Annotated in this window: 221 protein-coding genes, 3 tRNA genes, 1 other RNA gene, 1 pseudogene and 1 riboswitch (2 of these 227 only partly in view); of the genes and pseudogenes, 133 read left to right on the plus strand and 93 right to left on the minus strand. The window is 69.1% G+C overall.

Translation table 11 applies throughout. The annotated features are described in order from the left end of the window. Positions 1-701 carry the start of a PspC domain-containing protein gene (locus PV766_RS08375; protein WP_421096926.1) on the minus strand. Its footprint begins 721 nt before the window's first position, so 701 of the gene's 1,422 nt are visible here — the first part of the coding sequence; the start codon lies at positions 699-701; the stop codon falls past the left edge of the window. A 124-nt stretch (positions 702-825) separates the two neighbouring features. Between PV766_RS08375 and PV766_RS08380 the strand changes: the two genes are divergently transcribed. Continuing rightward, positions 826-2,148 (plus strand): ATP-binding protein, encoded by a 1,323-nt coding sequence (locus PV766_RS08380; RefSeq protein ID WP_242496677.1) that lies wholly within the window; start codon positions 826-828, stop codon positions 2,146-2,148. Beyond that, positions 2,145-2,831, plus strand: a complete 687-nt coding sequence (locus tag PV766_RS08385; protein WP_016933459.1) for a response regulator — start codon at positions 2,145-2,147, stop codon at positions 2,829-2,831. The genes PV766_RS08380 and PV766_RS08385 overlap by 4 nt, the downstream gene beginning before the upstream one ends. A gap of 13 nt (positions 2,832-2,844) precedes the next feature. Here the strand turns inward: PV766_RS08385 and PV766_RS08390 are convergent, their stop codons facing one another. Continuing rightward, on the minus strand, positions 2,845-3,948 hold the full coding sequence (locus PV766_RS08390; RefSeq protein WP_242496676.1) for a serine/threonine-protein kinase: 1,104 nt from the start codon (positions 3,946-3,948) through the stop codon (positions 2,845-2,847). Positions 3,949-4,269: 321 nt separating this feature from the next. On the opposite strand from PV766_RS08390, the gene PV766_RS08395 reads away from it, so the two are divergent. Genes PV766_RS08395 through PV766_RS08410 form a run of 4 tightly spaced genes read left to right on the plus strand, consistent with a single transcriptional unit; the run spans position 4,270 to position 8,323 of the window. Next, positions 4,270-5,031 carry a hypothetical protein gene (locus PV766_RS08395; RefSeq protein ID WP_421096927.1) on the plus strand — a complete coding sequence of 254 codons (762 nt, stop codon included), beginning with the start codon at positions 4,270-4,272 and terminating at the stop codon, positions 5,029-5,031. Continuing rightward, positions 5,028-6,608 carry a DNA polymerase Y family protein gene (locus tag PV766_RS08400; protein WP_421096855.1) on the plus strand — a complete coding sequence of 527 codons (1,581 nt, stop codon included), beginning with the start codon at positions 5,028-5,030 and terminating at the stop codon, positions 6,606-6,608. The genes PV766_RS08395 and PV766_RS08400 overlap by 4 nt, the downstream gene beginning before the upstream one ends. Positions 6,609-6,623: 15 nt before the next feature. Further along, a complete protein-coding gene (locus tag PV766_RS08405) occupies positions 6,624-7,397 on the plus strand; it encodes an alpha/beta fold hydrolase (protein ID WP_421096856.1) in 774 nt (257 codons plus the stop codon). Positions 7,398-7,408: 11 nt separating this feature from the next. Continuing rightward, the gene (locus PV766_RS08410) at positions 7,409-8,323 is read left to right on the plus strand and encodes an exodeoxyribonuclease III (protein ID WP_129976462.1); all 915 of its coding nucleotides are present in this window, start codon (positions 7,409-7,411) and stop codon (positions 8,321-8,323) included. Between the two features lie 25 nt (positions 8,324-8,348). Here the strand turns inward: PV766_RS08410 and PV766_RS08415 are convergent, their stop codons facing one another. Next, entirely contained in the window at positions 8,349-9,455 is a 1,107-nt protein-coding gene (locus PV766_RS08415; RefSeq protein ID WP_421096857.1) for an alcohol dehydrogenase catalytic domain-containing protein, read from the minus strand. Positions 9,456-9,505: 50 nt separating this feature from the next. Between PV766_RS08415 and PV766_RS08420 the strand changes: the two genes are divergently transcribed. Both PV766_RS08420 and PV766_RS08425 read left to right on the plus strand, forming a co-directional pair. Then, positions 9,506-10,030: a hypothetical protein gene (locus PV766_RS08420; protein WP_421096858.1), complete on the plus strand. Its 525-nt coding sequence runs from the start codon at positions 9,506-9,508 to the stop codon at positions 10,028-10,030. A 55-nt stretch (positions 10,031-10,085) separates the two neighbouring features. Next, the gene (locus tag PV766_RS08425) at positions 10,086-10,964 is read left to right on the plus strand and encodes a sucrase ferredoxin (RefSeq protein ID WP_421096859.1); all 879 of its coding nucleotides are present in this window, start codon (positions 10,086-10,088) and stop codon (positions 10,962-10,964) included. A 36-nt stretch (positions 10,965-11,000) separates the two neighbouring features. Here PV766_RS08425 and PV766_RS08430 read toward each other — a convergent pair whose 3' ends face one another. From PV766_RS08430 to PV766_RS08445, 4 genes are all read right to left on the minus strand, one after another. Continuing rightward, on the minus strand, positions 11,001-13,124 hold the full coding sequence (locus PV766_RS08430; protein ID WP_421096860.1) for an MMPL family transporter: 2,124 nt from the start codon (positions 13,122-13,124) through the stop codon (positions 11,001-11,003). A 285-nt stretch (positions 13,125-13,409) separates the two neighbouring features. Continuing rightward, positions 13,410-14,939, minus strand: a complete 1,530-nt coding sequence (locus PV766_RS08435; RefSeq protein ID WP_421096861.1) for a multicopper oxidase family protein — start codon at positions 14,937-14,939, stop codon at positions 13,410-13,412. 74 nt (positions 14,940-15,013) lie between these two features. After that, positions 15,014-16,153, minus strand: coding sequence for an RNA polymerase sigma factor (locus PV766_RS08440; RefSeq protein ID WP_421096862.1), 1,140 nt, complete (start codon positions 16,151-16,153; stop codon positions 15,014-15,016). A gap of 3 nt (positions 16,154-16,156) precedes the next feature. Continuing rightward, positions 16,157-16,564: a YciI family protein gene (locus PV766_RS08445; protein ID WP_129976456.1), complete on the minus strand. Its 408-nt coding sequence runs from the start codon at positions 16,562-16,564 to the stop codon at positions 16,157-16,159. A 112-nt stretch (positions 16,565-16,676) separates the two neighbouring features. Here PV766_RS08445 and PV766_RS08450 point away from each other — a divergent pair, with 112 nt between their 5' ends. After that, positions 16,677-17,582 carry a D-isomer specific 2-hydroxyacid dehydrogenase family protein gene (locus PV766_RS08450; protein ID WP_421096863.1) on the plus strand — a complete coding sequence of 302 codons (906 nt, stop codon included), beginning with the start codon at positions 16,677-16,679 and terminating at the stop codon, positions 17,580-17,582. Here PV766_RS08450 and PV766_RS08455 read toward each other — a convergent pair. Then, positions 17,576-17,908 (minus strand): ArsR/SmtB family transcription factor, encoded by a 333-nt coding sequence (locus PV766_RS08455; protein WP_129976454.1) that lies wholly within the window; start codon positions 17,906-17,908, stop codon positions 17,576-17,578. The genes PV766_RS08450 and PV766_RS08455 overlap by 7 nt on opposite strands. Further along, positions 17,895-18,353: an SRPBCC domain-containing protein gene (locus PV766_RS08460; protein WP_129976453.1), complete on the minus strand. Its 459-nt coding sequence runs from the start codon at positions 18,351-18,353 to the stop codon at positions 17,895-17,897. The genes PV766_RS08455 and PV766_RS08460 overlap by 14 nt, the downstream gene beginning before the upstream one ends. A gap of 187 nt (positions 18,354-18,540) precedes the next feature. Between PV766_RS08460 and PV766_RS08465 the strand changes: the two genes are divergently transcribed. The 3 genes from PV766_RS08465 to PV766_RS08475 are packed head-to-tail and all read left to right on the plus strand — an operon-like array spanning position 18,541 to position 22,962. Further along, positions 18,541-21,792, plus strand: a complete 3,252-nt coding sequence (locus PV766_RS08465) for an error-prone DNA polymerase (RefSeq protein ID WP_421096864.1) — start codon at positions 18,541-18,543, stop codon at positions 21,790-21,792. Positions 21,793-21,803: 11 nt separating this feature from the next. Continuing rightward, the gene (locus tag PV766_RS08470) at positions 21,804-22,661 is read left to right on the plus strand and encodes a DUF4349 domain-containing protein (RefSeq protein ID WP_371053716.1); all 858 of its coding nucleotides are present in this window, start codon (positions 21,804-21,806) and stop codon (positions 22,659-22,661) included. Beyond that, a complete protein-coding gene (locus PV766_RS08475; RefSeq protein ID WP_064063851.1) occupies positions 22,654-22,962 on the plus strand; it encodes a rhodanese-like domain-containing protein in 309 nt (102 codons plus the stop codon). The genes PV766_RS08470 and PV766_RS08475 overlap by 8 nt, the downstream gene beginning before the upstream one ends. Here PV766_RS08475 and PV766_RS08480 read toward each other — a convergent pair. Then, positions 22,959-23,423 (minus strand): tRNA (cytidine(34)-2'-O)-methyltransferase, encoded by a 465-nt coding sequence (locus PV766_RS08480; protein WP_081494076.1) that lies wholly within the window; start codon positions 23,421-23,423, stop codon positions 22,959-22,961. The two genes, PV766_RS08475 and PV766_RS08480, sit on opposite strands and share 4 nt — an antisense overlap. Positions 23,424-23,547: 124 nt before the next feature. Here PV766_RS08480 and PV766_RS08485 point away from each other — a divergent pair, with 124 nt between their 5' ends. Beyond that, positions 23,548-24,162: a maleylpyruvate isomerase N-terminal domain-containing protein gene (locus PV766_RS08485; protein ID WP_421096865.1), complete on the plus strand. Its 615-nt coding sequence runs from the start codon at positions 23,548-23,550 to the stop codon at positions 24,160-24,162. Positions 24,163-24,172: 10 nt separating this feature from the next. Here PV766_RS08485 and PV766_RS08490 read toward each other — a convergent pair whose 3' ends face one another. Further along, positions 24,173-25,387: a glycosyltransferase gene (locus PV766_RS08490; protein ID WP_421096866.1), complete on the minus strand. Its 1,215-nt coding sequence runs from the start codon at positions 25,385-25,387 to the stop codon at positions 24,173-24,175. A gap of 120 nt (positions 25,388-25,507) precedes the next feature. Here PV766_RS08490 and PV766_RS08495 point away from each other — a divergent pair, with 120 nt between their 5' ends. Genes PV766_RS08495 through PV766_RS08505 form a run of 3 tightly spaced genes read left to right on the plus strand, consistent with a single transcriptional unit; the run spans position 25,508 to position 28,153 of the window. Then, the gene (locus PV766_RS08495; RefSeq protein ID WP_255161401.1) at positions 25,508-26,983 is read left to right on the plus strand and encodes a wax ester/triacylglycerol synthase domain-containing protein; all 1,476 of its coding nucleotides are present in this window, start codon (positions 25,508-25,510) and stop codon (positions 26,981-26,983) included. Between the two features lie 5 nt (positions 26,984-26,988). Next, on the plus strand, positions 26,989-27,843 hold the full coding sequence (locus PV766_RS08500) for a bifunctional methylenetetrahydrofolate dehydrogenase/methenyltetrahydrofolate cyclohydrolase (protein WP_255162936.1): 855 nt from the start codon (positions 26,989-26,991) through the stop codon (positions 27,841-27,843). A 25-nt stretch (positions 27,844-27,868) separates the two neighbouring features. Further along, complete coding sequence (locus PV766_RS08505; protein ID WP_064063856.1) at positions 27,869-28,153, plus strand: DUF3017 domain-containing protein; 285 nt, start codon at positions 27,869-27,871, stop codon at positions 28,151-28,153. On the opposite strand, the gene metX is transcribed toward PV766_RS08505, so the two are convergent. Further along, on the minus strand, positions 28,150-29,277 hold the full coding sequence (gene metX / locus PV766_RS08510) for a homoserine O-acetyltransferase MetX (protein WP_064063857.1): 1,128 nt from the start codon (positions 29,275-29,277) through the stop codon (positions 28,150-28,152). The two genes, PV766_RS08505 and metX, sit on opposite strands and share 4 nt — an antisense overlap. Positions 29,278-29,411: 134 nt before the next feature. Further along, positions 29,412-29,523, minus strand: a riboswitch (SAM riboswitch). 268 nt (positions 29,524-29,791) lie between these two features. On the opposite strand from metX, the gene PV766_RS08515 reads away from it, so the two are divergent. The 6 genes from PV766_RS08515 (at position 29,792) to PV766_RS08540 (ending at position 35,743) form a co-directional block, all read left to right on the plus strand. Next, positions 29,792-31,009, plus strand: coding sequence for an NADP-dependent isocitrate dehydrogenase (locus tag PV766_RS08515; protein WP_016933203.1), 1,218 nt, complete (start codon positions 29,792-29,794; stop codon positions 31,007-31,009). Positions 31,010-31,157: 148 nt separating this feature from the next. Further along, the gene (locus tag PV766_RS08520; protein ID WP_421096867.1) at positions 31,158-32,435 is read left to right on the plus strand and encodes a hypothetical protein; all 1,278 of its coding nucleotides are present in this window, start codon (positions 31,158-31,160) and stop codon (positions 32,433-32,435) included. Positions 32,436-32,478: 43 nt separating this feature from the next. Beyond that, on the plus strand, positions 32,479-33,282 hold the full coding sequence (locus PV766_RS08525) for an exodeoxyribonuclease III (RefSeq protein ID WP_421096868.1): 804 nt from the start codon (positions 32,479-32,481) through the stop codon (positions 33,280-33,282). A gap of 75 nt (positions 33,283-33,357) precedes the next feature. Then, positions 33,358-34,398: a tryptophan--tRNA ligase gene (gene trpS, locus PV766_RS08530; protein WP_026003075.1), complete on the plus strand. Its 1,041-nt coding sequence runs from the start codon at positions 33,358-33,360 to the stop codon at positions 34,396-34,398. A 16-nt stretch (positions 34,399-34,414) separates the two neighbouring features. Continuing rightward, positions 34,415-35,443, plus strand: coding sequence for an inner membrane protein YhjD (gene yhjD / locus PV766_RS08535; protein WP_064063859.1), 1,029 nt, complete (start codon positions 34,415-34,417; stop codon positions 35,441-35,443). Positions 35,444-35,557: 114 nt separating this feature from the next. Next, a complete protein-coding gene (locus tag PV766_RS08540) occupies positions 35,558-35,743 on the plus strand; it encodes a LapA family protein (protein ID WP_242496675.1) in 186 nt (61 codons plus the stop codon). 102 nt (positions 35,744-35,845) lie between these two features. Here PV766_RS08540 and PV766_RS08545 read toward each other — a convergent pair whose 3' ends face one another. From PV766_RS08545 to sdhC, 4 genes are read right to left on the minus strand one after another with little or no spacing between them, the layout of a single operon-like run. Further along, positions 35,846-36,622 (minus strand): succinate dehydrogenase iron-sulfur subunit, encoded by a 777-nt coding sequence (locus PV766_RS08545; protein ID WP_064063861.1) that lies wholly within the window; start codon positions 36,620-36,622, stop codon positions 35,846-35,848. After that, a complete protein-coding gene (gene sdhA / locus PV766_RS08550; RefSeq protein WP_016935300.1) occupies positions 36,622-38,373 on the minus strand; it encodes a succinate dehydrogenase flavoprotein subunit in 1,752 nt (583 codons plus the stop codon). The genes PV766_RS08545 and sdhA overlap by 1 nt, the downstream gene beginning before the upstream one ends. A 15-nt stretch (positions 38,374-38,388) precedes the next feature. Then, positions 38,389-38,829: a succinate dehydrogenase hydrophobic membrane anchor subunit gene (locus PV766_RS08555; protein ID WP_016935299.1), complete on the minus strand. Its 441-nt coding sequence runs from the start codon at positions 38,827-38,829 to the stop codon at positions 38,389-38,391. Position 38,830: 1 nt separating this feature from the next. Continuing rightward, positions 38,831-39,238, minus strand: coding sequence for a succinate dehydrogenase, cytochrome b556 subunit (sdhC, locus tag PV766_RS08560; RefSeq protein ID WP_084421704.1), 408 nt, complete (start codon positions 39,236-39,238; stop codon positions 38,831-38,833). Between the two features lie 253 nt (positions 39,239-39,491). Here sdhC and PV766_RS08565 point away from each other — a divergent pair, with 253 nt between their 5' ends. The 3 genes from PV766_RS08565 to PV766_RS08575 are packed head-to-tail and all read left to right on the plus strand — an operon-like array spanning position 39,492 to position 42,329. Continuing rightward, the gene (locus PV766_RS08565; protein WP_026003522.1) at positions 39,492-39,911 is read left to right on the plus strand and encodes a cytidine deaminase; all 420 of its coding nucleotides are present in this window, start codon (positions 39,492-39,494) and stop codon (positions 39,909-39,911) included. Then, positions 39,904-41,187, plus strand: a complete 1,284-nt coding sequence (locus tag PV766_RS08570) for a thymidine phosphorylase (RefSeq protein WP_064063863.1) — start codon at positions 39,904-39,906, stop codon at positions 41,185-41,187. The genes PV766_RS08565 and PV766_RS08570 overlap by 8 nt, the downstream gene beginning before the upstream one ends. 56 nt (positions 41,188-41,243) lie before the next feature. Next, positions 41,244-42,329, plus strand: coding sequence for an adenosine deaminase (locus PV766_RS08575; RefSeq protein ID WP_421096869.1), 1,086 nt, complete (start codon positions 41,244-41,246; stop codon positions 42,327-42,329). Positions 42,330-42,374: 45 nt separating this feature from the next. On the opposite strand, the gene PV766_RS08580 is transcribed toward PV766_RS08575, so the two are convergent. From PV766_RS08580 to PV766_RS08600, 5 genes are all read right to left on the minus strand, one after another. Further along, on the minus strand, positions 42,375-43,613 hold the full coding sequence (locus PV766_RS08580) for a primosomal protein (RefSeq protein WP_129976444.1): 1,239 nt from the start codon (positions 43,611-43,613) through the stop codon (positions 42,375-42,377). A 60-nt stretch (positions 43,614-43,673) separates the two neighbouring features. Next, positions 43,674-44,021 carry a YbaB/EbfC family nucleoid-associated protein gene (locus PV766_RS08585; RefSeq protein WP_129976443.1) on the minus strand — a complete coding sequence of 116 codons (348 nt, stop codon included), beginning with the start codon at positions 44,019-44,021 and terminating at the stop codon, positions 43,674-43,676. Further along, positions 44,018-44,332 (minus strand): hypothetical protein, encoded by a 315-nt coding sequence (locus PV766_RS08590; protein ID WP_016933799.1) that lies wholly within the window; start codon positions 44,330-44,332, stop codon positions 44,018-44,020. The genes PV766_RS08585 and PV766_RS08590 overlap by 4 nt, the downstream gene beginning before the upstream one ends. A gap of 61 nt (positions 44,333-44,393) precedes the next feature. Continuing rightward, a complete protein-coding gene (locus PV766_RS08595) occupies positions 44,394-45,392 on the minus strand; it encodes a C40 family peptidase (RefSeq protein ID WP_129976442.1) in 999 nt (332 codons plus the stop codon). Then, positions 45,389-45,724: a type VII secretion target gene (locus PV766_RS08600; RefSeq protein ID WP_084421706.1), complete on the minus strand. Its 336-nt coding sequence runs from the start codon at positions 45,722-45,724 to the stop codon at positions 45,389-45,391. Before PV766_RS08600 ends, PV766_RS08595 begins: the two co-directional genes overlap by 4 nt. 113 nt (positions 45,725-45,837) lie before the next feature. Between PV766_RS08600 and upp the strand changes: the two genes are divergently transcribed. Both upp and PV766_RS08610 read left to right on the plus strand, forming a co-directional pair. Then, positions 45,838-46,461 (plus strand): uracil phosphoribosyltransferase, encoded by a 624-nt coding sequence (gene upp / locus PV766_RS08605; RefSeq protein WP_016933796.1) that lies wholly within the window; start codon positions 45,838-45,840, stop codon positions 46,459-46,461. A 218-nt stretch (positions 46,462-46,679) separates the two neighbouring features. Then, positions 46,680-47,327: an MspA family porin gene (locus tag PV766_RS08610; protein ID WP_016933795.1), complete on the plus strand. Its 648-nt coding sequence runs from the start codon at positions 46,680-46,682 to the stop codon at positions 47,325-47,327. A 21-nt stretch (positions 47,328-47,348) separates the two neighbouring features. Here PV766_RS08610 and PV766_RS08615 read toward each other — a convergent pair whose 3' ends face one another. Both PV766_RS08615 and PV766_RS08620 read right to left on the minus strand, forming a co-directional pair. Further along, entirely contained in the window at positions 47,349-48,848 is a 1,500-nt protein-coding gene (locus tag PV766_RS08615; protein WP_064063870.1) for a phospho-sugar mutase, read from the minus strand. Then, entirely contained in the window at positions 48,845-49,657 is an 813-nt protein-coding gene (locus PV766_RS08620; RefSeq protein ID WP_064063871.1) for a purine-nucleoside phosphorylase, read from the minus strand. Before PV766_RS08620 ends, PV766_RS08615 begins: the two co-directional genes overlap by 4 nt. A 66-nt stretch (positions 49,658-49,723) precedes the next feature. Between PV766_RS08620 and PV766_RS08625 the strand changes: the two genes are divergently transcribed. From PV766_RS08625 to PV766_RS08635, 3 genes are all read left to right on the plus strand, one after another. Then, the gene (locus PV766_RS08625) at positions 49,724-50,422 is read left to right on the plus strand and encodes an enoyl-CoA hydratase/isomerase family protein (protein WP_064063890.1); all 699 of its coding nucleotides are present in this window, start codon (positions 49,724-49,726) and stop codon (positions 50,420-50,422) included. 102 nt (positions 50,423-50,524) lie between these two features. Then, the gene (locus tag PV766_RS08630) at positions 50,525-51,685 is read left to right on the plus strand and encodes a M20 family metallopeptidase (RefSeq protein ID WP_064063872.1); all 1,161 of its coding nucleotides are present in this window, start codon (positions 50,525-50,527) and stop codon (positions 51,683-51,685) included. Next, entirely contained in the window at positions 51,682-52,839 is a 1,158-nt protein-coding gene (locus PV766_RS08635; RefSeq protein ID WP_016933250.1) for a M20 family metallopeptidase, read from the plus strand. Before PV766_RS08630 ends, PV766_RS08635 begins: the two co-directional genes overlap by 4 nt. Before the next feature lie 51 nt (positions 52,840-52,890). Here the strand turns inward: PV766_RS08635 and PV766_RS08640 are convergent, their stop codons facing one another. Then, positions 52,891-53,361 (minus strand): gamma-glutamylcyclotransferase, encoded by a 471-nt coding sequence (locus tag PV766_RS08640; protein ID WP_016933249.1) that lies wholly within the window; start codon positions 53,359-53,361, stop codon positions 52,891-52,893. Positions 53,362-53,551: 190 nt separating this feature from the next. Between PV766_RS08640 and PV766_RS08645 the strand changes: the two genes are divergently transcribed. Next, entirely contained in the window at positions 53,552-54,949 is a 1,398-nt protein-coding gene (locus PV766_RS08645; RefSeq protein ID WP_016933248.1) for an NAD(P)H-quinone dehydrogenase, read from the plus strand. 15 nt (positions 54,950-54,964) lie between these two features. Here PV766_RS08645 and PV766_RS08650 read toward each other — a convergent pair. After that, positions 54,965-55,829: pseudogene (locus PV766_RS08650) on the minus strand (IS5 family transposase). A gap of 91 nt (positions 55,830-55,920) precedes the next feature. After that, positions 55,921-57,435: a glycerol kinase GlpK gene (glpK, locus tag PV766_RS08655; protein ID WP_421096870.1), complete on the minus strand. Its 1,515-nt coding sequence runs from the start codon at positions 57,433-57,435 to the stop codon at positions 55,921-55,923. A 116-nt stretch (positions 57,436-57,551) separates the two neighbouring features. On the opposite strand from glpK, the gene glpD reads away from it, so the two are divergent. Continuing rightward, positions 57,552-59,282 (plus strand): glycerol-3-phosphate dehydrogenase, encoded by a 1,731-nt coding sequence (gene glpD, locus PV766_RS08660; protein WP_129976438.1) that lies wholly within the window; start codon positions 57,552-57,554, stop codon positions 59,280-59,282. A 39-nt stretch (positions 59,283-59,321) separates the two neighbouring features. On the opposite strand, the gene PV766_RS08665 is transcribed toward glpD, so the two are convergent. Further along, complete coding sequence (locus tag PV766_RS08665; RefSeq protein WP_064065317.1) at positions 59,322-59,843, minus strand: hypothetical protein; 522 nt, start codon at positions 59,841-59,843, stop codon at positions 59,322-59,324. A 54-nt stretch (positions 59,844-59,897) separates the two neighbouring features. Next, positions 59,898-60,914: an oxygenase MpaB family protein gene (locus PV766_RS08670; protein ID WP_421096871.1), complete on the minus strand. Its 1,017-nt coding sequence runs from the start codon at positions 60,912-60,914 to the stop codon at positions 59,898-59,900. Positions 60,915-60,966: 52 nt separating this feature from the next. Between PV766_RS08670 and PV766_RS08675 the strand changes: the two genes are divergently transcribed. After that, complete coding sequence (locus PV766_RS08675; RefSeq protein WP_421096872.1) at positions 60,967-61,608, plus strand: TetR/AcrR family transcriptional regulator; 642 nt, start codon at positions 60,967-60,969, stop codon at positions 61,606-61,608. On the opposite strand, the gene PV766_RS08680 is transcribed toward PV766_RS08675, so the two are convergent. Genes PV766_RS08680 through PV766_RS08695 form a run of 4 tightly spaced genes read right to left on the minus strand, consistent with a single transcriptional unit; the run spans position 61,578 to position 68,939 of the window. Further along, the gene (locus tag PV766_RS08680) at positions 61,578-62,378 is read right to left on the minus strand and encodes a DNA-formamidopyrimidine glycosylase family protein (protein WP_064065315.1); all 801 of its coding nucleotides are present in this window, start codon (positions 62,376-62,378) and stop codon (positions 61,578-61,580) included. The two genes, PV766_RS08675 and PV766_RS08680, sit on opposite strands and share 31 nt — an antisense overlap. Position 62,379: 1 nt before the next feature. Then, positions 62,380-66,942: an ATP-dependent helicase gene (locus PV766_RS08685; protein ID WP_421096873.1), complete on the minus strand. Its 4,563-nt coding sequence runs from the start codon at positions 66,940-66,942 to the stop codon at positions 62,380-62,382. Between the two features lie 28 nt (positions 66,943-66,970). Beyond that, complete coding sequence (locus tag PV766_RS08690) at positions 66,971-67,531, minus strand: hypothetical protein (RefSeq protein ID WP_064065313.1); 561 nt, start codon at positions 67,529-67,531, stop codon at positions 66,971-66,973. A gap of 37 nt (positions 67,532-67,568) precedes the next feature. Then, entirely contained in the window at positions 67,569-68,939 is a 1,371-nt protein-coding gene (locus tag PV766_RS08695) for an FAD-binding oxidoreductase (RefSeq protein ID WP_129976434.1), read from the minus strand. Positions 68,940-69,039: 100 nt separating this feature from the next. On the opposite strand from PV766_RS08695, the gene PV766_RS08700 reads away from it, so the two are divergent. Next, complete coding sequence (locus PV766_RS08700; RefSeq protein WP_006550162.1) at positions 69,040-69,297, plus strand: DUF7218 family protein; 258 nt, start codon at positions 69,040-69,042, stop codon at positions 69,295-69,297. 114 nt (positions 69,298-69,411) lie between these two features. On the opposite strand, the gene PV766_RS08705 is transcribed toward PV766_RS08700, so the two are convergent. After that, positions 69,412-70,917 carry an aldehyde dehydrogenase family protein gene (locus tag PV766_RS08705; protein ID WP_129976433.1) on the minus strand — a complete coding sequence of 502 codons (1,506 nt, stop codon included), beginning with the start codon at positions 70,915-70,917 and terminating at the stop codon, positions 69,412-69,414. Between the two features lie 36 nt (positions 70,918-70,953). Between PV766_RS08705 and PV766_RS08710 the strand changes: the two genes are divergently transcribed. From PV766_RS08710 to PV766_RS08720, 3 genes are all read left to right on the plus strand, one after another. Then, a complete protein-coding gene (locus PV766_RS08710) occupies positions 70,954-71,418 on the plus strand; it encodes an Lrp/AsnC family transcriptional regulator (protein WP_016934244.1) in 465 nt (154 codons plus the stop codon). 67 nt (positions 71,419-71,485) lie between these two features. Further along, positions 71,486-72,820 carry an L-lysine 6-transaminase gene (lat, locus tag PV766_RS08715; RefSeq protein WP_421096874.1) on the plus strand — a complete coding sequence of 445 codons (1,335 nt, stop codon included), beginning with the start codon at positions 71,486-71,488 and terminating at the stop codon, positions 72,818-72,820. A gap of 48 nt (positions 72,821-72,868) precedes the next feature. After that, positions 72,869-73,699, plus strand: a complete 831-nt coding sequence (locus PV766_RS08720; RefSeq protein WP_255161385.1) for a tyrosine-protein phosphatase — start codon at positions 72,869-72,871, stop codon at positions 73,697-73,699. Between the two features lie 3 nt (positions 73,700-73,702). Here PV766_RS08720 and PV766_RS08725 read toward each other — a convergent pair whose 3' ends face one another. From PV766_RS08725 to PV766_RS08775, 11 genes are all read right to left on the minus strand, one after another. Further along, positions 73,703-74,641 carry a hypothetical protein gene (locus PV766_RS08725; protein ID WP_255161384.1) on the minus strand — a complete coding sequence of 313 codons (939 nt, stop codon included), beginning with the start codon at positions 74,639-74,641 and terminating at the stop codon, positions 73,703-73,705. Further along, positions 74,628-75,764: a hypothetical protein gene (locus tag PV766_RS08730; protein ID WP_421096875.1), complete on the minus strand. Its 1,137-nt coding sequence runs from the start codon at positions 75,762-75,764 to the stop codon at positions 74,628-74,630. Before PV766_RS08730 ends, PV766_RS08725 begins: the two co-directional genes overlap by 14 nt. A 2-nt stretch (positions 75,765-75,766) precedes the next feature. Beyond that, complete coding sequence (locus tag PV766_RS08735; protein WP_129976428.1) at positions 75,767-76,048, minus strand: hypothetical protein; 282 nt, start codon at positions 76,046-76,048, stop codon at positions 75,767-75,769. After that, on the minus strand, positions 76,045-76,362 hold the full coding sequence (locus PV766_RS08740; RefSeq protein ID WP_026003312.1) for an SAV_915 family protein: 318 nt from the start codon (positions 76,360-76,362) through the stop codon (positions 76,045-76,047). The genes PV766_RS08735 and PV766_RS08740 overlap by 4 nt, the downstream gene beginning before the upstream one ends. A gap of 97 nt (positions 76,363-76,459) precedes the next feature. Further along, positions 76,460-76,822, minus strand: a complete 363-nt coding sequence (locus tag PV766_RS08745; protein ID WP_129976427.1) for a VanZ family protein — start codon at positions 76,820-76,822, stop codon at positions 76,460-76,462. A 3-nt stretch (positions 76,823-76,825) separates the two neighbouring features. Beyond that, positions 76,826-77,260 (minus strand): DUF1707 SHOCT-like domain-containing protein, encoded by a 435-nt coding sequence (locus PV766_RS08750; RefSeq protein WP_064065330.1) that lies wholly within the window; start codon positions 77,258-77,260, stop codon positions 76,826-76,828. A gap of 104 nt (positions 77,261-77,364) precedes the next feature. Next, on the minus strand, positions 77,365-77,745 hold the full coding sequence (locus PV766_RS08755; RefSeq protein ID WP_064065304.1) for a DUF1707 SHOCT-like domain-containing protein: 381 nt from the start codon (positions 77,743-77,745) through the stop codon (positions 77,365-77,367). 135 nt (positions 77,746-77,880) lie between these two features. Further along, the gene (locus tag PV766_RS08760; protein WP_064065303.1) at positions 77,881-79,671 is read right to left on the minus strand and encodes an acetyl/propionyl/methylcrotonyl-CoA carboxylase subunit alpha; all 1,791 of its coding nucleotides are present in this window, start codon (positions 79,669-79,671) and stop codon (positions 77,881-77,883) included. A 121-nt stretch (positions 79,672-79,792) separates the two neighbouring features. After that, the gene (locus PV766_RS08765; protein WP_421096876.1) at positions 79,793-81,253 is read right to left on the minus strand and encodes a condensation domain-containing protein; all 1,461 of its coding nucleotides are present in this window, start codon (positions 81,251-81,253) and stop codon (positions 79,793-79,795) included. A gap of 7 nt (positions 81,254-81,260) precedes the next feature. Next, on the minus strand, positions 81,261-81,674 hold the full coding sequence (locus PV766_RS08770; protein WP_016933808.1) for a SufE family protein: 414 nt from the start codon (positions 81,672-81,674) through the stop codon (positions 81,261-81,263). Continuing rightward, the gene (locus PV766_RS08775; RefSeq protein WP_064065301.1) at positions 81,671-82,564 is read right to left on the minus strand and encodes a sulfurtransferase; all 894 of its coding nucleotides are present in this window, start codon (positions 82,562-82,564) and stop codon (positions 81,671-81,673) included. The genes PV766_RS08770 and PV766_RS08775 overlap by 4 nt, the downstream gene beginning before the upstream one ends. A 62-nt stretch (positions 82,565-82,626) precedes the next feature. On the opposite strand from PV766_RS08775, the gene PV766_RS08780 reads away from it, so the two are divergent. Beyond that, entirely contained in the window at positions 82,627-83,043 is a 417-nt protein-coding gene (locus tag PV766_RS08780; RefSeq protein WP_421096877.1) for a group III truncated hemoglobin, read from the plus strand. 13 nt (positions 83,044-83,056) lie between these two features. On the opposite strand, the gene PV766_RS08785 is transcribed toward PV766_RS08780, so the two are convergent. From PV766_RS08785 to PV766_RS08795, 3 genes are all read right to left on the minus strand, one after another. Next, entirely contained in the window at positions 83,057-83,719 is a 663-nt protein-coding gene (locus PV766_RS08785; protein WP_129976424.1) for a Maf family protein, read from the minus strand. 1 nt (position 83,720) lies between these two features. Continuing rightward, positions 83,721-84,047, minus strand: a complete 327-nt coding sequence (locus PV766_RS08790; protein WP_064065298.1) for an acyl-CoA carboxylase subunit epsilon — start codon at positions 84,045-84,047, stop codon at positions 83,721-83,723. Between the two features lie 157 nt (positions 84,048-84,204). After that, the gene (locus PV766_RS08795) at positions 84,205-85,845 is read right to left on the minus strand and encodes an acyl-CoA carboxylase subunit beta (protein WP_016933803.1); all 1,641 of its coding nucleotides are present in this window, start codon (positions 85,843-85,845) and stop codon (positions 84,205-84,207) included. A 115-nt stretch (positions 85,846-85,960) separates the two neighbouring features. Here PV766_RS08795 and PV766_RS08800 point away from each other — a divergent pair, with 115 nt between their 5' ends. From PV766_RS08800 to PV766_RS08815, 4 genes are all read left to right on the plus strand, one after another. Then, entirely contained in the window at positions 85,961-86,806 is an 846-nt protein-coding gene (locus PV766_RS08800; RefSeq protein ID WP_421096878.1) for a biotin--[acetyl-CoA-carboxylase] ligase, read from the plus strand. Positions 86,807-86,861: 55 nt separating this feature from the next. Beyond that, positions 86,862-87,425, plus strand: coding sequence for a PH domain-containing protein (locus tag PV766_RS08805; protein ID WP_421096879.1), 564 nt, complete (start codon positions 86,862-86,864; stop codon positions 87,423-87,425). A gap of 75 nt (positions 87,426-87,500) precedes the next feature. Next, positions 87,501-88,184, plus strand: coding sequence for a response regulator transcription factor (locus PV766_RS08810; protein ID WP_024101522.1), 684 nt, complete (start codon positions 87,501-87,503; stop codon positions 88,182-88,184). 9 nt (positions 88,185-88,193) lie between these two features. Continuing rightward, entirely contained in the window at positions 88,194-89,501 is a 1,308-nt protein-coding gene (locus PV766_RS08815) for a sensor histidine kinase (protein WP_064065295.1), read from the plus strand. Positions 89,502-89,523: 22 nt separating this feature from the next. On the opposite strand, the gene PV766_RS08820 is transcribed toward PV766_RS08815, so the two are convergent. After that, entirely contained in the window at positions 89,524-90,057 is a 534-nt protein-coding gene (locus PV766_RS08820) for a GtrA family protein (protein ID WP_064065294.1), read from the minus strand. A gap of 134 nt (positions 90,058-90,191) precedes the next feature. Here PV766_RS08820 and PV766_RS08825 point away from each other — a divergent pair, with 134 nt between their 5' ends. From PV766_RS08825 to PV766_RS08855, 7 genes are all read left to right on the plus strand, one after another. Continuing rightward, complete coding sequence (locus PV766_RS08825) at positions 90,192-91,466, plus strand: 5-(carboxyamino)imidazole ribonucleotide synthase (protein ID WP_421096880.1); 1,275 nt, start codon at positions 90,192-90,194, stop codon at positions 91,464-91,466. Continuing rightward, positions 91,459-91,971, plus strand: a complete 513-nt coding sequence (purE, locus tag PV766_RS08830; protein WP_016935202.1) for a 5-(carboxyamino)imidazole ribonucleotide mutase — start codon at positions 91,459-91,461, stop codon at positions 91,969-91,971. Before PV766_RS08825 ends, purE begins: the two co-directional genes overlap by 8 nt. Before the next feature lie 11 nt (positions 91,972-91,982). Next, entirely contained in the window at positions 91,983-93,152 is a 1,170-nt protein-coding gene (locus tag PV766_RS08835) for a sensor histidine kinase (protein WP_129976420.1), read from the plus strand. Position 93,153: 1 nt separating this feature from the next. Next, positions 93,154-93,864, plus strand: a complete 711-nt coding sequence (locus PV766_RS08840; RefSeq protein WP_421096881.1) for a response regulator — start codon at positions 93,154-93,156, stop codon at positions 93,862-93,864. Positions 93,865-93,978: 114 nt separating this feature from the next. Then, complete coding sequence (locus tag PV766_RS08845; RefSeq protein ID WP_421096882.1) at positions 93,979-94,761, plus strand: ABC transporter ATP-binding protein; 783 nt, start codon at positions 93,979-93,981, stop codon at positions 94,759-94,761. Continuing rightward, positions 94,758-97,196: an FtsX-like permease family protein gene (locus tag PV766_RS08850; RefSeq protein ID WP_421096883.1), complete on the plus strand. Its 2,439-nt coding sequence runs from the start codon at positions 94,758-94,760 to the stop codon at positions 97,194-97,196. The genes PV766_RS08845 and PV766_RS08850 overlap by 4 nt, the downstream gene beginning before the upstream one ends. Before the next feature lie 52 nt (positions 97,197-97,248). Further along, positions 97,249-97,644, plus strand: a complete 396-nt coding sequence (locus PV766_RS08855) for a hypothetical protein (protein WP_037224883.1) — start codon at positions 97,249-97,251, stop codon at positions 97,642-97,644. Here PV766_RS08855 and PV766_RS08860 read toward each other — a convergent pair. After that, positions 97,622-98,332: a TIGR03089 family protein gene (locus PV766_RS08860; RefSeq protein ID WP_421096884.1), complete on the minus strand. Its 711-nt coding sequence runs from the start codon at positions 98,330-98,332 to the stop codon at positions 97,622-97,624. The two genes, PV766_RS08855 and PV766_RS08860, sit on opposite strands and share 23 nt — an antisense overlap. A 52-nt stretch (positions 98,333-98,384) precedes the next feature. Continuing rightward, on the minus strand, positions 98,385-99,884 hold the full coding sequence (locus tag PV766_RS08865; RefSeq protein ID WP_421096885.1) for an LCP family protein: 1,500 nt from the start codon (positions 99,882-99,884) through the stop codon (positions 98,385-98,387). 343 nt (positions 99,885-100,227) lie between these two features. Between PV766_RS08865 and rfbD the strand changes: the two genes are divergently transcribed. Genes rfbD through PV766_RS08885 form a run of 4 tightly spaced genes read left to right on the plus strand, consistent with a single transcriptional unit; the run spans position 100,228 to position 103,937 of the window. Further along, entirely contained in the window at positions 100,228-101,097 is an 870-nt protein-coding gene (rfbD, locus tag PV766_RS08870) for a dTDP-4-dehydrorhamnose reductase (protein WP_421096886.1), read from the plus strand. A gap of 59 nt (positions 101,098-101,156) precedes the next feature. Further along, positions 101,157-102,083 (plus strand): glycosyltransferase family 2 protein, encoded by a 927-nt coding sequence (locus tag PV766_RS08875; protein ID WP_051017577.1) that lies wholly within the window; start codon positions 101,157-101,159, stop codon positions 102,081-102,083. Continuing rightward, the gene (locus tag PV766_RS08880; RefSeq protein ID WP_064065287.1) at positions 102,073-103,158 is read left to right on the plus strand and encodes a sugar phosphate nucleotidyltransferase; all 1,086 of its coding nucleotides are present in this window, start codon (positions 102,073-102,075) and stop codon (positions 103,156-103,158) included. Before PV766_RS08875 ends, PV766_RS08880 begins: the two co-directional genes overlap by 11 nt. 14 nt (positions 103,159-103,172) lie before the next feature. Further along, positions 103,173-103,937 (plus strand): SGNH/GDSL hydrolase family protein, encoded by a 765-nt coding sequence (locus tag PV766_RS08885; RefSeq protein ID WP_064065286.1) that lies wholly within the window; start codon positions 103,173-103,175, stop codon positions 103,935-103,937. Positions 103,938-103,981: 44 nt separating this feature from the next. On the opposite strand, the gene PV766_RS08890 is transcribed toward PV766_RS08885, so the two are convergent. Genes PV766_RS08890 through cofD form a run of 3 tightly spaced genes read right to left on the minus strand, consistent with a single transcriptional unit; the run spans position 103,982 to position 106,895 of the window. Then, a complete protein-coding gene (locus tag PV766_RS08890; protein ID WP_421096887.1) occupies positions 103,982-104,536 on the minus strand; it encodes an NUDIX hydrolase in 555 nt (184 codons plus the stop codon). 2 nt (positions 104,537-104,538) lie between these two features. Beyond that, positions 104,539-105,906 (minus strand): coenzyme F420-0:L-glutamate ligase, encoded by a 1,368-nt coding sequence (locus PV766_RS08895; protein ID WP_129976416.1) that lies wholly within the window; start codon positions 105,904-105,906, stop codon positions 104,539-104,541. Continuing rightward, a complete protein-coding gene (gene cofD, locus PV766_RS08900) occupies positions 105,906-106,895 on the minus strand; it encodes a 2-phospho-L-lactate transferase (RefSeq protein ID WP_421096888.1) in 990 nt (329 codons plus the stop codon). Before cofD ends, PV766_RS08895 begins: the two co-directional genes overlap by 1 nt. 334 nt (positions 106,896-107,229) lie before the next feature. Here cofD and PV766_RS08905 point away from each other — a divergent pair, with 334 nt between their 5' ends. Then, positions 107,230-107,496 (plus strand): WhiB family transcriptional regulator, encoded by a 267-nt coding sequence (locus PV766_RS08905; RefSeq protein ID WP_167352118.1) that lies wholly within the window; start codon positions 107,230-107,232, stop codon positions 107,494-107,496. A gap of 123 nt (positions 107,497-107,619) precedes the next feature. On the opposite strand, the gene PV766_RS08910 is transcribed toward PV766_RS08905, so the two are convergent. Beyond that, positions 107,620-108,114, minus strand: coding sequence for a metallopeptidase family protein (locus PV766_RS08910; RefSeq protein ID WP_064065282.1), 495 nt, complete (start codon positions 108,112-108,114; stop codon positions 107,620-107,622). 87 nt (positions 108,115-108,201) lie between these two features. Here PV766_RS08910 and PV766_RS08915 point away from each other — a divergent pair, with 87 nt between their 5' ends. The 16 genes from PV766_RS08915 to secA all read left to right on the plus strand — a co-directional run bounded on the left by PV766_RS08915 (position 108,202) and on the right by secA (position 126,091). Next, positions 108,202-108,597: a DUF3499 domain-containing protein gene (locus PV766_RS08915; RefSeq protein ID WP_172506056.1), complete on the plus strand. Its 396-nt coding sequence runs from the start codon at positions 108,202-108,204 to the stop codon at positions 108,595-108,597. Between the two features lie 77 nt (positions 108,598-108,674). Further along, positions 108,675-110,045 (plus strand): phosphomannomutase/phosphoglucomutase, encoded by a 1,371-nt coding sequence (locus PV766_RS08920; protein WP_421096889.1) that lies wholly within the window; start codon positions 108,675-108,677, stop codon positions 110,043-110,045. A 102-nt stretch (positions 110,046-110,147) separates the two neighbouring features. Beyond that, a complete protein-coding gene (locus tag PV766_RS08925) occupies positions 110,148-111,233 on the plus strand; it encodes a tobH protein (RefSeq protein WP_421096890.1) in 1,086 nt (361 codons plus the stop codon). Next, positions 111,233-112,513 (plus strand): mannose-6-phosphate isomerase, class I, encoded by a 1,281-nt coding sequence (manA, locus tag PV766_RS08930; RefSeq protein ID WP_421096891.1) that lies wholly within the window; start codon positions 111,233-111,235, stop codon positions 112,511-112,513. Before PV766_RS08925 ends, manA begins: the two co-directional genes overlap by 1 nt. A 208-nt stretch (positions 112,514-112,721) precedes the next feature. Continuing rightward, complete coding sequence (locus PV766_RS08935) at positions 112,722-113,966, plus strand: alkane 1-monooxygenase (protein ID WP_421096892.1); 1,245 nt, start codon at positions 112,722-112,724, stop codon at positions 113,964-113,966. A 2-nt stretch (positions 113,967-113,968) separates the two neighbouring features. Next, a complete protein-coding gene (locus PV766_RS08940; RefSeq protein ID WP_064065325.1) occupies positions 113,969-114,136 on the plus strand; it encodes a rubredoxin in 168 nt (55 codons plus the stop codon). Beyond that, entirely contained in the window at positions 114,133-114,318 is a 186-nt protein-coding gene (locus tag PV766_RS08945) for a rubredoxin (protein ID WP_016694878.1), read from the plus strand. Before PV766_RS08940 ends, PV766_RS08945 begins: the two co-directional genes overlap by 4 nt. A gap of 84 nt (positions 114,319-114,402) precedes the next feature. Then, positions 114,403-115,008, plus strand: a complete 606-nt coding sequence (locus PV766_RS08950) for a TetR/AcrR family transcriptional regulator (RefSeq protein ID WP_064065276.1) — start codon at positions 114,403-114,405, stop codon at positions 115,006-115,008. Between the two features lie 113 nt (positions 115,009-115,121). Further along, positions 115,122-116,591 carry an adenosylhomocysteinase gene (ahcY, locus tag PV766_RS08955; protein WP_016934217.1) on the plus strand — a complete coding sequence of 490 codons (1,470 nt, stop codon included), beginning with the start codon at positions 115,122-115,124 and terminating at the stop codon, positions 116,589-116,591. 31 nt (positions 116,592-116,622) lie between these two features. Beyond that, positions 116,623-117,288 (plus strand): dTMP kinase, encoded by a 666-nt coding sequence (locus PV766_RS08960; protein ID WP_255161361.1) that lies wholly within the window; start codon positions 116,623-116,625, stop codon positions 117,286-117,288. A gap of 5 nt (positions 117,289-117,293) precedes the next feature. Next, positions 117,294-117,971 (plus strand): MtrAB system response regulator MtrA, encoded by a 678-nt coding sequence (gene mtrA, locus PV766_RS08965; RefSeq protein WP_006550216.1) that lies wholly within the window; start codon positions 117,294-117,296, stop codon positions 117,969-117,971. Between the two features lie 68 nt (positions 117,972-118,039). Next, positions 118,040-119,689: an MtrAB system histidine kinase MtrB gene (gene mtrB, locus PV766_RS08970; protein ID WP_064065324.1), complete on the plus strand. Its 1,650-nt coding sequence runs from the start codon at positions 118,040-118,042 to the stop codon at positions 119,687-119,689. Next, on the plus strand, positions 119,686-121,470 hold the full coding sequence (gene lpqB / locus PV766_RS08975; protein ID WP_064065274.1) for an MtrAB system accessory lipoprotein LpqB: 1,785 nt from the start codon (positions 119,686-119,688) through the stop codon (positions 121,468-121,470). Before mtrB ends, lpqB begins: the two co-directional genes overlap by 4 nt. 75 nt (positions 121,471-121,545) lie before the next feature. After that, positions 121,546-122,190 carry a ComF family protein gene (locus PV766_RS08980; protein ID WP_371053709.1) on the plus strand — a complete coding sequence of 215 codons (645 nt, stop codon included), beginning with the start codon at positions 121,546-121,548 and terminating at the stop codon, positions 122,188-122,190. Between the two features lie 234 nt (positions 122,191-122,424). Continuing rightward, positions 122,425-123,093 (plus strand): ribosome hibernation-promoting factor, HPF/YfiA family, encoded by a 669-nt coding sequence (gene hpf, locus PV766_RS08985; RefSeq protein WP_064065273.1) that lies wholly within the window; start codon positions 122,425-122,427, stop codon positions 123,091-123,093. 184 nt (positions 123,094-123,277) lie between these two features. After that, positions 123,278-126,091 carry a preprotein translocase subunit SecA gene (gene secA, locus PV766_RS08990; protein WP_242496693.1) on the plus strand — a complete coding sequence of 938 codons (2,814 nt, stop codon included), beginning with the start codon at positions 123,278-123,280 and terminating at the stop codon, positions 126,089-126,091. A gap of 60 nt (positions 126,092-126,151) precedes the next feature. Here secA and PV766_RS08995 read toward each other — a convergent pair whose 3' ends face one another. Then, on the minus strand, positions 126,152-126,682 hold the full coding sequence (locus tag PV766_RS08995) for an Rv3235 family protein (protein WP_064065272.1): 531 nt from the start codon (positions 126,680-126,682) through the stop codon (positions 126,152-126,154). A 160-nt stretch (positions 126,683-126,842) separates the two neighbouring features. On the opposite strand from PV766_RS08995, the gene PV766_RS09000 reads away from it, so the two are divergent. From PV766_RS09000 to PV766_RS09025, 6 genes are all read left to right on the plus strand, one after another. Then, the gene (locus PV766_RS09000) at positions 126,843-127,331 is read left to right on the plus strand and encodes an HAD-IA family hydrolase (RefSeq protein WP_129976523.1); all 489 of its coding nucleotides are present in this window, start codon (positions 126,843-126,845) and stop codon (positions 127,329-127,331) included. Continuing rightward, the gene (locus tag PV766_RS09005) at positions 127,328-128,737 is read left to right on the plus strand and encodes a WS/DGAT/MGAT family O-acyltransferase (RefSeq protein ID WP_064065270.1); all 1,410 of its coding nucleotides are present in this window, start codon (positions 127,328-127,330) and stop codon (positions 128,735-128,737) included. The genes PV766_RS09000 and PV766_RS09005 overlap by 4 nt, the downstream gene beginning before the upstream one ends. 3 nt (positions 128,738-128,740) lie before the next feature. After that, on the plus strand, positions 128,741-129,250 hold the full coding sequence (locus tag PV766_RS09010) for a DUF6912 family protein (RefSeq protein WP_129976406.1): 510 nt from the start codon (positions 128,741-128,743) through the stop codon (positions 129,248-129,250). Between the two features lie 98 nt (positions 129,251-129,348). Continuing rightward, positions 129,349-130,479, plus strand: coding sequence for a ferredoxin reductase (locus PV766_RS09015; RefSeq protein ID WP_255161358.1), 1,131 nt, complete (start codon positions 129,349-129,351; stop codon positions 130,477-130,479). Between the two features lie 30 nt (positions 130,480-130,509). Then, the gene (locus PV766_RS09020; RefSeq protein WP_129976404.1) at positions 130,510-131,790 is read left to right on the plus strand and encodes a fatty acid desaturase family protein; all 1,281 of its coding nucleotides are present in this window, start codon (positions 130,510-130,512) and stop codon (positions 131,788-131,790) included. 63 nt (positions 131,791-131,853) lie between these two features. Then, entirely contained in the window at positions 131,854-133,089 is a 1,236-nt protein-coding gene (locus PV766_RS09025; protein WP_129976403.1) for a fatty acid desaturase family protein, read from the plus strand. 76 nt (positions 133,090-133,165) lie between these two features. On the opposite strand, the gene rsgA is transcribed toward PV766_RS09025, so the two are convergent. After that, positions 133,166-134,185, minus strand: coding sequence for a ribosome small subunit-dependent GTPase A (rsgA, locus tag PV766_RS09030; RefSeq protein WP_064065266.1), 1,020 nt, complete (start codon positions 134,183-134,185; stop codon positions 133,166-133,168). Continuing rightward, positions 134,152-135,438 carry a 3-phosphoshikimate 1-carboxyvinyltransferase gene (aroA, locus tag PV766_RS09035; protein WP_172506116.1) on the minus strand — a complete coding sequence of 429 codons (1,287 nt, stop codon included), beginning with the start codon at positions 135,436-135,438 and terminating at the stop codon, positions 134,152-134,154. The genes rsgA and aroA overlap by 34 nt, the downstream gene beginning before the upstream one ends. A 79-nt stretch (positions 135,439-135,517) precedes the next feature. On the opposite strand from aroA, the gene PV766_RS09040 reads away from it, so the two are divergent. Continuing rightward, positions 135,518-136,276 carry an SOS response-associated peptidase gene (locus PV766_RS09040; protein WP_421096893.1) on the plus strand — a complete coding sequence of 253 codons (759 nt, stop codon included), beginning with the start codon at positions 135,518-135,520 and terminating at the stop codon, positions 136,274-136,276. Between the two features lie 24 nt (positions 136,277-136,300). Here the strand turns inward: PV766_RS09040 and ybaK are convergent, their stop codons facing one another. Then, positions 136,301-136,798, minus strand: coding sequence for a Cys-tRNA(Pro) deacylase (ybaK, locus tag PV766_RS09045; RefSeq protein WP_421096894.1), 498 nt, complete (start codon positions 136,796-136,798; stop codon positions 136,301-136,303). Positions 136,799-137,010: 212 nt separating this feature from the next. On the opposite strand from ybaK, the gene PV766_RS09050 reads away from it, so the two are divergent. After that, a complete protein-coding gene (locus tag PV766_RS09050) occupies positions 137,011-137,649 on the plus strand; it encodes a sigma-70 family RNA polymerase sigma factor (protein ID WP_051017571.1) in 639 nt (212 codons plus the stop codon). Continuing rightward, a complete protein-coding gene (gene rsrA / locus PV766_RS09055) occupies positions 137,646-137,927 on the plus strand; it encodes a mycothiol system anti-sigma-R factor (protein WP_016934542.1) in 282 nt (93 codons plus the stop codon). Before PV766_RS09050 ends, rsrA begins: the two co-directional genes overlap by 4 nt. Positions 137,928-138,028: 101 nt before the next feature. Here the strand turns inward: rsrA and PV766_RS09060 are convergent, their stop codons facing one another. Next, positions 138,029-138,103 (minus strand): 50S ribosomal protein bL37, encoded by a 75-nt coding sequence (locus tag PV766_RS09060; RefSeq protein WP_022597109.1) that lies wholly within the window; start codon positions 138,101-138,103, stop codon positions 138,029-138,031. A 95-nt stretch (positions 138,104-138,198) separates the two neighbouring features. Here PV766_RS09060 and PV766_RS09065 point away from each other — a divergent pair, with 95 nt between their 5' ends. Beyond that, on the plus strand, positions 138,199-138,414 hold the full coding sequence (locus tag PV766_RS09065; RefSeq protein WP_026003384.1) for a biotin/lipoyl-binding carrier protein: 216 nt from the start codon (positions 138,199-138,201) through the stop codon (positions 138,412-138,414). A gap of 34 nt (positions 138,415-138,448) precedes the next feature. Next, on the plus strand, positions 138,449-139,924 hold the full coding sequence (locus PV766_RS09070) for a sensor histidine kinase (RefSeq protein ID WP_129976401.1): 1,476 nt from the start codon (positions 138,449-138,451) through the stop codon (positions 139,922-139,924). 91 nt (positions 139,925-140,015) lie between these two features. Here PV766_RS09070 and PV766_RS09075 read toward each other — a convergent pair whose 3' ends face one another. Beyond that, a complete protein-coding gene (locus tag PV766_RS09075) occupies positions 140,016-140,270 on the minus strand; it encodes a WhiB family transcriptional regulator (protein WP_006550236.1) in 255 nt (84 codons plus the stop codon). Positions 140,271-140,529: 259 nt separating this feature from the next. Further along, entirely contained in the window at positions 140,530-141,480 is a 951-nt protein-coding gene (locus tag PV766_RS09080) for a diacylglycerol/lipid kinase family protein (protein WP_129976400.1), read from the minus strand. 47 nt (positions 141,481-141,527) lie between these two features. Here PV766_RS09080 and PV766_RS09085 point away from each other — a divergent pair, with 47 nt between their 5' ends. Beyond that, positions 141,528-141,950, plus strand: a complete 423-nt coding sequence (locus PV766_RS09085; protein ID WP_371053706.1) for a hypothetical protein — start codon at positions 141,528-141,530, stop codon at positions 141,948-141,950. 5 nt (positions 141,951-141,955) lie between these two features. Here PV766_RS09085 and PV766_RS09090 read toward each other — a convergent pair whose 3' ends face one another. Then, on the minus strand, positions 141,956-142,441 hold the full coding sequence (locus PV766_RS09090) for a GNAT family N-acetyltransferase (protein WP_064065261.1): 486 nt from the start codon (positions 142,439-142,441) through the stop codon (positions 141,956-141,958). A 74-nt stretch (positions 142,442-142,515) separates the two neighbouring features. Between PV766_RS09090 and PV766_RS09095 the strand changes: the two genes are divergently transcribed. Further along, complete coding sequence (locus PV766_RS09095) at positions 142,516-143,313, plus strand: ParA family protein (protein ID WP_026003545.1); 798 nt, start codon at positions 142,516-142,518, stop codon at positions 143,311-143,313. Positions 143,314-143,407: 94 nt separating this feature from the next. Here the strand turns inward: PV766_RS09095 and PV766_RS09100 are convergent, their stop codons facing one another. After that, on the minus strand, positions 143,408-144,619 hold the full coding sequence (locus PV766_RS09100; protein WP_064065260.1) for a PQQ-binding-like beta-propeller repeat protein: 1,212 nt from the start codon (positions 144,617-144,619) through the stop codon (positions 143,408-143,410). Positions 144,620-144,623: 4 nt separating this feature from the next. Further along, positions 144,624-146,294 carry a DEAD/DEAH box helicase gene (locus PV766_RS09105; RefSeq protein ID WP_371053703.1) on the minus strand — a complete coding sequence of 557 codons (1,671 nt, stop codon included), beginning with the start codon at positions 146,292-146,294 and terminating at the stop codon, positions 144,624-144,626. A 207-nt stretch (positions 146,295-146,501) separates the two neighbouring features. Here PV766_RS09105 and PV766_RS09110 point away from each other — a divergent pair, with 207 nt between their 5' ends. Next, positions 146,502-147,206, plus strand: a complete 705-nt coding sequence (locus PV766_RS09110) for a ferritin-like fold-containing protein (RefSeq protein ID WP_255161355.1) — start codon at positions 146,502-146,504, stop codon at positions 147,204-147,206. Positions 147,207-147,263: 57 nt separating this feature from the next. Beyond that, positions 147,264-147,494 (plus strand): DUF3107 domain-containing protein, encoded by a 231-nt coding sequence (locus PV766_RS09115; protein WP_006550244.1) that lies wholly within the window; start codon positions 147,264-147,266, stop codon positions 147,492-147,494. A gap of 145 nt (positions 147,495-147,639) precedes the next feature. On the opposite strand, the gene PV766_RS09120 is transcribed toward PV766_RS09115, so the two are convergent. Continuing rightward, positions 147,640-148,296 (minus strand): TetR/AcrR family transcriptional regulator, encoded by a 657-nt coding sequence (locus PV766_RS09120; protein WP_006550245.1) that lies wholly within the window; start codon positions 148,294-148,296, stop codon positions 147,640-147,642. A gap of 194 nt (positions 148,297-148,490) precedes the next feature. Here PV766_RS09120 and PV766_RS09125 point away from each other — a divergent pair, with 194 nt between their 5' ends. From PV766_RS09125 to PV766_RS09160, 8 genes are all read left to right on the plus strand, one after another. Further along, the gene (locus PV766_RS09125) at positions 148,491-149,549 is read left to right on the plus strand and encodes a DUF3152 domain-containing protein (RefSeq protein WP_371053702.1); all 1,059 of its coding nucleotides are present in this window, start codon (positions 148,491-148,493) and stop codon (positions 149,547-149,549) included. An 85-nt stretch (positions 149,550-149,634) separates the two neighbouring features. Beyond that, positions 149,635-150,867 (plus strand): adenylyltransferase/sulfurtransferase MoeZ, encoded by a 1,233-nt coding sequence (moeZ, locus tag PV766_RS09130; RefSeq protein ID WP_277986177.1) that lies wholly within the window; start codon positions 149,635-149,637, stop codon positions 150,865-150,867. Positions 150,868-150,942: 75 nt separating this feature from the next. Further along, positions 150,943-151,797 (plus strand): TIGR02569 family protein, encoded by an 855-nt coding sequence (locus PV766_RS09135; RefSeq protein WP_006550248.1) that lies wholly within the window; start codon positions 150,943-150,945, stop codon positions 151,795-151,797. Positions 151,798-151,919: 122 nt separating this feature from the next. After that, entirely contained in the window at positions 151,920-153,374 is a 1,455-nt protein-coding gene (locus PV766_RS09140; RefSeq protein ID WP_421096895.1) for a nitrate/nitrite transporter, read from the plus strand. A 30-nt stretch (positions 153,375-153,404) separates the two neighbouring features. Continuing rightward, positions 153,405-155,921 (plus strand): nitrite reductase large subunit NirB, encoded by a 2,517-nt coding sequence (nirB, locus tag PV766_RS09145; RefSeq protein WP_421096896.1) that lies wholly within the window; start codon positions 153,405-153,407, stop codon positions 155,919-155,921. A gap of 90 nt (positions 155,922-156,011) precedes the next feature. After that, positions 156,012-156,446, plus strand: a complete 435-nt coding sequence (gene nirD, locus PV766_RS09150; protein WP_129976394.1) for a nitrite reductase small subunit NirD — start codon at positions 156,012-156,014, stop codon at positions 156,444-156,446. After that, a complete protein-coding gene (locus tag PV766_RS09155) occupies positions 156,443-157,582 on the plus strand; it encodes a uroporphyrinogen-III synthase (RefSeq protein ID WP_064065253.1) in 1,140 nt (379 codons plus the stop codon). Before nirD ends, PV766_RS09155 begins: the two co-directional genes overlap by 4 nt. Continuing rightward, a complete protein-coding gene (locus tag PV766_RS09160) occupies positions 157,579-158,331 on the plus strand; it encodes a sirohydrochlorin chelatase (RefSeq protein ID WP_371053697.1) in 753 nt (250 codons plus the stop codon). Before PV766_RS09155 ends, PV766_RS09160 begins: the two co-directional genes overlap by 4 nt. Position 158,332: 1 nt before the next feature. Here PV766_RS09160 and PV766_RS09165 read toward each other — a convergent pair whose 3' ends face one another. After that, positions 158,333-160,069, minus strand: coding sequence for an NTP transferase domain-containing protein (locus PV766_RS09165; RefSeq protein WP_421096897.1), 1,737 nt, complete (start codon positions 160,067-160,069; stop codon positions 158,333-158,335). 72 nt (positions 160,070-160,141) lie between these two features. Between PV766_RS09165 and PV766_RS09170 the strand changes: the two genes are divergently transcribed. From PV766_RS09170 to PV766_RS09180, 3 genes are read left to right on the plus strand one after another with little or no spacing between them, the layout of a single operon-like run. Then, entirely contained in the window at positions 160,142-160,555 is a 414-nt protein-coding gene (locus PV766_RS09170; RefSeq protein WP_255161347.1) for a DUF6412 domain-containing protein, read from the plus strand. Continuing rightward, positions 160,488-161,141 (plus strand): ABC transporter ATP-binding protein, encoded by a 654-nt coding sequence (locus tag PV766_RS09175; RefSeq protein ID WP_421096898.1) that lies wholly within the window; start codon positions 160,488-160,490, stop codon positions 161,139-161,141. The genes PV766_RS09170 and PV766_RS09175 overlap by 68 nt, the downstream gene beginning before the upstream one ends. Further along, on the plus strand, positions 161,132-162,496 hold the full coding sequence (locus PV766_RS09180; protein ID WP_421096899.1) for a DUF6297 family protein: 1,365 nt from the start codon (positions 161,132-161,134) through the stop codon (positions 162,494-162,496). Before PV766_RS09175 ends, PV766_RS09180 begins: the two co-directional genes overlap by 10 nt. Here PV766_RS09180 and PV766_RS09185 read toward each other — a convergent pair. Together PV766_RS09185 and PV766_RS09190 are read right to left on the minus strand one after the other, a co-directional pair. Further along, a complete protein-coding gene (locus PV766_RS09185; RefSeq protein WP_016934115.1) occupies positions 162,455-162,796 on the minus strand; it encodes an MGMT family protein in 342 nt (113 codons plus the stop codon). The two genes, PV766_RS09180 and PV766_RS09185, sit on opposite strands and share 42 nt — an antisense overlap. Before the next feature lie 3 nt (positions 162,797-162,799). After that, a complete protein-coding gene (locus tag PV766_RS09190) occupies positions 162,800-163,621 on the minus strand; it encodes an alpha/beta fold hydrolase (protein ID WP_421096900.1) in 822 nt (273 codons plus the stop codon). Positions 163,622-163,743: 122 nt separating this feature from the next. Here PV766_RS09190 and PV766_RS09195 point away from each other — a divergent pair, with 122 nt between their 5' ends. From PV766_RS09195 to PV766_RS09205, 3 genes are read left to right on the plus strand one after another with little or no spacing between them, the layout of a single operon-like run. Continuing rightward, positions 163,744-167,061 (plus strand): ATP-dependent helicase, encoded by a 3,318-nt coding sequence (locus PV766_RS09195; RefSeq protein WP_421096928.1) that lies wholly within the window; start codon positions 163,744-163,746, stop codon positions 167,059-167,061. Continuing rightward, on the plus strand, positions 167,058-170,429 hold the full coding sequence (locus PV766_RS09200; protein WP_421096901.1) for an ATP-dependent helicase: 3,372 nt from the start codon (positions 167,058-167,060) through the stop codon (positions 170,427-170,429). Before PV766_RS09195 ends, PV766_RS09200 begins: the two co-directional genes overlap by 4 nt. Positions 170,430-170,438: 9 nt before the next feature. Continuing rightward, positions 170,439-171,122, plus strand: coding sequence for an alpha/beta fold hydrolase (locus PV766_RS09205; protein WP_421096902.1), 684 nt, complete (start codon positions 170,439-170,441; stop codon positions 171,120-171,122). Between the two features lie 35 nt (positions 171,123-171,157). On the opposite strand, the gene PV766_RS09210 is transcribed toward PV766_RS09205, so the two are convergent. Then, positions 171,158-172,222, minus strand: a complete 1,065-nt coding sequence (locus PV766_RS09210; protein WP_421096903.1) for an NAD-dependent epimerase/dehydratase family protein — start codon at positions 172,220-172,222, stop codon at positions 171,158-171,160. A 52-nt stretch (positions 172,223-172,274) separates the two neighbouring features. After that, a complete protein-coding gene (locus tag PV766_RS09215) occupies positions 172,275-172,664 on the minus strand; it encodes a DoxX family protein (protein ID WP_026003268.1) in 390 nt (129 codons plus the stop codon). A 121-nt stretch (positions 172,665-172,785) separates the two neighbouring features. On the opposite strand from PV766_RS09215, the gene PV766_RS09220 reads away from it, so the two are divergent. Both PV766_RS09220 and nudC read left to right on the plus strand, forming a co-directional pair. Beyond that, entirely contained in the window at positions 172,786-173,874 is a 1,089-nt protein-coding gene (locus PV766_RS09220; RefSeq protein ID WP_016934058.1) for a potassium channel family protein, read from the plus strand. 9 nt (positions 173,875-173,883) lie between these two features. Next, entirely contained in the window at positions 173,884-174,783 is a 900-nt protein-coding gene (nudC, locus tag PV766_RS09225; protein WP_064064821.1) for an NAD(+) diphosphatase, read from the plus strand. A gap of 69 nt (positions 174,784-174,852) precedes the next feature. Here the strand turns inward: nudC and PV766_RS09230 are convergent, their stop codons facing one another. Then, on the minus strand, positions 174,853-175,107 hold the full coding sequence (locus PV766_RS09230; RefSeq protein WP_016934060.1) for a mycoredoxin: 255 nt from the start codon (positions 175,105-175,107) through the stop codon (positions 174,853-174,855). Positions 175,108-175,219: 112 nt separating this feature from the next. Here PV766_RS09230 and PV766_RS09235 point away from each other — a divergent pair, with 112 nt between their 5' ends. Continuing rightward, complete coding sequence (locus tag PV766_RS09235; protein WP_172506114.1) at positions 175,220-177,361, plus strand: ATP-dependent DNA helicase UvrD2; 2,142 nt, start codon at positions 175,220-175,222, stop codon at positions 177,359-177,361. Positions 177,362-177,380: 19 nt separating this feature from the next. Here PV766_RS09235 and PV766_RS09240 read toward each other — a convergent pair whose 3' ends face one another. Then, positions 177,381-177,740 carry a VOC family protein gene (locus PV766_RS09240; protein ID WP_026002999.1) on the minus strand — a complete coding sequence of 120 codons (360 nt, stop codon included), beginning with the start codon at positions 177,738-177,740 and terminating at the stop codon, positions 177,381-177,383. A 435-nt stretch (positions 177,741-178,175) separates the two neighbouring features. Here PV766_RS09240 and PV766_RS09245 point away from each other — a divergent pair, with 435 nt between their 5' ends. After that, on the plus strand, positions 178,176-178,550 hold the full coding sequence (locus PV766_RS09245) for a WhiB family transcriptional regulator (RefSeq protein WP_277986176.1): 375 nt from the start codon (positions 178,176-178,178) through the stop codon (positions 178,548-178,550). A 19-nt stretch (positions 178,551-178,569) separates the two neighbouring features. On the opposite strand, the gene PV766_RS09250 is transcribed toward PV766_RS09245, so the two are convergent. From PV766_RS09250 to PV766_RS09260, 3 genes are all read right to left on the minus strand, one after another. Beyond that, on the minus strand, positions 178,570-179,895 hold the full coding sequence (locus PV766_RS09250; protein WP_064064819.1) for an ABC1 kinase family protein: 1,326 nt from the start codon (positions 179,893-179,895) through the stop codon (positions 178,570-178,572). Continuing rightward, positions 179,892-180,782, minus strand: a complete 891-nt coding sequence (locus PV766_RS09255; protein ID WP_421096904.1) for a TOMM precursor leader peptide-binding protein — start codon at positions 180,780-180,782, stop codon at positions 179,892-179,894. The genes PV766_RS09250 and PV766_RS09255 overlap by 4 nt, the downstream gene beginning before the upstream one ends. Positions 180,783-180,876: 94 nt before the next feature. Then, positions 180,877-182,322, minus strand: coding sequence for a zinc-dependent metalloprotease (locus PV766_RS09260; protein ID WP_064064817.1), 1,446 nt, complete (start codon positions 182,320-182,322; stop codon positions 180,877-180,879). A gap of 134 nt (positions 182,323-182,456) precedes the next feature. Here PV766_RS09260 and PV766_RS09265 point away from each other — a divergent pair, with 134 nt between their 5' ends. Next, positions 182,457-183,482 (plus strand): PDZ domain-containing protein, encoded by a 1,026-nt coding sequence (locus tag PV766_RS09265; protein ID WP_421096905.1) that lies wholly within the window; start codon positions 182,457-182,459, stop codon positions 183,480-183,482. Between the two features lie 64 nt (positions 183,483-183,546). Here PV766_RS09265 and PV766_RS09270 read toward each other — a convergent pair whose 3' ends face one another. After that, complete coding sequence (locus tag PV766_RS09270; RefSeq protein WP_421096906.1) at positions 183,547-184,152, minus strand: PPA1309 family protein; 606 nt, start codon at positions 184,150-184,152, stop codon at positions 183,547-183,549. 192 nt (positions 184,153-184,344) lie between these two features. Between PV766_RS09270 and PV766_RS09275 the strand changes: the two genes are divergently transcribed. Then, on the plus strand, positions 184,345-187,362 hold the full coding sequence (locus PV766_RS09275; protein WP_421096907.1) for a UPF0182 family protein: 3,018 nt from the start codon (positions 184,345-184,347) through the stop codon (positions 187,360-187,362). A gap of 94 nt (positions 187,363-187,456) precedes the next feature. Here the strand turns inward: PV766_RS09275 and PV766_RS09280 are convergent, their stop codons facing one another. Continuing rightward, the gene (locus PV766_RS09280) at positions 187,457-187,972 is read right to left on the minus strand and encodes a transglycosylase family protein (RefSeq protein ID WP_421096908.1); all 516 of its coding nucleotides are present in this window, start codon (positions 187,970-187,972) and stop codon (positions 187,457-187,459) included. Positions 187,973-188,439: 467 nt separating this feature from the next. Between PV766_RS09280 and PV766_RS09285 the strand changes: the two genes are divergently transcribed. After that, positions 188,440-188,516: transfer RNA gene (locus PV766_RS09285), tRNA-Met, on the plus strand. Between the two features lie 48 nt (positions 188,517-188,564). Here the strand turns inward: PV766_RS09285 and PV766_RS09290 are convergent. The 3 genes from PV766_RS09290 to PV766_RS09300 form a co-directional block, all read right to left on the minus strand. Next, the gene (locus PV766_RS09290) at positions 188,565-190,268 is read right to left on the minus strand and encodes an acyl-CoA synthetase (RefSeq protein WP_421096909.1); all 1,704 of its coding nucleotides are present in this window, start codon (positions 190,266-190,268) and stop codon (positions 188,565-188,567) included. A 204-nt stretch (positions 190,269-190,472) separates the two neighbouring features. Further along, on the minus strand, positions 190,473-191,687 hold the full coding sequence (locus tag PV766_RS09295) for an acyl-CoA dehydrogenase family protein (RefSeq protein WP_421096910.1): 1,215 nt from the start codon (positions 191,685-191,687) through the stop codon (positions 190,473-190,475). A 28-nt stretch (positions 191,688-191,715) separates the two neighbouring features. Continuing rightward, a complete protein-coding gene (locus PV766_RS09300; protein WP_421096911.1) occupies positions 191,716-193,110 on the minus strand; it encodes an acyl-CoA dehydrogenase family protein in 1,395 nt (464 codons plus the stop codon). Positions 193,111-193,232: 122 nt separating this feature from the next. Here PV766_RS09300 and PV766_RS09305 point away from each other — a divergent pair, with 122 nt between their 5' ends. Beyond that, the gene (locus PV766_RS09305; RefSeq protein ID WP_421096912.1) at positions 193,233-194,069 is read left to right on the plus strand and encodes a MerR family transcriptional regulator; all 837 of its coding nucleotides are present in this window, start codon (positions 193,233-193,235) and stop codon (positions 194,067-194,069) included. Positions 194,070-194,114: 45 nt separating this feature from the next. Here PV766_RS09305 and hisN read toward each other — a convergent pair whose 3' ends face one another. Next, positions 194,115-194,900 (minus strand): histidinol-phosphatase, encoded by a 786-nt coding sequence (gene hisN, locus PV766_RS09310; protein ID WP_421096913.1) that lies wholly within the window; start codon positions 194,898-194,900, stop codon positions 194,115-194,117. A 107-nt stretch (positions 194,901-195,007) separates the two neighbouring features. Between hisN and prfB the strand changes: the two genes are divergently transcribed. The 14 genes from prfB to PV766_RS09380 all read left to right on the plus strand — a co-directional run bounded on the left by prfB (position 195,008) and on the right by PV766_RS09380 (position 206,127). After that, a complete protein-coding gene (gene prfB / locus PV766_RS09315) occupies positions 195,008-196,126 on the plus strand; it encodes a peptide chain release factor 2 (RefSeq protein WP_016933537.1) in 1,119 nt (372 codons plus the stop codon). Between the two features lie 21 nt (positions 196,127-196,147). Next, entirely contained in the window at positions 196,148-197,035 is an 888-nt protein-coding gene (locus PV766_RS09320; RefSeq protein WP_026003152.1) for a mechanosensitive ion channel family protein, read from the plus strand. Beyond that, positions 197,032-197,502 carry a hypothetical protein gene (locus PV766_RS09325; protein WP_064064809.1) on the plus strand — a complete coding sequence of 157 codons (471 nt, stop codon included), beginning with the start codon at positions 197,032-197,034 and terminating at the stop codon, positions 197,500-197,502. Before PV766_RS09320 ends, PV766_RS09325 begins: the two co-directional genes overlap by 4 nt. 55 nt (positions 197,503-197,557) lie before the next feature. Further along, entirely contained in the window at positions 197,558-198,247 is a 690-nt protein-coding gene (gene ftsE, locus PV766_RS09330; RefSeq protein ID WP_129976378.1) for a cell division ATP-binding protein FtsE, read from the plus strand. 49 nt (positions 198,248-198,296) lie between these two features. Beyond that, positions 198,297-199,202, plus strand: a complete 906-nt coding sequence (gene ftsX / locus PV766_RS09335; protein ID WP_064064808.1) for a permease-like cell division protein FtsX — start codon at positions 198,297-198,299, stop codon at positions 199,200-199,202. A gap of 69 nt (positions 199,203-199,271) precedes the next feature. Beyond that, positions 199,272-199,748, plus strand: a complete 477-nt coding sequence (gene smpB / locus PV766_RS09340) for an SsrA-binding protein SmpB (protein WP_026003226.1) — start codon at positions 199,272-199,274, stop codon at positions 199,746-199,748. Next, positions 199,745-200,602, plus strand: a complete 858-nt coding sequence (locus PV766_RS09345; RefSeq protein ID WP_255162928.1) for an EamA family transporter — start codon at positions 199,745-199,747, stop codon at positions 200,600-200,602. The genes smpB and PV766_RS09345 overlap by 4 nt, the downstream gene beginning before the upstream one ends. A gap of 159 nt (positions 200,603-200,761) precedes the next feature. After that, positions 200,762-201,130: a transfer-messenger RNA gene (gene ssrA, locus PV766_RS09350) on the plus strand. 421 nt (positions 201,131-201,551) lie between these two features. Further along, positions 201,552-203,180, plus strand: a complete 1,629-nt coding sequence (pgm, locus tag PV766_RS09355) for a phosphoglucomutase (alpha-D-glucose-1,6-bisphosphate-dependent) (RefSeq protein WP_129976377.1) — start codon at positions 201,552-201,554, stop codon at positions 203,178-203,180. A gap of 57 nt (positions 203,181-203,237) precedes the next feature. Further along, positions 203,238-204,455: an MFS transporter gene (locus tag PV766_RS09360; protein WP_165369213.1), complete on the plus strand. Its 1,218-nt coding sequence runs from the start codon at positions 203,238-203,240 to the stop codon at positions 204,453-204,455. A 26-nt stretch (positions 204,456-204,481) separates the two neighbouring features. Then, the gene (locus PV766_RS09365) at positions 204,482-204,973 is read left to right on the plus strand and encodes a MauE/DoxX family redox-associated membrane protein (protein ID WP_129976375.1); all 492 of its coding nucleotides are present in this window, start codon (positions 204,482-204,484) and stop codon (positions 204,971-204,973) included. Between the two features lie 41 nt (positions 204,974-205,014). Then, positions 205,015-205,764, plus strand: a complete 750-nt coding sequence (locus PV766_RS09370) for a DsbA family protein (protein WP_064065064.1) — start codon at positions 205,015-205,017, stop codon at positions 205,762-205,764. 144 nt (positions 205,765-205,908) lie between these two features. Continuing rightward, positions 205,909-205,981 (plus strand) — tRNA-Ala (locus tag PV766_RS09375). A 73-nt stretch (positions 205,982-206,054) separates the two neighbouring features. Next, positions 206,055-206,127, plus strand: a tRNA-Ala gene (locus tag PV766_RS09380). A gap of 84 nt (positions 206,128-206,211) precedes the next feature. Here PV766_RS09380 and PV766_RS09385 read toward each other — a convergent pair. Next, complete coding sequence (locus tag PV766_RS09385; protein WP_129976374.1) at positions 206,212-208,056, minus strand: siderophore-interacting protein; 1,845 nt, start codon at positions 208,054-208,056, stop codon at positions 206,212-206,214. 88 nt (positions 208,057-208,144) lie between these two features. After that, entirely contained in the window at positions 208,145-209,722 is a 1,578-nt protein-coding gene (locus PV766_RS09390) for an AMP-dependent synthetase/ligase (protein WP_016934287.1), read from the minus strand. A gap of 139 nt (positions 209,723-209,861) precedes the next feature. Between PV766_RS09390 and PV766_RS09395 the strand changes: the two genes are divergently transcribed. Beyond that, positions 209,862-211,139 (plus strand): LuxR C-terminal-related transcriptional regulator, encoded by a 1,278-nt coding sequence (locus PV766_RS09395; RefSeq protein ID WP_421096914.1) that lies wholly within the window; start codon positions 209,862-209,864, stop codon positions 211,137-211,139. A 38-nt stretch (positions 211,140-211,177) separates the two neighbouring features. Here PV766_RS09395 and PV766_RS09400 read toward each other — a convergent pair whose 3' ends face one another. Continuing rightward, entirely contained in the window at positions 211,178-212,953 is a 1,776-nt protein-coding gene (locus tag PV766_RS09400) for a cutinase family protein (protein ID WP_064065060.1), read from the minus strand. A 330-nt stretch (positions 212,954-213,283) separates the two neighbouring features. Between PV766_RS09400 and PV766_RS09405 the strand changes: the two genes are divergently transcribed. The 3 genes from PV766_RS09405 to PV766_RS09415 all read left to right on the plus strand — a co-directional run bounded on the left by PV766_RS09405 (position 213,284) and on the right by PV766_RS09415 (position 216,096). Next, the gene (locus PV766_RS09405) at positions 213,284-214,369 is read left to right on the plus strand and encodes an S-(hydroxymethyl)mycothiol dehydrogenase (RefSeq protein ID WP_129976371.1); all 1,086 of its coding nucleotides are present in this window, start codon (positions 213,284-213,286) and stop codon (positions 214,367-214,369) included. After that, complete coding sequence (locus PV766_RS09410) at positions 214,366-215,001, plus strand: MBL fold metallo-hydrolase (protein ID WP_016934745.1); 636 nt, start codon at positions 214,366-214,368, stop codon at positions 214,999-215,001. The genes PV766_RS09405 and PV766_RS09410 overlap by 4 nt, the downstream gene beginning before the upstream one ends. A 72-nt stretch (positions 215,002-215,073) precedes the next feature. Then, entirely contained in the window at positions 215,074-216,096 is a 1,023-nt protein-coding gene (locus PV766_RS09415; protein ID WP_064065057.1) for a CobW family GTP-binding protein, read from the plus strand. Positions 216,097-216,111: 15 nt separating this feature from the next. Here PV766_RS09415 and PV766_RS09420 read toward each other — a convergent pair whose 3' ends face one another. The 4 genes from PV766_RS09420 to glp all read right to left on the minus strand — a co-directional run bounded on the left by PV766_RS09420 (position 216,112) and on the right by glp (position 220,354). After that, complete coding sequence (locus PV766_RS09420) at positions 216,112-217,539, minus strand: DEAD/DEAH box helicase (protein WP_129976370.1); 1,428 nt, start codon at positions 217,537-217,539, stop codon at positions 216,112-216,114. Between the two features lie 223 nt (positions 217,540-217,762). Further along, the gene (locus tag PV766_RS09425) at positions 217,763-218,176 is read right to left on the minus strand and encodes a molybdenum cofactor biosynthesis protein MoaE (RefSeq protein ID WP_064065055.1); all 414 of its coding nucleotides are present in this window, start codon (positions 218,174-218,176) and stop codon (positions 217,763-217,765) included. Next, positions 218,169-219,167 carry a bifunctional molybdenum cofactor biosynthesis protein MoaC/MoaB gene (gene moaCB / locus PV766_RS09430; RefSeq protein WP_421096915.1) on the minus strand — a complete coding sequence of 333 codons (999 nt, stop codon included), beginning with the start codon at positions 219,165-219,167 and terminating at the stop codon, positions 218,169-218,171. The genes PV766_RS09425 and moaCB overlap by 8 nt, the downstream gene beginning before the upstream one ends. Then, positions 219,164-220,354: a gephyrin-like molybdotransferase Glp gene (glp, locus tag PV766_RS09435; protein ID WP_421096916.1), complete on the minus strand. Its 1,191-nt coding sequence runs from the start codon at positions 220,352-220,354 to the stop codon at positions 219,164-219,166. Before glp ends, moaCB begins: the two co-directional genes overlap by 4 nt. 129 nt (positions 220,355-220,483) lie before the next feature. Between glp and moaA the strand changes: the two genes are divergently transcribed. After that, the gene (gene moaA / locus PV766_RS09440; RefSeq protein WP_064065052.1) at positions 220,484-221,542 is read left to right on the plus strand and encodes a GTP 3',8-cyclase MoaA; all 1,059 of its coding nucleotides are present in this window, start codon (positions 220,484-220,486) and stop codon (positions 221,540-221,542) included. Beyond that, positions 221,535-221,813, plus strand: coding sequence for a MoaD/ThiS family protein (locus PV766_RS09445; protein ID WP_064065051.1), 279 nt, complete (start codon positions 221,535-221,537; stop codon positions 221,811-221,813). The genes moaA and PV766_RS09445 overlap by 8 nt, the downstream gene beginning before the upstream one ends. Here PV766_RS09445 and nadE read toward each other — a convergent pair. Beyond that, positions 221,810-222,646 carry an ammonia-dependent NAD(+) synthetase gene (gene nadE, locus PV766_RS09450; protein WP_129976367.1) on the minus strand — a complete coding sequence of 279 codons (837 nt, stop codon included), beginning with the start codon at positions 222,644-222,646 and terminating at the stop codon, positions 221,810-221,812. The genes PV766_RS09445 and nadE overlap by 4 nt on opposite strands. A 65-nt stretch (positions 222,647-222,711) precedes the next feature. Between nadE and PV766_RS09455 the strand changes: the two genes are divergently transcribed. Continuing rightward, positions 222,712-223,512, plus strand: a complete 801-nt coding sequence (locus tag PV766_RS09455; RefSeq protein WP_064065049.1) for a fructosamine kinase family protein — start codon at positions 222,712-222,714, stop codon at positions 223,510-223,512. Next, positions 223,509-224,057: a nucleosidase gene (locus tag PV766_RS09460; RefSeq protein WP_129976365.1), complete on the plus strand. Its 549-nt coding sequence runs from the start codon at positions 223,509-223,511 to the stop codon at positions 224,055-224,057. Before PV766_RS09455 ends, PV766_RS09460 begins: the two co-directional genes overlap by 4 nt. 8 nt (positions 224,058-224,065) lie before the next feature. Here the strand turns inward: PV766_RS09460 and PV766_RS09465 are convergent, their stop codons facing one another. From PV766_RS09465 to PV766_RS09475, 3 genes are read right to left on the minus strand one after another with little or no spacing between them, the layout of a single operon-like run. Continuing rightward, positions 224,066-224,482, minus strand: coding sequence for an META domain-containing protein (locus PV766_RS09465; protein ID WP_016932936.1), 417 nt, complete (start codon positions 224,480-224,482; stop codon positions 224,066-224,068). A gap of 24 nt (positions 224,483-224,506) precedes the next feature. Next, the gene (locus tag PV766_RS09470; protein ID WP_255161329.1) at positions 224,507-225,295 is read right to left on the minus strand and encodes an META domain-containing protein; all 789 of its coding nucleotides are present in this window, start codon (positions 225,293-225,295) and stop codon (positions 224,507-224,509) included. Between the two features lie 4 nt (positions 225,296-225,299). Further along, positions 225,300-225,983 carry a TetR/AcrR family transcriptional regulator gene (locus PV766_RS09475; RefSeq protein WP_064065046.1) on the minus strand — a complete coding sequence of 228 codons (684 nt, stop codon included), beginning with the start codon at positions 225,981-225,983 and terminating at the stop codon, positions 225,300-225,302. Positions 225,984-226,072: 89 nt separating this feature from the next. Here PV766_RS09475 and PV766_RS09480 point away from each other — a divergent pair, with 89 nt between their 5' ends. The 4 genes from PV766_RS09480 to PV766_RS09495 all read left to right on the plus strand — a co-directional run bounded on the left by PV766_RS09480 (position 226,073) and on the right by PV766_RS09495 (position 230,522). Further along, complete coding sequence (locus PV766_RS09480) at positions 226,073-226,630, plus strand: NAD(P)H-dependent oxidoreductase (RefSeq protein WP_064065045.1); 558 nt, start codon at positions 226,073-226,075, stop codon at positions 226,628-226,630. Between the two features lie 201 nt (positions 226,631-226,831). Then, positions 226,832-227,404 carry a 2Fe-2S iron-sulfur cluster-binding protein gene (locus tag PV766_RS09485; RefSeq protein ID WP_064065044.1) on the plus strand — a complete coding sequence of 191 codons (573 nt, stop codon included), beginning with the start codon at positions 226,832-226,834 and terminating at the stop codon, positions 227,402-227,404. Beyond that, positions 227,401-228,402: an FAD binding domain-containing protein gene (locus PV766_RS09490; protein ID WP_064065043.1), complete on the plus strand. Its 1,002-nt coding sequence runs from the start codon at positions 227,401-227,403 to the stop codon at positions 228,400-228,402. Before PV766_RS09485 ends, PV766_RS09490 begins: the two co-directional genes overlap by 4 nt. Next, on the plus strand, positions 228,399-230,522 hold the full coding sequence (locus PV766_RS09495; protein WP_421096917.1) for a xanthine dehydrogenase family protein molybdopterin-binding subunit: 2,124 nt from the start codon (positions 228,399-228,401) through the stop codon (positions 230,520-230,522). The genes PV766_RS09490 and PV766_RS09495 overlap by 4 nt, the downstream gene beginning before the upstream one ends. Here the strand turns inward: PV766_RS09495 and PV766_RS09500 are convergent. Then, on the minus strand, positions 230,502-230,686 hold the 3' portion of the coding sequence (locus tag PV766_RS09500; protein ID WP_084421957.1) for an ATP-binding protein. The gene runs 283 nt beyond the window's last position; 185 of the gene's 468 nt are visible here — the last part of the coding sequence; the start codon falls outside the window, past its right edge — the gene reads right to left on this strand; the stop codon is at positions 230,502-230,504. The two genes, PV766_RS09495 and PV766_RS09500, sit on opposite strands and share 21 nt — an antisense overlap.

Below are 230,686 nucleotides of genomic sequence, written 5' to 3' on the forward strand. Positions count from 1 at the left end.
TCCTTGCGTAGGTCGGGCATCGGGGACGTCTTCCTCTCCGTGGTGTCCGCGGTGTCGGTTGCGCCGGTGGTGTTCACGGCCTCCGTCGCGTCGGTGGTCTGCGAAGGCGTGGCCGTCTCTGTGCCGCTCGTCTCCGAGCGGGTTGTTTCACCGGCCGGTGTCTCCGTGGCCGCCGGGCCCGCGTGCATGTTCCATGCACCGGTGTGTGCGCTCCACGGGGAGTGGTACGGGTTCGTCACCGGAGGCTGAGGAAAGGCCGGTTGGTTCGAGAAGGACGATCCGTCCGTTGCAGGCAACAGGGGCGGCTCGGGACGCCGCTGGTAGAGCAGCCACCATCCGCCGAGCATGAGCAGTGTTCCGATGAACCCGGAACCACCCGAGCCCGCGCCCACCGGTCCGATGGCCCCTGCCGCGATGGCCAGGGCCACGAGGATCACGACGACCTTGGTGGTCGAGTCCGAGCTCGCGCCTCGCCCGACGAGTGATTCGAGCGAGGAGACCTGGTCGCCGTGACGGGGGAACAGCAGCCAGGCCGCCAGGTAGAGGACGAGACCGCCACCGCCGAACAGCGCCGAGGCGACGAACACGACACGGATCAGCACGGGATCGATGCCGTATCGCACTCCGATACCCGAGCACACACCCGCGATGTGCCCTTCCTTCGGCAGGCGCACGGGACGGGTCCGCCACATGTCCGCCACCTGGTCCTGAAAGCTCCTCGTGTCCATGGCACCCATCCTGCTGGGCTTCCGCGCGCGGCACATCAGGGACCAACCCTGATTTCCGGGGACCCGATCGGAACCCGGACATCAGGGTCCGTCCCCGATGCCGGGCCGGCGATCTCCGTGCCAGTATCGAGGTGTGCAACCGGTACCTGGATTACCCGTGACCGTTCCCCGCCTCGAACGGCGGGTGGGCGGTCGCATCGTGGGTGGCGTGGCCGGCGGTGTCGCCGACCACCTCGGCATCGACGCCACCAAGGTGCGGGTCGCCTTCACGGTGCTCGCCGCTCTCGGCGGATTCGGGATCGCGTCCTACGGCCTGCTGTGGATGTTCGTGCCCCCGGGCTCCGACACCGACCGTCCCACCGGCCCCGAACGCCGTCGCGCCATCGGCCTCGCCTTCATGGGTGTCGGTCTGGCAGTGGGTCTTTCGTGGCTGTTCAGCGGTGGTGCCGCCGGCGTGGTGTTCCCGATCGTCGTGGTCGTCGTGGGTGCGGCGCTCGTATGGCGCGAGTTCGACATCGAAGGGCCCAGATCGGTACTCGGTCTGCCCGCCCACCCGACGGTCCTCACCTGGGCTCGCGTGCTCGGTGGACTGACCCTCGTCGTCACCGGACTCGGGGTGATGGTCATCGCACAGGTCGACGTCGCGGCGCTGCGCTCGTCGCTGGTGGCGGTGGTGGTCACGCTGGTCGGTGCCGCACTGCTGTCGGTGCCGTTGTGGATCCGGATGTGGCGTGCGCTCGAGACCGAGCGCGCCGCCCGGGTGCGCAACGAGGAGCGCGAGGAGATCGCGTCGCACCTGCACGACTCGGTGCTCCAGACACTCGCCCTCATCCAGAAACAGGCAGGCGACCAGCAGGAGGTCGTGCGTCTGGCACGCAGCCAGGAACGCGAACTGCGCCGCTGGCTGTTCGGTGGGGACGAGACGCCGAGCACCTCGCTCGCCGAGACGCTGCGCACCATCGCAGGTGAGGTGGAGGACCAGTACGGCCTGTCGGTCGAACCCGTCATCGTCGGCGACATCGCGCCGGACGACAGTGATCTGACCCCCGAGGTCGCGACCGCCGTCCTCGGCGCGACCCGCGAGGCGCTCGTGAACGCGGCCAAACACGCCGGGGTGGAGAGTGTGGACCTGTTCGCGGAGGTGGAACCGCATCAGGTGAGCGTGTTCGTGCGCGATCGCGGCGTCGGATTCGATCCCGACGAGGTTCCCGCCGACCGGCAGGGGCTGGCCAGGTCGATCCGGGCGCGGATCGAACGTCGCGGTGGCCGCACCGTCGTGAAGTCGAGTCCCGGAAAGGGAACCGAGGTGCGCATCCACGTGCCGCGCGCGGGCCGGACGGATGCCGAACGCGAACAGGACACCGAGTCGACCTTAGAGTGGGGGGTGACCGACCCCCACCCCGAGGAGCAGACACAGTGACTTCGATTCCGGCGACATCGTCCGATGCCACCGAGAACAACCGTCCCTATCGTGTCTTCCTGGTGGACGACCACGCCGTCTTCCGCTCCGGGGTGCGCACCGAACTGGGACGCGAGACCGACATGGAGATCGTCGGCGAGGCCGGGGGAGTTGCCGAGGCCGTCGCCGGGATCGAGGCGACCAAGCCGGATGTCGTGCTCCTCGACGTCCACATGCCGGACGGCGGCGGTGTCGCCGTCCTCCAGCGGATCCCCGACGGCCCGGTGTGCCTGGCGCTCAGCGTGTCCGACGCGGCCGAGGACGTCATCGCCGTCATCCGGGCCGGGGCGCGCGGGTACGTGACGAAGACGATCTCCGGTCCGGATCTGGCCGACGCCGTGCGACGGGTCGCCGGGGGAGACGCCGTGTTCAGCCCGCGCCTGGCCGGTTTCGTGCTCGACTCGTTCACCGGCCGGTCCTCCGCCCCGGAACCGCCCCTCGATCCCGAACTCGACTCGCTGACCCCGCGAGAACTCGAGGTGCTACGTCTGCTGGCTCGCGGGTACACCTACCGCGAGATCGCCGAGGAACTCGTGATCTCGGTGAAGACCGTCGAAACGCACGCGTCGAACGTCCTGCGCAAGACGCAGCAGTCCAACCGCAATGCGCTGACACGCTGGGCGCACCGGCGGCGCATCGACTGAGCGTGGCGTCGGATCAGACGAGCAGTGCGATGACGACGGCGACGAGCAGCGCCACCAGGATCACCGCGACCATCGCCGCCATCGCCAGGGGTGCATAGGCGACGATGCGGTCCTGCGGGTTGTCGGGCACCGGCCCCTTCGGGAGCAGACGATCGAGCAGGTCCGCCGGGGCGAAACCCTTCGCCGGTCTCTTCGCGCCGCCGGAGGCCTGCGTCGCGGCGCCGAGGGACCGGTCGACGAAGGAACTGCGGGGGCGCGAGGGCTCGACGAAGGGGGTGGAACGTTGCGCCCACGACGGGATCGTGCCGTCCTCGTTCTGGATGGGACGGCCGCGCAGGGCTGCCGCGGACCCGTTCGGTCCGAGGGCCACACGGGCGAGCAGATCGCGGGCCTGCGCCATCGTCGGGCGCCGCGACGGGTCGGGCCGGAGCATCTCGAGCAGGGGTTCGGTGAGCGGACCCGTGTGCGTGGGCATGATGATCTCCGCCCGGGCGACCCGGTGCAGCAACGCGATCGAGTCGGCCTCGAAACCGAAGGGCGGCTGCCCCTCGACCGCGGTGTAGAGGGTTGCGCCGAGCGAGAACACGTCGCTGGCCTCGGTGGGGTCGTTGCCGCGCGCGACCTCGGGAGCGAAATAGGCCGGGGTTCCGATGATCACGCCCTCGGGGTCGTTGTCGCCCTTCGCGCGGGCGATACCGAAGTCGCTGATCTTCACGATGCCGGCGTCGCGGCCACGCTCGGCGATGAGGATGTTGCCGGGTTTGACGTCGCGGTGGACGATTCCGGCGGCGTGCGCGGCGGTGAGGGCGTCGGCGACGTTCGCGCCGATCTGCGCCACCACGTACGGCGGGAGGGTGTCGACGACGTTCATCACCTGGGCCAGGCTGCGGGAGGGCAGGTGTTCCATGACGAGCCACGGTTCGCCGTAGTGCAGTGCCATGTCGTACATCGAGATGGCGTGCTCGTGGGCGAGCTGGGCGGCCGCCCGGCCTTCCCTGAGTGCGCGGCGACGGAGATCCTCGGCCTCGTCGGGATCGAGGTCGGCGGTGGAGATCACCTGTTTGACGGCGACGTCCCGGCCCAGGCGGTTGTCGCGCGCAAGCCAGACGGCACCCATGCCGCCACCTCCGAGCTTGGAATCGAGCCGATATCGACCGGCCACCAAGTGATCCGGCCCTACGGCCCGTCCTGCCCACGCCTGCTCCGCCACTCGATCGAGAGTAGTCGATCGGAGGTGATCGGCCCGGCCGAAAGGCGTGTGAGCTGCACTGTAGTCCTCGCTCGGAAGGGTGGCGTGTCGACTTGACGGAAGGGAGGGAGGTCGGGTCTACTTGATGAAGATCGAAAGTATGTTCGAATAGAGTTCGAGCCGGGCCACGACTTCCCCGTGGTCGGCCGGTCGTGTGTGTCAGGCGGCAGGCGGATGACAGGGGTGACAGTGGGCGAGGTGGCCGAATTTCCGGTGGGCGACGAGGAAGCGGGTCGCGCGGAACGAATCGAGGCGTTGCGGCGTCGTATCGCGGCGGTGCCGGCACGTGGCGAGGGGCAGTCCGTCGCGCGAGGCGGGGTCGGAACCACGTCCGACCGCATCCTGCCCGTCCCGGACCCTCTCGCGGAACTGTTACCGCAGGGCGGCCTGGCGCGGGGGAGCGTCGTCTCCGTCTCCGGTGCCACCTCGATTCTCCTCGGGATGCTCGCGTCCGTGACGGCCTCCGGCGGATACGCCGCCGTGATCGGTCAGCGCCGGTTGGGCCTGCTCGCCGCCGCGGAGATGGGCGCCCGATTGCACCGGTTGGCGGTGATCCCCGATCCGGGACCGGATCCCGTGGAGATCGCCGCGGTGCTGCTCGACGGGATCGACCTGGTGGTGCTGGGGCTCGGTGGGGCGTCGGTGTCCCCGTCCCGTGCCCGCGCGGTCGCCGCCCGGGCGCGGAGCAAGCAGTCCGTCCTCGTGGTCACGGACGGTCGCTGGGAGGGGGCCCATGTGCGCCTGGAGGCGCGGGTCGACGGATATCGGGGGGTGGACGGTCCCGGCAGGGACCGGCTGTGCGCGACCCGGCTGTCGGTCCGGGCGCACGGGCGGGCGTTCCCCCCGCGCATCACCCGCGTCGAGGTGTGCGCCGGCCGCAGTGCCGTCGAGTGGGCGAGCGCGGAGCGGAACCGGCTGGAGGACGGGCGTTTCCGTAAAGCGATCCGGTGAACGATTCGTCCTCTCGACGGGCGCCCGCGCGGGTTGTGGCCCTCTGGTGCCCCGACTGGCCCGCGGTGGCCGCCGCCACCGCCGCGGAGTTGCCCGCGACCGTCCCGATCGCGGTGGTCTCGGCGAATCGCGTCGTCGCCTGTTCTGCCTCGGCGCGGGCCGCGGGGGTCCGGCGCGGCCTGAGGCGGCGTGAGGCCCAGGCCCGCTGCCCGGAACTGCATGTGGCCCGCTCGGATCCGGATCTGGAGGCGAGGACGTTCGAGGCGGTGGTGGTCGCGATCGATGCGGTGGCCCCGGGCGTGGAGGTGCTGCGTCCGGGTCTGGTGGTGCTCGCCGCGCGCGGTGTGGTCCGGTGGTTCGGTTCGGAGGAGGCCGCCGCGGAGGCCCTGATCGACGCGGTCGCGGCGACCGGAGTGGAATGCCAGATCGGTATCGCCGACGAGTTGTCCACCGCAGTGCTCGCCGCGAGACGGAATGCGCTGGTGCCTACGGGACAATGCGCCGAGTTCCTCGCACCGCTGCCCGTCTCGTATCTCGCGGTGGAACCGGCGCCGGCGGCTCCCCGACGGGTCGACACGGTGGACCTGTTGCGTCGCCTCGGTATCCGCACCATCGGAGCGTTCGCCGCGTTGTCCCCGGTCGACGTGGCGTCACGCTTCGACGCGGACGTCGTCGCTGCGCACCGGAGCGCGCGGGGACTGCCCGAACGCCCCCCGTCGGGGCGGCCGATCTCTCCGGACCTGACGGTGGAGCATCCCTGCGACCCGCCGGTGGAACGGGTCGACGCTGCGGCCTTCGCCGGTCGCGCACTCGCCGAACTGCTCCACACCAGGCTCGCGGCAGCGGGAGTCGCGTGCACGCGGCTGCTCGTGACGGCACGTACCGGGGCCGGGGAGGAACTCGCACGCACCTGGCGCTGCGCCGAGCCGCTCACCCCCGAGGGCACGGCCGATCGTGTGCGGTGGCAGCTCGACGGGTGGCTCACCGGTCGCGCCACGAACCGGCCCACGGCGGGAATCGTGTTGTTGCGGCTCGAACCGGTCGAGGTCGTGGCCGCCGGCGCACTGCAACTCGGGTTGTGGGGCGGTGTCGGCGACGAGGGCGAACGGGCACGTCGGGCGCTCGTCCGGGTGCAGGGTCTGCTCGGTGGGGACGCCGTCCGGATCGGCGTGCTCGGCGGCGGCCGAGGGCCCACCGAACGGATCGTCCTCGTGCCCGTCGGCGAGGAGGCGATACCGCACTCCGACCCGGACGCGCCCTGGCCGGGCCGGCTGCCGCCCCCGGCTCCCGCGCTGGTGTTGCACACCCCTCCCGCGATCCGTGTGGACGACGACGTGGGGAATCCGGTCTCGGTGACCGAGCGCGGTCTGCTCAGCGGATCACCTGCTCGGCTGCGATGGGGAAGTCGCAGCTGGACGGTGATCGGATGGGCAGGCCCGTGGCCGGTCGACGAGTACTGGTGGGATCCGGCCGCCGCCCGGTGCGCCGCCCGCCTGCAGGTGCTGCTCGAGGAATCACGGGCGTTGCTGGTGTTCTTCGGTGCCGACGGCTGGCGGGTGGAGGGCGTCTACGACTGAGTAGGCTCGAACATCATGAGATCTCCGGTCCTCACCGCCGCGCCGAACGGGGTCACCGTCGCCTATCGCGACTTCACGACGTCCGCCGCCGCCCGTTCCGTCCCCGTGCTGCTGGTGCACGGTCTGGGTGGCGACGGGCGCACGTGGAGCCGCTTCGCCGGATCCCTGGCGAAGGCGGGCCGGCGGGTGATCACCGTCGACCTGCGCGGACACGGACGTAGTGGCCGGGCCGGCTCGTACCGTTTCGGTGAGTTCGCCGCCGATGTCGCCGGACTGTGCGCCCATCTCGGCGTCGATGCCGTCGACCTCGTCGGGCACTCGTTGGGCGGTCACGTGGGATCGCTTGTCGCGCAACAGCATCCGGGCTTCGTCCGGCGGCTGGTCCTGGAGGAGACACCCCTTCCGTTGCGGGAGGGCGATCCGGTGCCGGAGGTGCCCGCGCACCGTCCGACTCCTGCGGAGTTGTGGCACGCCGCGACCAGCATGGCACTCAACCCGCGCGCGGTCACCGCATTCGACCGTTCGATGACGCCCTCGGTGGTCGCCCAGTTCCACACGCCGAATCCGGCGTGGTGGCAGCGCCTTCCGTCCGTCGCCGCCCCGACCCTGCTGTTGCGCGGTGTTCGGCGCGGCAGCATGGTCGACCCGCGACTCCTGAGGGCGGCAGTCGAGGCGCTGCCCTCGGCCTCGGTGCGGGAGATCGGATGCGGGCACAGCATCCACCGCGACCGTGCCCGCGATTTCGCAGCGACGGTCGTCCCGTTCCTCACGGATCGAGCGGTTGCCTAGACTGAACGATCGTGCGCATCGCGACCTTCAACATCAACGGAATCCGTGCCGCACAGCGACGCGGGTTCGAGGACTGGCTACGTGAGCGCAACCCCGATGTGGTGGCCCTGCAGGAGGTCCGCGCCCCGGCGGCCGCGATCCCGCAGGGTGTCTTCGGCAAGTATCACCTCGCCTACGACGAGGGCACCCTGCCCGGCCGCAACGGTGTCGGGATCCTGACCCTCCACGAGCCGGCCGCCGTGCGCACCTGGAGCGGCACGGCTCTGCTGCGGCTTCCCGGTGAGGAACACGTCGACCGGATCGAGTTCGATCGGGGACCGCTGGCACGCGGACTGGCCGAATTCGCTCACGAGGGACGGTACGTCGAGGTCGACCTTGCCGACGCGCCGATCACCGTGGCGTCGTTGTACCTGCCGAAAGGCGGCCTCCCGGCACACCTTCAGAAGCCCGGGCGTATGCGCGACGAACCGGACGGCGGAGTGCGCTACCAGCGCAAGATGCGGTTCCTGTCGGCCTTCGCCCGGCAGCTGACCCGCACCCGGCTCGCGGCGCGCGCCCGAGGGCGGGAGTTCCTCGTCATGGGCGATTTCAACGTCGCCCACACCCGTTACGACGTGCGCAACTGGCGGCGTCGCGGGCAGGCCGAGGGCTTCCTGCCGGAGGAACGCGCCTGGTTCGATTCGCTGTTGTCGCCGCGTACCCTCGTCGACGTCGTCCGCCGGCAGCATCCCGAAGCCGACGGCCCCTATTCGTGGTGGTCGTGGCTGGGGGAGTCGTTCGCATCCGATTCGGGGTGGCGGATCGACTACCACCTCGCCACCCCGCAGCTGGCCCGCACCACGATCTCGGCGGGGACCGACCGTGATCCGGCGCCGGACCGGAGGATCAGCGATCACGCGCCGGTGGTCGTGGACTACGACATCTGAACTACTACCGACAGGGAATGGATGCTCAGTCCATGGTGAGGATCTGACGGAGGGCGGTTCCGTCGGCCAGGGCGTCCATCGCCTCGTTGATCCGGCTCAGCGGCAGACGGTCGGTGACGAGCCGCTCGACCGGCAGTCGTCCCTCGCGCCACATGTCCACGAACCGGGGGATGTCGCGGGCCGGGACGGCGGAGCCGAGATAGCTGCCCACCAGCGAGCGGCCCTCGCCGACGAGAGCGGTGGGCGAGATCTCGAGCCGGGCGTCGGGTGCGGGCAGTCCGACGGTGATCGTGATGCCTCCCGGCCCGGTGAGCGCGACCGCCGTGGTGAGCGCGGGCACGCTCCCCGCGGCCTCGATGACCAACCGTGCCTTCACGCCCTGCTCGACGGCCTCGTCCGGTGAGAGGACGCGTTCGGCTCCCCACGAACGTGCCGTGTCGCGCTTGTCGGGGGAGGTGTCGACGGCGATCACGGTGACGTCGTCGTGGGCCAGCGCCACGAGCAGCGCGGCCATGCCCACTCCACCGAGACCGACGACGACGAGCGTGTCTCCGGCCCGGGGCCGGGCGGCATTGACGACCGCGCCGCCGCCGGTCAGCACGGCACAGCCCATGAGCGCGGCGACCTCGGCGGGTACGTCGTCGCCGACACCGACCAAGGACCGCGTGTCGACGACGGCGTGGGTCGCGAAGGCCGATGCTCCCAGGTGGTGGTGGACGTCGTTCCCGTCGCGGTGCAGCCGCCGACCGCCCGACAGCAGGGTCCCCGCAGCGTTCGCGGCCGATCCCGGGATGCAGGGGCGGATGCCGTTGCTCGCGCAGCCCTCGCACTCGCCGCAGCGGGGCATGAAGGTCATGACCACCCGCTCGCCGACGGAGAAGCCGGAGCTCTCGTCACCGAGTTCGACGATGCGTCCGGCCGCTTCGTGCCCGAGGAGCATGGGCACCGGGCGGGGCCGGTTGCCGTCGACCACGGACAGATCGGAGTGGCATACGCCGGCGCATTCGATCTCGACCAGCGCCTCACCCGGTCCCGGTGGGTCGAGTTCGAGAAGGTCGACGCTGAGTGGGGTGGATTCCTCGTACCGCCGTCGACGTCCGATCTCCTCCAGGACTGCTCCGGTGATCTGCACGGGTCTCCCTTCCGTAGGGTCGCGGATTCTCTGCCCCTAGCATCACGAGCATGACACTCACCAGGGCGGACCGCTTCCTCATCGGTGCTGCCGCCGTCTTCCTCGTGTCCCAGGCGAACATCGGCCGGGTTCTCGGCTCCACGGCGCCGACGGTGGGCGCCGTCCAGACCACCTTCTCGGCCTCGAGGTACCGGAAGATCCTCGACGATCTCGGTCCCGACGAGATCGAGCGATATCGGCGGCACTACCACTGGGACATGGTGCACCCGGCGACCTTCGCGATCGCCCTGCGAGCCGGAGCACGATCACTCGACGAGCACCGTCCGCTGTCACCGAGCACGCGCCGGATCCTGATGACCGCGCCGGTCGTCGCCGCGGCGGGAGACTACGTGGAGAACGTCGTCGGTCTGTACCTGCTGGATCACCGCACGCGGATCGACGACCGGACGGTCCGGGCCGCCTCGACCGTCAGCGTCACCAAGTGGGTGCTGGCGTTGGGCGGCTTCGCATACCTGTCGCAGGGATTCCTGCGGATGTGGGGTGGTACGGCACGGCGGTGTTTGCGCCGCGGTTGACCGGTCACCGCGGGGTGCCGAGCCGTCGCGGGAGTATCCGGGCCACAATGTCCGCGTGACCACCATTGCCGCTCCCACCTGCTCCGCACTGTCCGCTCTCGATGAGCCGCTGCCCGGCACAGCCGCCACCGCGCCGGGCTACGTGTGCCTCGAGGTGCCGTCGGGGTGGGGCCGTGACGTGCTGGACGGCACCGCCCTCGGCTCCGAGTTGTCGGACGAGCTGTCCGCCCGGGCGAAGGCCGCGGACGTGCGGATCCTGTTCATCCGCAGACCCGGCCGCGACGTGGAGCGCGAGACCCGGACGGTCCTGCTGGCCCGCACCGAACCGGAGGACACCTGGTGCGAGCGGCTCGAGATCACCGATCCGGCGGAGTTGCTCGATATCGTTCCTCGCGTGGTCGCGGGTCCGGCTCCCGGTATCGGCGCTGCGGTGCAGGATCCGATCGTCCTGGTGTGTGCTCACGGCAAGCGGGACCGGTGCTGTGCTGTGCTGGGGCGTCCGATCGCGGCCGCTCTCACCGCCGAGTTCGGGCCGGACGTGTGGGAGTGCTCGCACACCGGCGGACACCGTTTCGCGCCGTCGATGATCATGCTGCCCACCGGCTACACCTACGGACGGCTCGACGAGGACGACAGCCTCGCCGCGGTCCGTGAGGCCCGGAAGGGACACGTCTACGCGGGCGGTTTGCGGGGTCGCAGCACGTGGAGTGCGGCCGGGCAGGCCGCCGAGATCGCGGTACGCGAAGAGCTCGCCGGCTTCGCGATCGGCGCCGTGACGGTCGAGGACGGCGACGAGCCGATCGTGCGTCATCGCGACGGCCGGGCATGGCGGGTCGGGGTGGAGACCTCGGAACTACCGGCCCGGCCGGCGAGCTGCGGGGCCCCTGCCAAGCCGGCGCGTCCCGTCGTCGCGACGACGATCACGCCGCTGTAGTAGACGCCCCGGGCAACGATCCAGGGATCTGCGGTCTCAGTGACCCAGCCCGACCTTCGCGTGCACGCGCTTCATCCACGCCGGTGCCCACCAGTTGGCTTCACCCATGAGCTTGACCAGCGACGGCACGAGCAGCATGCGCACGATCGTCGCGTCGATGACGAGCGCGACGATCATGCCGACGCCGAGGAACCGCATGATCGACAGGCCGGAGATGGTGAAGGCCCCGGTGACCACGATCAGCAGCAGCGCCGCGGCGGTGACGACACGTCCGGTGCGGGAGATGCCGTACTCCACGGCCTCGACCGTCGTCGCCCCGGCCGCGCGGGCCTCCATCATGCGCGACATGAGGAACACCTCGTAGTCGGTGGACAGACCGAACACCACCGCGAGGATGAGGACGACGAAGGTCGGCTCCATCGCCGCGGGAACGACGTGCAGCCACGAGGCGCCGTGCCCCAGCTGGAACACCCAGGTCAGCACGCCGAAGGTCGCGGCGAGGCTCAGGGCCGCCATGAGCACCGCCTTGATCGGCAGGGCCACCGACCCGAATGCCAGGAACAGCAGCACCAGGGTCGAGAGCACCATGATCGTGATCATCCAGGGCAGCGAATCCGAGACGGCCTGGTTGGCGTCGTCGACGAGGGCCCGGCCACCGCCCACGAGCAGGTCGGTGCCGTCCGGCACGTCCAGGGCACGCAGTTCGCCGGTGATCTCGCTCGCTCGTGCGGTGCCGTCCACGCCCTGCGCGTAGAGCGCTTGCAGGACCACGACGTCGGATTCCTGCCCGACGATGACGGTCTGCGAGATGCCGTCGACCTTGGCGACCTCGGTGGACACCGTGCGCACGGCAGTGCTGTCCGGCGCCTGGCCGTTCTCGCCGCGTAGAACGAGCGTCGCGCCGTTGCCGGTGCTCGGGAACTCGTCGAGCAGGGTCTGGGTGGCCGCGCGGGCCTGGCTGTCCTCGGGCAGCGCGGTGTATTCGATCTCCCCGAACCGGGCCTCCACCACGGGCGACGCGAGCACGAGCAGACCACCGGTGATCACCACGGCGATCAGGGCGGGACGGCGCACGACCTTGCGCACGACTCCACCCCAGAAGCGGCGCGCCCGCGCTTCGGCGCGGGTGGAGGTCTCACGGTCCCAGGTCCACGCGTTGATGCGGTGACCGAGCATCGTCAGCAGCGCGGGGACGGCGGTCAGCGACAGCACGGCGGCACCGAGCACGGCGGCCATGGCACCGAGGCCGAGCGACCGCAACACCGTCTGGGGGAAGACGAGCATGCCTGCGAACGCGCAGACCAGCAGGGCGGCGGAGAACATCACGGTGTGACCGGCGGTGGCCATCGTCCGCTTGACCGCCGACGTGACGTCCGAGCCGGCGGCGAGTTCCTCGCGGTAGCGGCTGACGATGAACAATCCGTAGTCGATGGCCAGACCCAGGCCGATCAGCGACGTGATGTTCAGCGCGTACGACGACACCTCGGTGAAGTTCGACAGCAGGCGCAGGGTGGCGAGGGACGAGAAGATCGCGAGCACACCCACGAAGACCGGGACCGCGGCGGCGATGACACCGCCGAAGATGAACACCAGCAGCACCAGCGTGATGGGTATCGCGATGAGCTCGGAGCGGACGAGATCGCTCTCGAGGGTGTCGGTGAACTCGATCGCGACCACGGTGTTGCCGGCGAACTGCGACTCCACGCCGGGCACCTCGAGCAGCTCGAGTGCCTCGGGGAAGGTCGCGGCGGTCAATCCGGAGTTCGCGCCGAGGGTGATCGAGGCGGCCACGCTGCGCTGGTCGGTCGACAGCAGCAGCTGGTTCATCGGCGGGGGAGCGGTCCAGTAGGTCCGGATCGACTCGGCGGGGACCGCGTCCTGGAACCCGGCGAGGGTTCTCTCGATGTCGGGACGGATGTCGTCGATCGTGCGTCCCTCGGGCGCGGTGTACAGCGCGATGATGTCCGCGGCCTGCGACCCGAAGTTCTCGTAGATGATCTGCTCGACCTCGACGGCCTCGCTGTTCGGGTCGTAGTAGCCCGTGCCGGTCAGCTTGCCGAAGATCCCGACGCCCCACGCGCCGGCGAAGAGCACTACGAGCAGCACGATCGCCAGTACCCATCGGCTCCTGGTGACGACGATCTCGGCCCAGCGACTCATGCCCACTCCCGGTTCCGCTGACGATTGTGACGATCGGCAACTGTACTGGCGTGGAACGGGCGGGCTTCACCCTGCTCGGCCGGAACGGCCGCGAGATCAGGGGAGGAAGAAGGTGGACCGACGCGCCGGATGCCTCACGGCACGGTGCGCAACGTGGCTCCAGCCGGACGGTATTCCACGAAGGCGGTTTCTCATCGGCTCCGGGGCGTACGCGACGCGCCGATCCACACTCCTCAACAGGGGTGGACGGGGATCCATTCCCCGCCCTGCCGGACGTGACCGGGTTCACCCGCCGTCGTGGGCATGGTGGCCCGTGCCGGCCGCCTGCCTCACGTCCTGCACCTCGTCGGCGCCGACCACCACGAACTGTCCTATCATGCCGCTGTCCTCGTGTTTGAGCAGGTGACAGTGGTACATGTACGGCACCGCCGGATCGGTGTGGCTACCGAACGGAACGAGCAGACGCACGGTCGCCGCCGGCGGGACGAAGACGGTATCCTTGCGACCGGCCAGGGACGGATGGTCGGGACTCACCCCGGTCATGCCGAGGATCTCGAACTGCACGTCGTGGATGTGGAAGTTGTGGATCGTGCCGCTGACGTTGCGCACCTCCCACAGCTCGGTGGTGCCGGCGACGACCACCTCGTCGATCCGGCCCATGTCCATCTCGCGATCGTTGATGGTCGTCGACGAGGTCAGGTCGATGCGGCGGGTGTTGCTCGGCTCTCCGAGCTCCGGGAGGGTCGTCAACTTCTCCGGAATCGCGGCCGACGACCCGAGGACGGGTGCTGCCCGCAGTTCGAGGACATCCATGCGGTCGTCGCCACCGGAGAAGCGATCCTGCCAGAAACCGGCCTTCAGTTCTGGCGGGGTGCTGCGCAGCACGTGCCTCGAACCTGCTTCCGGCCGGACGACGATCTCGGCGCGCTCGCCCGGCGACAGTTGGAGACTGCGGACGGCCTGCGGCTCCTCGAGCAGACCACCGTCGCTGCCGACGACGAGGAACGGCATCCCGGTGTCGAACGAGAAGTTGTAGACACGTGCGTTCGACGCGTTGAGTACCCGGAGCCGGACCGTCTCGGTGCCGACGTCCAGGAAGGGGCGCGGTGTGCCGTTGACGAGGATCTCGTCGCCGAGCGTCCCGACGTCGGCGAAGATCGCGTTGCTGTCGTCGAGTTGGTCGCCCTCGAACTTCCGGTCCTGGACGACGAGGGGGATGTCGTCGACCCCGTAGTCGTGGGGGAGCGGCGACGTGCCGGGCTCGTCGATCAGGAACATGCCCGCGACACCCCGGTACACGTGCGCGGCGGTGGAACCGTGCAGGTGCGGGTGGTACCAGAGTGTCGCGGCCGGTTGATCGACGGTCCAGTACGGCGACCATGTCGTTCCCGGCTCGATCGGCTGGTGCGGTCCGCCGTCCATCGCCGCGGGCAGGTGCATGCCGTGCCAGTGCATCGTGCTCGTCTCGCCGAGTTCGTTCGTGACGTTCACGCGCACGTTCTCACCGCGCACGGCGCGGAGGGTGGGCCCGAGATAGCTGCCGTTCACTCCCCACGTCCGGGTGTCGGGACCGTGCCCGAGGTCGGTCGTGCCGCGCTGCATGGTCAGGTCGAACACGCGCGTGCCGTCGGCGTCGACGGTGCCCGACTCGACGGGAGGGATGCGCAGGGCGGTGTCGAACTCGACGCCTCCGGTGGTGTCGAGCGCACGCGTGGTCCACGCGTGGACGGCCAGGCCGCCGATGATCGCCACGAACGCGATGAAGAGCACGAAGGGTATGGCGAGCAGACGCACCAGGATTTTCACGCCACCCATGCTCGTTCTCCCACACTGCCGGCACATCCGGCGTGGCACCGGATTTCGTGGTGGGGGAGAACCCTGACGAAACCTCAGGAAACGCTGTGCAGACGTGCCGCCTGCCGCACGAGATGGTCGCGTTCGGGCACGCTGGTCGCCAGGTGCGCGGCTTCCGCATACAACCGGGCCGCCGTCGCCGTATCGCCGGCACGTTCGTGGAGATACGCCGCGGCGGCCGTGTACCGGGGCAGACCGGGATCGAGTTCGGCCAGGGCCGCGAGACCGGCGTGCGGTCCGTCGGCCTCCCCGAGAGCGACGGCACGGTTGAGGCGGGCCACGGGATTGTCGGTGAACCGCAGGAGTTCGTCGTACCACTCGACGATCTGCACCCAGTCCGTCTCTTCTGCGGTACGCGCATCGGCGTGCAGGGCGGCGACGGCCGCCTGCGCCTGGAACTCCCCGAGCCGATCGCGGGCGAGTGCGGCCTGCAGGATCTCCACGCCTTCACCGATCATCTGCGTGTCCCACGATCGGCGGTCCTGTTCGGCGAGGGGGACGAGGCTGCCGTCCGGTCGGGTGCGTGCCGGGCGCCGGGCGTGGTGCAACAGCATCAGCGCGAGCAGACCCGACACCTCCTCGTGATCGATCACCGCTGCCAGCCGGCGCGTGAGCCGGATGGCCTCGGTTGCCAGATCGACGTCGCCCGAATAGCCCTCGTTGAACACGAGATAGAGCACCCGTAGCACCGTCGCGACGTCCCCCGGCCGGTCCAGCCGGACGTCCGCGATCGTGCGCTTGGCCCGGCTGATGCGTTGGGCCATCGTCGCTTCCGGGACGAGACAGGCCTGCGCGATCTGCCGGGTGGTCAACCCACCGACGGCCCGCAGGGTGAGCGCGACCGCCGATCCGGGCGTGAGCGACGGGTGGGCACACAGGAAGTACAACGCGAGCGTGTCGTCCACCGGTGCGCCCGGACCGGGCCGGGGCTCGGCGTCGACGAGGATCTCGCGGCGTCGACGGGAGCTGTCGGCGCGCACGGTGTCGAGAAACCGGCGCCACGCCACCGCGACCAGCCAGCCCTTCGGATCGCGCGGCGGGTCCTCCGGCCACACCCGCAGGGCTTCGACGAGCGCGTCCTGCACGGCATCCTCGGCCGACGCGAAATCCGCTCCGCGGCGGACGAGGATGCCGATCACGGTGGGGACGAGCGTGCGCAACAGCGCCTCGTCCATATCTCACTCCGTGACGGTCGGCGGCTCGGACATGAACGGGCGCACCTCGAGCCATTCGTGGATCGGCTTCCCACCGGCTCCCGGCGCGGCCGACAGTTCGGCGGCCAACTCCAGTGCCCGGTCGTAGCTGTCGGTGTCGATCACCATCCATCCGGCGATGAGATCCTTCGTCTCCGGGAACGGCCCGTCGGTGACCGGTGGACGTCCCTCGCCGTCATAGCGGACGAAGGTGCCCTCCGGGGAGAGCGCCTGCGCGTCGACGAATTCGCCGGTGCTTTCGAGACGAGCGGCGAAGTCCTGCATGAAACGGATGTGGGCCGACACCTCCTCCGGCTCCCACTGATCCATGGGTACGTCGTTCACCGCTGCCGGGGCGCCGCGGTAATGCTTGAGCAGCAGGTACCTGGCCATGATGTTCTCCTCTGTGCGGTACGGCCCATTGTGGCCGCGTTCATGGAGGAGACGGAACCGCTTCACGATTCTCGACATCCCGTCCCCGCCCGTTCGCGGTTAGGGTCACGGTATGCGTGTTCATCTCGGCCCCGGCCACGACGACCACCTCGCCGCAGCGATCGTCTCCGGCGGCGGAACCCTCTCCGAACTGCACGACGCCGATGCCCTGGTGTGGGACGGCAGCGCCGAGGAGTTCCCCGACCTGCCCGACACCGTGCGGTGGGTGCAGCTCACCTATGCCGGCATCGAACCGTTCTTCCGGGCCGGTCTGATCGACGACCGGCGGGTGTGGGCGAACGCGTCCGGTGTGTACGCCGACAACGTGGCCGAATATGCGGTGGGAGCGCTGCTCGTGGGGTTGCGCCAGTTCCACGCCTCGGTCGCCGCGAAGCGGTGGACGAAGGATGTTCTCGACCCGCGGGTGCGGACCCTCCACGGATCGACCGTGGCCATCGTCGGATGCGGCGGTATCGGCCGGGCGATGATTCCGCGTCTGCAGGCCCTCGGCGCGCACGTCGTCGCGGTCAACCGTTCGGGCCGACCCGTCGACGGCGCGAAGGTCACGTTGCCGGCCGACCGCACGTCGGAGGTGTGGTCGATGGCCGATCACTTCGTCGTCGCCGCACCCGCGACCGCCGAGACCGATCATCTCGTCGACGCCGCCGCGCTCGCGGCGATGCCCGGGTCGGCATGGCTCGTGAACGTCGCGCGGGGCAACCTCGTCGACACCGACGCGTTGGTGGAGGCGCTCGGGGACGGTGCGATCGCCGGGGCGGTCCTCGACGTGACCGATCCCGAACCGTTGCCCGACGGTCATCCGCTGTGGGATCTCGACAACGCCGTGATCACACCGCACATCGCCAACACGCGCAGCCGGCTGACGCAGACGTTCGCGCCGACCCTCGAGGAGAACGTGCGCCGGTTCGTCGCGGGTGAGGAGTTGATCGCCCGGGTCGATGCGAACGCGGGTTACTGAGGCCGCTCGGCCGCCTTCTTGATCGCGGACAGGCGACGGTCCCAGCCGGTCCCCACCGCGTCGATCGCACGCCCGACCGCGCTCAGCCGCGATCCGGCGGCGGAGAAGCGGATTTCCCGCCCGGCGCGCTCGGAGGTCACGAGACCGCACCGTTCGAGCACCGCCAGATGCTTGGCGATGGCCTGACGGGAGACCGTGAACTCGGCCGCGAGCCCGGACGCCGACGCCGGGGATCGGCCCAGTCGCTGCAGGATGCGCCACCGGGTGTCGTCGGCCAGGGCCGCGAAGACGGGATGCAGGTCGGCGGAGAACTCAGCGTCGGGCAACGCTTCCGTCTTTCTCGAGATGTCGCTTGGCGATCTCCAGTTCGGTGGTCCAGCCGCGGGAGTTCTCCTCGAAGCGGGTGCGGCGTTCGCTCGCGTCGCCGGGCAGGGAGTCGAATCCGGTTTCCGTGACGCGTAATTCGGTCATCCCGGTGTCGAGGGTGGTGAGCCGGAACTCGACGAGGGTCGACGGACTGTCGGGATCGGTGTGGTCGGCGAGCCAGCGGAAGGCCGCGTAGTGCGGTTCGTCGAGGGTCACGGTGCGGAAGACGAAGGCGCCGTGGACCGGATCGTGCACGGTGGTGAGGTCTCCGTCGTGTTCGAGGCGATGCGCGGTCCACTCGTGGTCGTTGATGTACCAGCCGGGTTCGGCCACGAGTGTCCACACCCGCTCCACGGGGGCGTCGATGGTGATGTCGCGTTCGATGCGGTCGAGTTCGTCGGTCATGACTGTCTCCTCCGATGGGAATGCAACTCCAGGGTTGCATCACATCGCTCATGATGCAACCGCCTGGTTGCAGTCGATCGCGCAGTTCTCGTCGGCGGCTCCCGGTGTGACGCGACAAGAACTGCATGTGTTCGAGCATCGTGTTCGAACGCATGTGCGATACTGAACCGGTCGAGGAGGTGTCGGAGTGGGATGGGGAAACGGGCCGCCGACCTGGTCGGAGATGGAGCGTGTGCTCTCGGGACGACCCGGCACTTCCCGCCGCGATGCCGAACATCCCGGCGACGGGGGCGACAGCCCGGCGTGGTCGCGTACCCGCGCCGAGTACGGGGCGCGGGTCCGTCGTCCGGAGGGACCGGTCGTGCCCTACGCCGAACTGCACGCACACTCCGCGTTCAGCTTCCTCGACGGTGCCTCCACACCGGAGGAGCTCACCGAGGAGGCGGCACGGCTCGGCCTCGAGGCGCTTGCGGTGACCGACCACGACGGACTGTACGGAGCGGTGCGATTCGCCGAAGCCGCACGCGAACTCGACATCCGCACCGTCTTCGGAGCCGAACTGGGCCTCGGCGATGCCCACCTGCTCGTCCTCGCCCGCGGGCAGGAGGGCTATCGACTCCTGTCGCGGCAGATCGCCCACGCTCACCTCACGGGAGGGGAGAAGAACAACCCGACGTACGACTACGACGCACTCACCGACGCCGCCGGTGGGCACTGGCAGATCCTCACCGGCTGCCGTCGGGGGCACCTGCGGCAGGCGCTCGCCACGGGCGGGATCCCCGCCGCCGAAGCGGCTTTGCTCGACCTCGTCGACCGGTTCGGCGCCGACCGCGTGACCGTCGAACTCACCCCGCACGGATATCCCGACGACCACGAACGCAACGCCGCCCTCTTCGACCTCGCGTCACGGCACGGCATCCCGTATATCGCAAGCACGGGCGCGCACTTCGCGCACCCCCGGCGGAGACGTCTGGCGATGGCCGTGGCGGCGATCTCCGACCGGCAGAGCCTCGACGACGCCGCCGGCCGGATCCCGCCGGCCGGCGGCGGGCACCTGCGGTCGGGGGAGGAGATGGCACGGCTGTTCGAGGCCTTTCCGGGCGCCGTGCACAACGCCGCCGAGCTCGGTCGGGAATGCGCCTTCGACCTGCGTCTCGTCGCCCCGAAACTGCCGCCCTTCGATGTTCCCGAGGGTCACACCGAATTCACCTGGCTGCGCGAACTCACCTACGACGGGGCGCGTCGTCGTTACGGTCCGGTCGAGCGCCGTCCCGACGCCTATCGGCAGATCGAACACGAACTCGACGTCGTCGGCCGATTGGGGTTCCCGGGATACTTCCTCGTCGTCCACGACATCGTCGACTTCTGCAAGCGGAACGACATCCTCTGTCAGGGAAGGGGATCGGCCGCCAATTCGGCGGTCTGCTACGCCATCGGCATCACCAATGTCGACCCCGTCGGCAACAAGTTGCTGTTCGAACGCTTCCTGTCGCCCGAACGCGACGGTCCGCCCGACATCGACCTCGACATCGAATCCGACCGGCGCGAGGAGGCGATCCAGTACGTCTACCGCAAGTACGGACGGATCAATGCAGCGCAGGTCGCGAACGTCATCACCTACCGCGGTCGATCCGCCGTCCGCGATATGGCCCGCGCTCTCGGATATTCGCAGGGACAGCAGGACGCGTGGAGCAAGCTCATCGGCCGGTGGGGGGGTGTGCGGGCCGAGACCGACGAGCGGATCCCGGAGACGGTTCTCGACCTCGCCGAACAGATCGAAGGTCTCCCGCGGCATCTCGGCATCCATTCGGGCGGAATGGTGATCTGCGACCGGCCCGTCGCCGACGTGTGCCCCGTCGAATGGGCACGGATGGAAGGTCGCACCGTCCTGCAATGGGACAAGGACGACTGTGCCGCAGCAGGTCTCGTGAAGTTCGACCTGCTCGGCCTCGGTATGCTCTCCGCGCTGCACTACATGATCGACCTCGTCGACGAACACGAAGGCGTGCGGGTCGATCTCGCGCATCTCGACCTCTCCGAGCCGGGGGTGTACGAGATGCTGTGCCGTGCAGACTCGGTGGGCGTCTTCCAGGTGGAGTCGCGGGCCCAGATGGCCACTCTGCCGCGGTTGAAGCCGCGCTGCTTCTACGATCTGGTCATCGAGGTGGCCATCATCCGGCCCGGCCCCATCCAGGGTGGTTCGGTGCACCCCTACATCCGGCGGCGCAACGGTCTCGAACCCGTCACCTACGACCATCCGTGCCTCGAGAAGGCCCTCGAACGTACCCTCGGCGTTCCGCTCTTCCAGGAACAACTCATGCAGATGGCCGTCGACGCCGCGGGATTCAGCGCGGCGGAGGCCGATCGGTTGCGTCGCGCCATGGGATCGAAACGATCGACGGAGAAGATGGAGCGTCTGCGCGGACGCCTCTACCAGGGGATGCGAGACCTGCACGGCATCACGGGCGACGTTGCCGACCGCATCTACGAGAAACTCTACGCCTTCGCGAATTTCGGTTTCCCCGAGAGTCATTCGCAGAGCTTCGCCTCGCTTGTGTTCTATTCGGCGTGGTTCAAGCTGCACCATCCCGCAGCGTTCTGCGCGGGTCTGCTGCGTGCTCAGCCGATGGGTTTCTACTCGCCGCAATCGCTGGTCGCCGATGCCCGACGTCACGGTGTGGTCGTCCACGGCCCCGACATCGCGGCGAGCCTCGCGCACGCCACCCTCGAGAACGAAGGCCGGGAGGTCCGGATCGGCCTGGCCACGGTGCGGAACATCGGCGACGACCTCGCCGAACGCATCGTGGCCGAACGTCGCGACCACGGCCCGTACACCTCACCCGCCGATCTCGCCGCCCGCGTCGGTCCCACCACGGCGCAGATCGAGGCCCTGGCCACCGCGGGAGCGTTCTCCTCGTTCGGCATCACCCGCCGCGAAGCTCTCTGGGGTGCGGCTCCGGCGGCGGCGCAACGCCCCGGGCGGCTTCCCGGGGTCGGGACGGTGCCGGCTCCGGCCCTGCCGGGGATGAGCGCTCTCGAACTCGCCGCCGCCGACGTCTGGGCCACGGGAATCTCGCCCGACAGCTATCCGACGCAATTCCTGCGCAAGAGGCTCGACGAACTCGGGGTGATCCCGGCCGCGGAACTGCCGCAGGTCCCCGACGGGACGCGCATCCTCGTCGGCGGGGCCGTGACCCACCGGCAGCGACCTGCAACCGCCGCCGGTGTCACCTTCCTCAACCTCGAGGACGAGACCGGGATGGTGAACGTGGTGTGCTCGGTGGGGTTGTGGGCGCGCTACCGCACCGTGGCCCACACCGCACCCGCCCTGCTCGTCCGTGGTCGGCTCCAGAACGCCGAAGGGGTGGTCGCCCTCCTCGCCGATCACCTCGATCCCATGGATCTGCGGATGCCGAGCAGATCACGCGATTTTCGTTAGCATTCCCGAGTGTGAAACGCCTGTCGGTGATGTCGTTGGCTCTGTTCGCGTTGGTCGTCACAGGATGCGACGAGGGTGGGGGAGGTGAGGGCTCGTCGGCCTCCGCGCCCGCGATCTCGGCACCCGCGATCACCGACGGCGGCCTCCGGGAGTCGCAACCCGTCGAGGAGCCCGACCGCAAGGAGGTCGTCACCGGCTACCTCCACATGGATGCCGGCGATCCCGTGGCGACGGGCCGCCGGGTCGCGACGGTGGTCGAGGAGGCCGGTGGACGCGTCGACTCCCTCACCGAGCAACCCGAGGCGAGCAGCGTGCTGACCGTGCGGGTGCCCGCCGGCCGGCTCGACGAGGTCGTCGACGAGATCCGCACGCTCGGTCGCATCACGAGCCTGAGTACCACCCGCGACGACGTGACGATGCAGTACACCGACCTCGAAGCGCGGGTGGGTGCGCTGCGGGCCTCGGTCGACCGCCTGCGGGCATTGCTCGAATCGTCGGCGGACGTCGAAGCGCTGATCGCCGCCGAGACCGCCCTGGCCGAACGCCAGGCCGAACTCGACAGCCTCGAAGCCCAGCGACGGCAGCTGGGCGACAGGATCGAACTGTCCACGCTCACCGTCGACATCACCACCGATCGCCTTCCCTCGGAGCAGGACAGCTTCTGGGACGGGCTGGTCGCGGGATGGAACAGCCTGTGGGCCGCATTGGGGGCCGCGGTGGTCGGTATCGGCGCCGCGCTACCGTGGGTGGCGTTCCTGTGCGTGTGCGCCGGTGTCCTCTACCTGGTCATCCGGCTCATCACCCGACGGGGACGTTCGTCCGGAACCACCGGGACGCCCGACACCGAGAGGACCGACAGCGATGCGTGAGGTCGACCTGGCCGCACTCGAATCCGCACTCACCGACGGAGCCACCGTCATCGACGTGCGGGAACGCGACGAATACGCCCAGGTACGTGTACCCGGCGTCACGAACATCCCGCTCAGCGAGTTCGTCGCGCGGGTCGACGAGATCCCCACCGACGGCACCGTCTACGTCGTCTGCGCCGTGGGTGGCCGCAGCCTGCAGGCCGCGCAGTATCTCGCCGCTCGCGGTGTCGACGCCGTGTCCGTCGCGGGCGGCACCGACGCATGGGCCGGCTCGGGTCGTCCGGTGGAGAGCGACGCCTAGACCGCGCCGGGGAAACCGTGCTGCCGCCACGCCTCGTAGCAGGCGACAGCGGCGGCGTTCGACAGATTCAGTGAACGCCGCCCGGGCAGCATGGGGATGCGGACCTGCTCGGTGACGTGCGGGTCGGCGAGCACCTCGGGCGACAGCCCGGTCGGTTCGGGTCCGAACAGCAGCACGTCGCCCGCACGGTACTCGATCTCCGCGTAGCTCGACGTGCCGTGCGCGGTGAACGCGAACACCCGCTCGGGGGCAAGCGCCGCCCACGCGGCCGCGAGACTGCTGTGCACGGTGACCGACGCGAGGTCGTGGTAGTCCAGGCCCGCGCGGCGCAGTTTCGGCTCGGACAGGTCGAATCCGAGGGGTTCCACCAGGTGCAGTTCCGCGCCGGTCGCGGCGACCATGCGTATGGCATTGCCGGTGTTGGGGGGAATGCGCGGCTCGTGGAACATCACTCTGAACACTCGATCCAGCTTGCCAGAGGCGCGTCGGCGTCCCGCACGCGCGTAGCGCCGATCTCGGCGTAGTGAGGGCACGCGTGTTTTCATTCTCGTGTCGTGGTTCGACATATCGACCGCTGGGGGATGCATGGCGTCACCGGTAGCGACGTACGTCTCGGCGGTACGCAGCTTCTCGGAGCTTGTCCGTGCCGTGCCGGAGGACCGGTGGGACGGTCCGGGCCTGGGCGAGTGGGACCTCCGATCGTTGATCGGACACACCTCACGCTCGTTGACGACCGTCGCGACGTATCTCGACAGTCCTGCCGACACCGAGGACCTCGCGAGCGCGGAGCAGTACTACGTCCACGTCGAGGAACCGACCTCGGCCCTCGGCGCGGGCGACATCGTCGAACGCGGGCGGCGTGCCGGTGCCGACCTCGGTGACGACCCGGTGGCGACGATCGGTGCCCTGTCGGCTGCGGTGATCGAGCGGCTCGGTACCGGGGAGGATCGTCTGATCCGGGTGATCGGAGGATCGGGGATCCGGCTGCATTCCTACCTCCCGACACGCACCTTCGAACTCGCCGTCCACGGTCTCGACATCGCCGCCGCCGCGGATGTTCCCTACGAACCTCCCGCCGAGGTTCTCGAGCAGGCCACCCTGCTGGCGGCGAGAATCGCGCTGGCACTCGGCGACGGCACGACCGTGCTGCGGGCATTGACCGGTCGGATGGAGTTGCCGAGCGGCTATTCCGTCGTGTGAGCGGAGAGGTTCAGCGCGACCGGGACCGGAACATCGAATCCTCCAGCAGCGCAAGCACGGATGCCGGGGGAGGCAATCGCGCGATCTCGTCGCGCAACCGTTCGGCGCCGGGGCGGAGAGAGCCCGAGGACAACGCATCGAGGGTGATCTCTCCGATCTCCGCCGAGGTTGCGGTGACGGGAGCGACCGTGGTCCCTGCGCCCAGCGCGACCAGCCGTCGGGCGTTGAGTTCCTGGTCCGCGCCCATCGGAAGCGCGACGACCGGAACGCCGTGGGCGAGCGCACCGACGACGCTACCCGATCCGCCGTGGTTGACGACGACATCGACGTGCGGGAGCACGGCCGACTGGGGCACGAACCGCTCGATGCGGACGTTGCCGCCCGGTGACGGCAGGGTGGCCGGGTCGACGTCGCGGCCGACGGTGACGAGCACGCGCGCAGGTAGTCGGTGCAGCCCCCGGAGGAGACGGACGAAGAGATCGCCGGACTCGGTGTTGAAGACGGTGCCCAGCGTGACGTACACGCGGTGGGGCTCCTTGCCGCCACGAAGCCAGTCGACTGCGAGATGTCCGTGGGGCGCGGGTGATGGGCCCGGCCCTGTCGAGACGGCTGTGGCAGACAGCGGGACGTCAGGATCACGGAACGACGGTGGGAACGGTGAGATGACCAAATCCTGTGTCAGGAACGAGCACTCGTGATCGGAAGGGAGGTCGTGGGCGGCCCGTAGTCGTCGCAGTGGCTCACGGATGCGGTCGATCCGGACGAGCGCTCCGGAGGCGATCACGTCGACCACCACGCGGGGAACGGCGGCGTGCTCGGCCGCCGTCATCGCACCGAAGTCCATCTCGTCGCAGATCAGCAGATCCGGATGCCAGCGGTCGACGACCTCGCGGACCAGGTCGAATCGTCGCGATGCGAGCACATCGGCGAAGTGGGTGCCGATCACCGAGTACTCGTGGTCGAGATCCGGAGGAGCGAGCGTGCCTATGGACCGGCCGGAAGGGGATGTCGTGTCTCCCTCGGGGAAGTACGCGTCGAAGCCTCGAGTGCCTGCGAGGACGTCCGCGTCCCCACACACGCCGATAGGATGGCCGGCTCCGCGCAGGACGTCGGCGATCGGGAGCATCGGTGCGAGATGGCCGAGGCCGCCTGCGAACGCGAACAGGACGCGACGCGCGGCCCGGCCTCGTGTGCTGCCGGTCGTCGCTCCGACTCGGTGTGCCATGGCCGAATTACACCGCGCGAGGCTCGTGTTCGCGAATCGCCGATCGGGTGTGGCCCCGAGCGGTACCTGGTTCAATCGACAGGGCATCAGCAGCGGGCGACCCGGGAGAGAACCATCACGATGACACGCCGACGCGGAATCCGACTGGCCGCGCGGGACGCACTCCACGTCTTCGTGGAGGACGCGGACCCCGAGGCTCCGCCGTCGACCATGGTGAGTGTCTACGTGTTCGACGCCCGAGCGGGCGACGCTCCCATCCGCACCCGTGAGGACGCCGTCACCTGGATCGGACAGCGCCTGCACCGCATACCGGCGCTCACCCGCCGTCTGCACCGGGTGCCGGCGAACCTCGACTTTCCCTTCTGGGTGGAGACGGACGTCGATCCGGACCGTCACGTCCGGTACGAGACGATCGGTCCGACCTCACGCAGCGAGGTGCATCGGCTGCTCGCCTCGATGAAGGAACGCCGTCTCGATCTGTCCGCACCCCCGTGGGAAGTGCACGTCCTGGCCGACATCCGTGGTGTCGACGACCTCCCCGACGGCGCCACCGTCGTCGCGCTGCTCCTCCACCACTCGGTGACCGACGGACTCGGAGCCGTCGATATCGCTCGTGCGTTGTTCGACGATCCTGCGGCCGCCCCTTCGGCCGGAGGACGCGTCGTCGCCGTGCCCGGACCGGTCCGCGCGGCGGTCTCGCTGCCCTTCCGGTACGCGAGGATGCTCCCGGCTCTGGTCGCAGCGCGCCGCGCACGACGAACGCTGGGTGACCTCGCCGCCTCGGGGGCGATCACCGCGCCCCGACCACACCGCCCCCGCACGCGTTTCGACACCGACACGAACGGACCCTGCCGGCTCGGCGTCGTCCGTATGCCCCTGCCGGAGGTGCGTGCCGTCGCGCGCGCCACGCAGACCTCGGTGAACGATGTGATCCTGACCGTCGTCTCGGGCGGATTGCGCTCCTACCTCGGTTGCTACGACGAGATTCCGGCGGTCTCGCCGGCGGCGGTCGTTCCGGGATCGCTCCGCGACCGTGTAGGGACGGAGTCGGAGAACAAGGTGACACTCCTGTATATCGACCTGCACATCGATCGGACCGGCCCGCGCGAACGACTCCGCCGTATCCACGAGTCGGCAGCGCTCGAGAAGCACCGGATCCGGCGTCCGGAGTCGGCCGCATCCGTTGCTGCAGTGGATGCAGCGCCCGCGTTCGATCTGGTGATGTCGATCCGACGTGCACACCGCGGACCGGTAGGGCCCAGGGGAGAAGTGGTACCACTGGCCAACACCACGGTGACGAATGTCCCCCGCGGCCCGGTCGAGGGACTCCGATTCGGTGACAGTCCGGCCGTCGAGGCGATCGGTACTCCGATGCTCAACCGGAACTACGGCCTCGTCCATTCCGCGACGTCGCTCGGCGAGGTCCTCACCTTGTCCTTTCTGGCATCGGAATCCTGCATGCCCGACCCGGACGAGTACGAGCGGTATCTCGTCGCCGCCTTCGCGGAACTGTCCCGGGACTGCCTGCCTCCACACGGGCGAGCAGCCGCCGCTACCGGCCGCGCTTCGACGTCGGACGGGCGCCTGGAAGAATGAGCGATGTGACTGCGACGATCCTGGACGGCAAAGCAACCCGCGACGAAATCTTCGAGGACCTGAAGGTCCGCGTGGAAGCACTGAAGGACAAGGGCGTCACGCCCGGCCTCGGGACGATCCTCGTCGGAGACGATCCGGGATCCGCGGCCTACGTGCGCGGCAAGCACAACGACTGCGCGAAGGTCGGCATCACGTCGATCCGCAAGGATCTGCCTGCCGACATCACCCAGGAGCAGCTGTTCGAGGCGATCGACGAGCTCAACGCCGACCCCGCCTGTACCGGCTACATCGTCCAGCTCCCGCTGCCGAAGCATCTCGACGAGAACGCGGCGCTCGAGCGCATGGATCCGGGCAAGGACGCCGACGGTCTGCACCCGGTCAACCTCGGCCGTCTCGTCCTCGGCAAGGAGGCCCCGCTGCCGTGCACGCCGCGCGGCATCCTCCACCTGCTGCGCCGCTACGACGTGGAGATCGCCGGTGCGCACGTGGTGGTGGTCGGCCGTGGCGTCACCGTCGGTCGCCCGATCGGGCTGCTCCTGACCCGTCGTTCGGAGAATGCGACGGTCACCCTCTGCCACACCGGCACCCGCGACCTCGCCGCCGAGGTGCGTCGCGCTGACATCGTCGTCGCGGCCGCGGGTGTTCCCGGCCTCGTGACGGCCGACATGGTCAAGCCCGGCGCTGCGGTGCTGGACGTGGGCGTCTCCCGCACCGAGGACGGACTGCGCGGCGACGTCGCCGCGGATGTGCGTGACGTCGCAGGCTTCCTGTCCCCGAACCCCGGGGGTGTCGGCCCGCTCACCCGCGCGTTCCTGCTGAGCAACGTCGTGGAGCGGGCCGAGCAGCTCGCCGCCCGGTAACGGGTCGACAACCCCGGGAGACGAGATGGCTCAGGCTCTGCGATTCACGCGTCTGAACCTGCCGCTGCTCGCGGTCACCCTGGTGATCGCGGCAGCGGTGATCCTGGTGCTCGCCGACCGATGGCGACGCGGAGCGTTCGTCTTCGGCGGCGCGACGATCCTCGCCGGTCTGTTCCGCTGGGTTCTCGACGAAGACAAGGTCGGTGTCCTCGCGGTACGCAGCAAGGGATTCGATGTTGCGTCGATGATGATCGTCGGCGGCATCGTGGTGGCGCTCGCCGCGTCGATCGACCCGCTGGGAACCGACTAACCTTCGGCGAGCTTCATGAGTTCGGCGAGGAGCTTGGCGACCTCGTCGGCCTCGGTGAGGAAGCCGTCGTGCCCGTCGCGCGAGACGAGTACTCGCAGTTCACCCGATCCCGGGAGGAGATCGGCGATCTCCTGCTGCAGGCGCAGCGGGTACAGCCGGTCGGAATCGACGCCGGCGACGATCGTCGGAACCGGGGTGGACCCGAGGGCGGCTTCGACACCGCCGCGTCCGCGCCCGACGTCGTGCCGGTTCATCACGTCGGACAACAGCACGTAGGTACCGGGATCGAAGCGCGCGACGAGTTTGCGCGCCTGGTGTTCGAGATAGCTCTGCACGGCGTACCGGCCGCCTCGCCACGGATCCTCACCGTCCTGGGGGAGATTCCCGAAGCGGGTGTCGAGTTCGAACTCGGTTCGGTAGGTGAGGTGCGCGATGGTCCGGGCAATGGCGAGCCCGGCTTCGGGGCGCCGTCCCGTGTCGTAGTAGTCGCCACCCTGCCAGTCGGGGTCGGCCGTGATGGCCGTGATCTGCGCACTCTGGGTGCCGATCTGGTCGGCGGTGGCGCGGGCGCCGGTGGCGAGGACGAGCGACGCCCGTACGCGCTCGGGATGGGTGATGATCCACTCGAGGGTGCGCATGCCGCCCATCGAACCCCCGGTCACGGCCGCGAGAACGTCGATGCCGAGCTTGTCGAGCAGGGACGCTTCGGCGGCTACCTGATCGCGCACGGTGATCAGGGGAAAGCGGGAACCCCACGCCTTGCCGTCGGGTGCGGTGCTGCCGGGGCCGGTGGTTCCGCGGCAACCGCCGAGGATGTTGGTGGAGACGACGCACCAGCGATCGGTGTCGATGGGCGCGCCGGGGCCGACCATGCCCGACCACCAGCCGGGGGACGGATGATTCGGCCCGGCGGGGCCGGTGACGTGCGAGTCGCCGGTGAGGGCGTGTTCGACGAGCACGACGTTGTCGCGAGCGGGGGACAGCTCACCCCATCTCTGCACGGCGACCGTGACGTTCGGCAGTGTCTCACCGCTCTCGAGGACGAGATCTCCGATGTCGATGTTCTCGAGGCGTCCGTCCGCCGGGGGCAGTTCGACACGACGACGCTCGGTGCCCGCCGTCAAGAGGTGACCGCCTCGACGCTCGGGCAGTGGTGGCAGCGCCGGCTGCGGATGTCGGTCATCGTGTCCTTCCGGCGGTGGTGGGAGGGTCGATCGTGGTTTGCGTGCGACAGCACATCATCATGTCCATCCTCCCGACAGCAGGCTTGTCGGCGGGGGCCCGCCGACCGTGTCCTCACCCGGAGCACCCCACCCCGGTCGGAGGGTTGCCGGCCAGCAAGCCGGGGCTTGACGCTGGCGCTCATGACTATCCGGGCAGTCTAGCGACTCTCCGCCGCAGGGTCTTATGCACCCTCTGAACAGGCCTGACCAGCATGAAAGTTACCGACCGGTAAGGCGCAGGGGTGGGGCGGGGCGCTTTGCGGACGCCACGAATAGCAGTACGCTTGTCATGTTTGGCCGGGGTTCAGGACGTGGACACGGCCATGCTCGCGCACAGCGAGCCGACGGCGATCGCACCCACAAAGTGCGGTCGATTGGGGACCACAGAAACGTCCTAGGAGGACACGAAGCGCATATGTCCAAGATCAAGGTTGAGGGTAAGGTCGTCGAGCTCGACGGCGACGAGATGACCCGCATCATCTGGCAGTTCATCAAAGACAAGCTGATCCACCCGTACCTGGACGTGGATCTCGAGTACTACGACCTCGGCGTGGAACACCGCGACGCCACCGACGATCAGGTGACGATCGACGCGGCGAACGCCATCAAGAAGCACAACGTCGGTGTCAAGTGCGCCACCATCACTCCCGACGAAGCGCGTGTCGAAGAGTTCGGTCTGAAGAAGATGTGGCGGTCGCCCAACGGCACCATCCGTAACATCCTCGGCGGCACCATCTTCCGTGCGCCCATCATCATCTCGAACGTGCCGCGTCTGGTACCGGGCTGGACCAAGCCCGTCATCGTCGGCCGCCACGCGTTCGGCGACCAGTACCGCGCCACCGACTTCAAGGTCGACCGCCCGGGCACCGTCACCATCACCTTCACGCCGGAGGACGGCAGCGAGCCGATCCAGCACGAGGTCTGCCGGATCCCCGAGGACGGCGGCGTCGTCATGGGTATGTACAACTACAAGAAGTCCATCCAGGACTTCGCGCGCGCCTCGCTCTCGTACGGCCTGCAGCGCAACTACCCGGTCTACCTGTCGACCAAGAACACGATCCTGAAGGCCTACGACGGCATGTTCAAGGACGAGTTCCAGCGGATCTACGAGGAAGAGTTCAAGGCGGAGTTCGACGCCGCGGGCCTCACCTACGAGCACCGCCTCATCGACGACATGGTCGCGTCGTCCCTCAAGTGGGAGGGCGGCTACGTCTGGGCCTGCAAGAACTACGACGGCGACGTCCAGTCCGACACCGTTGCCCAGGGCTACGGCTCGCTGGGCCTGATGACCTCCGTCCTGATGACCCCGGACGGCAAGACCGTCGAGGCGGAGGCCGCACACGGCACCGTCACGCGGCACTACCGCCAGCATCAGCAGGGCAAGCCGACGTCGACCAACCCGATCGCGTCGATCTTCGCCTGGACCCGCGGCCTCGAGCACCGCGGCAAGCTGGACAACACCCCCGAGGTCATCGAGTTCGCGCAGCAGCTCGAGGACGTCGTCATCAAGACCGTCGAAGCCGGTCAGATGACCAAGGACCTCGCACTGCTCGTCGGCCCGGAGCAGGGCTGGCTGACCACCGAGGAGTTCCTCGGCGCACTCGACGAGAACCTGCAGAAGGCTCGCGCCTGACCTTCGGCTCGTTTCTCGGCAGCACGAACACGGGACGCCCGCACCGGGCGTCCCGTGTCGTGTTTCCCGAGCACTCCGGGCACGGGCTACCGTTCCGTGTACCACTGTCAGTCGCATCACCGCCGCAGTGCCCGGGAGGAGGACGGCCGTGACCACCACTGGTGCCGACTCCGAAGGTCGCGGCGGGGCGCATGCCCGCCGGCGCTTCTGGACCCGGGTGTGGGCGCTGATGTTCGGCTCGGCGCTGGCCTACCTGCCGGTCGCCCTCGCCCCGAACATGATCCACGCGATCGCCCGCCGAACCGACGAACTGGCCTACGACCGGTCCACGCCGGTGCGCAGCGGCGTGCTCACCACCCTCACGATGGGCGAGGCCGCCGCCGTTCTCGGGGTCCTCGCCGCCCTCGTCATCGCGCTCAATCTCATCGCCTGGTCGCTCGGGCCGGCCGTCACCTCCGACGGTGCGCCCCGCGCGACCGAGGCCCTGCGTCTCGAACACCTGGAACTGTGCGGGTCGGTCTTCGGAGTGGGAGCGACGATGACCTTCGTCGCAGCGCTGCTCGACGGCCTCCCATACTCCGTGGATCTGGCGGCGCTGCTGCTGTTCCCCGCCGTGTTCGTGATCGTGGTGCTCAGCCAGGACCTGTTCCTCGCGACCCAGCGCGGTGTCGGTGCCCGTCGTCTGCTGCGGAGAGAGGCCTCGCTGCTGCGCCGACGCGAGCTGCTCGCCACGGCGGCGAGACTCCGACCGCGCGACCCACGGGCATCCGTCCACCCCTTCGCGGCACTCGCCGTCGAACTCGTCCTGCTGGCCGTCGTCACGGTGGCGACAGGACTGCTCATGATCATGGTGTTCGACGAGGAACGGGGCGCTGGGCCGGCGCTGGACTCCTCCGACGTCGTCTTCGTGGTCGTGACCTCGGCGCTCACGATGTTCACGGCGGTCCTGCTCGTGCTGTGGACGGTCCGCTGCTGGCTGCTCCGCCGGTACGTCGGCGCGGTCCTGGCCGCGGCCCTGGGCGGCATCCTCTACGTCGTGGTCGGAGCGGGAATCGTCTGGGCGGCGCTCGACGAGGACGCCGTCGCCGAAGCGGTCGCGTCCGCCGCCGTCCTGTACGCCTGGATCCTCCTGCCGGCGGCCGTTCTCCTCGTCGGCACGATCGGGATCGGCCGGCGGGGTCGGTTCCCGGGTGTCACCGCCACGCTGCGTGCCGCGCTGCTGCGCGAGCGGTACCGGCTACGGCGCGCCGACGGCGACGGTGGCCGGAGGAACGGTCGCGCGGGCGGTTCCGCCCCGACGCTTCGTCATCTGATCGGACGGGCGCGCACCGTCGCCCGTGCGGCCGCGCGACAGCCGTCCCGGCGCGAGCCGGACACCCGATTCGGGACTGTTCGTTCCGGACGTCGCCCTCGCCGCATCCGGTGACGGCGAACCCGGCCACGTCGCCGATGTCGGTTACGGTGACCCGGTGCCTCTCGTCATCACCACCGTGAACGTCAACGGCGTGCGCGCCGCCGCAGCCAAGGGTCTCGTCGACTGGCTCGCCTCGTCGGTCGCCGACATCGTGTGCCTGCAGGAGGTGCGCGCCACCGAGAAGCAGTTCCACGCCGCCATCGCTCCGGCGATCGAGACCGGCTGGCACTGCGTCGGCGCGGAGTCCTCGGCCAAGGGCCGCGCCGGGGTGGCGATCCTCTCGCGCGCACCCGCGGATGCCGTGCGGGTCGGGTTCGACGTCGACGAGTTCGCGTCGGCCGGTCGCTACATGGAGGCCGACTTCGGCGACGTGACGGTGGGAAGCCTCTACCTGCCGACCGGGGAAGCCCGGACCCCGAAGCAGGACGAGAAGGAACACTTCATGAAGAGCTTTGCGGCCTACCTCGCCGAGCGGTACGCCGCGGTGACGGCCGCCGGTCGCGACATGGTGGTGTGCGGCGACTGGAACATCGCCCCCACCGAGCGGGACATCAAGAATTGGAAGGGCAACGTCAAGAAGTCCGGCTTTCTGCCGGAGGAACGTGCCTGGGTCGGCGACCTGCTCGAGGCGGGCTGGCGCGACGTGGTCCGCGATCTCCACGGCGACGTCGCAGGCCCCTATTCGTGGTGGTCCTACCGCGGCAAGGCATTCGACACCGACGCGGGCTGGCGTATCGACTACCACCTCGCGACCCCGGCTCTGGCGGCCCACGCGACCGAGGCCGGTGTCGAACGCGCGCCGAGCTACGACCGGCGTTGGTCCGACCACGCGCCGGTGACAGTGACCTTCGATCGCTGACCACTTCTGCGGCATGCCGCAGAAGTGCCCACCTCGCTCGCAGGGCGGTGCGGGCTGCGTGGAATCATCGACGGCATGTCGAGCACTGCAGAACAGAACGCCACGAAGCCGAAGGCCCGCCCCCGTGTGCTGTCCGGCATCCAGCCCACCTCGGATTCGTTCCATCTCGGGAACTTCCTCGGGGCGCTGGCGCAGTGGGTTCCGGCGCAGGACGAGAACGACGCCTTCTACTTCATCCCCGATCTGCACGCGATCACCGTTCCACACGAGCCGAAACTGCTGCGCAAGCGCGTGCTCGTCTCCGTGGCGCAGTTGCTCGCCATCGGTATCGATCCCGAGAAGTCCGTCCTGTTCGTGCAGAGCCAGGTGCCCGAGCACGCCGAACTGTCCTGGGTCCTGAGCTGCATCACCGGCTTCGGTGAGGCCAGCCGGATGACGCAGTTCAAGGACAAGGCGGCCAAGCAGGGCACCGAGCACGCCGGTGTCGGCCTGTTCACCTATCCGATCCTCATGGCGGCCGACATCCTGCTCTACCGTGCCAGCCACGTGCCGGTGGGGGAGGACCAGCGTCAGCACCTCGAACTCACGCGAGATCTCGCGCAGCGCTTCAACTCCCGCTTCGGCAAGACCTTCGTCGTCCCCGAACCGATGATCGTGAAGGAGACCGCGAAGATCTACGACCTGCAGGATCCGACGTCGAAGATGAGCAAGTCCGCGGCGACCGACGCGGGTCTGATCAACCTGCTCGACGATCCGAAGGTCTCGGCGAAGAAGATCCGTTCGGCCGTCACCGACAACGAGCGCGAGATCCGCTTCGACCGTGAGAACAAGCCCGGCGTGTCGAACCTGCTCACCATCCAGTCGGCGCTGTCCGGTCGCAGCGTCGACGAACTCGTCGCCGGCTACGAGGGGAAGGGCTACGGCGATCTCAAGGCCGACACCGCCGAGGTGCTCACCGAGTTCGTCACCCCGATCCGCGCGAAGGTCGACGAGTACCTCACCGATCCCGCCGAGCTGAACCGCATCCTCGCGGGCGGCGCGGACCGTGCCCGTGAGGTCGCGTCCCGCACATTGGCGCAGGTCTATGACAAGGTGGGTTTCCTGCCGCGGACATAGACGAAGGAGCACCCGGATGGCCGGCGAACCCGACGAGAAGCCGGGATTTCTCGATCGTCAGCGGGCGGCACATCCGGTGCTCGACCGCATCTTCCGGGCCGGTGTGCGGTACCAGGACAACAAGGGCGACTACTACGCCGCCGGTCTGACCTACTTCACGGTGCTGGCCGTCGTCCCGATCATCATGCTGGTGTTCTCGGTGGCGGGCTTCGTGCTCGCCGGGCGGCCCGAACTGCTCGATCAGATCCAGCAGATCATCGCCGAGAACATCCCGGGCCAGCTCGGCGGCACCGTGCAGAGCCTGATCGACTCGGCGATCGAATCCCGCGGCGCGGTCGGTCTCATCGGTCTGCTCACCGCGTCGTATGCGGGCCTGGGCTGGATCACGAATCTGCGCGAGGCCCTCACGGCCATGTGGGAACATCCGCGCGACAAGGGCAACTTCTTCGTGGTCAAGCTGAGGGACGGCGGGGCTCTGGTGAGTCTCGGGCTCGCTATGGCGGTGTCGTTGGCCCTGTCGGCGCTCAGCAGCGGTTCGGTCGCGCACCGGCTCGTGGAGCTGTTCAACATGGAGAACCTCGTCGGCATCGGCGTGGGGCTACGGGTGCTGGCGTTGGTCATGGCGATCACCGCCTCGAGCCTGGTGTTCACCTGGGTGATCGCGCGCCTGCCGCGCGAGCCGGTCCCGTTCCGCAGTGCGCTCGTCGCGGGGGTGATCGCCGCGATCGGTTTCGAACTGCTCAAGCAGACCGGTTCGCTCTACCTCGAACGCGTGCTCAACGGGCCGGCGGGCGTCGCCTTCGGCCCCATCCTCGGCATCCTCGTGTTCGGGAACCTGACAGCGCGTCTGGTGCTCATCTGTACCGCGTTCGCTGCGACGTCACGGGCGAGCCTGGCACTCGCTCACCATCCCGCCCCCACAGGAGCGGTCATCACGCCCCGCCTCGAAGTGCACGAGGGCCTCGACGCGCGACGCGGCGCCGCTCTCCTGGGTGCCGGTCTGCTCGGTGGTCTCCTGGCCGGACGGCGACTCCGGAGGAAATGAGCGAACTTCCGGGGTGAAAACCCCTGATTCGGGGTGCCGATCCTGCTGCGGACGGACGACGATGGAAGCGTGGGAAAACAGACGCGATCCGCCGCGCCCCGACGCTCGTTCCGTGTGACTCCGCGCAGAGTGCTCGCGGCCGTCCTGGTCTTGCTCGCCGCGCTGTTCGTCCTCCAGAACCGGAACAGTACGAGCATCGATCTCTTCTGGATCTCGCTCCAGGCGCCACTGTGGCTGGTGCTCGTCGTCATCTTTGCGGTCGGGTGGCTGGCCGGCTTCCTGTTCGAGCGCGGCCGCTGAACCCGTTCCGTCGAACGGCGCAGCTCCGCCGGATCCGAGCGGTGAGCACAGACGAGAGCAGGCCCATCCCCGAAGGGACGGGCCTGCTCACGTGCGAGGTGATCAGCGAGCGAACATGAGCGCGCGCTTGACCTCCTGGATCGCCTTCGTCACCTGGATGCCACGGGGGCACGCGTCGGTGCAGTTGAAGGTGGTGCGGCAGCGCCACACACCTTCCTTGTCGTTGAGGATGTCCAGACGCTCCGAAGCACCCTCGTCACGCGAATCGAAGATGAACCGGTGCGCGTTGACGATCGCGGCGGGACCGAAGTAGCTGCCGTCGCTCCAGTACACCGGGCACGACGTGGTGCAGCACGCACACAGGATGCACTTGGTGGTGTCGTCGAACCGGGCACGGTCGGCCTGCGACTGGATACGCTCACGGGTCGGCTCGTTGCCGGTGGTCATGAGGAACGGCTTCACGGCGCGGTACGCGTCGAAGAAGGGTTCCATGTCGACGACGAGGTCCTTCTCGACCGGCAGACCACGGATCGGCTCGATCGTGATCGTGACGTCCTTGCCGTTCTTGTCCAGCAGATCCTTCATGAGGATCTTGCAGGCCAGACGGTTGACGCCGTTGACACGCATCGCGTCCGAGCCGCACACACCGTGAGCGCAGCTGCGACGGAAGGTGAGCGTGCCGTCGAGGTAGCCCTTGACGTAGCCCAGCAGGTTGAGCAGACGGTCGGACGGCAGCGCCGGCACCTGGAACGAATCCCAGTGCTGACCCTTGTCGTCCTCCGGGTTGAACCGAGCGATCTTGAGGGTGACCATCGTCGCGCCCTCGGGCACGGGTGGCAGGGTCGAAGCGCCCGCGTCGGTCTTCTCGATGGTAGTCATCAGTACTTACGCTCCATGGGCTCGTACCGGGTCTGGACCACCGGCTTGTAGTCCAGGCGAATGTCGGAGATCAGGTCCTCGCCCACCTTGTACGCCATGGTGTGCTGGAGGAAGTTCTCGTCGTCGCGCTTCGGGTAGTCCTCGCGGGCATGGCCGCCACGCGATTCCTTGCGGTTCAGAGCGCCGACGACCGTCACCTCGGCCATCTCGAGGAGGAAGCCGAGCTCCACGGCCTCGAGCAGGTCGCTGTTGTAGCGCTTGCCCTTGTCGTGGACGGTGATCTCCTTGTAGCGCTTCTTCAGCTCGTGGATGTCGTTGAGCGCCTGCGTCAACGTCTCCTCGGTGCGGAACACCGACGCGTTGTTGTCCATCGTCTGCTGCAGCTCGGTGCGGATGTCGGCGACCCGCTCCTTACCACCCTGATGCAGGATCAGGTCGAGCCAGTCGTCGACGTACTTCGTCGGCTGCTCCGGCATCTCGACGTGCTTCGTGCTGTTGGCGTACTCCGCAGCGGCGATACCCGCGCGGCGACCGAAGACGTTGATGTCGAGCAGCGAGTTGGTGCCGAGACGGTTGGCGCCGTGGACGGACACGCACGCGCACTCGCCGGCCGCGTACAGGCCGGGCACGACGTTCTCGTTGTCGCGCAGGACCTCGCCGTCGACGTTGGTCGGGATACCGCCCATGACGTAGTGGCAGGTCGGGTACACGGGCACGAGCTCGGTGACGGGGTCGACGCCGAGGTAGGTGCGGGAGAACTCGGTGATGTCGGGCAGCTTCTCCTCGAGGACGTCCTCGCCGAGGTGGGTCACGTCGATGTAGACGTAGTCCTTGTTCGGTCCGGCGCCGCGGCCCTCGAGCACCTCGAGCACCATCGACCGGGCGACGATGTCGCGGGGCGCCAGGTCCTTGATGGTGGGGGCGTAGCGTTCCATGAACCGTTCGCCGTCGGCGTTGCGGAGGATACCGCCCTCACCACGCACGGCCTCCGAGATGAGGATGCCGAGACCGGCCAGACCCGTGGGATGGAACTGGTGGAACTCCATGTCCTCGAGCGGCAGGCCCTTGCGGAAGATGATGCCGAGGCCGTCACCGGTGAGGGTGTGGGCGTTCGACGTCGTCTTGTACATACGGCCCGAGCCGCCCGTCGCGAAGACGATCGCCTTGGCGTGGAAGACGTGGATCTCGCCGGTCGCGAGCTCGTACGCGATGACACCCGTCGCGACGGGACCGTTCTCGGTCTCGGTCAAGGTGATGTCGAGCGCGTAGAACTCGTTGAAGAACTCCACGTCGTGCTTGACGCAGTTCTGGTACAGCGTCTGCAGAATCATGTGGCCGGTGCGGTCGGCGGCGTAGCACGCGCGACGGACCGGAGCCTTACCGTGGTCGCGGGTGTGACCACCGAAGCGGCGCTGGTCGATCTTGCCCTCGGGCGTCCGGTTGAACGGAAGGCCCATCTTCTCGAGATCGAGAACGGCGTCGATGGCCTCCTTGGCCATGATCTCCGCGGCGTCCTGGTCGACCAGGTAGTCGCCACCCTTGACGGTGTCGAAGGTGTGCCACTCCCAGTTGTCCTCTTCGACGTTCGCGAGGGCGGCGCACATGCCACCCTGAGCGGCGCCGGTGTGGCTGCGGGTGGGGTAGAGCTTCGTGAGCACTGCGGTGCGCGCACGCGGGCCGGCTTCGATGGCCGCACGCATGCCGGCGCCGCCGGCGCCGACGATGACTACGTCGTAACGATGTTCCTGCATGAAGGTTCGGCTCCCCTAGCTCGCCGTGATGTTCGGGTCGAAGGTGAAGATCACGTAGGTGCCCAGGCCCATGATCAGGATCATCGACACGACGAGGATCGTGTTGAGCCAGAACCGGGTGGAGTCCTTACGTGCGTAGTCGGCGATGACGGTGCGCAGACCGTTACCGCCGTGGAGCTGTGCGAGCCACAGCATCGACAGGTCCCAGATCTGCCAGAAGGGGCTGGACCAGCGGCCCGCGACGAACGCGAAGTTGATGCGGTGCACGCCCTCGTCGAGCATCAGCATGATGAACAGGTGACCGAGGACCAGGATGATCAGGGCGAGGCCGGACAGGCGCATGAACAACCAGGCGTAGAGCTCGAAGTTGTTCTTCGCGGCACGCCGCGGCGAACGTGGGTTGTCCAGACCGGCGGGCCGGTCGTATTCCTTACCGAGGGTCTTCGCTTCGGTCATGTCAGTGCCCCGCAAAAGTGTTGAAGAGGATGCGAACGGTCGCGGGAATCATCACCACGAACCAGATCGCAAGGATCGTCCAGAGCATCACGCGCTGGTACTTCGGGCCCTTCGACCAGAAGTCGACGAGCATGACCCGCAGGCCGTTGAGCGCGTGGTACAGGACCATCGCGACCAGGCCGAGCTCCATGAGGCCGACGATCGGATTCTTGTAGGTGTCGATCACCGCGTCGTAGGTCTCGGGGTTGACCCGGACGAGTGCGGTGTCGAGGACGTGGACGAAAAGGAAGAAGAATGTCGCCACGCCGGTGATCCGGTGCAATACCCAGGACCACATGCCGGGGTCTCCCCGGTAAAGCGACCGTGTGCGCCCCGCCTTTGCGGGGGCGGCTTCAGTCGTGCTGCTCATCGAGTGCTGTGCCTCCAACGTCAATGGTGGACGCGTCGAGCTGCTCCTACCTGTGGGGGATTCCGCAGTACGGGCCCGACGTGAACCTGAACCGACTTGGATCGACTCTAGACCCATCCCAAACTCGGGAACTAATCTCCCGCCCCATTCGTACAGCCCCCAAAAGCGAAGTTAGGTTTGCCTTTCCAATTGTGATCTGGCGCGGCAGGGGCCGTCCACCGTCGTCCACGCCACCGTGACAGGATGATCAACCATGCCGGACATCGACTGGAAAATGTTGCGCGCCAAAGCACATGAGGTGATGGAGCGAGCCTACGCGCCCTACTCCGGATTCCCGGTGGGGGCTGCCGCCCTCACCGTCGACGGTCGGACGGTCCTCGGGTGCAATGTGGAAAATGTCTCACACGGACTGGGTCTCTGTGCCGAATGCGTACTTGTCGGTAACTTGTTCGCGCAGGGTGGAGGCCGTCTCCGGGCCGTCGCCGTCTGCGACTCCCGGGGCCACGTCCTGACCCCGTGCGGGCGATGCCGGCAGGTGCTCCTCGAACACGGCGGCCCCGACCTCCAGGTGGACGCCCACGGCGGCCCCCGTCGCCTGTCCGATCTGCTCCCCGACGCGTTCGGCCCCGACGATCTCGCGGCCGTGCGGGAGAACGAGGACCGCCGTGCCTGACATCGTCACCGTCATCCGCCGCAAGCGCGACGGGCACGAGCTCTCCGGCACCGAGATCGATTGGGTCATCGAAGCGTTCACCCACGGCGTGGTCTCCGACGCCCAGATGTCCGCCCTGGCGATGGCCGTCTGGTTCCGCGGTATGAGCCGGGCGGAGACGGCGCGGTGGACCACCGCGATGATCGACTCCGGTCGCCGTCTCGATTTCTCCGCACTCGGTCTGCGCACCGTCGACAAGCATTCGACCGGGGGAGTGGGGGACAAGATCACCTTGCCGCTCGCGCCGCTCGTCGCGGCATGCGGCGTCGCTGTCCCGCAATTGTCCGGCCGCGGCCTCGGCCACACCGGCGGAACCCTCGACAAGCTCGAGGCGATCCCCGGGTGGAATGCCGACCTGAGCACCGCGGAGATGGCCGAGATCCTCACCGATCCGGCCGTCGGAGCGGTCGTGTGCGCGGCGAGTGCCGACCTCGCTCCCGCCGACCGCAAGCTGTACGCGCTTCGCGACGTCACCGGAACCGTCGAATCGATCCCGCTCATCGCCAGTTCGATCATGAGCAAGAAGATCGCCGAGGGCACCGGAGCGCTGGTCCTCGACGTGAAGGTCGGCAGCGGTGCCTTCATGAAGGAACTCGGCGAGGCCCGCGAGCTGGCACGCACCATGGTCGAGCTCGGTGCCGACGAGGGGTTGCACACCACCGCCCTGCTCACCCGCATGGACAGCCCGCTCGGGCGGACCGCGGGTAACGCACTCGAGGTGCGGGAGGCCGTCGAGGTACTCGCCGGAGGCGGGCCCGACGACGTCGTCGAGCTGACCGTGGCCCTCGCGCGCGAGATGCTCGAGGCCGCCGGTGTCGACGACGTCGATCCCGCCGACCGGCTCCGTGACGGCACCGCGATGGACCGGTGGAACGCGATGATCGCCGCTCAGGGAGGCGACCCCTCGGCGCCCTTGCCGGTCGCGACGCACACCGAGACCGTCCACGCGGACGCGGACGGGGTGCTCTCCGAACTCGACGCGTACGCGGTCGGTATCGCGGCCTGGCGCCTCGGGGCCGGCCGCGAACGGCAGGGGCAGGACGTGCAGCCCGGGGCGGGTGTCGAACTGCACGCGGTCCTGGGAGACCGCATCCGTGCGGGACAACCCGTCGCGACGCTGCACACCGACACTCCGGGACGCATCCCCGACGCGCTCGCCGCCCTCCGCGAGGGTGTCCGCATCTCCGATACGGCACCCGCCCGGCAGCCGCTCGTGATCGAACGCATCCGGGCGTAGAAGCACGGTGGCCGGAGACCGAGCGGAACGGGCCGCCGCCGACTACCGTCCCGATCATGAACGGCCGGCTGACTCCCGAACTCGTCCGCACCGCACCCAAAGTGGTCCTCCACGATCACCTCGACGGCGGTCTCCGTCCGCGGACGGTCCTCGAACTCGCGGACGCGTGCGGCTGGTCGCTGCCGGCGCACACCGAGACGGACCTCGCGCGCTGGTTCCGCGAGTCCGCCGACAGCGGGTCGCTCGAGCGCTATCTCGAGACGTTCGAGCACACCGTCGCCGTGATGCAGACGGCGCCGGGGCTCGAACGTGTCGCCCGGGAATGCGTCCTCGACCTCGCCGACGACGGCGTGGTGTACGCCGAGGTGCGGTTCGCGCCCGAACAGCACCTCGAGAAGGGGCTGTCGCTCGACGAGGTCGTCGAGCACGTCCTCGAAGGGTTCCGGGCGGGAGAATCGGAGGTGGCGGCGAGCGGCCGGCGCATCCGCGTGCGCTGCCTGCTCACCGCGATGCGGCACGCGGCGCGGTCGTTGGAGATCGCCGAGCTCGCCGTGCGCTTCCGCGACCGCGGAGTGGCGGGCTTCGACATCGCCGGCGCCGAGGCGGGCAACCCGCCCAGCCGTCATCTCGATGCCTTCGAGTACACACGCGCGGCCAACGCCCACTTCACGATCCATGCCGGGGAGGCGTTCGGGCTCCCGTCCATTCACGAGGCCGTCGCCTTCTGCGGTACCGACCGGCTCGGCCACGGCGTGCGGATCGTCGACGACATCGAAGTGCACGCCGACGGAACCGCCACTCTCGGACGGCTCGCGAACTACATCCGCGACAAGCGCATCCCGCTCGAACTGTGCCCGTCCTCGAACGTGCAGACCGGCGCGGTGCGTGCCCTGTCGGAGCATCCCTTCGACCTGCTGGCCCGCCTGCGCTTCCGCGTCACCGTCAACACCGACAACCGGCTGATGAGCGACACCACGATGACGCAGGAGATGGTGCGGCTCGTCGACACCTTCGGCTACGGGTGGGTCGACCTCGAACGGTTCACGATCAATGCCATGAAGTCGGCATTTCTCCCGTTCGATCAGCGGCTCGAGCTGATCGACGACGTCATCAAGCCGGGATACGCCGTCCTCGTCGGCTAGAACCCGCCCAGAACCCGCGTCAGTGCCGGCCCGACGCGGCCCGCGTCAGTGCCGGCGCAGTCGCGCTTCGAACTCGCGCTCGAGTTCGCGCCAGGCGAGCGCCTCGGCGTCGAACGGCGGCTTCGGTACCGGGTGCCCCGAATCGGGCTCGATCGCGTAGTTGACGAACGATCCGAGGTCCGTGGACGCGGCGAGAGCGGCGTCGGTCGACTCGTCGTCCGCGAAGTTCGCTGCGTCGACGAACAGTTCGACCGCCAGTTCGAGCTGGTCGGGGTCGACGGCCTCGACACCCTCGGAGATGTCGTCGGCGATTCCGGTGAGCACGTAGACGTTGTCGTCGGTGACCGTCACGTCGAGCGAACCGTCGACGGCCGCGAGCTGGATCTCCGTGTACGGCTCGAGTGTCGCGAGGTCGTGGTCGTGGTTGTCGGCGAGATGGCGGGCCAGCGCGCGTTCGGACGGGAAGACGTCGATCGTGCCGTCGTGACCCAGGAAGACGGCGTCGTCGTTCACGTAGCACCGCAGCGAGTACCAGGTGCCATCGGTGGTGATGATCCGGATGGGGTCGATGCCGACCCTGCCCCAGAACTCGTACCCGTCGTCCTCGTCGTCTCCGTCGATGAACTCGTATTCGTCGTCGGCGTCGACATCTTCGACTGTGTCGTCGGCCTCGACCTCGTTCTCGTCGACCGCGACGAATTCGGATTCGATCTCGGCGACCACCGCGGCGTCGACGTCGGGCGTGGTCATCACCGCGTCGAGGGCGTCGATCACGGCGTCCCAGTCCTGCGCGACCGCCGTCCCGATGCGGTTCCACAGGTCGAGACCCTCACGGGTGCGGAAGGCCGAGACGCCGTGCTGCAGCAGGGTGTCGATCTCTTCGCGTTCGAAGAATTTGGTCACGACGTCGATATCGCAGACGTCGCCGAGGATGCTCACGATGTCGAAGGTGTCCTGCAGTTCGGACACGGAGACCGGATCGGGGTCGTCGGCCACGAGTTCGGGCACGCCGACGAGGTCGTAGGTGTGCGGCTCGGCGGGTTCGAACTCGGAGGCCGCGAGCTTCGAGACGATCGGCCACGCCTCGTGCTCGACGAGATCGTTGTCGGCTCCCGACCGCACGAATGCGACGAGCTCCGGGACCGACGGGAAAGCGTACAGATCATCACCGTGGCCGAGGAATGCCTCCCACTCGTCGTCGCCTTCGCGCCAGCGCGGCGCCCAGAGCGTCACGAGGTTGCCGTCGGTGAGACCGAGCTCGATCGGGACGATGTCTCCAGCCATGGCGCGAAGCCTAGCCATGTCGGCGCCGAGAATATAGCCGGGGGCAGCTCCGTCGGTGGTTCACCGCTGTAGCGGGTGGTCGCCGGCGGCGAGCGGAGTGTCGTCGCCCACAGTGAGGGACGCGCGCAGCTCCTCCATCGCGGTGACGCGCGCGGCCGCGGCGTCCCTGGCGGCCTCGTGCACGGTCGCGAGGATCGCAGCCGCCAGTTCCCGGGCATCGGCACCGCCGATCGGTTCGGACAGCCGGAGCCCTTCGAGCGCTCCCGACCCGTCCACGCGGGCGGTCACGCGCCCGTCGGGACTGCTGGCGATGCCCCGGACGGCGTCGAGCCGCTCGACCGTGCGTTCGAGCGCATCGAGCCGGAGGTGGGCCCGGTCGACGATCGCCTCCACCATCGGTTCGCTCATCGGACGAGCCCTCGCGGCAGCTCGGCCGGCCCGGCTGCCAGGTCGGCGCGGGAGGGGAGCCGCATCCGGTCGAGGATCTCGCGGGGGACACCCTCGGCGGCGAGGCGTTCGCCGCGGATCACCGCTGCCTCGAGGGCGGCCTGCCTGTTCAGGTCGAGAATCCGATCGGCCAGTTGCTGTGCTCCGTAACGCAACTCGTGGGGGTCGATGCGGAGATCCACGGGCAGGCCGCTGTCCGTCGTCCGCACCGAGATCGTCCCGGCCCGGTTGTGGGCGGTGGCCGTGATCGGTTCCGTCGTCGTGCTGTCCATATCGGGTTGGACGCAGCACGGGCACGGCCGGTTCCCGTGTCGTGCGGATTCTCTGCCGGCATCAGCCGGAGGTGGGCCGGTAGACACCCTGGAACGCCATCGCGCCGTTCGTAGTGCGTATCGGCGTCACCGCGACGGGGTCGCCGGCCTCGACCATCATGCCGTTGCCCACCACCATCGCCACGTGCCCGTCCCATACGACGAGGTCTCCGGGCAGGGCAGTTGCAGGATCCACCCGCGTGCCGACGTCCTGTTCCTGGGCCAACCGGGGCAACTCCAGGCCCGCCTGTGCGTAGGCGTACTGCGTCAGGCCGCTGCAGTCGAGTCCGGATCCGGGGGTCGTGCCACCCCAGACGTACGGCGTGCCCTGTTCTGCGAGGGCATGGCGCACGGCTGCCGCGGCGGTCTCGTTCGGCGCCCGGCTGATGCTGCCGTCCGGAAGCCGGACCTCGACGCCGCCGGAGGATCCTCCACCGAAGGTATGCAACGCCCGTGGATCGCCGGCGGCCGATGGATCGGCACTGCGAGGGTCGCCGGGTGCGGTGCCGGGGGACGAGGGGGCCGGCGGGAGGAGCGCGGTCGCCCGATCGGTCAGCTCCGCGAGCGCGCCGGTCACCCGCGTCAGCACGTCAAGCCCGGCGACGAGATGATCGATCGCCACGGCGAGGAGCGCGAGCTGTCCCTGCGGGAGAGCGGTCGCGGGTGCTGCCTGCTCGGCATAGGTGACGAACGAGTCGACGAGACGAGCCAGTTCGGCCGCACCGGTGAGCACCGTGACCGTGGCCTCGAGCGCGATCCCGGCGAGCGCCACACCACGATCGGCCGCCGCGAGCACGTCGGTGAGCACCTGCTCGGCACTCGCGATCGCCTGCGAGGCGGCCGGACCGCACCAGCTCCAGGCGAGCTCCGCGACGGCGTCGCGACCGACCGCGTGCACCTCCTCGGCCCACTGCGCGCCGATACGGATCATCTCGCCCGGGTCGATCCCGGGCGGCACCGCGGTGCCGAACGCCCCGAGCAGGTCGGTCAGCGGCGCGAGGAGCAGGTCACCTGCGATCACAGCTCCTCCGAGAGGGCGCCCAGCCGGGTGGCGGTCTCGGTGGTGGTCCGTTCGTAGGCGTCCGCGGAGGCCGTCGCGGCGTCCCCCATACCGCCGAGCAGGCCGCCGAGCCGGTCGAGATCGCGTGCGTGGGCCGTGTGGGTCGCGGTGAGCGCGGCGAGGACCGGCGCGCCGATCGGTCCCAGTACGGCGCTCAGCGTCGAGGGATCGCCGTGACGCGTCCTGTCGGCGGCGTCGTGGAGGCGCGCGGCCAGAGCCGCAGCCTCGTCACCGAACCTCCTGACAGCGGTCGTGTCGATCCGTATCGCGTCCCTGTCGCAGTACTCGGTCACATCGTCGCCTCTCGCGTCGCTCCTGTGGGATTCGGCACCTCCGGGAGGGTTCCGTCCCTGTCGGGTTCGACGCACCCGCAGGCCGGTCGGTTCCGTCGTTCTATTCTTCGGACATGGATTCGCTCGTCGTCGACCACCCGCTCGCTGCTTCGCTCCTGACCGTTCTCCGCGACGAACGCAGCGACAACGCTGCCTTCCGGCACGCGTTGAGCCGACTCACCCAGATGCTCGTCTACGAGGCGGTGCGCGATGCGCCCATCGCGACGTTCGAGGTCAGGACGCCGGTCGCCGTGACGACCGGAGTGCGGCTGCAGCAGCCGCCGTTGCTCGTCCCGGTCCTACGCGCCGGCCTCGGCATGGTCGAGCAGGCCCACGCCCTCATTCCTCAGGCCCAGGTCGGTTTCGTCGGACTCGCTCGCGACGAGAAGACCTTCGAGCCGGTGCCCTATCTGGAGTCGCTGCCGGAGGACCTGTCGGGTCTTCCGGTCTTCGTTCTCGATCCGATGCTCGCGACCGGCGGGTCGATGGTGCACACCCTCGACATCCTCGCCCAGCGCGGAGCCACCGATATCACCGCGATCTGTGTGGTCGCGGCGCCGCAGGGGGTGGAGGCTCTCGCCTCGTCGGGTCATCCGGTCCGGTTGGTCACGGCGTCGGTCGACGAAGGTCTCGACGAGGACAGATACATCGTGCCGGGTCTCGGGGATGCGGGGGACAGGCAGTTCGGACCGCGATGACGCCGGGTCGTCCGTTGCCGGTGTGACTGGTGGTACGGATGTGACATCGGACCGCTGTCATCTCGTTATCGAAAAAGAACCCGACGGTCTCGGTTGTTCCATACGCTCGGTGGGCTCCGTGTGAAGTCCACTGTGTAGGTACAGCCAGAGATGGGGTCGGCGGAATGGCAAAGTTTTTCTCTCGCACACTGATTCGTGAAAGTGCCAGGGTCGCTTCGGTGGGCGCGGTGGCCGTCCTCGCCGCGGTGACGAGTCACGGTACGGCTGCGGCCGCCGTCGACAACTCGCGCATCCTCCCGCTGGACGGAGGGCACGCGATCGAAGTGATCCAGGCCGACACCTCGACACAGTCGGTGCCGCCGCTCGACAGCTCACCGCTGAGTGTCGAGTTCTTCCACGACGAGGTTGCGACCGTTCGGATCACCGGTCCGAACGCGGCGAACTTCGCCGGGACGGCGGTGGAGGTCGGTTTCCAGGTCGGCTACCCGGTCGCGCTGCCGGGGGCGACCGTCACCGTCGTCACCCCGAGCCTGTCGTGGGGCGTGGAGAACGGTGCGGCCATCGGCCTCACGCTCGACAGTGAAGGTGGGGCCTCGCTCGATCTCGGCTTGGAGTCGGGGGGTTCGCTCAGCGGCGACATCATCCCGTCCCAGGAGATCGAGATCCCGCTCGAGCCCGGCGGCATCACCTCCGTCCCGATCGTGGAGGACTTCCGGTTCGACGGCAGCTCGACCACCATCCGGATCGCCGGCGTGCACGGTTCGGTCTCGGGAGCCATCGGTCCGGTGATGATCCGGCCGTACCTGAAGGCCGTCACCGCAGACCGGAACACCGTCGTGACCTACGGTGTGCCACAGCAGGTCTGACCGGGCCGGACCGGACGGGGATCAGAGGATCTCGTCACCGAGCGAGGCCGCCCATCCGCGCAGGGCGTCGAGTATCGTCTCCGCGGCCGGGCGGTCCCGCTCCGCGACCACCTCCAGGTAGACCTTGAGCTTCGGTTCGGTGCCCGAGGGGCGCACCACCACGCGCACCCTCGGCCCGTCCGCGACGTCCTCGCGACTCTCGAAGACGAGAGCGTCGGTGTGCATCGGTCCGGGGCTCTCGGCGAGGTCGATCGCGGTCACCGGTAGACCCGCAAGAGTCGCCGGCGGCGCTGATCTCAACCGCGTCATCACGGTGCCGATGTGCCGTAGGTCGTCCACGCGGATCGACACCTGACCGCCGACGTGGACTCCGAGTTCGCGATGCAGGTCGTCGAGTGCGTCGGTGAGGGTCCGGCCGGCCTGCTTCAGCTCCGCGGCGTAGTCGGCGGTCACCACGGCCGTCGCGATGCCGTCCTTGTCGCGCACCGCCTCCGGGTCCACGCAGTGCCCGATCGCTTCCTCGTAGGCGTAGACGAGACCGTCGCCGGCGCGGGCCAGCCATTTGAATCCCGTGAGTGTCTGCGCGTACCGCGCGCCGCGCGCGGCCGCGAGCCGGCCCAGCATGGTCGACGAGACTACGGTGGTCGCGACCAGCGATCCGGGCGGTGACGACGCGAGGATGCGGTCGCCGAGCAGAACTCCGGTCTCGTCGCCGCGAAACATCGTCCACCCCTGCGGGGTCGGGACCCCGACGGCGCACCGGTCGGCGTCGGGATCGAGGGCGAGGGCGAGGTCGGCGTCGACCTCCGCTGCCAGCGCGAGGAGAGCGTCGGTCGCACCGGCTTCCTCGGGGTTGGGAAAGGCGACGGTGGGAAACGCCGGATCCGGCGCGAACTGGGACGGCACCACGTGGATGTCGTCGAATCCCGCGGCGCGCAGCGCCGCGACCGCCGTCTCACCGCCGACACCGTGCAGGGCCGTCAGGGCGATACGCACCGCTCGGTGCGGAGAGCGGGGGAGCGACGCGACCCGGGCGAGATAACGATCGACGAGTTCGTCGCCCGACGGCGCGACCGGCACCCGGGGCACGGTCGCGGCATCACCGATGGCGTCGATCGCCGCTTCGATCTCGCGGTCGGCCGGTGCGGCCAGCTGCGCCCCGTCCGCGAGGTAGACCTTGTAGCCGTTGTCGGCGGCGGGATTGTGCGACGCCGTGATCTGCACTCCTGCAACGGCGCCCAGTGCCCGCACTGCGAAGGCGGTCACCGGGGTGGGGAGCGGCCGCCCGAGTGCGACGACGTCGAAACCGGCTGCGGTGAGGACTTCTGCGGCGGCGGTGTGGAATTCCGCGGAGCCCGTGCGGGCGTCGCGACCGACGACGACGGTGCCGCCGCCCTGTCCGTTCGCCTCGAGCCACGCCGCGAGCCCGGCGGTGGTGCGGACGACGACGGGCACGTTCATACAGTCCGGCCCGTCACCCACCGGGCCGCGCAGACCGGCGGTGCCGAAGCGCAACGTCACAGCCGGGCCGCCAGATCGCGCAGGAGATCGCCCATCCGGGTCGCGGCCGCACGGCCCGCGGCGAGCACCTCGAGGTGGTCGAGGGGAGCGCCGGTGATGCCGGCCGCGGCGTTGGTCACCAGCGAGACCGCGAGCACCCGTGCTCCGGCCGCGCGGGCCGCGATGGTCTCGTGGACCGTGGACATGCCGACGAGGTCGGCGCCGAGCGTGCGCAACATCCGGATCTCCGCCGGTGTCTCGTAGTGGGGGCCGGGAAGACCGGCGTAGATCCCTTCGGCCAGCGACGGATCGATCTCCCGGGCGAGGGCGCGCAGCTCCGTCGAGTAGGCGTCGACGAGATCGACGAACTGGGCGCCGACCAGAGGGGAGCGGCCGGTGAGGTTGAGATGGTCGGAGATGAGAACGGGCTGACCGACGGAGAACTCGGGGTCGATCCCGCCCGCCGCATTGGTGAGGACGACGGTGCGGGCACCCGCCGCGACCGCCGTGCGCACGGGATGGACGACACGGGCGAGGTCGTGTCCCTCGTAGGCGTGGATCCGGCCCGCGAGGACGAGGACCGCGTTGTCGCCGGCGCGCACCGAGTGGATGTTCCCGGCATGTCCTTCCGCCGTCGGCGGCGCGAATCCGGGCAGCTCGCTCATCGGGATCGTGGCGACGGGGATGCCGAAACTCTCGACCGCGGCCCGCCAGCCGGAGCCGAGGACGACGGCGACAGGGTGTTCGGCCACTCCCGTCCGTTCGGCGAGTGCGGCGGCTGCGGCATCGGCGGCCGCGGCGGGGTCGAAGACGTGATCGGGTGCTCCCATGGCATCGGACCCTAATCGCTCACAGCATGTTACTCGCGGGTAAGGAGGCGCGGTATGCTGATGTGCATGCCTTACCTCGAACGTGACGGCGACGTCTTCGTCCTGCATCTCGGTGACCGTGACGTGGACGGCTCCGAGAACCGGTTCCACCCGGATCGCCTCGCCGCGATCCATCCCCTCCTCGACGAGGTGGAGGCGCACGACGGTCCCACGGCCCTCGTGACCGCGGCGACCGGCAAGTTCTGGAGCAACGGACTCGACGTCGACTGGGTCGGCGCGAACCTGCCGGACCTGCCGACCTATCTGGACTCGGTCCACGATCTCTACGTGCGGCTCCTCACCTTCCCCGCAGCGACGGTCGCGGCCGTCCAGGGGCACGCCTTCGGTGCCGGTGCGATGCTCGCGCTCGTGCACGACTTCCGGGTGATGCGCGCCGACCGCGGGTACTGGTGCCTGCCGGAAGTGCAACTGAACATGCCGTTCACCGTCGGGATGTCCGCCCTGATCCGCTCGCGCCTGCCGATCCAGACGGCCGTGGAGGCCATCACCACCGGTCGCCGCTACGGCGGGGACGACGCCGTGACCGCGGGCATCGCCGAGCAGGCCGTGGGCGGCGACGGCGTGCTCGCCGCCGCAGTCGAGCGGGCCGCAGCGCTCACCGCCACCCGCGGGCCGAATCTGGCGGGTATCAAGCGCGGACTGCACGCACCGCTGATCTCGGCACTGGAGATCCGGACCGACCCGTCGAACTTCCGGCTGGGCTGATCGCGGCCGGGGACGCTGCCGAACCGACACGGCCGGGAAGCTGCCGAACCGGTCGCACGCGCCGATCGATCGGGGCGCGGTGAGCATGACAGACTGGTCCCCGTGACGACCGAATACGCCACGGCCATCGAGGCCGCCTCCGACACCCTCGTCGGCCTGTCGCATTCGATCCACGCCGAACCGGAACTCGCCTTCGAGGAACACCGGAGCGCCGCGAAGATCGTCGAGGTGCTGCGCGCCCACGATTTCGATGTGACGACCGGCATCGCCGACCTGCCCACCGCCTTCGACGCGCGGTTCGGGAGCGGCGAACTCGTCCTCGCATTCTGCGCCGAGTACGACGCGCTGCCGGGAATCGGGCACGCGTGCGGCCACAACATCATCGCGGCGTCGGCCGTGGGTGCCGGGATCGGGCTCGCCGCGCTCGCCGACGAACTCGGCGTGACCGTGCGCGTCATCGGAACACCCGCGGAGGAGACCGGTGGCGGCAAGGTCCTCATGCTCGAGCGCGGCGTCTTCGACGGCGTCGGTGCGGCGATGATGGTGCACCCCGGCCCGTTCGACATCACGGGCGCGACGTCGCTCGCCCTCGCCGACATCGCCGTCGAATACGACGGCCGGGAGGCGCACGCCTCCGCCGCGCCCGAGTACGGGCTCAACGCCGCCGACGCGGCGACCGTCGCTCAGGTCGCGGTCGGTCTGCTCCGACAGCACCTGCATCCCGGGCAGCAGATCCACGGGATCGTCGCGCAGGGCGGAACCGCGCCGAACATCGTGCCGAGCCACACCGAACTGCTGTACTACCTGCGAGCGGGCACGAGCGAACTCCTCGACGACCTCGTCGAACGCTCGCGAAACTGCTTCGCCGCCGGTGCGCTGGCCACCGGATGCAACCACCGGATCCGGACCGTGTCGCCGACCTATGCCGAACTCACTCCCGACCCGTGGCTGGTGCAGGCATATCGTGAGGAGATCATCGGTCTCGGGCGCCGGCCGCTGCCCGTCGAGGAGGAAGGAGCGCGCCCCCTGGGCAGTACCGACATGGGAAACGTGACGAACGTGGTGCCGGGAATCCATCCGGTCATCGGACTCGACTCCGGTGGCGCGGTGACACATCAGGCGGCGTTCGCGGCCGCCTGTGTCACCGAGTCCGCCGATCGGGCAGTACTCGACGGAGCGCGCGCGCTCGCAGCGACCGCCGTGCGCGCGGCGACCGATCAGGTCCACCGGGCACGCCTCCTCGAACGGGTCGGGCGCCGATGAACCCGTACGTGGAGAAGTGGTTGGCCCGTCACACCGAGGATCTCTCGCTCTGGCGCCGTCACATCCATGCGAATCCCGAGCTCGCCCGGCAGGAGTACGCCACCACCGAGTTCGTCGCGAAGCACCTGCGCGCGGCAGGACTGGAACCGAAGGTTCTCCCTCGCGGCACCGGCCTGATCTGTGATCTGGGCCCGTCGGACGGACCGCGGATCGCTCTGCGCGCCGATCTGGACGCGCTGCCACTGCAGGAGACCACCGGGCTGCCGTTCGAGTCGACCGTCCCCGGCGTCTCGCACGCGTGCGGGCACGACGCCCACACGACGGTGGTGCTCGGTGCGGGGCTGGCTCTCGCCTCGATGCCCGAACTGCCGGTCGGCGTCCGGCTGATCTTCCAACCCGCGGAGGAGGTCATGCCCGGCGGGGCGATCGACGTCGTCGCGGCCGGCGGTCTCGACGGGGTCTCACGCATCTTCGCCCTGCACTGCGACCCGCGCCTCGAGGCGGGCAAGGTGGGGATGCGGGTCGGGGCGATCACCTCCGCGGCCGACACCGTCGAACTCGTCCTCGACTCGCCCGGGGGGCACACCTCGCGGCCGCACCTGACCGGCGATCTCGTCTACGGTCTCGGCGCCGTCATCACCGGTCTTCCCGGCATGCTCAGCCGCCGCATCGATCCGCGCACCGGCACCGTCATGGTGTGGGGCACGGTCAGCGCCGGAAAGGCCCCCAATGCGATCCCGCGCACCGGCATGCTGGCGGGCACCGTCCGCACCGGCGACCACGACACCTGGCAGCTGCTCGAACCGATGGTCCGCGAAATCGTGCACGGCCTGCTCGCGCCGACCGGTGTCAGCTACGAACTGAACTACCGCCGTGGTGTCCCGCCCGTGGTCAACGACGAGGGGTCGGCGCGCATGTTCGAGGACGCGATCCGCGCGACCGGTCCCGACGCTCTGGCGGATACCCCGCAATCCGGTGGGGGAGAAGACTTCTCGTGGTATCTCGAACACGTCCCCGGCGCGATGGGCCGGCTCGGGGTGTGGCCGGGGGTCGGGCCCGAACTCGACATCCACCAGCCCACCTTCGATCTCGACGAGCGGGCACTCGCCGTGGGCGTGCGGGTGATGACGAATCTGGTGCTGGGCGCAGGGTGAGAGCGCGTCGCGGATGATCCCGGCGCGTACCGCCGGGATCTCCCGTCCCCTCTAGAAGCTGTCGGGTCGTCCCGGTCCGACGTTGCGGCTGTTGCGGGTCCGCAGATCCCGTACGTAGTCGGAGGGAGCTCCGGCGATCTCGGCCGCATCGGCCATCACGCCCAGATAGCGTGCCGACGGCAGCCCGCCCTCGTATCCGTCCACGACGTACAGCCAGGCGAGGACCGGGCCGTCGGCGGTGTCGACGCGCACGCGGATCTTGCGGTGGAACCCGAGTTCGGCTCCCTCCCACCGATCGAGACTGCGCTCGTCGTCCTCCGGCACGTCGTAGAGCACGACGAACACCTTCGAGTCCGAATCCTCGACGACGGTCGCGAGGGCGCCCTCCCAGCCGATGTCGGCGCCGGCGAAGGTCAGCCGCCAACCGTGCAACCAGCCGGTTCCCGCCATCGGCGAATGCGGGCAGCGCGTCAGCATCTGCTCGGGATGCATGTTGGACCCGTAGGCGGCGTAGATCGGCACGAGGATAAGGCTAACCCGTCGTCCGCCGGAGTCGTCGGAGGGGCAGTGGAGCGCGGTTGTGTGCCGGGTCGACCGGTCCCTGTGCGCGAGGCGGGGGCATTGGCATAGCGTTGAGGCCGACGTGTGTGCCCACCAGGCGCTCACGTGCAGCCCGACCCGGCACCCTTCGGAATCGATACAGAGGAGAACAATGACCCGGATCGTGATCATCGGCGGCGGCCCCGCAGGATACGAGGCGGCGCTGGTGGCATCCCAGTACGGCGCGACGGTGTCACTGATCGATTCGGACGGGATCGGCGGCGCCTGCGTGCTCTTCGACTGTGTTCCCTCCAAGACCTTCATCGCCTCGACCGGCGTGCGCACCGACATGCGCCGCGCCGCCGACCTGGGCATCGAACTCGAACGCGCCGAAGTGTCGCTGCCGCAGGTCCACGGCCGTGTGAAGAGCCTGGCCCGCGCGCAGTCCGCCGACATCCGCACCAAACTCGAGGCCGCGGGGGTCACGCTGTTCTCCGGTTACGGCGAGCTCGTCGACGCGCAGCCCGGCATGGCCGCTCACCAGGTGCGCGCCAAGCTGCTCACCGGAGAGGAGAAGGTGCTCGACGCCGACGTCGTCCTGATCGCGACCGGTGCGAGCCCGCGCATCCTGCCGGGCGCGGAACCGGACGGTGAGCGGATTCTCACCTGGCGTCAGCTCTACGACCTCGAGAAGCTGCCCGAGCACCTCGTCGTGGTCGGGTCGGGTGTCACCGGCGCCGAGTTCGTCTCCGCCTACACCGAGGTCGGAGTGCGGGTCACCGTCGTCTCGAGCCGCGACCGGATCCTGCCGCACGAGGACGAGGACGCGGCCCTCGTGCTCGAGGACGTCCTCACCGAGCGCGGTGTGACCCTCGTCAAGCACGCCCGCGCCGACCGGGTCGAACGCACGGAGGACGGCGTCCGCGTGCTTCTCGCCGACGGCCGGATCGTCGAGGGCAGTCACGTGCTGATGACCGTCGGCTCGGTGCCGAACACCCGGGATCTCGGTCTCGACAAGGTCGGGCTCGAACTCGACCGGGGCGGCTACCTTCCCGTCGACCGGGTCTCCCGCACCGCCGTCCCCGGCATCTACGCTGCGGGCGACTGCACCGGACTGTTGCCGCTCGCGTCGGTCGCGGCCATGCAGGGCCGCATCGCGATCTATCACGCGCTCGGTGAGGGTGTGAGCCCGATCAAACTGAAAACTGTTGCAGCAGCAGTGTTCACGCGTCCCGAGATCGCCGCTGTCGGTGTCAGTCAGGCGACGATCGACAAGGGCGAGGTACCCGCACGCACCGTGATGCTCCCGCTCAACACCAACCCGCGCGCCAAGATGTCCGGTCTGCGGCGCGGTTTCGTGAAGATCTTCTGCCGCCCCGCGACCGGCGTGGTCATCGGCGGCGTGGTGGTCGCACCGACCGCCTCGGAGCTGATCCTGCCCATCGCGCTGGCGGTGCAGAACAACCTGTCGGTCAACGACCTCGCGCAGACCTTCTCGGTCTACCCCTCGCTGAGTGGATCGGTGACCGAGGCCGCCCGTCAGTTGATGCGCCACGACGACCTGGACTAGGGCCTGTCCTGTGAATCACTGAAGCCACAGGACGATCGCAGCGATGATCAACTCGGATCGGAAATAGGCAGCTCGTTTGGCGTAACGAGTGGCCAGGTCACGGAAGTGTTTGAGCCGGTTGATGCAGCGCTCGACGACGTTGCGACCTGCGTATTCGAGCGGGTCGAACGCCGGTGGACGCCCACCACGGGAGCCTTTCGCCGCCCGGCCGGCCTTCTGATCCGCCCGTTCCGGACAGGTGAACCGGATCCCGCGTCCCCGCAGCAGGACACGGGTACTCGGATGCGAATACGCCTTGTCCGCCACCACCGCATCCGGTCGGGATCGCGGCCGTCCGCCCCAAGGCGGGCGACCTCGATCCCGTCGAGCAGCGGAACCAGCTGCGGGTTGTCACCGGCCTGGCCGGCGGTAAGGATCACACTCATCGGCATACCGCGTCCGTCGACCGCGAGATGAATCTTGCTGCTCAGTCCTCCGCGGGAGCGTCCGAGACATTCTCCGTCGACGGCGAGCGCTTCGACTGCCGGTGTGCAGCCCCCTTTTTCCGGGCACCGGCCGAATGCTGGTGTGCCCGGACCACGGTCGAGTCGACCGAGACGATCCACTCGATCGCCCCGACCGCGTCGTCTTTGACGACCGTGGCGTCGAGGATCTTTTCCCAGGTGCCGTCCATGGTCCATTTGCGTAACCGCTCGTGGGCGGTTTTCCATGGTCCGTAGCGTTCGGGCAGGTCCCGCCAGGGTGCGCCGGTGCGCAGCTTCCACAAGATCGCGTTGATCACCTGTCGGTGATCGCGCCACTGTCCGCCTCGTCCTGAAGCGGGCAGTAGCGGTTCGATCTGCGTCCAGGCCTTGTCGGTCAGCTCACCGCGTCCTACCACCCCGAATGCGCATCACGGGGGGTGTTCACCGATTCACAGGACACGCTCTAGATGCCGGACGGGGCGGGATCCGTGCGGATCCCGCCCCCGGTCAGGCCCAGTCGTAGGTACGTTCGACCGCCTTGTTCCATTCGCCGAACAGGCGTTCGCGTTCGTCGACGGGCATCGCGGGTTCCCACGTGCGGTCCGCGGCCCAGTTGCGGCGGATCTCCTCCTCGTTCTCCCAGAAACCCACGGCGAGCCCGGCCGCGTAGGCGGCTCCGAGCGCGGTGGTCTCCGCGACCGTGGGCCGCACGACCGGGACGCCGAGGATGTCGGACTGGAACTGCATGAGCAGGTCGTTGGCCACCATGCCGCCGTCGACCTTGAGGGTGCGCAGATCGACACCGGAGTCGGCGTTCATGGCCTCGATGACCTCCCGGGTCTGGTAGGCCGTCGCCTCGAGGGCCGCGCGTGCGAGGTGGCCCTTCTCGACGAAGCGTGTCAGGCCCGCGATGACACCCCGCGCGTCGGGACGCCAACGTGGCGCGAACAATCCCGAGAAGGCCGGCACGAAATACGCTCCGCCGTTGTCGGGGACGCTCGCGGCGAGGGTTTCGATCTCGCCGGCGGAGCGGATGAGCCCGAGATTGTCGCGCAGCCACTGCACCAGCGAACCGGTCACGGCCACCGAACCTTCGAGGGCGTAGACCGCGGGGGCGTCACCGATGCGATAGCACACGGTGGTGAGCAGGCCGTGTTCGCTGCGGACCGGGGTCGTGCCGGTGTTGAGCAGCAGGAAGTTGCCGGTGCCGTAAGTGTTCTTCGCTTCGCCGGGGGACAGGCAGCCCTGGCCGAAGGTCGCGGCCTGCTGGTCGCCGAGGATGCCTGCGATCGGGACCCCCGCGAGCGGTCCGCGTTCGCGGGCGTGCCCGTACACCTCCGACGAACTGCGGATCTCCGGCAGCATCGACTCCGGGATGCCGAGTTCTGCGCAGATCTCCGGATCCCACTGCTGGGTCTCGAGATTCATCAGCAGTGTCCGGGAGGCATTGGTCACATCGGTGATGTGCAGGCCCGGCGGCTGGCCCTCCTCGCCGACACCGCCGGTGAGATTCCACAGGATCCAGCTGTCGACGGTGCCGAACGCGAGGTCGCCGGCCTCGGCGCGTTCGCGGGCACCGTCGACGTTGTCGAGGATCCACCGCACCTTCGGCCCGGCGAAATAGGTCGACAGCGGCAGGCCGGTGATCTCGCGGTAGCGATCGGGCCCGGCGTCGCCGGCGAGTTCCTCGACGAGCGTGTCGGTGCGGGTGTCCTGCCAGACGATCGCGTTGTACACCGGTTTTCCGGTGGTGCGATCCCACACCACAGTGGTCTCGCGCTGGTTCGTCAGACCGATCGCCGCGATGTCTCTGCGTCGCAGATCCGCTTTGGCAAGCGCCGCGGCTCCCACCTCACGGGTGTTGAGCCACAGTTCTTCCGGATCGTGTTCGACCCATCCCGACCGCGGGAAGAACTGGCGGTGTTCCTTCTGCGCGATCGACACGATGCGCCCGTCGTGGTCGAAGATGATGCACCGGCTGGACGTGGTGCCCTGGTCGATCGCCGCGATGAACTGGTTCACAGGTGGTCCTCGGGTGAAGGGGACGGCTCGGGTCGGCAACGCTTCCGCTGCGCGCTGCGTCGCTCAAGCTACTAGCCTTGATCGGGATACGTCGGCGACTCACGGGAGCGGGTGCGGTGACCAACCAATCGGGTGTGCAACTCCTCGGACCTCGGCAACGCGCCGACGCCTGGCGTCGGCTCGCCACCGAACAGTTCGACGTCGTCGTCATCGGCGGAGGTGTCGTCGGGGCGGGAGCAGCTCTCGACGCCGCGACCCGTGGTCTGCGGGTCGCGCTCGTCGAGGCCCGGGACTTCGCGTCGGGCACGTCGAGCAGGTCGTCGAAGATGTTCCACGGTGGTCTGCGCTATCTCGAACAACTCGAATTCGGCCTGGTGCGGGAAGCCTTGCGCGAACGCGAACTTGCCCTGACCACGCTCGCCCCGCACCTGGTCAAGCCGCTCGAGTTCCTGTTCCCGCTCACCCATCGGGTGTGGGAGCGGCCGTACGTGGCGGCGGGGATCTTCCTCTACGACCGGATGGGCGGCGCGAAGTCCGTTCCGCCGCAGAAACACCTGACCCGTTCGGGTGCCCTGCGGATGGTTCCCGGTCTCAAGCGGAATTCGCTCGTCGGCGGAATCCGCTACTACGACACGGTCGTCGACGACGCCCGGCACACGATGACGGTCGCCCGGACGGCCGCGCACTACGGTGCGGTGGTGCGCACGTCCACACAGGTCGTCGGTTTCCTGCGCGAGGCGGATCGCGTCTCGGGTGTGCGTGTGCGCGACAGTGAGGACGGGTCGGTCACCGAGGTGCGGGCGCACGCCGTGATCAACGCGACCGGTGTGTGGACCGACGAGATCCAGTCGTTGTCGCGGCAGCGCGGCCGGTTCCGGGTCCGCGCCTCGAAGGGCGTGCACATCGTCGTTCCCCGCGACCGGATCGTGAGCGACTCCGCGATCATCCTGCGGACCGAGAAGTCGGTGCTGTTCGTCATCCCGTGGGGCAACCACTGGATCATCGGCACCACCGACACCGACTGGAATCTCGACCTGGCGCACCCGGCCGCGACGAAGGCCGACATCGACTACATCCTCGACCATGTCAACCGCGTGCTCGTCGTCCCGCTCACCCACGACGACATCGACGGTGTCTACGCCGGTCTGCGGCCGTTGCTGGCGGGGGAGAGCGACGAGACGTCGAAGCTCTCGCGCGAGCATGCTGTCGCGCGGGTGGCGCCGGGACTCGTGGCCATCGCCGGCGGCAAGTACACGACCTACCGGGTCATGGCCGAGGACGCCGTCGATCTCGCGGCCGAGGACATCCCGGCCCGGATCGCGTCGTCGATCACCGAGAAGGTGCCCCTCGTCGGGGCCGACGGGTATTTCGCGCTGGTCAACCAGACCATGCATCTCGCCGAGCAGTACGGTCTGCATCCCTATCGCGTCAAGCATCTGCTCGACCGCTACGGCTCCCTCGTCGAGGACGTGCTGAGCCTCGCGAAGGGCCGGCCCGAATTGCTCGAACCGCTGACCGATGCTCCCCAGTACCTGCAGGTCGAGATGGTCTACGGCGCGGCGGCCGAAGGAGCCCTGCACCTCGAGGATCTCCTGGCGCGCCGGACCCGGATCTCGATCGAGTACCCGCACCGCGGGCTGCACTGTGCGGAGCAGACGGCCCGACTGGTTGCTCCGGTCCTGGGCTGGGACGACGCGGCCGTCGACCGGGAGGTCGCGACGTACCGGGCGCGGGTCGAGGCCGAGATCGAGTCGCAGAGCCGTCTCGACGACGAGTCCGCGGATGCGCTCAGAGCGGCGGCGCCCGAGGCTCGGCCGGAAATCCTCGAACCGGTGCCGATCAAGTAGCCGAGGCGGCGCGCGACGGGTCTCGGTGTGCGACGGGTCTCAGTGCGTGAGCACGACCTTCACGACGACCACGATCGTCGCGATCAGAGCCACTCCCACCGCGGCCACCACGGTCCGGTGGTTCGGTCTGCGGTTCTGCAGCCGGCGCACGACGAACACGGTCGAGCCGATACGGATCAGCACGGCGACCTCGGCGAGGATGTGTGCCGTGCGGGGCTCGAGCCAGCCGATCCAGGCCGTGGCGAGCACGAGACAGGGCAGCACCGCCGACGACAGGATGGGAACCGAGTCGCGAAGTTCCTCGATGCGTTCGCTACGTGAGAGTTGTTCACCCGAACGAACGGACTGGGCGACCGACTCCGCGAAGACATGGGCGATGAACGTCGAGAGCGCGGTGCCGATCACGATCGCGATCCCGATGTACTCGGGTGAGCTCGTGATGGGGACGAGCGCGGCCAGCACCAGGATGTTGCCGTAGACGTAGGCGCTGATGCGGGAGGCCGCCGACTCCGGGGACAGAGGGCGGCGCCGTCCGGACGACAGGTACGAAGGCGTGGACACCTCGATAGCGTGACACAGACCGGGGTCGCCGACCTCGGTGTCGGGCGGGATGTGTCAGGGTGAAACGGCGGTGGGGCGGTGCCGGTTCGCCACGTCCGGGCTGTAGTGCACCGGTGAGTCGCGGCGGTCGAGGGGCGGCAGGTTGCGCCCGGGTGTCTCGAGCAGACCGGTATCGGCCGGGATCCGCCCGCATGCTCGGTCCCAACCGGCACGGGCCCGCGGGTGGTAGCGGTACCGCCACGGCACGAGCTTCGTGCCGAATCCGATCGTGCGGCCGACGAGTGCGTGCAGTGTCTGCTCCGGCCGGCTCCACCGGTAACCGAGCAGCTCGCGCACCGGCGGGTCGTACAACCCGATGGTGAGCCACAGGAAACCGGCGGTCACCGGCGGGCGGATCAGCTTCCAGACCCCTTCGGGAAACCACCGCAGGAAGGGCGGGCGCCCGAGATTCGACAGGTCGAGCACGTCGCGGGTTGCCTTGTTGTCCTCGAGCGCGGTGCGGCACATGCGGTCCCAGTACGCGAGGAAGTCCTCCCAGGACTCGGGGACCGGGTGCATCGGCATGCCGTACAGTCGGTACCACTGCACGTGCTCGTCGAACAGCCGGTGCTTCTGCTCGACGGTGAGCGGTCCGTCGAACCACTCGATGGAGACGACGAGACTGTAGAAGAAGGTCGCGTGCGCCCAATAGAAGGTGCCGGGATCGAGCGCGTGGTACCTGCGGCCGTGCTTGTCGACTCCCTTGACGGTGTTGTGGTAGCCGCGCACCTTCGCCGCGGTCTCCGGGGCGCGGGCACCGTCGAAGACGACCCCGTAGATCGGGTACAGCGACCGGTAGAGGCGTTCCCATCGTTCGTCGAAGAACGTCGAGTGTTCCTCGACACCGGCCCCGAGCCCGGGATGCATGTTCTGCATCGACCCCGCCCAGGGTGCGAAGAGCATTCCCCGCCACCCGCCGAAATATCTCCACGTCAGCGACTCGGTCCCCAACGGTTCCGGGGGCGCCGGGCGTGGTGTCGCGGCCTGCGACGACTCGGCGGTGCCGGACCCGGCGGAACCCTGACCACACATGTTGTCAGAGTAGGATTCGGCGGGCATGCAGTCAACGACGGGACGAAACAGAGTGGACACCACGCGCCGCAGCTGGGCGGGCGTCGGCATCGACGAACGCCGTCGGCTGCGCAGGGAACGTCTCCTCGCGGTGGGTGTCGAACTGCTCGGAGCGCCGGACCGCGCGGCAGCGAACGTCCGGGCCGTGTGCCGTGCCGCCGAACTCACCGAACGGTATTTCTACGAGAGCTTCACCGACCGCGACACCTTCGTCCGCGAGGTCTACGCCCACGTGGCCGACCGCGCCCACGACGCACTGACCGACGCTCTGATCTCCGCGCAGGCCACCGGGCGGGCCGAGGCCGCTGTGCGGGCGTTCATGGAACTCATGGTCGACGATCCCGCGAAGGGACGCGTTCTCCTCCTCGCCCCGCTGCGCGAACCCGCGATCGGCCGGCGCGGCATCGAACTCGCACCGACCTTCGTCGCACTCGTGCGCGACCAGCTGCCCCCGGGCGGCGACGACGGTCATCGCCACATGGTCGCCGTGGGGGTCGTCGGGGCCCTCACCAGCCTGTTCATGGGGTACCTCGAAGGAGATCTCGCGGTCTCGCGCGAGGCCCTCGTCCGGCACTGCGTCGCGCTCGTCGAACAGAGCGGTCGGGCGGGATGCCTGCAGGACGATCAGACGGCGGAACCGCCCGGGCGCGGCTGACATCGCGGGCACCGGTAGACCACCCGTTCGGGGTCGGTCGCGGTGCCGATCTCTCCGGACCGGATCGGGGTCCGGCAGCGACGGCACGGCTTCCCCCGACGCCCGTAGACCCACAGAGTGCGACCGGGACGCCGGTCGCCGGTGGTGATGCGCGTGGTCCGGTCGCGGTTGGCGACCAGCAGCCTGTGTGCGAGGTCGATCCACGCCGCCGGGTCGCCGGCCCGCGCAACCGGCGTCCACGGATCGACGCCCCGCAGGAAGCACAGTTCGGAGCGGTACACGTTGCCGACGCCCGCCATGATGCGCTGATCGAGCAGCGCCACCCCGATCGGGCGGTCCGGATCGCGCGCGAGATTCGCCGCTGCGCGCTCGGGATCCCAGTCGGGACCGAGCAGATCCGGTCCGAGATGCCCCACGGCGTCGTCCTCCCGGTCGCGGGCGAGTACCTCGACGATGCCGAGTTCGAACCCCACCGCCTGGACGTCCTCGGTGCCGAGCACGATGCGGGCCTTGTATCCGGGCTTGCGCCAACGAGTTCCACGCGGGTACACGTGCCATTCACCTTCCATCTTCAGGTGCGAATGGATCGAGACGTCGGCGACCCGGATCAGCAGGTGCTTACCGCGGGAGAGGACCTCGTCGACCGTGTGCCCGGTGAAATCGGCGGTGGCGAAACGCGGCACGCGGAAGTCCGTCTCCGTGAGCACCTGTCCTTCCAGAGCCGTACGGAGGCGGTGCGCGGCGCGGAACACGGTGTCTCCCTCGGGCACGTCAGAACCTCAGCCGGTAACCGCGCGGCGTCGCCGAGAATCCTGCCTCGGCAAGGAAATCGGCGAACTCGTGCCCGTGGATCGAGGCACCGTCGACCTTCTCGACGACGATCTTGTCGACACCTCCGCGTTTGACGGTCGCGGCGAGGGACGCGCACGCGGTGCGCAACCGGCCCGGGTCGTCGTCGAAGGTGAGCAGGGTGCGACCCCCTCGTTCGACGAACAGCACGAGCGCACCGTCGGCGAGTACCACGAGACCACCGGCCTTGCGGCCCGGCCGGTGCCGCGGGGCGTCGTCGTCGGCGGACGACGACGGCCACGGGAGTGCCGCGCCGTACGGATTGGCCGGATCGCAGGCCGCGAGTGTGACGGCCGCGGTCTCCGAGTGCCGGCCCTCGATCGAATCCGAGAACGAACGCAGGCGGTCGACGACCGACGGCGTCGAGAACTGGGCCCCGCCGAGCGAGTCGACGAAATAGCCCCGGCGGCACCGGCCCGTCTCCTCGAAGCGGCTGAGCACCTTGTACATCGTCGCGAAACCGCCGGGTACTCCCTCGCCGACGACGACGCCGCGGGTGACCACGCCGTACCGCTCGAGCAGCAGTTCGGCGGTGGTGTGCGCGCGGACCGTCGCGTCGGTCTCGCGGTCCGGCACCATCGACCAGCGCCCGCTCACCGTCGGCGGTCCGGTACGGCTCGGCAGTGTGGGCCGTGCCCGGTACATCCGGGCCCGCGGTGCCCGGCGCGGGGTGCGGTGGGCGGGCTTGGCGCGGGAGGTGTCGCCGATCAGGGCACGCAGCGGGGCGAGGGTGTCGCCCGTGACGTGCCCGCTCCACACCAGTTCCCACAGCGCGTCGGCGACCGTCGTGTCGCTCGCCGTGGTGTGGAGTGCGGTGACCGCGTCGGCAAGTTGCCGGAAGAAATAGGCACCCCCGCCGGACAGTGAGTCGAGGATCGCCTGATGCACCGGACCGAGTTCGATGTCGTCGACCGGTGCCAGGCTCACCGGCGCCAGATCCGCCGGATGCAACGCCACCCACCCGTCCTTCCCCGAGATCGATCCGGCCCCCGACCACAGGACCTCTCCGGTCGTGGTGAGCTCGTCGAGCATCGTCGGTGTGTAGTCCCGCACTCGGGGAGCAAGGATCAGCGGTTCGAGGGCGCTCGCGGGCACCGGCACGCCGGCGAGTTGTTCGACGACGGTGAGAACACCGTCGAGGCCGTAGAGCGCACTCGTGCCCGGCCCGGTACCGAGGTGATGCCAGTCGGGGAGGAACCGTCCCAGAGTCGTGGTGCTGACCGGCTCGACGTCCTGCCGGGCGGCTGCCAGCGACCGGCGCCGCAACCTCCGCAACACCTCGGTGTCGCACCATTCCGATCCGGTTGCGCCCGGACGGAATTCGCCTGCAGTGACGCGCTTCTCGGCGGCGAGCCGATCGAGGACGGACTCGACGACCGCCGTGCCCAGCCCGAACCGGGCGGCGGCCTGCGCGGTGGTGAACGGGCCGTGGGTGCGGGCGTGCCGGGCGATCAGATCGCCGAGCGGATCGGAGACCGGCTCGACGAAGACGGTCGGCACCCCGATCGGCAGAGGAACACCCAGCGCGTCGCGCAGGCGGGAGGCGTCCTCGATCGCCGCCCACCGGTGCTCACCCGCATACGACACGCGCAGTGCGCGTCGCTGTGCCACGAGATCGTCGATCCACGCGCTCGGATCGTCGGTGGTGCGCTCGCGCAGTTCGGTGTCGGTGAGCGGACCGAGCAGCCTCAGCAGGTCGGCGACACCCTCGGCGTCGCGTGCGCGTCGCTCCGGAGTCAGCCGTTGCAGTTCGTGTTCGGCCTCGGTGATGACGTCGGCGTCGAGCAGTTCGCGCAACTCCACCCGGCCGAGCAGTTCGGCGAGCAGCGTCGAGTCGAGCGACAGTGCCGCGGCCCGGCGCTCGGCGAGTGGACTGTCGCCCTCGTAGAGGAACTCGCCGACATAGGAGAACAGCAGTGACGTCGCGAACGGTGAGGCCGTCGGAGTCTCCACCTCCACCAGACGGAGTTTGCGCTGGGCGATGCTGCCGAGCAGGTCGCGCAGAGCAGGCAGGTCGTAGACGTCCTGCAGGCACTCCCGGACCGTCTCGAGCAGGATCGGGAAGTCCGGATAACGACGAGCGACGTCGAGCAACTGCGCGGAGCGCTGACGCTGCTGCCACAGCGGGGCGCGCTTGCCGGGATTTCGGCGGGGCAGCAGCAGTGCCCGCGCCGCGCATTCCCGGAAGCGGGAGGCGAACAGTGCCGAGCCGCCGACCTGTTCGGTGACGATCTCGTCGATCTCGTCGGTGTCGAAGACGAAGATCTCCGAGCCCGGTGGGGCATCGTCGGTATCGGGCAGGCGGACGATGATGCCGTCGTCGGACGCGGTGGGATGCGATTCGACACCGTAGCGCTCGATCAGACGTGCCCCCACCGCAAGGGCCCACGGCGCGTGTACCCGTAAACCGAACGGCGAGTGCAGTACCAGACGCCAGTCGCCGAGCTCGTCGCGGAACCGTTCGACGACGAGCGTGCGGTCGGTGGGCAGGTGCCCGGTGGCCGTGCGCTGCTCGTCGAGCAACCGGATCAGATTGCCCGTCGCATAGTCGTCGAGACCGCCCTTGCGACAGCGGGTATCGGCATCCTCCGGTGAGGCGTGCCCCATCTCGCGCAGGAATGCGCCGAGCGCGGCGCCGAGTTCGGCGGGGCGCCCCTGACTGTCGCCGTGCCAGAACGGCAATCGGCCGGGCCGGCCGTAAGCGGGGGAGACCAGCACCCGGTCGAAGGTGATCTCCTCGATCCGCCAGCTCGTCGCGCCGAGCGCGAAGACGTCGCCCACCCGCGACTCGTAGACCATCTCCTCGTCGAGTTCGCCCACGCGCGTGTTCTTCTCGCCCACCATGTACACGGTGAACAGACCGCGGTCGGGGATCGTGCCGCCGGACGTGACGGCGAGTCGCTGGGCGCCGGGCCTGCCGGTGAGGATGCCCGCCGTGCGGTCCCACACGACCCGGGGGCGCAGCTCGGCGAACTCGTCGGACGGATAGCGGCCGGCGAGCAGGTCGAGCACCGATTCGTAGACCCCGCGGGACAGGCTCGCGAACGACCCGCTGCGCCGGACCGTGTCGAACCAGTCGTCGACGTCGACGGGTTCGAGGGCCGTGGCCGCGACCGTCTGCTGGGCGAGCACGTCGAGCGGATTCGCCGGGACCTGCAGGGCCTCGATGTGGCCCTCGACCATCCGCTCGACGGTCACCGCGCAGTGCACGAGATCGGTGCGGTGCTTGGGGAACAGCACCCCGCGCGAGGTCTCGCCCACCTGATGTCCGGCGCGGCCGACGCGTTGCAGACCGCTGGCCACCGACGGCGGGGCCTCGACCTGGATCACCAGATCGACCGCGCCCATGTCGATGCCGAGTTCGAGACTCGACGTCGCCACCACACACCGCAGCCGACCCGACTTGAGGTCGTCCTCGATCAGCGCGCGCCGGTCCTTGCTCACCGACCCGTGATGGGCGCGCGCGAGGACCGGTTCGGCCCCCGCGGACGTGTCGGTCGGCGACCCGAGCTGCGAGGGCGGTGCGCCCTCGTCGTCGACCGGATTTCCCGAGCGGTCGGCATGGATCTCGTTGAGCCGGGCGGTGAGACGTTCGGACAGGCGCCGGGAGTTGGCGAACACGATCGTCGACCGGTGCTCGGTGATGAGATCGACGATCTGTTCCTCGACGTGCGGCCAGATCGATCCGGCCTGGGGAGTGGGGGACAGTGACTCCTCGTCGGGCTCGGAGACCCCGAGCTCGGTCATGTCCTCGACCGGTACGCGGACCGTGAGATCCCACGTCTTCGCCGACGGGGGCGCGACGATCCGGATGGGGGCGGAGCCGGTGAGGAATCGGCCGACCTCCTCGTGCGGCCGCACGGTGGCCGACAACCCGATGCGTTGGGCCGGGGCGCGCAGCAGCCGGTCGAGCCGCTCGAGCGACAGCGCGAGATGCGCCCCGCGTTTCGTGCCTGCCACCGCGTGGACCTCGTCGACGATCACCGTCTCGACCCCCACGAGGTTCTCCCGTGCGGACGAGGTGAGCATGAGGAAGAGGGACTCGGGCGTCGTGATGAGGATGTCCGGTGGTGTGCGGGCCAGGGCGCGACGATCGGCTGGGGAGGTGTCGCCGGAGCGCACGCCGACGGTGATGTCGGGTGGCGTCAGCCCCAGCCGTTTCGCGGTCTGCGTGATGCCGACCAGCGGGGAGCGCAGATTGCGCTCGACGTCGACGGCGAGGGCCTTGAGCGGTGAGACGTACAGCACGCGGGTGCGGTGTTCGCGTGCTGCGTGCTCGTCCGCCGGGGTGGACGCGAGCCGGTCGAGCGACCACAGGAACGCCGACAGGGTCTTGCCCGAGCCGGTGGGGGCGACGACGAGCGTGTGGGCTCCCGAGGAGATCGCCTCCCACGCGCCGAGCTGGGCCGGGGTCGGGGACTCGAATGCCCCCGCGAACCACGCTCGGGTCGGCGCGGAGAAACGATCGAGGATGTCGGTCACCATCCCATCGTCTACCCGCCGACCGACACACTCAGTCGTCGTACGCGAACCGGGCGATCTGACGGCAGTGGTCGTCGGCCCGGGAGTTGCGTCCGTCGCGCATCAGCTCCGAGACGAGCGCCCGAGCCGGGGCACGCCACGGCAGAGCCGCGAACTGCTCCCGGGCGGCGGGTTCGTCGCTCCACACCACGCACACGACGGCACCCTCGTCGACGAAGGTGAGGGCGGGCGAGTCCGCCGCGAGCTGCTCACGTGTCGAGCCCGAGGCCTGCTCGAGTTCGGTTCCCGACACGCGGACGTAACCGGCGAGGCTCCGCTGTCCGCCGGAGAGGTCGAGGAACACCCCCGCGACCGCCAGGTCGCCGGCGTGCACCGACACCAGCGGCTTCCGGGGGTCGGTCGGCTCCTCGGGGGGAAGACACACGACGGACCAGTACTCGCATTCGCTCATGCGGGCGTTCGGCACGATCGACGACACGACGTCTCGAAGCCAGGCCGTGACGGACCCGAACTCCGGATACTGCTCGAGTTCGCGGTACTTGGTCTCGCGCAGTGGCAGGGCGGCCGTCGACGGGGGCACACGGGTGTTCACGCGACGATTATGACCGCTGCCGGTGTGGTGTGGGTCATCAGATCACCACTCCGGGATTCAGGATCGAGTTCGGGTCGAGTGCGGCCTTGATCCGCTCGGTCAACGCCATGACGTCCGGCCCCACCTGATCCGGCAGCCAGGCCTTCTTGAGCCGGCCGACGCCGTGCTCGCCGGTGATGGTGCCGCCGAGTTCGATGGCCAGATCCATGATCTTCCCGAACACCGCCTGTGCCCGCGCCGTCATGTCCCCGTCGGCGGGGTCGTAGACGATCAGCGGGTGAGTGTTGCCGTCGCCGGCGTGTGCGATCACGGCGACGGTGACGTCGTGTTCGGCGGCGAGCTCGGCGATCCCGCTCACCAGCGCGGGCAGGGCGGGGATCGGTACCCCGACGTCCTCGAGCAGCAGACTGCCGGTGCGTTCGACGGCCGGGATGGCCATGCGGCGGGCCACCGTGAACGCCTCGCCCTCCTCCGGATCGTCGGTCGCGAAGACGTCGTCGGCCCCGGCCTCGCGGCAGGCCCGCACCATGATCTCGATCTCCTCGGCGGCCGCCGCGCCCGGCGCGTCGGAACGGGCGATGAGCATCGCCTCGGTGCTGCGTTCGAGTCCCATCCGCAGCATGTCCTCCACGGCCCCGACGGTGGCCCGGTCCATGAATTCGAGCATGGCCGGTCGCAGCACGGCGGTGATGGCGACGACCGCGTCGGCGGCAGCCTGCACCGACGAGAACGTCGCGACCATCGTGGATCCGGGTGGCGGTGGTGGGACGAGACGCAGGGTCACCTCGGTGATGACGCCGAGCGTCCCTTCGCTTCCGACGAACAGTTTCGTCAGCGACAGGCCCGCGACGTCCTTGACCCGTGGCCCGCCGAGCCGCACCGCGGTGCCGTCGGCGAGGACCACCTCGAGTCCGAGCACGTAGTCGGTCGTCACCCCGTACTTCACGCAGCACAGGCCACCGGCGTTGGTGGCCGCGTTCCCGCCGATCGTGCAGATCTCGAACGACGACGGATCGGGCGGATACCACAGGCCTTGTTCGGCAGCCGCCTTCTTCACCTCGACGTTGAGCAGACCGGGCTGGGCGACCGCGGTGCGTGTCGCGGTGTCGACGGTGATCGCGCGCATCTTCTCGGTGCTCAGCACGATGCCGTCGGCGAGCCCGCCCGACCCGCCGGACAGGCTCGTGCCGGCACCCCGGGGTACCACCGGCACCTTGTGGGTGTTCGCCCACCGCAGCGTCGCCTGTACGTCGGCGGTGGATGTGGCCCGTACGAGCGCGAGGGGAACCGCGGCGTCCGGGTCCTGCGCCCGGTCCTGCCGGTAGCCGGCGAGGATGTCGGGATCGATGATCAGTGCGCCGGCGGGCAGTTGCCCGCGGAGTTCGTCGAGCAGGTTCCCTGGATACACGACCCAGGTCTACCACAGGATGTGTCACAGGCCACAGATCCTCTGATTGGGTGAAGTGTCGTCGGGTACCCCTTCCGCAGGACACGGAAAGGAGAAGACGATGCCGAATCCGTCGATCAAGAACGAGAAGATGTACGAGGACCTGCGCGAGGACGGTGCCTCCAAGGAGAAGGCGGCCCGGATCTCCAACGCGGCTGCGAACGAGGGTAAGTCGCAGGTCGGGAAGAAGGGTGGCAAGTCCGGCTCCTACGACGACTGGACGGTCGACGACCTGAAGAAGCGTGCGAAGGAACTGGGCATGACCGGTTACTCCGACATGAAGAAGGACGAACTGATCGACGCACTGCGCAACCACTAGCCGCCCGGAACCCGAGTTCGCGCGCCGAAACGAGCTTCGCCCCTGTTGTGGGGGCGGCGAGGCTCGTTCAGGCGCGCGAACGTCGTCGTTCAGGCGTACGAACGTCGTTCGGGATCAGCCGAACTCGACACCCTGGGCGAGCGGCAGCTCCGTCGAGTAGTTGACGGTGTTCGTCGCCCGCCGCATGTACGCCTTCCACGCATCCGATCCGGATTCGCGCCCGCCGCCGGTGTGCTTCTCCCCGCCGAAGGCGCCGCCGATCTCGGCCCCCGAGGTGCCGATGTTGACATTCGCGATGCCGCAGTCGGATCGGGCGAGGAACAATTCGGCCTCGCGCTGGTCGAGGGTGAAGATCGACGACGAGAGTCCTTGCGGGACACCGTTGTGCAATGCGATCGCCTCGTCGAGGTCGTCGTAGTCGAGGACGTACAGGATCGGGGCGAAGGTCTCCTCGCGCACCACCTCGCTCTGTGCGGGCATCCGGACCAGCGCGGGGGAGACGTACACACCGCCACCCGCGACGTCCACTCGCTCACCGCCGACGACGAGTGTGCCTCCGTCGGTCTGCGCGCGGTCGAGCGCCGCGGTCATCGCCTCGTAGGACCGTTCGGAGATGAGCGGACCCACGAGCACACCCTCGTCGAGCGGATTCCCCACTCGCAGATGCGAGTACGCCTTCGCGATCCGCTCGACGACTTCGTCGGCGATCGATCGGTGCACGATCAGCCGGCGCAGGCTGGTGCAGCGCTGGCCCGCCGTGCCGGCCGCGGCGAACACGACGCCCCGGACGGCGAGGTCCTGATCGGCGGACGGAGCGACGATCGCCGCGTTGTTGCCGCCGAGTTCGAGCAGGCAGCGACCGAACCTCGCCGCGACCCGCGGCCCGACGATCCGCCCCATCCGGGTGGAGCCGGTCGCACTCACCAGGGCGATACGGGGATCGTCGACGAGCGCCTCACCCACCCTGTGGTCGCCGAGGAGCAGGTGATGGAGACCGCCGGGGGCGCCGACGTCGGCGGCGGCGCGGCGCAGCAGCGCGTCGCAGGCGAGGGCGGTGAGCGGGGTGGTCTCCGACGGTTTCCACACCACCGGGTCGCCGCACACCAGCGCGATCGCGGTGTTCCACGACCACACCGCCACGGGAAAGTTGAACGCGGAGATCACGCCCACCACGCCGAGCGGATGCCAGATCTCCATGAGCCGGTGTCCGGGCCGCTCGGACGGCATCGTCCGCCCGTAGAGCTGTCGCGACAGACCGACGGCGAACTCACAGACGTCGATCATCTCCTGCACCTCGCCCGCGGCCTCCGACGGGATCTTCCCCGCCTCCAGGGTGACGAGCTCGGCGAGATGCCGCTTGTGCTCGACGAGCAGTTCGCCGAGCCGTCGCACCACGCGGCCGCGCACCGGGGCGGGGACGTGGCGCCACTGCTCGAAGGCCCGTACCGCCGCGGTGATCGTCGCATCGACCTCGGTGGCCGAGTGGACGGGTACGTGCCCGAGCACGCTGCCGTCGATCGGGCTGGTCACCGCGAGTGCCGCGTCATCGGGCAGGGCGTCGACACCGCACTGCCTCAGAGCGGTCGCCGCGCGGTCGGCGAGATCGGTGGTCGCATTCATCGGTGAGCTCCTTTGCTGCTCGGATACCCTGCGCTGGTGCCCGAATCCTCGAGAAACGACTCGTCGAAGGAGTCGCTGGACGACATCGATCGGATGTTGCTGCGCGAACTGGTCGCCGACGGTCGCGCGACGCTCGCGGCGCTCGCCGAGAAGGCGGGACTGTCCGTCTCGGCCGTGCAGTCGCGGGTGCGCCGACTCGAGGCGCGCAGCGTGATCCGCGGATACAGTGCGCGCGTCGATCCCGAAGCGCTCGGGCTGATGTTGTCGGCGTTCGTGGCGATCACCCCTCTCGACCCGTCGCAACCCGACGACGCACCGGCCCGCCTCCGGCACATCTCCGCGATCGAATCGTGTCACTCGGTGGCGGGCGACGAAAGCTACATTCTCCTCGTGCGTGTCGAGTCTCCTCGCGCTCTCGAGCGGTTGCTGCAGGAGATCCGGGCGACCGCCGATGTCGCCACCCGCAGCACCGTCGTTCTGCAAACATTTTACGAACGATAGGCTCCTGCGCCGTAAGTGTTGCTGTGATACCGGGTTTCTCCCGTTGATTCTCGCGTACGGTAGGGTTATGAGCACTGCATTCCGAAACCCGGACGGTGCCGAGAACCTCGCCCCCGACCGGGTACACAGCATCCTCGGCCGGCACATGCTCGCCGACGGTTTCGGCCTCGTCCTCGATCTCGACCGTTCCCGCGGAGTCCGCCTCGTCGACGCCCGGGACGGAACCACGTGGCTCGACATGTTCGGGTTCTTCGCGTCGTCCACGCTCGGAATGAATCATCCTGCACTGACCGATCCGGAGGCAGCGCACGAACTCGGCGCCGTCGCGGCGAACAAGCCCAGCAACTCCGACATCTACACCGTGCCCATGACGCGCTTCGTCGAGACCTTCGTGCGCGTCCTCGGCGACCCGGCGCTCCCGCACCTGTTCTTCGTCGACGGCGGCGGGCTCGCCGTGGAGAACGCGCTCAAGGTCGCGTTCGACTGGAAGAGCCGTCTCAACGAATCCCGCGGTCTGCCCGCCCACCTGGGCGGATCGGTACTGCACCTGACCGAGGCCTTCCACGGCCGCACCGGATACACGCTGTCGCTGACCAACACCGATCCGGTCAAGACCGACCGGTTCCCCAAGTTCGACTGGCCGCGGATCGACGCGCCCTATCTCGCAGACGGACGCGACGTCGCCGTGGCCGAGGAGAAGGCCCTCGAGCAGGCCCGCCGAGCCTTCGCCGAACGTCCCCACGACATCGCGTGCTTCATCGCCGAACCAATCCAGGGCGAAGGCGGCGACCACCACTTCCGTCCCGAGTTCTTCCGGGCGATCGCGCAGTTGTGCCGCGAGAACGACGCTCTGCTGATCTTCGACGAGGTGCAGACCGGCGCCGGCACGACCGGCACCGCGTGGGCCTACCAGCAGCTCGGCGTCACCCCCGACATCGTCGCCTTCGGCAAGAAGACGCAGGTGTGCGGGATCATGGCCGGCGAACGCATCGACGAGGTGCCCGACAACGTGTTCACCGTGAGCTCGCGGATCAACTCGACGTGGGGCGGCAACCTCACCGACATGGTGCGGGCCCGCCGCATCCTCGAGGTCGTCGAGCACGACCGGCTGATCGACCGTGCACGGTTGAGTGGGGCGCACCTGCTGTCGGGGTTGCAGCAGCTCGCCGCGCGACGACCGGTCGTCACCGAGCCGCGCGGACGCGGACTGATGTGCGCCGTCGACCTCCCGACTCCGGAGATCCGCGACGAGGTGCTGCGACGGCTGTACCGCGACGAGCACGTCCTCGTGATCGGGACGGGCACGCGCGGCATCCGCTTCCGGCCGCCGCTGATCGTCACCACCCACGAGCTCGACGAGGCCCTCGACGCGCTCGACAGGGTGACCTCGCAGTACGAATGACGGGGCGGGTCCCCCTGTTCGGGGCCGCACGGCGGTAGCTTGTCGGATATGGCCGATGCACTGGACGAGACCGTGACCGGCGGCGAGTCCTTCGCGATTCCGTCGCTCGCCAACCTGAGGGACATCGGCGGTTGCCGTAGTTCGTTCGGCGGCGTGGTCCGCACCGGGGTGGTCTTCCGCTCCACCGACCTCAGCCGCCTGACCGACACCGACCTCGAGACCCTCGATGCCCTGAGTATTGCGACGGTCTTCGACCTGCGCACGCTCGAGGAGCAGCAGGCCCGTCCCGATCGCGTCCCCGACGGCGCCCGGCACCTCGGCCTCGACGTCCTCGCTGATCGTGAAGGCGGATCGATCGCGGCGGCGCTGCCGCAACTCGTGTCGAATCCGGAGTTGGTGTCGCAGATACTCGGGGACGGTCGCGCCACCGACTACCTACGTCAGAGCTACCGCGATTTCGTCACTCTTCCGAGCGCAGTGGCATCGTACCGGACCCTGGCCGACACCGTCGCGCACGGCGACGTTCCGGGGCTCGTGCACTGCAGTGCCGGCAAGGACCGCACCGGGTGGGCGGCGGCGTCGCTGCTCCTGTTCGCCGGCGCCGACCAGGAGGCCGTGTTCACCGACTATCTCCGCACCAACGACGAACTGCTCCCGCACTTCGACGACTTCTTCGCCCGGTTCGCATCGCTCGGCGGTGACCCGGATCTGCTCACGCCCCTGCTCGGGGTGCGCCGCGAGTACCTCGAGGTGGCGATCGACGAGGCGCTGTCACGCTACGGAACCATCGAGCAGTACTTCGCCGCCGGACTCGGTCTCGACGACGACACCCTGCAGGCCCTGCGGACCCGGCTCGTCGATCCGGACGCGACCGCCTGACCGTCACCTCGGCGCCGGCGTGCTCAGGGTCGGCACGGGGACCGGACCGTAGCGTCGCCACCGCGGTCCGGGTGCGTAGGAGCGCAGCTCGTCGACTCGGCGTGCGACAGCGTCGGGATCGGCGAGTTCGGCGCGAGCGTCGGGGTCGCGGAGATAGTGGTCGAGCACGGCGTCGAGGAGTTCGGGTGCGATCTCGAACCGGCGCCGGTCGATGCGGGCAGTGTGCCCGGGGCGGCGCCGGGACGAGGGACGTAGGTCGCCGTCCTTGCGATCGTCGATGATCCGCCACGGCAATGGAACCCGCGAACTCGTGGTGGCGCCACGCGCCGGTCGAGCGACGACCACGACGTAGAGCGGGTCGGCCAGTACTCCGGACGTCGATGCCTCCCAGGGGATCCAGGTGTCCGTGGCGTGATCGCTGAAGCGGATTCCCTCGGCGGAGAGTGCGATGTAACCGGGGCGCAGTGTGTGTCGGGCGATGAAGAAGCAGTAGCCGACCTGCCATGAGCAGGCGAGGACGGTGAGAACGATGTCCTCACGCAGTCGCTGTTCGTCGGGCTCGCCGGTCAGCCAGATGAGACCGAGGAGCATGAGCGTGAATGCTCCGATCTGGACGAAAGCGATCCGGAACACCCAGGACGATTGCCGCAGAGCCAGCGCCGGTGCCGTGGAGTCGGTCTCCGCCGTGATGTGGTCCGCCTTCGTGCGAGGGCTGTACATGAAGTACCCGAGCACCGGATACATGAGAATCGTGGCGCTCAGAGCCAGGATCACTGACGAACCCCTGGGCAACTCGAGGGGAAGCCCTTGCACTGCCTGCTCGATCAGCACTCCCACGACGAATAGCAAGAAGAGAAGACCGACGATTCCGGTCCCGAGAATGACGACATCGGCACGCGAGTCGCCGTAGGTGCGGAGATCGTAGTCGTCAGAGGATGGCATCGAGTGTTCCTCGTCCCAGACGTGCCAATCCTCGGATGGAGGCACCGGCGAGTTCCTTGGTTGCGCTTGCAGCACTTCCGAGTTCGGACAACCCTGCAGTGAATGCCCCGCCGAACGATTTCGCGCTCGACTCGTAGAGGTTGTCGACCGCACCGGACGTGAAGATTCCGGCAACTGTGCCTGCCCCGGCGCCGAGCACGGCACCGAGGGCAGTACCCGCACCCGGAAGAATCGACCCGATAGCGCTCCCCACCGCCGCGCCGGTTGCTATCGAGGCTCCGAGGCCGAGTCCGTTGGAGACCACGGCTTGCTCGAGGGACTCACCACCAGCGAAATAGTCGAGCCCGACACCGGCGACGAGACCTATGGTCCCCGCGGCCCGGCCGGCTGTCCGGGACATCGATGCCATGTCGTCGAGGCGACCGGTGGTCGTCACCAGATCGTCGAGTGGTTTCCGCGCAGAACCGAACGTACGTCGTAGCTCGTCGTACGGTGTGTCCGGCGAAAGCGAGAGAAATCGCTCCATCTCACGGATCGCCTCGGTCCGGAGTTGTTGCTGCACGGCGAGGAGGCCCGCGATCTTGCCCTGCAGGTTCTTGTCGACGTAGTCGAGCGCGGTGCTCCCGAGGAAGGACGCTGACCACGGATGTCCCGTCCAGGTGTTCACGGCGCCGGCAATCGCCACCGACCAGCGAGCGTGCACCGCCTCGGCGACGTCATTGGCCTCCTGATATGCCGAGGCCCTTCGGAAAGCGACTTCGTCGTCACCCGGGGGAGGATCACCGATCGTGTTGCCCACGACCGGCAGTCCCGCGGCCGCGGCGCGAGCCCGGATGCCGGCCATGTCGGACAGGGCACGCGACAGTTCGCCCGCCAGGCCCGCGAAGACATCGGCGGTCCTCGATGTCCGCTCGTGGAAATCGTCGACGGCGTGGACGTGTTCGCTCGACCTGTCGAGGTAGGTCTCGGAAGCGTCGCCCTCCCAGGCGTCGTCGGCGATGCGACGCGCCCGGGCTGCGGCGTCGGCGACGTTCCCGATCGTGGTGCCCAGCGTCGTGCGGATCCAGTCCTCGACCCGTCGGATATCGGTGGGGTTGCCGGCGATGAAGGTGTCGATCGGCACGGTCACTCCGACCAGGTCCGGACGAGCGCGGCGGCGGCCTCGTCGTCGGCTTCCCGGTACGTCTGCGCTGTGGTCGTCAGCAGGCCACCCGTTCCGCCGAGCACCTCGACCGTGCCGGCGAGGTCGGTGACGATCTGCGCAAGCATGCCGGTGAGTGGGCCGGTCGCAAGACCCGCGTCCACGCTCGTGGGGCAGGTGCCGACGAGATCCGCGGTATCCGCGGCCGCACCCGTGTAGACGCCCGCGGCCCGATCGAGTTCGTCGGGGTCGACGTACAGGCTCATCGCGCGTCCCCGTCCGCCGGGCGTCTGCGTTCCGATTCGGGTATCGGGACGTCGAGCAGCAGAGAGTCCCACGGCTGTGCCTCACGCAGTCGCGGGAGCACGTGCGTGGGCAGCACCAGCCAGGGTTGCCCGGCGCCGCAACAGGAGTGGAGACGGTCGAGCGCCGTGTAGGCGAGCAGCGCGATGCGGCCGTCGCCGAGATACCGATAGTCGACGACGGCGTCGGCCGGATCCGGGACCGCGTCCGCGCACGGTAGATAGAGATACGGCGGAAGCACCGTCGGTAGTGCGTCCGCGACCTGTTCCTGCGACATTCGTTCCCCCGTGAGCAGCCTGTCCGATCCCCCGTCGGACTGTCGGCGCGGAGGAGGCTACCAGCGGCAGGTCTTGTGACGAATCACGGGTTGCTGCTTACGGTCTCGATCGCGTGCGGGAACGCGAGCCGATGGCGGCCGCGACGGCGAGGCCGATCGCGACGCCGGCGAGATCGGCGCACCAGTCCCAGAACGACCCGGAGCGCCGGACCGCGACGGTGGCCTGGAGGATCTCCGTCAGCACGCCGTAGAGACCCAGCCACACCACGGTGACGACGGGGGAGATCCGTGCGTAGCGGGAACACAGCGCGAGGGCCACGAACATCAACGCGTGCGTGACCTTGTCGGCATGGGGAGGACCGCTCGGCACGGTACCGCCGGGAGAGAGCAGCATCGCGGTGATGACGACGACCGCGAGGATCAGGGGCAGAGCGCGGTGCCGGAGGAGCGTGGACGGCACGGTTCAGGCGTTCTTCTTCTCACCACGGTGGGTGTCGGCGTCGTCGGTGCTGTGCCCGTCCCGGTCGCGACCGGCGAACAGGACGATGCCCACGGCGGGGATCAGGAGGAAGAACAGCCACGTGTCGAAGGTGAAGAACAGCACGAGCGCGACCAGCGGCGTCAGGCCCATCACGACCTCGCGCCACCGCTCGGGATCCTTCTTCGGGATGATCACCGGAAGGTCGTCCCGGGTCGTGGCCGAGCTATCGGTGAGGTGGGCGGGCAGGTCGGTGAACAGCACGTCGAGATCACCGCGCGTCCCGGCCGCCGACGCCTTCGCGCTGCGTTCGTCGAATTCCGACAGTGTCAGCCGGCCGAGCGCGAAGTGTTCGCCGAGCAGGTCGAGCGCCTCACTGCGTTCGGCGTTGCCGATCCGGATGTCGGGGTGTTCGGGCATGCCGGTCACCCTAACCTGTGGCGTCGGAGCGGCGACAGACACGGGCATCTCCCGGGATGCTGTGATTTCCGCGACAGCAGAAAGGGCGGCCGGGCACCGGACGGTCAGGACGGGCCGCGTCCTTCACCGAGCAGCCGGTAGGCACGGCGACCCGCGACGAACAACACCCCGAAGGCGATGAGCAGCGCGATCGGATGCCGGAGGACGACGATCACGAGCAACGCGACGAGCACGAACGGCACCAGGGTGAGCAGTTGTTCCGCGAGATCGCGGGGTCCGGGGGAGGGGGCCACCACGGCCGGCGCCGAAGGCAGATCGGCGAAGAGGGGAACCAGATCGCCGCGCACTGTGGCCTGCGTCGCGAGCGCGACCCGCTCGTCGAACTCCGCCAGGCCGAGGCGCCCCGCGGCGAAGTGCTCACCGAGCAGCGCTACGGCTTCCTCACGCTCGGCGGTGCCGATGCGGATCTCGGGACGGTCGGCCATGTCTCCAGGCTAATAGCTTTCACGCGCGGAAGCCGGACCGTGACGCCGGATGACACCCGGATACAGCGACGGTCCCCCGCATCGTGAGCGATGCGGGGGACCGTCGGGGATCTGCTGTGTTACTCGATCGCCGTATTACTTGATCTCGGTGAGGACGGTGCCCTGGGTGACCGCGGCACCCGGCTCGACCGCGAGGCCGGTGACGACGCCCGCCTTGTGGGCGTTGACCGGGTTCTCCATCTTCATGGCCTCGAGCACGGCGATGAGTTCGCCCTCGGCGACCTCCTGGCCTTCGGCGACCGCGACCTTGACGACGGTGCCCTGCATGGGGGCGGTCACCGCATCGCCCGACGCCTTGCCGGCGCCGCCGCCGCCGCGCTTGCGGGGCTTCGGCTTCTTGCGGATCACGCCGGCGCCGCCGCCGTTACCGCCGAGCGAGAACTGGCCGGGCAGCGACACCTCGACGCGGCGTCCGCCGACCTCGACGACGACGTTCTGACGCGGCAGTGCCTCGTCCTCGTCCTCGATCGGGGCACCACCGGTGTACGGCTCGATGGTGTTGTCCCACTCGTTCTCGATCCACTTGGTGTAGACGTCGAACTTCTCGCCGTCGCCGACGAAGGCCGGGTTCTCGACGATGTGGCGGTGGAACGGGATGACCGTGGCCAGACCGTCGACCTCGAACTCCGCCAGCGCGCGGGCGGCGCGCTGCAGCGCCTGCTCGCGGGTCTCACCGGTGACGATCAGCTTGGCGAGCATCGAGTCGAACTGGCCGCCGATGACGTCGCCCTGGACGACACCCGAGTCGACGCGCACACCGGGGCCCGTGGGCTCCTTGTAGACGGTGATCGGGCCGGGGGCGGGAAGGAAGCCGCGACCGGCGTCCTCACCGTTGATGCGGAACTCGAAGCTGTGGCCGCGCGGGGTCGGGTCCTCGGTGAGCTCGAGCTTCTCACCGTTGGCGATGCGGAACTGCTGACGCACGAGGTCGATGCCGGCGGTCTCCTCGGTGACCGGGTGCTCGACCTGCAGGCGGGTGTTGACCTCGAGGAAGGACACGGTGTCGCCCTGCACGAGGTACTCGACCGTGCCGGCGCCGTAGTAACCGGCCTCGCGGCAGATGGCCTTGGCGGAGTCGTGGATGCGCTTGCGCTGCTCGTCGGTCAGGAACGGCGCGGGAGCCTCCTCGACCAGCTTCTGGAAGCGGCGCTGCAGCGAGCAGTCGCGAGTGCCGGCAACGATGACGTTGCCGTGCTGGTCGGCGATGACCTGGGCTTCGACGTGGCGGGCCTTGTCGAGGTACTGCTCGACGAAGCACTCGCCGCGGCCGAAGGCGGCGACGGCCTCACGGGTGGCCGACTCGAACAGCTCGGGGATCTCCTCGATGGTCTGCGCGACCTTCATGCCGCGTCCGCCACCACCGAAGGCGGCCTTGATCGCGACGGGCACGCCGTACTTCTTCGCGAACTCGACGACCTCGTCGGCGTTCTTCACCGGGTCCTTGGTGCCGGCCGCCATCGGGGCCTTGGCGCGCTCGGCGATGTGGCGGGCGGTGACCTTGTCGCCGAGGTCGCGGATGGACTGGGGCGAGGGGCCGATCCAGATGAGGCCGGCGTCGATCACGGCCTGCGCGAAGTCGGCGTTCTCGGAGAGGAAGCCGTAGCCGGGGTGGATGGCGTCGGCGCCGGACTTGGCCGCGGCGTCGAGGATCTTGTCGAACACCAGGTAGGACTCGGCGGAGGTGGTGCCGCCCAGTGCGAACGCCTCGTCGGCGAGCTTCACGAACTGTGCGTCTGCGTCCGGTTCGGCGTAGACGGCGACACTGCCGTAGCCCGCGTCCTTGGCGGCTCGGATGACCCGCACAGCGATCTCGCCGCGGTTCGCGACGAGCACCTTCGTGATCTGCGCGCTGGCATGACTGGGCACGGAGCCTCCTGTTGATCGATCGTTAGGTTATTTCCGTCGACGGGCAGTCTAAGCGCCAATCGGATCGACGACGTAACCGGATGGCCCCTATACATTACGGCGGGCCTTCGAGCGCCCGATGCTACTCACCGGTAGGTGGGACCGTCACCGTTTCCGGCTGCGCGATCCGCGGCCCGCCGACCGCGACCTCGTGCATCAGCTCGCGGGAGCGTGCGATGAGGCGGGGGACGTTCTCGCCCGCGACCGTGTTGTCGGGGAATCGCGCCGACATGTTCACGCCCTCGGGGGTGCGATTGATCCAGATGTACACGTCGTGCGTGAAGCTGCGGCTGCGCAGGGCCCGGGCGTTCCATTCGGGCCACTGTGCTGCCATGGGAACGAACCGCACGTCCATGTAGGACACGACGAACCGGGGGCGGATGGGGACGCCGAGGAGTTCGCCCACCCGCACGAACGGCACTCGCGCACTCGCCCGGGTGCGGTGCAGTTCGTCGCCGGCGCGCATCGCCAGGACGTCGAAATCGGTTGTGCCCGTAAGGTTCAGGTCGATCGGTCGAAGGCCGACGAACCAGCCGAGCGAACCCGCCCAGATCGGGCCGGCGCGGGTGTGCGCGGGCGCGACGGTCCGGAACCGCTCGGCGCCGGTGATCTCGGCCGTCGCCCGGCCGAAACACGCCAGCACGCCGGCGAAGAAACCCGTCCCCGCACGGCGGCAGCACGCGGAGAAGGCACTCGCCTCGTCGTCGTCGAACCAGCGCTCGGACAGTCGCTGCTGGGGTGTGGCGTGCGATGGTCGCGCACCGATCGGCAGGGGGAAGGCGGGTGGTTCGCCTCCGCATTCGGTCAGGGTGCGCCGCCAGATCTGCACCGCCTCGTGATGGTCGTCCAGCTGTGCGGACTCGTCCCGTTCGGCGGCACCGAAATCGATGTAGCTCCCCACCGGGAACAGGTCGGCCGCGCGACCGGTGCGCTCCTCCTCGTAGAGCGCCGAGATCTCGTGCGCGACGAGTACCACGGAGTACCCGTCGATGATGGAGTGGTCGGCGCCGAAGAAGACCGTGAACCGCTCATCGGTGTCCTTCGCGCCCCCCGTGTCGCCGACATCCCCGTCCGACGTCCGCTCGAGCGTCGCGAAGACGTAGGACGGCCACAGATGCGGCGTCGTGTAGTCGTCGAACAGGCCGAGCAGGTGGTCGCGGATCGTGTCCGGATCGGCGGGATCGTGCCGGATGGGACGCACCGACACCCTGCCCGGCGGTGCGGTGCGCCGCACCAGGTCGTTCCCGCTCTGCTCCCCCGCGAGGTGGGCGTGGCTGCGCAGCGGTTCGTGCCGGTCGATCCAGCGTTGCAGGGCCCGCCGGAACCGTTCGGTGTCGAGCGGCCCGGCGACTTCGAAGGCCGTGCCGAGCCAGGAGTCGCGGCCGCCGCCGTACCGGATCCCCGAAGTGCGCCTCAGATGCGCCTCGTGGATGTACGAGGCGGGACGGGGATCCTCGCGCCAGTCGTCCTCGGCCGCGCAGGGCAGCCATTCGGTCAGAACGCCGGGAGGGATCCGGTAGTCGGCGAGCTCGGTGAACTCCATGACCGCGTCAGGTTCGGAGGTGCCGCTTGATGCGCGTGAGCATCGCGCTCATCCCTCGCAACCGCAGCGGGCTGACGGCCTCGGCGAGCCCGAGCGAGGCGTAGAAATCGTCGGGCACGTCGAGGATCTCCTGCGCGCTGAGACCGTCGAGTCCCTGGTGCAGGATCGAGGCGAATCCGCGCGTGGTCGGCGCCTCGGGGGGTGCGCTGAAGTGGAGCTTCACCTGCGACCGGTCGGATGCGTCGACGGACAGGAACAGCGGCGACTGGCACTCGGGCACCGGCTCCATCGCCGCTTCCTCGAGTTCGGCGGGAAGCGGCGGGAGCTCGCGGCTGAATTCGAGAAGCAACTGCAGCTTGTCCTGACCTTCGACGGCAGCGAAGTCGTCGACGATCTCGGCGAGGGGGGCGGGGATGCTCATGCGGCCGGCGCTTCTCCGGGCTCGTCGCCCTTGGCGATGGGCACGCGGACCGCGTTGCCCCACTCGGTCCACGAACCGTCGTAGTTGCGCACGTTCGAGTACCCGAGCAGGTGGGTGAGGACGAACCACGTGTGGCTCGACCGCTCGCCGATCCGGCAGTAGGCGATCACGTCGGCGTCCTTCGCGATGTCGCCGTAGATCTCGTCGAGCTCGGCCCGGGCGCGGAACCGGCCGTCGGGCGCCGCGGCCTTCGCCCACGGGATCGATACCGCGGTGGGGATGTGACCGCCGCGCAGGGCGCCCTCCTCCGGGTAGTCGGGCATGTGGGTGCGCTCACCGGTGTACTCCTGCGGCGACCGCACGTCGACCAGCGGACCCGTGCCCAGGTGGGCGAGGACGTCGTCCTTGAATGCGCGGATCCGGGCGTCGTTGCGCTCGACGACCGGGTAGCCGCTCGTCGTGGCGGACGGGATGTCGAGGGTGGTGTCGCGGTTCTCGGAGATCCATGCGTCGCGGCCACCGTCGAGGAGGCGGACGTCCTCGTGACCGAAGAGGGTGAAGACCCACAGCGCGTAGGCGGCCCACCAGTTGGACTTGTCGCCGTAGATGATCACGGTGTCGGTGCGACGGATGCCCTTGCGGTCCATGAGCGCGGCGAACTGCTCGCCGTCGATGTAGTCGCGGGTGACGGGATCGTTGAGATCGAGATGCCAGTCGATCTTCACCGCACCGGGGATGTGCCCCACGTCGTAGAGCAGGACATCCTCGTCGGACTCTACGACCTTCACTTCGGGATGGCCGAGATGAGCGGACAACCACTCCGTCGACACGAGACGGCCGGGATCCGCATATGCGGCGAACGAAGGGTTGCTATCGGGTGCGACGGGCACATGGGCTCCTGAGGCTGTGGTGGCAGGTGCGCCGTCGATTCTAGGCGGTACCGTGACGGGACGTGACCCGCAGCAACCCTTACGCCGGGCGGCCGGCCCGCGCCGAACTCGCATCGCGGGACCACATCGACCTGCTGGTCCGCCGGTTCTACGAACGCGCACTCGCCGATCCCGTGCTCGCACCGGTCTTCGATGTTCTCGCCGTGGTCGGACTCGACGACCATCTGGTGGTCGTGGGCGACTTCTGGGAGCAGATCCTCTTCCGCACGACCCGTTATCGCGGCGCGTTCGTGCCGGTGCACCGGGCGCTGCACGGGCACCACGGACTGACCCCCGCCCGATTCGAGCGGTGGTTGCAGTTGTGGTGCGAGACCGTGGACGAGACGTTCGACGGAGTGGACGCGGACCGCGCGAAGGCCAAGGCCGGGGCGATGGTGACCTCGCTGCAGAAATCCCTGTACGGCGGCGCGACCCGATAGGGCCGGACACGGCCTAGTTCTCGAGCGACTCCAAGGGGATGGCAGCATTCTCGGCCCACAACCGCGCCACGGAGATGCCGACCTCGGCGAGCAGGCGCCGCACCAGCGGGAGTCCGATGCCGATGACCGACGACGGATCGCCCTCGATGCGCTCGACGAACCAGCCACCGTGACCGTCGAGCGTGAAGGCGCCGGCCACTTCGAGCGGCTCACCGCTGTCGAGATACGCCTCGAGCTCCTCGTCGGTGGGGGTGCCGAAGTGTACGACGGTGCCGCTGTGGTCGGCGACCTCGGCGACGACCTCGTCGTCCCGGACGCGGAGCACGGCATGACCCGTGAGCAGCTCGCCGCTGCGACCGGCGATCGTCCGCCAGCGCTCCCGGGCCGCCTCGACGGTGCCGGGCTTGCCCTGCAGGTCGTCGTCGATCAGAAGCATCGAGTCGCAGCCGATGACGACGGCGTCCCGCAGACCCTGCTCGCGCAGGACCGGCAGGATGTCGGTGGCCTTGGCGCGGGCCAGCTCGGTGACCACCTGCGCCGGCGGCGTGCCGGGGCCGAGGGACGCGATGAGCGCGTCCTCGTCGACCTCCGACACCTGCACCAACGGCTTCACGCCCGCCGCGTGGAGAACCGCGAGGCGGGCGGGTGAAGCCGAGGCCAGAACGAGCCGAGGCACGTCAGCCGCGGTTCGGGTAGGAATACGGCGAGAACGGCGCCCACCGGCGGTGCATCCGGGTCGGATCCCCCCAGGTCTCGGGCGGCCGGGTGTCGCTCACGTCCTCGCCGGCCGACGCAGCGGCAGCGGCGAGCACGGCGACGAGAGCCGCGATCTCCTCGTCGGTCGGATTGCCCTTGACGATGCGGAGGGCGGCCGCGGTCTCGGCGACCGCGGGGCTCTCCGGAGCGGCTTCTCCCGCTCCGTCGTCGGGCGTGGCCTCGACCGTGGGCGACTGCTCGTCGACTTCGAACTCGGTGATGATCTTGTCCTCTGTCGTCGCTGTCACAGGGCACCCCCCGGATACGCGTCCGCACGGGCATCGGATGCCCACCGGGTCGCTGTCATGTCGATCCCTCTCTCGGGTTCATCGCACGTCGTCGGCGACGTGCTACGCCGTGCAGGTCGCGGCAGGACCGGGGTGCGCCCGGTCCTGCCGCAGAGCGTCACAGCGGAATGTTTCCATGCTTCTTCGGCGGGAGCGAAACCATCTTCCGCTCGAGCAGGCGCAGCGCGGAGACGATCTGGCCGCGCGTGTGCGAGGGCGGGATCACCGCGTCGACGTAGCCGCGCTCGGCTGCGACGTACGGGTTCACCAGGGTGTCCTCGTACTCGTTCTGCAGCTCGAGGCGCAGCGCGTCGACGTCCTCACCGTTCTTCGCGGCCTCGAGCAGGCGCTTGCGGTAGACGAAGCCGACGGCGCCGGAGGCGCCCATGACGGCGATCTGCGCGGTCGGCCACGCGAGGTTGACGTCGGCACCCATGTGCTTGGAACCCATGACGTCGTAGGCGCCGCCGTAGGCCTTGCGGGTGATGACCGTGATCTTGCCGACGGTCGCCTCGCCGTAGGCGTAGAGCAGCTTGGCGCCGCGGCGGATGATGCCGTTGTACTCCTGCTCGGTGCCGGGCAGGAAGCCGGGCACGTCGACGAGCGTGATGATCGGCACGTTGAACGCGTCGCAGGTGCGGACGAAGCGCGCGGCCTTCTCGGACGCGTCGATGTCGAGGCAGCCGGCGAACTGTGTGGGCTGGTTGGCGACGATGCCGACGCTGCGGCCGTCGACGCGGCCGAAGCCGACGATGATGTTCTTCGCGCGCTCGGCCTGCACCTCGAGGAACTCGTCGTCGTCGAGCAGGCGACGGATGACCTCGTGCATGTCGTACGGCTGGTTCGGCGAATCCGGGATGAGCGTGTCGAGCTCGATGTCCTCCGCGGTGAGGGAGTCCTCGATCGACCCGACGATCGGGTCGGTCGGCGCGAGACGCGGCGCGGCGGCCTGGTTGTTGCTCGGCAGGTAGGACAGCAGATCCTTGACGTAGTCCAGGGCGTCCTGCTCGCCGTCGGCGACGTAGTGCGCGACACCCGACTTGACCATGTGGGTGTGGGCGCCGCCGAGGTCCTCCATCGTGACGTCCTCGCCGGTGACGGTCTTGATGACGTCGGGGCCGGTGACGAACATCTGGCTGGTCTGGTCGACCATCACGACGAAGTCGGTGAGTGCGGGGGAGTAGACGTGACCACCGGCGGCGGGGCCCATGATCAGCGAGATCTGCGGGATGACACCGGAGGCCTGCACGTTGCGATGGAAGATCTCACCGTAGAGGCCGAGGGAGACGACACCCTCCTGGATGCGCGCGCCGGCACCCTCGTTGATGCCGATCAGCGGACGGCCGGTCCTGATGGCCAGGTCCATGACCTTGACGATCTTCTCGCCGTAGACCTCGCCGAGGCTACCGCCGAAGACCGTCGCGTCCTGCGAGAAGACGCACACGTCGCGGCCGTCGATGGTGCCGTAGCCGGTGACGACACCGTCGCCGAGCGGACGGTTGTCGGCCAGGCCGAAGTTGGTGCTGCGGTGGCGAGCGAGGGCGTCGAGCTCGACGAACGATCCTTCGTCGAGAAGCGCCTGGATGCGCTCGCGAGCAGTCAGCTTGCCCTTGGCGTGAACCTTCTCGACTGCGGCCTCACCGACCGGGATCCGAGCCTGGGCTTGACGGTTGCGCAGGTCGGCCAGCTTGCCGGCGGTGGTGTGGATATCGGGCGTACTCGCCGCCTCGGGCGCGGACGGCTCCTGGACAGTGGTCATGGCACGTCAGCTTAGCGATCGTCATACAAGGCCGTTGCATCGAGGTCCCGAAGGCCGGGCACCGCGCCGGACCTACCGGCGGGTAGGTGGCGAAGGTCCACTTTAGGCTGTGTACATGGCATCCGACCGGCCCACGACCGATCTTCCCGCCCTCCGCACACCGCTCGACGAGGCAACGCTACGCGATGTTCTCGTCGGCGCCGAGCGTGAAGGCTTCTACACCCGTCTCGACGTCGTCGCCGACACGGCTTCGACCAACGCGGATCTGCTCGCCGTCGCCGCGACCGGCGACGACCGCCGGGTGCTCCTCGCCGAGTTCCAGCACGGGGGCCGGGGCCGCCACTCGCGCAGCTGGAACGGGGTGCCCGGCGCGCAGATCATCGTCTCGGTCCTGCTGCGCCTGCCCGAGTGCCCGCTGCAGAACCTCGGATGGCTCCCGCTGCTGTGCGGCGTCGCCACGGTCGACGCCGTGCGATCGGTCACCGGCGTCGAGGCGAAATTGAAGTGGCCCAACGACGTTCTGGTCGACGGACGCAAGCTCGCCGGCATCCTCGTGGAGGTCGCCACCACCTCGCCGGTGCCCACGGTGGTCGCCGGGATCGGCATCAACGCCACCCTCGGGCGCGACGAACTGCCTGTGCCCACCGCCACCTCTCTGTTGCTCGAGGATGCCGCCGAACTCGATCGCACCCCGCTCGCGCAGGCGCTGCTGGCGGGTTTCGGTGAGCGGATCCGGGCATGGGCCCGCGCGGGATGGGACACCGCCGATCTGGCCGCGGCGTACCGCGAACGGTGCAGCACGATCGGGCAACGCGTCCGTGCGATCCTGCCCGGCGACACCGAGCTGCACGGCGTCGCCACCGACGTCGACGACCAGGGGCGCATCGTGATCCGCCCCGACGGTGGGGGAGATACCGTGGCGGTCGCTGCGGGCGACATCACACATCTGCGCCCGGTCTGATCGTCGGGCGACCGCTCGCATCGGCACGGCACCGGCATATGCCATCGTGAGCGGTATGGGATATCCGGAGGACGCCCTTGCACCCGAGGAAGAGTTGCTGCTGCATCGGCATCCGCACTGGAAGGCGCTCGTGCTGCCGACGGTGATCTTCCTCGCGTCCACGACGATCGCCGGATTCCTGCTGGGCACGATCCAGGCGCGCCTCGACGGTGCGGCCGCGACCGTGTGCGCCGTCGCCGTGGCCGTCGCATGGATCGGCATCGTCGGCCGGCTGTGCGTCCCCCGTTTCGTCGGGTGGCTGACGACGCATTTCATCGTCACCGACCGGCGCGTCCTCGTCCGCACCGGCATCCTCACCCACACCGGGATCGACATCCCGATGGGCCGGATCAGCAACGTCCAGTTCCGGCACGGTCTCGTCGACCGGATACTGCGGACCGGCACGCTCGTCGTCGTCTCCGCGGCCGACGATCCCATCGAGTTCGACGACATCCCCGACGTGCAGCTGGTGCACGCCCTGCTCTACCGGCAGGCCTTCGACGCTCAGGAGTCGCGCCCCGACGACCGTCACACCACTCGCTACCGGCGCGACGAACACGAGCACCGGAAGGCCTGGTGACGGCGAGTGGAGCGACCGCCGACACGACCCGCTCGTAATCCCGACAAAGCGAACCCCGATCCGTAGGCTGGCGTGGTGACTGCCGTTCTACTCGCCGAAGACGACGACGCCATCGCTGCACCGCTGTCCCGCGCGCTGGGACGCGAAGGGTACGACGTGACCGTCGAGGACAACGGTCCGGCCGCGCTCGAACAGGCACTGTCGGGCAGGTTCGAACTGCTCATCCTCGATCTCGGTCTCCCCGGAATGGACGGACTCGAGGTGTGCCGCCAGATCCGGGCGAGCCGCTCCGATCTCGCCGTCCTCATGCTCACCGCCCGCACCGACGAAGTGGACTTCGTCGTCGGTCTCGATGCCGGTGCCGACGACTACGTCGGCAAACCCTTCCGCCTCGCCGAACTCATGGCGCGTGTGCGCGCGCTGCTGCGTCGCCGTGGAGGCCCGGAGAACGACGACATCGTGGACGTCGCCGGGATACGACTCGAGCGCGCCGCGCGCCGCGTCCTCGTGGACGGCTCGGAAGTGACCCTCGCCAACAAGGAGTACGAGCTCCTGCGTGTGCTGCTCGAGCACGCGGGGCAGGTCGTCTCTCGCGACGCCATTCTCGAGGAGGTGTGGGGCGACGCCGATCTGCGCGGTTCGAAGACTCTCGACATGCACATGTCGTGGTTGCGCCGGAAGATCGGCGACGAGGGACCGGCCGGGGAACGTCGCATCGCCACGGTGCGCGGCGTCGGTTTCCGGCTGAACACCGACTAGCCTTTCGGCGTGCGCAGCCGCATCCTCAACGCCGTCCTGGCGACCGTGCTGCTCGTCGCGTTGTTGCTCGGCGTCCCCCTGGCCTACACGGCCTTCCTGTTCGTCGAGGACACCGCCCGGCGCGACCTGCAGACTCGGCTCGAACGCATGGCCGACGAGATCATCGCCCAGGAGGGCACCGACGGATTCGTCGTCGGGGGGCTCGATACGAGTTCGCTGCGCCTGCTCGTTCCCACCGACGGACGGGCCGTCGTGGTGTATCCGACCCCCGAGAACGTCGCGGCACGCCTGGACATCGGCACGCCGGTGCTCGGGGCGTCGATCGTCGAGTCGTTGTCGATGGGCACGTCGGGCTCGCTGCTCATCGAGGTGCCCTCGGAGAGCATGCGCACCCTGCAACAACAGGTGCTCGCCGCGGTGAGTCTGCTCGTGTTGCTGTCCGTCGCGGCCGGGGCGCTGGTCGCGGTGGCGACCGCCCGCCGACTCGCCGACCCGCTGCGCGACGTGGCGAACCGGGCGGCCCGCCTCGCCGAGGGAGATTTCCGCCCGGTGGCCCGGCGGCACGGCATTCCCGAGCTGGATCGCGTCTCGGACGTGCTGGACGCGGCCGCCGTCGAGATCTCGCACCGCCTGCAACGCGAGCACGCGCTCGTCGGCGACGTGTCGCATCAGCTCCGCTCCCGGATGACCGCGATCCGGCTGCGTCTGGACGAGTTGTCCACCCACGAGGATCCCGCCGTGGTGGAGGAGGCCGACGCGGCCATGGCCCAGGTGGACCGGTTGACCACCGCGATCGACGGGCTCGTGCGCCAGTCCCGCGACAGCAGCGCCGACCAGCGCACGGACGTCTCGGTGGTCGGCGAACTCACCGGGGTCATCGCCGACTGGCGTGGGCCCTACGAGGAGGCCGGACGGGAACTGGTGCTGCGCGGCGACCCGTCGTTGCGGGCGGCGGTGACCGGTTCGCGGTTGCGGGAGGCGGTCGCGGTGCTGGTCGACAACGCACTCGTGCACGGAGGCGGCACGTGCACGGTCTCGGTGCGGCACGTCGCGACCCGCGGCGACGTCACGGTGTGCATCGAGGTCGCCGACGAGGGGGAGGGCGTCAGCGACGAGGTCGCACCGTACGTCTTCGACCGCGGTTTCTCCGGGGGTGGTTCGACCGGGGTGGGCCTGGCGCTGGCGCGTGCCCTCGCGGAGGCGGACGGCGGCCGGCTCGAACTGCAGCGCCGCCGGCCCGCACTGTTCGCCCTGTTCCTCGGGGCGCAGCGCGATCGGGACATGCGGCCGGCGAGCGGGACACGCGAACCTCGTTAGACCCGATCGGGCCGGTCGGGGATCAGGATCGGTCGAGCTGCCCGGTGTGCTCGTCGGCGGGGGTGTCCGGCACCATCTCCTCGGGAAAGACGAACTTCCGGAAGCAGTAGAACCGGAAGATCATCTGCAGCAGGTTGCCGATGATGTACGCGCTGACGAAGTCGGCGATGTTCTCCGTCGCGAGGCTCACCTCGGGAACACGCAGGTCGAAGACGTAACTCGAGATCCACAGCGGGATGAAGGACAGCACCACCCCGATGCCGCTGATGAAGAAGAACAGGAACGCCTCGTGGGCTCGCTCGCGGCCACCGCGGTTACGGAAGGACCATTCGCGGTTGAGGATGTACGAGCAGATCACTGCGACCACGCCGGCGATGATCTTGGCGGTCACCGGCTTCTCGGCCAGGATCGTGAGCTTGAGCGTGTAGAAGATCGACGAGTCGATCACGAAGGTCGTACCGCCGACGATGGCGAACTTGATCAATTCGCGATGCCGGAGCAACAGCCCCCGCAAAGGCTGGGGAACTCTGCTCAACGCTTCATCGACGACGGCCACTTGGAGAAGTGTACGAAACGTGGAGGTGAATTTCCGAAACCCGACCGCACATGTCGGTATTCCCACACGCCTCCGTCACTCGTGCGTGGTGCCCCGGGACGGCGTGACGACATGCTGTGACACCATGGACAGCCGTGACAGGCAGACCTGATTCGTCCCCCCGATCCGATACCCCCCGCACCCTGACGACCGGCATGCCCGTCGTCACGATGATCGGCGGAGGCCAGCTCGCGCGGATGACGCATCAGGCGGCCATCGCCCTCGGTCAGACGCTGCGCGTGCTCGCGGCCGGCCCGGACGAACCCGCCGCGCAGGTCAGTCCGAACGTGGTGATCGGCAGTCACGACGACCTCGACTCCCTCCGCCGCGCCGCGACCGGTGCGCACGCGCTCACCTTCGACCACGAAGGCGTTCCCACCGAGCACCTCGAGGTGCTCCAGCGCGAGGGTGTGGCGGTGCTGCCGCCCCCGCAGGCCTTGATCTACGCCCAGGACAAGATCGCGATGCGGAAGCGGCTCGGTGCGCTCGGCGCGCCGATGCCGAAGTTCGCGGAGATCACCTCGGTCGAGGACGCCCGCGCGGCCCTGGACACGCTCGGTGATCCGTACGTGCTCAAGGCCGCGCGCGGTGGTTACGACGGCCGCGGTGTGTGGATCCTCGACGATCACGCCGAACTCGACCGGGTCGTCGCCGAGCAGCTCGCCGCCGGTGTCCCGCTCCTCGCCGAGGAGAAGGTCGAGTGGACGCGCGAACTGTCGGCGATGGTCGCCCGGTCCCCGTTCGGTCAGGGCGCGTCGTGGCCGGTCGTCGAGACCGTCCAACGCGACGGTCAGTGCGCCGTCGTCGTCGCACCTGCCCCGGATCTGGCCGAGGACGTCGCGACCGCCGCCGAGCAACTCGCCCTGCGGATCGCGGGAGAGCTCGGCGTCGTCGGTGTCATGGCGGTCGAGCTGTTCGAGACCCGCTCCGGTGAGCTGGTCGTCAACGAACTCGCGATGCGTCCGCACAATTCCGGCCACTGGGGCATGGACGGTGCACGCACCGGCCAGTTCGAACAGCACCTGCGGGCCGTGCTCGACTATCCGCTCGGCGACACGAGCCCGATCGCCCCGGTGACGGTGATGGCGAACGTGCTCGGTGCGCCCGAGGCGCCGGCGATGAGCATGGACGAGCGTCTGCACCATCTGTTCGCCCGGATGCCCGACGTGCATGTGCACCTCTACGGCAAGGGGGAGCGCAAGGACCGCAAGATCGGCCACGTCAACGTGCTCGGCGCACCGTCCGGATCGATCGACGATCCCGAGTACGTCGCTGCGGTGCGTGAGCGCGCCGAACGCGCAGCGCACTGGCTGTCGCACGCGGTGTGGACCGACGGTTGGAACGAACACACGGGAGAAAACGGTGAATGACGCGGTGCAGGGCGCACAGGTCGGCCTGATCATGGGCAGCGACTCGGACTGGCCGACCATGCAGGCCGCCGCCGAGGCGCTCGTCGAGTTCGGGATCCGCTTCGAGGTGGGTGTCGTCTCGGCGCACCGCACGCCGCAGCGGATGCTCGACTACGCGAAGGACGCCGCCGGTCGCGGTATCAAGGTCGTCATCGCCGGTGCCGGCGGCGCCGCGCACCTGCCGGGCATGGTGGCCTCGGCGACCCCGCTGCCGGTGATCGGTGTGCCGGTACCGCTGAAGTACCTCGACGGTATGGATTCGCTCCTGTCGATCGTGCAGATGCCGGCCGGTGTTCCCGTCGCCACCGTTTCCATCGGCGGCGCCCGCAATGCGGGTCTGCTCGCCGCCCGCATCCTCGGCGCCTCCGATCCGGCGCTGCGCGAGCGGATGGAACGGTTCCAGGCGGGTCTCGAGCAGATGGTGCTCGAGAAGGACGAGGCATTGCGGCAGAAACTGCTCGGCTGACGGGCCCGAAGGTGCCTCTGGTCGAGCGGTGGCACCGCTGGAGCCGGGACCATGTCGGGACGATCGACGCGTTCCTCGCCGCTGCGCTCGTACTCCTGAGCGTGGTCGGGACGCTCTCCGCAGACGAAGGACCGTGGGCGACCGGCGTGGCCGTCGCGATGACGGTGCCGCTGGCGTGGCGACGCACTCGTCCCCTCGTCGCCGGGGGGATCGTGGCGGCCGCCGCCTACCTACATCTGGCGATCCTCCCGGAAATGAACGCCGCGGCACCGTTCGCGGTACCGGCCGCGGTGTACGCCCTCGCTGCCTACGCTCCGCGGTGGGCGGCGAACACCGCGCTCGTGGTGTCGGTCGTCGGTGGCGCGATCGCCGGAGTGCGGTACTTCGACCAGTACGAGGGCCGCACACTGTTCGTGACGGTGACGTCCGCGCTGCTCGTCGCGATGTTCGTCGCGGGGGTATGGGCGTTCGGCCGGATGCGTGGTCTGCGCTTGCGTGAGATGGACGCACTGACCGAGCGCAATCGGCTCCTCGAACTCGAACGTCTCAAGGAAGCCGAACTCGCGGCCACCCAGGAACGCACCCGCATCGCCCGGGAGATGCACGACATCGTCGCGCACTCGCTCACCGCGATCATCGCGCAGGCCGACGGCGGGCGATACGCCGCGGCCGCGAACCCGCAGACCGCAGCCGACGTACTCGGCACGATCGCCGACACCGGTCGCCGCGCGCTCACGGATATGCGCTCACTGTTGTCGGTGCTGCGCGAGGACTCGCCACGCGAGTTCACCACCACTCCCGGTGTCGACGACGTGCCCGCGCTCGTCGAGCAGGTGCGCGCGAGCGGTCTCGAGGTCGCGCTGGTGGTCGACGGCCGGGCTCGCGAGGTATCGGAGGGATTCGGGCTGTCGGTGTACCGGATCGTGCAGGAGTCGCTCACCAACGTGCTCAAACATGCCGGTCCGCGCGCACGTGCCCGTGTCTGCCTCGAATGGCGCTCCGAGATGCTCGTCGTGGAGATCGTCGACGACGGCAGGGGAGCGGCCGCGCTCGTCGAAGCGCGGCCGGGTGGGCAGGGACTGACCGGGATCGAGGAGCGTGCGAGATTGCACGGCGGTCGCGCGGTCGCCGGCCCCTGGCAGGGCGGTGGCTATCGTGTCCGCGCAGAACTCCCCACATAGGGTGGCGGACGTGACCGAATCCGCCGATCCCATCCGTGTCGCACTCGTCGACGACCAGCAACTCGTGCGGGCGGGTTTCCGCATGGTGCTCGAATCGCAACCCGACATCGAGGTGGTCGCCGAGGCGTCCGACGGGGAAGCAGCCGTCCTGGAACTCGGGCGGGTACATGCGGACGTGGTGCTCATGGACGTCCAGATGCCACGGGTCGACGGGATCTCGGCGACACGTGAGCTGCTGCGCTCCGTCGATGCGCCGAAGGTCGTGGTGCTCACCACCTTCGACAACGACGACTACGTGGTCCAGGCGATTGCCGCGGGGGCGAGCGGTTTCCTGCTCAAGGACGCACCCCCCGAGGACCTGCTGTCCGCGGTTCGCACCGTCTACCGTGGTGACGCCGTCATGGCGCCGCGCGCGACCCGCTCACTGCTGCAGCATGTCTCACCCCTGCTCGACGGAAGGGGAGCGCCGTCCGGGCGGATGGAGGTGCCGGAGGATCTCACCCCCCGCGAACTCGAGGTGCTCGTCGCGATGGCGCACGGCCTGACCAACGGCGAGATCGCCGAACGATTCGTGCTGTCGCCTGCGACGGTGAAGACCCATGTGGGCCGGGTCCTTGCGAAGACCGGTTCGCGAGATCGCGTGCAAGCAGTGCTGTTCGCGTTCCGCGCCGGACTGGTGAGACCCGACGAGTTGCTCGGCGCGGGGGAGTAGGACTCCGGGTGGACCTCGCCCCGAGCGGGTCCTACCCGGGTACGACGGGGGCGACGAGGAAGATCGCACCGCTCTCCGATGTTCTTGTGCGGCAGAATTTCTACGGTTCGTAGTATGACTTCGACCAGTTCTTTCGTCCCGGCCTGTTCCGCCGAGGACGTCGTGCGTGTCTACGGACGCGGCGACACCGAGGTGCGTGCCCTCGACGGGGTGTCCGTCGCATTCGAGCGCGGCCGCTTCACCGCGATCATGGGTCCGTCCGGCTCGGGAAAATCGACCCTCATGCATGCGCTCGCCGGCCTCGACGACATCGACGCGGGACGCGTCGTCCTCCACGGTGACGGCCGCCGGGCGGACGTGGAGATCAGTGCGGCGTCCGACGCCGTTCTCACCGGGTTGCGCCGCGACCGAATCGGTTTCGTCTTCCAGGCGTTCAACCTGCTGCCCGTCCTGACCGCCCGCGACAACGTGCTGCTGCCGATGCGGCTCGCCGGTACCCGCCCCTCGGCGGCCTGGTTCGAGGAGGTGACCGGTCGCCTCGGACTGGCCGATCGTCTCGATCACAAGCCCCACGAGATGTCGGGAGGCCAGCAGCAACGTGTCGCGGTGGCCCGTGCACTGCTGCCGCAGCCCGACGTCATCTTCGCCGACGAACCGACCGGCAACCTGGATTCGCAGGCCGGAGCGGAAGTGCTCTCCCTGTTGCGGTCGAGTGTGCGGGAGACGGGGCAGACCGTGGTGATGGTGACGCACGACCCCGTCGCCGCCTCGTACTCGGACCGGGTGGTCCTCCTCGCGGACGGACGACTCGCGGGCGAAATCACCGACCCGACCGCCGATACCGTCCTCGACACCATGCGCCACCTCGGTGCATCCTCGGTGGTGTCGGCGCGATGAGACGGCTCGTTCTGGCGCAGGCGCGCGCCCATCGCGGCCGGTACGTCGCGTCCGCGCTCGCCGTACTCGTCGCGGTGGCCTTCGTCGTGACGACACTCGTGCTCGGCGACACGGTCGACTCGTCGATCACGAAGTCCACCGCCGCTCGCTACGACGGAGTCACGGCCGTCGTGGCCGAGGGGGAGTCCGATACGGAGCCGGACGATCTGCTCGCCGCGATCACCGGCGCCCCCGGAGTACGCGCGACGGCGTTGGACGTGTCCGGACCCGTGCACATCGTGGACGAGAACGGCGGATCCGGATACGGCGAGGCAATGTCGGTCGCGGCCGACGAGACCCTGCGCTGGCAGCGACTCCGGGACGGCCGGTGGCCCGCAGGCCCCGATGAGGTGCTCGTCGGTTCGTCGTCCGGGCGAGCGATCGGTGATTCGATGACGATCACCGACGTTCTCGGTACGACGGTACCGGCGAGCGTCGAGGTGGTCGGCGTCGTCGACCTCGACGGCTCACCCCTCGCGCTGAATTCGCGCACGATCTTCGCCGATGCCGGGCCGGTACGCACGTGGACGGGTGAGATCACGGACTGGGAGGTACGCGTGACCGGGGACCCCGACGTCGTCCGCGACGTCGTGGCGGGCCCGGCGCCGGGAGCAGTGGTGATGTCGGGGGCCGAGCGTGCCACGATGGTCGCCGACTCCTATGTCGGCGATATCGCCTTGTTGCGCAATATCCTTCTGTGCTTCGCGGCGATCGCCGTGGTCGTCGCCGGCCTCGTCATCGCGAACACCTTCGCCGTGTTGCTCGCTGCCCGGACCCGCGAGCTCGCACTCATGCGGTGCGTCGGTGTCACCGCCGTGCAGGTGCGCCGCAGCGTGCGGGGAGAGGCGCTCGTCGTCGGGTTCGTCTCGGCGGTTCTCGGAGTTCTGGCCGGGTACGGCCTCGCGGCGGCCGTTGTCGCCCTCGCTCGTGCGGCGGACGTCCCGCTCCCGCTGACATCGATCTCGGTGACCGTCACGACGATCCTGCTCGGCCTCGTGCTGGGAACCGTGGTGACGGTGATCGCCGCGAACGGTGCGGCGCGCGCCGCGACCCGGGTCCCCGCACTCGCGGCGATGCAGCCGCTCGAGACACAGCCCGAACCGATTTCGGATTCCCGGGCCCGGCGCATCTGTGCTGCGCTGGCGATCTCGGCGGGATCGGCGTTGCTCGTGGCCGGCGTCATGACCGCCAACGTGCTCCTCGCGTGCCCCGGAGGGTTGTCGCTCTTCGTCGGGGTGCTCCTCGCATCCCGGCGGACGGTGCCGGCCGCAGTGGGAGCGGTGGGAGATCTGCTGGCCCGATTCGGTGGTCCGACGGCCGCACTGGCCGCGGGCAACGCACGTCGTAATCCGCGTCGCACCGCCTCGACCGCGACCGCCCTGTTCATCGGCGTCACCCTCACATCGACCCTGGTCGTGGGTATCGGCACGGTGAAGGCGGGCGCTCCCGACCTCCTCGACGAGAACCTGCCGGTGGACATCGTGGTGACCGCGCCGGGTTCGGTTCCGGCCGGTGCAACCGACCGGTTGACGGCGATCGACGGCGTCCGGTCGGGTACCGAGGTCGCGACGGGTTCGGTCACCGTCGCGGACACGGAGTTCTCGGTACTCGGTCTCGACGCGCGATCGGCAGCGTCCACAGTCCGCGCCGACCTCCGATTGCCGGAACCGGGAACGATCGTGCTCGAGGAGTCTCTCGCCACCGAGTTGGGGGTGGGTGACGGCGAGATCGTGACGGTCGGCGGCGAGACCGGTACGCGCGCACTGACGGTCGCGACGACCGAGCGAGGCGGCCCGGACCTGATGGACATCGGTGATCTGAGTGCGCTCGCTCGTTCCGCGGCGGACACGGTGTGGTTGAAACTGGACGACGGGTTGTCCGACGGCGATCTCGCTGCGGTCTCCGACGAGATCTCCCGAGTCGCCGCGACGGCGTTCCCCGGTAGCAACGTCGAGGGCGCGGTGCAGACGCGGCAGATGTTCGAGAAGGTCCTCGACACCATGCTGATGATCGTCGGTGGGCTGTTGTCGGTAGCGGTGGTGATCGCCTTGATCGGGGTGGGCAACACGATGGCGTTGTCGGTGCTCGAGCGACGCCGGGAGACCGCGGTGCTACGGGCCGTCGGCCTGTCCCGGGCGGGGGTGCGCAGCGTGCTCGTCCGCGAGGCGCTGATCATCGCGGGCGTGGCATCCATCCTGGGCGTGGCTCTGGGGCTGCTGCTCGGGGCGGCAGGAACCGCGTCGGTGATCGGGGCGAACCACGTCGGCCTCGGATCGGTTCCCTGGTGGCAGCTCGCAGGCATCGTCCTCGCCGGTGGTGGTGCCGGGGTGATCGCCTCGCTGATCCCGGCGCAACGCGCGAGCAGGGTGTCGCCGGTCGCCGCCGCGGCGGGCTGAGGTCGCGGTGCGGTCGGGTCGGTAGAATCGGTTCGTGGCGAACGGAATCGGCATGCCCGACCGCACGACCCGGGCAGCGCGGGGAGTGCCCGCCGTGCGGGTCGTGACGATGCTGGCGCTGTGCTGGGCCCGACTGTGGGGCGGCACCGTGACATTCGACCCCGAGTACGGCCTCTACGTCGCCACCGGCATGCGTGGCGGGTTCGCGCGCGGCGGCACCACCGTCGGCGGGGTCTTCCTCACCCGGAAGGCTCCGCCGCGCCGCCTGGTGCGGCACGAGGCGATCCACGTCGACCAGTGGGCGCGATACGGACTCGGATTCGCGGTCCGCTACCTCGCGGAGGAACTCCGCAACCCCGGTCCCCGCAACAGATTCGAGATCGAGGCGGGTCTTGCGGACGGCGGCTACCGTACCGAGCGCAGCGTTACCCGTCCAGGCGAACCGTGACCTTCTCGCTCGCGACGCGTCGTTCGGTCGCGTCCGGATCGGGATTGCTCACCTGCACCAGGGAGGCTCCCGCCGCGAGCACGGCGAGCAGGCCGTCGACGAGTGCGTCCGGTTCGGACCAATCACGGCTCGACAACACGCGATCGCTGCCGCGGATCCCCGCGGAGGTAGCCGAATCTTTCGCCGCCGCCACGACGTCCGGCACGGAGCGTCCGGCGAGGACCTGATCGCCCGACCCCGAGGACCGGAACTGGTCTCCGTGCATCCGCACATCCGTCGCATAGTCCGTGATCCCGGGCGGCAGGTCGCGCACGGGGGCGCCGAAGGCATCGAGCGACAGTGCCGCGACCTCGGGGATCGCATCGACCTCGTCCAGCCGGTCGGAAGTGACGAAAGCGAGCTCGGCGTCCGGATCGGCCTCGAGCACGACCTCGGTACCGGCCCACCACGCACCGAGCAGCACCGCGGCGCTCTGCCAGTGCGCGGGCAGCAGCACTGCGACGCGACCGCCGGGAAGGACGCCGAACTGGTCGCGAATCATGTTGGCCGTCTTGGCGGCCCAGTTCGCGAGGGTCAGGGCCGACAGTTCGATGCGTGCACCGGTCGCGTCGTCGTACCAGGTGATCCGCGGACCCGCCGGATCGTCGGCGAGAATCGGGTCGAGCAGGGCGTCGGTCAGGGTGGTCACGATTGTCTTCTTCCAGGATGTCGGTTCATGCAGCTGTCGGCTCTCGCAGCTGTCAGTTCACGCAGCGCGGGCCGTCGGATCCCGCATCGATGGGCGGTGCGGCGGGAGCCGGGGTGGCGGTGCCACCGGCCGGGCTCACACCGGCGTCGGCGGCGGACGCGGCCGTGGACGACCCCGTGTAGGACGCCGAGCCCGGACCGGTGTAGTCGCCGGCGAGCACCACCCGCACGGTGCCGGCGGGCAGCGAGGGATCGGACTCGGTGTCGAGGCCACCGAGTGCCGCCGCCACCGAGCGTGTCTCGTCGGAGTCCTCCTCGGCACCGAAAACCGTCGAGGTTCCCACGCCGGAACCGGTGTAGTTGCCCACCTCGCCCTCGACGTATCCCTCTGCGGACAGAGTCGCAGCGACCTGCGAGGCCAGTCCGGACACCGATCCGGCGTTCGCGACATCGACCGTGACGGTCGATGCGTCGATGTCGGGGGCGGGCATCGGCGTGGAGGTGGTCTCGCTGCCGTCGGGCTCCCGGCCGATCAACTCGGCGACGAAGTCGCGTACCTCGTCCGGATCCACCTGCACCACCGATTCGCCGTAGTCGGTCATCGCGTTGATGTCCTGCACCGGGATCGTCGAGAACGTCACGTCGCCTCCGGCCAGGCCCTGCAGCTGGGTGGCCAGCGCCATGATGTCCCAATCGGAGTCGAGCACCACGGACCGCTGCACCGCGGCGGTCAGCTGACTCACCTTGGACGGATTGGACAGGGTCTTGGCGCTGAGCACCTTCTGTGCCAGCGACGCCATGAACACCTGCTGCCGTACGATCCGGTCGAGATCGCCGCGGGGAAGATCGTGACGTTGGCGGACGAAACTCAGAGCATCCGAACCCTGCAGGGTCTGCACACCGGCATCGAACTTCGCACCGGAGAGCGGTTCGTCCACAGGCGCGTTCAGGCACACGTCGACACCGCCGACGGCGTCGGTGAGCAGCACGAACCCGAGAAGCCCGACCTCGGCGTAATGGTCCACCGTCACCCCGGTGAGGTCGGCGACCGATTCGATCAGGGCTTCCCGGCCCGCCTGGGTGGACTCGGCTTCGAGTTCGGCCTCGCTCGTGTCGGCGTCCGCCTCGATCAGTTCGGTGCGCCGGTTCGCCTTCGTGGCGCCGTACGCCGCGTTGATCTTCGACATCCCGATCTCGGGAACCTCGACGTAGGTGTCGCGTGGGATCGACATCGCGGTCGCCGACCGGCCGTCGTTAGGTACGCGGATCAGGATGATGGTGTCGGTGTTGTTCGCTACTTCCTCACCTGCGCGCAGCGCGTCGAGTTCGCGCTGGGAGAGGGGATTGCCGTGCGCGTCGGTACGGCTGTCCGTACCCACCAGCAGGATGTCGACGGCACCGTCCTCCCCGTCGCCGAGGGCGAGCCCCCGTACCGACGCCAGCGACGACTGCAACGCGTCGACGCTGCGCCAGGCCACACCGGTGACGACCAGCACGAGGCACGCCGCGATCGCGACGGCGATCTGCCACGGCCTGCCGTTGTACACCCGCACTTCTCCCGGCGCGGCCCCGGCAGGAGGGGGCGGCCGGCGCCGGGCGGTACGCCGGGGCTGCCCGGCGGCAGAATCGTGACGGGGCTGCCCGGCGGCAGACTCGGGCCGGGACCGCCCGGCGCGCGGTTCGCGGCGGTACCTGCCGTCGGCAGCTGTCGGATCGCCCGCACGGGTGCGGCGTCCCGTCGAACTGGGACGCCTTCCGGTGCGGCGACGCGGCTCTGGCGGCACCTGGTGCTCCTCCTGTGGGTGTTACGGGTCGATGGTCGAGTCTCTCGAGTGAAGGCTACTGGTGGGTGCGCTCGCTCGGCGCACACCACTCCGGCGTGCCAGACTTCTTCGAGTGCGTAGCGTTCTCGTCACCGGAGCCCGTGGCCAGCTCGGCCGTCATCTCGTGAACCGTGGCACGGCGGCGGGAATACCGATCCGCGGTGTCGGATCGTCCGAGGTCGACATCACCGACCCGCAGGCCGTGGCGGCCGCGGTCGAACCCGGTTCCGTGGTCGTCAACGCCGCGGCGTACACCGCCGTCGACGCCGCCGAGACCGACGAGGACCGGGCCGCTGAGGTCAACGGCACGGGCCCGGGCGTGTTGGCCGCGGTGTGTGCCGACAAGGGCGCGCGTCTCGTCCATGTCTCCACCGATTACGTCTTCGCCGGCGACGCGACCGAGCCCTACCGCGTGGACGCGCCGACCGGCCCGCGCACCGCCTACGGCCGCACCAAACTCGCCGGTGAACGGGCGGTGCTGGAGGTGCTTCCCACCGCGCACGTCGTGCGTACCGCCTGGGTGTACACCGGCGACGGCAACGACTTCGTCGCGACCATGCGGCGGCTCGAGGGCGAGCGGGAGACCCTGCGCGTCGTCGACGACCAACGTGGTTGCCCCACCTACGCGCGCGACCTGGCCGACGGACTGATCGAACTCGCCGGGCACGGTGACCGGATCCCCGGTGGGATCCTGCATGCCACGAACGCCGGGGAAGCGACGTGGTTCGACCTCGCGCGGGCGGTCTTCGAGGAGATCGGCGCCGACCCGGAGCGGGTGCAGCCCTGTGGCAGCGACGAGTTCGTCCGCCCCGCGCCGCGGCCGGCCTATTCGGTGCTCGACGACAGTGCCTGGATCGGTGCCGGCCTGACGCGCTTCCGTCCGTGGCGGGAGGCGTTGCACGAGGCGATCGCCGGCGGCGGAACCGTGCCGCCCGCGCGATGACGTGTGAGGAAACGGCCCGTGAGGTGTCGCACACCGCCGAGGTCGCTAAGGTGACCGGCGTGGATTCGACGCTGGCCGTGGTGACGGTGACCTATTCGCCCGGTGAGCACCTCGAGAACTTTCTCACCTCGCTCACCTCCGCGACCGTTCTGCCGACACAGGTGATCCTGGCCGACAACGGTTCGACCGACGGTGCTCCCGAGGCCGCCGAGGCGGCACACGAGAACGTGCGACTGCTCCGGACCGGCGGGAACATCGGATACGGCGGGGCGATCAATCGCGCGGTCGCCGAGATCGACCCGTCCGCGGAGTTCGTGATCGTCGTGAACCCGGACGTCCGGTGGCACCCCGGTTCGATCGACGAACTGCTCGAGGCGGCGCGTCGCTGGCCGCGCGCCGGCTCGCTCGGACCGCTGATCCACGAACCCGACGGCAGCGTCTACCCTTCGGCGCGCACCGTCCCCACCCTGGCGTCCGGTGCCGGTCACGCGCTGCTCGGCACCGTCTGGCCCGCCAACCCGTGGACACGCCGCTACCGCCAGGAGAACGAGGAGATCGGCGAGCGCCCCGTCGGCTGGCTGTCCGGATCGTGCCTGCTGCTGCGACGCGCGGCGTTCGATTCGATCGACGGCTTCGATTCGCGATACTTCATGTACATGGAGGACGTGGACCTGGGCGACCGGCTCGGCCGGGCGGGCTGGCTCAACGTGTACGTGCCGTCCGCGGTGGTCACCCACGCCAAGGGCCACGCGGCCGGACGGCACCCCGAACTGATGCTCCCGGCACACCATGAGAGTGCCTACCGCTTCCAGGCGGACCGCCACCCCCATCGGTGGCAGGCACCGCTGCGATGGGCGTTGCGGGCCGGGCTCGCGGTGCGATCGCGGGTCGCGGTCGCGGCAGCCGTGCGGGAGCGTCGGAACGGGAGGACCGACCGGGACATTCGGGTCGGCACGACAGTGAACAGGGGAGACGATGACGAGTGAGTCGGCACCGCACACCGATGCGGTGATTCTGGTCGGTGGACAGGGCACGCGGCTACGGCCGCTCACCCTGTCGGCACCCAAGCCGATGCTGCCCACCGCGGGGGTGCCTTTCCTCACCCATCTGCTCGCGCGGATCCGTGAGGCGGGCATCAAGCACGTCGTCCTCGGCACCTCGTTCAAGGCCGAGGTCTTCGAGCAGCACTTCGCCGACGGTTCCGACTTCGGCCTCGAGATCGAATACGTCACCGAGACCGAGCCGCTCGGCACCGGCGGCGGTATCCGCAACGTGCTGCCGAAGCTGCGCGCCGACAACGTGATGGTCTTCAACGGCGACGTGCTCGGCGGCACCGATCTCGGTGCGGTGCTCGACACCCACGTGCGGACCGAGGCGGACGTGACCCTGCACCTGGTGCGGGTGAGCGATCCGCGTGCCTTCGGCTGCGTCCCCACCGACGACGACGGCCGGGTGACCGCCTTCCTCGAGAAGACTCAGGACCCGCCGACCGATCAGATCAACGCCGGCTGCTACGTCTTCCGCCGCGAGATCATCGAGCAGATCCCCGAGGGCCGTCCGGTGTCGGTGGAGCGCGAGGTGTTCCCGACGCTGCTGACCGAGGGCAAGAAGGTGTACGGGCACGTCGACGCGGCCTATTGGCGCGACATGGGAACCCCGGAGGACTTCGTCCGCGGCTCGGCCGATCTGGTCCGCGGTATCGCTCCGTCCCCGGCGCTCCCGCCGCAGCGCGGCGAGTCGCTCGTGCATCCGGGTGCCTCCGTGGCCCCGGGCGCCCTGCTCATCGGCGGCACGGTCGTCGGCCGCGGCGCCGAGATCGGTGCGGGTGCCCGCCTGGACGGCGCGGTGATCTTCGACGGTGCGCGGGTCGAGGCCGGTGCGGTGGTCGAACGGAGCATCATCGGTTTCGGTGTACGGGTCGGTCCGCGGGCCCTGATCCGCGACGGTGTGATCGGTGACGGCGCCGACATCGGTGCGCGATGCGAGCTGCTGCGCGGTGCCCGGGTGTGGCCGGGAGTGAAGATCCCCGACGGCGGTATCCGGTTCAGTACCGACGTGTGAGTCGAGAGGTCGAAGTGGGTTTCGAAAGGTACGTGGCCCTCGGTGATTCGTTCACCGAGGGTGTGGGTGATCCGGATCCGGCGCGTCCCAACGGGGTACGCGGCTGGGCCGATCTCGTCGCCGGTGAGCTGGCGCGCCGGTCGGAGAACTTCGCGTACGCGAACCTCGCCATCCGGGGCAGGTTGCTGCGACCGATCATCGACGAGCAGCTCGAGACCGCCGTGGCGATGCGTCCCGATCTCGTGACGATCTACGCCGGCGGCAACAACCTCATGCGTCCGAAGCTCGACCTCGACGCGCTCGCGGCGGAATACGACGAGGCGGTCGGCAAGCTCGCCGCGACCGGCGCCCGCGTCCTGATGTGGACGGCCTACGACGGCAGCTGGGCGCCGGTCTTCGGGATCCTGCGCGGCCGCTGGGCCGTGTACAACGAGCTCGTCCGGGCGATCGCCGACCGGCACGGCGCGACCATCGTCGACTTCTGGCGTTTCGACGAGTACCGGGATCTGCGCATGTGGGACTTCGACCGGCTGCACATGTCCGCGGCCGGCCACCACAACATGGCGATCCGCGTTCTCGACCTGCTCGGTGTCGAACACGATCTCGGACCGGTGGAGTTCGACGAGGCACCCGTCCTCACCCGGGCCCAGGAACGTGCCGCGGACCGCGCATGGATGCGCGGGTTCCTCGTCCCCTGGATCGGGCGGCGACTGCGCGGAGTCTCCTCCGGCGACGGCATCACCCCGAAATATCCCGAGCTCGGACCGATCCGGTTCTGACCTCCGCTCGTCCCGGCGGCCCCGCCGGGACGAGCGCGGGTGTCTCAGGCCCGTCGGGCGGCCGCGAGCCGCACCAGGTGCGCGATCGTCTCGTGTTCGGCCTCCGGTGGCAGCGCGTCGACCGGCCACCACTGCAGGTCGGTGGACTCGTCGCTGCGCACCGGCCGGGCGCCCACGGGTGCCGTCACCAGGAACCGCAGGTCGAGGTGCCGGGTGGGTACTCCGAGCGAGCACGTGATCGGATGGGTGTGCGCCGAGAGCAGATCCGGATCGATCATCAGATCGGCGATGCCCGATTCCTCGGTGGCCTCGCGCAGTGCCGCGGCGACGACGGTCTCGTCCGACGCCTCGCAGTGACCGCCGAGCTGGATCCACCGCCCCACCCGAGGATGCAGGGTGAGCAGCACGTTGCGGTGATCGGCGTCGAGGACGATCGACGACGCCGTGATGTGCCCCGGCACGTGCTCGCGCAGACACCCGTCGGGCGCCGAATCGAGGAACGCCAGCATGGTGTGCCGCAGCGACTCGGCGTCCTCGGAGTCGGTGTGCCAGGTGGTGAGCCGGTCGATCGCCGAGGCGTGCAGGGAACGCGCCGACACGATTACAGCTCCACGAGGGCGTCGCCCGGATCCGCGGGTTCGCGCGGTTCCGGTTCGGTGAGCGGGTAGCCGACGGCGACCGCTCCGAGCGGCGACCATTCGGCGGGCAGCCCGAGTTCCCCGCGGACCACTTCGGGCGCGAAGATCGTCGAACCGATCCAGCAGCTCCCCAGGCCGCGGGTGGCCAGGGACACGAGCAGGCCCTGGACCGCGGCGCCGGCGGCCACGGTGAACATCGTGGCCTCGGCGGCGGTGCGACGCGCGTCGGGGTAGTGGTGTGCGCCGTCGGGCACCCGGAACGGAACGATCACCTCGGGCGCGTCGTAGAGGATCGCGCCGCGGGCGAGGCGGCGTTCGACGGCCACCGGGTCGAGTCCGTCGCCGCGGAGATCCTCGGCCCACTTCTCGCGCATGCGGTCGAGGAGCCGCCGACGGACCTGTTCGGTGCGCACCCACACGAACCGCACCGGACGGGTGTGGTGGGGTGCGGGGGCGGTGAGGGCCTCGGCGATCGCCTCGCGCAGATCCTCGGGGTCGACGGGTTCGGCAGCGAACTGCCGCACCGACCGGCGCAACAGAAGTGCCTCGCGCCGGCCGCGTTCGAGGGCCTCCTCGGTGCCGAGCCAGAACAGGTCGTCCTCGCCGCTGCGGAGCAGGGCGCGGGCGGTGGAGCCGTCGTCGGGCAGGTCGAGTCCGCGCACCACGGCGACGGGCACACCGCCGAGCTTGCCCTTGACGAGATCGCCGGCCGCGGCGATCTCGTCGGCCACAGCCACGGACGTCACCTGCAGTTCGTTGCCCTGCGAATCGTGCGAGCCCGCGTAGCCGTGGAGGACGGGGAGCCCGGACGATCCGATCGCGGCGTCGGTCTGCCCGTTGCGCCAGGCGCGACCCATCGTGTCGGTGACCACCACGGCGACCCGCACGCCGAGCAGCGCACCGATCCGCTCGCGGAGGGCAGAGGCGCTCGCGTCGGGATCCTCGGGCAGCAGCGCGAGTTCGGCGCTGTCGACGTTCGACCCGTCGATCCCGGAGGCCGCCTGCACGATGCCCAGCTTGTTCTCGGTGATGAGGGTGCGGCCCTTGCGGGCCAGCACGCGCACGGCCTCCTCGTTCACGAGACGCCGGCGCAGTGCGTCGCGGGCGTCGGGATCGGTGGGCGCGGCGACGATCCGTCCCTCGACCTTCGAGACCACCTTGCTCGTGACGACGAGGACGTCCCCGTCGGTCAGCCACGGTGCGGCCCGGGCGACGGCCGCAGCCAGGTCGTCTCCCGGGCGGAACTCGGGAAGCCCGGGGACGGGCAGGATCTCGATCGGACCGCCCGGCGCGTGGTCGCGCACCGAGGGGTCGGCGACGGCGTCCGGCATCACAGGTTCACTCCGGCGAACTCGAGGGCGGCGCGGGCCATGTCGGCCGTCGCGTCGGTGTCGGTCATGAGCAGGGGAACGGACCGGACCTCGACGCCAGGTACCTCGGCGCGGTCGGTCGAGTGCACGAGCCACCCGTCGAGAATGCCTGTGCCGGAGCGGGCACCGTAGTACCGGCCGACGGCCTCGGCGGTGGTCTCCACCCCGATGACGTCCAGGCACGCATCGGCCATCCCGCGCAGGGGCTTGCCGTCGATGACAGGGGAGAGGCCGACGATCTTCGCGGACGTGGTGCGCAATGCGCCCCGGATACCCGGGATCGCGAGGATCGCGCCGACGCTCACGACAGGATTGGACGGGGCCAGCAGGACGGCGTCGGCGTTCTCGATCGCCTCGACCACTCCGGGAGCCGGCTTCGCCTCCTCCGCGCCGATGTGCGCGAAGCTGTGGGTCGGCACCTGGGCGCGGTGGCGGACCCACCATTCCTCGAAGTGCACGGCGCGCTGCTCACCGTCCTCGGGATCGGTGATGACGACGTGTGTCTCGCTGCGGTCGTCGGAGACGGGCAGCAGGGTCACGCCGGGTTTCCACCGGGTGCACAGTGCTTCGGTGACGGCGGAGAGCGGATAGCCGGTCCGCAGCATCTGCGTGCGGACGAGATGCGTGGCGATGTCGCGGTCGCCGAGACCGAACCAGTCGGGGATCGCACCGTAGGCGGCGAGTTCCTCCTTCGCGTTCCAGGTCTCGCCCGCACGGCCCCAGCCGCGTTCGGTGTCGATCCCACCCCCCAGGGTGTACATGCAGGTGTCGAGATCCGGACAGATCCTCAGACCGTGCATCCAGACGTCGTCGCCGACGTTGACGATCGCGGTGATGCGGTGTGCCGCGTCCGGATTCGGCTCGACGCCGGGGGAAATATCGAGAAGTCGGCGCAAACCTGAGAGAAAACGCGCCCCACCGACACCTCCGACCAATACAGTCACATTCACGGCCCAAGCCTAAGCGGTGCGTCATCTACCCGGTCGCGCGCCGTCCGAAACGCGTTTCGGCAAAGCGGCCGATGATATGTGAACAACGCCGCTCCGCTTGACCGCGACACACCCGAAGTGTCTAATCACATACATGTCATTCGATAATCGAATTCGAGATTCCTTGCGGTGAACCCGCATTCGAACGAGTATTCGAGGGATGGCAGCGGGTTGATCCCCGGTCATGATTCGGCGCTGCAGGTGAGGAGGGACAATGGCCGGCGAGCGCGACAGCTTCGAGCTCATTCGAAGCGATACTGCAGTCGAGGCTGTCTGTGACTACCCGGACGTCGGGGTGCCCGTCCTGAGTGTGATTTCGGGATTCGGCGACCCTGCGGATGGCGAGGAGCAGTGGCAGGAGCGTGCGCTCTGTGCGCAGACCGATCCGGAGGCATTCTTCCCCGAGAAGGGGGGATCCACCAGAGAGGCCAAGCGCATCTGCATGGGGTGTGAAGTCCGGGACGAATGTCTCGAATACGCCCTCGCTCACGACGAGCGGTTCGGTATCTGGGGCGGGCTTTCCGAGAGGGAACGCCGTCGCCTCAAGCGCGGAATAGTCTGACGAGGAGTTCGGCCCGGTACGGGGAGTACGGGACCGAGTGAAACACCGAATCGGATGACGAAGGCCGGGTTGCGGCCGTGGGGGACGAGCAACCCGGCCTTCGTCATGTGTCCGGAACGTTTCTCAGTCCTCGTCGTCCTCGTCGAGTGTCGGATCCACCACTTCCGGTTCGACGCCGAGATAAGTGGCCACCTGGTGCACGAGGACGTCGTGGACCAGATCCGTCAGATCGTCCGGATCCTTCGCTCGCACCTCGAGGGGGCGACGGAACAGCACGATCCGCGCCCGGGTGGCGGCCCCTCGTCGATCGATCCCGGCGGGCACGAGCCGGGACAGTGGCACCGGCCCGTCGGCGACCACTTCGTCGGGCCAGTTCACCGAGTCGGGATCGCGCGCCCGGATCTTCGGGACCTCGTCCACGGCGATGTCGAGCTTGGTGAGGCGGTCGTGCCAGCGCGCGTCGATCGGCGCGAACGCCCCGAGTACGAGCAGGTCGAACTTCTCGGCGCGGGTCTTCCAGGCGGGCAGGCTCTGCGGGAACAGGGGACCGCGGATTCCTCTGCCGCGGCGTGCCACGGAACGGGACGACACAGGGCGGGAACGTCGTGCGCGGACCATGCCATGGACACTACGACACGAAAATCCGCCGCCCGTTTCGGTGTGTCCGAATAGTCCTGGAGCGCTCGGCGCGCTACGCTCCCAGTCGTGAGAACACTGCGTCGATGCTGCCGGCCTGGGTGCAAGAACCCTGCTGTTGCGACGCTGACCTACGTGTACTCGGACTCCACCGCCGTCGTCGGCCCCCTGGCGACCGTCGCGGAACCGCACTCGTGGGATCTCTGCGAGATGCACGGTTCACGTATCACGGCCCCCAAGGGATGGGAACTCGTCCGGTACGAGGGAGCGTTCTCGTCGGGCACCCCCGACGAGGACGATCTGACCGCCCTCGCCGAGGCCGTACGCGAGGCCGGACTGGGTGAGCGTTCCCGCTCCGACTCGGCCGACGACGATGCCGAGGAACCCCAGCGGGCCGTCGTGCCGCCGACCACGCGCACCGGCCGACGTGGGCACCTGCGTGTGCTTCCCGATCCCACGTCCTGAGCCGTTCGCACTAGGCTGAGCGAGTGCGATGTCGCGGAGGACGGCATCGCACGAGTCGAGGTTCAGGAGTCAATACAGTGGCGAGAGCTGCCGAGTCGGTGTCAGCGGTCATCAAGGCGTACGACGTACGGGGAGTCGTCGGGGAGCAGATCGACGAAGAGTTCGTCCGCGAGGTCGGAGCGTCGTTCGCACGCCTGTTGCGCAGCGAGGGCAGCGCCGACCGCGTGGTGATCGGGCACGACATGCGTGCCTCGTCCCCCTCGTTGTCCCAGGCCTTCGCCGACGGGGTCACCGCCCAGGGACTCGACGTGGTGCTCATCGGACTCGCGTCCACCGACCAGCTCTACTTCGCGTCGGGTCTGCTCGACGCACCCGGCGCGATGTTCACCGCGAGCCACAATCCTGCGAAGTACAACGGCATCAAGCTCTGCCGTGCCGGTGCCAAGCCCGTCGGTCAGGACACCGGTCTGGCGCAGATCTCGGCCGATCTCGTCGAAGGTGTTCCCGCCTACGAGGGCGAGCGCGGCAGCATCACCGAGCGCGACGTCCTCGACGACTACGCCTCGTTCGTCCGCGGTCTGGTCGACCTTGCGCAGATGCGACCGCTCAAGGTGGCGGTCGACGCCGGCAACGGCATGGGCGGCCATACAGTTCCCGCCGTCTTCGGCGCCCTGCCCGTCGACCTCGTCCCGCTGTACTTCGAACTCGACGGCACCTTCCCCAATCACGAGGCCAACCCCCTCGACCCCGCCAACCTCGTCGACCTCCAGCGTCTGGTCGTCGAGTCCGGCGCGGATGTGGGCCTGGCCTTCGACGGCGACGCCGACCGCTGCTTCGTGGTCGACGAGCGCGGCGAGCCGGTCACGCCGTCGGCGGTGACGGCGCTCGTCGCAGCCCGCGAACTCGCCAAGGACCCCGGCTCCACGATCATCCACAACTTGATCACGTCGCGGGTGGTGCCCGAACTCGTCACCGAGCAGGGCGGCAAGCCCGTCCGCACCCGGGTCGGGCATTCGTTCATCAAGCAGCAGATGGCCGAGACCGGCGCCGTCTTCGGCGGCGAACACTCGGCGCACTACTACTTCCGCGACTTCTGGGGCGCCGACTCGGGCATGCTCGCGGCACTGCACGTACTCGCCGCGCTGGCCTCGCAGGACGGCCCGCTCTCCGAGTTGATGAGCTCCTACAACCGGTATGCGGCGTCGGGAGAGATCAATTCGACGGTCACCGACGCGGCCGAGCGCACCGAGGCCGTCGTCGTGGCGTTCGAGGATCGCGCGGTGTCGGTCGACCGGCTCGACGGTGTCACCGTGGACCTGCCCGACAACGCGTGGTTCAACCTGCGCGCGTCCAACACCGAGCCGCTGCTGCGACTCAACGTGGAGGCGCGCACGGACGGTGAGGTCGAGGCATTGGTGAAGGAGATCCTTTCTGTCGTTCGTGCGTAGACGGAGGGACAACAGGAATAATCGAAGTGCCGGTGCATGGCGTGCCGGGCTCGGTCAGGTGGCTCGCCGAGGTCGCGGCGGCGGAAGGAAGGTGATGCGGTCGTGACGGCACCCTCACCGCTGTTCGACTTCGACGATGCGGGCAGCCTGCTCGCCGCCGATGTCGACGGCATCCTCAGGAGCGCGGCCCTCGGCGGCGCCCAGATCCGTGCGGTCGCCGCGGCGGTCGACGAAGGTGTGCTCGGCCGGCTCACCGACATGCATCCTCGCAGTGTCGTCTTCGTCGGCACCGATGCCCGCGCCCGATCGGCCGCCGAACTGGTCGTCGCGTTGTTCGGGGACCAGGCCGGTGTACCGCTGGTCGCCGCACCGGCCACCCCGCCCTGGGTGGGTGCGCTCGACGTCGTGGTGGTCTCGGGAAACGATGCCGGCGATCCGGAAGTGGCCCGCAGCATCGACGCCGGACTGCGGCGCGGCGCGGAGGTCGTCGTCGACGCCCCGGACGAGGGTCCGGTGCGGGCGGTCGCGGCCGGTCGCGCGATGTCGTTGCCGCCCCGGATCCGCGTCCGGACGCGGTACGTGCTCGCCCGGCACGTCGCGGTGTTCTGCGCTGTGCTCGGTGTGCTGCAGCGCGCCGTGCGGATCGCCGGTGTGCCACCGCTCGCCGACGTGGCCGACACGGCCGACGAGGAAGCGGCGCGCAATCATCCGGAGAACGAGGTCTTCCACAATCCTGCGAAGTCGCTCGCGGTGCGCATGCAGTCGCGCCGAGTGGTGTTCGCGGGTGATTCCGCGGCGACGACGATCCTCGCCCGGCATGCGTCGGAATCCTTGCTGCAGGAGGCGGGTGTGGTCTCGGGTGCCGCGGCGCTCGGCGACGTTCTGGTCGCGCGCGATCGGCTCATGGCCGTCGTCACCGCGAGCGGTGAGAACTACGACCCGTTCTTCCACGACGAGGAACTGGACGGACCGGCGCCGATCGCACCGGCGCGGGTGTTCGTGCTCAGCACGGACCCCGACCGGTCGGCGGCGCAGCGGAGGACGGCGGCACTACCGGATGTGGAAGTGATGTCCGTGGTCGGAGAATTCGAGTCGAGCACGGTGCCGACCGTGCTGGAACAGGTGGCAGTGTTGACCGTCCGCACAGAGATGGCGGCTGCATATCTCGGATTGGCAGGGGGGAGATAGTGCACCGACTCGAAGGTGCGGTGCGCTCGTACGCCTGGGGATCGCGAACCGCGATCGCCACCTTGCGCGGCCGCACTGTGCCGTCCCATCACCCCGAGGCCGAGTTGTGGCTGGGTGCGCATCCGGCAGATCCCGCCAGGCTGGTGGATTCGGACGGCGACGAGCACTCGCTGCTCGATCTGCTGTCGGCCGAGCCTCAGCGACATCTCGGCGACCGCGCTGTGGGGGCGTTCGGTCCCCGGCTGCCCTTCCTCCTCAAGCTCCTGGCAGCAGAGGAGCCCTTGTCGTTGCAGGCGCATCCCAGTGCCCGCCAGGCGGCCGAGGGGTTCGCTCGCGAGGAAGCGCTGGGAATCCCGATCGACTCGCCCGTTCGCAACTACAAGGACGCGAACCACAAGCCCGAACTGGTGGTGGCGCTGACACGATTCGAGGCGCTCGCCGGTTTCCGCGATCCGAAGCGGACGGTGGAGCTGTTCGAGGCGCTGGCGGTCCCGGAGCTCGACCCCTATGTGGGACTGCTCGCGGGACAACCCGATTCGAGTGGCCTGCGGGCGCTGTTCACCACCTGGATCACGTTGCCTCCGCCCGCTCTCGCGGCGCTGCTGCCGCGCGTGCTCGACGGCTGCGTGACCTATCTCGCCACCGGCCGGGAGGGTGAACGCGACTTCGTTCCGGAGGTGCGTACGGCTCTGCAGCTGGCGGATTTCTACCCGGGCGACGCCGGGGTGCTGGCCTCCCTGCTGCTCAACCGCATCACCCTGCAGCCGGGGGAGGGACTCTATCTCGACGCGGGGAATCTGCATGCCTATCTGCACGGCATGGGCGTCGAGATCATGGCGAATTCCGACAACGTGTTGCGCGGCGGTCTCACTCCCAAACACGTGGACGTGCCCGAACTGCTGCGCGTGCTCGACTTCGGCGCGGCGTCGGTGCCGATCCTCGAAGCCGTCCCGGAGATCTCGGCAGCGACCGATCCGGGGCATCTCGGCCCGGCCGAACGCCGCTACCGCACTCCGGCACCGGAGTTCGCGTTGTCGCGCATCGACCTCGGCGCCGGCGACGCCCTCGAGGTCGGTGCCGACGGCCCCCAGATCCTGTTGTGCACCGCAGGCGATGTGCGGGTCGAATGCGAGGGCGAGTCGGTGACGCTGAAGCCCGGCGACTCGGCGTGGCTGTCGGCCTGCGATCGGCGGCCGGCCGTCCACGGTTGTGCCGCGGACACGCAGGTCTTCCGGGCCCGCCTCGGCGAGGTGTCGGCATCGGCGGTCGACGAGTCCTGAGCCCGGGTCCCGGTCGGGACCGATTCGAACGGAAGGCGAGCCCGCACGGGCTCGCCTTCGTCGTTTCCCGCCACCTCTCGCGAGATTTACAAATTCGATCAAATGTCTAGACACCGGACGAATGCCGTTCTAGAGTCAAGCTATGAGTGGTGTGCGTCACCAAAGGGTGGCGTGCTCTGCGTTATCGACGGTGATGAGGAGACCCGACATGAGTACGGCATCGGCGGATTCGGTGGACCGGCCCGATCTCCCATGGCGCGACCGCAAACGCCATCTGTGGCTTCTGGGGCTGGTACCTCCGACGGCCCTGTTCGTCGCCACCGCGCTGGTGTGGGGCGGTAACCAGCTCGGACTGCAGAGTGTCACCCCGGTCCTGTGGTGGATCGGCCCACTGCTGATCTACGTCCTCGTACCGTTGCTCGACCTGTTCGTCGGGCCCGACGGGGAGAACCCTCCCGACGAGTTGTTCGAACAACTCGAGAACGACCGCTTCTACCGCTACTGCACCTACCTGTATCTGCCCTTCCAGTTCGCGTCGCTGATCTTCGCCTGCTATCTGTGGTCGGCCGACGACCTGTCCTGGCTCGGCATCGACGGCGGCCTCGGCGTGGTGTCGAAGATCGGTCTCGCCATCTCGGTCGGCGTGGTCGCGGGCATCGGGATCAACACGGCGCACGAGCTCGGTCACAAGAAGGTCGAATTCGAACGGCGCCTGTCGAAGTGGGCTCTCGCCCCCGCCTTCTACGGCCACTTCTACATCGAGCACAATCGCGGGCATCACGTGCGCGTCGCGACTCCGGAGGATCCCGCCTCGGCGCGGTTCGGGGAGAGCTTCTGGCGTTTCCTGCCGCGCAGCGTGGTCGGCAGTCTGCGTTCGGCATGGCGTCTCGAGCGGGCCCGCCTCGAACGGCTCGGCAAGCCGGTGTGGAGCGTGCACAACGACGTCCTCAACGCGTGGGCGATCTCCGTCGCCCTGTACGCGGTGCTCCTCGGCGTCTTCGGTCTCTCCATCGCGCCGTATCTCGTGATCCAGGCGATCTTCGGCTTCTCGCTGCTCGAGGTCGTGAACTATCTCGAGCACTACGGCCTGCTCCGGCAGAAGACCGGTAAGGGGCGTTACGAACGCTGCTCGCCCGCGCACAGCTGGAACAGCGACCATCTGGTGACGAACATCTTCCTCTACCACCTGCAGCGGCACAGCGACCATCACGCCAATCCCACCCGGCGCTACCAGACCCTGCGAAGCATGGAGGTCTCGCCGCAGTTGCCGGCCGGCTACGCGACGATGATCACCCTCGCCTACATCCCACCGTTGTGGCGCAAGGTCATGGATCATCGTGTGCTCGACCACTACGACGGCGACATCACCCGCGCGAACATCGAGCCGCGTCGCCGCGAGAAGATCCTCGCCCGCTACGGAGTAGTGGATCACGCTGCCGCGGAAGGGAAGTGATCGTGGCGTCCTACCGTTGTCCCGTCTGCGAGTTCACCTACGACGAGAGTGCCGGCGCCCCGCGGGAGGGTTTCCCGCCCGGCACCGCGTGGTCCGAGGTGCCGGACGACTGGCCGTGCCCCGACTGCGGAGTCCGGGAGAAGATCGATTTCGAGGAGTACACCCCGTGAGTACCGATTACCGCTTGTTCCGTTGTCTGGTGTGCGGTTTCGAATACGACGAGGCCGAGGGATGGCCCGACGAGGGCATCGAGCCCGGCACCCGGTGGGAGGACATCCCCGACGACTGGTCCTGCCCGGACTGCGGTGCTGCCAAGGCCGACTTCGAGATGGTGGAGATCGTCCGCCGGTGAACCCCTGTGCGGTGAATCACAGCACGGTGGATCACGGTTCGCGTTGCTTTGACGAGCACATCCGTGCGTGAGAGCGTTCCTCCCATGCCGAACGCGCGGGTTCCCTTCCACGAGGCCAGTCGGGTGCTGTTGCGCTCGACGATCCTCGACGCCATGCGGGAGCTGCTGCTCGAACGCGACTGGTCGGCCGTCACGATGAGCGACGTCGCCCGGACCGCCGGCATCAGCCGGCAGACCCTCTACAAGGAATTCTCCTCCCGGCAGGGCCTGGCGCAGGGCTACGCGCTGCGGCTGGTCGACGAGTTCGTCGACGCCGTGGCCGATTCGGTGTACGCGCACGTCGGGGATGCGCGCGCCGCGCTCGTCGACGGCTTCGCGTTCTTCTTCGAGGCCTCCGCCGCCGACCCCCTCGTGCAGTCGCTGCTGAGCGGTGAGGCCAAGCCCGACCTGCTGCGGTTGATCACCACCGACGCCGCCCCCATCCTCGAGCGGGGCGCGGGCCGCCTCACCGAGACCTTCCATCACAGCTGGATCGCGGCGTCCGAATCCGACGCCGGGATCCTGGCGCGCGCCGTCGTGCGGGTGGCGCTGAGTTTCGTCTCCATGCCTCCGGCTTCGGGGCGCGACGTCGCCGCCGACCTCGCCGATCTGCTCGTGCCGTTCGTCGAACGGGCCGCCGTCCGCGGCTGACCGGCCGGTCGGCCGGGGCGGAACCGTCGGTGGACGATCTGCTCGGCCGATCCTTGCTCAGGTTGTATAGCCTGGAACCACCATTGTCTGCCGACAGGAAGAGGCATCTGCACGTGTCCGACACCACGCTCGTCGCCGACCGGGCCAACGGTCTCGATTTCAAGGTCGCCGATCTGTCCCTCGCCGAATTCGGGCGCAAGGAGATCCGGCTCGCCGAACACGAGATGCCGGGCCTGATGGCGCTGCGCCGCGAGTACGCGGAGGTGCAGCCGCTGAAGGGCGCACGGATCTCCGGCTCGCTGCACATGACGGTCCAGACCGCTGTGCTCATCGAAACGCTCGTCTCCCTCGGTGCGCAGGTGCGCTGGGCGTCGTGCAACATCTTCTCCACCCAGGACCACGCCGCCGCAGCGATCGTCGTCGGCCCGCACGGTACCGCCGAGGAGCCCGAGGGTGTCCCGGTCTTCGCGTGGAAGGGCGAGACTCTCGAGGAGTACTGGTGGGCTGCCGAGCAGATGCTCACCTGGCCCGGTGAACCCGCCAACATGATCCTCGACGACGGTGGCGACGCCACGATGCTCGTGCTCAAGGGTGCCCAGTTCGAGAAGGCCGGCGTCGTCCCGCCGATCGACGAGGAGCAGGACTCCGCCGAGTACAAGGTCTTCCTCGAACTGCTGCGCCGCTCGCTCGCCGCCGATTCGAAGAAGTGGACCACCGTCGCGGAGTCGGTCCGGGGCGTCACCGAGGAGACCACCACCGGCGTGCTGCGCCTGTACCAGCTGTCGGCGGCCGGCGAACTCGCGTTCCCGGCGATCAACGTCAACGACTCGGTCACCAAGAGCAAGTTCGACAACAAGTACGGCACCCGGCACTCGCTGCTCGACGGCATCAACCGCGGCACCGACGTGCTCATCGGCGGCAAGGCCGCGCTCGTGTGCGGTTACGGCGACGTCGGCAAGGGTTGCGCCGAGGCGCTGCGCGGCCAGGGTGCACGCGTGTCGGTCACCGAGGTCGACCCGATCAACGCGCTGCAGGCCATGATGGACGGCTACGACGTCGTGACGGTCGAGGACTTCATCGGCCGGGCCGACATCGTCATCACCGCGACGGGCAACAAGGACATCATCACCTTCGAGCACATGAAGGCGATGAAGCACCAGGCCATTCTCGGCAACATCGGCCACTTCGACAACGAGATCGACATGGCCGGCCTCGAGCGCGCAGCCGACGTCACGCGGATCAACATCAAGCCGCAGGTCGACGAGTTCACCTTCGCCGACGGTCATTCGATCATCGTCCTGTCGGAGGGCCGCCTGCTCAACCTCGGCAACGCCACGGGCCACCCTTCCTTCGTGATGAGCAACTCGTTCGCGAACCAGGTGATCGCCCAGATCGAGCTGTGGACCAAGCCCGACGAGTACGACAACGAGGTCTACCGCCTGCCCAAGCATCTCGACGAGAAGGTCGCGAAGATCCACGTCGAGGCGCTCGGCGGGCAGATCACGAAGCTGACCAAGGAACAGGCCGAGTACATCGGCGTCGACGTCGAGGGCCCGTACAAGCCCGAGCACTACCGCTACTGATCCCGGGCACTCGACGGGAAACGCGGAGCGCATGAGTGATCTGATCGTCGTCGAAGGTCTCGACGGGGCCGGCAAACGGACGTTGTCCGCCGGTCTCGTCGAGACCTGGCGCGAGGCCGGACGGAAGGTCGCGACGCTGGCCTTCCCGCGTTACGGGAAGTCGATCCACGCCGATCTGGGCGCGGAGGCGTTGCGCGGGCACCACGGCGACACCGCCTCGAGCGTCGAGGCGATGGCCCTGCTGTGGGCCCTCGACCGTCGTGATGCGGCCGACGAACTGCGGAAACTGCTCGCCGACAACGACATCGTGCTGCTCGACCGGTACGTCGCGTCCAACGCCGCGTACACCGCGGCGCGCCGGAACGAGGACGCGACCGGCCCGGCGGTGGAGTGGATCCGTCGGCTCGAGTTCGAACGATTCGGGCTTCCGGTACCCGATCTGCAGGTGCTGCTCCGCGTTCCCGTCGAACTGGCCGCGGAGCGCGCCCGTCACCGCGCCGCGACCGAGGCGGACCGCGACCGCGACGCCTACGAGCGTGACGGCGGTCTACAGGAACGCACGGGTGCGGTGTACGACGGGCTCGCGCAGCAGCAGTGGATGTCTCCGTGGGAGGTCGCGGGCCCGCAGACCTCCGCGCCACAACTCGCCGTTCACATCTCAAATCTGCTTCACGACGGTGAAGGGGTGACACGATAGAGGCTATGAAGCCGAGGATTCTGGTAGTCGACGACGACACCGCGCTGGCCGAGATGCTCACGATCGTGCTGCGCGGCGAGGGATTCGAACCGTTCGTGGTGGGGGACGGCACGCAGGCGCTCGGTGCCGTGCGTGAGATCCGGCCCGACCTCGTCCTGCTCGATCTCATGCTCCCCGGCATGAACGGCATCGACGTCTGCCGCGTGCTCCGCGCGGATTCGGGTGTGCCGATCGTGATGCTCACCGCCAAGTCCGACACGGTCGACGTCGTCCTCGGCCTCGAATCCGGCGCCGACGACTACATCGTCAAGCCGTTCAAGCCGAAGGAACTCGTCGCACGCGTGCGGGCCCGTCTGCGCCGCACCGAGCAGGAACCGGCCGAGGTCCTGACGATCGGTGACATCACCATCGACGTCCCCGCCCACAAGGTCACCCGCGGCGACGAGGCGATCTCGCTCACGCCTCTCGAGTTCGACCTGCTCGTGGCCCTCGCGCGCAAGCCGCGCCAGGTGTTCACCCGTGAGGTCCTGCTCGAACAGGTCTGGGGTTACCGGCATGCCGCCGACACCCGGCTCGTGAACGTCCACGTCCAGCGCTTGCGCGCGAAGGTCGAGAAGGATCCCGAGAATCCCGAGGCGGTGCTCACGGTGCGGGGGGTCGGCTACAAGGCCGGACCGCCGTGATCCGAACCTACCGGCTTCGGCGGCGTATCACGCGTAGGACGCTGCCGCTGGTGAGGTGGTCGCGGTCGATGAGCAGCCGACTCGCGCACACCTGGCGACGATCGCTGCAGCTGCGGGTCGTGACCTCGACCCTCACGCTGTCGCTGATCGTCATGTTCGTGCTCGGAGTGGTACTCACGAGCCAGATCACCGACCGTCTGCTCGAAGTGAAGATCGATGCCGCGACCGAGGAGATGGATCGCTCGCGCGCGCTGGTCGAGGGACAGCTCGCGGGCGCCGACGACTCGGGCTCGCTCGCGGTCCGTCTCGACGGTGCCGCGGCGATCCTCACCAGCCGCGGCAGCGACGGGGGACAGGACACCGGCGTCGCCGGAACCTTCGACCCCGTCCTCATCGTCCCCGGTGACGGTCCGCGGGCCCCCACCTCGAGCGGGCCCGCCGACCAGATCCCGCAGAACCTGCGCGCCTTCGTCCAGAACGGGCAGATCGCCTACCAGTTCGCGACCGTCGCCGATCCCGAGGGCTACACCGGGCCGGCCCTGATCATGGGCAGTCCCACCGATTCCGACATCTCGACGCTCGAGCTGTATCTCGTCTTCCCGCTCGGCGGTGAGGAACGCACCCTCGCCCTCGTCCGCGGCACCCTGCTCGTCGGTGCCGTGGTTCTGCTCGTCCTGCTGGCGGCGATCTCCATGATCGTCGCCCGGCAGGTCGTGCTGCCCATCCGGTCGGCCTCCCGGATCGCCGTGCGCTTCGCGGACGGGCGGCTCAAGGAACGCATGCCGGTCCGCGGCGAGGACGACATGGCCCGGCTCGCGATGTCGTTCAACGAGATGGCCGAGAGCCTGTCGCGCCAGATCACCCAGCTCGAGGAGTACGGCAACCTGCAGAAGCGGTTCACCTCCGACGTGAGCCACGAACTGCGCACCCCGCTGACGACGGTACGCATGGCCGCCGACCTCATCCACGACGGCAGCGACGACCTCGACCCCGTCCTCAAACGGTCCTCCGAACTGCTCGTCGCCGAACTCGACCGCTTCGAGAGTCTGCTCAACGACCTGCTCGAGATCAGCCGGCACGACGCCGGTGTCGCCGAGCTCGCCTCCGAGCGTCTCGACCTGCGGATGTGTGCGCGTGCCGCCGTCTCGACCGTGCGTCACCTGGCCCGCGAGACCGCGACCGAACTCATCGTCGACATGCCGGACGAACCCGTCGAGGCCGACGTCGATCCGCGTCGTGTCGAACGCATCCTGCGGAACCTCCTCGCCAACGCGATCGATCACGGTGAGGGCAAACCGATCCTGCTGCGGCTGCGCGCCGACGACACCGCCGCGGCCTTCGTCGTGCGCGATCAGGGTGTGGGTCTGCGACCGGGGGAGGAGAAGCTCGTCTTCAACCGGTTCTGGCGTTCGGATCCGTCGCGGGTCCGGCGTTCCGGTGGCACCGGTCTCGGACTCGCCATCAGCGTCGAGGACGCAAACCTGCACAACGGCAAACTCGAGGCATGGGGCGAACCGGGACGAGGTGCCAGCTTCCGGCTGACCCTGCCCCGCGAACGCGGACGTAAAGTGGGTCGCAGCCCCCTCCCTCTCGTGCCCGGCGCCGCGAAGGCCGTGCAGGGCAAGCCCCCACCGGACGACGACACCCCGGAGCAGCCGTCGACCGGAGAGTCCCCGACCGACCCTGCGAGCACGCCGTCCGAAGGAGCCAGTACATGAGCCGCTCGACTCCGCGTGCAGCGGGCGTGCTCGTCGTCCTCCTGACGGTGGCCGGACTCGTGTTGTCGGGATGTGCCACGCTGCCCGATTCGTCCTCCCCGCAGGCCATCGGAACCCTCGAACGCGGTCCTTCGACCACGGAGGTCGCCGCACCGGTGCCGGGTCGCGAACCCGATCTGCTCCTGCGCGACTTCCTGCAGGCCAGCACCGATCCGACCAACCGCCATCGCGCGGCCCGCCAGTTCCTCACGCCCACGATGTCCGACACCTGGGACGACGCCGCGAGCGCGACGATCGTCGACAAGGTCGACGTCCTCGTCGAGGAACGCGACGGCGACAGCGCCACCTATGTGGTGCGGGCGAGTACCGTCGGCTTTCTCGAGGAGGGCGGCATCTACCGCCCCGCCGACGGGGAGTTCGAGGCGCGGTTCTCACTCGTCCGCACCGACGGGGAGTGGCGCATCGACCGGCTGCCGGCCGGCGTCATCATGGACCGCCCCCGTTTCCTCAACACCTATCAGCGGCGCTCGCTGTACTTCCTCGACCCGACGGGCAACGCCGTCGTCCCGGATCCGCGCTGGATCACGGGCACACCCGAGCAGACGGCCTCCCAGCTGATGGGGTTGCTCGTCGAGGGCCCGAAGCAGGTCCTGGCACCTGCGGTCAAGAATCTGCTCGAGGACGTCACCGTCATCGGATCGGTGACGAAGGCCGACGGCCGCACGACCGACGTGGGCGTCGGGCTCGGCGGCATCCGCATCGACTTCCAGGGGGTCGGCTCGATGGGGCGGCAGGATCGCGAACTGCTCGCCGCACAGGTGATCTGGACCCTCGCCAATGCCGACATCAGCGGCCCGTACCAGCTCCTCGCCGACGGCCAGCCGCTCGACGAACGCTTCCCGAACGGGTGGACCACCGCGGACGTGGCGTCGATGAACCCCCTCGCCGCGTCGAGCGTGACGGTGGGTCTGCACGCGCTGCTCGACGGCGCGCTGGTGAGCGTCGCAGAGACGGGTGTGACCCCCGTACGCAGCTTCTTCGGTGCGTCCGACGACCTGCAGTCGGTCGCCCTGTCGCTGGACGGAGAGCTCGTCGCCGCAGTCGAGAACACCGGCAAACCGGCACCGGAACCGGCCGTGCAACTCATGGTGGGGGCCTACAGCGAGGGCGGTGCCGAGCCGGCGGTCGACGGCGAGTCGATCACCCGGCCGTCCTGGTCGCCCAACAACAATTCGGTGTGGGCGGTCGTCAACGGGACCTCGGTGGTGCGCGCGGTGCGCGAACCCGGCACCGGGCGGGTCACCGTCGTCGGGGTGGAGGCGGGCGCGGTCCGCGGTCTCGGCGGCCGCATCACCGAACTGCGCCTGTCGCGCGACGGTGTCCGCGCCGCCATGATCATCGACGGGCGGGTCTTCGTCGCGACCGTCGTGCCGACCACGACCGGCGAGTACTCGCTCACCAATCCGCGCGAGATCGGCTTCGGTCTCGGTGGTCCCGCGCTCGCCCTGGACTGGAGCACGGCCGACACGATCGTCGTCTCCCGCGCGTCGGCCGACGTGCCCGTCGTGCAGGTCGCGGTGGACGGCTCACGCATCGACGCACTGCCGAGCCGCAATCTCACGCCCCCGGTGGTGGCGGTCGAGGCGTCCACGGCGAGCGAGTTCGTCGCGGATTCCCGGACGGTCTTCCAGCTCAACAACCGCGACCCCGCCGGCGACCGGTACTGGCGGGAGGTGCCCGGCCTCGCCGGGATGGCCGCGATTCCCGTCCTGCCGGGCTGAGCGCGGTGCCGGTGACACCGGTTGTCGGTGCTGCCGTCGACCCCGGCTGTCGGTGACATCCGGCACACTCGCGGTGTGCTGACGGCCCTGCTCGATCTCGTCCTGCCCGCCCGGTGCGGGGGATGCGCCGACCCCGGGGTGAACTGGTGCCGAGAGTGCGCGCGGGAACTCGGCGACCATCCCGGGACGGTGACGCCCCGCGTCGAGCCCGGGGTCCCGGTGTGGAGTCTGGGCCCGTACTCCGGCCCCCGGCGTCGCGCGGTGATCGTCGCCAAGGAACGCGCCCGGCGGGATCTCGCCGAGCCTCTCGGGCTCGCGTGGGCGGTCGCGATCACGCGGCTGCGGAGATGGGGTGAGCTGCCCGGCGGGCCGTTGATCGTGGCGCCCGCCCCCACCCGGGCGCGGGCCGCGCGGGCACGCGGAGGCGATCCCGTCGCGCGTGCCGCCCGGGCCGCCGCGGCGCACGACCGTCACCTCCACGTGCATCCGATCCTGGGTGTGGCGGCGGGTGTGCGCGACTCGGTGGGGCTCACCGCGGCCGACCGGCAACGCAACCTCGCCGGCCGCGTGACGGTGAGCGCCGACGGGCTGCCGCGGACGATCCCGGTACTCGTGGTCGACGATGTGCTCACCACCGGAACCACCGCCCGCGAGTCGGTACGGGCTCTCCGGCGCGCAGGATTGTACCCGGTGGGAGTGCTCGTGATCGCCCACGCGTGAGTACTCCGACGGGTCCGGGCAGGGCCCCGTCCAGGACCGGAATGCGACGCGAAGTGAAATCGGGTGGGAACGGTGGCAGACCTTCGAGTTACGTACTAACGTCGCCATCAGACCCGGAAACAACAAGGTAGACGGGTGGAAACGCTTGTTCTTCCGATTCCGGGCGAGTGCGCTCTCGCGCTCATTCATCATGCCGGCGCGCGGGCTGCGCCGGCCGTAACTCGGGAGGTACGCGTGACGACCCCTTCGAAGTCCAGAGGTTCCGTTGCAGAGGCCGATGCCGCCACGGAAGGCCCCCGTGCCGATGTTGTCGTGAAAGGACGCAACGTCGAGGTCCCCGATCATTTCCGGATCTACGTCTCCGAGAAACTCGCTCGGCTCGAACGCTTCGATCCGACGATCTTCCTCTTCGACGTCGAGTTGCAGCACGAACGCAACAGGCGTCAGAAGAAGAGTTGCCAACGGGTCGAGATCACTGCCCGCGGGAAGGGACCGATCGTACGGGCCGAGGCCAGCGCCGACAGTTTCTACGCTGCCTTCGAGTCTGTGATCAGCAAGCTCGAATCGCGCCTGCGAAGGACGAAGGAGCGCCGCAAGGTCTCCTACGGTGAGAAGACGCCCGTGTCCGTGGCGGAAGCCACCGCGGCTCTCGCCCGTGACGACGAGCTCGCGATCTCGCCCGATCTGTCGCTCGGCGACAGCGAGAAGGAATCCCAGGACGGTCCCGGTCGCATCGTCCGGACGAAGGAACACAACGCTGCGCCGATGACCGTCGACGACGCCCTCTACGAGATGGAACTCGTCGGTCACGACTTCTACCTGTTCCACGACAAGGAGACGGACAAGCCGTCCGTGGTCTACCGGCGACACGCCTTCGACTACGGTCTGATCAGGCTCGTGTGACACTGCCGGGAGTGACCTGAGGCACCTCGCCATCGCGGTCACTCCCGCGCAGCGCCTACCATGGAATCCGGCCGGGGTCCGACAAGGCCTCGGCCGGATTTCTTGTCCGTGCAGGTACCCGAGATTGAGGACGAACACACCAGTGCTGTCGCTGACGAAGCTGCTCCGGATCGGTGAAGGTCGCATGGTCAAGCGGCTCAAGCACATCGCCGAGCATGTCGATTCCCTCTCCCCGGACTTCGAGGCCCTGACCGACGCCGAGCTCCGGGCCATGACGGAGCAGTTCCGGAGCCGCTACCAGGACGGCGAGACGCTCGACGATCTGCTCCCGGAGGCCTTCGCGACCGCCCGGGAGGCGTCCTTCCGGGTGCTCGGGCAGAAGCACTATCTCGTCCAGATCATGGGTGGCGCGGCGCTGCACTTCGGCAATATCGCCGAGATGAAGACCGGTGAGGGCAAGACCCTCACCTGCGTGCTGCCGGCCTACCTCAACGCGATCTCCGGCGACGGCGTCCATGTCGTCACGGTCAACGACTATCTCGCCAAGCGCGACGCCGAGTGGATGGGCCGTGTGCACCGTTTCCTCGGGCTCGAGACCGACGTGATCCTGTCCGGGATGACGCCGGCGCAGCGCCGCGCAGCCTATGCCGCCGACATCACCTACGGCACCAACAACGAGTTCGGCTTCGACTACCTGCGCGACAACATGACGCACTCGCTCGACGACCTCGTGCAGCGCGGACACAACTTCGCGGTCGTCGACGAGGTCGACTCGATCCTCATCGACGAGGCCCGGACGCCGCTGATCATCTCGGGTCCCGCCGACGCGTCGAGCAAGTGGTACTCCGAGTTCGCCCGCATCGTGAAGCTGCTCAAGCCCGAGGTGCACTACGAGATCGACATCCGGAAGCGGACCGTCGGTGTGCACGAGGCCGGTGTCGAATTCGTCGAGGACCAGCTCGGCATCGACAACCTGTACGAGGCGGCGAACTCGCCGCTGGTGAGCTACCTGAACAACGCCATCAAGGCCAAGGAGCTCTACGCCAAGGACAAGGACTACATCGTCCGTAACGGTGAGGTCGTCATCGTCGACGAGTTCACCGGTCGTGTGCTGTCGGGCCGCCGCTACAACGAGGGCATGCACCAGGCGATCGAGGCCAAGGAAGGCGTCGAGATCAAGGCCGAGAACCAGACGCTGGCCACGATCACGCTGCAGAACTACTTCCGCCTGTACGACAAGCTGTCGGGCATGACGGGTACGGCCGAGACCGAGGCCGCCGAGCTCCACCAGATCTACAGCCTCGGGGTCATCCCGATCCCGACGAACCGTCCGATGGTGCGTGTCGACCAGGGCGACCTGATCTACAAGACCGAGGAAGCGAAGTTCGCGGCCGTCGTCGACGACGTGGTCGAGCGTCACGAGAAGGGGCAGCCGGTCCTCATCGGTACGACGAGCGTCGAGCGGTCCGAGTACCTGTCGCGTCAGTTCACCAAGCGTGGTGTGCCCCACAGCGTGCTCAACGCGAAGTTCCACGAGCAGGAAGCGCAGATCATCGCGCAGGCCGGTCGTTCCGGTGCGGTGACCGTCGCAACCAACATGGCCGGTCGTGGTACCGACGTCGTGCTCGGTGGCAACCCCGACATCCTCGCCGACATCGCGCTGCGTCAGCGTGGTCTCGATCCGGTGAACACTCCGGAGGAGTACGAGGCGGCCTGGGACGAGACCCTCGAGCGGATCAAGGCCGAGTCGAAGGCCGACGCCGAGAAGGTGCGCGCGGCCGGTGGCCTGTACGTGCTCGGCACCGAGCGGCACGAGTCCCGTCGCATCGACAACCAGTTGCGCGGCCGTTCCGGCCGTCAGGGCGACCCGGGCGAGTCGCGGTTCTACCTCTCGCTCGGCGACGAACTGATGCGGCGCTTCAACGGTGCGGCCCTCGAATCGATCATGACCCGGCTGAACCTGCCCGACGACGTGCCGATCGAGGCGAAGATGGTCTCCAAGGCCATCAAGAGCGCCCAGACACAGGTCGAGCAGCAGAACTTCGAGATCCGCAAGAACGTGCTCAAGTACGACGAGGTGATGAACCAGCAGCGCACCGTCATCTACGAGGAGCGTCGCCGGATCCTGCGCGGCGAGGACCTCGAGGGTCAGGTGCAGCACATGCTCACCGACGTCGTCACCGCCTACGTCGACGGCGCGACCGCCGAGGGATACGTCGAGGACTGGGATCTCGAGCAGTTGTGGACGGCGCTCAAGACCCTCTACCCGGTGGGTGTCGACCACAAGACGCTCGTCGCCGAGAACGAGGACCTCGACCGCGACGGTCTGCTCGAGGTCCTGCTCGAGGATGCCCGCGCCGCCTACGCGCGTCGCGAGGCCGAACTCGAGGCCATCGCCGGTGAGAACGCGATGCGCGAACTCGAGCGTCGCGTGCTGCTGTCGGTCCTCGACCGCAAGTGGCGCGAGCATCTCTACGAGATGGACTACCTCAAGGAAGGCATCGGCCTGCGCGCGATGGCGCAGCGCGATCCCCTCGTCGAGTACCAGCGCGAAGGTTTCGACATGTTCACCGCGATGCTCGAGGGTCTGAAGGAGGAATCGGTCGGATTCCTGTTCAACCTCCAGGTCGAGGCTGCGCAGCAGCAACAGCAGCCGGGTGTGGCGGTCACCGCGGCCTCGGCGGCAGCGGCCGCACAGGCGGCTCCGAGCCTGGCCGCGGCGGCTCCCGTGCAGGCCGCACGTCCTGCTCCGGCGCAGCCCGCCCGGCCCGCGCAGCCCGCACATGCGGCGCAGCCCGCGCCGGCCGCGCTGCAGGCGAAGGGTCTCGACGAGACCGAACGGCGCCTGACCTACACCGGTCCCGACGAGGACGGCCGCGCCCACGTCGCGCGGACGACCGCCGGTTCCGATGCGGGATCCGCACCGAAGCAGGCGGGCACCCGCAAGGAACGTCGTGCCGCCGCCCGGCGCGACGCGAAGACCAACCGGCACCGCTGACCCCGCCCGGTAGGGCGCGTACTGCGCGGCCGGCGCCGGACCACCTCACGACCCTGTGGCTCACCCGAGCCACAGGGTCGTGATCGTCCAGCGATGCGGCGCGCGTGGACGGGGACGCTTGCACACCATCCGCCCGGCGAATGCGAACACCCGTTCCCCCCGGGCGTAGCTGCCGAACAGTTCGACGGTGTCCGCGTCGACGGGGCGCACGCGTGTGCGCAACAGGACCGCGGTGCTGCGACCTGCGCGTGGCGTGCGGCCCGTGACGATCGTGGAGACGAGCCGTGGGTCGAGGACGGTCGCCGACTGCACGGCAGGACGGCGACCGTCCACCACCTCGAGGACGAGGCGCACGGCCGACTCCGCCACCCGTCCGACTGCCGGATCGACGGGGAGATCGGGCCGGTCGTCCGTGTTCGCGGCCACGCCGGTACTCCCGATTCCCTGGTGCCGGAACGGGATTCTCCCGGAGCGACCATCGTGCGGGGTGGCCCGGCGGGTCGCGTGGCTGCGGGAGCGACCGCAGTTCTCCTCGGCGGGGGGTTCGAGGCAGGTGAGGCGGCGCACGTAGCGCCCGGTGTGATGCGGCATGAGCTCTCCCGAAAGTCGTGACGGCGAATCGGCGGCACGGGTGGACCGGTGCCGAGGAATCGGTTCGGGAGAGGACGAACCGCGCACATGATGCCACACCTGCGGGGCGCCGGTGCGATAGGACGCGATCGGGGTGCCCGGGACATACGGTGGTGTCGTGCTGCGAGGACTCGTACTCGATGTCGGTGGCGTCCTGGTCGGGCCGGGAAGCGACCCCGGCACGTTCGGTGCGGTCGTGGCGTTCCTGCGTGCGCGGGGCGTGCGGACCGCTCTGCTCAGCAACGATCCCGGTGGCCCCGGCGCGCAGTGGCTGCGCGATCTCGAAGGTGCCTTCGTCGACCGCGTGGTGCTCTCGGGTGATGCGGGCGTCGCCAAACCCGACCCCGAGAGCTACCTGCTGGTCGCGCGACTGCTCGACCTCGGGCCGGGCGAGTGCGTCTTCGTCGACGATGCGGTCGGCAACGTGCGAGGTGCTGCCGCTGCGGGGATGGTCGGCGTCCACCATGATGGTTCACACGACGCGCCGGGCGAACTGGCCGTACTCTTCGATCTCGATCCCGAGGAGATCGGGGGCGGAGCTGCGGGCGGCGCCGAGCCGTGGTGGCGATGCTCGGCAGGTTCGGGTCAGGAGGGGGAGCGGGGTCGATGACGAGCCGGATGACGGCGCAGGACGCGTCGTACTACTACTTGGAGACGAGCAACACGCCGATGCACGTCGGTTCGCTCGCGATCCTCGAACCTCCCGAAGGCGGCCTCGACTACGAGAGCGTGCTCCGGCTGGTCGAGCAGCGGCTGCCCGAGGTGCCCCGCTACCGGAAGAAGGTGCGGGAGGTCGCATTCGGGCTGTCCCGCCCCGTCTGGGTCGACGACCGCGACTTCGACATCACCTATCACGTGCGGCGCTCCGCGTTGCCGAGACCCGGCTCCGACGAACAGCTGCACGACCTCGTCGCGCGCCTGGTCTCGCGGCCGCTGGACCGCACACGGCCGCTGTGGGAGATGTACCTCGTCGAGGGGCTCGCGAACGATCGGGTCGCGTTGTTCTCGAAGTCGCATTCGGCGCTCGTCGACGGTGAGGAGGCCCTCGACATCGTGCAGGTGCTCTTCGACCAGGAGCCGGTGCCGCGTGAGGTTCCCGAGGAATTGTGGATGCCCGAACGCGAACCGTCGGAATCCGCGCTGCTCGTCGGGGCGCTCGCCGAACTCGTCGCGCGCCCCGGGGAGGGGGTCGCCGCCCTCCGCTCGGCCGTGGGCGACCTCACGGCGACCCTCACCGAGACCGTCGACGCCGTCGGCCGCCTCGCCCGCACGGCTGCGCAGTCGGCACCCGAGACGCCGCTGAACACGCAGATCTCGAGGAGCCGCCGATTCTCCGTGGTGCGGTCCGATCTGGCGCCGTACCGCAAGATCCACTCGCGCTACGGCTGCACGATCAACGACGTCGTACTCGCGGTTCTCGCCGGGGCATTGCGCTACTGGCTGCTCTCCCGCGGCGAACCGGTCACCGAGGCCACCGTCGTGCGGGCGATGGTCCCGATGTCGGTGTACACCCAGGATCCGGACGACGGCGCCGGCAACGACACGATCCAGGTCCATCCGCAGGGCGAGGTGTCGTCCTTCCTGCTGGACCTGCCGGTGGGGGAGCCGAACGCGGTGGTCCGGCTCTCGCACATCGCGCACGCCGGCGAGGCCTATTCGCGGCAACGGCGGCGGGTGGCGGCCCAGACGATGGTCCGGTTGTCCGGCTTCGCCCCGGCGACGATGCACGCGGTGGGTACCCGGGTCGCGATGGGTTTCTCGCAGCGGATGTTCAACCTCATGATCACCAACGCCCCGGGTCCCCAGCACCCGCTCTATCTGACCGGGGCCCGTCTCCTGGAGATCTATCCGGTCTCGCCGTTGCTGAAGAATCAGGCCCTGAGCATCGCGTTGACGTCCTACGACGGCAAGATCTACTACGGTTTGAATGCGGATCGTGATGCGATGCCCGATGTGGACGTGGCAGCGACGCTGATCCAGGAATCTCTCGAGGAGTTGACGGATGCCGGCAGGTGAGAAGTGACGCGTGTCTATGTACCGGCAACGCTCGCGATGGTGCAGCGACTCGTCGCCGACGACGAGGTCGATCCGGTGAGCAGGACGGCCTTCGCGGTGACCCCCACGTTGCGGGAGGCCTACACGGCGGGTGACGACGAAGAGCTCGCCGAGGTCGCGATGGCGGAGGCGGCACGTGCGTCGCTGCGATTGCTCGCCTCGGAGGAGCCCGGTGATCACCCGTCCTTCGCGTCCCGCCGTGTGGTGATCGCGGCCGATGTCGACGAGGTGAAGCCGCGGCCGGATCTCGATGATGCGGTCGTGCGGCTCACCGGGCCGATCCCGATGAGTGCGGTGGCCTCGGTGCACATCGACCTGCAGGAAGCGGAGACCGACGTCGCGCGGGCGCGTGAGGTCGTCGATGCGGCCGAACTGGGCGACGAGGAGGCGGAGTTCGTCCTCGGCGACGCGGAGGACCACGAACTGGCCTGGTACGCGACCCAGGAATTGCCTTTTCTGCTCGACCTGCTCTGACCCCGCCTTCGGTGTGACGGCCGTCTCGACCGCAACCTACGCTTCCGTAACCTCTGATAACCTACGGAGGCGTAACCGGAGTGAGGAGAAACGGTCGGATGGGTCTGAAGGAATGGATCGAAAAGCCTGCGGCACACGTCGCGCCGGGAGAGAAATCGCTCTCCAACGTCCTGCGCGGCGCGGTGGCCCGGCTGACCACCCCTCTGCTTCCCGACGACTATCTGCATCTGGTCAACCCGCTGTGGTCCGCCCGTGAACTGCGCGGGCGCATCGTGTCGGTGCGCCAGGAGACACCCGATTCCGCGACGATCGTCATCCGTCCGGGTTGGGGCTTCGACTTCGGATACGCCCCCGGCCAGTACATCGGGATCGGCCTGCACATCGAAGGTCGCTGGCACTGGCGCTCCTACTCGCTGACCTCCTCGCCCACCTGGGACGACAAGGTCATCTCCATCGCCGTGAAGGCGATGCCCGAGGGGTTCCTGTCGAGCCACCTCGTCGGCGGTGTCCCGGAGGGGACCGTCGTGCGCCTCGCGGCCCCGAAGGGCGATTTCGTCCTGCCCGATCCGCCGCCGGCGAAGATCCTGTTCCTGACGGCCGGTAGTGGCATCACGCCGATCATGTCGATGCTGCGCACGCTCGACCGGCGCGCGATCGAGCGCGAACTCGATCTGCCCGACGTCGTGCACATCCACTCGGCGCCGACGGCCGAGAACGTGATGTTCCGCTCGGAGCTCGAACGCTTCGACGCCACCCACGACCGCTTCCGGGTGCACGTGCGTCACACGCGCGAGAAGGGCAAGTTCGCGCTGTCCGAGCTCGCCGAGGTGTGCCCCGACTGGCGTGAGCGCCAGACCTGGGCGTGCGGTCCGCAGCAGATGCTCGACGACATCACCGCGCACTGGGCTGCGGAGGGACTCGATGACCGGGTCCATCTCGAGCGGTTCGCCGTCAGCCGCGCCGATACCTCGGGGTCGGGCGGAACGATCACGTTCGCGAAGTCCGGTAAGACCGTCACCGTGGACGGTGCCACGACGATTCTCGAGGCCGGTGAGAGCGTCGGCGCGCTGATGCCCTTCGGGTGCCGCATGGGAATCTGTCAGACTTGTGTGGTGCCGCTCGAGAAGGGGCACGTCGTCGATCTGCGATCCGGCAAGGAACACGCAGAGGGCGAACGCGTCCAGACCTGCATCTCCGCCGCTGCCGGCGACTGCACACTGGACGTGTAGACACCGACAGCAACCTCCGAAGGATCCCGCTTGGCCATCACCGACATCCGCGCGTTCTCGCACCTGACCGAAGACGATATCGTTGCTCTCGCAAACGAATTCGACGCGATTCGACGGGATGTGGAGAATTCGCGCGGCCCCCGGGACGCGCGTTACATCCATTCCGTCATCCGTCTGCAGCGTGTGCTGGAGGTGGTCGGACGCTGCGCGCTGTTCGGTTCCCGCCGCCGGTCGCGCTGGATCGTCGGTACCGCCGCGCTGTCGCTCGCCAAGATCATCGAGAACATGGAGCTCGGGCACAACGTGATGCACGGGCAGTGGGACTGGATGAACGATCCGGAGATCCACTCCACGTCCTGGGAGTGGGACCAGACCGGCCCGTCCGAGCACTGGAAGCGCGCCCACAACTACGCGCACCACACCTACACGAACATCGTGGGCATGGACGAGGACGTGGGATTCGGCATCCTGCGGATGACGCGCGACGAGAAGTGGCGTCCGCGCAATCTCGCGCAGCCGATCGCCAACATCGTCCTCGCCCTGACCTTCGAATGGGGGATCGCGCTGCACGATCTCTCGGCGAAGAAGGAACTCGAAGGCGTCCCGCCCGCGCAGTGGAACTCGGGGCCCAACAAGGAATTCGCGGTGAAGGCCGGTCGGCAGGTCGTCAAGGATCTGGTGTTCTTCCCGGCGCTCACCGGCCCGGCCTGGCGTAGCACGCTGTCGGCGAACCTCGCCGCCAACGTGATCCGCAACATCTGGGCGTATCTCGTGATCTTCTGCGGCCACTTTCCGGACGGCGCCGAGAAGTTCACCACGGAGCACTACGAGAACGAAACCCGCGGAGAGTGGTATCTGCGCCAGTTGCTCGGCAGCGCAAACATTTCGGGTGGGCGCGCGATGGATTTCCTCACCGGGAATCTCAGCTACCAGATCGAGCATCATCTGTTCCCTGATCTGCCGAGCAACCGCTACCCGGAGATCGCCGCGCGCGTGCGGGCGCTGTGCGGGAAGTACGACCTGCCGTACACCACCGGCTCTCTCGCCCGGCAGTACTGGCTCGCCCTGCGCACGATCCACAAGCTCGCGGTGCCCGACCGCTTCCTGAAGGCGACCTCCGACGACGCCCCGGAAACCTCCTCCGAGCGCAAGTTCGATCGGTGGCGCCCGGAGGCGCCGGCGACCGAGGCGTCCACCGGCCGGCGCCGGGGATTGCTCACGGCCCTCCGGGTCCATGCCGAGCATGCGGTAGCAGAGCGTCGGCGTCGCCGTGGTGAATCGGGTCGTCGGAGGCCTCCTGTGGCTGTGTGATTCGCGCCACAGCTCCGATTTCGGCTAACCTACGGAGCCGTAACCTACGGTAGAGTAGCTCCCATGGCGATATCGGATGTCAAGGAGTACGCACACCTGACGGATGCGGATGTCGAGGCCATCGGCCGCGAACTCGACGCCATCCGGCGCGATATCGAGGAGTCCCGCGGTGAGCGCGACGCTCGATACGTCCGCAACACGATCCGGTTGCAGCGTGGCCTCGAGATCGGTGGGCGCCTCGTGCTGCTCGGCTCGAACAGACGCCCGTTGTGGCTGCTGGGCACGGGCATGCTCTCCCTGTCGAAGATCATCGAGAACATGGAGCTCGGGCACAACGTGATGCACGGGCAGTGGGACTGGATGAACGACCCCGAGGTGCACTCGGCCAACTGGGAGTGGGACAACGTCGACCCGTCGGCGCACTGGAAGATCACTCACAACTACCTGCACCACAAGTACACCAACATCCTCGGCATGGACGACGACGTGGGATACGGCCTGCTGCGCGTCACCCGCGACCAGCGGTGGAAGCCGTTCTACCTCGGCAACGTCGCCTACAACGCGATTCTCGCGGCGCTGTTCCAGTACGGCATCGCCATCCAGCTCCTCGAGCTCGGCAAGGTCGTCCAGGGACGCGACGACCGCGAGCTGACCAAGGCGCGCGGCAAGGAGGTGCTCGCCAAGCTCGGCAAGCAGCACCTGCGCGACTACGTCGTCTACCCGGCGCTGAGCGGTAAGTCGTGGAAGTCCACGATGAAAGCCAATGCGACCGCGAACTTCGTGCGCAACATCTGGACCAACGCGGTGATCTTCTGTGGTCATTTCCCCGACGGTGCGGAGAAGTTCACGAAGCAGGACATCGAGAACGAGACGCGCGCCCAGTGGTACCTGCGTCAGATGCTCGGTTCCGCGAACATCTCCGGCGGCCGGGTCATGGACTTCATGACCGGCAACCTGAGCTACCAGATCGAACACCACATCTACCCCGACCTGCCGTCCAACCGGTACGCCGAGATCGCGGTGCGCGTGCGCGAGCTGTGCGAGAAGTACGACCTGCCGTACACCACGGGTCCGCTCGCGGTGCAGTACTGGAAGTCGTGGCGCACCATCGCCAAGCTGTCGCTGCCCGACAAGTACCTCAAGGACGATCGCGACGCCGCCCCGGAGACCGCCTCCGAGCGGGGCTTCGGCGGAGTGCCGGAGATCGATCCGGTCACCGGTCGCCGCATGGGTCTGGCCACCACCATCGAGAAGACCCGCAAGCGCGGATTCATCCGCCGCGCGCTCGGCATGCGCTAGCGGTCACGAGAACGAGAACGAACCCCGGCACCCGGAGAAGGTGCCGGGGTTCGTTCGTTCGGTCACCCGGGTTCGATCACCAGGCGTCGTTGGAAGCCAGAGCCGTGAGCAGTTCGCGCACGGCCGTCGCCCGGCGGTGCGACTTGCCCTCCAGGGCGTCGAAGGCGCATTCGGGGTCGGCCGGCGGCCCGAGATGCGTGCATCCGCGCGGGCAGTCCTCGACCGCCTCGGACAGGTCCGCGAACGCCGCGACGACATCGTCGGGGCCGATGTGCGCGAGCCCGAACGAGCGGATGCCGGGGGTGTCGACCGCCCAGCCGCCTTCGGGGAGATGCAGCGCCACCGACTGGGTGGAGGTGTGCCGTCCCTTGCCCACCCCGGAGACCTCGCCGGTGGCCCGGTCGGCGTCGGGGACGAGCCGGTTCACCAGCGTCGACTTGCCGACCCCGGAGTGCCCGATCAGCGCGGTCAGACGACCGTCGATCCGGTCGTGCAGGGCGGTGAGATCGTCGTCCTGCCCGACCAGCAGTACCGGGATGTCGAGATCCGCGAAGTGCGCGGCGAACTCGTCGGGATCGGCCAGGTCGCTCTTGGTGAGCCCCAGCAGGGGAGTGAGCCCGCCGGCGTAGGCCGCCACGAGTGCGCGTTCGACGAGTCCGGTCCGGGGCGGGGGATCGGCCAACGCGACCACGATGAGCAGCTGCTCGGCGTTGGCGACGACGATGCGCTCGAACGGATCGGTGTCGTCGGCGGTGCGTCGCAGGACGGTGCTGCGCTCCTCGACCCGCACGATGCGCGAGAGAGTGTCGGGACGGCCGGAGAGATCACCCACGACCCCCACCCGATCGCCCACCACGATGGGGGTCCGGCCGAGCTCGCGTGCCCGCATCGCCGTCACGATCCGCTCGGGATCGCCGCCGAGTGCGACACCCCACCGTCCCCGGTCGACGGACACGACCATGCCCTCCTCCGCGTTGCGGTGGGCGGGGCGGTCCTTCGTGCGCGGCCGCGAGCCGCGCCCGGGGCGGACCCGGACGTCGGACTCGTCGTACTCGCGCCGCCTCAGGAGTCGCTCCTCGTCAGCAGCGACTCCCACAATGCCTCGAAATCGGGCAGGGTCTTGGCGGTGGTGCCGATGTCCTCGACCTCGATCCCGTCGACGACGAGTCCGAGGATCGCGCCGGCGGTGGCCATCCGGTGGTCGGCGTAGGAGTGCCAGACGTCGCCGTGCAGCGGAGCCGGTTCGATGTGCAGGCCGTCCTCGGTCTCGGTGACCGAACCGCCGAGGCGGCCGATCTCGGTGGCGAGAGCGGCGAGCCGATCGGTCTCGTGACCGCGCAGATGCGCGATACCGCGCAGGTTCGACGGCGAGGTGGCGAGCGCCGCGAGGGCCGCGACGGTCGGCGTGAGCTCACCGACGTCGTGCAGGTCCACGTCGATGCCTGTCAGCTCGTGAGGGCCTCGCACGGTGAGCGTCCCGTCGGCCCACGACACCTCCGCGCCCATCTGCTCGAGGATCCCGCGGATCGCGTCACCGGCCTGCGTCGTCGACTCCGGCCACAGCGGTACCGAGACGACACCGCCGGTGACGGCCGCGGCCGCCAGGAAGGGGGTGGCGTTCGACAGGTCCGGTTCGACGGTGACATCGAGTGCCTCGATCGTCGACGGCGGCACCCGCCAGGTGTTCGCCTCGGACGTGTCGACGGGGACTCCGGCCGCCCGGAGCATCTCGACGGTCATCTCGATGTGCGGCATGGACGGCACCGGCTTGCCGTCGTGGTGCACCACCACTCCCTCGTCGAAGGCGGCGCCCGAGAGGAGCAGACCCGAGACGAACTGCGACGAGGCCGACGCGTCGATCGTCACCGCACCACCCTCGAGGCCCCCGCGGCCGTGCACGGTGAAGGGGAGCCGGTCGCCGTCGATGTCGGCACCGAGCGCGCGCAGCGCGTCGAGCACGGTGCTCATCGGGCGGACGCGTGCCTGTTCGTCGCCGTCGAACCGCACGTCGCTGTCGGCCAGCGCCGCCAGCGGCGGCACGAATCGCATGACCGTGCCGGCCAGTCCGCACGCGACGTCGCCTCCGCGTAGCGGCCCGGGGGTCACGTCGAGAGTGGTGCCGCCGTCCCGCTCGGTGACGGTCGTGCCGAGCGTGCGCAGGGCTCCGATCATCAGATCGGTGTCGCGGCTGCGCAGCGCGCCGGTCACGGTGGACGGCCCGTCGGCGAGTGCGGCCAGGATCAGGGCACGGTTGGTGATCGACTTCGATCCCGGCAGCGTCACCGACGCTCGAACCGGGGACACGGCGCGGGGTGCTCTCCACAGACTCACCCGACCATCTTCGCCCATCCGGACCGGTGCGGGCACCCTCGCCCACCCGTGTGCGCCGGTGTCGGTTCCGTCACCCCCCGATGCCACACTCGACGGCATGTGCGGAAGGTATGTCTCCACGGCCGACCCGGCGATGCTCGCCGTCGAACTCGACGCACTCGACGAGACCGGCGACGACACCGGCGGGGACGAGCGGGGACCCGACTACAACGTCGCGCCGACCAGCGAGGTGCTCACCGTCGTCGCCAGGCACGACGGTGAGGATCCCGACGGTCCGGTCCGTCGTCGTCTCCGCCGCATGCGCTGGGGCCTCGTGCCTCCGTTCGCCGAGGAGATCGGACGGTCCGCTCCGCTGATCAACGCTCGATCCGAATCGGTCGCGACCAAGCCGAGCTTCGCCCGGTCGCTGCGCCGCAAACGGTGTCTCGTCCCGATGGACGGCTGGTACGAATGGCAGGTCGAGCCGGCACCGGACGGCAAGCCCCGCAAGGTTCCGTACTTCATGTCGCCGGCCGACGGATCGCGGATCTGCATGGCCGGACTGTGGGCCGAGTGGCGCGACCCGCGGAACCCGAAGGCGCCCCCGTTGTCGAGCACGGCGATCCTCACCGCGCAGTCGGTCGAGCAACTCGGCAACGTGCACGAGCGGATGCCGCTGATCCTCCCGTCGGAGCGATGGGACGCGTGGCTCGACCCCGACAGCCTCGGTCACCCGGAGCTGATCGTGCCGAGCGTCGAGGCGATCTCGGCGATCGAGATCCGCCGCGTGTCCGCGAAGGTCAACAGCATCCGCAACAATGGTCCCGAACTGCTGCAACCCGACGACGGCGCCGGCGATCAGATGGTGCTGTTGTAGGCGCGCCGCTGGAGCGGACGGGCCCTACGGACCGGCCGTGATCGGTGCCACGATCGCGCCGGTCAGCCGGATCAGATCGTGCGGATCCAGTTCGATCTCGAGCCCGCGCCGGCCCGCGCTGCACAGCACCCGGTCCCACTGCTCGGCGGAGACGTCGATCACGGTGCGTAGACGCCTGCGCTGCCCCAGCGGTGAGATGCCGCCGACGACGTAGCCGGTCGCGCGTTCGGCGGCGGTGTGATCGGCCATCACGGCCTTGCCGCCGCCCAGCGCCCCTGCCACGGCCTTGAGCGACAGCGTCGCCGGTACCGGGATCACCGCGACGGCGAGCTTGCCGTCCGCCGGCGACACCACCAGCGTCTTGAAGATCTGCTCGGGGGAGACCTCGAGGCGCTCGCCGAGTTCCTCGACGGCCTCGGCGCCGAAGGACGCGGCCCTCGGGTCGTGCGCGTACTCGTGGACCCGGTGAGCGACCTTCTCGCGTTTCAGCAACACCGTCGCGGGAGTGGATGTCGAGGCCATCCGATCACTCTAGAAAACCGGAGGTGGGGAACAAGTGCAGTGGGTGCGGCGTTGCATTCCGACGGGTGGGTCCACCGGCCACCCGACACCCGACGATCGGAGAATTCGTGGCAGTGCTGTGCCCGCCTCGACCGGACGCCGTCCGGCGTCCCCCCGATCCGGACGCCGTCGTACCGGTAGCCTTCTCGACAGGCGTCGATGAAGGGATCGGTGTGGTCGAGGAGTCTGTGGAAGAACTGACGGAGCGGTTCGAGCGGGATGCGCTTCCCCTGCTCGATCAGCTCTACGGCGCTGCGCTGCGGATGACCCGCAACCCCTCCGACGCCGAAGATCTGGTGCAGGAGACGTACATCAAGGCGTTCTCCGCCTTCCGGTCGTTCCGGGAGGGAACCAACCTCAAGGCGTGGCTGTACCGGATCCTCACCAACACCTATATCAACTCGTACCGGAAGCGGCAGCGGCAGCCCGCGCAGTATCCGACCGACGAGATCACCGACTGGCAACTCGCCGCCACGGCCGAACATTCGTCCACAGGTCTGCGGTCCGCCGAGGTCGAGGCGCTCGACGCGCTTCCCGACGACGACATCAAGGCGGCGTTGCAGGAACTTCCCGAGGAGTTCCGCATGGCCGTCTACTACGCCGATGTCGAAGGATTCCCCTACAAGGAGATCGCAGAGATCATGGGCACGCCGATCGGCACCGTGATGTCGAGACTGCACCGGGGACGCAAGCAGCTGCGTGGCCTGCTGGCCGACGTTGCGCGCGATCGTGGATTCATGCGGGGGAAGGCCGTGGACGCGGCAACCGGAACAACCGATCCGGCCGAGAGCGGAAAGGGAGCAGCGCAGTGAGCGAACCCGACTTCGATCGACTCGACTGCTCGGCGGTGATCGCGGACGTCTATCTGCTGCTCGACTCCGAGTGCGACGCCGGTTCCCGGGAGAAGCTGCAACGGCACCTCGACGAGTGCGGCACGTGTCTCGAGGCCTACGGGATCGAGGAGAAGATCAAGTCGCTGCTCGGTCGCAAGTGCGGCGGCGAACACGCCCCCGAGGGGCTGCGGGAGCGGCTGATGTTGCAGATCCGCCGCACCGTGGTGATCACCGAAACCGACATCACCGAGTCGTAGCGGGACGACGCACGGGCTCCCGTTCGGGACGGCGCCGAACACGACAGGTCCGAACGTGACAGGGGCCGGAAAGCTGCTGCTTTCCGGCCCCTGTTCGCGTCTCAGGCGTTGGGGCGCTTGCCGTGGTTGGCGGCGTTACCCTTGCGGCTGCGCTTCTTGCGACCTCGCTTACCCATGGTGGGATCTCCTTTCTCGTTCATTACAGTGTTTCACGTGCGGTCGAGTGGTCCTGTCGGCAGGTCCGCCGCCGGAGCGTGAAACGAGGTGTTCGATGGCGGAAGACGTACGCGCGGAGATGGTATCGACCGTGTTCGAGGTCGTCGTGCGAGAGGGTGACGTGGTGGCCGAGGGCGACACGCTGGTGATCCTCGAGTCGATGAAGATGGAGATTCCGGTGCTTGCCGAGACGGCCGGCACGGTGACCTCCGTGGGCGTCACGGTCGGGGACGTCATCCAGCAGGGCGACCTCATCGCCGTCATCTCCTGACGACGGATATCTCCTGAGTACGAAAGCGGTTCCCGTGTCCACACTCAGCTCGTTGCTCGCGAGGTACACCGATCTTCCGGGTGCGGCCGTCGATCACCTGCAGCGGGTCGTGGGCGAGTGGCAGTTGCTCGCCGACCTGTCGTTCGCCGACGTTCTCCTCTGGGTCGATGCCGCGCCGTCCGGAATCGTGTGCGTCGCGCAGTGCCGGCCCACCACCGCGTCCACGGTCATCCCGGAGGACGCTGTCGGCACCCTCGTCTCCGACAACGAACATCCTTACGTGCGTGAGGCTTTCGAGACCGGCACGATAGTCGACGTCAAGTCGTCCCCGGGCGCCGGGATCAACATCCGGCAGGCCGTGCCCGTGCGCTGGGACGGCCGGGTCGTCGCGGTGCTCAGTCGCGACGCCGCGCGCGTGTCGCGGCGGTCGGCCAGCGCTCTCGAAACGGCCTATCTCGAATGCGCCGACGACCTCTATCGCATGATCAGCGAGGGCACCTTCCCCACGCCCGAAGCGCGCTCCGACACCAAGTCGAGTCCGCGGGCAGGCGACGGGTTCATCCGTCTCGACCGGGCGGGCAGGGTCGTCTATGCCAGCCCCAACGCGCTGTCGGCCTACCACCGGATGGGTCTGAACTCCGACCTGATCGGCCAGGATCTCGTCGGGACGACCCGCGCGCTGGTCACCGACCCCTTCGAGAGCCGCGACGTCACCGACTACCTCCGCGGGGCCGTGGAGGGTCGTCTCGGTCAGCGTATGGAGGTCGAGGCACGCGGTGCCACGGTCCTGATCCGTGCGCTGGTCCTGAATCCGGGGGGGAAGATCCGGGGCGCCGCGGTGATCGTCCGCGACGTCACGGAGGTCAAGCGTCGCGACCGCGCCCTGCTGAGCAAGGACGCGACCATCCGGGAGATCCATCATCGCGTCAAGAACAATCTGCAGACGGTCGCCGCTCTGCTGCGTCTGCAAGCGCGCCGAACAGGTAACACGGAGGCCCAGCAGGCCCTCGGGGAGGCGGTCCGTCGCGTCACATCCATCGCCCTCGTGCACGAGGCCCTGTCGATGTCGGTGGACGAGGAGGTCGATCTCGACGGTGTCTTCGACCAGCTGATCCCGATCGTCGTCGACGTGTCGACGGTGGGCAGTCAGATCCGGGTGGTGCGGGAGGGAAATCTCGGTGTGTTCCCCGCCGACCGCGCGACGCCGCTGGTGATGGTGCTGACCGAGCTCGTTCAGAACGCGGTCGAGCACGCCTTCGATCCGGGCGTCAACGGCACGGTCACCGTCAATGCCCAGCGTTCGGCCCGCATGCTCGACGTGGTGGTACGCGACGAAGGGAAGGGTCTTCCCGAGGGCTTCAGCCTCGAGGCGTCGAACCGGCTCGGTCTGCAGATCGTCCGGACGCTGGTGGCCGCGGAACTCGGCGGATCGCTGGAGTTGACGGCCAACGACACCGGCGGAACCGATGCGCGCCTGCAGTTGCCGCTGGGCAAGGTGCCGGTCGCCTGAGGCGTCCGGCGTCCCGATGTGTGTAAGCCCGACGTTCGAAGGCCCGGCCTCCGTGAGGAGACCGGGCCTTCGAACGTATGTCGGAGTCCGCTCAGACCGCCGTGCGAGCGCGGGTACGAGCGTTGCGGCGCTTGAGAGCGCGGCGCTCGTCCTCGCTCATTCCGCCCCACACGCCGGCATCCTGGCCGGACTCGAGTGCCCACGAAAGGCATTCGGCGGTGACGGGGCAACGGTTGCACACGAGCTTGGCATCCGCGATCTGCGCGAGAGCCGGGCCGCTGTTCCCCACGGGGAAGAACAGTTCCGGATCCTCGTCGCGGCAGATGGCCTTGTGGCGCCAGTCCATGCTTCTACTCTCCTTCGATGGTGCGTGCGCACCGGCTGATCGGTCAATGCGTGTTCACGCCTGCGGCACGGAGTGTTTCCGCGCGGTTACTTGTGAATGCTTTCACGAACGAGCGTGGAGTCAATAGAATCGACCATGATCGTGGGGAAGCTCACGCTGGTGTGAGTTTCGAGTTCGCCGACCCCTCTTTCTACTCCCTTTCGGCCGAGAAGGTAGTGGTAATCACAGAATTCGTGCTTCTCTTTCGGCCGCTGCCCCGCTACAGGGACTGTGGACGAGGCGCGACGACATCGAGGATCGACGGTACGGCCACGAACTCGACCTCGGTGCGGAGTCCCAGATAGTCGCCGTCCACCTGGAGTCCGATCGGGCGCGACGCCCGGGCGCGGACGCACGCGATGTCGTCCGCACGCACCAGGTACGGGGACGCCGGCTCGCCACGGGCGGCCAGGAGTTGCCTCACCACCCGCAGGCTCGGAAATACCCGGGTGGTGGTCATGGCAAACACCCCGAGTCCGGTGGTGAACGACGTACCGGGATTCGTGTGCACCGGACGGGACTCGAGATACGTCCACGGACTCGAGTTCGACACGAACGCATAGTGCACACCCGGAATCGGATCGGATCCGGGCAGCTCGAGCGTGAGCGTCGGCTCGTCCCGCTTCGCCGCGAAGAACCGGGTCACCGCATGCCGCACGTAGCGCGCCGTGGTCACCTTCCTGCCCTCCGCGCGGCTGAGGTCGATGGCCTCGCACACCTGGGCATCGAGACCGAGCCCCGCATTGAAGGTGAACCATCGCCCGTCGCAGTGACCGAGACCGATGCGGGTGCTCCTGCCCTCCCGCAACGACTCGAGCACCTGTCCGGTCGCCTCGAGTGGATCGGCCGACAGGCCCAGGGAGCGCGCGAAGACGTTCGCCGAGCCACCCGGCACCACCGCGAGCCGGGGGAGCGTCGGATCGGCGGAGCGATTCGGGGACGGGCCGAGCAGACCGTTGACGATCTCGTTGACGGTGCCGTCACCCCCGTGCGCGACGACGACGTCCATCCCGTCGCCGTGCGCCGAGCGCGCGAGTTCGGCGGCGTGCCCCCGATGGGTGGTGTGCGCGACGGTCAACGCGAGCCGGCCCCTCAGTGCGTGAGCGAGGCGGTCGCGACCGGCAGGAGTGGTCGTCGTCGCATTCGGGTTCACGATCAGAAGGGCGCGCACGGAACATCAGCCTAAGTGGTACCCGGCGGGTCCACTACGCTGGACGGGTGCCTCTCGAAACACCTCGCAGCAGCGTTCCGTCGACCGTACGTGCCGCCGGCTGGCTCGTCGTCCTCGAGGGGCTCGTCGCGATGGGGTTCGCGGTGTACTCGATCATCCGTGCCGCCTCGGGCGAGCACGATCAGTCGGTGACCAACGGCTACGGCTTCGCGCTGTGGTTGTTCGTTCTGTTCGGCGGAGTCCTGGCCGGCGGGATCGCACTCGTGCGCGGTGTGCGCTGGGGGCGTGCCGTGGCGGTGCTCGCGCAGTTGCTGTTGCTGCCCGTGGTGTGGTCGCTGCTGACCGACTCGCACCAGCCGGTCATCGGCACCGTGCTGGCGCTCGTGGTGGTGCCCACGCTCGTGCTGCTGTTCAGCCCGCCCACCTCGCGGTGGCTGGCGCACGAGTACGCGCCCGACGCCGACGAGTGAGCCGCTCAGCTCCCGAGGGCGCGCAACGCGGGTCCGCTGAGCCGGAAGGTCGTCCACTCGTCCTGCGCGACGGCTCCGAGCGAGCGGTAGAAACCGATCGACGGCTCGTTCCAATTCAGTACGGACCAGGACAGACGGGTGTAATCGTGCTCCACGCATTCGTGGGCGAGTGCCGCGAGCAGCGCACGTCCGTGCCCCTTGCCGCGATGCTCGGGTAGGACGAACAGATCCTCGAGGTAGATGCCGTGCACGCCGTCCCAGGTGGAGAAGTTCCGGAACCACAGCGCCACGCCGACGACACGCGCCGGTCCGCCGTTCTCACCCGGTTCCTCGGCGACGTGCGCGTAGACGGAGGGTCGCGGGCCGAACAGGGCCTCGTGGATCTGCTCGGGGACCACCGTGCACTCGTGCCGGGCCTTCTCGTATTCGGCGAGGTCGTAGATCAGGCCGGTGATCGCGGGGACGTCCTCGGGTATGGCTCTGCGGATCACGACGGGCTGCCTCCTGTGGTCTCGTGCGTGGATTCACCTCGCGCCGCGCCGTCGAGTGCGCGAGGATCGGGGTCGTGGCAACGGTACTTGCAGTGGCAAATCAGAAAGGTGGCGTCGCCAAGACGACCACCGTCGCGTCGTTGGGTGCCGCACTGTCGGCGCTGGGCCGGCGGGTGCTCGTCGTCGATCTCGATCCCCAGGGATGTCTGACCTTCTCGCTCGGACACAACCCCGACAAGCTCGAACAATCCGTGCACGAGGTGCTCGTCGGCGGTGTCGAGACGAAGGACGTCCTGCTCGGGACAGCGGAAGGGATGTCGCTGCTCCCGGCGACCATCGACCTCGCGGGCGCGGAGGCGATGCTGCTCATGAAGCCGGGGCGTGAATACACCCTGAAGCGGGCGCTCGCGTCGGTGGAGGACGATTACGACGTCGTCGTCATCGACTGCCCGCCCTCTCTGGGCGTCCTCACCCTCAACGGGCTGACCGCGGCGCGGTCCGTGCTCGTTCCGCTGCAGTGCGAGACGCTCGCGCACAGGGGAGTCGGGCAGCTCCTGCGCACGGTGAACGAGGTGAAACAGATCACCAATCCGGATCTCGAGCTGCTCGGCGCGCTGCCGACCCTCTACGACTCACGGACCACGCACAGCCGCGACGTGCTCGCCGACGTCTCCGATCGGTACGACCTGCCGGTGCTGGCGCCGCCCGTGCCGCGCACGGTCCGCTTCGCGGAAGCCTCTGCGTCGGGTGCCACGGTGCTGGCGGGACGGAGGAACAAGGGGGCCGCAGCCTACCGCGCTCTCGCCGAGAACCTGATGCGCTACTGGTCGGGTGAGGCGGAACTCGTGACCTTCGAGACCGTTACGGACTGAGACGGCCCCGCCGTCGATGCCGAACGGGACGGCCCCGCCGTCGGTGCTGAACGGGACGGCCCTGCCGTCGGTGCCGACCGAGGCGGCCCCGCCGTCAGCGCAGCGCGACGAGTTCGTCGCCGCGCTGCTCGACGACGACGTCCCCTGCGACGGCGATGTTCACCGACGACACTGCACCGCGCTCGACATCGATGCGCGGCCCGCGCTCCCCGGTCCGGGAGTCGACTCCCAGCAGGGCGTCCTCGACGGGGAGCAACAGTGAACCGGCCATGATGTCGCCGGTTCCGAGTGTGTCCTCGACGGTCCATTGCGGAGCGAAATCGGTGGTGGACAGTGCGACGGTGTCGCGGCCGGTCCACCACACGAGTACACCGCCGCGTTCGAGTGCGGGATCCTCGGATGCTCCGGCCGGACGCGGCAGGATGTGGGTGTCGACGAGGGTGCCCGCGCTGTCGAAGACCTCGATGCGCGGCCCGGCGGTGTCGTCGGGCGCCAGGTAGACCGCCGTGCGGTCGCCGACCACGGCAACGACCCTGGCCTGGGAGTCACGGTCGGCATCCGGAAGCACCGACGAGGCGAGTTCCTCGGGTTTCTGACTGTCGTCGGGGGTGGGCTCGAGCAGGGTGAGCCGAGTGGTCGGCTCGTTCGCGCACTGTTCGAGGACGGCCAGCACCTCGGCTCCCGCATCCGCCGAGCGCAGTTCGCACCCCGAGCGGGGCTGGGCGTTCGGGTTCACCGGGGCGTCGACCCGCCCGTACTCGACGGTGCGCACCAGATCGGAACGCCACATCTCGAGGCGCGTGTCGCCGAGAGCGATCAGGTGTGAACCGGTGTCGACCAGCCGGATCGGATCGTCGGCGTCGCTCGACCGCTGCGCGCCCCGGGCGCCGCTACCGGCGTCGAGTGCGGTGACCTGACCGCATCCCCGCGGGTCGCGGTAGACGGAGACCACATCGCCCCAGGCCTCGGTGGCCGCGCACAACGCCCGGTCGCGGTCGTACCGCCAGCGCTCCTCACCCGACTGCGGGTCGCGGCCGACGACCGCACCACCGTCGGCCGTGGCGATCGTGCCCCCGGACACCACCGGTGCGGTCGTCGCGGCGCTCGGAGCACGCCACAGTTCGGCGAGGGTCAGGGGGAGCGACTGTGCGGTCGCGGGAGTGGGGACGGGTCCGTCCCAGGTCGTCGACGTGGTGCCCCGCGCATCCGACGTCAGCCAGACGACACTCGCCGCCACCAGAGCGGTGACGACGAGTGCGGCTGCGACGAGAAGGTCGGTGCGGGTGCGGCGCTCGGGCGCGAGCACGTGGCTATCGTGCGGACGACGTCGAGACTGCTTCCACGCTCGACGTGTCCTGCTGCTCTGCGCGACCGGCGGGGCCCTCGCCCGAACGGGTGCGACGGCGACGACGGCGACGGCGGGCCGGAGTCTCCGCCCCGGTGCCCTCGCCCGTCTCGGATGCGGCCGGCTGTGCCTCGGTCGCCGTCGAGTCGTCGGCACCGGTAGGAGCGGCGTCCGTCGCGGAACCGTCGGCCGACCTGCCGCGCACGGTGCGGCGGCGGACCCGGTTGCGCTTCGGTCGCGATCCCGCCTCGCGGCCGGTGCGCTCGCGCTTCTCGCCGTCCTCGGCGGGAGCGGCGGCGGGGGCGGCCTTGCGGACACGCCCGGTGGCGTCGGTCGGGATGTTCAGTTCCTCGAACAGGTGCGGGGAGCTCGAATAGGTCTCGATCGGCTCCGGGATGCCGAGATCGAGCGCCTTGTCGATGAGCTGCCAGCGCGGCACGTCGTCCCAGTCGACGAGGGTGATCGCGATACCGGTACGGCCGGCGCGACCGGTACGGCCGATGCGGTGGACGTAGGTCTTCTCGTCCTCGGGGCACTGGTAGTTGATGACGTGGGTGACGTCGTCGATGTCGATACCGCGCGCGGCGACATCCGTCGCGACGAGCACGTCGATCTTGCCGCTGCGGAACTTGTCGAGTGCCTTCTCGCGCGCGATCTGACCGAGATCGCCGTGCACCGCGCCGCATGCGAAGCCGCGCTCGACGAGATCGTCGGCGACCTTCTGCGCCGTGCGCTTGGTGCGGGTGAAGACCATGGTGGCGCCGCGGCCCTCGGCCTGCAGCACGCGGGCGACGAGTTCGGCCTTGTCGAGGGCGTGCGCACGGTAGACGAACTGCTGGGTGCGTTCGTGCACGGCCGACGATTCGGCCTCCTCGGCGCGGATGTGCGTCGGGCGGTTCAGGAACGTGCGGGCGAGGGTGATGATCGGGCCGGGCATCGTGGCCGAGAACAGCATCGTCTGACGGCGGTCGGGGACCATCGTGAGGATGCGCTCGATGTCGGGCAGGAATCCGAGGTCGAGCATCTCGTCGGCCTCGTCCATGACGAGGACACCGATCTTGCCGAGGATGAGATGACCCTGGTTGGCGAGGTCGAGCAGACGACCCGGCGTGCCGACGACGACGTCGACGCCCTTCTTCAGCTCGTCGATCTGCTGCTCGTAGGGGCGACCGCCGTAGATCGACAGGACCTCGAGGCCGGACTTGCGGCTGCCGGGCAGGTACTTGGAGGCATTCACGAGGTCGTTCGTGACCTGGATGCACAGTTCGCGGGTCGGGACGATCACGAGGGCACGGGGGGTGCCGTCGAGCGTGGTCGTGCCGGATCCCTCGGTGGCGATGCGGTGCAGGAGGGGAACGCCGAAGCCGAACGTCTTGCCCATACCCGTGCGGGCCTGACCGATGAGGTCGTCGCCGGCGAGGGCGAGCGGCAGGGTGAGTTCCTGGATCGCGAAGGTACGTTCGATGCCGACTTCGGCGAGGGCGCGGACGATCTCGTCGCGGACACCGAGCTCACCGAAGGTGGGGGGTACGTGGGTGGAGTCGAGTTGCGCGGAGACGGTCGTCTCGCTCGCGTCGTCTTCGTGGTCGATGGTGATCTTGCTCAGGGGTCTGGCCTTCCTGGTCTCGGCACGCACGCACGAGGGGGAAAGGCGACCGGCCTGCACCTCAGCACGAGCGGTGTCGAACCGGGCTCGGCGAAGCGCGGCAGCGATCCGCAGTTCGGGTGCGCGCACATTATCTGGGAAGCTCGCGGGCCACGGTCGGCGGCTCGAAGCGCGGGCTTCCCGGACCATTGTACCGGTTCCAGCGCATTCCACGAGGTAGTACTACGCTTCGTCGTCATGGGAGCCGAAAAGTCGCCGTCCACAGCAGAGCCCGGCCGGGCGCCGGAAGAGGCCGCAGTCCCCGCCGATCATCCCGGTGTGTCGGAGTTGTTCGCCGTGCTCGCGTACGGCGAGATCTCGGCGTTCTACCGGCTCGCCGAGGACGCCCGGTTCTCCCCGTCCCTGCGCGGCCGGGTCGCGCTCGCAAGCATGGCAGCTGCGGAGATGAGCCATTTCGAGACGCTCCATACCGCCCTCACCGAGCGCGGAGCGGAGATCTACGCGGCGATGGAGCCCTATCGCAAGGCGCTCGACGCGTACCACGCGTCGACCACCCCCTCGACCTGGCTCGAGGTGCTCGTCAAGGCGTATGTGGGCGACGGCATCGCCGCCGACTTCTACTGTGAGATCGCCGACATGCTCGCGCCCGAGGTGTCCGCGGTGGTCCGGGAGGTCCTCGCCGAGACCGGGCACTCGGAGTTCGTGGTGCAGGAGGTCCGCGAAGTCGTCGAGCGGAGTCCGCTGCAGAAGGACCGTCTGATGTTGTGGGGACGCCGGCTGCTCGGTGAGGCCATCACCCAGGCGCAGTACGTGCTCGCCCAGAACGAGGAACTCGCCGAACTGGTGATTCTCGCGTCCGGCGACCTGACGAACATCGCGGCTCTGTTCGATCGTATGCAGGTCGAGCACGCCGAACGGATGTCGGTGCTCGGACTGCATTAGCCTGGGGCGGACAGCAGTACCCGCTCGGTTTTCATGCATGAGATTCGGAGGTCCACCGTGGAGGTCAAGATCGGCGTCGCGGACAGCCCGCGCGAAGTTGTCGTCGTCAGCGACCAGACGCCCGACGAGGTGGAGAAGCTCGTCCGGGCCGCGTTGAACGGCGCCGACGACGGAGTGCTCGCCCTCGTCGACGAGAAGGGCCGCAAGGTTCTCGTGCAGGCCGCCAAGATCAGCTACGTGGACATCGGTCCTGCCACGCTGGGCAAGGTCGGCTTCGCCGCCAACTGAGAGCGACCGACGAGAACGGGCCGGGGCTTGTCGCCCCGGCCCGTTCGTCGTTCGTACGGTGCCGTCAGTGCCGACGGTGTTCGCTCTCTCGTCAACGCCGACAGTGTTCGCTGTGTCGTCAGCGCCGACAGTGTTCGCTGTGTCGTCAGCGCCGACGGAGTTCGGGCTGCAGCGGCACGTGCTTGAGACCGCCCCAGGCCAGAGCGACCGTGGTGTCGACCGCGTCCTCCTTGGGGATCGGGCGTGCGGCGTCGAGCCAGTAGCGTGCGGTGAACTGGCTCGTTCCCACCAGGCCGACCGCGAGGATGCGGGCCCGGTACGGATCGAGACCGGAGTCGTGGCTGACGAGGTCGAAGACGGCGTCGACGCACGCCTCGGTGGCCTGCTCCACCCGCCGCGACACCTGCGGTTCGCCCATCAGATCGGATTCGAAGACGAGCCGGAATCCCTGGCTGTCGTTGTCGACGAAATCGAAGAACGCCTGCACCGCGGCGCGCACGCGCTGACGGTTGTCGGTGGTGGACCGCAGGGCCTGGCGTACGCCGTTGATGAGGGTGTCCACATAGTTCTGGAGCACGGCGCAATACAGTTCGAGCTTGCCGGGGAAGTGCTGGTACAGGACGGGCTTGCTCACTCCGGCGCACTCGGCGATCTCGTCCATGCCGGCCGAGTGGTAACCGCGTGTGACGAAGACCTCGCTGGCAGCCTCGAGCAACTGGGCACGACGCTCGTCACGCGGCATCCGGGCGCCCCGTTTGCCGTTGGAACCCCGGCCGGATGCTCGTTCGGTGACGTCGGTCATGCTTACTCCCAATCTGCACTACTTCCGAACGTGGCCTGTACCACCTCGGCGCTCCTCGTCTCTGCACGTTACAGGTGAAGTCGCGTGTCGAACGGATCGGCCTACCGCCCAGTATCCGTTCCCGGTGCACGAATGGGGGCGCAGGTTCGGCGCTTCGGATATCGAAATGGTCTCGATATGACATCCTGACATCCGTGATCGAGCGTGGAGGAGTGCGCGAGAGCAGGGGCCCGCAGGGCTCCTCGCCGACAGATCCTTCCCCGACGCTGCCCGGTTCGTCCCGGTCGCGAGGAACGGAACGACCCGAGGCGGGTCGCCGGTCGCACCAGCCCCTGCGTGCCGTGTGGGACCCGGTGGGACGGCCGGACCGGCCGCCGCGCCGACCGCGACCCGAACGGGACGTCCGCAAGCAGACCCGCGTGGGCAGGTTCGTCGCCACCTACGGCTGGCGTGCCTATGCCGTGCCGATCCTCGCCGTCGTGACCCTGGTCGTGCTGTGGGACGCCGTGCGCGGGGGAGGCGAGAACATGCCCGCCGAGACGGCCGTGGCGGGCGAGGTCACCGACATCGTCGTCGAGGCGCCGCGGGCAGAGGGAACCTTCCCGGAGTCGCTCGAGTCCGGCGCCCTGCCGGCCGGTGGCCCGTTCACGGCGGCCGGTGCCCGGCAGTGGCGGATCCTTCCCGGCACCACCGGACAGGCAGGGGCGGGACAGACCCGCGTGTTCACCTACACGGTGGAAGTGGAGGAGGGGATCGACACCACCGGCTACGGCGGCGACGCGGCCTTCGCGACGATGGTGGATCGGACCCTCGCCGATCCGCGCAGCTGGATCGGCGACGAGGCCCTGGCCTTCCGCCGGATCGACACCGGTGAGCCGGACTTCCGGATCTCCCTCACCTCGCAGATGACCATCCGCGAAGGATGCGGCTACGACATCCCGCTCGAGGGTTCGTGTTTCAACCCCTCGATGGAGCGGGTGTTCCTCAACGAGGCGCGATGGGTGCGCGGGGCCGTCGCCTTCCAGGGAGACATCGGGTCGTACCGCCAATACCTCGTCAATCACGAGGTCGGTCACGCCATCGGCCTGGCGCAGCACGACGCCTGCACCATCGACGGTGGTCTGGCGCCGATCATGATGCAGCAGACCTTCGGAACCGCCAACGACGACATCGCCCGCCTCGACCCGGACGGCGCCGTCCCGGCCGACGGACTGCGGTGCCGGTTCAATCCCTGGCCGTACCCGCGGGCATAGCCGCCGGGGCACAGTTGTCGGGGGCACAACCGCCGGGGCACAACCGTCGGGAGGGCTGTCGGGGGAGGCTTCCGCGAATGGCACGATGGACGGTGACGCACGACGCATCGCGACAGGAGAATCCGTGACCGCAACGACACCGTCGACGCGACGACCTCTTCCGCCGCTCGTGGAGCCCGGCGCGGAGCTCGGTCGCGAGGAGGTCGCCCGGTACAGCCGTCACCTGATCATCCCGAATGTCGGGGTCACCGGCCAGCGTCGCCTGAAGAACGCGCGGGTGCTGTGCATCGGCGCCGGCGGCCTGGGTTCGCCCGCCCTGCTGTATCTCGCGGCGGCGGGGGTCGGCACGATCGGCATCGTCGAGTTCGACGACGTGGAGACGTCCAACCTGCAGCGCCAGGTGATCCACGGCCGCTCCGACGTCGGACGGCCCAAGGCGGACAGTGCCCGCGACAGCATCCTGGCGATCAACGACGGTGTGACCGTGCGCCTGCACGAGACGCGCCTGGAGTCGAGCAATGCCGTGCAGCTGTTCGAGCAGTACGACCTCATCCTCGACGGCACCGACAACTTCGCGACCCGCTATCTCGTCAACGACGCCGCGGTCCTCGCGGGCAAGCCCTACGTGTGGGGATCGATCTTCCGTTTCGAAGGCCAGGTATCGGTGTTCTGGGAGGACGCCCCGGACGGACGCGGCCTGAACTACCGCGACCTCTACCCCGAGGCACCGCCACCGGGGATGGTTCCCTCCTGCGCGGAGGGCGGGGTACTCGGCGTCCTGCCCGGCACGATCGGCACCGTCATGGCGACCGAGGCGATCAAACTCGTCACCGGGATCGGCGAGCCGCTGCTCGGTCGCCTCCTGATCTACGACGCGCTCGCGATGTCGTTCCGGACGGTGACCCTGCGCCGGGATCCGGGACGGGTGCCCGTCACCGAACTCGTCGACTACGAGGCCTTCTGCGGGATCGTTCCCGATGCCGCCGCGTCGGCTCGCTCGGCCGTCACCCCCAGCGAGTTGCGCCGGATGCTCGACGAGGGCCGCGACATCGCGCTGATCGACGTGCGCGAACCCGTCGAGTGGGAGATCGTCCGCATCGACGGTGCCCGGCTCGTGCCGAAGGACCGCATCCTCTCCGGTGAGGTCCTCGCCGACCTGCCGCAGAACACGCCGATCGTGCTGTACTGCAAGACGGGAATCCGATCGGCCGAGGCGCTCGAAGTGCTTGTGCGAGCCGGATTCTCGGACGCGACACATCTGCACGGCGGGGTGATCGCGTGGGCGCAGCAGGTGGATCCCTCGCTACCGGTGTACTGACGGTGACCTCGTTGTGACCTGAAACAGCGGAGTGCCTTCCCGATCCGGGCGGTGTGCGGCGGTAGGTTGAGCTGCGTGAGCTCACTCGAACCGCCTCAGCACGTGTGCTCCACATTCGGTCTCCGCGACGTCGAACCGGTCCCGCTCGGGCCCGACTGGGACGGCGGTTTCCGATGTGGGGACGTGGTGCTGTCCCGAGTCGCCGATCATGCTCGCGCGGCCTGGTCCGCCAAAGTGCGGGAGACCCTGACCGTCGACGGTGTGCGGCTGGCCCGTCCGGTGCGGTCCACCGACGGTCGCTACGTGGTCTCCGGATGGCGCGCCGACACCTACATCGTCGGTACGTCCGAGCCCAGGCACGACGAAGTGGTCTCGCTGTCGCTGCGGCTGCACACCGCCACAGCGCAGCTCGAACGCCCCCGTTTCCTCATGCAGCCTCCGGTCGCACCCTGGGAGGACGTCGACGTCTTCGTCGCGGCCGACCGCGCGGCCTGGGAGACCGTGCCGTTGCGCAGCGCCCGCGCGGCCGGTGCGCCCGAGACGGTGACACCCGACGGCCGCAAGAGCCTCGACCTCATCAACCAGCTCGCGACCTTCCGCAAGCCGGTGCACCTGCCCGACCAGCTCGTCCACGGCGACCTGTTCGGCACCGTCCTGTTCGCCGGGCGCGCGGCCCCCGGGCTGACCGACATCACCCCCTACTGGCGTCCGGCCTCGTGGGCGGCCGCCGTCGCCGTCGTCGACGCACTGTCGTGGGGCGGCGCCGACGAAGGACTCATCGGCCGGTGGGAGGACCTGCCGGAATGGCCGCAGATGCTGCTGCGCGCGGTGATCTTCCGGCTGGCCGTGCACGCGCTGCACCCGCGTTCGACCGAGGACGCCTTCCCGGGCCTCGCGCACACCGCCGACCTCGTGCGGTTCCTCCTGTAACACCTCACAGGGCGGCGGGCGCCGGGGTGAGCAACTCTTGACGCGACGGACACCGCGGGCAGCACCGTAGCAACACCCGTTTCCTACCTTGGGGATCGACACGGACCCGAGGAGGAACGGCGATGACGATCTTCATCGAAAAAGAAAGTCTCCGAGACAAATTCGCGCGGAGGCACAATATCGAGCGGTGGGACGCCGAGGATGTCGAGGCGTGGGAGGCGGGCGGCAGGCAGGTCGCCAAGCGCAACCTGATCTGGTCGGTGATCGCCGAACACGTCGGCTTCTCCGTCTGGTCGATCTGGTCGGTCATGGTGCTGTTCATGCCCACCGAGGTGTACGGCATCGACGCCGCCGGCAAGTTCTTCCTGGTCGCGGTGCCCACACTCGTCGGCGCGATCCTGCGCATCCCGTACACCGTCGCCACCGCCCGCTTCGGTGGCCGCAACTGGACCATCTTCAGCGCCCTGGTACTGCTGATACCCACCCTCGGGGCGCTGTACCTGATGCTGAACCCGGGCCACTCCTACACCACCTTCATGCTGGTCGCAGCACTCGCCGGCGTGGGCGGCGGCAACTTCGCGTCGTCGATGACCAACATCAACGCCTTCTACCCGCAGCGCCTGAAGGGCTGGGCACTCGGACTCAACGCCGGTGGCGGAAACATCGGTGTCCCGGCCGTCCAGCTGATCGGTCTGCTCGTCATCGCCACCGTCGGCAACACCGAGCCCTGGATCGTGTGCGCGGTCTACCTGGTCCTGTGTGCCGTCGCAGCCCTGGGCGCCGCACTGTTCATGGACAACCTCGGTGATCAGAAGGCCGACCTGCGGGCCATGGGCGCCGCGCTGAAGTTCCGCGACTCGTGGATCATCTCCTTCCTCTACATCGGCACCTTCGGTTCGTTCATCGGTTTCGGCTTCGCTTTCGGTCAGGTCCTGCAGATCAACTTCCTCGCCGGCGGCGACACCCCCGCCCAGGCCGCCCTGCACGCCGCGCAGATCGCCTTCATCGGCCCGCTCCTCGGATCGATCTCGCGGCCGCTCGGCGGAAAGCTCGCGGACCGCATCGGCGGCGGCAGGATCACCCTCTACACCTTCGTCGCGATGGCCCTGGCCGCCGCGGTGCTCATCGTCGCCGGCACCCTCGACGACCGCGCCACCGGCGCAGCAACCGGTGGTGTGCTGACCGCCATGGTGCTCGGCTTCATCGCCCTGTTCCTGCTCTCCGGACTCGGCAACGGTTCGGTCTACAAGATGATCCCGTCCATCTTCGAGGCCCGTGCGCAGGATCTCGACGACCTGGATCGCGACGAGAAGGCCGCCTGGTCGCGCAGCATGTCCGGTGCCCTCATCGGTTTCGCCGGTGCCATCGGCGGCCTCGGCGGCGTCGGCATCAACCTGGTCTTCCGCGCCTCCTACGGCGGCCAGGCCCAGTCCGCGACGATGGCCTTCTGGGTCTTCGCGATCTTCTACCTCGCGTGCATCGTCGTGACCTGGTTCGTCTTCCTCCGCCGTCCCCATCCGACCGCCACGAGCGAACCGTCCACCGAGGCTCCCGCCCCGGTGCGCGTCGCAGTCTGACCGATCCCCGGCACGAAGGAAGAGAACATCATGAGCCGCAAGAACGTCGTGGTCGTCGGACACGGAATGGTCGCCCACCGCTTCGTCGAAGCCCTGCGTGTCCGCGACGAGCAGGGCGACTGGTCGGTGACCGTGCTCGGCGAGGAGACCGACGCCGCCTACGACCGCGTGGGACTGTCGTCCTACGTGGGGTCCTGGGACCGCAAGGAACTCGCCCTGTCCGGAAACGATTATGCAGCAGACGATCTCGTCGACCTGCGGGTCGGCACCCGCGCCGTGGGCATCGACCGCGCGGCCCGGACCGTCACCACCGCCGGCGGTGACGTTCTGCGCTACGACAGTCTCGTCCTCGCGACCGGCTCGTATCCGTTCGTCCCGCCGGTGCCCGGACACGACCTGCCGGACTGCTTCGTCTACCGCACCCTCGACGATCTCGACGGCATCCGCGCCGCGGCCCGACGCGCCGAGGCCACCGGCCGCGCCGGTGTCGTCATCGGCGGCGGTCTGCTCGGGCTCGAGGCCGCCAACGCGCTGCGTCTGCTGGGCGTGACCCCGCACGTGATCGAGTACAACAACCGGCTGATGCCCGCCCAGGTCGACGAGGGCGGCGGCCGTGTCCTGGACCGTCTCGTCACCGACCTCGGACTCGTCACCCACCTCGGTGTGGGCACCGAGAAGATCGCATCGGGGCCGGAGGGGCTGCAGGTGAGCCTGTCCGACGGAAGCGTCATCGAAGCGGGTCTCGTCGTCTTCTCCGCCGGTGTCCGTCCCCGCGACGAACTCGCCCGGGAGGCCGGACTCGAACTCGGTGGTCGCGGCGGTGTGCTCACCGACCGCTCCTGCCGCAGCACCGCGGACGCGGACGTCTACGCGATCGGCGAATGCGCAGCCGTGGAAGGCACCTGCTACGGACTCGTCGCCCCGGGCTACAGCACCGCCGAGGTCGTCGCCGACCGGCTCGTCGGCGGCACCGCCGAGTTCCCGGGCGCAGACCTGTCCACCAAGCTCAAGCTGCTCGGCGTGGACGTCGCGAGCTTCGGTGACGCCCACGCGACGACGCCCGGCGCCCTCGAGGTCGTACTGTCCGACTCCGCGAAGGGCACCTACGCCAAACTCGTCGTCTCCGACGATGCAAAGACCCTGCTCGGCGGCATCCTCGTCGGCGACGCCTCCGCTTACGGCACGCTGCGACCGCTGGTGGGCCGCGAACTGCCGGGTGAGCCGGCCACTCTGATCTCCCCGGCGGGGGAGAAGCCGGGTGCCGGTGCGCTGCCCGACGACGCCGAGGTGTGCTCGTGCAACGGTGTCACCAAGGGCGCGATCTGCGGCGCGATTTCCGAGGGTGCCTGCGACATCGCGCAGATCAAGTCGTGCACGAGCGCCGGCACCACCTGCGGCGGCTGCCTCCCGAGCATCAAGCAGCTGCTCGCCCGGTCGGGTGTACAGATGTCCAAGGCCCTGTGCGAGCACTTCGAACAGTCCCGCGCCGAGCTGTTCCAGATCGTCCAGGCCACCGGCATCCGTACCTTCTCCGCACTCATCGCGCAGTACGGCACCGGGCACGGTTGCGACATCTGCAAGCCGGTGGTCGCCTCGATCCTCGCCTCCACCGACTCCGACCACATCCTGCACCCGAAGCAGGCCGGCCTGCAGGACACGAACGACCACTTCCTCGCCAACATCCAGAAGAACGGCACCTACTCGGTCGTGCCGCGCATGCCCGGCGGCGAATGCACGCCCGAGCAGCTCATCGTCATCGGTGAGGTGGCGCGCGATTTCGGCCTCTACGTGAAGATGACCGGCGGTCAGCGCGTCGACCTGTTCGGTGCCCGAGTCGAACAGCTCCCGCAGATCTGGAAGCGTCTCGTCGACGCCGGAATGGAATCCGGCCAGGCGTACGGCAAGTCGCTGCGCACCGTCAAGAGCTGCGTCGGCTCCACCTGGTGCCGATACGGCGTGCAGGACTCGGTCGGGATGGCCGTCGCCCTCGAATTGCGTTACCGAGGACTGCGATCGCCCCACAAACTGAAGATGGGTGTGTCGGGCTGCGCCCGTGAATGCGCCGAGGCGCGCGGCAAGGACGTCGGTGTCATCGCGACGGAGAACGGCTGGAACCTGTACGTGTGTGGCAACGGCGGCCAGTCGCCCAAGCACGCGCAGCTTCTTGCCGGTGGTCTCGACGACGAGACCCTCGTCCGCTACATCGACCGGTTCCTGATGTTCTACATCCGCACCGCCGACCGGCTCCAGCGCACCGCCCCCTGGCTCGAGGCGCTCGAGGGTGGGCTCGAGCACCTGAAGGAGGTCGTGTGCGACGATGCCCTCGGGATCGCCGACGACCTCGAGGCCGCCATGGCCAAGCACGTCGGCGGTTACAAGGACGAGTGGGCCGGCGTCCTCGAGGACCCGGAGAAGCTGGCGCGGTTCGTGTCGTTCGTCAACGCGCCCGAGCAGCCCGACCCCACGGTCCGCTTCGACCACAGCGGCCCGCGCAAGGTCCCCGTTCTCGTGGGTATGCCGGGTATCGGACCCGGAACCGGGGCATGACGACCGCTTACCCCGAGGGAACGAGCGGGTAATGCGCTCGAAACACCGGGCACCCACACTTCAGGACAGCAGTGTCAAGGGAGGACAGCGATGACCGTCATCGAGACGCACACCGTAGGGGGATCGACGCGCGAGAGCGTGTTCGACGGGCGACTGGAATGGACCTCGGCCTGTCCGCTCAGCCATCTCATTCCGGGCCGTGGAGTTGCGGTGTTGCTGCGTGGCGGTGAGCAGGTTGCCCTGTTCCTGCTCGACGACGGAACGCTGCGCGCGGTGGGCAACTTCGATCCGTTCGGCCGCGCCGCGGTGATGTCGCGCGGAATCGTCGGCGACCGTGCCGGCGAGCCCACCGTGGCGTCGCCGCTGCTCAAGCAGGTCTTCTCCCTCGACGACGGCCGCTGCCTCGACGATCCGTCGATGCGGCTGCCCGTCTACGAGGTGCGCGTGTGGGCGGGAGTGGTCCAGATCCACAGCCTCGTGCCGCTGGACCAGCGGCACGAGGGCGCGACCGGAGAGGGTTCGTGAACGACGACACCCCACCGTTGCGGGGATTCACCATCGGCGTGACGGCGGCTCGACGCGCCGAGGAATTCGCCACGCTCCTCACCAGACGCGGGGCCGAGGTCGTGCACGCTCCCGCCATCCGCATCATCCCGCTGTCCGACGACGACGAACTCGAACGCGTCACACGGTGCATCGTCGCGCAACCCCCGGACATCACGATCGCCACCACGGCGATCGGATTCCGCGGCTGGATGGGCGCAGCGGAGGGATGGGGACTCGCCGACGGCCTCGCGCAGGCACTCGGCACGAGCCGGATCCTCGCCCGCGGCCCGAAGGTCACGGGCGCGATCCGGGCCGCCGAACTCCGGGAGGAGTGGTCTCCCTCCTCGGAATCGTCCGCCGAGGTGCTCGAGCTCCTGCTGAACGAGGGAGTCACCGGCCGCCGCATCGCCGTGCAGTTGCACGGTGAGCGCACCGAATGGGAGCCCGGGACCGATGTGTGCGAGGCACTGCGCGCCGCGGGTGCCGACGTCGTCCCCGTCCCGGTCTACCGGTGGACACCCCCCGAGGATCTCACGGCGCTCGACCGGATGATCGAGCAGATCGTCGAACACGGACTCGACGCCGTGAGCTTCACGAGCGCACCGGCCGTCGCGTCGATGCTCATGCGGGCCAAGGAGACCGGTTGGCTCGAACCGATGCTGCGGTCGCTGCGCACCGGCGTCACGGCCGTGTGCGTCGGTCCCGTCACCGCGGCACCGCTCATCGAACTCGACGTCCCCGTGAGCATGCCCACCCGTTCCCGGCTGGGTTCGCTCGCCCGGCACATCGCCGAGGAACTACCCCGGCGGGCCGTGCGCATCGAGGCCGGTGGCCACGTGCTCAGCCCGCGGGGACGCTGCGTGATCGTCGACGGCACCGTCCGGTGCCTTCCCCCTGCCGGGATGGCCCTGATGCGCACGCTCGTCGCGCGCGCCGGCCTCGTCGTCTCCCGGGAGGAACTTCTCGCGGCGCTGCCCGGCGGGGGCGGCGACACCCACGCCGTCGAAACTGCGATCGCGCGGGTGCGCTCGGCGCTCGGAGCACCGGCGATCGTGCAGACCGTCGTCAAGCGCGGTTACCGCCTCGCCGTCGACCCGGAAGGAATGCACCCGTGACCGGTACACCTGCCGACCCCGCCCTGCTGCTCGTCGCCCACGGCACCCGCAATCCGCGCGGTGTCGACATGATCGCAGCGCTCGCCGACGCCGTCTCCTCCCGCGTCGGTTCCACCCGCGTCGCCTTCGTCGACGTCCTCGGGCCGTCGCCGTCCGAGGTCCTGCGCGACACCCACCGTCCGACCGTGCTCGTTCCGGCCTTCCTCGCCTCCGGCTACCACGTGCACACCGACGTTCCGCGCGAGGTCGCGGCGGGTGGGAACGATGCGGTGACGATCACCCCCGCACTCGGTCCCGACCCGGCCCTCGCCCGCGTTCTCGTCGAGCGGTTGCGGCAGGCCGGCTGGACCGAGGGCGACGACGTGGTCCTCGCGGCAGCCGGTTCGTCGGATCCTCGTGCCCGCCACGATATCCATGTCACGGCTCGCATGGTCTCCGCGCTCGTGGGCACCCCGGTGCGGGTCGGATGGATCGCCACCGGCGAACCGCGGGTCGCGACCGTGGTGGACGAGGTCCGCGCACGTGGCGCACGCCGCGTGTTCGTGGCGTCCTGTCTGCTCGCCGACGGCCTGTTCCATCGTCGCCTGTCCGAGGTCGGTGCAGACGGTGTCGCCGCACCGATCGGAGTGGCCGAACCCGTCGTCGACCTCGTCGTCCGGCGCTACCGCTCCGCGGTCGACGTGCTGCGCGCGGTCGCGCCGAACGAGGCACCGCGCCGCGCCTGTGGGATCGGCTCGCCGCGCGTCTGACTCAGTGGGGGAGCGGTAACAACTCCACGGGATCGCCGTCCGCGGCTCCCGGCGGCACCACCGCGATCGCGGTGCGCCCGATGAGACCGGCCAGATGCGCTGTGCGAATCGTGTTGTCGCACAACCATCGTCCCTGTTCGTCCTGGCGGGCAGGAAGCAGGCGTGTGATGTCGCCGACGACCTCCGAGGCATTGGCCAGCGGCGCGGTCACGGCCGCGGCGGGTGTACGGAGCGTGCGGCCGTCGGCGATCGCGGGCAGCATCACCAGCAGGGTCGACACCGCCGCCACCGGATTTCCGGGCAACCCCAGCACGGCGCGGCCGTCCGGCAGCGTCGCCGCGACCTGCGACCCGCCGGGCTTGCACCGGACCCGTTCGACGACCACCTGCGCGCCGGCCCGCGCCAGCGCCCCCCGCAACTGATCGGCGGCACCCCCTCCCGTCGCCCCCACGATGACGATCGCATCGGCATCGGTGCCCGCGAACAATGCGTCGAATCCGTCCGCGGTGTCGCGGAGATGCCCGTCACCGACCACCACCGCACCGCACCAGCGGACGAAATCGGGGAGCACCGGCCCCAGCGAGTCGCGCGTCTGCCCCTCGCGGAGCGGGCCGGTGCGGCGGATCTCGTCACCCGTGAGCGCGATGTGCACCCGCACGGGACCGCGCACCTCCACTTCCGTGACCTCACCGCTGACGGCCGCGGAGACCACCGCGGGGCTCACAGCGGTGCCGGCAGGGGCGAGAATCGTTCCCGGCTCCCAGTCCTCACCGCGGCGACGCGCGTCGTCGCGGATCGGCGCATCGGACAGGCGGGAGACGAGACCGTTCTCGACACGGACGAATTCGTCGCGCACGACGGCGGTCGCGCCGGTCGGCAGGTGGGCACCCGTCGCGATCCGGGCCGCCTCCCCGTCGTGGAGCGTGAGCGATCCGCCGTCGCCCGCATAACGGATCTCGTTGCGCAGCAACCACGGTCCCTCGCCGGCCACCGCGTAGCCGTCCATGGCCGAGGTCCGCACCCGAGGTAGTGCCTCTGCCGCGACGAGCGGCGCCGCCAGCGTGGTGCCCCGCGCGTCCTCGACTGCGGCGATACGAGACGGCAACGGCACCAGCGCTTCCCGTAGCATCCTGCGCGCATGACCGGGGTCGGTGGCGACCTGGACGGTCGCGGATCCGGCGCGCGCCGCCCGAAGGTCGTCCGGGGTGTCGCAGTCGGTGGCCTCGGGCACCGCGACGGTGACGTACCGCTCGGGAACCAACGCCTTCATGGGCCGGTTCGCGACGTCTCCCCCGAGAGCGGTCAGACGTGCGGCCAGTGCCGGTGTCCGCCATGCGGCGAGCAGGAACTGTATCCGCCCGGTCTCGTCCACCGCGAAGGCGGCCTCGGCCCTCGCGTCCTCGTTCAGGGCCTCCAGCAGGGCTGAGACGGTCTTCGGCGTGACGAACGGAAGGTCGGCGGCGAGGGTGACCACGAGATCGGCGACCGGATCCGCCGCTGCCAGCGCCGCCACCGGACCCGCGCCCGGCGGTGTCTCCTGGATCTGCAGCACGTGCGGGCCGAGATCGTCGCGGTGCGGGCCGATCACCGTCACCCGTGCACAGCCCTCGACCGCGGCGAGAGCGGTGTCCAGCATCCTCCGGCCACCGACCGTCAGAGCGGGCTTGTCGACGCCTCCCATGCGGGTCGCGCGACCGCCCGCGACGATCACGGCTTCGACGTGCGTGAGCGTGCTCATGCCTTCATGCTGCCTCATCCGCCCTCACAGGACCGTCCCTGCGTACGCACCGCGCGGCATAGACTGCCGGTCATGTTCTTCGGATGGCGGAACGGTGCCGCGGTATGCGTCGTTCTCCTGTCCTGGCTCGTCGCCACCGTCGTGCCGGTCACCGCCGTGTCCGCCGGCGACACCGCCGGACTGCTCGCCGGACTTCTGATGGTGCTCCTTGCGACGCTCGCGTTCGTCGCGGCCGCCGACGACCCGTTGTTCGCCTTCGGCCGCAGTGTCCGAGGGCCGACCTCCGAGGAACGACGCCTGCGCGGCGGCTTCCGTCGCCACTCCCACCCCGACACCCCCGGACGGCCACGTCCACGCTCACCCGGTTCCGTCCTCGCGTTCGACACTTCGTCCGACGAGGAACACCGGGAGACCTTCCATGTCCGATCCCATCCGATGCGGCACACCCGCCGTGTCCGTCCGGAATGCCCACCGTTCGTTCGGTGACCTGACCGTCTTCACCGGGGTGAACATCGACCTCGCGCCGGGCCGATGTTGCGCCGTGATCGGGGCGAACGGCAGCGGCAAATCCACTCTGCTCAGATGCATCGTCGGCGCCGACCGGCTCGACGAGGGTGTCGTCGAGATCGACGGCGTCCCCGTCGACGAGAGCTCCCCGACGTTGCGCCGGCGGGTCGCCGCAGTCCTCGGCGACGTCGCGACGTTCGCGCATCTCACCGCACACGAACACCTGCAACTCGTCGCGACCGGTCACGGCGTGACCGACCCGTTCGCCGCCGCCACCCGGGTTCTCGAGGAGGTCGGTCTCGCCTCGTCGGCGGATCGACTGCCGGTGACCTTCTCGGGTGGCCAGCGCCGCCGGCTCGCCCTGGCCTCCGCGCTGGTCCGACCGCGGCGGCTGCTCGTCCTCGACGAACCCGAACAACATCTCGACGACGACGGGCGCCGGTGGCTGGCGTCCACGCTCGCGGCCGAGAAGCGCGCCGGCGGCACCGTGCTGATGGTCTCGCACGATGCCGGGCTGGTGGACGCGGTCGCCGATGTGGTGGTGGAGGCGGACCGATGGAACTGACCGCGGTCGTCCCCGGCGCGCGGGATCTCCGCGCGCTCCGTCGCAGCTTCGAGCGTCGACACGCCCCGTTCGCGGATCGTCCCGCTGCGGTCGTGCTGATCCTCCTCGGCCTGTATGTGGGTGGGGGATCGGCGTGGTGGCTGTTCTCCCTGCCGTCGGCGCCGGTCGCCTGCACGGCTCCGATCGGGCGTGACGTGGGGTGCACCTCGGCATGGGGATGGGCGGTCGTCGCGGCCGCGGCCGCGGTGGGGACGGCGTCCGCCCGGGCTGTCGGTCCGGTGACGTGCGGTGGCGAGACGGAGTTCTGGCTGCTGTCCACACCGATGGATCGCGGCGCGGCACTGCGGCCCGGAGCGGCGGCGATCCTGATGGGCGGTGCGGTCGCGGGTGCCCTGGCAGGACGGCTCGCGACCTTCGTGGCCGCCCCGCCGGATCGGCTCGCGTTCACGCTGCTCACCGTCGCTCTCGGCGTCGGCGCCGTCGCCCTTCCGATGCTCGCGCAGTGCCGGATGCTCCCGCCCGCCGTCGTGAGCACCGTGATCCGGCTGTGTTTCTCGGCCCTACCGGGCGTGGTGATCGTCGCCGCCACCGGCGTGCCGATACCGCCACCGGGGCCGGTGCTCGTCGCCGTCGTCTGGGCCGTCGTCGCGGCACTGGCGATCTCGGCACTGTTCGCGTGCGGCAGGATCGCCGCACCCGAGTGGAGGGCCGGAGCGGGCACCGCGGTGGGTGTGTCGGCCTCGCTCACCGCGCTGGATCCGTCACTGCTGGTCGACGTGGTCGAGCACAGGGCGTGGCTGCGCATCGGAGCCCGTCGCTCCCGGATGCTGCCGCGCGGCCGGATCGCGGCGCTCGTCCGTGCCGATCTGCTCCGCCATGCCCGCCGGCCGGCACCCGTGCTCCTCACGTGTGCCGCTCTGCTCGGCGTCGTGGTCCTCGCGTCGGTCGTATCGCCGCCTGCCGCCGCGGTCGTGCACCTCGTCACCGTCTTCGTGGTGGCTGTGGCCTCCGGTGCGGGTCTGCGCGACGTGTGCCGCGACCCCGATGTCGCCGTTCTGCTGGGCGCGAGCGACACACAACTGCGTCTTCCTCTTTCGGTCGTCCCGGGCGCGGCCGCCGTGATCGCCGCCGTCGTCACGGCCCTCGCCGGGAGTGCGTCGGTGGTGAGCGCCGCGGTCGGGCTCGTCGGTGGGTGCGCGGCCGCCTACCGTATGCGCACGCGACCGCCGATCGGGTACGACGGCCTGATCCTCGAGACGGCGGTCGGGCAGATTCCGGTCGATCTGCTCCGGCAGTGGGCCAGGGGACCGGATCTACTCGTCGTCTGCGCGTGGCTCGTCGCCGTGCTCGCGTGAGCCGTGCGGGAACCGGTGGCGTGCCCGGGACAGGTCGACCCTGTCGCCGGAGATCGGGACGCCTTCGAGTTCGAGGCGTGCGAGCTGCCGTCGGGCGATGTGCGCGGCCGGCCGTCCGGAGGCCGGGACCACGCGATGCCACGGCAGGTCGGCGGAATCGGTCCGCATGATCCAGCCCACCGTCCGCGCACTCGACAGGCCCGCCGCGGCGGCGATGTCGCCGTAGGTCACGACCTGCCCCGCCGGCACCGAGGCCACGAGTTCGCGGACCCGTTCGATCTGCTCGTCCGTGGTGGCCACCGGCTACACCATCCGGGCCACGAGTTCGGCGGTCTCGGCGGGACGCGTCTGGTCGATCATGTGGTCGCAGTCGAATTCGAGCACGGTCAGGTCGTCGTCGAGCCGCTCCGCGAGGTCGCGACGGAAGTCCGCCGTGGTGTACGGGGGCCGGACCTTCCCGGCCTGCACGAGGATCGTCGGGATGCCGGACGGCGGCAGGACGGGTTCGCGGGCGAGCTCGCCCCACGAGGCGACCAGGGCCGGTACGCACACCCGCCAGCCGACGCGCCCCGAGTCCAGCTTCACGAGATGTTCGGCGATCTCCTCGTCGAGCAGCGCGGGTGCCACCTCACTCCAGTCGCCGTGGACCTTCTCCGCACGGGCTTCGGCCTCGTCCGTGTAGTCGGGATGACGGTGGGTGAGCTCGGCGATCTCGAGCATCCGGCCGGCCGGGAGACCGATCGCCGGGTCGAGGAGCACCAGCGCCCGCACCCGGTCGGGCACCGCGGCGGCCAGGTGCAGCGCGAGGGCGCCGCCGAACGAATGCCCCACCACGGTGACGGGACCGGTGGTGTGCGCGTCCAGCACCGCCGTCAGGTCGGCGACGTGGGCTTCGAACGACCAGGGGGGAGTCCACGGGGAGCGTCCGTGTCCGCGCAGGTCGGGGGCGACGAACCGCAGGTGGAGCAGGTGCCGCTCCGCGAGGTTCCGCCAGCGCCGGCCGTGACCGGTGAGGCCGTGCAGCGCGAGGACCTCCGGTCCGTCGTCGGGCCCGAACAGATGGGTGTGCAGAAGCTCGGTGGCACTCACGCCGACCACTATCGCAGTCGTCGTGGCGCCACGCATCGCGCACCGGACCTGTCGTACCGATCTGGTGGGATGGGGTCATGCTCGACGTCGACACCGGCATCCCCGACCTGCACCCGACCCGGGCGCAGGTCACCGACCTGCCTGCCACCGTCTCGCGCATGTCCGAACCCCATCTCCCCGATCGTGTCCGCCGTCCGGCCGCGCGTCTGGTGCGCCGGTCCGGCGAAGCGCCGGCGGCACGCGAATGGCCCGACGACGTGCGCGTGGTGTTCGACGATGCTCCTCCCGCCCTCCGCTGGCGGCCCTGGCAGATCCTCGGCGGGCCCGGCACCGGCAAGACGTCCCTGCTCGTCGATCTCGCGGTCCATCGCATCGCGAACGGTGCCGATCCGGAGTCGGTGCTGATCCTCACCCATTCGCGGCGGGCGGCCACCGCCGTGCGCGAGGCGATCACGGCCGGTCTGATCGCCCTCGGCGACGGTGCCGTGCCCCGGGCCACGCGCGAGCCCCTCGTCCGTACCGTCCACTCGTACGCCTTCGCGGTGCTGCGACTGCAGGCGTCGGCGCACGGCAACCCGCCACCGCGTCTGATCACCGGTGCCGAACAGGACGCCGTCCTGCGCGAACTGCTGCGCGGCGACATCGACGACGGCGCCGGGATGTGGCCCGAACGGTTGCGTCCGGCGCTCGGCATGACGGGCTTCGCCGTCGAACTGCGCGATCTCATGCTGCGCGCGAACGAGCGCGGTCTCGGTCCGGAGGATCTGATCGCGCTCGGAGAGCGCCGCGGTCGGCCGGAGTGGGTCGCGGCCGGGCGTTTCGCGGAGCGGTACGAGCAGGTGATGCTGCTGCGCGGCGCCGTCGGGCTCGAGGCTCCCGAAGCCACCGCTCCCGCCCTCGACGCGGCCGAACTCGTCGGTGCGGCGCTCGCGGCGTTCGCCACCGATCCCGATCTGCTCGCCTCCGAACGCCGCCGGATCCGTCATCTGCTCGTCGACGACGCCCAGCATCTCGATCCGCAGGCCGCCGATCTCGTGCGCGTGATCGGTACCGGTACTCGCACGAGCACCGTCGCGGGCGATCCCGACCAGGCCGTCTTCGGCTTCCGCGGCGCCGACACCTCCTTCCTCGAGAGCCTCGGCGAGGCCGACGGATCGCGCCGGATCGTGTTGGGCGTCCACCATCGCGCCGCTCCGGAGGTGGCGTCCGCTGCCGCCGGGATCGCGCGCCGGCTGCCGGGTCTGCCGCCCCACCGCGGCGTGGCCGAGCATCGCGACCCGCAGGGCGATCCCGGCCTGGTGCGGGTGGCGGTGTGCTCGTCGCAGGCCAAGGAGGCCGCGCTGGTCGCCGACACCCTGCGTCGATCCCACCTGGTCGACGGCGTGCCGTGGTCGCGGATGGCGATCGTCGTCCGGTCCGTGCCCCGGGTGCTGGCACCCTTGCGCCGCGCGCTGCTCGCGGCGGGTGTCCCGATGACGACCGCCGCATCCGAACTGCCGCTGGCCCGCCAGCACAGCGTCGCGGGGCTGTTGCTCGTGTTGCGCGCGGTGTCCGGCAGTGGCTTCGGAGGCGACGAAGCACTGGCCCTGCTGTCCGGGCCCATCGGCGGCGCCGAACCGGTCGCGCTGCGGAGACTGCGGCGTGGTCTGCGACGGGTCGAGCTCGCGTCGGGCGCGGACCGCGATTCCGCCGAACTGCTGCGCATCCTGCTCACCGAGGGCGACGACACCGCCGAGAACGCACATCTCGTGCGCGGGCTCACCGAGGTCGAGGCGGCACCGCTGAAGAAGGTGCTCGGAGTGCTGCGCAAGGCCCGTTCGGCGACGCTGCGCGGGGGCGGTCTCGAGGACGTGCTGTGGGAGGCATGGCAGGCCACCGGACTCGAACGGCGGTGGGCCGCCGCGTCGGCCTGGGGCGGGCCGATCGGTGCGCAGGCCGACCGCGATCTCGACGGGGTGGTGGCGCTGTTCGACGCCGCCGCCGACTACGTCGACCGTCTGCCCCGCGCGCACATCGCGGGATTCGTCGACTACCTCACGGAGCAGGAGATCCCCGCTACGGCCCGTACCCGCGTGGCCGCCGAATCCGAAGCGGTCACGGTCGTCAGCGCGCACTCCGCCGCCGGTCGCGAATGGGACGTCGTCGTGGTCGCCGGCGTCCAGGAAGGCCTGTGGCCGAGCCTGCGGGCCCGCGGCACCCTGCTCGGCATCGAAGCCCTGATCGACGCCCTCTCCGGTGCCGACGGTGGCGACGGCACCGGCACGCGGCTGTCCCGCACCGCGCCGCTGCTCGCCGAGGAACGCCGGCTGTTCCTCGTCGCGTGCAGCCGCGCCCGCACCCACCTCCTCGTCACCGCCGTCGACTCCGTGAGCGGCGACAGCGAACTCGTCCGCTCCCGTTTCGTCGACGAACTGCGCGGTGGCGACACCGACGCATCCGACGATCTCCTCACCGACCCGGTGCCCGACGAGGTCCGCACCCGGGTGCTGGCCCTGCCCGCCCTCGTCGCCGAACTGCGCAGCGTGGTGTGCGATCCCGAGATCGCCGACACCGAACCCGAACGGCAGCAGCGGGCCGCCCAGCAACTCGCGCGGCTCGCACGCGCCGGGGTACGCGGCGCCCACCCCGACGAGTGGTACGGCACCGCCGATCCCAGCACGGCCGACCCGCTGTGGGATCCCGACGACGACGCGGTGCGGTTGTCCCCGTCCACGGTCGAACAGCTCACGACCTGCGCGTTGCGGTGGATGTTCGAGCGGCACGGCGGCTCCGACGGCGAGAACAGCCACGCCGTCACCGGCACCCTCGTGCACACCCTCGTCCAGGCGCTCGCCGGGCGCATCCCGCCCGATCGCATCGATCAGGCGCTCGAGAAGGCCTGGGATTCGGTCGATCTGGGTGCCGACTGGTATGCGCGACGCGAACTCGAACGCACCCGCCGCATGCTCGACACCTTCTCGACCTGGTTGCAGGGCACGCGCGGAGAACTCACGGAGATCGGCGTCGAGGTCAAGGTCGACGGCATCCTCGAACCCGACTCCGACGACAAGCCCCGGGTGCGGCTCCGCGGCCGCATCGACCGGCTCGAACGCGATGCCGAGGGCCGCCCCGTCGTCATCGACGTCAAGACCGCGAAGAATCCGGTGTCCAAGGACGCCGCGCGCGACCACGCCCAGCTCGCCGCCTACCAGGTGGCCGCGGCGGCCGGCGCGATCGAGGGCGAACCGGCCGCGACGCCCGGCGGCGCGCGTCTGGTCTTCGTGGCGAAGCCGCACAACAAGGAGGGCGCGACGCAGCGTGTGCAGCCGCCCCTCGACGAGGACGGTCTGGCGCAGTGGCGGGAGATCATCCACGACGCCGCGGCCGCGACCCGCGGTCCGCGCTTCGTCGCGAGGGTCAACGACGGGTGCCGGCACTGCCCGGTGCTGTCGAGCTGCCCGGCACACGACGAAGGCAGGCAGGTGACCGGAGAATGAATGCACCACGGGTGAGTGCGACGCGCCTCGCGGATGCACTGGGACAGCTGCCCCCCACGACGGAGCAGGCGGCGGTCATCGAGGCGCCGCCCGGGCCGATGCTGGTCGTGGCGGGCGCCGGTGCCGGCAAGACCGAGACGATGGCGGCCCGCGTGGTGTGGCTCGTCGCGAACGGGATCGTCGAACCCGAGCAGGTGCTGGGCCTGACCTTCACCCGCAAGGCCGCGCAGCAGCTCACAGCCCGCATCCGGGCGCGACTCGCCAAGCTCGCCGGGTCGGCGCTGCTCCGCGACCTCGACCCGAGCGGTGGTTTGCGTGCCCGGATCCTCGGCAGCGAACCCGAGGTGAGCACGTATCACGCGTACGCCGGTCGCCTGCTCACCGAGCACGGTCTGCTGCTGCCCATCGAACCGTCGGCGACCCTGCTGTCCGAGACCGAGCTGTGGCAGGTTGCGCACCGCGTGGTCAGCTCGTGGGACGGCGAGCTCGACACCGACCGCAATCCCGCGTCGGTGACCGAGGCCGTGCTCGCCCTGTCCGGTCAGCTCGCCGAACACCTCGTCGAACCGGATCGGCTGCGCGCCGCCCACGTCGAACTCGAACAGCTCGTGCACACCCTCCCGCCCGGCCCGGGGCAGCGGGGAGCGCCGTCGAAGACCCTGCTCGGCTACCTCGACACCCAGCACGCGCGTCTGCAGTTGCTTCCGCTCGTCGAACGGCTGTCCGAGACCCTGCGTCGCGAAGGCGCCCTCGACTTCGGCAGCCAGATGTCGCTCGCCGCGCGGGTCGCCCGCGACCATCCCGAGGTGGGCGCCGGCGAACGGAGCCGGTTCCGGGCCGTGCTGCTCGACGAGTACCAGGACACCGGGCACGCCCAGCGCGTCCTGCTCGCCGCGTTGTTCGGCGGCGGCGCCGATCCGGGCCTCGCGGTGACCGCGGTGGGCGATCCCATGCAGTCCATCTACGGCTGGCGCGGGGCGTCGGCCGCCAACCTGCCGCGCTTCGCGAGCGACTTCCCGGCGTCCGACGACGGGCCGGCGCCCACCCGCGAACTGCTCACCAGCTGGCGCAACCCGCCGCAGGCCCTCGAACTGGCGAACGTCTCGTCCGAACCCCTGCGCGATCGGGGGGTGCCGGTCAGCCGGTTGCGTCCCCGTCCCGACGCGGCCGCCGGCGACGTCCGGCTCGCGCTGCACCCCGATGTCGCGACCGAACGCGACTGGGTGGCCGACCGGATCGCCGCCGAGTACGCCGCTGCACGCGAGGACGGGCGGACACCGCCGACGGCAGCAGTCCTGGTCCGCCGCAACGCCGACGCGGCGCCGATCGCCGAGGCGCTGCGCGCCCGCGACCTGCCGGTGGAGGTCGTCGGCATCGGCGGACTACTGCACACACCGGAGGTCGCCGATATGCTCGCGATGTTGCGGCTGGCGGCGGATCCGCTCGCCGGAAGCGCGGCGGTGCGGGTGCTCACCGGTGCCCGCTGGCAACTCGGGGCCGCCGACCTGAAGGCACTGTGGGAGCGCGCTCAGGAACTGGCCATCGCGGGCCGCTGGGGTGTCACCGGTGCGGTGACCGACCCCGGCGCCCTCGAGGACGCACTCGATTCGGCACTGCCCGGCGAACATGCCGACCAGGCCGGACTCGCCGACGCGATCTCCGATCCCGGCGACAGCCACCGTTACTCGAAGTTCGGATACGCGCGCATCGTCGCGCTGGGCCGCGAGCTGACCTCTCTGCGGGAGCGGCTCGGTCAGCCCCTCACCGAACTGGTGGCCGAGGTCGAGCGCGTGCTCGGTATCGGCATCGAGACCGAGGCCCGCGTGGGCAGCCGGCGCGGCGTCGCCGGCCGCGAACATCTCGACGCGTTCGCAGGGGTGGTCGCGTCCTATGCGGGGCGCACCAACGCGACCCTTCCCGGTCTGCTGACCTACCTGGCCGCCGCGGAGGAGATCGAGCAGGGTCTCGCGCCCGGTGAGGTGGAGGTCGATCCCGATCGCGTGCAGGTCCTCACCGTCCACTCGGCGAAAGGCCTCGAATGGGAGGTCGTCGCGGTCCCGCACGTCGCGGCGGGAGTCTTCCCGTCGTCCACGGCCGCCACGACCTGGCTCGGATCCACGAGCGAACTGCCCCCGCATCTGCGTGGCGATCGGGTGCTGCCCGACGACGATCCGGGGAGCACCGACGGTGTGCCCGTGCTCGATCTCGGCGACGTCGCCGATCGCAAGATGCTCGAGCGGGCCGTCGACGCCCACAAGGACGCCCTCAAACGGCGCAAGCTCGACGAGGACCGCCGTCTGTTCTACGTCGCCCTCACCCGCACCGAACGAGCCCTGTTCGTCTCCGGCCATCACTGGGCCGACACCGGCTCCGAACCGAAGGGACCCTCGCCCTTCCTCGAGGAACTGCACGGGATCGTCACGGCGCGACCCGAGCTCGGTTCGATCGATCATTGGGCGCCGGAACCCGAACCCGAGCAGGAGAACCCCCTCACGGCGTCACCGCGCAGCGCGCTGTGGCCGCGCGACCCGCTCGGCGCCCGGCGCGGCGACGTCGAACGCGGCGCAGCGCTCGTCCTCGCCGAGTTCGACCGGACCGACCTCCCGACCGGGTACGACGACGATCCCGACGAGTGGGCCACCGACGTCGACGCGTTGCTGGCCGAACGCGAACAGCGCGCCGAGCAGAGCGCCGAAGTGGTGCTGCCCGCGCAGCTGTCCGTCAGTCAGCTCGTCGACCTCGCCACCGACCCCGATGCCCTCGCGGCCCGGTTGCGCCGTCCGTTGCCGTTCCGGCCCAATCCGCTCGCGCGTCGCGGCACGGCCTTCCACGCGTGGCTCGAGCGCAGGTTCGGCGCGACGCGCCTGCTCGACCTCGACGAGCTTCCCGGCGCCGACGACGAGGACGGCGACGATTCGCACTTCGACCGGCTCCAGGAAGCGTTCCTGCGGTCGAAGTGGGCGTCGCGCAACCCCGTCGAGGTGGAGGTGCCGTTCGAAACCGCTCTGGCCGGCACCGTCATCCGCGGACGCATCGACGCGGTCTTCGAGGATTCGGACGGAGGCTGGACGGTCATCGACTGGAAGACCGGTGCCGAACCGGAAGGGGACAAGCTCGCCACGGTGGGAGTTCAGCTCGCCGCCTACCGCCTCGCCTGGGCGCAGCTGATGGCGGCACGCACCGAACGGCTCACCGGCCGACCGGCCGAACTGCCGCTGCACAAGGTCCGAGCGGCTTTCCACTACGTCCGCACCGGACGCACCGTTGCACCCGACGAGTTGCCCGGCGCGGCGATGCTCGAACGGCTCGTTCTCGAGGCGGGGAACCTGCGGCGCGAATCCACCGCGGATTCCGAGGCGGAGGACTAGGAAAGAACTGTGGCGACCTTCGTGCTGCTCCCCGGAGCCGGATCCGACCCGTGGTACTGGCATCGGGTGATCCCGTTGCTCGAACGTCACGGGCACCGCACGATCGCGGTCGACCTGCCCTATGCGGACGGGTCGGCGGGCCAGTACGACTACGCCGATGTCGTCGTCGGGGCGATTCGGAACGTGCCGCCCCCGCTGGTGGTGGTGGCCCAGTCGATGTCGGCCTTCACGGCGGTGCTCGTCGCCGAGCGGTGCATCGTCGACGAACTCGTCCTCGTCGCGCCGATGATCCCGGCGCCCGGCGAGTCGCCGGGCAGCTGGTGGGGGAACGTCGGGCACGAGAAAGCGAGGCGTGAACAGGACGTCGCTGCGGGTCGCGATCCCGATGCCCCGATGGATCTGCGCGAGTTGTTCTTCCACGATGTGCCCGACGACGTCGTCGCCGACGCGTTCACCCACGAGGCATCAGCGCCTGCCGATGCGGCCTTCGAGCCGGCCTGGAACGCCGATCGGTGGCCGGGCGTGCCCGTGCGTGTGGTCGCCGGGCGGCACGACAGACTTCTGCCGCTGTCGCTCGTGACGCGCCTGTCGCGCGAACGCGTCGGTGTAGAACCCGAACTCGTCGACAGCGGTCACCTGCCGGCACTGGCGCGACCGGCCGAACTTGTGAAGATCCTGTTGTCGTCGCGGTGACGAGCCTCGGGGGCACTGCCCGAACCCGTTCGGGCTCAGGGGTGCTGCCCCACCCCGGTGGCCACTTCGTGCGCCCGGCGCCCGGCGGTGTCGGGGGCCAGTGGAGCCGTGGGCATCCCGGCTCCCTCCCGCAGACCCGACAGGAACTCCTCGAGGATCTCGGGCGGCGAATACCGCGGTTCCCAGCCCAATTCGGTGCGGGCGCGGGTGCTGTCGAGCAGCGGAAGTTGCAGCACGGTGTCGAGCAGACCGGGGGAGGCGGGAACGAGGTGGGCGTGCCACGCCGCCCGCACCGCCGCGCGGAGGGCCGCACGCGGCACCGCAATCTTCCTGGCGGAGAACATCTCCGCCAGGAATGCGCCGTCCACCGGCGGTTCCGTCGCAAGGTTGAACGCGCCGCGGACCGGCCGGACCGTCGCACGGACGAAGGCATCGGCCACATCGCTCGTGTGCAACACCTGGGCCCGCAGATCCTCGACCAGCGGCATCGCGGGCAGCAGTCCGCTACGCAGCAGATTCCCCGGCAGCAGGGGACCGACGAACAGTCGCCGCTGCGAGGTCGCCGATTCGCGCTTGAAGATGAAGTAGGGCCGCATCCGCACGATGCGCATCTCCGGCGCCCGGGACTCGAGGGTGTCGAGACAGCGCTCCAGATACGACTTCTCGCGCGGATAAGCGGCGCCCGGCCACCCGTGCGTGGGCCAGTCCTCGGTGACACGATCCGTCGACCGTCCCGGCGAATAGGCGGCCACCGACGACGAGTAGATCAGGGCGGGAACCTTCTCGGCGGCCGCCGCCTCGAACACCGAGATCGCGCCGAGCACGTTGTTCTTCCAGGTCACCTCCGGGCGGTGGGTGGGCTGGAAGAGCCACGCCAGATGGATCACCGCGTCGGCGCCCCGCACGATCGGACGGAAGTCGTCGGTGGAGGTGTCGGCGACCGTGAAGGTCGCCTTGGGGGCGGTCCACTCCGTCGGCCGTCGTGGGACGCCCACGATCTCCGCGACGGCGGGTTCCCTGCCGAGCGCCTCGACGATGCCGGTTCCCAGATTGCCGGTCGCGCCGACGACGACCACCTTCAGACCACGTCCGGTGTCCATACCGACGCATACCCGCTCACTGTGGCCTCAATCACCGCGAACGGTCGATCGCTCAGCGAACCGAGGTGCGGCGGACCTTCAGCGCTTCGGTGACGAGGGGGATCTGCAGCGGCAGCCGGGCGAGGGACAGGGCCTTGGCGGCAGGGGAGAGCTTCGGGCTGCGCAACCACGTCGCGGCCATCTGCAGGTTGGCGGGGAAGACCGCGAGGAACAACGCCGCGGCCAGGGAACCACCGAGGCGACGGGTGCGGGGGGCGGCGAGCGCGCCGGCGACGGCGATCTCCGCCACCCCGGAGGCGTAGGTGTAGGTGCGGGCATCACCCGGGAGGGCGCGCGGCACGATGCCGTCGAAGAGTTCCGGTCGCACGAAGTGCAGGATGCCGACGCCGAGAAGAAGACCTGACAGCCGGATCGCAGAGCGCTGCGCCGCGTTCGTGGACATGCGTGCCACACTAGCGCGCGGCGGTACGCTGCGATCCGGTATCGGGCGCAGTCCGTTCGGTACCGCGACGACCGAGGGTGGCCACCAGTGGAGGCCGACAGCAGGAAGGTGGGACACCGCGATGCCCGGGAGGTTGCGTGCGCGGTTCAGCCGCTCCGATCAACTCACCGAGCGCCCCGACTTCGCGCTCGTCGGTGTGCTGCGCGTACCCCAGGAGCAAACCAGTCCCGGACTCGCGATCGCCCGTCGCATCGGTTACGCGTTCGCGGCGTTGTTCCTCGCGGTCGTCGTCGTCTATCTCGACCGGGACGGGTACATCGACTCCCAGGACAACGAACTGTCCCTGCTGGACTGCGTCTACTACGCCACGGTCTCGCTCTCGACCACCGGCTACGGCGATGTCACCCCCTTCACCCCCGAAGCGCGCCTGATCAACATCCTGCTGATCACGCCGCTCCGGGTGTTCTTCCTCATCGTGCTGGTCGGTACCACTCTGTCGGCACTGACCGAGAGTTCCCGTCAAGCATTCAAGATCCAGCGTTGGAGGCGCCGCGTGCGTAATCACACCGTCGTCATCGGTTACGGCACCAAGGGCCGTACCGCGGTCGACGCCATGCTCGGCGACGGGGTCCCCCCGTCCGAGATCGTCGTGGTCGACACCGATCCGGTGGTTCTCGAGTCCGCCGCCGGGCAGGGCCTCGTGACGGTTCAGGGTTCGGCGACGAAGTCCGATGTGCTCCGACTCGCCGGCGTGCAGCACGCGTCGGCGGTGATCGTCGCCGCGAACCGCGACGACACCGCGGTGCTCGTGACCCTCAGCGCCCGCGAGATCGCCCCGCGCGCGAAGATCGTCGCCGCCATCCGCGAGTCGGAGAACACCCACCTGCTGCGTCAGTCGGGTGCCGACTCGGTGGTCATCTCGTCGGAGACGGCGGGTCGCCTGCTCGGTATCGCCACGACCACGCCGAACGTCGTCGAGATGATCGAGGACCTGCTCACACCGGAAGCGGGATTCGCCATCACCGAACGCGACGTCGAGCCCGGCGAGGTCGGGGGATCCCCCCGGCATCTGAAGGACATCGTCCTCGCCGTCGTCCGCGACGGGCGGATGTGGCGGATCGGTTCGCCCGAGGTCGACGCGCTCGAAGCGAGCGACAAACTGCTCTACATCCGGCTGGTGGGTTCACCGCCGGGCGCCATGCGTGGCTAGGGTGCTGGTGTGACCGGTTTCGCTCTGTCGGGTACCCCGCTGCTCTCCCGTACCGTCGTCGACCGGGCGGAGGAACTGCGGTCGGACGAGGATGCCCTGCGCACCGGATGGGCCGACGCGAAGCTCCTGCGGGTCGACCGGCGGAACCAGGTCCGTGTGTCCGACGGCGCGCTCGTGTTCGGCGAGGCGTCCGAACTCGGCCCCGAACCGGTCGCCGGCGCGATCTTCCTCGGCATCCGCGACGGACGCCACGTCTGGGCCACCCGGGTCCTCGCCCAGACGGGTACGGTGGCCGACCTGCGGCGTGTCGGCGAGCACCTCGACGATGCCGATGCCGACCTGCTGGTCAGCGCGGTCGCCTTGCTGAACTGGCACGACAACGCCGGCTACAGCGCGGTCGACGGCTCGCCCACCCGCCCGACGATGTCCGGCTGGTCGCGGATCAGCACCGACACCGGGCACCAGGAGTTCCCCCGCACGGATCCGGCGATCATCTGCCTCGTGCACGACGGGCACGACCGTGTCCTGCTCGCCCGGCAGCCGGTGTGGCCCGAACGGCGTTTCTCCGTCCTCGCCGGTTTCGTCGAAGCCGGCGAGTCCCTCGAATCATGTGTGGTCCGGGAGATCCGGGAAGAGGTCGGCGTCGAGGTGCGCGACGTGCGGTATCTCGGCAGTCAGCCCTGGCCGTTCCCCCGGTCGCTCATGCTGGGATTCGCGGCGATCGCCGATCCCGAGCAGGCCCTGGACTTCCGCGACGGCGAGATCGGCGAAGCGCGGTGGTTCACGCGCGAGGAGGTCCGCGCGGCACTGGCGACGGGCGACTGGGCCTCGGCCGACGACGCCCCGCTGCTGTTGCCCGGCTCGATCTCGATCGCGCGCGGGATGCTCGAGGGCTGGGCCAAGGAATGACCGGGGTTCGGCGATGAGAGGAGCCGGCCGCGGTGAACGCGACCGGCTCCGTGGACGAGCGACGAGAACCTACAGCCCCAGAGCGCGCTGGACCTCGGCGAGCGACGGGTTGGTGGCGGTGCTGCCGTCGGCGAACTTGACGGTGGGCACCACGTGGTTGCCGTTGTTGACGCTGCCGACGAACTCCGCGGCGGCCGGATCCGATTCGATGTCGACCTCGGTGTACGCGATGCCGTTCTGGTCGAGCTGGGTCTTCAGCCGCCTGCAGTAACCGCACCAGGTGGTGGAGTAGACGGTGAGAGCGGGTGCATCGGTGGTCGTCATGTCTTCGAGAACACCACAGCGACCGGGCATGTTCCGCGACCGGGGTCAGGTGTGATCCGCACCACGCACTCGGCGTCACCGGTGGCCTGCACTGTCGGCGGCCACTGTCATGATGGAGGCCATGTGTGCGGATGTGGTGGAGGGTCTCGATCCCGAGCAGGCGGCAGCAGTACTCGCCCCACGAGGACCGGTCTGTGTGCTCGCCGGTGCCGGCACCGGCAAGACCCGCACCATCACCCGACGCATCGCGCACCTCGTCTCCGCCGGGCACGTCTCGGCGAGCCAGGTCCTCGCCGTCACTTTCACCGCCCGTGCGGCAGGGGAGATGCGCTCACGTCTGCGGGCCCTCGGTATCGGCGGCGACGGCACCCAGGTGCAGGCACGCACCTTCCACGCGGCCGCCCTGCGGCAGCTGCGGTATTTCTGGCCGCAGGTCGTCGGCGACACGCCGTGGCAGTTGCTCGACCGCAAGTTCGCGGCCGTCTCACAGGCGGCGCACCGCTGCGGTTTCCCGACCGACACCGACACCGTGCGCGACCTGCTGTCGGAAATCGAATGGTCCAAGGGCACACTCGTCGCACCCGAGGACTATCCCGCCGCGGCCGCCCGCGCCCACCGCGCCCCGCCCGCCGATCCCGAGCGGGTCGCCCGCGTGTACGACACCTACGAGCAGCTCAAGAACCGGTCGGGCGACGGAATGTACCTCGATTTCGACGACCTGCTCCTGCACACCGCCGCCGCCCTCGAGAACAACCTCACGGTGGCGGAGGAGTTCCGCGACCGCTACCGCTGCTTCGTCGTCGACGAATACCAGGACGTCACGCCACTGCAGCAGCGTGTCCTCGACGCGTGGCTCGGCGACCGCGACGATCTCACGGTGGTCGGCGACGCCAACCAGACCATCTACTCGTTCACCGGCGCCACCCCGAAGCACCTGCTCGACTTCTCCCGCCGGTTCCCCGACGCCACCGTTGTGCGCCTCGAACGCGACTACCGATCCACCCCGGAGGTGGTCGACCTCGCCAACCGCGTGATCGGTGCCGCACGGGGTCGCATCGCCGGAACACGCCTCGAGCTCGTCGGTCAGCGTCCGCCCGGTCCGGAGCCGACCTTCGCCGAGTTCGACGACGAGCCGGCCGAGGCGCAGGCAGTGGCGAAGGCCGTCGCCAAGCTGATGGGCAAGGGCGTGCCCGCTGCCGAGATCGCGGTGCTCTACCGCATCAACGCCCAGTCCGAGGCCTACGAGCAGGCCTTCACCCAGGCCGGTATCCCGTACCAGGTGCGCGGTGGTGAGGGTTTCTTCAACCGCGCGGAGGTCCGGCAGGCCGTCAACGCCCTGCGCCAGGCGGGTGCGCGCGACGATCTCCCGGAGGACGCCGGCCGCGGTGCCGGGCTGCTCAGCCTCGTGCGGGCCACCTTGGTGCCGCTCGGCCTGACCGACACCGAGCCGGCGGGCACCCAGGCACGCGAACGATGGGCGTCGCTCGTCGCGCTCGTGCAGCTCACCGAGGAACTGCTCGAGCACGAACCGGAACTCGACCTCCAGGGCCTGCTGCGCGATCTCGCGGCCCGTGCCGAGGCGCGGCAGCCGCCGACGGTCCAGGGCGTCACGCTCGCGTCGTTGCACGCGGCGAAGGGCCTCGAATGGGACGCCGTCTTCCTCGTCGGACTCACCGACGGCACCCTGCCCATCACCCACGTCACGGGCGACAAGGACACCCCTCCGGACGAGGCCGGTATCGAGGAGGAGCGTCGGCTTCTCTACGTCGGCGTCACCCGCGCCCGCGTGCACCTGCAGCTGTCGTGGGCGTTGTCCCGCACTGCAGGCGGACGCCGGTCGCGCCGGCGTTCGCGTTTCCTGCACGGGCTCATCCCCGACAGCTCACCCGCGTCGAAGATCGCCGAACCGGCGTCCCCGAGGAAGAAGCGCCCACAGTGCCGCGTCTGCGGCAAGCCGCTGATGGGCACCACCTCGACCATGCTCGGCCGCTGTGAAGCCTGCCCGTCCGACCTCGACGAGAACCTGCTCGTCGCGCTCAAGGAATGGCGTCGGGAACGGTCGAAGGAGATGAAGGTGCCGGCCTACGTCGTCTTCAGCGACAACACTCTCGTCGCGATCGCCGAGCAGCAACCGCGCGACGACCGCGCGCTGGTCGCCATCCCGGGGATCGGCGCGAAGAAACTCGAACAGTACGGCGCCGACGTGCTCGCACTCGTGCGGGGCGAGCGCACGGTCGACACCCTCGATCTCTGATCCCTGTCGTCGTCCGAAATCAGCCGGCGCACAGGCAGAAATAGTGTCCGGCCGGGTCGCGGAACACCCGGAACGTGCTCGTGCTCGACCCGTCGTCGGCGCGCAGTGCGTCGAGACCGAGGACGAGACGTTCGGCCTCGTCGAGGTCGGGTACGTGGAAGTCGAGATGGGCATGCACCCCGTCGGCCGGCCAGTGACGCGGTGTGAAGTCGGGGTCGCGCTGGAACGCGATGGCGGTCGAGTCGTCCCGGGTGAGTTCGACCCAATCCTCCCTGTCGTCGGTGATCGTCCATCCCAGCAACCGGCGATAGAAGTCGGCGAGCCCGCGCGGGTCCGGGCAGTCGAGCACGGGCAGGAATCTCGTGGTCGCGAGGGACATGCTGTCCGACTGTAGTCCCGAGACCGGATGAGCGACACGAAACCGCAGGTAGAAAATCACTTGTGCCGATCGTGCCCGCGAATCTAGGCTGGATGACGATGTCACGGGAGACGGCCCGTGCGCGACGCGAAAGTGAGGTGGCCCCGATGCTCGGCTTCGATGCTCCGGCAGCGGCAGCGGCCCCTCGTGTCGCTGTGGCCGCCGCTGTCACCCGCACTGCCACATCTGTGGCTCTCGCAGTGGCAGCCGCGCCGCGTGCACGCCGTCGTGTGTACGCCGTTGCCGTCTCGTCCGTGGTCGGAAGTCGATCGGGAAGTATCTCCCCGTAGACCTTTCGTTTCCTCCAGGCCACGGACCCCGCCCAGCGGACCGTGGCCTTTCTCGTTTTCGGGCCGGGTTCGCATCGTATTTTCACGAACCGACGAAGGAGCTCACGTGCCGAGCGACAACCTGCCGAGCCTGTCGAACCGAACGGAAGGAGACGAGATGCGTCGTACCGACACCCTCCTGCCGTGTCACGGCGGTACGGATCTGCCGTATCACAGCGGTACCGATCTCCCGTGCCGCGACAACGATCCCGACCTGTGGTTCGCCGAGACCCCGGCGGAACTCGAGTACGCCAAGACGCTGTGCGCGGGCTGCCCGGTTCGGGCCCAGTGCCTCGATGCCGCTCTCGAGCGGGAGGAACCATGGGGCGTGTGGGGCGGGGAGATCATCGACCGCGGTGTCGTCGTCGCACGCAAGCGGCCGCGGGGCCGGCCACGGAAACATCCGGTGCCCGACTCCCGCAAGGAACTGGTTTGTGCGTGAATCTGGTTGCCCGGCTTCGTCACTCCACGGCGAAGCCGGGTAGCCATTCGCTCAGGATGCGCATGTACGGCGCCTCGGCGTCGAGCTGAGCGCAGATGCCGACCGATCCCAGCAGCACCCGGAACACGCTCACGTACTCGGGCGGCAGGTTCAGCGTCCGGGCCGTCCTGAAGGTGGAACTCGAGAAGTCCGTGGCTGTTCCCGCCACTCGCTGCAGCCACGCGCGGGTGAAGTGGAACGACTCGGTGTGGATCGGATCGGTGAACGGCCGCAGGTAGTCGGCGATCTCCTCGTCGGTGACCGTACGGCCGGGCAGAACGAACTTGTTGTCGTAGAGGAGTCGGGTGAGCTCGTCGAAACGTTCGTCGAGGGCGAGCCGGACCATTCGACCGAGCACCGGAGGGAACCCGTCGGGCATCGCCGCGGTCGCGCCGAAGTCGATGACCCCGAGGCGGCCGTCGTCGAGAAGCATGAAGTTGCCCGGATGCGGGTCGCTGTGGAGCAGGCCGGCGCGGGCGGGCGAACAGAAATGGAACTCCGCGAGCAGCGCGCCGGCGCGGTTGCGCTGCTCGCGCGTACCACCCGCGATGATCACCGACAGTGGTGTGGCCGAAAGCCATTCGGTCACAACGACCTTCGGTGCACTGGCGACGACGCGCGGGACGACGAACTTCTCGTCGCCGGCGAAGGCCTTCGCGAAGGCCCGCTGGTTGTCGGCTTCGATCCGGTAGTCGAGTTCTTCCTCGGTGCGTGCGGACAACTCGTCGAGCAGCGCGCGCACATCGGCACCCGGCATCATCGTGGCGAACAATCCGGCGAACCGGGACAACGTGCGCATGTCGGCGCGCAGAGCCTCGTCGGCCCCCGGATACTGGACCTTCACCGCGACCTCGCGCCCGTCCGACCACACGGCCCGGTGTACCTGGCCGATGCTCGCGGAGGCGACGGGCACGTCGTCGAACGATTCGAAACGCTCGCGCCACTTGGTGCCGAGCTGCTGGTCGAGCACGCGATGCACGGCCCGGGCGGGCAGGGGAGGGGCCTCGGCCTGAAGCTTGGTCAACGCCTCCCGGTACGGTTCGGCGAACTCCTCCGGGACGGCGGCCTCCATCACGCTCAGGGCCTGCCCGAACTTCATGGCACCGCCCTTGAGCTCACCGAGCACGCTGAACAATTGCTCAGCGGCCTTCGCTGTCATCTCGGCGTCGATCTCCTCCCGATCGCCGCCGGCGAGCCGACGACCGAAACCGACGGCGGCGCGCCCGGCGATTCCCAAGGGGATGCTCGCGAGCTTGGCAGTGCGGGACGAGCTTCTGCGAGGGATGTCTGGCACGCCCCCCATCATGCCTGACCGGCCGGAGCGATGGCCGAGCAGTCGCAGTGGGGATGACGGACCCATCGCCGCGTGACGATGCGGTGGGTTCGCAGGTCGAGTTCGAGTGTGCGGTCGACTGCCGGAGTGACGGAGGGGTCGCCGGAGAGGAACGCCTCGACCTGCCCGACGGCCATCGCGGCGGTCGCCGAGGTCACGGCGCGGCCGGCGTGACCCTGCCGTCCGTACAGTTGGCTCGCCAACCGCGGCCAGGACGGATCGAGGTCGGTCCGTACGAGATCGGCGCAGCGCAGACAACTGCTCCGCCCGGGCAGCACGAACGGGCCCACGACGCCGCGTCCGTCCCGGATCCGCACCGCGAGATGGGGGACACGGGCGCGGACGAGGGTCCTCACGAGGTGGGGATCGGGTACCTGACGGTCGGCGAGTACGACACAGTCGGCGGGTCCCTGCGGTTCGTCACCGGACGTCGACCGCACCCACCGCACGTCCCACACCGGAAGATCCTCGACGATCGCCGCGGCGAGCGGACCCGAGCCGTGCACCCGCACCCGACGCGGACGCGTGGAACCGGTCGCGGGCGCCGGGATCCGGTGGACGGTGCCCGTCGCGGCAAGTTCGTCGAGGACCTGCCGGACCGGTCCGGGCGGGAGACCGCGCAGCGCGGCAGCGTCCAGCACCTCGTCGAGCGTGAGGCGCCCGTCGAGCAGCCGGACGAGAATGCCGAGGTCGAAGCTGTCCATACCCTCGGGTGGAACGACGACCGTCGCAGTGTCGGGACCCCAGCCGAGCTGGATCGAGCCGTCGGACCGTTCGAGCACGGCCAGTTCCGGATCGACCCGGAGAACCGCCCGCTCCGGCGGTGCAGGGGTCGTGGTCTCGCGCGGTGCGGTGATCATGGGGACAGCCTGACAGCGCCCGCACCTTCGGACCGCTCACGAGAAGTAGTTGTCCACAGGGCGGGCGTGTCCGGTCGCCACCGGCGAAGCCGATCTACGGGGTGGGGTCGTCTCCGGGACGATCCTCGTCGGGTCGATCCTCGGCCGCGCGATCTCGTTCGGCCTGCTCGCGTTCCATCGTCGCCTGCAACTGGGCGATCGGATCCTCGAAGGCCCCGGTGCCGCCACCGATCACGCGGTCGACGAATGCCGCCGGGTTGTCGAGATCCGACGAGTCCGGCAGCAGGTCGGGGTGTTCCCACACGTGGTCGCGAGCTTCGGTGCCGGCATCGGTGGTCAGACGGCGCCACAACGCGGCGGCCTCGCGAACCTTCCGCGGCCGGAGTTCGAGACCGACGAGCGTGGCGAAGGTCTGCTCGGCGGGTCCGCCTGTGGCGCGGCGACGACGCAACGTCTCGGTCAGCGCCGATGCACCCGGCAGTCGCTCGCCGAGCGCGTCGGCGACGACCGTCTCGACCCATCCTTCGACGAGCGCGAGCATCGTCTCGAGCCGTTCGAGTGCGGCCTTCTGTTCCGGGGTGGTCTGCGGTTCGAACGCGCCTTGCTTGAGGATCTCCTCGAGCTTGGACGGGTCGCTGAGCGCCGAGGGGTCGAGACCCTGCGCGAGGTCCTCGATCGACGACATGTCCATGCGGATCCCGCGCGCGTACTCCTCGACGGTCGCCAGCATCCGCTGACGCAACCACGGCACGTGGCTGTAGAGGCGCTGGTGGGCAGCTTCGCGTGCGGCGAGGAAGACGAGCACTTCCTGGGCGGGCTGCTCGAGTCCCTCACCGAAGCTCTCGACCGCGGCCGGCAGCAGAGCAGCCGTACCCTCCGGGCCGAGCGGGAGTCCGATGTCGGTGGAGGTGAGCACTTCCTTCGACAGCTGGCCGAGTGCCTGGCCGAGCTGGGAGCCGAAGGCGACGCCGCCCATCTGGGAGAACATGCCCATCATGGGTCCGGCCATCGCGCGGGCCTCTTCGGGCAGACCGCCGAGCATCATGCCGTTGACCTGCTCGGCGATCGGGTCGCACAGACGCTTCCACGTCTCGAGGGTGTTGTCGAGCCAATCGACGGGTGTCCATGCGACGGCCTTCGACGCCCCCGCGGGCAGCGTGGTGGCCGCGTCGAGCCACAGTTCGGCGAGCCGCGCGGCGTCGGCCACGGCGTCGGCGGTGCGGGGGGAGACGGGTGTCACGGACCCGATCTGCTGGCGTGCGAGTTTCGTCGCGATGTCGTAGTTGACCGGACCCGAGCCGCCACCGGAACCCATGGCACTGCCCATACCGGCGAGCATCTGCCCGAACTGGCTGAGCATCTGACCGAACTGCGCGGGATCGAAGCCCTGACCACCGAACGGGTTGTCGCCCCCACCGCTGCCGGGGAGCCCGAATCCGAAGGGGATACCGCCACCGGAGCCTCCGCTACCGGATCCCTCGTCCTTCTTGCGGTCGGGGTCGTCGTCGGGATTCGAGAATCCGAAGGGCGTGTCGCTCATGCATCCAACGGTACAAGGCCTGCGGAGGCGGGACCGGTCTCGTGGTCACGCTGACGGCGAACACCGCGTGCTACGCCAGGGGCACGGCGTGGTCACGCCGAGGGCCGGTGTCGGCCGACCGCTACCCTGGCCGGGTGAATCGTCGCTACGTCCTGCCGCTCGCGCTCGTACTCCCGGTCCTCGTCATCGTGATCGTGGCGTTCAACGTCCGGGCGCCGTACGTGGCGCTCGGTCCCGGCCCCGTCTTCGACACGCTCGGCGAGATCGAGGGCACACCGGTCGTCGCGCTCGACGGGATCGAAGCGGACGAGACCGAGGGCAGTCTGTACATGACGACCGTCGGGGTGACCGACAATCTGACTCTCGCGCAGACCGTCACCGCCTGGCTCAGCGGACGGTACGGCGTCGCCCCGCGCGAACAGGTCTATCCGCCCGACCGCAGCAAGGACGAGGTGCAGGCCGTCGACCAAGCGCAGTTCGCCCAGTCGGAACGGTCCGCCGAACTCGCGGCCCTGCACTACCTCGATCTGCCGGTGACCCTGCGGATCGCCGAGGTGGGCCAGGACGCCCCGGCCTCCGGGGTGCTCGAAGCGGGCGACCGGATCGTCGCCGTCGGCGGCGAAACGATGCGCACGGCCGGCCAGGTACAGCGCGCGGTCGGCGAGGTCGCGCCCGGCGAGTCGGTGGACATCACGGTCGTGCGCGGCGAGGCCGAGGAGACGTTCGACGTCCCGGTCGGTCCCCGGCCCGGCGACCCGGACAAGGGTTTCCTGGGTATCGCGACCGAAGAGGTTCCCGAGGTGCCCTTCGAGGTCACGTTCAACCTGGCCGACATCGGCGGACCTTCCGCGGGCCTGATGTTCAGTCTGGCTGTCGTGGACAAGCTCAGTCCGGGTCTGCTCAACGGCGGCCTCACCGTCGCCGGTACCGGCACGATCGACTCGGACGGGATCGTCGGGCCGATCGGCGGGATCACCCACAAGCTCACCGCGGCCTCGGAGGACGGCGCGACCGTCTTCCTGGTTCCGGCCGAGAACTGCGCGGAGGCGTCGAGCGGCGCGCCCGAGGGGGTGCAGCTCGTGAAGGTCGACACACTCGACAGTGCGATCGACGCGCTCGAAGCCATCACGGGCGGACGCGAGGCGCCGGCCTGCAGCTGATCCCATGAGCCGCCCGGAGAGGACCGACAGTCCCCGGTAGTCGACCTCCCCGGTAGTCGACATCTCAGTAATCGTCGTCGCTCACCTCGAGGGTCGCGTACAGCGCCGCCACGATGTGCGGGGCGAGGTTGTCGTAGGTCCGCAGTTCGGCACCCGCGAACGGATCGTCGTCGTCGAGGGGACGCAACTGCAGGAGCGAGAGCGACGGCCCGTCGCGCAGGACCGCGGAGACGAGGCGGGCGGCGCGGCGTTCCGGGTGACTGTGCGCGGCGAGCCGTGCCGCCTCGTCGGCCGCGTGGGCGTCGGCGAGCAGCGGTGCGAAGGCGTCGTCGAGCTCGTTCTCGGCGCTCGGCGGCAGTACGACCACCTCCTGGACGAGCGCGCACCCGGCGACCGAGCCGGGCCAGGTGGTGGTGGCCAGGAACTCCTCGAGTGCGGGACTGCCACCCTCGACGTCGTCGGGGAACGATTCCTGCGCGATCGGGGTGTACTCGTGTCCTTCGTCGAGCTGGTCGGCGAGGGCGGGTTCGGCGGCTGCGAGAAGGACGGTCGGGACGAGCGCGAACATCACGGGAGGGCGGTCCCAGCCCTCCGCATCCGCGAAATCGATGATCTCGTGGACGGTGCGCGCGAGTGCTTGTTCGGAAGGTACGGGAAGACGTTGGCTCACCGGCCTATCCTGGCACCCGTACGTGGGTGTGCGCTGCCGGACCTGCGTCGTGCGACCCCCTGTACGAGGATTCCGTAGAGTGGGGCGAAACGGTCACTCCGTGAGAACGAGGCGTGTTCGCACACGTTCGTCGAGCGCGAGGTGTACAGATGCGGTGCGTTCGCGCCGCCGGACGAGTTGGGAGCGTGGCACGTGGGCATGAGGCCCCCGACCGGAGTACCTACATTGTCGAAGCGGAGCAGAGTTCTGCTGATCCTGGCAGTGGTGGCGGCTGTGCTGCTTCTGCTGGGACCACGGTTGGTGGACACATACACCAACTGGCTCTGGTTCGGCGAGGTCGACTTCCGGGACGTTTACGTCAAAGTTCTCCTGACCCGGATCGCACTGTTCCTGGTGGTCGGGTTGTTCGTCGGCGGTGTCGTCTGGCTGGCGATGCTGCTCGCCTACCGATCGCGCCCGGTCTTCGTGCCGACCACCGGCCCCAACGACCCGGTGGCGCGCTACCGCACCACCGTGATGACCCGCATGCGCGCGTTCGGGATCGGCATCCCCGTCGTGCTCGGTGTGCTCTCCGGCCTGGTCGCCCAGGCCGGCTGGGTCACCGTGCAGATGTTCTTCAACGGCGGCGACTTCGGCACCACCGATCCGCAGTTCGGTATCGACGTCGGCTTCTACGCCTTCGACCTGCCGTTCTACCGTTTCGTGCTCAACTGGTTCTTCGTCGCGATCGTGCTCGGGTTCATCGCGAACCTCGTCACCCACTACATCTTCGGAGGAATCCGTCTCGCCGGTCGCGGCGGAAGCATGTCGACGGCCTCGCGCGTGCAGCTCGCCGTCCTCGCCGGTCTGTTCGTCGCGTTCAAGGCGGTCGCCTACTGGCTCGACCGTTACGAACTGCTCTGGAGCAGCCGCAAGGAACCGACCTTCACGGGCGGTGGCTTCACCGACATCAACGCGGTCCTGCCCGCCAAGCTGATACTCCTCGCGATCGCCGTCATCTGCGCGATTGCGTTCTTCGCCGCGATCTTCCTGCGCGACCTGCGGATTCCCGCGCTCGCGACGGCGCTGCTCGTGCTCTCGTCGATCCTCGTCGGGGCGGTGTACCCGCTCATGGTCGAGCAGTTCTCGGTCCGCCCGAACGCTGCCGACAAGGAGAGCGAGTACATCGAGCGCAACATCGCCGCGACCCGCGAGGCGTACGGCATCACCGACGACAAGGTGACCTACGAGGACTACCCGGGCGTGGGTACCACCTCGCCCGAGAACATCCCGGCCGACATCACCACGATCGCGAACGCCCGCCTGCTCGACCCGAACGTGCTTCCCCGCACGTTCACGCAGCAGACCCAGCTGAAGAACTTCTACGGTTACCCCGAGTCGCTCGACATCGACCGGTACGAGATCGACGGCCGTATGGAGGACTACATCGTCGCGGCGCGTGAGCTCTCGCCCACGAGCCTGACCGGCAACCAGACCGACTGGATCAACCGCCACACCGTGTACACGCACGGCAACGGTCTCGTCGCGGCGCCCGCCAACCGCGTGAACGCCGCCGCGAGTGCGTCGGCGGAGGAGGCCGCGAACAGCAACAGCGGCTATCCCGTCTACTTCGTCAGCGACCTCGCGTCGCTCGCCGCGGAAAATCAGGTCATCCCCGTCGAACAACCCCGCATCTACTACGGCGAGGTCATCGGCGAGGCCGATCCGGACTACGCGATCGTCGGCAACAGCGCCGACTCGTCCGGGCCGAGGGAGTACGACACCGACACCGAGAAGTACACCTACACCGGTTCGGGCGGCGTCGACATCGGCAACTGGTTCAACCGTCTGGCTTTCGCCGCGAAGTACGGCGAGCGGAACATCCTGTTCTCGAGCGCCATCGGCAGCGATTCGAAGATCCTGTTCAACCGCGACCCGCGTGAGCGCGTGACCAAGGTCGCGCCGTGGCTGACCGCCGACGGCGACGCCTACCCGGCGGCGATCGACGGCCGGATCAAGTGGGTCGTCGACGCGTACACCACGCTCGACTACTACCCCTACGCGCAGCGTGCGTCCCTCGAGGGACTCGTCGAGGACAGCATCGACCAGAACACCGGCCGGTTGCTTCCCCGCAAGGAGGTCTCCTACATCCGCAACTCGGTCAAGGCCACGGTCGACGCGTACGACGGCACCGTCACGCTCTACCAGGTCGACGAGCAGGATCCCGTCCTGAAGGCGTGGATGGGTGTCTTCCCCGACGCGGTGACCCCGCAGGATCAGATCTCCGACGAGCTGCGCGCGCACTTCCGGTACCCGGAGGACCTGTTCAAGGTGCAGCGCGAGATGCTCGCGAAGTACCACGTCGACGACCCGCGCGAGTTCTTCACGAACAACGCGTTCTGGTCGGTGCCGGCCGATCCGACGGTCGACACCAGCGCAAACCAGCCGCCCTACTACCTGCTGATGGGCGATCGCGAGACGGCGGATCCGCGGTTCCGCCTGACCTCGGCGATGGTGGGCTACAACCGCCAGTTCCTGTCGGCGTACATCTCGGTCGAGTCCGACCCGAAGGACTACGGGAAGTTCACGATCCTGCAGCTACCGACGGATACGCAGACCTTCGGTCCGGAGCAGACGCAGAACGCGATGATCTCCGACACCCGGGTGGCCTCCGAACGGACACTGCTCGAACGGTCCAACCGGATCCAGTACGGCAACCTGCTCACCCTGCCCATCGCGGACGGCGGCATCCTGTACGTCCAGCCGATGTACACCGAACGCAACGCGACGGCGGGCAGCACGTCGACCTTCCCGCAGTTGTCGCGTGTGCTCGTCAGCTACCGGGAGCCGGGTGCCAGCGGTGGTGTCCGGATCGGTTACGCGCCCACCCTTGCCGGGGCACTCGATCAGGTCTTCGGATCCGGTGTCGGCGACGCGGCCACCGCTCCCGGTGGTGAGGCGCGGCCGACTGCCGTGGTCGACGACGAGACCCGGGGCGAGGTGCTCGGCGAGGGCGCGACCGGCGAGAACCGGCCCGGCGATCAGCAGCAACAGCAGCCGGCTGCGCCGGCTCCGACCGCTCCGGCGAACCGCGATGCCGCGGTCGCCGAGCTCGACTCGGCGCTCGCGGAGCTGTCCAACGCTCAGACCAGCGGTGATTTCGAAGCCTACGGGCGAGCGCTGCGACGGGTGCAGCAGGCGGTCGACGCCTACGAGTCCACCGGCGGCTGATCCGGGAACGGAATCGGATACGACGGAATCGGATACGACGAAGGCCCGCGGTTCGCACCGCGGGCCTTCGTTGCATTCGTCGAGGCGGTCGGCGTCAGCGACCGGCCAGCGTGATGTCGACGATCTGCGAGAACTCGGCGCCGAAGCCGTACTGCTCGGCGAGCTGGTTCGCGGTGTCGACGGCCTGGGTGAGCTCGGCCGGCAGCTCGGGGGCGGCAGGCGCGGGAGCCTCGGGCGCAGGCGCGGGAGCCTCGGGCGCCGCCGGGGCCGGAGCGGATTCGGTGGTCAGGTACTGACCGCAGACCGGCCACGCACCCGGGCCCTGGGTCTGCAGGACGTTCTCGGCGACGCGGATCTGCTCCGCCTTCGAGGCCTGGTCGGCGGTGCCGCTGCCGCCGTGGGCCTCCCAGGTGCTCTGCGAGAATTGCAGACCGCCGTAGTAGCCGTTGCCGGTGTTGATGGCCCAGTTGCCACCGCTCTCGCACTGGGCGACGCCGTCCCAGTTGTGCGAGGCAGCGGACGCGGTGCCGGTGGCGAGCGCGAACGGAACCGTGGCGAGTGCACCGGTGACGACGGCAGTGCGGAATGCACGCGTGCTGAAGATGGTCATGCTGTGGAGTCCTTCCCGCGCTCGCGGAAGCGCGACGGCCCTCGTCGATCTCGGGCGACGGAGAATGTCTCCGTCCGGATCGGGGACCGCGTCGATCGCGTCCCTGCCCCTCGGGTCTTCGTAGGCACCGGATCCCGCGGGGCAGAACTGGCGGCGACGGGCCGGTGGTGGCTCGGCTGTTTCGAGCCGGGACCGACAGTACAAAGCGTGTCGCAGTCCGTCATCCCCGCCTCGTGAAGCAAAGATGTCCACGTTGTGGGATGCATCCGTAGCGTTTTCGCTGCTCAGAGCAAAGATAACGGGAAGAGATGCATGATCGTTACACCTTCGTTATGTGACGATAGTCATGGAGGAAATGTGAACCGAGCCACCTCGGGGTCTTCGATAGGGGGTGCGAACGCGCGGATTCGCCTCCGACGAGGCGATTTGCATTCCGTTTCCGCGCTCGTGTAGGTTCGTTCATGCAACGCGGGGTGGAGCAGCTCGGTAGCTCGCTGGGCTCATAACCCAGAGGTCGCAGGTTCAAATCCTGTCCCCGCTACCACCACGAAGGCCGGTCGTCTCGGACGACCGGCCTTCGTTCGTTCGGGGTTCAAGCCCCGGCGGTGGTGTACTCGCTCTCCGGATCCTCCGGCACATCCAGGTCCACCAGCACCCGGCGCAGCAGTTTCCCCGTCGCGTTGCGGGGCAACTCGTCGAGGAACACCACCTCACGCGGAACCTTGTACCGGGCGAGGGTGGACTTCACGAACGCCTTGATGTCCTCGGCGTCGCGGGCCGACTCGGGGGAGGGGACCACGAACGCTCGCAGCCGCTGCCCGAACTCGGAATCCGGAACGCCCACCACGGCGGCGTCGAGTACGTCCTCCCGTTCGGCGAGCAGGTTCTCCACCTCGAGCGGATAGACGTTCTCGCCGCCGGAGACGATCATGTCGTCGTCGCGGCCGTCGACGAACAGCAGTCCGTTCTCGTCCCGGTGCCCGATATCGCCGATCGACAGCAGTCCGTCGATGCGTTCCTTGTCGCGACCGTCGGTGTAACCGGCGAAGGACAGGCCGCTGGAGACGAAGATGCGCCCGGGGACGTGTGGTTCGGTGATGCGGTTGCCGTCGTCGTCGAACAGGACCACGCGGCAGGTCACCGGTGGGCGCCCCGCCGTGCCGGGTGCCTGCCGGATGTCGTCGGGAGTCGCGACCGTCGCGACGGCGCATTCGGTGGACCCGTACAGGTTGTAGAGCACGTGCCCGAAGGCCTCCGTCGTCCGGCGGCATACGTCGGGCGAGAGCGACGAACCCGCGGAGAAGACGATCTTCAGGCTCGAGGTGTCGTACTCGGCGATCTTCTCCGGTCCGAGGTCGAGGATCCGCTGCAGCATGGTCGGGACCACGACCAGCACGTTCGCGCCGTGCTGCTCGATGAGGCCCAGGGTGTCGACGGGGGAGAAGCGCCGCATCATCACCACGGTCTGGCCGAGCGCGAGGGCGAGCGCGAACTGAGAGACGCCGGTGCCGTGGAAGGCGGGGGCGGCCATGAGCATCGTCTGACCGGGGCGCAGCGGAACCCGATCGAGGAACTGGGCCGACGCGAACGGTGACGTGCGGCCGCGCGGTGCTCCCTTCGGGGTGCCGGTGGTGCCGCTGGTGAGCAGTACGAAGCCGCCGAAGACCTCCGGGGCGGGCAGGGACGAGCCGTCCAGCCCTTCGATCGACTGCTCGAGTGTCGGGATGCCGGGGACCTCGTCGTCCACCCAGGAGACGTACCGGCGCACATCGTCGGGCAGTGCGGCGGCGACCTCGGCGAACTCGCTGTCGAAGACGAACGTCGAGACCTGTTCGCGTGCGGCGACATCGACGAGTTGCCGCGGCGCGAAACCGGTGTTCATCATCACGAGCCGCACGCCGAGCTTGGCGGTGGCGAGCATCGTCAGTACGAGTCCGCGGTGGTTGCGGGCCATGATGCCCATGACCGATCCCGGTTCGACCCCGGCGCGCTGCCACGCACGCACGAGGGCGTTGGACCGGGCCTCGAGTTCCTTGTAGGTGACATCACCGGCTTCGTCGATCAGTGCGACGGCGTCGAGGCCACGTTCGGCCTGTGCGTGCACGGAACCGGCGAAGGGGCCGTACTTGTCGGCCGCCATGATCGTCCCGATGCTGCGGTCCACGCGCGGGAAGTGCAGCAGGCCTGCGCGATGGAGTACTGCGAGTGATCCGACGATGTCCTTGACCTGGCCGATCGTGTCGTCGAGCGTGATCCGCCCGCCTGTGATCCTGCCGAGAATGTCCTGACCGAGCATCCGTCCCCCTAGCTGTGTGTCGGCGTCAGGACACACAATAGCGGTGACGTATCTCACATTCCAGGCGAACTTCCTCGTATGGGCAGGGCCCTCGCCGCACCTACGGCGAGGGCCCGTCCCCCGGGGGATCCCCCGAAACGCCCGGTACCGTCGCCGGCCCCGATCATCCTTCCGGGACCGGCGACGGACCCCATGACCCGGGCGTTATTTCAGTTCGGAGGACGACTTTCCGAGCACCCGTCGAGCGACGATGAGCTGCTGGATCTGCTGGGTGCCCTCGAAGATGTCGAGGATCTTGGAATCGCGTGCCCACTTCTCGAGCAGCGGCCGCTGCGAGTAACCGTAGGTGCCGGCGAGTTCGACGGCCTTGAGCGAGATCGCGGTACCGGTGCGGCCGGCCTTCGCCTTGGACACCGACGCCTCGAGGGAGTTGGGCTTCTTGTTGTCGGCCATCCACGTCGCGCGCAGCGCGAGCAGGTAGGCGGCCTCCCAATCGGCCTCGAGTGCCAGGAACTCGGCGGCCGCGGCGTGCTGGTTGTTCGCGGGAATGTCGTAGGAGACCTCGACGCCGGCGTCCTTCAGGATCGACCGCAGTTCCTCGAGCACCGCGCGGCCGAGACCCACGGCCATACCGGCCACGATCGGACGCGTGTTGTCGAAGGTCTGCATGACCCCGGCGAACCCCTTCTCGGTGTTCACCTCCGGGGATCCGAGGATGTTGTCCTTCGGGATGCGGCAGTTGTCGAGCACCAGCACGGCAGTGTCGGACGCCTTGATGCCGAGCTTCTTCTCGAGACGCGCGACCGAGAGGCCGGGAGCCTCGCGCGGCACGACGAACGACTTGATCGCGGCGCGGCCCTTCGACCTGTCGACGCTCGCCCACACGACGATGTGGGTGGAGCGCTCTCCGGCGGTGACGAAGATCTTCTCGCCGTTGAGGACCCACTCGTCGCCGTCGAGCACGGCCGTGGTCGTGACGGCCGCCGAGTCGGACCCGAAACCGGGCTCGGTGATCGCCATGGAGGCCCACACCTTGCCGAAACGCTCGAGCTGCTCGTCGGTGGCGACTGCGGCGATCGCGGAATTGCCGAGGCCCTGATAGGGGATCGACAGCGTCAGGCCGACGTCGCCCCAGCACGTCTCGATGACGTTGAGGAGCCCGGCCATGTTGCCGCCGTTGGCATTTCCGGCGGGACCGTCCTGCTTGGCCTTGCTGTCGCGGCCGAGCGTGGCACCCGCTGCGCCCTGACCGGAGTCGTTGAGTCCCTCGACCATCGCGGCCATGGTGTCGAGTTCGACGGGGTACTCGTGCTCGGCGAGGTCGTACTTGCGGGAGATCGGCCGGAAGATCTGCGCGGCGACCTGATGGGCCTGGTTCGCGGAAGCCTTGAGCTTCCGGGGAAGTTCGAGATTGATCATCACAGGTTCCTTGTTCGGGTCGGGCCGATCAGACGAGGACGACGCCCTCGGCGACTCCGATTGCTCGCAGGTCGCGGTACCAACGTTCGACGGGGTGTTCCTTGGTGTAGCCGTGGCCGCCGAGCAGCTGGACGCCGTCGAGGCCGAACTGCATGCCCTTGTCGGTGGCGAGCTTGCGGGCCAGGGCCGCCTCGCGAGCGAACGACAGTCCCTGCTCGGCCCGCGACGCACCGCGCAGGGTGACCAGACGCAGACCGTCGAGCTCGATCTTGATGTTCGCCACCATGAACGCCACCGCCTGCCTGTGGCTGACAGGCTCACCGAACGCTTCGCGCTCGTTGACGTAGGGGACCACGTAGTCGAGCACGGCCTGTCCGGTGCCCGTCGCCAGAGCGGCCCATCCCAGGCGCGACAGACGCACGGCGTCGGCGTACTGCTCGGCGCGGATGTCGGCGTCGTCGTCGCCGAGACGTGCCGATTCCGGCACCGCGACGTCCTCGAGCAGTAGGCGACCCAGTCCGGCGGCGCGCAGGCCCATGCCCGGATCGGCTTCGATGACGACGCCCTTGCTCTTCGCCTCGACGAGGAAGAGGGACGGCTTGCCGTCGAGTTCGGCTGCCACGACGAACAGTTCGGCGCTGCCCGCGGCCGGGACGAACGACTTCACGCCGTTGAGCCGATAGCCGCTGGGGGAGCGCACCGCCTTGGTCTGCAGCGCGAAGGGATCGAACAGGGCGCGCGGCTCGGCGATGACGACGGACGCCTGGGGAACGTCGTCGCCGGCAAAGGCCGGCAGGTAGGTCTTCTGCTGGTCCTCGGTGCCCCACTGCGTCAACGTCACGGCCACACCGCTCGGCGCGAGGATCGGCAGGGCCAGACCCATGTCGCCGTGCGCGAGGGCCTCGGCGACCAGCACGTTGGTGACCACGCCGCGCTCGTCGGCGGCGCCGTCGAACGCCTCGGGCACGTTGACCATGGTGATGCCGAGTTCGGCTGCGCGCGCGAGCAGATCGGCCGGGGCCGCGGCAGCCTCGTCGGCGTCGTGCGCGGCGGGCCGCAGGATTTCGGCGGCGAACTCACGCACCGTCTCCGTGATCATCTGCTGATCGTCGGTGGGGGTGAGGTCGAAGAAGTCGGCGTTCTTCGCGGTGGCGAGACGCTGCGGGCCGCTCGCGCCGCCCGACATCTTCTTGAAGGTGCGCGTGGCGGCGCCGAGGGTCTTGAAGCCCGTCTTCGTGGACTGGTACGTGATCCGGTCGATCGTCTCGCGGAACTTGTACCGGTCGGCCAGTTCGGAGCCCGTGATCCGGGTGAGCACGCGCATGGCAGCGCCCATGACGTCGCGTTTGATCGGATTGAGGCCGACGGCGGACGTGTCGCGAGGCGTGTGGCGGGCCACGCTGTCTTGCTTGCTCATGATCACCAGAAGTCTCTCGATGCGGCAGCGGACGGCTCCGATCTTACTTACGAGTAAGGTCGGTGTCTACTGCGCGGTAAGTTCCGCGGGTTGACTCTCACACCGTGTGAGGTCGCAGACTCGGCGCCATGACCGACACCATCAGGTTGATGTCCATCGGAGAGTTCTCGTCCCTGACCCGGATCAGCGTGCGGATGCTGCGGCACTACGACTCGCACGGAGTGCTGATCCCCGCCGTGGTCGACGAGGTCAGCGGCTACCGCCGATACCTCCCCGAGCAGACCGCCGATGCCGCGCGCATCCGGCGCCTGCGCGACGTCGGCTTCGGCGTGTCTGCCATCGGGGCACTACTGGCGACGGGCGGAACCCCCGCCTACACGCAGGCCCTGCGACTGCAGCGCCGTGTGCTGGAGGAGGAACTCGAACTCGGCCGCACGCGACTGAGGGCCCTGGACCGCATGCTCGACGAGATACCGGAGGACACGATCATGACCCGAATCGAACTGACCGAGATTCCTCAGCAGACATACGTCTGCCTCCGCGGCACCGTCGCCGACTACTCGGCCGAAGGTGAACTGTGGCAACGCTTCATGCCCGCCCTGCAGGAGCAGGGCATCGTCCCGACCGGACCCGGCGGATGCATCGAACACGACGGCGAGTTCCGTGAGTCGGACGTCGACGAATCGGTGTTCCTGCCGGTGGCGCCGGGAACCACGGCCCGCGAGCCGCTGACGGTCCACGAGTTCCCCTCACGCCGGGCGGTCGTCGCCACCGTGACCGGGCCGTACGCCGAATCGATCCCGCGGGCCCACGAGGCGATCGCCGAATTCCTGACCGAACACGGCCTGTCCGCGGCCCGGATCGAGGACGACGTGGCCACCCACCACTTCAACGTCTATCCGAGCGACCCGAGCGTCACGAGCGAAGCCGACCTCGAGACCGCCGTACATCTCCCCGTCCGCTGACGAACCCGGCCCCACGCGCGACGCTCCGCGCGTGGGGCCGACCTCTCACTTCAGTCGACCGAGCACCTCGTCGTGCAGCGTGCCGTTGGTCGCGACCGCGCTGCCGCCGTGCGGACCGTCCGTGCCCTCGAGGTTCGTGAACCGGCCACCGGCCTCGCGCACCAAGACGTCGAGGGCGGCCAGATCCCACAGCGACACCTCGGGTTCGAGCGCGATCTCGAGGGTGCCCTCGGCGAGCAGGCAGTAGGAGAAGAAGTCGCCGTACGCGCGCACCCGCCACACGTCGTCGGTCAGGGCGACGAAACGATCACGGATGCCGCGATCCTGCCAGCCGCTCAGGCTCGAGAAGCTCAGCGACGCCGATGCGAGATCGGTCACCTGCGACACCGAGATGCGCCGGGGCTCGGCGCCGTCGTGCGACACCCAGGCACCGCCGCCCGCAGCCGCCCACCACCGACGGTTCAGTGCCGGGGCGCTGACCACACCGACGACGGGCACACCGTCCTCGAGGAGCGAGATCAGGCTCGCCCAGACCGGCACACCGCGCACGAAGTTCTTCGTGCCGTCGATCGGATCGACGACCCACTGCCGTCCACGGAAGACCGCGTCGCCACCGAACTCCTCGCCGAGCACCGCGTCGTCCGGTCGCTGCTCGCCGAGCACCTCGCGGATGGTGCGCTCGACGGCGAGGTCGGCGTCGGAGACCGGGCTCAGGTCCGGCTTGTCGTCCACCTTCAGGTCCAGCGCACCGAAGCGGGCGCGGGTGATGGAGTCGGACGCGTCGGCGAGTCGGAGGGCGAGGTCCAGGTCGGCGGTGTAGTCGGTGGTCATGACGGAAACGCTAGCCGCCGCGGGTCGGGGTCGAGCAGCGTGCCGCCCCCTGCGCGTATCGATCGCGCACGTCGGACCGGTTCGTCGCTCCGGTAACCTGTTGAATCGTGCATCCCGATGTTTCCGCAGCCCTGGCCGAGCTCGACACGACCCTCCGCACCGTGGAGTCGGTCCTCGACGTCGAGGAGCTGCGACGGCGCATCGACGAACTCGAGCACCAGGCGGCCGATCCCGAGTTGTGGAACGACCAGGAGCACGCCCAGAAGGTCACCAGCGAGTTGTCGCACGCGCAGGGCGAACTGCGCCGCGTCGAGGGGCTGCGCCAGCGGCTCGAGGATCTGCCGGTGCTCTACGAGCTCGCCGAGGGTGAGGAGGGCGAGGACCGCGCCGCGGCCCTGGCCGACGCCGATGCCGAACGTGAGAGCCTGCGCGCCGACATCGAGGCGATGGAGGTGCGCACGCTGCTGTCGGGTGAGTACGACCAGCGCGACGCGCTCGTCAACATCCGTGCCGGTGCCGGTGGCGTCGACGCCGCCGACTGGGCCGAGATGCTCATGCGCATGTACATCCGCTGGGCCGACAAGCACGGTTACGGCGTCGAGGTCTACGACACCTCCTACGCCGAAGAGGCCGGCATCAAGTCCGCTACCTTCGCCGTCAAGGCGCCCTACACCTACGGCACCCTCTCGGTCGAGATGGGCACGCACCGGCTCGTCCGGATCAGCCCCTTCGACAACCAGGGCCGCCGCCAGACCTCGTTCGCGGAGGTCGAGGTGCTGCCCGTCGTCGAGACCACCGACCACATCGACATCGACGAGAACGACGTCCGCGTCGACGTCTATCGCTCGTCCGGGCCGGGTGGTCAGTCGGTCAACACCACCGACTCCGCCGTGCGCCTGACGCACATCCCGACGGGCATCGTCGTCACCTGCCAGAACGAGAAGTCCCAGCTCCAGAACAAGGTTGCGGCCATGCGTGTGCTGCAGGCCAAGCTCCTCGAGCGCAAGCGTCAGGAGGAGCGTGCCGAGATGGACGCGCTCAAGGGCGACGGGGGCAGCTCGTGGGGCAACCAGATGCGGTCGTACGTGCTGCATCCGTATCAGATGGTCAAGGATCTGCGCACCGAGTACGAGGTGAACAACCCGTCGGCGGTGCTCGACGGCGATATCGACGGATTCCTCGAGTCGGGCATCCGCTGGCGTATGCGGGAAGAGCAGAAATCGTGATCGGAAACGAGAGAGGGGCCTGTGCCGTTTCTTCCCGGAGCTAGACTGCTCGACTGGTTGTCGACGAGCGGGTTGCAGATCGCGCTCACGATCCTGGGTGCGGTTCTGATCGCCCGGTTCGTCTCCTGGATCGGCAGCCGCATCACGCGGCGCATCGACGAGCGCTACATGCAGTCCGACGACCTCGTGCGCTCCGAGGCGACGAAGCATCGTCACTCGGTCGCCCAGGTGGTCACGTGGATGGCGATCTCGTTCGTGTACATCGTCGCCACCTTGAAGGTGTTCGACTACCTGCAGCTGCCCATCGGCAGCCTGGTCGCGCCGGCGACCGTGCTCGGCGCGGCGCTGGGCTTCGGTGCCCAGCGCATCGTGCAGGACATCCTGGCGGGCTTCTTCATCATCACCGAACGCCAGTACGGTTTCGGCGACACCGTCCAGATCTCCGTGACCGGTGCGTCCGAGGACGCGATCGGCACCGTCGAGGACGTCACGCTGCGCGTCACCCGGGTGCGCAGTACGGCAGGTGAGGTGATCACCGTCCCCAACGGCCAGATCAACAAGGCAGTGAACCTGTCGAAGGACTGGGCGCGTGCCGTGGTGGACGTCCCGATCCCGGTGACCGCCGATATCGCCGACGTCACCGAGATCCTGCGCGAGCTGGGTGTGGCGGCCTACAAGGAGCCCCGCCTGCGCGAACTGCTGCTCGACGAGCCGAGCGTGATGGGTGTCGAGAGTCTCGAGGTGGATCAGCTCAGCGTGCGGATGGTCGCGCGCACCCTGCCCGGCAAGCAGTTCCAGGTGGGCCGACTGTTGCGTGCGCGCATCGCGGGTGCGCTGCGTGAGCAGGGCATCACCGTCACGCCGCAGCTCGACACGGCCAGCGTCGTCGATCGTGTGGAGGCGCAGTGAACGAGGAGAGGGAGCCGCACCGCAGGCGTATCCCGTCGCACCTGCTCGGTGGGCGGATGAGGACCACGACCTTCGCGTTGTGCAGCCTGTGGGTGGGGATGTGGGTGCTCTATCTGTTCCTGAACCAGCCCGAGGACACGCCTGCGGCGCCGTCGAGCGCGGTGATCATCTCCGAGACCCCCTACGTGCCGTACGTGCCCCCGGCGGCGACCGTGCCCCCGCAGAAATCCACTCCGGAGACCACCGACACGCCCTATCCGTCGACCACCTCGTCGACGTTCCCGCCCACGACGTCGACGAGTGTTCCGGGCTCGCCACAAGGCGTCCTGCCCCCGCAGGTACCCACAACCACGGCACCCCCGACCACGACGACCAGGCAACTCCCGTTCGATCTGCCCCGGATACCCGGACTGAACGAGGAGCAGGGCCGGACGGTCCCGGAGAACACCGACTCACCGTCCCCGTAGGGTGCGGACACGCCGGTACGGCAGGTCACCGAACGGTAACGGTTAGCATGTCCACGTGATCCGGCTGGAGAATGTGTCCAAGTCCTACAAGACGTCCACGCGACCCGCACTCGAAGGGGTCTCGGTGCACGTCGAGAAGGGCGAGTTCGTCTTTCTCATCGGTCCCTCCGGATCGGGGAAGTCGACCTTCCTCCGGTTGCTCCTCCGTGAGGAGAAGCCCACGACCGGCGACATCCACGTGGCCGATTTCCACGTCAACCGGCTCCCGGCTCGTCGCGTACCGAAGTTGCGGCAGAACCTCGGGTGCGTCTTCCAGGACTTCCGGCTGCTCCAGCGCAAGACGGTCGCCGAGAACATCTCGTTCGCTCTCGAGGTGATCGGCAAGCCGCGCGGGATCGTCGACCGGACGGTGCCGGAGGTCCTCGACCTGGTGGGGCTGTCGGGCAAGGCGGACCGGCTCCCCGCCGAACTGTCGGGTGGCGAACAGCAGCGCGTGGCGATCGCGCGCGCCTTCGTCAATCGTCCGCTGGTGCTGATGGCCGACGAGCCGACCGGCAACCTCGATCCCGAGACCAGCCAGGACATCATGCTGTTGCTCGAACGCATCAACCGCACGGGCACGACGGTGCTCATGGCGACCCACGATCACCACATCGTCGACTCGATGCGGCGACGGGTCGTCGAACTCGATCTCGGACGCGTCGTGCGCGACGAGGCGCGCGGCGTCTACGGCGTCGGCCGATAGATCCCGTCACCCGAGCACTCCCACCAGGCAACCGAAGGATTCCCACCCGATGCGTGCCAGCTTCCTGTTCAGCGAGGTCACCACCGGCCTGCGCCGCAACCTCACCATGACCATCGCGATGATCCTCACCACGGCGATCTCGCTCGCGCTGTTCGGTGCGGGTCTGCTCGTGGTCCAGATGGCGGGTAAGACGGAGCGGATCTTCCTCGACCGGGTCGAGGTGCAGGTGTTCCTGACCGAGGACATCTCCTCGCTCGATCCGGACTGCGAGCAGGACCTGTGTTCCGCTCTGCGCGGCGACCTGGAGAACACCGACGACGTGGTGTCGGTCCAGTATCTGAGCCGCGACGACGCCGTCGCCGACGCCACCGAACGCGTCTTCGCCGATCAGCCCGAGCTCGCCGAACTGGTGAGTGCCGACAGCTTCCCGGCCTCGTTCAAGATCAAGATGTCCGATCCGGAGCGCTTCGCCGCGATCCAGGACGACTTCGGCACCAGGCCGGGCGTCGACAGCGTCCTGAACCAGCAGGATCTCGTCGAGCGCCTCTTCGGTGTGCTCGGCGGCATCCGCAACGGTGCCTTCGCCATCGCCACCATCCAGGCCGTCGCGGCCGTGCTCCTCATCGCCAACATGGTGCAGATCGCGGCCTTCACCCGCCGCACCGAGGTCGGCATCATGCGGCTGGTCGGCGCGACCCGCTGGTACACGCAGCTGCCCTTCCTCCTCGAAGCGGTGATCGCGGCGATCGTGGGCGCCGCACTCGCCATCGGCGGCCTCTTCGTCGCCAAGAGCATGTTCGTCGACGACATGCTCACCGAGGTCTACGACGCGAACATCGTCGCCCGCATCACCGACAGCGACATCCTTCTGGTCTCGCCGTTCCTGGTGCTCGTGGGTGTCGGAATGGCCGCCCTCACCTCGTATGTGACCTTGCGTCTGTACGTGCGTGAATAAGGTGTTGTGCGAGGTTCCTATGCTGGACGGTGTTCTGTTCGATCGATCGTGGACCGGAAAGGCCTGCACGTGAAGGAAAAGGGCCGGAAGGTCATCGCGACCAACCGCAAGGCGCGCCACAACTACACCATCATCGACACCTACGAGGCGGGAGTCGCGCTCGTGGGTACGGAGGTCAAGAGCCTGCGCGAGGGCAAGGCGTCCCTCGTCGACGCGTTCGCGACGGTCGACGACGGTGAAGTGTGGCTGCGCGGGCTGCACATACCCGAATACGGGCACGGCACGTGGACCAACCACGCCCCCCGTCGTACCCGCAAACTGCTGCTGCACCGACGAGAGATCGACGCGCTCGTCGGCAAGACCCGTGAGGGCAACCAGACACTCGTGCCGCTGTCGATGTACTTCTCCGACGGCAAGGTCAAGGTCGAGCTCGCACTCGCCAAGGGCAAGCAGGACTACGACAAGCGCCAGGATCTCGCACGCCGGACCGCCGAACGCGAGGTGACCCGCGAGCTCGGCCGGCGGGTGAAGGGCATGAGCCGCTGATCGCGGTCGCGCTCGCGTTGCTCGCCGCGGTCGGTTACGGCCTGAGCGATTTCGCCGGCGGCGCCGCATCGCGGCGCGCGAGCGCGTTGGGTGTCGTCGCCGTCACCTACCCGGTCTCGCTCGTCGTCTCCCTCGTCGCGGCGTCCGTCGTCGGTGGCCATATCACCGCCGCGTCGCTGGCGTGGGGCGCGGCGGCGGGCGTGGCCGGCGGGATCGCCGTCTGGTGGTTCTACCTCGCGCTGGCCGACGGGCCGATGTCGGTGGTCTCTCCGATCACTGCGGTGGTCGTGGCAGGGATCCCCGTGCTCGTCGGCATCGCGCTGGGGGATCGGCCCGGGCTGCTCGCCTGTCTCGGCATCGTCGTCGCCGTGGTGGCGGTGGGTCTGGTCGGCCGCGAATCCGACGAGACCGTCACCGGTGTCGGGCACCCGCCCTTCACCCCCACGATCGCGTGGTTGACCGTCGGATCCGGCATCGCGTTCGCGTTGTCGTTCGTCGGGCTCGGCCAGGTCGGGACCGACACGGGACTGTGGCCGCTCGCGGCGTCCCGCGCCACCGCCACGCTGGTGGTGTGGTTCGTGATCGTCTTCTCGTGGCGCACGGTGGTGTGGCCGATCCGGCCCCTCCTGCCGATCCTCATCGGGATCGGCGCGATCGACGTGATCGCGAACGGTGCCCTGCTCTTCGCCTACCAGTACGGTCTGCTGTCGCTCGTGAGCGTGATCGCCGCACTGTATCCGGCGGTGACGGTGCTGCTCGCCGTCCTCGTGCTCGGTGAGCGGGTGAGCCGGGTGAAACTGCTCGGGCTGGTCGCGGCGGGCTTCGCCGTCGCGCTCGTCGGCCTGCCGGGCTGATCCGTCCCGGGACGGGTGAGGCCGAGCCGGTGACGCCGCTGGTGAGAGGTGATGTGAGCAGGCTCATGACCCGGCTGCGAATCGTTTCGAGAAATGGGAATGACATCGTGCCTCGAGGTCGTTACAGTAGGTAGTCCTGCGACAGTCGCAGGTGCGTACGGGGCTGAACGGTTTCGACTGCGTACGTTGAGCAAGGGGAAGCGTGTCGGTGCAGGCAAGAGACCACCGTAAGCGTCGCTGCAACCAATTAAGCGCCGAGTCCACTCAGCGCGAGTACGCCCTCGCTGCCTAAGCGAGCGCGTCTCTGTCAGCCCGGGTTTGCTCTCGACCCGGATCCTGGCATCGACTAGAGAGCTCTACCGTGCGGCTCGGTCGCGGAGACGTACGGGACAGCAAACAGCGACTGGGATCGTCATCTCGTCTTGTTCGCGAGAACGGGAGATCCGAGTAGAGACATAGCGAACTGCACACGGAGAAGCCCTCGCAAGGCGGCGGAGGACCCGGGTTCGATTCCCGGCAGCTCCACCAACGGCCCGGGTAGGAGATCGACACTCGATCACCTACCCGGGTTTCGTCGTTTCGGGATCCCGGACCGGAGGTCAACGGATCGGCGCGGAGAACGGCAATGCCCGCCGCCGAGACTCGGGTGTGAGTTTCTCGGCGACGGGCACAGTCGCGCTGTCGGCCCGGAGGACATCGGAGACGATGCCGGGACAGCGGAGCGAAACGAAGGATGTCCTCCCCGGCAGGGCCTTCATTCCACTCGGTGAAAGTAGTCGATTATATCGTGAGCTAACAATATGACTCTGGGGTTGGAAACTTTGGTCTCTACGGAGTAGTGACCTTTGCGGCGACCAGCCGTGTCGACGCCCGGATCCGGGTACTCATCCCGCACATACCGCTGGACCGGCGGGCAAGATGAGGGCACCACCATCGACGAGGAGAACACATGGCGCACGAACGAGCGGGACAGCCGGCCACGGCAGCGGATCTCGAGGACCTCGCACATCTGGTCACCGCCTACTACACCGTGCAGCCCGATCCCGAGAACATCTCCCAGCAGGTGGCATTCGGCACCTCCGGTCACCGCGGCTCGAGCCTCGACGGTGCCTTCAACGAACACCACATCCTCGCGACCACCCAGGCCATCGTCGAGTACCGCGCGCAGCAGGGCACCTCGGGCCCGCTGTTCCTCGGCCGCGACACGCACGCGCTGTCCGAACCGGCCTGGGCGAGCGCACTCGAAGTGCTCGTCGCGAACGGTGTCGAGGTGGTGGTCGACTCCCGCGACCGCTACACCCCGACTCCCGCGGTCAGTCACGCGATCCTGCAGCACAACGCCGGATCCGGGGCCCGTGCCGACGGCATCGTGGTCACCCCCTCGCACAATCCGCCGCGCGACGGCGGCTTCAAGTACAACCCGCCGTCCGGTGGACCGGCCGACAGCGATGCGACCTCGACCATCGCCGCCCGCGCCAACGAACTGCTCGCCGCCGGACTCGACGGGGTGAAGCGGGTGCCGCTCTCCTCCGCCCTCGCCTCCGCCGGACGGCACGACTTCCTCGCCGCCTACATCGACGACCTGCCGAACATCGTCGACCTCGACGTCGTCCGTGCCGCAGGGGTACGGATCGGTGCGGACCCGATGGGCGGTGCGAGCGTCGACTACTGGGGCGAGATCGCCGAACGGCACGCGCTCGACCTCACCGTCGTCAATCCGCTCGTCGACGCCACCTGGCGGTTCATGACACTCGACACCGACGGCAAGATCCGGATGGACTGCTCGTCCCCGAATGCGATGGCGTCGCTGATCGGCAACCGGGAGGCCTTCGACCTCGCGACCGGCAACGACGCCGACGCCGACCGGCACGGCATCGTGACCCCCGACGCTGGTCTGCTCAACCCGAACCACTACCTCGCCGTCGCGATCGACTACCTGTTCCGCAACCGGCCGGGCTGGGCGGAGTCGAGCAAGGTGGGCAAGACGCTGGTGAGTTCGTCGATGATCGACCGGGTCGCCGCCGGAGTGGGCCGCGACCTGCTCGAGGTGCCCGTCGGCTTCAAGTGGTTCGTGCCCGGCCTGAGCGACGGTTCGCTGGGCTTCGGTGGGGAGGAGAGTGCCGGTGCCTCCTTCCTCCGGCGAGACGGCTCGGTGTGGACCACCGACAAGGACGGCATCGTACTCGCGCTGCTCGCGGCGGAGATCACCGCGGTGACGGAGAAGAGCCCGTCCCGGTACTACGCCGAACTCGTCGACCGGTACGGCGACCCCGCTTACGCGCGCGTGGACGCCCCTGCGACGCGGGAGCAGAAGGCGGTGCTGTCGAAGTTGTCGCCCGAGCAGGTCGGTGCCACCGAACTCGCCGGCGAACCGATCACCGCGACGCTCACCGCGGCACCCGGCAACGGCGCCGCGCTCGGTGGCCTGAAGGTGACCACCGAGAACGCGTGGTTCGCCGCCCGTCCCTCCGGCACCGAGGACGTGTACAAGATCTACGCCGAATCGTTCCGGGGCCCCGACCATCTCGCCGAGGTCCAGCAGGCGGCGCGCGAACTCGTCTCGTCCGTCCTGTCCTGAGCGCGGCCGCCACCGCGCCCCGGCGAGGTCGTGCGCCTCGCTAACATCGTGGGCATCATGCGGACACGTGACGCGGCGTTGCCGCGTGAAATCTGGGTTCTGGTCGTCGCGAGTTTCGTCATCGCGCTCGGCTTCGGTCTCGTGGCTCCCGCGCTGCCGCAATTCGCGCGCAGCTTCGACGTCGGTGTCACGGCGGCGACCGTCGTCGTGTCGTCGTTCGCGGCGATGCGACTGCTGTTCGCACCCGCGAGCGGTTCGCTGGTGCAGAAGCTGGGGGAGCGGCCCGTCTACATCACGGGCCTGCTCATCGTCGCCCTGTCGACGGGGGCGTGCGCGTTCGCCGCGAGTTACTGGCAGCTGCTCGTCTTCCGGGCCCTCGGCGGTATCGGGTCGACGATGTTCACCGTGTCGGCGCTCGGGCTGCTCGTGCGGATCGCGCCCGCCGACGCCCGCGGCCGTGTCTCGGGCCTGTACGCGACGAGCTTCCTCATGGGCAACATTCTCGGCCCGCTCGTCGGTGGTGCGCTGATCGGGCTGGGTCTGCGCGCACCCTTCCTGATCTACGCCGTGGCGCTGCTCGTGGCGGCCTCGGTCGTGGGGATCAGCCTGCGCTCGTCGGATCTCGCCCGTCCCGACAAGGGGGACGGCGTGCCCGTCATGCGCCTGCGCGACGCACTGCGCTCGCCGGTCTACCGCGCGGCCCTCGGGTCGAACTTCGCCAACGGCTGGGTGGTGTTCGGGGTCCGCGTCGCGATGGTGCCGCTGTTCGTCGTCGAGGCCCTCGAGGAAGGGGAGGCCTTCGCGGGTGTCGCGCTGACGGCGTTCGCAGTGGGCAACGCACTCGTCCTCATCAAGTCCGGCAAGCTGTCCGACCGGTTCGGGCGGCGCCCCTTCGTCCTGGCCGGTCTGCTGGTGTGCGGGGTCAGCACGATCGCGATGGGATTCACCGAGAGCGTCGTGTGGTTCCTCATCACCTCGTTCGTGGCGGGCATGGGCTCGGGACTGTCGAACCCCTCGCAGCAGGCCGCGGTCGCCGACGTCGTCGGCAGCAAGGCCCGGGGCGGGCCTGTGCTCGCCGCATTCCAGATGGTCGCCGACGTCGGCGCGGTGATCGGTCCGATCGCGGCCGGTTTCCTCGCGGACCGGGTGTCGTACTCGACGGCCTTCGCGGTCACGGGTGTGATCATGCTCGCGGCAACCCTGCCGTGGTTCGCAGCCGGGCGCACCCGCGTCGCCGAGCAGGCGGCACCGGTGACCGGCGACACAGCGCGGTGAGTCGACTGCCGGGTACTGTCGCCGGCATGTGGGTCGGTCTCGTCTCCACGCTCGCCCGATTCGGTCTGGCAGCGGTATGGCTCGTCTCCGGTTGGGTGAAGTTCTCGGACCCGACACAAACCGTCGTCGCGGTTCGGGCGTACCACATTCTGCCCACCGACTGGGTGCGGCCGTTCGCCGCGGTCTTTCCCGTGCTCGAACTGGTCCTCGGGCTGGTCCTGCTGGTGGGATTGGCGACCCGCCCCGCAGCGTTCCTCAGCGCACTCGGGTTGGTCGCGCTCGTCGCCGCGATCGCCTCGGCGTGGGCGCGTGGTCTGTCGATCGACTGTGGCTGTTTCGGGGGAGGGGGCGTGGTCGAGGGTGTCGACGGCCGCGACTACGCGATCGAGATCGCCCGGGATGTCGGCTTTCTGGCGATGTCGATGTGGCTGATCGTCCGACCGCGCACCTGGTTCGCGCTCGGTCCGGGTTCGCGGATGTCCCTCTCAGCGGCCACTCAGCCGTCGATGGCAGAGTGAGATCGTCCTTCCCCACCGACGAGCAGTAGAGGGCAGAATCCGTGAGCGCGAAGAAGGTCCCATCCGGCAAGTACACACCGGAGCAGACATCGAACAGGTTCACCTACATTCTCGGCGGCATCGCCATCCTGGTGATCGGTGTGCTCGTCGTCGGCGGTGTGCTGTGGTCCTCGGGTGGCAGCGGTCCCCGCAACGACGACTACGGCTCCGTGCAGAACGCCGCGGTGGAGGTGTCGATCGAGGACGACGGTGCGATCCTGCTGGGACGCCCCGACGCCCCGCGGACCGTCGACCTGTTCGAGGACCCGATGTGCCCGTACTGCGCCGAACTCGAGCACAAGCATTCGCAGGAGCTCGCCCAGGCGATCGACGACGGGCAGCTGGCGGTCCGGTACCGGATGCTCGCCTTCCTCGACCGGGCGTCGAGCAGCGGCGACTACTCGACCCGGGTGGTGGCTGCGGCGCAGTGTGTCGCCGAGAGCGGGGATGCCCGCGCGTTCTCCGCATTCCACAACGCCGTGCTGTCGCCCGACAACCAACCGGCCGAGGGTGGCAAGGGCGACATCGACAACGCGGGTCTCGCGCAGATGGCCCGCGACGCCGGTGCCTCCGAGGACGTCGCACAGTGCATCACCGACGGCACCCGGGTCGAGGAGGCCTCGGCCGACGCGGAGGCGGGACGTCAGCTGCTCGCGACGACCGGAGCGGCCGGTACCCCGGCCGTCGTGTACGAGGGAACCGTCGTCGACGCCCTCGGCAACGAGAACTGGGTGACCGAACTCGTCGGATAGATCGCACGGTGACGGGAGCGCGTCGGGTACGTGCTCCCGTCACCATCGCGCCGTCTACCAGGCGATTTGTTGGCGTCGAGCGCGATGGTGTAGTTTTCTGTCAGCGCGAAGGAGTCACCGGAGCGCAACGGTACAACCGAATACGGGGCTATGGCGCAGCTGGTAGCGCACCACACTGGCAGTGTGGGGGTCAGGGGTTCGAGTCCCCTTAGCTCCACAAGATCGCTACAGGCGAGAGTTCACGCTCTCGCCTGTAGTCTTCGGTGACGGTCCCCGTCAGGGCCGTGCAAGGGGCTATGGCGCAGCTGGTAGCGCACCACACTGGCAGTGTGGGGGTCAGGGGTTCGAGTCCCCTTAGCTCCACCCCTCGGACATTATCCTCGCAGCGGCTCTTCTTGCAGCTCTGCGGTGGCCCCGTCGATCGCGAGGCCACCGCGAAGCACGATCTCAGTGCGTCGAGCCGGCGGACGTGTACAACGTCATTCCCCATCCCACCGTCGTGCGCTCGGGTTCCGCGAGGCCGGCCGCCTCGAACAGCGCCACGTGGTCCTCGTGCGTACGACCCCCACCACCGCTGAGCGCGAAGTCGACGAGGTCGTCCTCGTAGTCGTGTTCACCGGCGTTCTCGTCGAGCACGTTGCCGAAGACGAGGATCCGGCCGCCCGGGTTCAGTCCGGCCGCCGCCTGCTGCAGCACGTGCCCGGCATCGGCGTCGGGCAGTTCGTTCAGCCGCCCGGTCAGCAGCACCGCGTCGACCGGTTCGGGTCGGGCCTCGAGCATGCTGCCCGGCGCGTACGCGACCCGCTCGTGCTCGCCGTGGACGCGGCGCAGCACCTCGATCTCCGACGGCGCGGCCACCACGGTCGCTCGTGCCGACGGGTTCGCCGTGACGAAGGCGTGGGCGTAGGAACCCGCCGCCTCACCGGCGACCACCATGGTCGAGACGTCGGTGGGCACCTTCGCGACGAGGGCGCCGGCGAAGTACGCCGCCATCTCCGCTTCCTGCTCGTACCGGTCCGCCGACAGAGCGATGTCGTCCGCGACGCGCTGCGCGAAGCTCTTCCCGAACCGCTCAGCGTCGTCCCCGTGGCCCGTACGGACGGCGGCGAGCAGCGCGAGCATGCCCGCCAGTTCCCGCTGCGCGTGCACGCCGTCGAGGCGGAGTTCCTCGATGTGGTGGTCGTCCTCGAGTTCGCGGCCGACGCCGGTGAGCCGGAACCGGCCCTCGCCGAGGTCCTCGGCCACCCCGAGGGCGACGAGATAGCGCAGCAGCCTGCCCAGGCCGGTGCGGTCCGCCCCCGTCTTGACGGCGAGTTCGTCGACGGTGCGCGGCGAGGCGTCGAAGGCTGCCGCCAGGCCGATGGTCGCCGCGACCCGCAGTGCGAAACCCGGTGCGATCTCGGCCAATTCGTCGAAGCGGTCGCGCTCGTCCTCGGTCGCCTCGAAATCGGGCAGGGAGGCGTCGGCCTCCGATACCGCGACCTCCTGGCGCCGCCAGTATCCGGTGACCTCCACCTGTTCCTTGGGAAGGCCCTTCTCGTTGCGCAGCCACCGCCGGATCGGGGTGAGCGTGAGGGCCTCACCGGCCACCCACGCGAAGACCTTCCCGTCCCACCACTCGGCGTTCGTGACGGCATCGAACAACAGCGTCGTCGTGCCCGGTTCGGCGCCGTCGCGGCCGAGCCAGGTCAGCTCCACCCCGTCGGGGACGGGCAGATCCTGACGGTGGGTGTCGTCGGCGATCTCGACGAAGACCTGACCACGTGCTCCGGCCGGCCAGTTCTCGAGCCAGCGCCCGATGGCCGGCAGCGCCGTCTCGTCGCCCGCCACGAGCGTCCAGTCCACGCCCTGCGGGTGTCCTGCCGACGACTTCGGTCCGGCGATCTGGATCGTCTCACCGGGCTCCGCGCGGTACGACCAGCTCGACGCGGGACCCACGCCGTGGCGCACGAAGTCCACGTCGATCTCGCCGGCGACCGGATCCCAGCGCCGGACGGTGTAGGTGCGCATGAGCAGCTTCGGATCGCGCGGCCAGTTCACCACGCCGTCGGCCTGGGTAGGGCCGAGGGCCTCGTCGAGGTCGGGATGCTTGAACATCAACTTGAACTCGTCGTCCACACCGTCCGACCGGAACGCGCCGACCGGATATCCGTTCGGTGCGACGTGCGCCTGCAACTGTTCGCCCCCGAGGGTCACCCGCCGCATCCCGGGGCTCACGTCCGTCACGCGGAGCACCGTCAGGTACCGCGTGGTGATCGGGAAGACCTCGATGGGGCGAAGGCTACGAGCCATGTGTGCGTTCTCCTGGACCGGGGATCGTGGACGGCGGGACGACCGGGCCTTCCGGCATGCGGCGACCAGCGCTTAGGCGAACCTTACTTCAGACGGCCTTCGGTTGCCTCGACCCGTCCTGACCCGCGCGGCGACCGTTCGCGTACAGCTCGTCGACGAGACGGGCGTACCGGGCGAGCACGCGATCGCGGATCGGGCGCCCGGCCGGGTCGAGATCGTCCGCGTCCGGAGGTGTGCTCACCGTAGTGAACCGGCGGATGCGTTCCCACGGGTCCGATCGGGCGTTGAGCTGCTCCAGCGCGGCCGCGACGACCGACTCCGGTGCCGTGGTGAACACGAGGCCGACACAGTAGGGGCGCATCTCCCCGGCCACGACGAGTTCGCTGCCGGGGCAGACCCGCCGCCAGCGGCCGGCGAGCGCGGTCGGCCCGACGTACTTGCCGGTGCTGGTCTTGAACGTGTCCTTGCGGTGGCCGGTGACGGTGACGAAGCCGTCGGCGTCGATCTCGGCGAGGTCGCCCGTGTGGAACCAGCCGTCGGCGTCGAGTGCGGCAGCGGTCTCCGCCGGATCGTCGTGGTACCCGGTCATCACCCCGGGACTACGGATGAGGAGTTCGCCGGTGTCTGCGACCCGAACCTCGGTGCCACGCAGTGGCCGGCCGACGGTGCCGGGACGGTGCGAGCCCAGCAGGTTCACACACGAGGGCCCGGACGTCTCCGTGATCCCGTACCCCTCGAGCACCGGCACACCGAGCCGTTCGAGCCGCTCGGCGATCGCATCGGACAGCCGCGCGGAACCGGAGATGACGAAGCGCAACCGGCCTCCGAGCTCGTCCCGCTCGAGCCGGGCGATCTTCTCGAGGACGTGCGGGACCGAGCCGAGGAAGGTCGGACGGACCGTTCGCAGATTCGCGGTGACCCGGTCGGCGCGGCCGTCGACGGCGGTGCTCACGCCCGCGTGCATCGCCATGAGCAGGAGCGACCGGCCGAACACGTGCGCGAGCGGAAGCCACAGCAGTTGGCGGTCGGAGGACGAGATCATCCCGGTCTGCGCGACGGCTCGGGCACCGTAGGTCGTGCTCCGATGGGTCAGGCACGCGCCTTTGGTGCGGCCGTCCTCGCACGCGGTGTAGATCAGCGCGGCCGGATCGTCCGGTGACAGCGCCGCGATCCGTCGCCCGACGGCGTCGGGCGTGGTGTGCAACAGACTGCGCCCTTCGGCGGCAAGCTCGTCGAGACGGTCGAGTCGCTGCAGGGAGGTCTCGAGCACCGGTCGATCGGCGATCGCCAGCACGGCATGTGCGCGGCGGATCTGGTCCCGCGCCTCGTCGTCGCGTGTCGCCGGATAGATCGGCACGGAGACACCGGCCGCGCACGCCACGGCGAGGTCGGCGACGACGGACCGGTAACAGGTGGTCGCGCAGATCGCGACGCGCATCCCGGGTTCGACACCGCGAGCGATCAAGCCCGCCGCGAGCTCGACGACCTCCCGTCGTACCTCCGACCATGTGGACGGGCGCCACCGTTCCCCGTCGGGACGCAGGTAGGCGACGGAATCGGGGGAGCGGGACACCCGGTCGAGCAGCAGACCCGGCACGGTCGCCGGGAACCCGTCGCGGCCGCCGACCGCGGTCGCGCTTCCCGTTGCCGCTCGGCGGTCCGCCACTGTTCGCAGCACCTCCCGCGGACGAAGATCGACGCCGCCCGGTGCCGACGGGCGCGTTGCCGGGTGTCGCACATGTTACCGCCGCTCGAACCCCGAGGGGCGCAAGTGCGCAGTACACGGGCGCCGATATCGTGGGCACGTGAGTCCCACCGCCCGTCGTCCCGAGGTCCTGATCGCCGAGTTGCGCGACGTCCTCACCGGTCCGCTCGCGGAGATCGCACAGCGCTTCTCCACCTACGTCGCCGACCTCGCTCCGCACAGCGCCATGGTGATCTTCACGAGGGAATGCACGGGCAGACCACGGAAGGTGGCCGGTGACCCGTCGATCGTCGACCGGGTGACCATCGCCGACCTCGACCGGGTGCGGAGCGAACTCACCGTGGGGGAGATCCGTCGCGGCAGCTTCCGCGTCGCGGGGCGCGATCGCGAGGTGTGCGCGATCCTCGACAGTACGGACACGTTGTTGCTGTTCGTGCCGCGTGGCGCGCGGGCGACCGCCTCGGCGCTCGAACTCGTGCGAGCGGCGTTCGGCGTGGTCGCCACCGGGATCCGGCTCCAGGTGCACACCGCGAGCCCGGCATATCTTGCGGAATCGAGGGCCGCTTCGGCCGAGCGGGCCCGCACCGTCGCCGAACTCACCGAGTCGCACGCCGTGACCCTTGAGACGATCCTCGCGACCCTGCGGTCGAAGGATCTCGACGACACCCGCGCCCGGACCACGGCGCGGGAGACGGCGACCGAGGCGCTGATCGGTCTGCGGTCGGCGGTGGATCTGCACCGCGAACTCGCGGAGGAGGCGCTGACCACCGCGTTCGCCCGACTGCACGGCGAACTGCGCGAGCTGGTGCGCCACCGTCGGCTCGACCTGCAGATGGTCGCCCCGCAGGTGGGTGGACGGGGACTGCCGGGCGAGGTGGCGCATGCGGCCCGCGCGATCGCCCGGGGTGCGGTGCTGGCGATGTCGGGGCAGACCGACGTGACACGGGTCCGGGTCGCGTGGAGTTGCGACAACTCGACTCTGCTGGTGGACGTGCGCGACGACGGCACCGGCGAGATCGAGGTCGCCGAACTCGAACGTCAGCTCCGTGATCGCGTCGAAACCCTGGGCGGAAGTATCGAATCCGAATCGACTCCCGGCTGGGGGACGCGGCTCGCGGTGAGCTTCCCGCTCGACCTGCCGGTCGCTGCGACGGACGGGCAGACGCTCGATGCGCTCGCCGCCCTCGCGCCGCGCGAGATCGAGGTGCTCGAGCATCTGGTGGCGGGACGCCGCAACCGCGTCATCGCCGAACGTCTCGGCGTGAGCGAGTCGACGGTGAAATTCCACGTGGCGGGGGTACTACGAAAGCTCGGCGTCAGCACTCGCGGTGAGGCCGCGGCTCTCGGTGCAGAGGCCGGGGTCCGCGCCGCGGGCTGACGCCGAGTGCTCGGTCGTCGTCGACTACCCGAGGTGGGTCAGGCAGCCGGCCGGATCGACGTCGTCGTCGGAGCGACGGTCGTCGTCGGCGTTCCGGAGGAGGTGGTCTCCCCGGCTCCCGTGGTGGTCTCACCCGTCGCCGGGGTCGTGCTCTCCGACGGTGCCGGTGCCGGGGCCGGGGCCGTGGTGGTCACCGGGGTGGGCGTGGCTGCCGGCGCACCGGCTTCGGGTGCGAGCGGGGCCACCGGCGCGGCGGGATCGCCTGCGGGTGCCGGTACGCCGTCGACGGAGGCGGGCACGCTGCTGTCGACGACCGCCGCACCGTCGGTCTCGGTCGCGGACGGCGAGATTTCCGGTGTCGTGGACGCCTCGGCCGTCTCGGCCTTCGCCGTCTCCTCGGCGATCAGGAGGACTGCGGCCTGGTCGACCTTCTTCGGGTCGACCTTCTTGCCGTCCTTGGCCTCCTTGGCCAGGTGCTCGAGCCATGCGGCGGCGTACTCGACGGTGGACGTGCCCTTACCGTCGATGTCGTCGTCCCAGTAGTCGAAGTGGTGACCGTAGTGGTCCCGGGTCTCCTCGTTGTAGCCGAAGGTCTGGTCGTAGGGGTCGGCGAGCACCACCGCGAGGGTGTTCTGGTTGCTCCTGATGAACCCGACGACCTCCTTGACGATCTTCTCCGGCAGGTACGCGAGGTTCGACAGACGCTCCGCGGGGATCGGGGCCTCGGCACCGCTCTCGCCGGTGGCGTCGGAGGCCACAGGCGTGGTGGGGCGTGCGGTGGCGGGGTCGTAGCTGGGGTCGGAGACCTTGATCAGCACCTCGAGGAAGGTCTCGTCCGAACGCATCCAGTCCGGGTTCGCCGAGATGTCGGCGAGGGCGAGCAGCGCGACCCTGCCCATGACCTGGGCCAGGTCGGCGCCCGTCGCGGGGGTGAGACCCTCGCGCTCGAGCGCATCACCGTTGACCTGACGGCCCACGTTCGCGAGCAGTTCGATCAGCGCGATGTTCTCGGGTGCCGAACAGGTGAAGTCGCCCTCGGAGCAGAACGACGCAACCTTGCCGGCGAGCTTGCCGAAGTCGCCGCTGGTACCGGGAAGCACTCCGCGGCCGGGGACGGGATCTGCACCCGGCTGGTACGGACGGTCGAAGCCGTCGGGGTTCGTGCCATTCTGCGAACCCGGGAAGAATCCTTCGCCTTCCTTGCGGCCGGCGTCGGAGAGGATGACGACGCCGCTGACGGCGTCGGGATCGATGATGTCCCAGGAACCGTCCTCGCCCTTCTCCTGCGCACCGATCTGCATCGCGGCGCGGCGCGCGACGTCGGCGCCCTCACTGAAGCCGACGATGGCGAACTGGGTGTCGGGGCAGGACCGCCGGATGGCCTTCATGACCTCGATGGTGTTCTCGGCGCCCTTGTCCACCGCGTTCTCGTAGCTGGCGAGGTCGGCCGGGTACTCGATGTAGATGGCCGCGTAGCCCTCGCCGTTCGCGTGCTCTCCCATCGGGGCGTTGATCACCGGATCCACCCACATACTGTTGTAGGCGCCCTGCTGGCCGGCAGGAAGCCTTTTGCCGTTCTCGTCGACGAGCATCTTCGACTCGTCGCGAGGGATGTCGCCGCGACCGCCGATGCCCAGGCTGACCATGTCGTGACATTCGGTGGTCTTCGCGAGGCCGGCGAGATACGGGTCGGCCACGGTGGGGGTGTCCTGCTGGGGTAGCACGATCGCGGCCGCTGCCACGACTCCGAGTGCGGTGGGAGCGAAGACGCCGGCGAGAATTCTCCGACGCGACAGCGACTTTCGAAGTGCCATGGGCCTCTACCAATCCGTTTCTCACCGAGGAATTGCCGGTCCGCCGAAGTGCGACGGGTCGTAACGGATTTCGTGAAGGCCGGTCGGAGCGTTACATGGAGACGGCTTTTCCGAGGTGGCGGCGGTGAACACTTCTGCGAGCACCGGACGCGGAATCCGAGGGAAATACGCCAATCGGGCAATGGGGAAGTCGGATGGCCTCCTGGCCGTTCGGCGGGGTCGGACCCGTCGAACGATCAGGAGCAGAGCGTCGCGGGAGTGGCTAGGGTCGGAATCACCGGAAGTCGGAATCACCGGACACAGCCGGTCGCATCACGAAACGGAGACACCATGTCGCAAACAGTCCGCGGAGTCGTCGCTCGCTCTAAGGGAGCGCCTGTGGAGGTCGTGCCCATCGTGATCCCCGATCCCGGACCCGGTGAGGTCGTCGTCGCGATCGCCGCGTGCGGGGTGTGCCACACGGATCTGCACTACCGCGAGGGTGGCATCAACGACGAGTTCCCGTTCCTGCTCGGCCACGAGGCCGCCGGTGTCGTCGAGTCCGTCGGTGAGGGTGTCGACTCCGTCGCCGTGGGCGACTTCGTCGTCCTGAACTGGCGCGCGGTGTGCGGACAGTGTCGCGCGTGCAAGCGCGGTCAGCCGCAGTACTGCTTCGACACCTTCAACGCCACGCAGAAGATGACGCTCGAGGACGGCACCGAGCTCACCCCGGCGCTGGGCATCGGCGCGTTCGCCGACAAGACCCTCGTGCACGCCGGCCAGTGCACCAAGGTCGACCCGAGTGCCGATCCGGCCGTCGTGGGCCTGCTCGGTTGCGGTGTCATGGCCGGTCTCGGCGCCGCCGTCAACACCGGCGGAGTGTCGCGTGGCCAGTCCGTCGCGGTCATCGGCTGTGGCGGTGTCGGCGACGCCGCGATCATGGGGGCGCGTCTGGCGGGCGCAGGCACGATCATCGCCGTCGACCGCGACGACAAGAAGCTCGAGTGGGCCACCGATCTCGGCGCCACCCACACCGTCAACTCCACCTCGGTCGACGCGGTCGAGGCGATCAAGGAACTGACGGGCGGTTTCGGTGCCGACGTCGTCATCGAGGCCGTGGGCCGTCCGGAGACCTACAAGCAGGCCTTCTATGCCCGCGATCTCGCCGGCACCGTCGTCCTCGTGGGTGTGCCCACCCCGGACATGACCCTCGAGATGCCGCTGATCGACTTCTTCTCGCACGGCGGCTCGCTCAAGAGCTCGTGGTACGGCGACTGCCTGCCCGAGCGCGACTTCCCGACCTACGTCGACCTCTACCAGCAGGGGCGTCTGCCGCTCGAGAAGTTCGTCACCGAGCGCATCGGCATCGACGACGTCGAGAAGGCCTTCGAGACGATGCACCGCGGTGAGGTGCTGCGTTCGGTGGTGGTCCTGTGAGCACCTCTCCGATCCGCGTCGACCGCGTCGTCACCTCGGGCACCTTCGAGCTCGACGGCGGCGAATGGGAGGTCGACAACAACATCTGGCTCGTCGGCGACGACTCCGAGGTGGTCGTCATCGATGCCGCGCACACCGCGCAGCCGATCATCGACGCCGTCGGTGGGCGGAAGGTCGTGGCGATCGTATGCACGCACGCCCACAACGACCACATCACGGTGGCGCCCGAACTGTCGGAGAAGCTCGACGCGCCGATCCTGCTCAACCCGGCCGACGACATGCTGTGGGAGATGACCCATCCGGGTGTCGCACACGGCACGCTCGAGGACGGGGAGCGGATCCGGGTTGCCGGCACCGACATCCAGGCGATCGCCACACCGGGTCACTCACCGGGCTCGACCTGCCTGTACCTGCCGGAGGCGGGTGAGCTGTTCAGCGGCGACACCCTGTTCTCCGGCGGGCCGGGCGCGACGGGCCGCTCGTTCTCGGACTTCCCGACCATCATCGGGTCGATCCGCGACAAGCTCTTCGTCCTGCCCGCGGAGACCACGGTCCACACCGGTCACGGCGACGGCACCACCATCGGTACCGAGTCGCCGCATCTCGAGGAGTGGATCAAGCGCGGCAGCTGATGCCGCCGGTGCGCGGTTCCGGTAGCGGCGGCTACCGGAACCGCACACGCGCACACCGCTAGTCTCACCTTCATGGCGAAGAAGCAGATCCCGGTGATCGTGGTGGCCGGATTTCTCGGCGCGGGGAAGACGACGCTGCTCAACCACCTTCTGCGTAATACCCGCGGTGCGCGGATCGGCGTGATCGTCAACGACTTCGGCTCGGTCAACATCGATTCCATGATGGTCGCCGGGCAGGTCGACTCGATGGTTTCGCTCAGCAACGGATGCCTGTGCTGCGCAGTCGATGTCAGCGACATGGACGCGATGCTCGACAAGCTCGCCCACCGCTCGTCCGATCTCGACGTCATCGTCGTCGAGGCCAGCGGACTCGCCGAGCCCCGCAACATGATCCGGCTCGTCGCCGGCTCGGAGAACGAATACGTCACCTACGGCGGCCTCGTGCTCGTCGTCGACGCGGTGGAGTTCGCCGCGACCGCAGCGCAGCATCCCGAACTCGAACAACACGTCGCTCTCGCAGATCTGGTGCTGGTCAACAAGACCGACCGCATCGACGGTGACGCTCACGACGATCTGCTGACCCGCCTGTGCCGGCTCAATTCCCGCGCGGCGGTCGTCTCCACCGACCACGGCCGCATCGACCCGGCGCTGTTGTTCGACATCCCGGAGCGTCCGGATCCCCGGCCCGGGGAACAGCTCACCCTCGACGAACTGCTCTACGAGCAGGACGAGCACGACCACACCCATCTGCACGAGGGCTACGACGCGATCACCTTCGAGGCCGCAGATGCACTGCACCCCCGCGTGCTGGTCGATTTCCTCGAGAACCAGCCCGCAGGGGTGTTCCGTATCAAGGGATATGTGCGTGTCACCGCCGGATTGCACACCGCCGACTATCTGGTGCACACCGTGGGCGACCACATCCGGTTCGACACGGTGGGCCGACGGGACGATGTGCCCGACGGGACGCAACTCGTCGTCATCGGCGCCGATCTCGACGCCGACGACGTACGGGAGCGATTACGGCGCTGTGTGCCGACCGAACCGGTGTCCGCGGACGCGATGTACGCGATACACCGGTTCACACCCCGCTGACGCGGGCGGTCGGACTCAGCGTGCAGCGGAGGTGCGGCGCTGGGGGCGGCGGCGGCCACCGGTTGCGGCACCCTGACCGGCCGAACGCTGACCGCCGGTCGCACGCTGTCCTCCCGAGGAGCGCTGTCCATCCGCGGAACGCTGTCCGCTCGAGGAGGAGCGCTGCCCCGAACCGGAGCGCTGGGTGGAACCCTGACGGGGAGCCGACGTCCGCCGACCGCCGCCGTTGCGCTGCGGACGCGACGGCGCGGCAGCCTGCTTCGGAGCCGGCGGAACATGCGGCGCGATCTCGCCGACGAGCTCGAGCACGTGCTCGGAGTCCGCTGTCACCTTCACCGGGGTGACGTCGATCGCGGCCTTGCGCATGATGGCCGCGAGATCCTTGCGCTGGTCGGGCAGCACGACGGTCACGACGTCGCCCGTGCTGCCGGCGCGGGCGGTACGGCCCGAGCGGTGCAGGTATGCCTTGTGCTCGGCCGGAGGATCGACGTGCACGACGAGTTCGACGTCGTCGACGTGGACACCGCGCGCAGCGACATCCGTCGCGACGAGCACTCGGGCCTCACCCGACGAGAACGCGGCGAGATTGCGGTCGCGGGCGTTCTGCGAGAGGTTGCCGTGCAGGTCCACCGCCGGGATACCGGAGTCGGTGAGCTGCTTGGCGAGCTTGCGGGCCTGATGCTTGGTGCGCATGAACAGGATTCGGCGACCGGTACCCGACGCGAGGGTGCGGACGAGGTCCTTCTTCGCCTCCATGCCCGCGACATCGAAGACGTGGTGGGTCATCGCGGCGACGGGGGAGGTGGCCTCGTCGACCGAGTGCATGACCGGGTTCTTCAGGAACCGCTTGACGAGCTTGTCGACGCCGTTGTCCAGGGTGGCCGAGAACAGCAGCCGCTGACCGTCTTTCGGTGTCGCCGTCAGGATGCGGGTGACGCCCGGCAAGAATCCGAGGTCGGCCATGTGGTCGGCCTCGTCGAGCACCGTGACCTCGACGTCGTCGAGCGCGACGAACTTCTGGCGCATGAGATCTTCGAGGCGGCCCGGGCAGGCGATGACGATGTCGACACCGCGACGCAGGGCTTCGACCTGGCGCTTCTGCGACACGCCACCGAAGATCGTGGTGACCTTCAGTCCGGACGAATGCGCGAGCGGTTCGATCGCCGCGGCGATCTGGGTCGCCAATTCGCGGGTGGGTGCCAGGATCAGGCCGCGCGGCCGGCCGGCCGCCCGGGTGCTCCTGCCGGCGAGACGAGCGGCGAGCGGGATCGAGAAGGCCAGGGTCTTACCGCTGCCCGTGCGTCCGCGGCCGAGCACGTCGCGACCGGCGAGGGTGTCGGGGAGAGTGTCCACCTGGATGGGGAAGGGGCTGGTGATCCCGGCGTCGTTCAGCGTGGCGACGAGCGGGCGGGGCACCCCGAGATCGGAGAAGGATGTGGTCATGGAACAGCGCTGCCTTTCGATGCGGCGTGTGTGCACTCGACGGGCCGTGCCCGTGGTGCTGTGCGATCGCCGCAAGGAAAGCCGGTGCATCTGTGCGTACTGCATCTGTGCGTGCGGGCCGGGCACGATCCCGGGCCGCCGGTATCCCACGACGGTGGGTGTCGTCGTGACACCCGAACCATGTCACCCTACCGCATGTGCCGAGTGCCGCCCGCCGTCGTGGCTACAGGCCCACCCACTCCGACAGTCCCGCGGTGAAGTGCTGACGTTTCCAGATGGGCACCTCGGATTTGATGCGTTCCACCAGTTCGGCGCAGGTGGCGAAGGCTTCCGCGCGGTGTGGGGCGGCCACGGCCGCGACCAGCGCGAGATCGCCGATGGTGAGATCGCCCACTCGGTGCACCGCCGCGACCGGCAGTCCCGATGTCGCTGCAACGTCCTCGCAGCACCGCCGCAGGAAGGCTTCGGCATCGGGATGTGCCTGGTACTGCAGCGCGGTCACCGACTGCCCGCCGTCGTGGTTGCGGACGACGCCGGTGAAGACCACCACGGCACCGTGTTCGGCACCGGCCACCGCGGCGTCCACCGCCGCGGGATCCAGTGGCTCCGACGAGATCCGGGCCAGTAGTTCACTCATGAGCGCCGCCTCCTGCGACTTGGGCCAACAGATGGTCGAGGATCGGGTCGAGAGCGGCGAGACCGTCCTTCACCCCGCCGGGCGAGCCGGGCAGGTTCACGACGACCGTGCGGCCCACGAGACCGGTGACCCCCCGTGAGAGGACCGCGTGCGGGGTGGCCGCGAGTCCGCGCTGCCGGATCGACTCCGCGATACCGGGCAGTTCGCGATCGAGCAGCGCGAGAGTCGCTTCGGGGGTGGCGTCGGTGGGCGAAGCTCCGGTACCGCCGGTCGTGACGACGAGGGCCGGGCCCGGACGGACCGCGTCGGCGAGACCGGCGGCGATGTCGGCGTCCGCGTGGACGAGGGGGCCGCGGACAGCGAATCCCTTGTCCACGAGCCACGATCGGATGAGTGGTCCGGTGCGATCCTCGCGGGTGCCCGCGGCGACACCGGTCGATGCGACGACCACCGTGGCGGAGCGCCCCGACTGTTCCGGCAGTTGCTCTTCCGGCACCGGCTGCCCGTCCCGGTCGGCAGCGTCGTCGCGGGTCCAGTGGCCGCGCTTGCCGCCCTCCTTGGAGATCAATCGCACGCCGTCGAGAACGGCGGCCGGATCGACGGCTTTGACCATGTCGTGCAGGGTCAGGCCCGCGACGGCGACCGCGGTGAGTGCCTCCATCTCGACTCCGGTCGGACCCTTGGTCTTCGCGGTGCCCTCGATCGTGATCGAGGTGTCGGTGAAACCGAACATCACCTTCACCGACGACAGCGCCAGCTGATGACACAGGGGGATGAGTTCCCAGGTGCGTTTCGCCGCGGCGATACCCGCGATGCGCGCCGTCGCCAGGACGTCGGCCTTGGGCATGTCGTCGGCCCGGACGAGCGCGATCACCTCCGGGGTGGTGACGAGTTCGCCTGCCGCCACGGCGATCCGGGTGGTATCGGTCTTCGAGGAGACGTCCACCATGCGGGCACGTCCCTGGTCGTCCAGGTGGCTGAGATCGGTCACAGGATCCGTACTTTCACGAGGTCTCCGGCTTCGAGGGAGGTGGTGTCGGCGGGGATGTCGAGAAGCACGTCGGCGGCGGCGAGTCCGGCGACGAGATGCGACCCGTGCCCGCGGAAGGGGGTCACCCCGTTCTCGTCGAGCCGTCCCCGCAGGAACTGCCGGCGACCCGGGATCGACGTGAGATCGGTGGTGAGCGGTAGTTTCTCGCACACGACGGGCGGATAACCGGCGGCGGCCCGCAGTGCCGGTCGCGCGAACACCTCGAACGAGACGAGGGCGCTGACGGGATTGCCGGGGAAGGTCAGGATCGGGACACCGTCGACCACCGCGGTGCCCTGGGGTCCGCCCGGCTGCATCGCCACCGACACGAACTGCCCGCCCCGAGGCCCGAGCGTGTCCTTCACGACCTCGAAGTCGCCCTTCGACACCCCACCCGAGGTGAACACGACGTCGGCGACACCCACGGCGTGTCGGAGCATCGTCACGAACTCCTCGGGATCGTCGTGGCAATGGTCGATGGTCACGACGTCTGCGCCGTTGGCCGTCGCGCTCGCGGCCAGCGCAGGCCCGTTGGAATTGAAGATCTGGCCGGGGCCGAGTTCGCTCCCGGCCGTGACGAGTTCGCTGCCGGTCGAGATGATCGCGACCCGCGGCCGTGCACGGACAGGGATCGAGGTGAGACCGACGGCGGCGAGCGCGGCGATGTGACGGGCGGCGAGGACCGTGCCCGCGGGGAGCAGCAGATCGCCCTTGCGGACGTCGGTGCCCGCCTCACGCACGTAGGTTCCGGGCGTCACGCTGCGCTCGACGGTGACGGTGTCCGGGCCGGGGGAGAGGGTGTCCTCGACCGGAACGACGGCGTCGGCGCCGTCCGGGACGGGTGCGCCCGTCATGATCTTCAGCGCGTGACCCGGTTCGAGCACCGCGACGGTGTCGCCCGCGGCTACTACTCCCTGCACGGGCAGATCCGTGGGGATCGACGCGAGGTCGTGCGCGCGTACGGCGTAACCGTCCATCTGGGAGTTGCGGAAGGGCGGCAGGTCCAGCGGGGACTCGATGTCCTCCGCGAGTGTGCGGTGCAGTGCGTGGGCGAGCGGCACCCGCAGCGGGCTCTTCTCCCGCAACGGGCCGAGCAACTCCGCCACGTGCTGTTCGTGTTCCTCCACGGACCGCCTGCCGCTCGTCATGCCGCCATCCTAGGCACACGAGTGGCGTGCCCCACCGTCGACGATGCGCCGCGTGTGCCCCGTCTGTCCCGATGCGGTGTCACGACCATAGGTTGTAGGCATACTGGGCTGTATGAAAGCGATGGTCGTATGACAGCGGTGGACATGGGCATCCCGGTCGTGCGCGATCGCGCAGACGACGTGTCCGATCGGCCCGACGTGCCCGAGCTTCTCGACCGTTTCGGTCGCATCGCCCGCGACCTGCGGGTATCCCTCACCGAGAAGTGCTCGCTGCGCTGCACCTACTGCATGCCCGCCGAGGGACTTCCAGAGATCCCCCGCGACAAACTGCTCACGAGCGCCGAGATCGTGCGTCTGGTAGGCATCGCCACCGGTCGGCTCGGTGTCCACGAGGTGCGCTTCACCGGCGGGGAACCGCTCATGCGCCGCGATCTCGAGGACATCGTCGCCGGATGCGCGGAGCAGACGCCGGGCCTGCCGATCGCACTGACCACCAACGCGGTCGGTCTCCGGCATCGTGCACGGGCGCTGGCGGACGCCGGACTGACCCGGGTGAACATCTCCCTCGACACCATCGACCGCGAGCACTTCGCGCGGCTCACGCGCCGCGACCGGCTCGATTCGGTGCTCGACGGTATCCGGGCTGCGGTGGCCGCCGGGTTCGGACGGGTGAAGGTCAACGCCGTCCTGATGCCGGAGACGCTCGAAGGCGCGGCAGACCTCTTGGCGTGGTGCCTGGACGAGGGCGTCGAGCTGCGGTTCATCGAGCAGATGCCCCTCGACGCCGATCACACCTGGGCGCGTTCGCGGATGGTGCCGGCCCAGCAGTTGCTCGACGTGCTCGGCCGACGGTTCACGCTCACCGAGACCGAACGGGAGGATCCGTCCGCGCCGGCCGAACGCTGGCTCGTCGACGGCGGCCCGGCGACCGTCGGGATCATCGCGTCGGTCACCCGTTCGTTCTGCGGCGACTGCGACCGTACGCGCCTCACGGCCGAGGGAACGGTTCGGTCCTGCCTGTTCAGCGACCGGGAGACCGACCTGCGCGCGGCCCTGCGGGGCGGCGCCACCGACGACGAACTCGCCGCGGTGTGGCGTGGGGCGATGTGGAACAAGTGGGCCGGACACGGCATGGACGCGGCGGACTTCGCGCCGCCGCAGCGGAGCATGGGAGCTATCGGTGGCTGAGGCGACGACCGGGATCGAGGTGCGGTACTTCGCCGCGGCGGCGGACGCGGCCGGACGGGAGAAGGACACGATCGACCTGCCGGTGGACGCGGATCTCGGCGCGCTGCGCGCCGTCCTCGTCGACCGCTACGGACCCGGCATGGAGCGCGTCCTGTCGGTGGCCGCCTTCCTGCTCGAGCCCGGCGACGGCGGTACGGGCGAACTCACCCGGGACCTCGGCCGCCCGGCCGGGTCCCGAGTGGACGTCCTGCCGCCCTTCGCGGGTGGTTAACCGTTGCGCCACCAGGTATCGAAGGGCGCCACGGGCATCGTGCGCTTGTGCCGCGTGTCGAGGAACTTCGCCTCGAGCCGCTCGGCGAGGTCGTCGGTGACGTCCTTGCCTTCGAGATAGTCGTCGATCTCGCTGTAGGTCATGCCGAGCGCTTCCTCGTCGGGCAGCGCGGGGCGGTCGTCCTCGAGGTCGGCGGTGGGAATCTTGACCCAGGTGCTCTCGGGCGCCTCGAGCTCGCGCAGCAGCGCCGCGCCCTGCCGCTTCGTCAGACCGGACAGGGGAGTGATGTCGGCGCCGCCGTCGCCGTACTTGGTGTAGAAGCCGGTCACCGCCTCGGCGGCGTGATCGGTGCCGACGACGATGTGGCCGAGTTCGCCGGCGATCGCGTACTGGATCATCATGCGCTCGCGCGCCTTGATGTTGCCGCGCACGAAGTCGCGCAGACGCGTCTCGGTGCCGTACAGCGCGCGGGCCGCCTCCGAGGCCGTCGCGTCGGCGCCGGGCTTGACATCGACGCCCAGCGTGCGGTCGGCGCCGATGAATTCCAGTGCGACGAGGGCGTCGTGCTCGTCGGCCTGCTTGCCGTAGGGCAGGCGGACCGCGACGAACTCCGCGGTGTGGCCCTCGGCGCGGAGCTTCTCCGCCGCGAGCTGGGAGAGCTTGCCGGCGAGCGTGCTGTCCTGCCCGCCGCTGATGCCGAGCACGAATCCCTTCGCGGGAGTGCTTCGGAGGTAGTCGGCGAGAAACTGCACCCGCGCGTCGATCTCGGCGCGTGGGTCGATGGAGGGCTTCACCCCGAGTTCTTCGATGATCCGATCGCGAAGGTTCGTCATCTGCACGACACTAGCGTTCCCGTGTTACTGCTGCGATACAACAGCGAAGAGGGCGGAGGCGAAGAATGCGGTCGGGCAGACTCTTCGGCGTGAGCACCGGAGAGCTCTTCCGCAAACACGATCCGCACGCGCACCCGGATTTCTTCCGTGCCGAGGCGGCCGGTCTGGCGTGGCTCGCCGAGACCGGTATTCCGGTGGCGGCCGTGCGGTCGGTGGGCGAGCACCACATCGAACTGGACCGGGTCGCCGAGGCGGCTCCCTCCGCCGAGGCCGCCCGGAACTTCGGTGCGGCACTCGCCCGGATGCACGACGCCGGTGCAGCCGGCTTCGGCGCGGCACCCGACGGTTACGACGGGCAGCTGTTCATCGGGCGCCGTCCCATGAGCCGCATCGTGCACGACACCTGGGGCTCGTTCTACGTCACCGAACGGGTGCTGCCCTTCCTGCGCATCGCGGTCGACGCCGGGAGCGTCACCGGCCGGCAGTGCCGCGACATCGACGCCGCCTGCGATCTCGTCGCGGCGGGAGCCTTCGACGACGACGATCCACCCGCGCGGCTGCACGGAGACCTGTGGAACGGCAACGTGCTGTGGTCCCCGCAGGGAGTGGTCCTGATCGATCCCGCCGCGCACGGCGGCCACCGCGAAACGGATCCGGCGATGCTCGCGCTCTTCGGCTGCCCGCATCTGGGCCGGGTCGTCGAAGGCTACGACTCGGCGCATCCGCTGCGCGTCGGGTGGGAGCGGCGGGTGCCCGTGCACCAACTGCATCCACTGGCGGTCCATGCCGCGGGATACGGTGCCGGGTACGGGCGGGAGCTGCACCGGGCGGCACTCGCGACCCTCGAACTCGGAGGCAGTACGTGAACGGGATCCTCGTCGTGTCCGCAACCCGCGCCGAGGCGGCGCACGTGCCCGAGCGCTACGAGACGGTGATCACCGGGATCGGCAAGGTGGACGCGGCGGTCGCCGTCACGGCGGCGCTCGCGGCGTATCCGGCGGACGCACGTCCGCTCGTCGTGAACATCGGGACTGCCGGCGCGTTGCGCACCCACCACTCGGGACTGTTCCTCCCGTCCGCCGTGCTCAACCACGACATCAGCAGCGAGATCCTGAAGAGCCTCGGTCATCCGGTGCAGGACGTCGTCGAGATCGACGACGGCGACGGCAGCGTGCTCGCGACGGGCGATTCGTTCGTCTCGGACGCGCAGGTCCGCGACGCGCTCGCCGCCCGCGCCGATCTGGTGGACATGGAAGGTTTCGCGATCGCCTACGCTGCTCGGCGCATGGGCGCGCGGTGCCGGCTCGTCAAACACGTGAGCGATCGGGCCGACGACTCCGCGCTCGAGTGGCCGAAGCAGGTCGACCGCAGCGCGCAGGCACTCGCGCGGTGGCTGGTCGAGCGCTACTGAGGCGCGTCTCAGCGCCCGTTCGTGCGTTCGGTGAGCGTGACGGTCACCGATCCGGTGGTCAGGGTGAGGGCCTCCCCGTCGAGCGTCCATCGGGGTGTGCTCGCGAACAGTGTCCGCACCCAGTCGTCGGCGCCGTCGCGCGGGGGTGGGCACGCCATCCTCGTGGACGCCAGGGTTCCGGCTCGGATCCGTCCTCCGGACAGGTCGGCGGTGCCCGTGAACCGGTTGCATCCGGCGGATGCGGCGAGCCGCTCCCGGGCGGGGAACGACAATTCCAGCGGGCCACCCCCGGGGATCGGCCGACCCGTGACCTCGGTGGAGACGTAGCGGCGGCCGATCGGATCGGACGGCGATCCTCCGATTCCGCATCCGGACAGCACTGCCCCCAGAGCGAGGACGGCGACGATGCGGACTGCTCCCGGCATGCGTCTCACGGTACCGAGAACGGATCAGCGGGCCGTGAACTCCAGTCCGTCGGTGCCGTTCGGCGCGGTGAGCGTCATCGACGAACCCTCGATGCTGTAGGTGGTCTCACCTGCGAGCACCTCGAGGATATGTGTCTCGATGGTGGTGACCTCGGGGTCGGCACAGGCGGCGCGGGTCATGGTGAGCGGTTCGAACAGGACGACGTCGTCACCGACTTCCGCGGTGCCGCCGAACTCGTTGCAGCCCGTGTTGCCGGTGACGGTGCCGTCCTCGGAGAACACGAGCGTCGGCGCAGCGTTCTCCAGTGCCGTCGAGGTGGTCACGGCGTCGGCGGTGCGCAGCGACGTCACGACCCATTCGGTGCCGGCGATCGGACGGTCGGGGTCGACGACCTTCTCGTCCTCGAGGGAGACGGTGATGTCGTCGCCGGTCAGGGTGACGGAGTTCCCGTCGAGCGACCAGCGGGGTTCCGCTCGGAACAGGGCGGTGAGCCAGGCGTCGGCGCTCTCTCGCTCGGGTGGACAGGCCATCATCGTGCTCGCGAGGTCCGATGTCTTCACCGTGCCGTCGGACAGGTCCACGCCGCCGACGAAGCGATTGCATCCGGCGGTCGCCGAGATGCGTCCGTCCTCCGGGAACGCGACCACCAGCGGTCCGTCGCCGGGGATCTGGGTGCCCGTCACGTTCGTCGACACGAAGGTGCGACCGGTGAGGTCGTCTGCGGAGTTGCCGGCCGGATCCGGCTCGGTGCTGCACGCGGCGGCCACGGCAGCCAGGCAGACCAGCGCGCATACCCGGAATGTACGAAACATACCGTTACGGTACGGCGCTCGACCCGGATTTGCGGCTACCTCGGCCCGTGACGACGCGGTGTGCCAGTTCGGCCCAGTTGTCGGCGAGTCGGCGCAGCGGGTAGCCGAGCTCGCGCCACTGGTGGAGCACGAGCGTCGCCTCGAGCGACGCCACCAGCGAGGTCGCCAGCAATCGGGTGTCGCCGCCGACGTCGGCGGCGCGCAGCAGGGCGTCGACGTGGGCGAGCGAGACCAGGTGGGCGGGGGCGGAGTAGTGGGAATCCCCGGCGGCCTCGGCTGCGCGGAGAAGTTCGCCCTGTACCTCGACGAGCTCGATGCGGGCACGGCCGAAGGCGATCAGCCGGTCGAGGGGTTCGGCGTCCGGGCCGAGCGGCGGCGGGCCGAACAGGAAACCGTGCTGGAACTCGCGCTCGCTGTGGTCGAGCAGTGCGCGGACGAGGCCGGCGCGGGAACCGAACCTGCGGAAGACGGTGCCCTTACCGACCCCGGCACGCGCTGCGACGGCATCCATCGTCACGGCGTCGACGCCGCGTTCGGCGACGAGCAGGGTGGCGGCGTCGAGGAGGCGGGACCGGTTACGCGCAGCGTCACCCCGTTCGGAGAGTTGCTCCTCCGCCAGGGGCAGCACCCGATCGTTCGCCAGGGGCAGTGCTCGACCGTCCGCGTGCGGGAGGGGGCGGGTGTTCACAAGGTCACACACTAGCGGGGCGGGGAATAAAGCGGACCGCGGTCCGTTTAACATTGCGTAGTCAACCACTTCGACCCGAGGATGTTCCCATGACCCGAGTTCTCGCCCTCGTCGGCAGCCTGCGCGACGGCTCCGTCTCCCGACAGCTCGCCGAGACCGCCGCCGAGACCGCCGCCGAGAACGTCGAGGTGACCCTCTACGAGGGCCTCGCCGACGTTCCCTTCTACAACGAGGACCTCGACGGCGATGCGGCTCCCGCTGCTGCCGTGGCCCTGCGTGACGCTGCCGCCGACGCCGATGCGCTGCTGATCGTCACGCCCGAGTACAACGGCACCGTCTCCGCGGTGCTCAAGAACGCCGTCGACTGGCTGTCCCGTCCCTACGGGGCCGGCGCGCTGAGCGGCAAGCCCGTCGCCGTCGTCAGTCAGTCGCCCAGCCGGAACGCCGCGAAGTGGGCTCTCGAGGACACGGTCAAGACCGTCGGAATCGCCGGCGGCACGATCGTCGACGGCGGTTCGCTGTCCGTCGGTGAGACCTTCGGTAAGTTCTCCGGCGTCCACGCCAAGGAGCACGCCGAGACCGCGCAGCAGGTCGCTGCGGTCGTCGCTGCACTCGCCGACGCCACCAAGGTGCTCGCGAACGCCTGATCGGAACGTCCGCCCTCCGGTGGGCCGATCGACCCCGACACCCGCGGTGCCGGAGACTCCCGAGGTCTCCGGCACCGCGGGTGTCCGCGTCTCTGCGGGTCCGTCGCACCGCCGGAAGTTCGGCGCGTCGTGTTCTCGACGGTTCGATGCGGCCTGCAGCGGGAATGCCCCGAACACAGCCCACCGTTCGGAGGTTTGCCCATGACAACCGGGGACACGAGAACCGATACCGGCCACCGACCCGATCTCGACATCGTTCTTCACGTCGACGGGGTGGAGCGTCGCGTCCCGATCGACGTCCGCACCACCGTGCTCGACGCGCTGCGCGACCGCCTCGGGATCACCTCCCCGAAGAAGGGCTGCGATCTCGGTCAGTGCGGAGCATGCACCGTGCTGATCGACGGCCGTCGTGCCCTCTCGTGCCTTGCCCTCGCCGTCTCGCACGACGGCGCCGAGATCGTCACCGCCGCCGGACTCGCCGACGGGGAACTGCACCCCCTCCAGGCACAGTTCATCGAGGACGACGCCTTCCAGTGCGGCTACTGCACTCCCGGCCAGATCTGCTCCGCTGTGGGGATGCTCGACGAATTCGCCGACGGGGCACCGAGCCACGTCACGGCGGACCTCGAGCACGCGCCGGACCTCGACGACGACGAGATCCGCGAACGCATGAGCGGCAATCTGTGCCGCTGCGCCGCCTATCCCAACATCGTCGCGGCGATCCGCACCGTCGCGAGCGGAGACAGCCGAGTCGGTAGGGAGGACACACGGTGAGCTCCCTCCGGTACGAGCGACCGGCCGATCCCGCCGCTGCGGTCGCCGTCGTGCACGAGAACCCGGGCGCGGTCTTCCTCGCGGGCGGAACGAATCTGGTCGACCATCTCAAACTCGGCGTCGCGACCCCCGAGCTCCTCGTCGACGTCTCGCATCTGCCTCTCGACACCGTCGCGGAGTCGGCGGACGGAGGAATCCGGGTGGGTGCCAACGTCCGCAACAGCGACCTCGCCGCCCATCCGTTCGTGCGGCGCAACTATCCGATGCTGTCGCGCGCACTGCTGTCCGGTGCCTCGCCCCAACTCCGGAACACCGCGACCACCGGCGGCAACCTGCTCCAGCGCACGCGCTGTTCGTACTTCCGGGATGTGACCACCCCCTGCAACAAGCGCGAACCCGGCACCGGTTGCTCCGCCATCGGCGGATATACCCGCTACCACGCGATACTCGGTGCGTCGGAGCACTGTGTGGCCACCCACCCGTCCGACATGGCGGTCGCCTTGCTCGCGCTCGACGCCGAAGTCCTCGTCCTCGGCCCGGACGGTGAACGTGCGATCGCGGTGGAGGACTTCTACCGGCTTCCCGGCGGCACTCCCGAGCGCGACACCGTGCTCGAACGCGACGACCTCGTCGTCGGCGTGCGGATCCCGGCATCGCAGAGTTCGCTGTCCACCTACCGCAAGGTGCGCGACCGTGCGTCCTACGCCTTCGCGCTGGTCTCGGTGGCGGCCGAGATGACCGTGGCGGACGGGACGATCACCGGTTGCCGCCTCGCGTTCGGAGGGGTGGCGCACCGTCCGTGGCGGGCGCATCGAGCGGAAGCCGCACTTCTCGGGCAGCAGCCCTCCGGCGAGGTCTTCGCCGCCGCGGCCGAGGCCGAACTCGCCGGCGCGAGCCCCCTCGACGGCAACGCCTACAAGATCCCGTTGCTGCGCCGAACCGTGGTGGCGACCCTGCGCGAACTCGACGAACGACGGGAACGAGGTGAATCCGCATGAGCCCCGAGCCGATCCGAGCGGGCGGACGCTCCACCGCGCGAATCGACGGACCGGCGAAGGTCGCCGGGACGGCGCCGTACGCCTACGAGCACCCGGTCGACGATCCGGTCTTCCTCGTGCCGCTCACCTCCACCGTCGCCCGGGGCCGGGTCGACCGGATCGACACGGCCGCCGCCGAAGCGGTACCCGGGGTGCTGAAGGTGCTCACGCCCTGGAACGCCCCGAGGCTCACCGACGAGGCCGAAGGCGAGTACTCCGTCCTGCAGACACCCGACGTGCTGTACCGAGGGCAGATCATCGGAGCGGTCGTCGCGGAGAGTCTCGAGATCGCCCGCGAGGCATGCTCTCTGCTGGAGGTCGAATACAGCGAGGAACCACACGACGCCCTCTTCCGCGCCGACCATCCCGATGCCTACACGCCCGAGACGGTCAACGGTGGCTACGAGCCCGATTCCGAGCGGGGCGATGTCGACACTGCGTTCGCCCGTGCCGACACTGTGGTCGACCAGTGGTATTCCACACCCGAGGAGCACAACAACCCGCTCGAACCGCACACCGTCGTTGCAGTGTGGCGGAGCGACGTGGTTCCGTCGAACGGTACGGCCGATGCGTACACCCTGACCCTGTACACCTCGACGCAGCACCCGCACGGTGTTGTCGAGACCCTCGCCCCGGTGTTCGGCCTGGACGCCGACCGGATGCGGGTGGTCTGTCCGTACATCGGTGGGGGATTCGGCTCGAAGGGTGGCCCCCACGCGCACGACGTGCTCGGCGGATTGGCAGCACGGGCCCTCCCCGGGAGGGCGGTCAAGTTCGCGGTTTCCCGGCCGGACATGTTCGCCTATGTCGGCTACCGGTCGCCGACGGCGTCGCGGGTCCGGCTCGCGGCCGACCGCGACGGCAGGGTCACCGGCCTGGTGCACGAGGTGTTCGCACAGTCGTCCCGGGTCACCGAGTTCGTCGAACAGGCGGCGGTGCCGTTGCGCAATCTCTATGCCGTGGACAATATCCGTACATCCCACCGCGCGATCACACTCGACGTCCCGGCGCCCTTCTGGATGCGCGCTCCCGGTGAGGCCCCCGGCATGTTCGCCGGTGAGGTCGCGATGGACGAACTCGCCGCCGAACTCGGCATCGACCCGATCGAACTGCGCATCCGCAACGAACCCGAAGCCGATCCCGAGACGGGGAAGCCGTGGTCGTCGCGGCGTCTCGTCGAATGCCTCCGAGAGGGCGCACAGCGATTCGGGTGGGATCCGTCGGATCGCGAACCCGGCACCCGTCGGCGACGCAACACGCTCATCGGTACCGGCGTGGCGGTCGCGACCTATCCGCACATGGTCAATCCCGGTTCGGAGGCACACATCCGGCATCTGGGGGAGGGCCGCTACTCCGTCCGCATCGGAGCGACCGACCTCGGCACCGGTGCGTGGACGGCGCTGACGCTCATCGCCGCCGACGCCCTCGGATGCCGGCCCGAGGACGTGGACCTCGAGATCGGCGACAGCGCGCTTCCCCACGGCACCGTGGCCGGTGGCTCCTCGGGTACCTCGTCCTGGGGCACCGCGATCGTCACGGCCGCGGAGCGATTCGGCAAGCGCTTCGGTGACGATCCGCCGGTGGGCGCGGAGCTGTCCGCGTCGGCAGCCGAGAACCGCGAACTGGAGCACTACACCGCGCAGTCCTTCGGCGCGCACTTCGCCGAAGTACACGTCGACGCCGACACCGGGGAGATCCGGGTGCCGCGGATGTTCGGCCTGTTCTCCGTGGGACGGGTGATCAATCCGCGGACGGCACGTTCGCAGTTCATCGGAGGGATGTCGTTCGGGATCTCGATGGCCTTGTTCGAGGAGAGCATCCGTGACGCGCGCTTCGGGCACGTCGTCAATCACGACCTGTCCGAATACCATGTGCCGACCCACGCGGACATCCGTGGGATCGAAGCGGAGTGGCTCGACGACGAAGATCTGCACGCCACACCGATGGGTTCGCGGGGGATCGGTGAGATCGGGATCGTCGGCAGCGCCGCCGCGGTCGTCAACGCCCTGTGGCACGCGACCGGAGTGCGGGTGCGGCACCTGCCCGCCCGGCTCGACGACCTACTGGTCGGCTTGCCCTGACCCCTCGGATCGATAACAGACGAGTGTCCAGCGATTGATGCCCGCCTGACGGCGGTACCGGAGTTCGTCGAGCGCGGCGAGGGCGATGGCGAGCCCTCGGCCGCGTTCGGCGAGTGCGTCGGGGAGCTCGACCGAACGCAGATCCACCCGGGCCGGGGCGCCGT

This window comes from Rhodococcus sp. As11 (genome assembly GCF_048957735.1).
Taxonomy (GTDB): domain Bacteria; phylum Actinomycetota; class Actinomycetes; order Mycobacteriales; family Mycobacteriaceae; genus Rhodococcus; species Rhodococcus gordoniae.

Excerpts from the sequence above, each read along its gene's own strand:
- PV766_RS08380 (WP_242496677.1), top strand. The coding sequence starts at position 826 with ATGCCGGGCCGGCGATCTCCGTGCCAGTATCGAGGTGTGCAACCGGTA.
- PV766_RS08390 (WP_242496676.1), bottom strand. The coding sequence starts at position 3,948 with ATGGGTGCCGTCTGGCTTGCGCGCGACAACCGCCTGGGCCGGGACGTC.
- PV766_RS08405 (WP_421096856.1), top strand. The coding sequence starts at position 6,624 with ATGAGATCTCCGGTCCTCACCGCCGCGCCGAACGGGGTCACCGTCGCC.
- PV766_RS08420 (WP_421096858.1), top strand. The coding sequence starts at position 9,506 with ATGACACTCACCAGGGCGGACCGCTTCCTCATCGGTGCTGCCGCCGTC.
- PV766_RS08430 (WP_421096860.1), bottom strand. The coding sequence starts at position 13,124 with ATGAGTCGCTGGGCCGAGATCGTCGTCACCAGGAGCCGATGGGTACTG.
- PV766_RS08435 (WP_421096861.1), bottom strand. The coding sequence starts at position 14,939 with ATGGGTGGCGTGAAAATCCTGGTGCGTCTGCTCGCCATACCCTTCGTG.
- PV766_RS08440 (WP_421096862.1), bottom strand. The coding sequence starts at position 16,153 with ATGGACGAGGCGCTGTTGCGCACGCTCGTCCCCACCGTGATCGGCATC.
- PV766_RS08445 (WP_129976456.1), bottom strand. The coding sequence starts at position 16,564 with ATGGCCAGGTACCTGCTGCTCAAGCATTACCGCGGCGCCCCGGCAGCG.
- PV766_RS08450 (WP_421096863.1), top strand. The coding sequence starts at position 16,677 with ATGCGTGTTCATCTCGGCCCCGGCCACGACGACCACCTCGCCGCAGCG.
- PV766_RS08460 (WP_129976453.1), bottom strand. The coding sequence starts at position 18,353 with ATGACCGACGAACTCGACCGCATCGAACGCGACATCACCATCGACGCC.
- PV766_RS08475 (WP_064063851.1), top strand. The coding sequence starts at position 22,654 with ATGCGTGAGGTCGACCTGGCCGCACTCGAATCCGCACTCACCGACGGA.
- PV766_RS08485 (WP_421096865.1), top strand. The coding sequence starts at position 23,548 with ATGGCGTCACCGGTAGCGACGTACGTCTCGGCGGTACGCAGCTTCTCG.
- PV766_RS08490 (WP_421096866.1), bottom strand. The coding sequence starts at position 25,387 with ATGGCACACCGAGTCGGAGCGACGACCGGCAGCACACGAGGCCGGGCC.
- PV766_RS08495 (WP_255161401.1), top strand. The coding sequence starts at position 25,508 with ATGACACGCCGACGCGGAATCCGACTGGCCGCGCGGGACGCACTCCAC.
- PV766_RS08505 (WP_064063856.1), top strand. The coding sequence starts at position 27,869 with ATGGCTCAGGCTCTGCGATTCACGCGTCTGAACCTGCCGCTGCTCGCG.
- PV766_RS08515 (WP_016933203.1), top strand. The coding sequence starts at position 29,792 with ATGTCCAAGATCAAGGTTGAGGGTAAGGTCGTCGAGCTCGACGGCGAC.
- trpS (WP_026003075.1), top strand. The coding sequence starts at position 33,358 with ATGTCGAGCACTGCAGAACAGAACGCCACGAAGCCGAAGGCCCGCCCC.
- yhjD (WP_064063859.1), top strand. The coding sequence starts at position 34,415 with ATGGCCGGCGAACCCGACGAGAAGCCGGGATTTCTCGATCGTCAGCGG.
- PV766_RS08545 (WP_064063861.1), bottom strand. The coding sequence starts at position 36,622 with ATGACTACCATCGAGAAGACCGACGCGGGCGCTTCGACCCTGCCACCC.
- sdhA (WP_016935300.1), bottom strand. The coding sequence starts at position 38,373 with ATGCAGGAACATCGTTACGACGTAGTCATCGTCGGCGCCGGCGGCGCC.
- PV766_RS08555 (WP_016935299.1), bottom strand. The coding sequence starts at position 38,829 with ATGACCGAAGCGAAGACCCTCGGTAAGGAATACGACCGGCCCGCCGGT.
- sdhC (WP_084421704.1), bottom strand. The coding sequence starts at position 39,238 with ATGAGCAGCACGACTGAAGCCGCCCCCGCAAAGGCGGGGCGCACACGG.
- PV766_RS08565 (WP_026003522.1), top strand. The coding sequence starts at position 39,492 with ATGCCGGACATCGACTGGAAAATGTTGCGCGCCAAAGCACATGAGGTG.
- PV766_RS08575 (WP_421096869.1), top strand. The coding sequence starts at position 41,244 with ATGAACGGCCGGCTGACTCCCGAACTCGTCCGCACCGCACCCAAAGTG.
- PV766_RS08580 (WP_129976444.1), bottom strand. The coding sequence starts at position 43,613 with ATGGCTGGAGACATCGTCCCGATCGAGCTCGGTCTCACCGACGGCAAC.
- PV766_RS08585 (WP_129976443.1), bottom strand. The coding sequence starts at position 44,021 with ATGAGCGAACCGATGGTGGAGGCGATCGTCGACCGGGCCCACCTCCGG.
- PV766_RS08590 (WP_016933799.1), bottom strand. The coding sequence starts at position 44,332 with ATGGACAGCACGACGACGGAACCGATCACGGCCACCGCCCACAACCGG.
- upp (WP_016933796.1), top strand. The coding sequence starts at position 45,838 with ATGGATTCGCTCGTCGTCGACCACCCGCTCGCTGCTTCGCTCCTGACC.
- PV766_RS08620 (WP_064063871.1), bottom strand. The coding sequence starts at position 49,657 with ATGGGAGCACCCGATCACGTCTTCGACCCCGCCGCGGCCGCCGATGCC.
- PV766_RS08625 (WP_064063890.1), top strand. The coding sequence starts at position 49,724 with ATGCCTTACCTCGAACGTGACGGCGACGTCTTCGTCCTGCATCTCGGT.
- PV766_RS08635 (WP_016933250.1), top strand. The coding sequence starts at position 51,682 with ATGAACCCGTACGTGGAGAAGTGGTTGGCCCGTCACACCGAGGATCTC.
- PV766_RS08645 (WP_016933248.1), top strand. The coding sequence starts at position 53,552 with ATGACCCGGATCGTGATCATCGGCGGCGGCCCCGCAGGATACGAGGCG.
- PV766_RS08670 (WP_421096871.1), bottom strand. The coding sequence starts at position 60,914 with ATGTGTGGTCAGGGTTCCGCCGGGTCCGGCACCGCCGAGTCGTCGCAG.
- PV766_RS08685 (WP_421096873.1), bottom strand. The coding sequence starts at position 66,942 with ATGGTGACCGACATCCTCGATCGTTTCTCCGCGCCGACCCGAGCGTGG.
- PV766_RS08700 (WP_006550162.1), top strand. The coding sequence starts at position 69,040 with ATGCCGAATCCGTCGATCAAGAACGAGAAGATGTACGAGGACCTGCGC.
- PV766_RS08705 (WP_129976433.1), bottom strand. The coding sequence starts at position 70,917 with ATGAATGCGACCACCGATCTCGCCGACCGCGCGGCGACCGCTCTGAGG.
- lat (WP_421096874.1), top strand. The coding sequence starts at position 71,486 with ATGAGCACTGCATTCCGAAACCCGGACGGTGCCGAGAACCTCGCCCCC.
- PV766_RS08720 (WP_255161385.1), top strand. The coding sequence starts at position 72,869 with ATGGCCGATGCACTGGACGAGACCGTGACCGGCGGCGAGTCCTTCGCG.
- PV766_RS08725 (WP_255161384.1), bottom strand. The coding sequence starts at position 74,641 with ATGCCATCCTCTGACGACTACGATCTCCGCACCTACGGCGACTCGCGT.
- PV766_RS08735 (WP_129976428.1), bottom strand. The coding sequence starts at position 76,048 with ATGAGCCTGTACGTCGACCCCGACGAACTCGATCGGGCCGCGGGCGTC.
- PV766_RS08740 (WP_026003312.1), bottom strand. The coding sequence starts at position 76,362 with ATGTCGCAGGAACAGGTCGCGGACGCACTACCGACGGTGCTTCCGCCG.
- PV766_RS08750 (WP_064065330.1), bottom strand. The coding sequence starts at position 77,260 with ATGCCCGAACACCCCGACATCCGGATCGGCAACGCCGAACGCAGTGAG.
- PV766_RS08755 (WP_064065304.1), bottom strand. The coding sequence starts at position 77,745 with ATGGCCGACCGTCCCGAGATCCGCATCGGCACCGCCGAGCGTGAGGAA.
- PV766_RS08765 (WP_421096876.1), bottom strand. The coding sequence starts at position 81,253 with ATGGAGTTCACCGAGCTCGCCGACTACCGGATCCCTCCCGGCGTTCTG.
- PV766_RS08770 (WP_016933808.1), bottom strand. The coding sequence starts at position 81,674 with ATGAGCATCCCCGCCCCCCTCGCCGAGATCGTCGACGACTTCGCTGCC.
- PV766_RS08795 (WP_016933803.1), bottom strand. The coding sequence starts at position 85,845 with ATGACCACTGTCCAGGAGCCGTCCGCGCCCGAGGCGGCGAGTACGCCC.
- PV766_RS08800 (WP_421096878.1), top strand. The coding sequence starts at position 85,961 with ATGGCATCCGACCGGCCCACGACCGATCTTCCCGCCCTCCGCACACCG.
- PV766_RS08805 (WP_421096879.1), top strand. The coding sequence starts at position 86,862 with ATGGGATATCCGGAGGACGCCCTTGCACCCGAGGAAGAGTTGCTGCTG.
- PV766_RS08845 (WP_421096882.1), top strand. The coding sequence starts at position 93,979 with ATGACTTCGACCAGTTCTTTCGTCCCGGCCTGTTCCGCCGAGGACGTC.
- PV766_RS08850 (WP_421096883.1), top strand. The coding sequence starts at position 94,758 with ATGAGACGGCTCGTTCTGGCGCAGGCGCGCGCCCATCGCGGCCGGTAC.
- PV766_RS08855 (WP_037224883.1), top strand. The coding sequence starts at position 97,249 with ATGCCCGACCGCACGACCCGGGCAGCGCGGGGAGTGCCCGCCGTGCGG.
- PV766_RS08880 (WP_064065287.1), top strand. The coding sequence starts at position 102,073 with ATGACGAGTGAGTCGGCACCGCACACCGATGCGGTGATTCTGGTCGGT.
- PV766_RS08895 (WP_129976416.1), bottom strand. The coding sequence starts at position 105,906 with ATGCCGGACGCCGTCGCCGACCCCTCGGTGCGCGACCACGCGCCGGGC.
- PV766_RS08910 (WP_064065282.1), bottom strand. The coding sequence starts at position 108,114 with ATGGTCCGCGCACGACGTTCCCGCCCTGTGTCGTCCCGTTCCGTGGCA.
- PV766_RS08935 (WP_421096892.1), top strand. The coding sequence starts at position 112,722 with ATGAGTACGGCATCGGCGGATTCGGTGGACCGGCCCGATCTCCCATGG.
- PV766_RS08950 (WP_064065276.1), top strand. The coding sequence starts at position 114,403 with ATGCCGAACGCGCGGGTTCCCTTCCACGAGGCCAGTCGGGTGCTGTTG.
- PV766_RS08960 (WP_255161361.1), top strand. The coding sequence starts at position 116,623 with ATGAGTGATCTGATCGTCGTCGAAGGTCTCGACGGGGCCGGCAAACGG.
- mtrA (WP_006550216.1), top strand. The coding sequence starts at position 117,294 with ATGAAGCCGAGGATTCTGGTAGTCGACGACGACACCGCGCTGGCCGAG.
- mtrB (WP_064065324.1), top strand. The coding sequence starts at position 118,040 with ATGAGCAGCCGACTCGCGCACACCTGGCGACGATCGCTGCAGCTGCGG.
- lpqB (WP_064065274.1), top strand. The coding sequence starts at position 119,686 with ATGAGCCGCTCGACTCCGCGTGCAGCGGGCGTGCTCGTCGTCCTCCTG.
- secA (WP_242496693.1), top strand. The coding sequence starts at position 123,278 with ATGGTCAAGCGGCTCAAGCACATCGCCGAGCATGTCGATTCCCTCTCC.
- PV766_RS08995 (WP_064065272.1), bottom strand. The coding sequence starts at position 126,682 with ATGCCGCATCACACCGGGCGCTACGTGCGCCGCCTCACCTGCCTCGAA.
- PV766_RS09005 (WP_064065270.1), top strand. The coding sequence starts at position 127,328 with ATGACGAGCCGGATGACGGCGCAGGACGCGTCGTACTACTACTTGGAG.
- PV766_RS09015 (WP_255161358.1), top strand. The coding sequence starts at position 129,349 with ATGGGTCTGAAGGAATGGATCGAAAAGCCTGCGGCACACGTCGCGCCG.
- PV766_RS09025 (WP_129976403.1), top strand. The coding sequence starts at position 131,854 with ATGGCGATATCGGATGTCAAGGAGTACGCACACCTGACGGATGCGGAT.
- aroA (WP_172506116.1), bottom strand. The coding sequence starts at position 135,438 with ATGGGCGAAGATGGTCGGGTGAGTCTGTGGAGAGCACCCCGCGCCGTG.
- PV766_RS09040 (WP_421096893.1), top strand. The coding sequence starts at position 135,518 with ATGTGCGGAAGGTATGTCTCCACGGCCGACCCGGCGATGCTCGCCGTC.
- ybaK (WP_421096894.1), bottom strand. The coding sequence starts at position 136,798 with ATGGCCTCGACATCCACTCCCGCGACGGTGTTGCTGAAACGCGAGAAG.
- PV766_RS09065 (WP_026003384.1), top strand. The coding sequence starts at position 138,199 with ATGGCGGAAGACGTACGCGCGGAGATGGTATCGACCGTGTTCGAGGTC.
- PV766_RS09075 (WP_006550236.1), bottom strand. The coding sequence starts at position 140,270 with ATGGACTGGCGCCACAAGGCCATCTGCCGCGACGAGGATCCGGAACTG.
- PV766_RS09110 (WP_255161355.1), top strand. The coding sequence starts at position 146,502 with ATGGGAGCCGAAAAGTCGCCGTCCACAGCAGAGCCCGGCCGGGCGCCG.
- PV766_RS09120 (WP_006550245.1), bottom strand. The coding sequence starts at position 148,296 with ATGACCGACGTCACCGAACGAGCATCCGGCCGGGGTTCCAACGGCAAA.
- moeZ (WP_277986177.1), top strand. The coding sequence starts at position 149,635 with ATGGACGGTGACGCACGACGCATCGCGACAGGAGAATCCGTGACCGCA.
- PV766_RS09140 (WP_421096895.1), top strand. The coding sequence starts at position 151,920 with ATGACGATCTTCATCGAAAAAGAAAGTCTCCGAGACAAATTCGCGCGG.
- nirB (WP_421096896.1), top strand. The coding sequence starts at position 153,405 with ATGAGCCGCAAGAACGTCGTGGTCGTCGGACACGGAATGGTCGCCCAC.
- nirD (WP_129976394.1), top strand. The coding sequence starts at position 156,012 with ATGACCGTCATCGAGACGCACACCGTAGGGGGATCGACGCGCGAGAGC.
- PV766_RS09165 (WP_421096897.1), bottom strand. The coding sequence starts at position 160,069 with ATGAGCACGCTCACGCACGTCGAAGCCGTGATCGTCGCGGGCGGTCGC.
- PV766_RS09170 (WP_255161347.1), top strand. The coding sequence starts at position 160,142 with ATGTTCTTCGGATGGCGGAACGGTGCCGCGGTATGCGTCGTTCTCCTG.
- PV766_RS09175 (WP_421096898.1), top strand. The coding sequence starts at position 160,488 with ATGTCCGATCCCATCCGATGCGGCACACCCGCCGTGTCCGTCCGGAAT.
- PV766_RS09180 (WP_421096899.1), top strand. The coding sequence starts at position 161,132 with ATGGAACTGACCGCGGTCGTCCCCGGCGCGCGGGATCTCCGCGCGCTC.
- PV766_RS09190 (WP_421096900.1), bottom strand. The coding sequence starts at position 163,621 with ATGCGTGGCGCCACGACGACTGCGATAGTGGTCGGCGTGAGTGCCACC.
- PV766_RS09195 (WP_421096928.1), top strand. The coding sequence starts at position 163,744 with ATGTCCGAACCCCATCTCCCCGATCGTGTCCGCCGTCCGGCCGCGCGT.
- PV766_RS09200 (WP_421096901.1), top strand. The coding sequence starts at position 167,058 with ATGAATGCACCACGGGTGAGTGCGACGCGCCTCGCGGATGCACTGGGA.
- PV766_RS09210 (WP_421096903.1), bottom strand. The coding sequence starts at position 172,222 with ATGGACACCGGACGTGGTCTGAAGGTGGTCGTCGTCGGCGCGACCGGC.
- PV766_RS09215 (WP_026003268.1), bottom strand. The coding sequence starts at position 172,664 with ATGTCCACGAACGCGGCGCAGCGCTCTGCGATCCGGCTGTCAGGTCTT.
- PV766_RS09220 (WP_016934058.1), top strand. The coding sequence starts at position 172,786 with ATGCCCGGGAGGTTGCGTGCGCGGTTCAGCCGCTCCGATCAACTCACC.
- PV766_RS09230 (WP_016934060.1), bottom strand. The coding sequence starts at position 175,107 with ATGACGACCACCGATGCACCCGCTCTCACCGTCTACTCCACCACCTGG.
- PV766_RS09235 (WP_172506114.1), top strand. The coding sequence starts at position 175,220 with ATGGAGGCCATGTGTGCGGATGTGGTGGAGGGTCTCGATCCCGAGCAG.
- PV766_RS09240 (WP_026002999.1), bottom strand. The coding sequence starts at position 177,740 with ATGTCCCTCGCGACCACGAGATTCCTGCCCGTGCTCGACTGCCCGGAC.
- PV766_RS09250 (WP_064064819.1), bottom strand. The coding sequence starts at position 179,895 with ATGATGGGGGGCGTGCCAGACATCCCTCGCAGAAGCTCGTCCCGCACT.
- PV766_RS09255 (WP_421096904.1), bottom strand. The coding sequence starts at position 180,782 with ATGATCACCGCACCGCGCGAGACCACGACCCCTGCACCGCCGGAGCGG.
- PV766_RS09260 (WP_064064817.1), bottom strand. The coding sequence starts at position 182,322 with ATGAGCGACACGCCCTTCGGATTCTCGAATCCCGACGACGACCCCGAC.
- PV766_RS09280 (WP_421096908.1), bottom strand. The coding sequence starts at position 187,972 with ATGACCATCTTCAGCACGCGTGCATTCCGCACTGCCGTCGTCACCGGT.
- PV766_RS09290 (WP_421096909.1), bottom strand. The coding sequence starts at position 190,268 with ATGCTCGGTCAGGACATTCTCGGCAGGATCACAGGCGGGCGGATCACG.
- PV766_RS09295 (WP_421096910.1), bottom strand. The coding sequence starts at position 191,687 with ATGATCAATCTCGAACTTCCCCGGAAGCTCAAGGCTTCCGCGAACCAG.
- PV766_RS09305 (WP_421096912.1), top strand. The coding sequence starts at position 193,233 with ATGACCGACACCATCAGGTTGATGTCCATCGGAGAGTTCTCGTCCCTG.
- hisN (WP_421096913.1), bottom strand. The coding sequence starts at position 194,900 with ATGACCACCGACTACACCGCCGACCTGGACCTCGCCCTCCGACTCGCC.
- ftsX (WP_064064808.1), top strand. The coding sequence starts at position 198,297 with ATGCGTGCCAGCTTCCTGTTCAGCGAGGTCACCACCGGCCTGCGCCGC.
- pgm (WP_129976377.1), top strand. The coding sequence starts at position 201,552 with ATGGCGCACGAACGAGCGGGACAGCCGGCCACGGCAGCGGATCTCGAG.
- PV766_RS09360 (WP_165369213.1), top strand. The coding sequence starts at position 203,238 with ATGCGGACACGTGACGCGGCGTTGCCGCGTGAAATCTGGGTTCTGGTC.
- PV766_RS09365 (WP_129976375.1), top strand. The coding sequence starts at position 204,482 with ATGTGGGTCGGTCTCGTCTCCACGCTCGCCCGATTCGGTCTGGCAGCG.
- PV766_RS09385 (WP_129976374.1), bottom strand. The coding sequence starts at position 208,056 with ATGGCTCGTAGCCTTCGCCCCATCGAGGTCTTCCCGATCACCACGCGG.
- PV766_RS09400 (WP_064065060.1), bottom strand. The coding sequence starts at position 212,953 with ATGGCACTTCGAAAGTCGCTGTCGCGTCGGAGAATTCTCGCCGGCGTC.
- PV766_RS09405 (WP_129976371.1), top strand. The coding sequence starts at position 213,284 with ATGTCGCAAACAGTCCGCGGAGTCGTCGCTCGCTCTAAGGGAGCGCCT.
- PV766_RS09415 (WP_064065057.1), top strand. The coding sequence starts at position 215,074 with ATGGCGAAGAAGCAGATCCCGGTGATCGTGGTGGCCGGATTTCTCGGC.
- PV766_RS09420 (WP_129976370.1), bottom strand. The coding sequence starts at position 217,539 with ATGACCACATCCTTCTCCGATCTCGGGGTGCCCCGCCCGCTCGTCGCC.
- PV766_RS09425 (WP_064065055.1), bottom strand. The coding sequence starts at position 218,176 with ATGAGTGAACTACTGGCCCGGATCTCGTCGGAGCCACTGGATCCCGCG.
- glp (WP_421096916.1), bottom strand. The coding sequence starts at position 220,354 with ATGACGAGCGGCAGGCGGTCCGTGGAGGAACACGAACAGCACGTGGCG.
- moaA (WP_064065052.1), top strand. The coding sequence starts at position 220,484 with ATGACAGCGGTGGACATGGGCATCCCGGTCGTGCGCGATCGCGCAGAC.
- nadE (WP_129976367.1), bottom strand. The coding sequence starts at position 222,646 with ATGACGAACCTTCGCGATCGGATCATCGAAGAACTCGGGGTGAAGCCC.
- PV766_RS09455 (WP_064065049.1), top strand. The coding sequence starts at position 222,712 with ATGCGGTCGGGCAGACTCTTCGGCGTGAGCACCGGAGAGCTCTTCCGC.
- PV766_RS09465 (WP_016932936.1), bottom strand. The coding sequence starts at position 224,482 with ATGCCGGGAGCAGTCCGCATCGTCGCCGTCCTCGCTCTGGGGGCAGTG.
- PV766_RS09470 (WP_255161329.1), bottom strand. The coding sequence starts at position 225,295 with ATGTTTCGTACATTCCGGGTATGCGCGCTGGTCTGCCTGGCTGCCGTG.
- PV766_RS09480 (WP_064065045.1), top strand. The coding sequence starts at position 226,073 with ATGACCCGAGTTCTCGCCCTCGTCGGCAGCCTGCGCGACGGCTCCGTC.
- PV766_RS09485 (WP_064065044.1), top strand. The coding sequence starts at position 226,832 with ATGACAACCGGGGACACGAGAACCGATACCGGCCACCGACCCGATCTC.
- PV766_RS09495 (WP_421096917.1), top strand. The coding sequence starts at position 228,399 with ATGAGCCCCGAGCCGATCCGAGCGGGCGGACGCTCCACCGCGCGAATC.